The sequence below is a fragment of the Vibrio sp. B1ASS3 genome (assembly GCF_905175355.1).
GTDB lineage: Bacteria > Pseudomonadota > Gammaproteobacteria > Enterobacterales > Vibrionaceae > Vibrio > Vibrio owensii.
On the sequence record NZ_HG992742.1, the window covers coordinates 2,998,916 to 3,229,601 of the forward strand.

199 protein-coding genes, 22 tRNA genes and 5 pseudogenes (2 of these 226 cut by a window edge) are annotated in these 230,686 nt (G+C 46.0%); 109 read left to right on the forward strand and 117 right to left on the reverse strand.

Annotation, left to right across the window (positions count from 1 at the left end; all coding sequences use genetic code 11):
* The 7 genes from rnd to KJB05_RS13555 form a co-directional block, all read right to left on the reverse strand.
* A protein-coding gene (rnd, locus tag KJB05_RS13525) for a ribonuclease D (RefSeq protein WP_005446447.1) crosses the window boundary here: on the reverse strand, window positions 1-137 show its 5' end (the start). 982 nt of this gene lie to the left of the window's left edge; only the first 137 of its 1,119 coding nucleotides appear in the window; the start codon lies at window positions 135-137; its stop codon lies off the left edge, out of view.
* 87 nt (window positions 138-224) lie between these two features.
* Entirely contained in the window at window positions 225-1,916 is a 1,692-nt protein-coding gene (gene fadD / locus KJB05_RS13530) for a long-chain-fatty-acid--CoA ligase FadD (RefSeq protein ID WP_005437015.1), read from the reverse strand.
* Window positions 1,917-2,022: 106 nt separating this feature from the next.
* The gene (locus tag KJB05_RS13535) at window positions 2,023-2,877 is read right to left on the reverse strand and encodes an alpha/beta hydrolase (RefSeq protein WP_208446049.1); all 855 of its coding nucleotides are present in this window, start codon (window positions 2,875-2,877) and stop codon (window positions 2,023-2,025) included.
* 6 nt (window positions 2,878-2,883) lie between these two features.
* Complete coding sequence (locus KJB05_RS13540; RefSeq protein WP_208446046.1) at window positions 2,884-3,441, reverse strand: Slp family lipoprotein; 558 nt, start codon at window positions 3,439-3,441, stop codon at window positions 2,884-2,886.
* A gap of 25 nt (window positions 3,442-3,466) precedes the next feature.
* Window positions 3,467-3,772, reverse strand: coding sequence for a hypothetical protein (locus tag KJB05_RS13545; RefSeq protein ID WP_005437006.1), 306 nt, complete (start codon window positions 3,770-3,772; stop codon window positions 3,467-3,469).
* Between the two features lie 60 nt (window positions 3,773-3,832).
* Complete coding sequence (gene tsaB, locus KJB05_RS13550) at window positions 3,833-4,534, reverse strand: tRNA (adenosine(37)-N6)-threonylcarbamoyltransferase complex dimerization subunit type 1 TsaB (protein WP_208446045.1); 702 nt, start codon at window positions 4,532-4,534, stop codon at window positions 3,833-3,835.
* 45 nt (window positions 4,535-4,579) lie between these two features.
* Window positions 4,580-6,505, reverse strand: coding sequence for an ATP-dependent DNA helicase (locus KJB05_RS13555; protein WP_009698575.1), 1,926 nt, complete (start codon window positions 6,503-6,505; stop codon window positions 4,580-4,582).
* 217 nt (window positions 6,506-6,722) lie between these two features.
* On the opposite strand from KJB05_RS13555, the gene purU reads away from it, so the two are divergent.
* Window positions 6,723-7,556, forward strand: a complete 834-nt coding sequence (gene purU, locus KJB05_RS13560) for a formyltetrahydrofolate deformylase (protein WP_005428723.1) — start codon at window positions 6,723-6,725, stop codon at window positions 7,554-7,556.
* A gap of 74 nt (window positions 7,557-7,630) precedes the next feature.
* On the opposite strand, the gene KJB05_RS13565 is transcribed toward purU, so the two are convergent.
* The gene (locus KJB05_RS13565) at window positions 7,631-8,230 is read right to left on the reverse strand and encodes a VOC family protein (protein WP_208446044.1); all 600 of its coding nucleotides are present in this window, start codon (window positions 8,228-8,230) and stop codon (window positions 7,631-7,633) included.
* Window positions 8,231-8,450: 220 nt separating this feature from the next.
* On the opposite strand from KJB05_RS13565, the gene argS reads away from it, so the two are divergent.
* Window positions 8,451-10,184, forward strand: coding sequence for an arginine--tRNA ligase (argS, locus tag KJB05_RS13570; RefSeq protein ID WP_208446043.1), 1,734 nt, complete (start codon window positions 8,451-8,453; stop codon window positions 10,182-10,184).
* Between the two features lie 139 nt (window positions 10,185-10,323).
* Window positions 10,324-10,752, forward strand: coding sequence for an HIT domain-containing protein (locus KJB05_RS13575; RefSeq protein WP_208446042.1), 429 nt, complete (start codon window positions 10,324-10,326; stop codon window positions 10,750-10,752).
* Window positions 10,753-10,863: 111 nt separating this feature from the next.
* On the opposite strand, the gene KJB05_RS13580 is transcribed toward KJB05_RS13575, so the two are convergent.
* The 5 genes from KJB05_RS13580 to znuA all read right to left on the reverse strand — a co-directional run bounded on the left by KJB05_RS13580 (window position 10,864) and on the right by znuA (window position 18,817).
* Complete coding sequence (locus KJB05_RS13580) at window positions 10,864-11,094, reverse strand: FeoC-like transcriptional regulator (protein WP_005426709.1); 231 nt, start codon at window positions 11,092-11,094, stop codon at window positions 10,864-10,866.
* Window positions 11,091-13,367: a Fe(2+) transporter permease subunit FeoB gene (gene feoB, locus KJB05_RS13585; RefSeq protein ID WP_208446041.1), complete on the reverse strand. Its 2,277-nt coding sequence runs from the start codon at window positions 13,365-13,367 to the stop codon at window positions 11,091-11,093. The genes KJB05_RS13580 and feoB overlap by 4 nt, the downstream gene beginning before the upstream one ends.
* Window positions 13,367-13,594, reverse strand: coding sequence for a FeoA family protein (locus KJB05_RS13590; RefSeq protein ID WP_033005426.1), 228 nt, complete (start codon window positions 13,592-13,594; stop codon window positions 13,367-13,369). The genes feoB and KJB05_RS13590 overlap by 1 nt, the downstream gene beginning before the upstream one ends.
* Window positions 13,595-14,348: 754 nt before the next feature.
* On the reverse strand, window positions 14,349-17,726 hold the full coding sequence (locus KJB05_RS13595) for an AraC family transcriptional regulator (RefSeq protein WP_208446040.1): 3,378 nt from the start codon (window positions 17,724-17,726) through the stop codon (window positions 14,349-14,351).
* Window positions 17,727-17,938: 212 nt separating this feature from the next.
* Window positions 17,939-18,817 carry a zinc ABC transporter substrate-binding protein ZnuA gene (gene znuA / locus KJB05_RS13600; RefSeq protein ID WP_032802955.1) on the reverse strand — a complete coding sequence of 293 codons (879 nt, stop codon included), beginning with the start codon at window positions 18,815-18,817 and terminating at the stop codon, window positions 17,939-17,941.
* A gap of 78 nt (window positions 18,818-18,895) precedes the next feature.
* Here znuA and znuC point away from each other — a divergent pair, with 78 nt between their 5' ends.
* The 3 genes from znuC to KJB05_RS13615 all read left to right on the forward strand — a co-directional run bounded on the left by znuC (window position 18,896) and on the right by KJB05_RS13615 (window position 22,042).
* Window positions 18,896-19,684, forward strand: coding sequence for a zinc ABC transporter ATP-binding protein ZnuC (gene znuC / locus KJB05_RS13605; protein ID WP_005436991.1), 789 nt, complete (start codon window positions 18,896-18,898; stop codon window positions 19,682-19,684).
* On the forward strand, window positions 19,677-20,462 hold the full coding sequence (znuB, locus tag KJB05_RS13610; RefSeq protein ID WP_005436990.1) for a zinc ABC transporter permease subunit ZnuB: 786 nt from the start codon (window positions 19,677-19,679) through the stop codon (window positions 20,460-20,462). Before znuC ends, znuB begins: the two co-directional genes overlap by 8 nt.
* A gap of 200 nt (window positions 20,463-20,662) precedes the next feature.
* Complete coding sequence (locus tag KJB05_RS13615; RefSeq protein ID WP_213053077.1) at window positions 20,663-22,042, forward strand: IS4 family transposase; 1,380 nt, start codon at window positions 20,663-20,665, stop codon at window positions 22,040-22,042.
* A gap of 63 nt (window positions 22,043-22,105) precedes the next feature.
* Here KJB05_RS13615 and sucD read toward each other — a convergent pair whose 3' ends face one another.
* From sucD to sdhC, 8 genes are all read right to left on the reverse strand, one after another.
* Window positions 22,106-22,978: a succinate--CoA ligase subunit alpha gene (sucD, locus tag KJB05_RS13620; protein ID WP_005436989.1), complete on the reverse strand. Its 873-nt coding sequence runs from the start codon at window positions 22,976-22,978 to the stop codon at window positions 22,106-22,108.
* Complete coding sequence (gene sucC, locus KJB05_RS13625; protein WP_208445978.1) at window positions 22,978-24,144, reverse strand: ADP-forming succinate--CoA ligase subunit beta; 1,167 nt, start codon at window positions 24,142-24,144, stop codon at window positions 22,978-22,980. The genes sucD and sucC overlap by 1 nt, the downstream gene beginning before the upstream one ends.
* 202 nt (window positions 24,145-24,346) lie before the next feature.
* The gene (odhB, locus tag KJB05_RS13630) at window positions 24,347-25,555 is read right to left on the reverse strand and encodes a 2-oxoglutarate dehydrogenase complex dihydrolipoyllysine-residue succinyltransferase (RefSeq protein WP_208445979.1); all 1,209 of its coding nucleotides are present in this window, start codon (window positions 25,553-25,555) and stop codon (window positions 24,347-24,349) included.
* Between the two features lie 28 nt (window positions 25,556-25,583).
* Window positions 25,584-28,409 carry a 2-oxoglutarate dehydrogenase E1 component gene (gene sucA / locus KJB05_RS13635; RefSeq protein WP_208445980.1) on the reverse strand — a complete coding sequence of 942 codons (2,826 nt, stop codon included), beginning with the start codon at window positions 28,407-28,409 and terminating at the stop codon, window positions 25,584-25,586.
* A gap of 92 nt (window positions 28,410-28,501) precedes the next feature.
* Entirely contained in the window at window positions 28,502-29,212 is a 711-nt protein-coding gene (locus tag KJB05_RS13640; RefSeq protein ID WP_009707208.1) for a succinate dehydrogenase iron-sulfur subunit, read from the reverse strand.
* A gap of 18 nt (window positions 29,213-29,230) precedes the next feature.
* Window positions 29,231-30,997, reverse strand: coding sequence for a succinate dehydrogenase flavoprotein subunit (gene sdhA, locus KJB05_RS13645; RefSeq protein ID WP_208445981.1), 1,767 nt, complete (start codon window positions 30,995-30,997; stop codon window positions 29,231-29,233).
* A complete protein-coding gene (gene sdhD / locus KJB05_RS13650; protein ID WP_208445982.1) occupies window positions 30,998-31,342 on the reverse strand; it encodes a succinate dehydrogenase, hydrophobic membrane anchor protein in 345 nt (114 codons plus the stop codon).
* A complete protein-coding gene (sdhC, locus tag KJB05_RS13655; protein WP_005446421.1) occupies window positions 31,336-31,728 on the reverse strand; it encodes a succinate dehydrogenase cytochrome b556 subunit in 393 nt (130 codons plus the stop codon). Before sdhC ends, sdhD begins: the two co-directional genes overlap by 7 nt.
* A 395-nt stretch (window positions 31,729-32,123) precedes the next feature.
* On the opposite strand from sdhC, the gene KJB05_RS13660 reads away from it, so the two are divergent.
* On the forward strand, window positions 32,124-33,413 hold the full coding sequence (locus tag KJB05_RS13660) for a citrate synthase (protein WP_005436975.1): 1,290 nt from the start codon (window positions 32,124-32,126) through the stop codon (window positions 33,411-33,413).
* Between the two features lie 215 nt (window positions 33,414-33,628).
* Here the strand turns inward: KJB05_RS13660 and KJB05_RS13665 are convergent, their stop codons facing one another.
* Window positions 33,629-34,387, reverse strand: a complete 759-nt coding sequence (locus KJB05_RS13665) for a Nif3-like dinuclear metal center hexameric protein (RefSeq protein ID WP_208445983.1) — start codon at window positions 34,385-34,387, stop codon at window positions 33,629-33,631.
* A 132-nt stretch (window positions 34,388-34,519) separates the two neighbouring features.
* Here KJB05_RS13665 and KJB05_RS13670 point away from each other — a divergent pair, with 132 nt between their 5' ends.
* Window positions 34,520-35,272: a DUF1853 family protein gene (locus KJB05_RS13670; RefSeq protein ID WP_208445984.1), complete on the forward strand. Its 753-nt coding sequence runs from the start codon at window positions 34,520-34,522 to the stop codon at window positions 35,270-35,272.
* 122 nt (window positions 35,273-35,394) lie between these two features.
* On the opposite strand, the gene pgm is transcribed toward KJB05_RS13670, so the two are convergent.
* A complete protein-coding gene (gene pgm / locus KJB05_RS13675; RefSeq protein WP_208445985.1) occupies window positions 35,395-37,041 on the reverse strand; it encodes a phosphoglucomutase (alpha-D-glucose-1,6-bisphosphate-dependent) in 1,647 nt (548 codons plus the stop codon).
* Window positions 37,042-37,133: 92 nt separating this feature from the next.
* Complete coding sequence (gene seqA / locus KJB05_RS13680) at window positions 37,134-37,676, reverse strand: replication initiation negative regulator SeqA (protein WP_005436968.1); 543 nt, start codon at window positions 37,674-37,676, stop codon at window positions 37,134-37,136.
* Window positions 37,677-37,768: 92 nt separating this feature from the next.
* Here seqA and KJB05_RS13685 point away from each other — a divergent pair, with 92 nt between their 5' ends.
* The 3 genes from KJB05_RS13685 (at window position 37,769) to fldA (ending at window position 39,452) form a co-directional block, all read left to right on the forward strand.
* Window positions 37,769-38,536, forward strand: coding sequence for an alpha/beta fold hydrolase (locus KJB05_RS13685; protein WP_020197163.1), 768 nt, complete (start codon window positions 37,769-37,771; stop codon window positions 38,534-38,536).
* Between the two features lie 112 nt (window positions 38,537-38,648).
* A complete protein-coding gene (locus KJB05_RS13690; protein WP_005446406.1) occupies window positions 38,649-38,870 on the forward strand; it encodes a DUF2788 domain-containing protein in 222 nt (73 codons plus the stop codon).
* Between the two features lie 48 nt (window positions 38,871-38,918).
* The gene (fldA, locus tag KJB05_RS13695; RefSeq protein ID WP_005436966.1) at window positions 38,919-39,452 is read left to right on the forward strand and encodes a flavodoxin FldA; all 534 of its coding nucleotides are present in this window, start codon (window positions 38,919-38,921) and stop codon (window positions 39,450-39,452) included.
* Between the two features lie 54 nt (window positions 39,453-39,506).
* Here fldA and KJB05_RS13700 read toward each other — a convergent pair whose 3' ends face one another.
* Window positions 39,507-40,010, reverse strand: a complete 504-nt coding sequence (locus tag KJB05_RS13700; protein WP_009707215.1) for a DUF4442 domain-containing protein — start codon at window positions 40,008-40,010, stop codon at window positions 39,507-39,509.
* Window positions 40,011-40,209: 199 nt separating this feature from the next.
* On the opposite strand from KJB05_RS13700, the gene fcrX reads away from it, so the two are divergent.
* Window positions 40,210-40,659: a ferric iron uptake transcriptional regulator FcrX gene (gene fcrX / locus KJB05_RS13705; RefSeq protein WP_010643296.1), complete on the forward strand. Its 450-nt coding sequence runs from the start codon at window positions 40,210-40,212 to the stop codon at window positions 40,657-40,659.
* Between the two features lie 132 nt (window positions 40,660-40,791).
* Here the strand turns inward: fcrX and glnS are convergent, their stop codons facing one another.
* Together glnS and nagE are read right to left on the reverse strand one after the other, a co-directional pair.
* Window positions 40,792-42,462, reverse strand: coding sequence for a glutamine--tRNA ligase (glnS, locus tag KJB05_RS13710; RefSeq protein WP_208445986.1), 1,671 nt, complete (start codon window positions 42,460-42,462; stop codon window positions 40,792-40,794).
* A gap of 234 nt (window positions 42,463-42,696) precedes the next feature.
* The gene (gene nagE, locus KJB05_RS13715; protein ID WP_009707218.1) at window positions 42,697-44,271 is read right to left on the reverse strand and encodes an N-acetylglucosamine-specific PTS transporter subunit IIBC; all 1,575 of its coding nucleotides are present in this window, start codon (window positions 44,269-44,271) and stop codon (window positions 42,697-42,699) included.
* Window positions 44,272-44,760: 489 nt separating this feature from the next.
* Here nagE and nagA point away from each other — a divergent pair, with 489 nt between their 5' ends.
* The 4 genes from nagA to asnB all read left to right on the forward strand — a co-directional run bounded on the left by nagA (window position 44,761) and on the right by asnB (window position 50,680).
* Window positions 44,761-45,897, forward strand: coding sequence for an N-acetylglucosamine-6-phosphate deacetylase (nagA, locus tag KJB05_RS13720; protein ID WP_009707219.1), 1,137 nt, complete (start codon window positions 44,761-44,763; stop codon window positions 45,895-45,897).
* Between the two features lie 2 nt (window positions 45,898-45,899).
* Window positions 45,900-47,114, forward strand: coding sequence for an ROK family protein (locus KJB05_RS13725; RefSeq protein ID WP_005436955.1), 1,215 nt, complete (start codon window positions 45,900-45,902; stop codon window positions 47,112-47,114).
* An 81-nt stretch (window positions 47,115-47,195) separates the two neighbouring features.
* Complete coding sequence (locus tag KJB05_RS13730; RefSeq protein ID WP_009707220.1) at window positions 47,196-48,785, forward strand: cation:proton antiporter family protein; 1,590 nt, start codon at window positions 47,196-47,198, stop codon at window positions 48,783-48,785.
* Window positions 48,786-49,015: 230 nt separating this feature from the next.
* Complete coding sequence (asnB, locus tag KJB05_RS13735) at window positions 49,016-50,680, forward strand: asparagine synthase B (RefSeq protein ID WP_005436952.1); 1,665 nt, start codon at window positions 49,016-49,018, stop codon at window positions 50,678-50,680.
* A 112-nt stretch (window positions 50,681-50,792) separates the two neighbouring features.
* Here the strand turns inward: asnB and rfaH are convergent, their stop codons facing one another.
* Window positions 50,793-51,293, reverse strand: a complete 501-nt coding sequence (gene rfaH / locus KJB05_RS13740) for a transcription/translation regulatory transformer protein RfaH (RefSeq protein WP_005436951.1) — start codon at window positions 51,291-51,293, stop codon at window positions 50,793-50,795.
* 333 nt (window positions 51,294-51,626) lie between these two features.
* Between rfaH and KJB05_RS13745 the strand changes: the two genes are divergently transcribed.
* The gene (locus KJB05_RS13745; RefSeq protein WP_009707222.1) at window positions 51,627-53,015 is read left to right on the forward strand and encodes a peptide MFS transporter; all 1,389 of its coding nucleotides are present in this window, start codon (window positions 51,627-51,629) and stop codon (window positions 53,013-53,015) included.
* A gap of 73 nt (window positions 53,016-53,088) precedes the next feature.
* On the opposite strand, the gene tnpA is transcribed toward KJB05_RS13745, so the two are convergent.
* The 4 genes from tnpA to htpG all read right to left on the reverse strand — a co-directional run bounded on the left by tnpA (window position 53,089) and on the right by htpG (window position 57,695).
* Complete coding sequence (gene tnpA, locus KJB05_RS13750; RefSeq protein ID WP_033007908.1) at window positions 53,089-53,523, reverse strand: IS200/IS605 family transposase; 435 nt, start codon at window positions 53,521-53,523, stop codon at window positions 53,089-53,091.
* A 197-nt stretch (window positions 53,524-53,720) separates the two neighbouring features.
* Complete coding sequence (gene hemH / locus KJB05_RS13755; protein WP_208444604.1) at window positions 53,721-54,686, reverse strand: ferrochelatase; 966 nt, start codon at window positions 54,684-54,686, stop codon at window positions 53,721-53,723.
* A 139-nt stretch (window positions 54,687-54,825) separates the two neighbouring features.
* Entirely contained in the window at window positions 54,826-55,470 is a 645-nt protein-coding gene (adk, locus tag KJB05_RS13760) for an adenylate kinase (RefSeq protein WP_005425498.1), read from the reverse strand.
* 320 nt (window positions 55,471-55,790) lie between these two features.
* The gene (htpG, locus tag KJB05_RS13765) at window positions 55,791-57,695 is read right to left on the reverse strand and encodes a molecular chaperone HtpG (protein ID WP_208444603.1); all 1,905 of its coding nucleotides are present in this window, start codon (window positions 57,693-57,695) and stop codon (window positions 55,791-55,793) included.
* Window positions 57,696-57,967: 272 nt separating this feature from the next.
* Here htpG and KJB05_RS13770 point away from each other — a divergent pair, with 272 nt between their 5' ends.
* The 4 genes from KJB05_RS13770 to KJB05_RS13785 are packed head-to-tail and all read left to right on the forward strand — an operon-like array spanning window position 57,968 to window position 60,472.
* Window positions 57,968-58,840, forward strand: coding sequence for a transcriptional regulator (locus KJB05_RS13770; protein WP_039985959.1), 873 nt, complete (start codon window positions 57,968-57,970; stop codon window positions 58,838-58,840).
* Window positions 58,841-58,851: 11 nt separating this feature from the next.
* Complete coding sequence (locus KJB05_RS13775; protein WP_038893253.1) at window positions 58,852-59,367, forward strand: regulatory protein ToxS; 516 nt, start codon at window positions 58,852-58,854, stop codon at window positions 59,365-59,367.
* Window positions 59,368-59,414: 47 nt separating this feature from the next.
* Window positions 59,415-60,170: a sulfite exporter TauE/SafE family protein gene (locus tag KJB05_RS13780; RefSeq protein WP_208444606.1), complete on the forward strand. Its 756-nt coding sequence runs from the start codon at window positions 59,415-59,417 to the stop codon at window positions 60,168-60,170.
* Window positions 60,171-60,193: 23 nt separating this feature from the next.
* The gene (locus tag KJB05_RS13785; RefSeq protein ID WP_005436938.1) at window positions 60,194-60,472 is read left to right on the forward strand and encodes a SelT/SelW/SelH family protein; all 279 of its coding nucleotides are present in this window, start codon (window positions 60,194-60,196) and stop codon (window positions 60,470-60,472) included.
* 60 nt (window positions 60,473-60,532) lie between these two features.
* Here the strand turns inward: KJB05_RS13785 and yfcE are convergent, their stop codons facing one another.
* The 6 genes from yfcE to KJB05_RS13815 all read right to left on the reverse strand — a co-directional run bounded on the left by yfcE (window position 60,533) and on the right by KJB05_RS13815 (window position 63,784).
* Window positions 60,533-61,078, reverse strand: coding sequence for a phosphodiesterase (gene yfcE / locus KJB05_RS13790; RefSeq protein ID WP_208444602.1), 546 nt, complete (start codon window positions 61,076-61,078; stop codon window positions 60,533-60,535).
* A 70-nt stretch (window positions 61,079-61,148) separates the two neighbouring features.
* Window positions 61,149-61,358: a hypothetical protein gene (locus KJB05_RS13795; protein ID WP_009707229.1), complete on the reverse strand. Its 210-nt coding sequence runs from the start codon at window positions 61,356-61,358 to the stop codon at window positions 61,149-61,151.
* Between the two features lie 159 nt (window positions 61,359-61,517).
* On the reverse strand, window positions 61,518-61,925 hold the full coding sequence (locus tag KJB05_RS13800; protein WP_009707230.1) for a CBS domain-containing protein: 408 nt from the start codon (window positions 61,923-61,925) through the stop codon (window positions 61,518-61,520).
* Window positions 61,922-62,272 (reverse strand): P-II family nitrogen regulator, encoded by a 351-nt coding sequence (locus KJB05_RS13805; RefSeq protein ID WP_005436932.1) that lies wholly within the window; start codon window positions 62,270-62,272, stop codon window positions 61,922-61,924. The genes KJB05_RS13800 and KJB05_RS13805 overlap by 4 nt, the downstream gene beginning before the upstream one ends.
* Window positions 62,262-63,053 (reverse strand): DUF1538 domain-containing protein, encoded by a 792-nt coding sequence (locus KJB05_RS13810; protein WP_208444601.1) that lies wholly within the window; start codon window positions 63,051-63,053, stop codon window positions 62,262-62,264. The genes KJB05_RS13805 and KJB05_RS13810 overlap by 11 nt, the downstream gene beginning before the upstream one ends.
* Window positions 63,050-63,784 (reverse strand): DUF1538 domain-containing protein, encoded by a 735-nt coding sequence (locus KJB05_RS13815; protein ID WP_208444600.1) that lies wholly within the window; start codon window positions 63,782-63,784, stop codon window positions 63,050-63,052. Before KJB05_RS13815 ends, KJB05_RS13810 begins: the two co-directional genes overlap by 4 nt.
* Window positions 63,785-64,041: 257 nt before the next feature.
* Here KJB05_RS13815 and KJB05_RS13820 point away from each other — a divergent pair, with 257 nt between their 5' ends.
* The 4 genes from KJB05_RS13820 to KJB05_RS13835 all read left to right on the forward strand — a co-directional run bounded on the left by KJB05_RS13820 (window position 64,042) and on the right by KJB05_RS13835 (window position 67,134).
* Window positions 64,042-64,959: a TIGR01777 family oxidoreductase gene (locus KJB05_RS13820; protein WP_208444599.1), complete on the forward strand. Its 918-nt coding sequence runs from the start codon at window positions 64,042-64,044 to the stop codon at window positions 64,957-64,959.
* 37 nt (window positions 64,960-64,996) lie between these two features.
* Window positions 64,997-65,824: an SDR family oxidoreductase gene (locus KJB05_RS13825; protein ID WP_208444598.1), complete on the forward strand. Its 828-nt coding sequence runs from the start codon at window positions 64,997-64,999 to the stop codon at window positions 65,822-65,824.
* Window positions 65,825-65,898: 74 nt separating this feature from the next.
* On the forward strand, window positions 65,899-66,081 hold the full coding sequence (locus KJB05_RS13830) for a hypothetical protein (RefSeq protein ID WP_009707234.1): 183 nt from the start codon (window positions 65,899-65,901) through the stop codon (window positions 66,079-66,081).
* Between the two features lie 198 nt (window positions 66,082-66,279).
* On the forward strand, window positions 66,280-67,134 hold the full coding sequence (locus KJB05_RS13835; RefSeq protein WP_039985964.1) for a co-chaperone YbbN: 855 nt from the start codon (window positions 66,280-66,282) through the stop codon (window positions 67,132-67,134).
* Window positions 67,135-67,238: 104 nt separating this feature from the next.
* On the opposite strand, the gene KJB05_RS13840 is transcribed toward KJB05_RS13835, so the two are convergent.
* From KJB05_RS13840 to KJB05_RS13865, 6 genes and pseudogenes are all read right to left on the reverse strand, one after another.
* Complete coding sequence (locus KJB05_RS13840) at window positions 67,239-71,006, reverse strand: cellulose synthase subunit BcsC-related outer membrane protein (RefSeq protein WP_208444597.1); 3,768 nt, start codon at window positions 71,004-71,006, stop codon at window positions 67,239-67,241.
* Entirely contained in the window at window positions 70,997-72,103 is a 1,107-nt protein-coding gene (gene bcsZ / locus KJB05_RS13845; protein ID WP_208444596.1) for a cellulose synthase complex periplasmic endoglucanase BcsZ, read from the reverse strand. Before bcsZ ends, KJB05_RS13840 begins: the two co-directional genes overlap by 10 nt.
* A complete protein-coding gene (gene bcsB / locus KJB05_RS13850) occupies window positions 72,100-74,391 on the reverse strand; it encodes a cellulose biosynthesis cyclic di-GMP-binding regulatory protein BcsB (RefSeq protein WP_208444595.1) in 2,292 nt (763 codons plus the stop codon). The genes bcsZ and bcsB overlap by 4 nt, the downstream gene beginning before the upstream one ends.
* Window positions 74,381-77,013 (reverse strand): annotated as a pseudogene (gene bcsA / locus KJB05_RS13855) (UDP-forming cellulose synthase catalytic subunit). The gene bcsB and the pseudogene bcsA overlap by 11 nt, the downstream one beginning before the upstream one ends.
* A 3-nt stretch (window positions 77,014-77,016) precedes the next feature.
* Window positions 77,017-77,790, reverse strand: a complete 774-nt coding sequence (bcsQ, locus tag KJB05_RS13860; protein ID WP_208444594.1) for a cellulose biosynthesis protein BcsQ — start codon at window positions 77,788-77,790, stop codon at window positions 77,017-77,019.
* Complete coding sequence (locus KJB05_RS13865) at window positions 77,787-77,984, reverse strand: hypothetical protein (RefSeq protein ID WP_208444593.1); 198 nt, start codon at window positions 77,982-77,984, stop codon at window positions 77,787-77,789. Before KJB05_RS13865 ends, bcsQ begins: the two co-directional genes overlap by 4 nt.
* Window positions 77,985-78,462: 478 nt before the next feature.
* On the opposite strand from KJB05_RS13865, the gene bcsE reads away from it, so the two are divergent.
* The 7 genes from bcsE (at window position 78,463) to KJB05_RS13900 (ending at window position 84,151) form a co-directional block, all read left to right on the forward strand.
* On the forward strand, window positions 78,463-80,046 hold the full coding sequence (gene bcsE / locus KJB05_RS13870) for a cellulose biosynthesis protein BcsE (protein WP_208444592.1): 1,584 nt from the start codon (window positions 78,463-78,465) through the stop codon (window positions 80,044-80,046).
* Window positions 80,043-80,219 (forward strand): hypothetical protein, encoded by a 177-nt coding sequence (locus KJB05_RS13875; RefSeq protein ID WP_213053083.1) that lies wholly within the window; start codon window positions 80,043-80,045, stop codon window positions 80,217-80,219. The genes bcsE and KJB05_RS13875 overlap by 4 nt, the downstream gene beginning before the upstream one ends.
* Complete coding sequence (gene bcsG, locus KJB05_RS13880; protein ID WP_208444605.1) at window positions 80,219-81,838, forward strand: cellulose biosynthesis protein BcsG; 1,620 nt, start codon at window positions 80,219-80,221, stop codon at window positions 81,836-81,838. The genes KJB05_RS13875 and bcsG overlap by 1 nt, the downstream gene beginning before the upstream one ends.
* Before the next feature lie 161 nt (window positions 81,839-81,999).
* The gene (locus KJB05_RS13885) at window positions 82,000-82,914 is read left to right on the forward strand and encodes an SPFH domain-containing protein (protein WP_005436910.1); all 915 of its coding nucleotides are present in this window, start codon (window positions 82,000-82,002) and stop codon (window positions 82,912-82,914) included.
* Between the two features lie 9 nt (window positions 82,915-82,923).
* Window positions 82,924-83,385, forward strand: a complete 462-nt coding sequence (locus KJB05_RS13890) for an NfeD family protein (RefSeq protein WP_005436909.1) — start codon at window positions 82,924-82,926, stop codon at window positions 83,383-83,385.
* Window positions 83,386-83,716: 331 nt separating this feature from the next.
* Complete coding sequence (locus KJB05_RS13895) at window positions 83,717-83,896, forward strand: hypothetical protein (protein WP_009707247.1); 180 nt, start codon at window positions 83,717-83,719, stop codon at window positions 83,894-83,896.
* Window positions 83,897-83,974: 78 nt separating this feature from the next.
* Window positions 83,975-84,151, forward strand: coding sequence for a hypothetical protein (locus tag KJB05_RS13900; protein ID WP_020197694.1), 177 nt, complete (start codon window positions 83,975-83,977; stop codon window positions 84,149-84,151).
* A gap of 77 nt (window positions 84,152-84,228) precedes the next feature.
* Here KJB05_RS13900 and KJB05_RS13905 read toward each other — a convergent pair whose 3' ends face one another.
* The 4 genes from KJB05_RS13905 to zipA form a co-directional block, all read right to left on the reverse strand.
* The gene (locus KJB05_RS13905) at window positions 84,229-84,591 is read right to left on the reverse strand and encodes a DUF2799 domain-containing protein (RefSeq protein WP_208444591.1); all 363 of its coding nucleotides are present in this window, start codon (window positions 84,589-84,591) and stop codon (window positions 84,229-84,231) included.
* Window positions 84,592-84,672: 81 nt separating this feature from the next.
* Window positions 84,673-86,058, reverse strand: coding sequence for a multidrug transporter (locus KJB05_RS13910; protein WP_208444590.1), 1,386 nt, complete (start codon window positions 86,056-86,058; stop codon window positions 84,673-84,675).
* A 511-nt stretch (window positions 86,059-86,569) separates the two neighbouring features.
* Complete coding sequence (ligA, locus tag KJB05_RS13915; protein ID WP_208444589.1) at window positions 86,570-88,582, reverse strand: NAD-dependent DNA ligase LigA; 2,013 nt, start codon at window positions 88,580-88,582, stop codon at window positions 86,570-86,572.
* An 88-nt stretch (window positions 88,583-88,670) separates the two neighbouring features.
* Window positions 88,671-89,627, reverse strand: coding sequence for a cell division protein ZipA (gene zipA, locus KJB05_RS13920; RefSeq protein ID WP_208444588.1), 957 nt, complete (start codon window positions 89,625-89,627; stop codon window positions 88,671-88,673).
* A gap of 250 nt (window positions 89,628-89,877) precedes the next feature.
* Between zipA and cysZ the strand changes: the two genes are divergently transcribed.
* The 5 genes from cysZ to crr all read left to right on the forward strand — a co-directional run bounded on the left by cysZ (window position 89,878) and on the right by crr (window position 94,790).
* Window positions 89,878-90,618, forward strand: a complete 741-nt coding sequence (cysZ, locus tag KJB05_RS13925) for a sulfate transporter CysZ (protein WP_009707253.1) — start codon at window positions 89,878-89,880, stop codon at window positions 90,616-90,618.
* A gap of 167 nt (window positions 90,619-90,785) precedes the next feature.
* Window positions 90,786-91,754 (forward strand): cysteine synthase A, encoded by a 969-nt coding sequence (gene cysK / locus KJB05_RS13930; protein WP_208444587.1) that lies wholly within the window; start codon window positions 90,786-90,788, stop codon window positions 91,752-91,754.
* Window positions 91,755-92,052: 298 nt separating this feature from the next.
* Window positions 92,053-92,310 carry an HPr family phosphocarrier protein gene (locus tag KJB05_RS13935; RefSeq protein ID WP_005436894.1) on the forward strand — a complete coding sequence of 86 codons (258 nt, stop codon included), beginning with the start codon at window positions 92,053-92,055 and terminating at the stop codon, window positions 92,308-92,310.
* 139 nt (window positions 92,311-92,449) lie between these two features.
* Window positions 92,450-94,174 (forward strand): phosphoenolpyruvate-protein phosphotransferase PtsI, encoded by a 1,725-nt coding sequence (ptsI, locus tag KJB05_RS13940; RefSeq protein WP_180825718.1) that lies wholly within the window; start codon window positions 92,450-92,452, stop codon window positions 94,172-94,174.
* Window positions 94,175-94,280: 106 nt separating this feature from the next.
* Entirely contained in the window at window positions 94,281-94,790 is a 510-nt protein-coding gene (gene crr / locus KJB05_RS13945; RefSeq protein WP_005425608.1) for a PTS glucose transporter subunit IIA, read from the forward strand.
* 98 nt (window positions 94,791-94,888) lie between these two features.
* Here the strand turns inward: crr and KJB05_RS13950 are convergent.
* The 16 genes and pseudogenes from KJB05_RS13950 to KJB05_RS14025 form a co-directional block, all read right to left on the reverse strand.
* Window positions 94,889-96,012, reverse strand: a pseudogene (locus KJB05_RS13950) (flagellin).
* 114 nt (window positions 96,013-96,126) lie between these two features.
* The gene (locus tag KJB05_RS13955) at window positions 96,127-97,260 is read right to left on the reverse strand and encodes a flagellin (protein WP_208444585.1); all 1,134 of its coding nucleotides are present in this window, start codon (window positions 97,258-97,260) and stop codon (window positions 96,127-96,129) included.
* 516 nt (window positions 97,261-97,776) lie between these two features.
* Window positions 97,777-98,931: a flagellin gene (locus KJB05_RS13960; protein WP_208444584.1), complete on the reverse strand. Its 1,155-nt coding sequence runs from the start codon at window positions 98,929-98,931 to the stop codon at window positions 97,777-97,779.
* A gap of 449 nt (window positions 98,932-99,380) precedes the next feature.
* Window positions 99,381-100,571 carry a flagellar hook-associated protein FlgL gene (flgL, locus tag KJB05_RS13965; RefSeq protein ID WP_005438657.1) on the reverse strand — a complete coding sequence of 397 codons (1,191 nt, stop codon included), beginning with the start codon at window positions 100,569-100,571 and terminating at the stop codon, window positions 99,381-99,383.
* Between the two features lie 12 nt (window positions 100,572-100,583).
* Entirely contained in the window at window positions 100,584-102,497 is a 1,914-nt protein-coding gene (flgK, locus tag KJB05_RS13970) for a flagellar hook-associated protein FlgK (protein ID WP_208444583.1), read from the reverse strand.
* 165 nt (window positions 102,498-102,662) lie between these two features.
* Entirely contained in the window at window positions 102,663-103,589 is a 927-nt protein-coding gene (gene flgJ / locus KJB05_RS13975) for a flagellar assembly peptidoglycan hydrolase FlgJ (protein WP_005438655.1), read from the reverse strand.
* Between the two features lie 80 nt (window positions 103,590-103,669).
* Window positions 103,670-104,698 (reverse strand): annotated as a pseudogene (locus KJB05_RS13980) (flagellar basal body P-ring protein FlgI).
* A gap of 44 nt (window positions 104,699-104,742) precedes the next feature.
* The gene (flgH, locus tag KJB05_RS13985) at window positions 104,743-105,522 is read right to left on the reverse strand and encodes a flagellar basal body L-ring protein FlgH (protein WP_005425645.1); all 780 of its coding nucleotides are present in this window, start codon (window positions 105,520-105,522) and stop codon (window positions 104,743-104,745) included.
* 30 nt (window positions 105,523-105,552) lie between these two features.
* Window positions 105,553-106,341, reverse strand: a complete 789-nt coding sequence (gene flgG / locus KJB05_RS13990; protein ID WP_005425600.1) for a flagellar basal-body rod protein FlgG — start codon at window positions 106,339-106,341, stop codon at window positions 105,553-105,555.
* A gap of 18 nt (window positions 106,342-106,359) precedes the next feature.
* Complete coding sequence (locus KJB05_RS13995; RefSeq protein WP_005425588.1) at window positions 106,360-107,109, reverse strand: flagellar basal body rod protein FlgF; 750 nt, start codon at window positions 107,107-107,109, stop codon at window positions 106,360-106,362.
* Between the two features lie 314 nt (window positions 107,110-107,423).
* A complete protein-coding gene (flgE, locus tag KJB05_RS14000; protein ID WP_009705674.1) occupies window positions 107,424-108,737 on the reverse strand; it encodes a flagellar hook protein FlgE in 1,314 nt (437 codons plus the stop codon).
* Window positions 108,738-108,769: 32 nt separating this feature from the next.
* Window positions 108,770-109,477 carry a flagellar hook assembly protein FlgD gene (flgD, locus tag KJB05_RS14005; RefSeq protein WP_005425626.1) on the reverse strand — a complete coding sequence of 236 codons (708 nt, stop codon included), beginning with the start codon at window positions 109,475-109,477 and terminating at the stop codon, window positions 108,770-108,772.
* A 17-nt stretch (window positions 109,478-109,494) separates the two neighbouring features.
* A complete protein-coding gene (flgC, locus tag KJB05_RS14010; RefSeq protein ID WP_005425613.1) occupies window positions 109,495-109,908 on the reverse strand; it encodes a flagellar basal body rod protein FlgC in 414 nt (137 codons plus the stop codon).
* Window positions 109,909-109,913: 5 nt separating this feature from the next.
* Entirely contained in the window at window positions 109,914-110,309 is a 396-nt protein-coding gene (gene flgB, locus KJB05_RS14015; RefSeq protein ID WP_208444582.1) for a flagellar basal body rod protein FlgB, read from the reverse strand.
* 345 nt (window positions 110,310-110,654) lie between these two features.
* The gene (locus KJB05_RS14020; RefSeq protein ID WP_005438646.1) at window positions 110,655-111,482 is read right to left on the reverse strand and encodes a protein-glutamate O-methyltransferase; all 828 of its coding nucleotides are present in this window, start codon (window positions 111,480-111,482) and stop codon (window positions 110,655-110,657) included.
* Between the two features lie 11 nt (window positions 111,483-111,493).
* A complete protein-coding gene (locus tag KJB05_RS14025; protein ID WP_005425637.1) occupies window positions 111,494-112,420 on the reverse strand; it encodes a chemotaxis protein CheV in 927 nt (308 codons plus the stop codon).
* 76 nt (window positions 112,421-112,496) lie between these two features.
* Between KJB05_RS14025 and flgA the strand changes: the two genes are divergently transcribed.
* The 3 genes from flgA (at window position 112,497) to flgN (ending at window position 114,125) form a co-directional block, all read left to right on the forward strand.
* Complete coding sequence (flgA, locus tag KJB05_RS14030) at window positions 112,497-113,243, forward strand: flagellar basal body P-ring formation chaperone FlgA (RefSeq protein WP_045412993.1); 747 nt, start codon at window positions 112,497-112,499, stop codon at window positions 113,241-113,243.
* A 115-nt stretch (window positions 113,244-113,358) separates the two neighbouring features.
* The gene (gene flgM / locus KJB05_RS14035; RefSeq protein ID WP_208444581.1) at window positions 113,359-113,673 is read left to right on the forward strand and encodes a flagellar biosynthesis anti-sigma factor FlgM; all 315 of its coding nucleotides are present in this window, start codon (window positions 113,359-113,361) and stop codon (window positions 113,671-113,673) included.
* Window positions 113,674-113,699: 26 nt separating this feature from the next.
* Entirely contained in the window at window positions 113,700-114,125 is a 426-nt protein-coding gene (gene flgN / locus KJB05_RS14040) for a flagellar export chaperone FlgN (protein ID WP_005438640.1), read from the forward strand.
* 210 nt (window positions 114,126-114,335) lie between these two features.
* On the opposite strand, the gene flgP is transcribed toward flgN, so the two are convergent.
* Together flgP and KJB05_RS14050 are read right to left on the reverse strand one after the other, a co-directional pair.
* Window positions 114,336-114,767, reverse strand: a complete 432-nt coding sequence (gene flgP, locus KJB05_RS14045) for a flagellar assembly lipoprotein FlgP (RefSeq protein ID WP_005438638.1) — start codon at window positions 114,765-114,767, stop codon at window positions 114,336-114,338.
* A 9-nt stretch (window positions 114,768-114,776) separates the two neighbouring features.
* Window positions 114,777-115,415: a FlgO family outer membrane protein gene (locus KJB05_RS14050; protein WP_005425606.1), complete on the reverse strand. Its 639-nt coding sequence runs from the start codon at window positions 115,413-115,415 to the stop codon at window positions 114,777-114,779.
* Between the two features lie 172 nt (window positions 115,416-115,587).
* Between KJB05_RS14050 and KJB05_RS14055 the strand changes: the two genes are divergently transcribed.
* Together KJB05_RS14055 and KJB05_RS14060 are read left to right on the forward strand one after the other, a co-directional pair.
* On the forward strand, window positions 115,588-116,721 hold the full coding sequence (locus KJB05_RS14055) for a flagellar assembly protein FlgT (RefSeq protein ID WP_032802617.1): 1,134 nt from the start codon (window positions 115,588-115,590) through the stop codon (window positions 116,719-116,721).
* A gap of 68 nt (window positions 116,722-116,789) precedes the next feature.
* Window positions 116,790-116,866 (forward strand) — tRNA-Arg (locus KJB05_RS14060).
* An 88-nt stretch (window positions 116,867-116,954) separates the two neighbouring features.
* On the opposite strand, the gene KJB05_RS14065 is transcribed toward KJB05_RS14060, so the two are convergent.
* The 5 genes from KJB05_RS14065 to chiP all read right to left on the reverse strand — a co-directional run bounded on the left by KJB05_RS14065 (window position 116,955) and on the right by chiP (window position 122,716).
* Window positions 116,955-117,461 (reverse strand): hypothetical protein, encoded by a 507-nt coding sequence (locus KJB05_RS14065; RefSeq protein ID WP_027726697.1) that lies wholly within the window; start codon window positions 117,459-117,461, stop codon window positions 116,955-116,957.
* 198 nt (window positions 117,462-117,659) lie between these two features.
* A complete protein-coding gene (locus KJB05_RS14070; protein WP_208444580.1) occupies window positions 117,660-118,616 on the reverse strand; it encodes an OmpA family protein in 957 nt (318 codons plus the stop codon).
* A gap of 604 nt (window positions 118,617-119,220) precedes the next feature.
* The gene (gltX, locus tag KJB05_RS14075; protein ID WP_005438627.1) at window positions 119,221-120,648 is read right to left on the reverse strand and encodes a glutamate--tRNA ligase; all 1,428 of its coding nucleotides are present in this window, start codon (window positions 120,646-120,648) and stop codon (window positions 119,221-119,223) included.
* 226 nt (window positions 120,649-120,874) lie between these two features.
* Window positions 120,875-121,471 (reverse strand): DUF2057 domain-containing protein, encoded by a 597-nt coding sequence (locus KJB05_RS14080; RefSeq protein WP_038896402.1) that lies wholly within the window; start codon window positions 121,469-121,471, stop codon window positions 120,875-120,877.
* A gap of 123 nt (window positions 121,472-121,594) precedes the next feature.
* Window positions 121,595-122,716 (reverse strand): chitoporin, encoded by a 1,122-nt coding sequence (gene chiP, locus KJB05_RS14085; protein WP_005438625.1) that lies wholly within the window; start codon window positions 122,714-122,716, stop codon window positions 121,595-121,597.
* Between the two features lie 473 nt (window positions 122,717-123,189).
* Between chiP and KJB05_RS14090 the strand changes: the two genes are divergently transcribed.
* Together KJB05_RS14090 and KJB05_RS14095 are read left to right on the forward strand one after the other, a co-directional pair.
* The gene (locus KJB05_RS14090; RefSeq protein WP_208444579.1) at window positions 123,190-125,886 is read left to right on the forward strand and encodes a heavy metal translocating P-type ATPase; all 2,697 of its coding nucleotides are present in this window, start codon (window positions 123,190-123,192) and stop codon (window positions 125,884-125,886) included.
* Window positions 125,887-125,910: 24 nt separating this feature from the next.
* Window positions 125,911-126,360, forward strand: coding sequence for a DUF411 domain-containing protein (locus KJB05_RS14095; protein WP_208444578.1), 450 nt, complete (start codon window positions 125,911-125,913; stop codon window positions 126,358-126,360).
* A 66-nt stretch (window positions 126,361-126,426) separates the two neighbouring features.
* Here KJB05_RS14095 and KJB05_RS14100 read toward each other — a convergent pair whose 3' ends face one another.
* The gene (locus KJB05_RS14100) at window positions 126,427-127,119 is read right to left on the reverse strand and encodes an oligogalacturonate-specific porin KdgM family protein (RefSeq protein WP_005438618.1); all 693 of its coding nucleotides are present in this window, start codon (window positions 127,117-127,119) and stop codon (window positions 126,427-126,429) included.
* A 450-nt stretch (window positions 127,120-127,569) separates the two neighbouring features.
* On the reverse strand, window positions 127,570-130,221 hold the full coding sequence (locus tag KJB05_RS14105) for a beta-N-acetylhexosaminidase (protein ID WP_208444577.1): 2,652 nt from the start codon (window positions 130,219-130,221) through the stop codon (window positions 127,570-127,572).
* A gap of 458 nt (window positions 130,222-130,679) precedes the next feature.
* On the opposite strand from KJB05_RS14105, the gene KJB05_RS14110 reads away from it, so the two are divergent.
* Window positions 130,680-131,552, forward strand: a complete 873-nt coding sequence (locus tag KJB05_RS14110; RefSeq protein WP_208444576.1) for a TraB/GumN family protein — start codon at window positions 130,680-130,682, stop codon at window positions 131,550-131,552.
* 380 nt (window positions 131,553-131,932) lie between these two features.
* Here KJB05_RS14110 and KJB05_RS14115 read toward each other — a convergent pair.
* Window positions 131,933-132,009, reverse strand: a tRNA-Pro gene (locus KJB05_RS14115).
* Between the two features lie 260 nt (window positions 132,010-132,269).
* Between KJB05_RS14115 and KJB05_RS14120 the strand changes: the two genes are divergently transcribed.
* The 3 genes from KJB05_RS14120 to rluF all read left to right on the forward strand — a co-directional run bounded on the left by KJB05_RS14120 (window position 132,270) and on the right by rluF (window position 134,384).
* Window positions 132,270-132,410, forward strand: coding sequence for a DUF3149 domain-containing protein (locus KJB05_RS14120; RefSeq protein WP_020198127.1), 141 nt, complete (start codon window positions 132,270-132,272; stop codon window positions 132,408-132,410).
* A gap of 133 nt (window positions 132,411-132,543) precedes the next feature.
* Window positions 132,544-133,125, forward strand: coding sequence for a DNA endonuclease SmrA (gene smrA / locus KJB05_RS14125; protein ID WP_038896409.1), 582 nt, complete (start codon window positions 132,544-132,546; stop codon window positions 133,123-133,125).
* A 104-nt stretch (window positions 133,126-133,229) separates the two neighbouring features.
* Window positions 133,230-134,384 carry a 23S rRNA pseudouridine(2604) synthase RluF gene (gene rluF / locus KJB05_RS14130; RefSeq protein WP_009705662.1) on the forward strand — a complete coding sequence of 385 codons (1,155 nt, stop codon included), beginning with the start codon at window positions 133,230-133,232 and terminating at the stop codon, window positions 134,382-134,384.
* A gap of 64 nt (window positions 134,385-134,448) precedes the next feature.
* Here the strand turns inward: rluF and ybaK are convergent, their stop codons facing one another.
* The 8 genes from ybaK to hemA all read right to left on the reverse strand — a co-directional run bounded on the left by ybaK (window position 134,449) and on the right by hemA (window position 142,403).
* Window positions 134,449-134,922, reverse strand: coding sequence for a Cys-tRNA(Pro) deacylase (gene ybaK, locus KJB05_RS14135; protein ID WP_020198125.1), 474 nt, complete (start codon window positions 134,920-134,922; stop codon window positions 134,449-134,451).
* Between the two features lie 91 nt (window positions 134,923-135,013).
* The gene (gene ushA / locus KJB05_RS14140) at window positions 135,014-136,675 is read right to left on the reverse strand and encodes a bifunctional UDP-sugar hydrolase/5'-nucleotidase UshA (protein WP_208444575.1); all 1,662 of its coding nucleotides are present in this window, start codon (window positions 136,673-136,675) and stop codon (window positions 135,014-135,016) included.
* 349 nt (window positions 136,676-137,024) lie between these two features.
* A complete protein-coding gene (gene kdsA / locus KJB05_RS14145) occupies window positions 137,025-137,876 on the reverse strand; it encodes a 3-deoxy-8-phosphooctulonate synthase (RefSeq protein ID WP_005438608.1) in 852 nt (283 codons plus the stop codon).
* A gap of 52 nt (window positions 137,877-137,928) precedes the next feature.
* Window positions 137,929-138,738 carry a SirB1 family protein gene (locus KJB05_RS14150; protein ID WP_020198208.1) on the reverse strand — a complete coding sequence of 270 codons (810 nt, stop codon included), beginning with the start codon at window positions 138,736-138,738 and terminating at the stop codon, window positions 137,929-137,931.
* A 5-nt stretch (window positions 138,739-138,743) separates the two neighbouring features.
* Window positions 138,744-139,127 carry a SirB2 family protein gene (locus KJB05_RS14155; protein ID WP_005438606.1) on the reverse strand — a complete coding sequence of 128 codons (384 nt, stop codon included), beginning with the start codon at window positions 139,125-139,127 and terminating at the stop codon, window positions 138,744-138,746.
* Between the two features lie 40 nt (window positions 139,128-139,167).
* Window positions 139,168-140,025, reverse strand: coding sequence for a peptide chain release factor N(5)-glutamine methyltransferase (prmC, locus tag KJB05_RS14160; RefSeq protein ID WP_020198207.1), 858 nt, complete (start codon window positions 140,023-140,025; stop codon window positions 139,168-139,170).
* A 3-nt stretch (window positions 140,026-140,028) separates the two neighbouring features.
* Complete coding sequence (gene prfA, locus KJB05_RS14165) at window positions 140,029-141,117, reverse strand: peptide chain release factor 1 (RefSeq protein ID WP_005438604.1); 1,089 nt, start codon at window positions 141,115-141,117, stop codon at window positions 140,029-140,031.
* 29 nt (window positions 141,118-141,146) lie between these two features.
* Window positions 141,147-142,403 carry a glutamyl-tRNA reductase gene (gene hemA / locus KJB05_RS14170; RefSeq protein ID WP_054824743.1) on the reverse strand — a complete coding sequence of 419 codons (1,257 nt, stop codon included), beginning with the start codon at window positions 142,401-142,403 and terminating at the stop codon, window positions 141,147-141,149.
* A 134-nt stretch (window positions 142,404-142,537) separates the two neighbouring features.
* On the opposite strand from hemA, the gene lolB reads away from it, so the two are divergent.
* From lolB to KJB05_RS14295, 25 genes are all read left to right on the forward strand, one after another.
* Complete coding sequence (gene lolB / locus KJB05_RS14175) at window positions 142,538-143,176, forward strand: lipoprotein insertase outer membrane protein LolB (RefSeq protein WP_080773098.1); 639 nt, start codon at window positions 142,538-142,540, stop codon at window positions 143,174-143,176.
* Complete coding sequence (gene ispE / locus KJB05_RS14180; protein WP_208444574.1) at window positions 143,173-144,045, forward strand: 4-(cytidine 5'-diphospho)-2-C-methyl-D-erythritol kinase; 873 nt, start codon at window positions 143,173-143,175, stop codon at window positions 144,043-144,045. Before lolB ends, ispE begins: the two co-directional genes overlap by 4 nt.
* A 28-nt stretch (window positions 144,046-144,073) precedes the next feature.
* Window positions 144,074-145,018, forward strand: coding sequence for a ribose-phosphate pyrophosphokinase (locus KJB05_RS14185; protein ID WP_010446481.1), 945 nt, complete (start codon window positions 144,074-144,076; stop codon window positions 145,016-145,018).
* A 151-nt stretch (window positions 145,019-145,169) separates the two neighbouring features.
* Window positions 145,170-145,760 carry an aminoacyl-tRNA hydrolase gene (gene pth, locus KJB05_RS14190; RefSeq protein ID WP_005438598.1) on the forward strand — a complete coding sequence of 197 codons (591 nt, stop codon included), beginning with the start codon at window positions 145,170-145,172 and terminating at the stop codon, window positions 145,758-145,760.
* A gap of 10 nt (window positions 145,761-145,770) precedes the next feature.
* A complete protein-coding gene (ychF, locus tag KJB05_RS14195; RefSeq protein ID WP_009705656.1) occupies window positions 145,771-146,862 on the forward strand; it encodes a redox-regulated ATPase YchF in 1,092 nt (363 codons plus the stop codon).
* 284 nt (window positions 146,863-147,146) lie between these two features.
* Window positions 147,147-147,223, forward strand: a tRNA-Met gene (locus KJB05_RS14200).
* A gap of 39 nt (window positions 147,224-147,262) precedes the next feature.
* Window positions 147,263-147,347, forward strand: a tRNA-Leu gene (locus KJB05_RS14205).
* Between the two features lie 31 nt (window positions 147,348-147,378).
* Window positions 147,379-147,453: transfer RNA gene (locus KJB05_RS14210), tRNA-Gln, on the forward strand.
* Between the two features lie 80 nt (window positions 147,454-147,533).
* A tRNA-Met gene (locus tag KJB05_RS14215) sits at window positions 147,534-147,610 on the forward strand.
* Between the two features lie 74 nt (window positions 147,611-147,684).
* Window positions 147,685-147,769, forward strand: a tRNA-Leu gene (locus KJB05_RS14220).
* A gap of 27 nt (window positions 147,770-147,796) precedes the next feature.
* A tRNA-Leu gene (locus KJB05_RS14225) sits at window positions 147,797-147,881 on the forward strand.
* Window positions 147,882-147,897: 16 nt separating this feature from the next.
* Window positions 147,898-147,972: transfer RNA gene (locus tag KJB05_RS14230), tRNA-Gln, on the forward strand.
* A 33-nt stretch (window positions 147,973-148,005) separates the two neighbouring features.
* Window positions 148,006-148,090: transfer RNA gene (locus KJB05_RS14235), tRNA-Leu, on the forward strand.
* 30 nt (window positions 148,091-148,120) lie between these two features.
* Window positions 148,121-148,195 (forward strand) — tRNA-Gln (locus tag KJB05_RS14240).
* Window positions 148,196-148,259: 64 nt separating this feature from the next.
* Window positions 148,260-148,344 (forward strand) — tRNA-Leu (locus KJB05_RS14245).
* A 41-nt stretch (window positions 148,345-148,385) separates the two neighbouring features.
* Window positions 148,386-148,462: transfer RNA gene (locus KJB05_RS14250), tRNA-Met, on the forward strand.
* Between the two features lie 51 nt (window positions 148,463-148,513).
* Window positions 148,514-148,598 (forward strand) — tRNA-Leu (locus KJB05_RS14255).
* Window positions 148,599-148,637: 39 nt separating this feature from the next.
* Window positions 148,638-148,712, forward strand: a tRNA-Gln gene (locus tag KJB05_RS14260).
* Between the two features lie 65 nt (window positions 148,713-148,777).
* A tRNA-Leu gene (locus tag KJB05_RS14265) sits at window positions 148,778-148,862 on the forward strand.
* A 22-nt stretch (window positions 148,863-148,884) separates the two neighbouring features.
* Window positions 148,885-148,961, forward strand: a tRNA-Met gene (locus KJB05_RS14270).
* 53 nt (window positions 148,962-149,014) lie between these two features.
* Window positions 149,015-149,099 (forward strand) — tRNA-Leu (locus tag KJB05_RS14275).
* A gap of 47 nt (window positions 149,100-149,146) precedes the next feature.
* A tRNA-Gln gene (locus tag KJB05_RS14280) sits at window positions 149,147-149,221 on the forward strand.
* A 54-nt stretch (window positions 149,222-149,275) separates the two neighbouring features.
* A tRNA-Leu gene (locus tag KJB05_RS14285) sits at window positions 149,276-149,360 on the forward strand.
* A gap of 46 nt (window positions 149,361-149,406) precedes the next feature.
* Window positions 149,407-149,481, forward strand: a tRNA-Gln gene (locus tag KJB05_RS14290).
* Window positions 149,482-149,535: 54 nt separating this feature from the next.
* A tRNA-Leu gene (locus KJB05_RS14295) sits at window positions 149,536-149,620 on the forward strand.
* Window positions 149,621-149,774: 154 nt separating this feature from the next.
* Here KJB05_RS14295 and KJB05_RS14300 read toward each other — a convergent pair.
* Window positions 149,775-150,950 (reverse strand): 2-octaprenyl-3-methyl-6-methoxy-1,4-benzoquinol hydroxylase, encoded by a 1,176-nt coding sequence (locus tag KJB05_RS14300; RefSeq protein ID WP_208446410.1) that lies wholly within the window; start codon window positions 150,948-150,950, stop codon window positions 149,775-149,777.
* 258 nt (window positions 150,951-151,208) lie between these two features.
* Here KJB05_RS14300 and miaB point away from each other — a divergent pair, with 258 nt between their 5' ends.
* The 6 genes from miaB (at window position 151,209) to KJB05_RS14330 (ending at window position 158,115) form a co-directional block, all read left to right on the forward strand.
* Entirely contained in the window at window positions 151,209-152,633 is a 1,425-nt protein-coding gene (gene miaB, locus KJB05_RS14305) for a tRNA (N6-isopentenyl adenosine(37)-C2)-methylthiotransferase MiaB (protein ID WP_005438595.1), read from the forward strand.
* A gap of 73 nt (window positions 152,634-152,706) precedes the next feature.
* The gene (locus KJB05_RS14310; protein ID WP_208446411.1) at window positions 152,707-153,804 is read left to right on the forward strand and encodes a PhoH family protein; all 1,098 of its coding nucleotides are present in this window, start codon (window positions 152,707-152,709) and stop codon (window positions 153,802-153,804) included.
* Window positions 153,805-153,806: 2 nt separating this feature from the next.
* Entirely contained in the window at window positions 153,807-154,271 is a 465-nt protein-coding gene (gene ybeY, locus KJB05_RS14315; protein WP_005425552.1) for an rRNA maturation RNase YbeY, read from the forward strand.
* A gap of 106 nt (window positions 154,272-154,377) precedes the next feature.
* The gene (gene corC / locus KJB05_RS14320) at window positions 154,378-155,277 is read left to right on the forward strand and encodes a CNNM family magnesium/cobalt transport protein CorC (protein ID WP_005438590.1); all 900 of its coding nucleotides are present in this window, start codon (window positions 154,378-154,380) and stop codon (window positions 155,275-155,277) included.
* 37 nt (window positions 155,278-155,314) lie between these two features.
* Window positions 155,315-156,844, forward strand: a complete 1,530-nt coding sequence (gene lnt, locus KJB05_RS14325) for an apolipoprotein N-acyltransferase (protein ID WP_208446412.1) — start codon at window positions 155,315-155,317, stop codon at window positions 156,842-156,844.
* A gap of 77 nt (window positions 156,845-156,921) precedes the next feature.
* Window positions 156,922-158,115 carry an ISL3 family transposase gene (locus KJB05_RS14330; RefSeq protein WP_213053084.1) on the forward strand — a complete coding sequence of 398 codons (1,194 nt, stop codon included), beginning with the start codon at window positions 156,922-156,924 and terminating at the stop codon, window positions 158,113-158,115.
* 78 nt (window positions 158,116-158,193) lie between these two features.
* Here KJB05_RS14330 and KJB05_RS14335 read toward each other — a convergent pair whose 3' ends face one another.
* Window positions 158,194-158,664: a zinc ribbon-containing protein gene (locus tag KJB05_RS14335; RefSeq protein ID WP_005438586.1), complete on the reverse strand. Its 471-nt coding sequence runs from the start codon at window positions 158,662-158,664 to the stop codon at window positions 158,194-158,196.
* A gap of 155 nt (window positions 158,665-158,819) precedes the next feature.
* On the opposite strand from KJB05_RS14335, the gene leuS reads away from it, so the two are divergent.
* From leuS to lipA, 12 genes and pseudogenes are all read left to right on the forward strand, one after another.
* Window positions 158,820-161,393 (forward strand): leucine--tRNA ligase, encoded by a 2,574-nt coding sequence (gene leuS / locus KJB05_RS14340; protein ID WP_208444800.1) that lies wholly within the window; start codon window positions 158,820-158,822, stop codon window positions 161,391-161,393.
* Window positions 161,394-161,564: 171 nt separating this feature from the next.
* Entirely contained in the window at window positions 161,565-162,122 is a 558-nt protein-coding gene (lptE, locus tag KJB05_RS14345; protein ID WP_038896230.1) for an LPS assembly lipoprotein LptE, read from the forward strand.
* A 5-nt stretch (window positions 162,123-162,127) separates the two neighbouring features.
* Window positions 162,128-163,147, forward strand: a complete 1,020-nt coding sequence (holA, locus tag KJB05_RS14350; protein WP_208444801.1) for a DNA polymerase III subunit delta — start codon at window positions 162,128-162,130, stop codon at window positions 163,145-163,147.
* Between the two features lie 90 nt (window positions 163,148-163,237).
* Window positions 163,238-163,555, forward strand: coding sequence for a ribosome silencing factor (rsfS, locus tag KJB05_RS14355; RefSeq protein ID WP_005425840.1), 318 nt, complete (start codon window positions 163,238-163,240; stop codon window positions 163,553-163,555).
* 4 nt (window positions 163,556-163,559) lie between these two features.
* Window positions 163,560-164,030: a 23S rRNA (pseudouridine(1915)-N(3))-methyltransferase RlmH gene (gene rlmH, locus KJB05_RS14360; RefSeq protein ID WP_208444802.1), complete on the forward strand. Its 471-nt coding sequence runs from the start codon at window positions 163,560-163,562 to the stop codon at window positions 164,028-164,030.
* Between the two features lie 29 nt (window positions 164,031-164,059).
* On the forward strand, window positions 164,060-165,985 hold the full coding sequence (gene mrdA / locus KJB05_RS14365) for a penicillin-binding protein 2 (RefSeq protein ID WP_208444803.1): 1,926 nt from the start codon (window positions 164,060-164,062) through the stop codon (window positions 165,983-165,985).
* Window positions 165,985-167,106, forward strand: coding sequence for a rod shape-determining protein RodA (rodA, locus tag KJB05_RS14370; protein WP_020196475.1), 1,122 nt, complete (start codon window positions 165,985-165,987; stop codon window positions 167,104-167,106). Before mrdA ends, rodA begins: the two co-directional genes overlap by 1 nt.
* A 3-nt stretch (window positions 167,107-167,109) precedes the next feature.
* Window positions 167,110-167,914, forward strand: a pseudogene (locus tag KJB05_RS14375) (septal ring lytic transglycosylase RlpA family protein).
* A gap of 92 nt (window positions 167,915-168,006) precedes the next feature.
* Window positions 168,007-169,185 carry a serine hydrolase gene (locus KJB05_RS14380; protein WP_005438576.1) on the forward strand — a complete coding sequence of 393 codons (1,179 nt, stop codon included), beginning with the start codon at window positions 168,007-168,009 and terminating at the stop codon, window positions 169,183-169,185.
* Between the two features lie 126 nt (window positions 169,186-169,311).
* Complete coding sequence (gene ybeD / locus KJB05_RS14385) at window positions 169,312-169,590, forward strand: DUF493 family protein YbeD (protein ID WP_005384135.1); 279 nt, start codon at window positions 169,312-169,314, stop codon at window positions 169,588-169,590.
* A 176-nt stretch (window positions 169,591-169,766) separates the two neighbouring features.
* Window positions 169,767-170,429: a lipoyl(octanoyl) transferase LipB gene (lipB, locus tag KJB05_RS14390; RefSeq protein WP_005438575.1), complete on the forward strand. Its 663-nt coding sequence runs from the start codon at window positions 169,767-169,769 to the stop codon at window positions 170,427-170,429.
* Window positions 170,426-171,391 (forward strand): lipoyl synthase, encoded by a 966-nt coding sequence (lipA, locus tag KJB05_RS14395; protein WP_009705644.1) that lies wholly within the window; start codon window positions 170,426-170,428, stop codon window positions 171,389-171,391. The genes lipB and lipA overlap by 4 nt, the downstream gene beginning before the upstream one ends.
* Before the next feature lie 328 nt (window positions 171,392-171,719).
* Here lipA and glyA read toward each other — a convergent pair.
* Window positions 171,720-172,969: pseudogene (gene glyA, locus KJB05_RS14400) on the reverse strand (serine hydroxymethyltransferase).
* A 347-nt stretch (window positions 172,970-173,316) separates the two neighbouring features.
* Here glyA and KJB05_RS14405 point away from each other — a divergent pair.
* The 3 genes from KJB05_RS14405 (at window position 173,317) to KJB05_RS14415 (ending at window position 176,570) form a co-directional block, all read left to right on the forward strand.
* Window positions 173,317-173,919: a YitT family protein gene (locus tag KJB05_RS14405; RefSeq protein WP_009705643.1), complete on the forward strand. Its 603-nt coding sequence runs from the start codon at window positions 173,317-173,319 to the stop codon at window positions 173,917-173,919.
* Window positions 173,920-174,009: 90 nt separating this feature from the next.
* Complete coding sequence (locus KJB05_RS14410) at window positions 174,010-175,536, forward strand: winged helix-turn-helix domain-containing protein (protein ID WP_208444804.1); 1,527 nt, start codon at window positions 174,010-174,012, stop codon at window positions 175,534-175,536.
* A 131-nt stretch (window positions 175,537-175,667) separates the two neighbouring features.
* Window positions 175,668-176,570: a hypothetical protein gene (locus tag KJB05_RS14415; RefSeq protein WP_208444805.1), complete on the forward strand. Its 903-nt coding sequence runs from the start codon at window positions 175,668-175,670 to the stop codon at window positions 176,568-176,570.
* Window positions 176,571-176,664: 94 nt separating this feature from the next.
* Here the strand turns inward: KJB05_RS14415 and treC are convergent, their stop codons facing one another.
* The 4 genes from treC to gmhB form a co-directional block, all read right to left on the reverse strand.
* Window positions 176,665-178,350, reverse strand: a complete 1,686-nt coding sequence (gene treC, locus KJB05_RS14420; RefSeq protein WP_208444806.1) for an alpha,alpha-phosphotrehalase — start codon at window positions 178,348-178,350, stop codon at window positions 176,665-176,667.
* Window positions 178,351-178,442: 92 nt separating this feature from the next.
* On the reverse strand, window positions 178,443-179,867 hold the full coding sequence (treB, locus tag KJB05_RS14425; protein WP_005440120.1) for a PTS trehalose transporter subunit IIBC: 1,425 nt from the start codon (window positions 179,865-179,867) through the stop codon (window positions 178,443-178,445).
* Between the two features lie 175 nt (window positions 179,868-180,042).
* Window positions 180,043-180,990 (reverse strand): trehalose operon repressor TreR, encoded by a 948-nt coding sequence (gene treR, locus KJB05_RS14430; protein WP_208444807.1) that lies wholly within the window; start codon window positions 180,988-180,990, stop codon window positions 180,043-180,045.
* Window positions 180,991-181,064: 74 nt separating this feature from the next.
* A complete protein-coding gene (gmhB, locus tag KJB05_RS14435) occupies window positions 181,065-181,616 on the reverse strand; it encodes a D-glycero-beta-D-manno-heptose 1,7-bisphosphate 7-phosphatase (protein ID WP_005381961.1) in 552 nt (183 codons plus the stop codon).
* A gap of 343 nt (window positions 181,617-181,959) precedes the next feature.
* On the opposite strand from gmhB, the gene metN reads away from it, so the two are divergent.
* From metN to KJB05_RS14450, 3 genes are read left to right on the forward strand one after another with little or no spacing between them, the layout of a single operon-like run.
* On the forward strand, window positions 181,960-182,994 hold the full coding sequence (gene metN, locus KJB05_RS14440) for a methionine ABC transporter ATP-binding protein MetN (RefSeq protein WP_005440122.1): 1,035 nt from the start codon (window positions 181,960-181,962) through the stop codon (window positions 182,992-182,994).
* Window positions 182,984-183,661 (forward strand): methionine ABC transporter permease, encoded by a 678-nt coding sequence (locus tag KJB05_RS14445; protein WP_009705638.1) that lies wholly within the window; start codon window positions 182,984-182,986, stop codon window positions 183,659-183,661. The genes metN and KJB05_RS14445 overlap by 11 nt, the downstream gene beginning before the upstream one ends.
* Window positions 183,662-183,693: 32 nt before the next feature.
* Window positions 183,694-184,503: a MetQ/NlpA family lipoprotein gene (locus tag KJB05_RS14450; protein WP_005440125.1), complete on the forward strand. Its 810-nt coding sequence runs from the start codon at window positions 183,694-183,696 to the stop codon at window positions 184,501-184,503.
* Between the two features lie 87 nt (window positions 184,504-184,590).
* Here KJB05_RS14450 and KJB05_RS14455 read toward each other — a convergent pair whose 3' ends face one another.
* The 4 genes from KJB05_RS14455 to syd all read right to left on the reverse strand — a co-directional run bounded on the left by KJB05_RS14455 (window position 184,591) and on the right by syd (window position 189,708).
* Complete coding sequence (locus KJB05_RS14455) at window positions 184,591-185,781, reverse strand: YibE/F family protein (protein WP_208444808.1); 1,191 nt, start codon at window positions 185,779-185,781, stop codon at window positions 184,591-184,593.
* Between the two features lie 89 nt (window positions 185,782-185,870).
* Window positions 185,871-188,066 carry a 5'-nucleotidase C-terminal domain-containing protein gene (locus KJB05_RS14460; RefSeq protein ID WP_208444809.1) on the reverse strand — a complete coding sequence of 732 codons (2,196 nt, stop codon included), beginning with the start codon at window positions 188,064-188,066 and terminating at the stop codon, window positions 185,871-185,873.
* A 317-nt stretch (window positions 188,067-188,383) separates the two neighbouring features.
* On the reverse strand, window positions 188,384-189,160 hold the full coding sequence (locus KJB05_RS14465; protein WP_005440128.1) for a Zn-ribbon-containing protein: 777 nt from the start codon (window positions 189,158-189,160) through the stop codon (window positions 188,384-188,386).
* A gap of 2 nt (window positions 189,161-189,162) precedes the next feature.
* Window positions 189,163-189,708, reverse strand: coding sequence for a SecY-interacting protein (gene syd, locus KJB05_RS14470; RefSeq protein WP_005440129.1), 546 nt, complete (start codon window positions 189,706-189,708; stop codon window positions 189,163-189,165).
* Between the two features lie 107 nt (window positions 189,709-189,815).
* On the opposite strand from syd, the gene queF reads away from it, so the two are divergent.
* The 5 genes from queF to xni all read left to right on the forward strand — a co-directional run bounded on the left by queF (window position 189,816) and on the right by xni (window position 197,205).
* The gene (gene queF / locus KJB05_RS14475) at window positions 189,816-190,661 is read left to right on the forward strand and encodes an NADPH-dependent 7-cyano-7-deazaguanine reductase QueF (protein WP_208444810.1); all 846 of its coding nucleotides are present in this window, start codon (window positions 189,816-189,818) and stop codon (window positions 190,659-190,661) included.
* 160 nt (window positions 190,662-190,821) lie between these two features.
* Window positions 190,822-193,104 (forward strand): tetratricopeptide repeat protein, encoded by a 2,283-nt coding sequence (locus KJB05_RS14480; RefSeq protein WP_208444811.1) that lies wholly within the window; start codon window positions 190,822-190,824, stop codon window positions 193,102-193,104.
* Between the two features lie 98 nt (window positions 193,105-193,202).
* The gene (locus tag KJB05_RS14485) at window positions 193,203-194,768 is read left to right on the forward strand and encodes a GGDEF domain-containing protein (RefSeq protein ID WP_208444812.1); all 1,566 of its coding nucleotides are present in this window, start codon (window positions 193,203-193,205) and stop codon (window positions 194,766-194,768) included.
* Window positions 194,769-194,987: 219 nt separating this feature from the next.
* Window positions 194,988-196,364 (forward strand): nucleotide 5'-monophosphate nucleosidase PpnN, encoded by a 1,377-nt coding sequence (gene ppnN / locus KJB05_RS14490; protein WP_208444813.1) that lies wholly within the window; start codon window positions 194,988-194,990, stop codon window positions 196,362-196,364.
* A gap of 58 nt (window positions 196,365-196,422) precedes the next feature.
* A complete protein-coding gene (gene xni, locus KJB05_RS14495; protein WP_208444814.1) occupies window positions 196,423-197,205 on the forward strand; it encodes a flap endonuclease Xni in 783 nt (260 codons plus the stop codon).
* Window positions 197,206-197,283: 78 nt separating this feature from the next.
* On the opposite strand, the gene rlmM is transcribed toward xni, so the two are convergent.
* The 7 genes from rlmM to pomA all read right to left on the reverse strand — a co-directional run bounded on the left by rlmM (window position 197,284) and on the right by pomA (window position 204,176).
* Entirely contained in the window at window positions 197,284-198,375 is a 1,092-nt protein-coding gene (rlmM, locus tag KJB05_RS14500) for a 23S rRNA (cytidine(2498)-2'-O)-methyltransferase RlmM (RefSeq protein WP_208444815.1), read from the reverse strand.
* Window positions 198,372-198,770 (reverse strand): DUF423 domain-containing protein, encoded by a 399-nt coding sequence (locus KJB05_RS14505; protein WP_005440144.1) that lies wholly within the window; start codon window positions 198,768-198,770, stop codon window positions 198,372-198,374. Before KJB05_RS14505 ends, rlmM begins: the two co-directional genes overlap by 4 nt.
* Window positions 198,760-199,383, reverse strand: a complete 624-nt coding sequence (locus tag KJB05_RS14510) for an alpha/beta family hydrolase (RefSeq protein ID WP_208444816.1) — start codon at window positions 199,381-199,383, stop codon at window positions 198,760-198,762. Before KJB05_RS14510 ends, KJB05_RS14505 begins: the two co-directional genes overlap by 11 nt.
* Window positions 199,364-200,284, reverse strand: coding sequence for a transcriptional regulator GcvA (locus tag KJB05_RS14515; RefSeq protein WP_009705628.1), 921 nt, complete (start codon window positions 200,282-200,284; stop codon window positions 199,364-199,366). The genes KJB05_RS14510 and KJB05_RS14515 overlap by 20 nt, the downstream gene beginning before the upstream one ends.
* A 521-nt stretch (window positions 200,285-200,805) precedes the next feature.
* A complete protein-coding gene (thiI, locus tag KJB05_RS14520) occupies window positions 200,806-202,254 on the reverse strand; it encodes a tRNA uracil 4-sulfurtransferase ThiI (protein ID WP_032802606.1) in 1,449 nt (482 codons plus the stop codon).
* A 200-nt stretch (window positions 202,255-202,454) separates the two neighbouring features.
* A complete protein-coding gene (locus KJB05_RS14525) occupies window positions 202,455-203,399 on the reverse strand; it encodes a flagellar motor protein MotB (protein WP_005440148.1) in 945 nt (314 codons plus the stop codon).
* Between the two features lie 15 nt (window positions 203,400-203,414).
* Window positions 203,415-204,176, reverse strand: coding sequence for a flagellar motor protein PomA (gene pomA / locus KJB05_RS14530; protein WP_020196456.1), 762 nt, complete (start codon window positions 204,174-204,176; stop codon window positions 203,415-203,417).
* A 265-nt stretch (window positions 204,177-204,441) separates the two neighbouring features.
* Between pomA and xseB the strand changes: the two genes are divergently transcribed.
* Genes xseB through dxs form a run of 3 tightly spaced genes read left to right on the forward strand, consistent with a single transcriptional unit; the run spans window position 204,442 to window position 207,475 of the window.
* Window positions 204,442-204,684 carry an exodeoxyribonuclease VII small subunit gene (gene xseB / locus KJB05_RS14535; protein WP_208444817.1) on the forward strand — a complete coding sequence of 81 codons (243 nt, stop codon included), beginning with the start codon at window positions 204,442-204,444 and terminating at the stop codon, window positions 204,682-204,684.
* A gap of 21 nt (window positions 204,685-204,705) precedes the next feature.
* Window positions 204,706-205,590, forward strand: coding sequence for a (2E,6E)-farnesyl diphosphate synthase (gene ispA / locus KJB05_RS14540; protein WP_208444818.1), 885 nt, complete (start codon window positions 204,706-204,708; stop codon window positions 205,588-205,590).
* A gap of 19 nt (window positions 205,591-205,609) precedes the next feature.
* Window positions 205,610-207,475 (forward strand): 1-deoxy-D-xylulose-5-phosphate synthase, encoded by a 1,866-nt coding sequence (dxs, locus tag KJB05_RS14545; RefSeq protein ID WP_208444819.1) that lies wholly within the window; start codon window positions 205,610-205,612, stop codon window positions 207,473-207,475.
* A gap of 89 nt (window positions 207,476-207,564) precedes the next feature.
* Here dxs and pgpA read toward each other — a convergent pair whose 3' ends face one another.
* The 14 genes from pgpA to KJB05_RS14615 all read right to left on the reverse strand — a co-directional run bounded on the left by pgpA (window position 207,565) and on the right by KJB05_RS14615 (window position 220,409).
* Window positions 207,565-208,068 (reverse strand): phosphatidylglycerophosphatase A, encoded by a 504-nt coding sequence (gene pgpA / locus KJB05_RS14550; RefSeq protein ID WP_054824367.1) that lies wholly within the window; start codon window positions 208,066-208,068, stop codon window positions 207,565-207,567.
* 58 nt (window positions 208,069-208,126) lie between these two features.
* A complete protein-coding gene (thiL, locus tag KJB05_RS14555; RefSeq protein WP_208444820.1) occupies window positions 208,127-209,092 on the reverse strand; it encodes a thiamine-phosphate kinase in 966 nt (321 codons plus the stop codon).
* Between the two features lie 78 nt (window positions 209,093-209,170).
* Window positions 209,171-209,638, reverse strand: coding sequence for a transcription antitermination factor NusB (nusB, locus tag KJB05_RS14560; RefSeq protein ID WP_005440182.1), 468 nt, complete (start codon window positions 209,636-209,638; stop codon window positions 209,171-209,173).
* Entirely contained in the window at window positions 209,638-210,108 is a 471-nt protein-coding gene (ribE, locus tag KJB05_RS14565) for a 6,7-dimethyl-8-ribityllumazine synthase (RefSeq protein ID WP_005440184.1), read from the reverse strand. Before ribE ends, nusB begins: the two co-directional genes overlap by 1 nt.
* Before the next feature lie 169 nt (window positions 210,109-210,277).
* Window positions 210,278-211,387: a bifunctional 3,4-dihydroxy-2-butanone-4-phosphate synthase/GTP cyclohydrolase II gene (gene ribBA, locus KJB05_RS14570; protein ID WP_005440186.1), complete on the reverse strand. Its 1,110-nt coding sequence runs from the start codon at window positions 211,385-211,387 to the stop codon at window positions 210,278-210,280.
* A 158-nt stretch (window positions 211,388-211,545) separates the two neighbouring features.
* Entirely contained in the window at window positions 211,546-212,199 is a 654-nt protein-coding gene (locus KJB05_RS14575; RefSeq protein WP_199483106.1) for a riboflavin synthase, read from the reverse strand.
* An 11-nt stretch (window positions 212,200-212,210) separates the two neighbouring features.
* Window positions 212,211-213,335 (reverse strand): bifunctional diaminohydroxyphosphoribosylaminopyrimidine deaminase/5-amino-6-(5-phosphoribosylamino)uracil reductase RibD, encoded by a 1,125-nt coding sequence (ribD, locus tag KJB05_RS14580; RefSeq protein WP_208444821.1) that lies wholly within the window; start codon window positions 213,333-213,335, stop codon window positions 212,211-212,213.
* A 7-nt stretch (window positions 213,336-213,342) separates the two neighbouring features.
* Complete coding sequence (nrdR, locus tag KJB05_RS14585; protein ID WP_005424846.1) at window positions 213,343-213,792, reverse strand: transcriptional regulator NrdR; 450 nt, start codon at window positions 213,790-213,792, stop codon at window positions 213,343-213,345.
* Window positions 213,793-213,918: 126 nt separating this feature from the next.
* Window positions 213,919-215,169: a glutamate-5-semialdehyde dehydrogenase gene (locus KJB05_RS14590; RefSeq protein WP_208444822.1), complete on the reverse strand. Its 1,251-nt coding sequence runs from the start codon at window positions 215,167-215,169 to the stop codon at window positions 213,919-213,921.
* Between the two features lie 15 nt (window positions 215,170-215,184).
* A complete protein-coding gene (proB, locus tag KJB05_RS14595; protein ID WP_208444823.1) occupies window positions 215,185-216,324 on the reverse strand; it encodes a glutamate 5-kinase in 1,140 nt (379 codons plus the stop codon).
* A gap of 122 nt (window positions 216,325-216,446) precedes the next feature.
* Window positions 216,447-216,836 (reverse strand): sigma factor-binding protein Crl, encoded by a 390-nt coding sequence (gene crl / locus KJB05_RS14600; protein ID WP_009705620.1) that lies wholly within the window; start codon window positions 216,834-216,836, stop codon window positions 216,447-216,449.
* Window positions 216,837-216,954: 118 nt separating this feature from the next.
* Window positions 216,955-218,202, reverse strand: coding sequence for an esterase FrsA (gene frsA, locus KJB05_RS14605; protein WP_041060356.1), 1,248 nt, complete (start codon window positions 218,200-218,202; stop codon window positions 216,955-216,957).
* A 91-nt stretch (window positions 218,203-218,293) separates the two neighbouring features.
* The gene (gene tet(34) / locus KJB05_RS14610; protein WP_005440202.1) at window positions 218,294-218,758 is read right to left on the reverse strand and encodes an oxytetracycline resistance phosphoribosyltransferase domain-containing protein Tet(34); all 465 of its coding nucleotides are present in this window, start codon (window positions 218,756-218,758) and stop codon (window positions 218,294-218,296) included.
* Window positions 218,759-219,119: 361 nt separating this feature from the next.
* Window positions 219,120-220,409: an NCS2 family permease gene (locus KJB05_RS14615; RefSeq protein WP_208444824.1), complete on the reverse strand. Its 1,290-nt coding sequence runs from the start codon at window positions 220,407-220,409 to the stop codon at window positions 219,120-219,122.
* A 1,034-nt stretch (window positions 220,410-221,443) separates the two neighbouring features.
* Between KJB05_RS14615 and KJB05_RS14620 the strand changes: the two genes are divergently transcribed.
* Window positions 221,444-222,916 (forward strand): aminoacyl-histidine dipeptidase, encoded by a 1,473-nt coding sequence (locus tag KJB05_RS14620; protein ID WP_208444825.1) that lies wholly within the window; start codon window positions 221,444-221,446, stop codon window positions 222,914-222,916.
* A gap of 77 nt (window positions 222,917-222,993) precedes the next feature.
* Here the strand turns inward: KJB05_RS14620 and KJB05_RS14625 are convergent, their stop codons facing one another.
* Window positions 222,994-223,533, reverse strand: a complete 540-nt coding sequence (locus tag KJB05_RS14625; protein WP_005440209.1) for a DUF3332 domain-containing protein — start codon at window positions 223,531-223,533, stop codon at window positions 222,994-222,996.
* A gap of 330 nt (window positions 223,534-223,863) precedes the next feature.
* Here KJB05_RS14625 and KJB05_RS14630 point away from each other — a divergent pair, with 330 nt between their 5' ends.
* Window positions 223,864-224,934: a succinylglutamate desuccinylase/aspartoacylase family protein gene (locus tag KJB05_RS14630; RefSeq protein ID WP_005440211.1), complete on the forward strand. Its 1,071-nt coding sequence runs from the start codon at window positions 223,864-223,866 to the stop codon at window positions 224,932-224,934.
* A gap of 177 nt (window positions 224,935-225,111) precedes the next feature.
* Window positions 225,112-225,519: a hypothetical protein gene (locus tag KJB05_RS14635; protein ID WP_208444826.1), complete on the forward strand. Its 408-nt coding sequence runs from the start codon at window positions 225,112-225,114 to the stop codon at window positions 225,517-225,519.
* An 85-nt stretch (window positions 225,520-225,604) separates the two neighbouring features.
* Here the strand turns inward: KJB05_RS14635 and KJB05_RS14640 are convergent, their stop codons facing one another.
* Complete coding sequence (locus KJB05_RS14640; RefSeq protein WP_009705616.1) at window positions 225,605-225,907, reverse strand: DUF3622 domain-containing protein; 303 nt, start codon at window positions 225,905-225,907, stop codon at window positions 225,605-225,607.
* A gap of 349 nt (window positions 225,908-226,256) precedes the next feature.
* Window positions 226,257-230,168 carry a phosphoribosylformylglycinamidine synthase gene (gene purL, locus KJB05_RS14645; RefSeq protein ID WP_208444827.1) on the reverse strand — a complete coding sequence of 1,304 codons (3,912 nt, stop codon included), beginning with the start codon at window positions 230,166-230,168 and terminating at the stop codon, window positions 226,257-226,259.
* 323 nt (window positions 230,169-230,491) lie between these two features.
* Here purL and mltF point away from each other — a divergent pair, with 323 nt between their 5' ends.
* Window positions 230,492-230,686 carry the start of a membrane-bound lytic murein transglycosylase MltF gene (mltF, locus tag KJB05_RS14650; RefSeq protein WP_208444828.1) on the forward strand. 1,377 nt of this gene lie beyond the right edge of the window, so the window shows 195 of its 1,572 coding nt (coding positions 1-195); its start codon is at window positions 230,492-230,494; the stop codon falls past the right edge of the window.

The following is a 230,686-nucleotide window of genomic DNA, read 5'->3' on the forward strand; positions in this document are numbered from 1 at the left end:
AGCTGAATCAAACCTAGTTGCGGATAGTAAGTCCTGATTCGCACGAATTCGGTATCCAGCATAACTACGTCGGCTTCTCTTGCTAGAGCGCAGACTTCTTCTAGGTCTTTGTTTTTCGTAATGATCTGATAGTTCACATGCTTCTCGCTATAAAAAAATGCCAGCAAAACGCTGGCATTCTAACACTATTTGGCAATAAATGATTGTTGCACAAAGAAATCCGCTTATGCGCTCTTCTTCGCTAGCTCTGCGTCGTTCTCTTCACGCAGTACGCGACGAAGGATCTTACCTACGTTGGTCTTCGGTAGATCTTCACGGAACTCAACCAACTTCGGCACTTTGTAGCCAGTTAGGTGTTGGCGACAGTGTGCAATCACTTCGTCTTTGGTTAGGCTTGGATCGCGTTTTACAACGTAGATCTTCACCAGCTCGCCAGACACTTCATGAGGCTGACCAATTGCCGCGACTTCTAACACTTTACCGTGTAGTGCAACTACGTCTTCGATTTCGTTCGGGTAAACGTTGAAGCCAGACACAAGAATCATGTCTTTCTTACGATCAACAATGTGTAGGAAGCCTTCATCATCAAACTTAACGATATCACCCGTCGATAGCCAACCGTCTTCGTTGATCACTTCTTTGGTCGCTTCTGGGCGCTGCCAGTAACCTTGCATCACTTGAGGACCGCGAACTTGAAGCTCACCTGTCTCTGTGTTTGCTAGTGGGTTACCTTCTTCATCAACAATACGTACTTCAGTTGATGGCACAGGCAGACCGATAGAACCGTTATATTCCACTAGGTCGTGCGGATAAGCCGCCACCAATGGAGAACATTCTGTTAGACCGTAACCTTCTAGTAGGTAACAGCCTGTGGTCTTTTGCCATTTTTCAGCGACGGCACGTTGCACTGCCATACCACCACCTACTGCTAGGCGAAGGTTGCTGAAATCTAGCTCATGGAAATCTTCGTTGTTCACTAGCGCGTTAAACAGCGTGTTTACACCAGTAATCGCAGTGAACTGGTATTTTTGCAGCTCTTTCACAAAGCCTGGAATATCGCGTGGGTTAGTGATAAGCAGGTTGTTGCCGCCCATTTCGACGAACAGTAGACAGTTCACCGTCAGCGCGAATACGTGGTAAAGCGGCAGTGCCGTAACAACAAGCTCGCGACCCGGAGACAATACAGGACCATAAGCACCTTTCGCCTGCATTACGTTAGCGATCATGTTGCGGTGCGTCAGGATTGCGCCTTTCGCTACGCCCGTTGTACCACCAGTGTACTGTAAGAATGCGATATCATCGCCAGACATAAATGGTTTCACGTACTGAAGACGACGACCTTTGTGCAGCGCTTTACGCATTGAGATTGCACCCGGTAGGTCGTACTTAGGTACCATGCCCTTCACGTACTTAACCACGAAGTCGACAAGAGTACCTTTCGCACGTGGCAGCATTTGACCAAGGCTGGTCAGAACCACGTGTTTCACTGGCGTGTTTTCTACGATTTGCTCTAGTGTGTTCGCGAAATTAGAAACGATAACGATCGCCGTTGCGCCAGCATCGTTTAGCTGGTGCTCAAGCTCACGAGGAGTGTAAAGTGGGTTCACGTTCACAGCGATACAGCCTGCACGCAAAATACCAAATAGCGCGACAGGGTATTGAAGCAGGTTTGGCATCATAAGAGCAACGCGGTCACCCTTCTTCAGCTTAAGTTCGTTTTGTAGGTATGCGGCGAATGCGCGGCTACGCTCTTCCAATTTGCGGAAGGTCATGACCGAGCCCATGTTCATGAATGCCGGTTGGTCTGCGTATTTTTGAACAGACTGTTCGAACATTTCTACCAAAGACTCATATTGCTCTGGATTAATGGTTTCAGGTACGTCACTTGGATAACGTGAAAGCCATGGTTTATCCACGATGTTACTCCTCGTTTATAACTGGCTAAAAAATAGCGTCCTTTTTATTTTGAGCACTATTACAGCACAGCAAACGTGCTTGAGCACGTAACTCTCAAACACTTGTTTAAATTTTGTTAACTACACCAAGAATTCGCTTTGCGACCTCGAGTGTTTGCTCTAAATGGCAATGATGCCCACCCGCGACAGAAACCACGTTCGGTGGATTTTCGCCCCAATCGAATTGGTTAGACTGTAAATGCTGAAATCCTTTGTCACCCAATATGATTAGGTGCGGACAGCGTATTTGGCTGGTGATCGAGTTCGCGTGATCCTGTGCCATGCGATAAAGAGAATCGCACTTTAATTTGGCATCGTGTCGCCAAAACCATTGGTTATCGCGACATTCAGTTCCGCGCTCTACGATTGGTATCAACTGCTCGGCGGTCAGGTGATTCGCTTGCATGCGTAGCTTTAACGCCAGATCGAAAGAAGCGATAGCTCGCTCCGGTTTGTTGCGTTGACGTTGCCGGCTAAGGACACCATCACGCAGTCGTTTTACGCTATTGGAAGGCTGTTCTGCGAGTGGACCCACTCCTTCAATTTGCACTAACGCTTCGACCTGTTCAGGAAAGGCAGCACTATAGCAACTTGCGATTAAAGCGCCTAGTGAATGCCCTACTAACACCAGTCTGTTTGGCGATAATTCATCCAATAATTGGTGTAAATCAGCAATGTAGTCGTGGAAGGGGTAGTAATTGTCTGAGGATTTATGACTGGATAAGCCATGACCAAATAGGTCAATTGCCAGTAAATGAAGATCAGGATTGCACTGATGGATGGCGTTCATCAAGGTTTTGAAGCTGCCCGCGTTATCCATCCACCCATGAAGAAAAACGACTGAATAAGCAGTCGTTTTTTCGTTTCCGATCTCTAAGGCTGCCATGCTCCCATTTGGGAGTTCGAAACGGCGCTCATTCATCACAGATTATTTAACCTTCTTGATCACCTTGCCGTCTTGAGGGAAATCATTTCGCCACATGCGGCAGTTAATGGAGTAACAAGGGTAGTAATAGGTTGGCGTGTCGTACATACGTACGCGCTCTTCAATCTTCCATAAGCGGTAACCATCGCCTTTGATGACTGGGAAGATGTATTGGTGCTCACCAATTTTGCCTTCTTCTTCGCCCGCGCCTTTGCCAACAACGGTAATAAGTCGGCCTTGGCTAAACGCAACCGGCTCTAGGTAACCATCAAAGTACACTGCGAAGCGACCGGTTGGTTCTTGGTCAATATCCGGCTTACCTGATTTGCTGATTGGTAGGTTTACGATCTCCAGACGCGTTTGGTCTTTCAAGTTATCCACTTTCGCGATAACACCACCAAGGCGGACATCGTTAGCAGCCTGTCCTTGGTCTTCGGCAAAGGCTTTGTAATCCGTCACAACCTGCTCGGTGCTTGCATTCAGCTCTTCAGGAAGAGAGCTACAGGCAGAAAGCCCGAATGCCGCGATAATAACCAGAAAAATACGTCCAGAAAGTTTCATAAACCCCCACTATAAATTCGTTGTTTTACACATAGATATCGACACCAAGTAACTGAGCAAGTTCCTCTTTCTTCGCTCGATTCATGACGTCCATATACTGTTCCATTGCTTTGCGAGCATGACCCTCGGGCAAATCATATTGCACTTGAGCGCGATGAATCTGAGACTCATCCACTTGTTTAATGGAATGCGCGACAGCGTTCGCCACCTTAGAAGGTTGACCAACGGGCTGCTTATCTTGAGCTTTCTTTACCTGCCCTTTTTTACCGACTTTATTGGTGCGATTTGCACCCGGTATTAACGCAGGAGGTAAACCATTGATAGACGCCATAACGCTCCATAAAAATACAGGGCAAACGCCCTGCACTTTGTCATATCATTGAAAGTCCGATTATTCGCGACCCGGAAGTTTCTTCCACGTCACATTATCACGCAGATAAACCGGGCTCGATTCTTCTACTGGGACTGTGTTGCCTTTCTTAAGTTCCTGCTCAGCAAGAATCACGATGTCTTGCGAATCAGGGTAAAGCACATCACCGCTCGTTAAGTTGAATGGCAGTTTGCCAAGATCTTCTTGGTAAGCATCCCAACCAGTACCCGCTTTAGTCCACGTTTTGTCGTCTGCTTGCGCTTCTTCCGCTAGACGCGCTGGTGGAATAACACATTCTGCATCCACACCTGCCCACTCACCGTTTTCTTGGCGAGTGTAACGTGCCCAGTAAACTTCACCCATGCGAGCATCAATCGCAACCGCGGCATTTGTAGCACCGTGTAGGCGGTAGCTTGCTTGTGCCATCGCAGCCAGCGTTGAAACGCCGATCATTGGTAAGTCAGCACCGAACGCCAAACCTTGTGCGATACCAATACCGATACGAACGCCAGTAAAGCTGCCCGGACCACGACCAAACGCCAATGCGTCTAGATCTTGTAGAGTCAGACCTGCTTCTTTCAGTACTTCGTCTACCATAGGCAGTACTTTCTTAGTGTGGTCACGAGGAGCCACTTCACTGCGTGAAATCACTCGGTCATTAACCAGTAGCGCAACTGAACAGTTCTCAGTTGCCGTATCGATAGCAAGAATTTTTGCGCTCATGTAACTCTCTACAATTCTTCTTTAATTTATTGATGCCACAGCGCATTAGTCTGCGGCAGGTTGTTCTGTTTTTAGGAATGTTTTGATTCGTTCCAAATCCCGTGTTCTTGGGATGGGCGGTAAACTGCCGAGGAAGATGCCACCATAATCACGCGTTACCAAACGGTTGTCGCAAATGATTAAGGCACCATGATCTTTTTGGTCTCGAATCAAACGTCCTACGCCCTGCTTTAACGTGATAACCGCATCCGGAATTTGCACTTCTGCAAACGGCTCACCACCACGTAATCGACAATCTTCGATTCGGGCTTTGAGTAGCGGATCATCAGGGGCAGTAAACGGTAATTTGTCGATGATAACACAGCTCAGCGCATCACCTCTAACATCGATCCCTTCCCAGAATGCACCCGTCGCCACCAGCAGCGCATTACCCAACTCCATAAACTCGGCAAGGGTCTTTTGTTTGCTCATCTCACCTTGCATCAGCACAGGCAGATCCAGTACTTCACGGAAGCGTTCACCAAGCTCACGCATCATGCTGTGCGAAGTACAAAGAAAGAAACAACGCCCGTCGTTTTCTTCAATCACAGGCGCAAGCATTCGCACTAGTTTGTCGGCTAAGCCTGGGCTGTTTGGCTCTGGTAAATAACGAGGCACACATAGGCGCGCTTGCTTCTCGTAATCGAACGGAGATGGTAACGAAAACTGCTGCTTCGGCTTCAATCCAAGACGGTCGGTAAAGTGTTTAAAGTCACCCGATACCGCGAGCGTTGCTGAAGTAAAAATCCACGCGCCTTGTTTGATTTCGATTTGCTCATGGAATTTATCCGCCACCGATAGTGGCGTAATGTGCAAAGCAAAGTGACGTGGAGATGTGTCGTACCAGTATGAGTAACCTGTAATATCGACATCACAGACACGGTCAATGCGTCCTTTGATCAGATTGGCACGCTCAAAGGCGGTATCCAGCAATTGGCTTCGACCTAGCGCCAGTTTCAACACGTCAATCGCCAGATCTAAACTATCGGTTAAGCGCACCAATTCACGTTTGATCGATTCCGACTGCAATGCTTCACGCCAGTTACCACGAAAGCCCGGCTCACCCAGTACGATGCGCATATCCATTGCACTTTGCATCAGCTTATCGCCGACTTTTTGCAGTTGGCGCATGTCTTTTGCTTCAGTGCGGTAAGCAATCTCAATGTCTTTAGCGAGCTCTTGGATCTGACGACTAGAAATCGATTGTCCGAAGTATTCACTGGCAATGTCTGGAAGCTGGTGGGCTTCGTCGAAGATAAACACGTCAGCTTCTGGGATCAATTCACCAAAGCCAGTTTCTTTGATCGCAAGGTCCGCAAGGAATAAGTGGTGGTTGACTACAACAATGTCTGAATCCATTGCGCGTTTGCGTGCTTTTAAGACGAAACAATCGGTGTAGCTCGGACACTCTTTACCCAAACAGTTGTCGTTGGTTGAAGTAATGGTCGGGATGATCATGCTGTCTTCTGGCAGATCCTCACAGTCACCTAAATCGCCCGTTTTGGTTTCAGACGACCAAGTGCGGACTTTAACCAATTGAGTCAGCAGTGTTGGATCGGCTTCATTAGTATGGCTCTCGACCATTTGTCGGCTAAGACGATCCAAACATAGGTAGTTGGAGCGACCTTTTAGTAACGCCACTTGTCCATAAAAGCCCAAAGCACTGACCATCAAAGGTAAGTCACGGTGATACAACTGCTCTTGTAGGTTCTTCGACCCGGTACTGATGATGACTTTTTTGCCGCTCAAGAGCGCAGGCACAAGGTAAGCGAAGGTCTTCCCCGTTCCCGTTCCGGCTTCAACCACCAGTTGAGTTTGGTCTTTGATCGCACTGCTGACAGCTTCTGCCATATCGATTTGTGGCTGGCGAGCTTGAAAGCCCGGAATGGCTTTGCCTAACGCGCCCTCAGAGGAGAATGTTTTTGCGATCATGCCTGACATCTGGTTGGAAAAATTGTCGAGAGTATATCAGGAGTTGAGCGTAAACATCAGCCAACAAAAGCACTAGGTTTTAGCATCGCGCGGATAATTTGTTGAAACCGCGCCGAGAATAGATTATTTATGAAGTCAGATTGCAGTACGATTCACGCTTCTGACGTGACCCTTTTATTCGTACGCTAGAAAAATAATGCATGGAAGTATCTGATTTATGGAAAAGAAAACACTGTTAACCCATTGTTCTGACGCACCGGGTTTGATCTCAAAAATCACCAATATCTGTTATAAGCATCAGCTGAATATCGTTCATAATAACGAGTTTGTTGATAACACCAGTGGGCACTTTTTCATGAGAACCGAGTTGGAGGGTTACTTCAACGATCAAACGCTACTCGCCGATTTAGACCAAGCACTGCCACAAGGTGCAAAACGCAAACTCATTAGCTCTCGCCGCAAACGCATCGTTATCCTAGTAACTAAAGAAGCACACTGTCTGGGTGATATTCTGATGAAGACTTACGATGGCAGCTTAGATGTTGAAATTGCTGCGGTTGTTGGTAACTACGACAAACTGCAAACACTCACTGAGCGTTTTGATATTCCCTACCATCACGTTACTCACGAAGATCTTAGCCGTGAAGAGCACGAACAGAAGATGCTTGAAGTGATTGATCAATACGATGCCGATTACCTTGTACTTGCGAAGTACATGCGAGTTCTCACTCCGACTTTCGTAGAGAAATACCGTCACAAGATCATCAACATTCACCACAGCTTTTTACCCGCTTTCATCGGTGCGAAGCCATATCAGCAGGCTTACGACCGCGGTGTGAAGATCATCGGTGCGACGGCGCACTTCGTGACAAATGACTTGGATGAAGGTCCAATCATCAAGCAGGACGTTATTCCAGTGGATCACACGTTCAGCGCACAAGATATGGCGCAAGCAGGTCGCGATGTAGAGAAGAACGTATTGAGCAAGGCTCTGAATAAAGTGATCAATGACCACGTTTTTGTTTACGGCAATAAGACGGTTATTCTTTAAGTTCATCGCATTTGAAAAAAGAAAGGGTTGCTCATTTGGCAACCCCTTCTTTTTTATAGTTGTTAAGAGCTCACTTATTCAGCCTGCTCAGACTCCACAACACGCTTAAGTGAATGCGGGTGTAGCTTGATACAAATGCCTTGATACTTAAACGCCACCGTTGGGTTGTTCAAGCGTTCGCCTTCCCCTTTCGGGCTCGACAGTTTGATCTTCACATCTAGCTCTTCTAACTCGTCAAAACGCCCGCCAAACGCTGGGTAAGTATGTTTCAAATCAGCAAGAAACTCATCTGCGGTTTCGGCATGAGATGGAATCACGAACTCCACATGCTCCCAACTTTCGCTTGGGTAGACTTTGCCTTCCGCTGGGTATGGCAGCTCCAGACACTCAATCTTCCAACCACGGCTTTCCAACGCTTTGTCGAATTCGATAACAATAATTGGGCGACCGTTGATTTTCGCTTGTGAAATCACTTTGCCATATTGACTCCAAGCCTCATGCGCAGCTTTCGCGGTTTCAGTATCATTAATACGCAGCGCAATATGGTCAGCTTGAGCAAAGCTCAGATCCAGTTTTAACAGGGATGCAAGCTCTTCAATCTTCGCCATAAATGCATCCAGATCTTGGATCATCAATTCAGGCGCTAGGCGTTTTTCAACTAGTTGAGTCGTCATTGTGGCTCTCTTATGGGGCGATTTATCTCATTACTCTGAGCGCAATAGTAAACGCAAACTAAGCCACATTTCCATTCAATCGAAAAAGTATAAATTTCCCCAATTCCTCTCTGTATGAAAAGCAATAAAGTTGTTATCATTAGCCCCATTTTTGTGAACTCCAACAGAACTCGGCACTTACTTCGCCGAGTTCTTCGTCCTTGAATTGAAGGAAACGCGTGTGAATATCCAAGCACTTATTAATGACAAAGTATCTCAGGCTCTAGAAGCCGCTGGCGCACCTGCAGGCAGTCCTGCTGCAGTACGCCAATCAGCAAAGCCACAATTTGGTGACTACCAAGCAAACGGCGTAATGGGCGTTGCTAAAAAACTGGGTACTAACCCACGAGAATTTGCACAGAAAGTACTGGATGTTCTAGACCTAGATGGTATTGCGAGCAAAACAGAAATCGCTGGTCCTGGTTTCATCAACATTTTCCTAAGCGAAGAGTTCCTAGCAAAACAAGCGGAAGCAGCACTGGCTGATTCACGTCTTGGCGTTGCAGCAGACGAAGCTCAAACTATCGTTGCTGACTACTCTGCACCAAACGTTGCGAAAGAAATGCACGTTGGTCACCTACGTTCAACCATCATCGGTGATGCAGTAGTACGTACTCTTGAGTTCCTAGGTCACAAAGTGATCCGTGCGAACCACATCGGTGACTGGGGTACTCAGTTCGGTATGCTTATCGCAAACCTTGAGCGTGTGCAACAAGAGTCTGGCGAAGTTTCTATGGAACTGGCTGACCTTGAAGGCTTCTACCGTGAGTCGAAGAAACTGTACGACGGAGACGAAGAATTCGCAGTGAAAGCACGTAACTACGTTGTGAAACTGCAAAGCGGCGACGAGTTCTGCGCAGAAATGTGGAAGAAGCTGGTTGACGTAACCATGATCCAAAACCAACGCAACTACGATCGTCTAAACGTATCTCTATCTCGTGATGACGTAATGGGCGAGAGCATGTACAACGACATGCTACCTAAGATCGTAGCAGATCTTAAAGCACAAGGTCTTGCGGTTGAAGATGACGGCGCGCAAGTTGTGTTCCTTGAAGAATTCAAGAACAAAGACGGCGAAGCGATGGGCGTTATCGTTCAGAAACGCGACGGCGGCTTCCTATACACAACAACGGACATCGCATGTGCGAAATACCGTTACGAAGAACTAGGCGCGGATCGCGTACTTTACTTTATCGACTCTCGTCAGCACCAACACCTAATGCAAGCTTGGACTATCGTTCGTAAAGCGGGTTACGTGCCAGAGTCAGTATCTCTTGAGCACCACGCGTTTGGTATGATGCTAGGTAAAGATGGTAAGCCATTCAAGACTCGTGCAGGCGGTACGGTTCGTCTTGCTGATCTTCTTGATGAAGCAGAAGTGCGTGCAGCACAGCTGATCGAATCTAAGAACCCAGAACTAGCAGAAGACGAGAAGAAAGCGATCGCGAACACAGTTGCAATGGCAGCGGTTAAATACGCAGACCTTTCTAAGCACCGTACTACAGACTACGTGTTCGATTGGGACAACATGCTAGCGTTCGAAGGTAACACTGCACCGTACATGCAATACGCTTACACTCGTGTAGCATCTGTATTCGCTAAAGCTGGCGTTTCTATGGATGATCTACAAGGTGAAATTAAGATCACTGACGAGAAAGAAAAAGCGCTTATCGCAAAACTGATGCAGTTCGAAGAAGCGGTTCAATCTGTTGCTCGCGAAGGTCAACCACACATCATGTGTAGCTACCTATTCGAACTAGCAGGTCAGTTCTCTAGCTTCTACGAAGCATGTCCTATCCTAGTTGCTGAAGACGAAGCAGTGAAACAAAGCCGTCTGAAACTAGCAGCGCTAACAGCGAAGACCATCAAGCAAGGTCTGTCTCTACTAGGTATTGATACTCTAGAGCGTATGTAAGCGAATCGAGAATCGAGAATCGAGAATCGAGAATCGAGAATCGAGAATCGAGATGATTTCGAAAGGTTGGCGTGAAAGCGTCAACCTTTTGTTTTATCTGGCGTATACTGATGTCATTCAATTCAAATCGGATAATATAATGAGCTTTGAACTGCACCCTCAATTGGCAAAAGACACCACCGTTATCGGTCACTTCCCACTGTGCGTAGCACTTCTACATAAAGACAATGCAGTGCCATGGGTTATCTTGGTACCAAAACGTGCAAACCTAAAAGAGCTTCACCACTTGTCAATGAAAGAACAGCAACAGTTTTTGCTAGAGTCTCAGGCAGTAAGCCAAGCACTAGAAGCAACCTTCCGTCCAGATAAGTTAAACCTTGGCGCACTAGGTAACATGGTGCCTCAGCTGCACATTCACCATATTGCTCGCTTCAAAGATGACGCAGCATGGCCGGGACCAGTTTGGGGTAACACCAAAGGTGAATTCCGTACAGAAGAAGAGCAAAACGAATTACTTGGTCGCATTAAAAATGTTCTGTCACTGAGCTCTATTTTCCAAAAAGCTTAACAGGGAAACTTTGCAAAATCTGAGCTTATAAGTTGAAAAAAGCCGCATCATTGCTGATGCGGCTTTGTCGTTTTTACGTGATAATTTTTAGATAACTAATTTTGATAATCGCTACATGGTGACTGTCAGAGACAAACCATCCTGTTTAGTCACTGAGTAGCGAACTCGAGTCACGTCATGAGCTTTATTGGTGTCAACTAAGCGGCTAATTTTACCCTTCTTAATCCACACGCTTAACATCGCGTCAGCACCATCTTCACTCATCCCAAACTGCTTAGCCAGATCTGACTGGGAGACGGTTCCTTTGTCTGCAATGTATTGATAAAGCTCTTTTAAAATCATGCTACTTGCGCCTCTAATGCACCGTTTTGCTTCTTGCCAACTCGTTTGAACACACGGTATGTGCCAAAGAAGATAGCTACGATCACTGCCATCCAAATGCCACTTGTCACTGGGCTATCTGCGAAATGCGTCAATTGGTTGTAGAACGTCGCACATAGGTAAGCCAAGCCCATTGTCCAAACCGCGATAAAGCGTGCGAACTTATGACCAAACTCACGTACGTAAGCACCCATCGCCGCCACACAAGGTGTGTACAGTAGGATGAAGATTAGGTAGGCAAATGCGGCATTACCAGAAGCAAACTGCGATTTGATGTTACCGAAGATAGAAGCATCGACTTCTTGTTCTTCTGCAACTGCATTTGAGTCAGTTAAGTCACCCACTTCAATGCCTAGTGGATCTGAGTAGCTCAAACCAGCTAGGTTTTCAGGGATACTCATTACTGCCTCTTCTAGGCTGCCCATTAGATCAAATTCTGCGTCTTCACCGTCGCTTGGCGTCGTGTATAGGCTGTTCAGCGTACCAACTACCGCCTCTTTTGCGAAGATACCAGTAATGATACCTACCATCGCTGGCCAGTTGTCTTCTTGAACACCGATTGGTGAGAATACTGGAGTCACTACTTGCGCTGCTTTAGAAAGCACAGAGTTTTCGCTGTCTTCGTTACCAAAACTGCCATCAGTACCCAATGAGTTGAAGAAACTCAGAATAGCAACAACGATAACGATGGTTTTACCTGCACCAAGTACAAAGCGCTTTAGCTTTTGCCAAGTTTTGATCACCACGTTTTGTAGCGTCGGAAGCTCGTAATCAGGCATTTCCATCACTAGGCTATCGCTGCTACCTGGGTAAAGCGTGTGCTTAAGGAAAAGACCTGTGAAGATCGCTGCCACAATACCAAGTAGGTAAAGTGCGAATACAATGTTCTGACCAGAACCAGGGAAGAATGCCGCAGCGAATAGCGCGTATACAGGCAGACGAGCACCGCATGACATAAATGGCGCCATAGATGCAGCCAGTTTACGCTCACGTTCTTGGTCTAGAGTACGAGTTGCCATGATTGACGGAACGTTACAGCCAAAACCAAGAACCAACGGTACAAATGCTTTGCCCGGTAGACCGATCTTCTGCATCACTTTATCTAGTACGAATGCTGCACGAGCCATGTAACCTGAGCTCTCAAGTACCGCTAGGAACAGGTACAAACACGCGATAACCGGAATGAAGGTTGCAACCGTCTGGATACCACCACCGATACCATCAGCAAGAACCGTCACTAACCACACAGGTAAATGACCGTCTAACAAGTGGTGACCACCATCAACCAACAGAGCACCAACACCGATATCGAAGAAGTCGATGAATGCACTACCAATGTTGATAGAGAACATGAACATTAGGTACATCACAACAAAGAAGAATGGGATGCCCACCCACTTGTTCAAAATGAATTGGTCTAGCTTTTCAGTCACGCTGCGGCTTAGCTTGCCTTCGCTACGACGTACTTTCTTACACTCTTCATGAAGATGTGTGTATTTGGTGTCAGCCACATGCAGGTCAACATCAAGATCTAGCTCGGCAATCGTATTTTCAACACTATTGCGGTCTGCATCCGACATGCTGTTAAGAACCAGTGCATCTTTTTCTAGTGCGCGAATCGCCAATGCTCGGTGAGAAACGGTTTGATCATTGAAAAGAGCCGAAACTTTGCCGATCGCCGCCTCCATTTGTTCGCCGTAATTCAAAGCGACTTCTTTTAACGCAACACCTTGAACCACAGACTTGTGCAGCTTCTCTTTAAATTCGGCTACTTGTGCTTTGTTTGTCGCTGACAGGCTAACTACCGGGCAACCCAACGTTTTTTCGAGTTCTGCAACATTGATGATTTGGCGTTCACGCTTAAGTGCGTCCATTTTGTTTAATACAACAATCATAGGACGACCAAGCTCGCGCAGCTGCAGTGTCATATATAAGCTACGTTCAAGACTTGTTGCATCGACTACGTTGATGATCAGATCAGCAGGGTGCGTCAGAACCGCACGAGACGCGATAGACTCATCGATACTATTACTGTCATTACCACTATCTAGAGAGTAGATACCCGGAAGGTCTGTCAGCAGAAATTCATCGCCAGCGTGTTTGAACTGGCCAGTTTTCTTTTCAACCGTTACACCAGCCCAGTTGCCGACTTGTTGTTTTGCACCAGTAAGGCCATTAAAAAGTGTCGTTTTACCGCTGTTTGGGTTACCGACCGTAAGAATTTGGTATTGCATTATGCTCGCTCCACTTCAATGTTCTGCGCAATGGCCTCTCGCAATGCAACAGAAACACCACGAACTTCAACTTGCAGTGGGTCGCCCATTGGAGCACGTCGAATAACTTTAACCTCAGTATTTGGAAGTAATCCCATAACCATTAGCTTTTTTCTGACGTCCGACGTAAGTCCTTCTAACAACCGAATTGTCACTGTTTCGCCAGGTTTAATTTCTGATAGCTTCATAGTGGCCCTTAAGAGTAGTGCAAATGATAAATATTATTATTAATAGTATAGGGCGCTAATGTTACTCTTCTATACCCTCTCATTCATTGTGTGAAATCAAAGATTTCATTAATGCTTTTGGCGAAATGAAACGTCAACTCCGTTAATTAATCTCACGTCATTTTCGTCAAAATCGAATATTTTCAGCCAAATGCAGATTAACACAAACGTAACATTTAAACTCATCAATGGTAAAAATCATTTAAAATACAGTTAGTTACAAATGAAAATACAACTTGTCGCTTTTCTCACATAAAGCTGTCGTTATTTTTATAAGAAAAATAAGTAAGGTCTCGTATAGTTAACCCATCGAGAGACAACAGCCTCTCAAAAAAATTCCAGAGGTGGCATGGCAACATGTCACTCCGGCAGCAAGCGAAGGTGTCATTGACACCCGTGGTATAGTCCCCCCGGCTATACCACGATATTTTTTTCTTCTCTTTCGTCATTCGCTTCTCAATTAACTCCCTATAATTTCTCAACCTTCTTCTCAAACAAAGCCCAATTATCTCTATTATCTATCACCATCTTTCATAACCGTTTTACTGCACATGTTCTTCATAAGATGGTTTGTGCGCCTTATCCCTTATCCTGCCAAATTAGAGAGCATGCCCTTCTGTCCAATATCTATATGACGTTCTTTACGACACCGTTCGTCTCACAGGCATGAAAAAGCCCAGCACTAAGGCTGGGCTAGCTAATGTCAAATTAAGAGCTAAAGGCTCGTCTGACTATCTTGAGTCATGGCAAACTTAGAAGGAGGCAAGCCAAAGTGCAACTTGAACTTCTGACTAAAGTACGATGGGTCATTAAAACCACAGTTAAATGCAACCTCACTGATTTTCTCTCCTGCGAGTAGCTGTTCACAGGCTGTTTCTAATCTTACTTCTGTCACGTAGTCTTTTAGCGTTCTTGACGAAGCCGACTTAAAGCGCCGCTGTAGGCTTCGCTCAGACATATAAAGCATCTTCGCAGCAGATGCCGTACCAAACTCCGGATCGTGATAATGCTCAGCAACCAATTGGTAAACTTTCATCAACCACTCTTGCTCTGGTGAGGTAGTTTGCTGCTGTGGTTCAACTTCCGTAAACTCGGGCAATACTTCTTCAACATGGCTCGGTTCTTGAGCACATGGCCAAGTAATCTCTATTTTATTTTGAGCATCAGAAGCAAACATAGATAAATGCCCTCCACTTGCGGCAACAAGTTGAGGTAAGTTATCCATACTCAAATCTACATTACTGGCATTGGTTGGGCGCATTACTGCCGCTTTACTTGGTAATTGCGTTCCGTAGTCAATAAAACTCAATGAGACGATGTCATTAGCCTCGTCCAATACCAATTTAACCGACTGTCCTCGGAAAGAGCGTTTGATGCTATTGGCGAAAATACTGTTGAATATGACATCAAGGTTAAAGCTTTCTAATGAAATACGGCTTGCTTTGTGATTGTCTTGCAGCTCAACACTGATACCGGCTTTAGAAAAGTCCTCACGCCAAACATCCACAACAGATTGCGTTATCTGACTCAGGTTATAGTTTTGACTTCCGTTACTGGTGTCTCCCGGAGAGCTCTTTAATTCGTTTAACTGCCAATACGTTTTTGATAGATGATCTTGAGTCACTGAATCTAAATCAACAGGTAACTTATGCGCTATCGAGTCAACGCTCGACTTAATTGACTGTGCAACATGGTCCACCAGCAAGTTTCTCACTTGAATCTGCTTTCTTAGTTGCTGGTTACTGGTCAATAAAACTCGACTTTGATGGCGAAGCTGGTTGGTTTTTAACGTCACTTGTGCTGCCAAGTCACGGTTCGCTTGCAACACATACCGTGAGCGCCAATACATCAAAAGAGCGACAATGGCGATGGTGACCAAAGTAAATCCAGTGATCGCCAGTTTGGACAAATACCAAGGTTTTAATACAGTGAATTTTGAGTCCAATCCGATTAAGCCAGACGCGAGCTGCGAATCATTACTCACCTGCAAGTGATAATCACCTGAGTTAAGGTGTTCTAGTGTTAATTGACCACCTTCCAGCGATTGCCACTGGTCGCTCTCGTTCAAGCGATAATAGAGGTTTTGGTTATCTGGTTTCGGCATCACCCCAAAAAGAAAGCTTAACGAAGAGCCATAAGGTAGCTTCATACTTTCTAGGTCAGCACTACCAACTTGAACCACCTCATTTTCCAGCATGACTTGACTAACGATCAGTTGGGATTCTGGCGTGTTGGATACGAGTAACTTTGACGAGTCGGCTTTTACTAAACCATATTGAGAGCCAAAGATAAGTTGGCGGTCACTATCTTCTGAGCGACGAATAACATTACAAACACCCGGAAGAAATTCATTATTAATGAGGCCGGATGCTGAAGAATAATGCTTCATCAACTGCCCTGAGAGATGGTAATAGCTGAGCCCCACTGATGAAGCAAGCCACACACCCTCTGAGTCACTGAGTAAACAGGCCGGGCGAGAATTTGATACGCTCATTTCCATCACTTCTTTTGCATCGCTACCCGGTACCGTTTTGAAAACACCATAAGCAGAAGCAAACCAATGAGAACCATCAATCGCGGTAATGATATCGAGTGACTCACCGTACTTTTCTGAGAAGCGGTTAAATCGAATTCGCTCACCATCGTATTCATAGACGCCGTGGTCAGTACCAATCAAAAGCAAATCTTTTTTGTCGTATAAACGGGTGATTTTCGCAGGCAAAAACTGACTGACTAACCAATCACTGCCAAAGTTTCTCATCTGCTGACTCGCAGCATCGATATTAAATAGTTGATAGCCGCTGGAAACCCAAAGTCGGTCAGTTCCATCAGAGACGATATGATCAATTTCCCTTCCAGCAATGACACGAAGGTATGGAAACGTCACACGCTGTAAGTTATTTAGGTTGTAAATCTCTAAACCGGAAGACGTGGCTATCCAGAGTTTTTCACCTTGAAAAGCAAATTCATTTATCTGGGATGGTAGATGTAAGACTTCAGTAATCTCTGAACTTCCTGAACGATACAGCTTGTGGTCGTCAGCAAACCATAATGCGCCATCTGGCCCTGTTAACGTTTGTCGAATACGTCCGGTCAGTGTTTGTTGGTCATAACTACTGAAGGTTATCCGCTCAAACTTTTTACTGAACAATGAGTAATAGCGAATACCTTGGTTGGTCGCAATCCACATACCACCCATATTGTCGTTCAATAACGAATAGATTTTAGTGCTCGCTAATTCCAACTCAAGGAAGCTTGCTGGGGTTACTTGAGTCACCTCTCCACTCAAGAAAGAATACAAGTAGAGCCCCTGCTCCGTTCCTACCCAGTATTCTTGGTTGGTTTCCGCAAAAGTCAGCACATGCGAGGCACCGATTCTAATGACCGGTTTATTTGGCTCATAGATATTGAAGATCAGCGCCCCTTTAAGCGTGCCAACTAAAATCTCTCGCCTTGTATGGGAGTAATACACTTTTTCAATGTAATGCTTACCAGAAGAAACCACGTGGTTGAATTTACTTCCTTCAGATAAATAAACGCCTGACGTGGTCGCTAATGCCCATTTTGTCTCTACAAAAATAGCGTCATTAATATAAACGTAGCTATTGTTGCTGTGCTGATAGAGCTGAAGCAAAGAAAAAGAGTTCAGTTCGCTGGTTTCAATATTGTAGGTATAGAAATGCGCGCCATCGCTCACCCAAATAAAGTTACCCGATGAACCAATCTTTCGAATCTGCGAGCCAGGATTGAGGCTAAAAACCAAGCGACGCTCTTGGTTGGGATAAGTTTGGTACACTTCATTTTCGACAAACGTCCAGAATGAGCCTTTATGGTAGGCCAGTTGCTCGGCTTTTGTTTGCAGAAAACTTCCTGATTTAGGCAGGGTTGTCTGCCCATTGTAGAACAGTACTCGGCCATGAACATCGTGGATCCAAAGCCCACCATGCTCACCAGGAAACAATTTTTTCGCCGCAATAAAAGTCCCCTTAACCTGATTTGGCAAAGGGTAGAAGATCGCATTCGCTTCACTTGAAGCAAATGCTTGAAATGAGAGGATAAAAGCCCCAAAAAATAGGGCTAGTTGGCGCAGCAAGATAAAATCCTTACATGTATCAATACGTGCGACTCATGGTTTACTCATGCCTTCCATAGCTGAGTACATATATGGTTATTTTGAGCCGCTAATTATTGATAATGATATCTCAATTCCATTGATAGAAAAGACTCACTGCGCCAAAGGTTTGTAATTATTACTGCCAGATCACGTTAAACGCGTGTTCTGTGTAGAGAACAACAACACAATTGTTACTTTTCGCTCAAACACTGACTAAAGCTGTTTGAAATTCCTTTCAAGAATACAAAGTAACTGCCTGATTTAACATCAACACTGCTACCCAATGGGTCAAGAACGCCAGCATTAACATCGCTGCCACGCATCACACTTTCAACCACAGCAGGGGTGAATTGAGGTTCTGAGAACACACAAGCGACATCACCTGAGCCCAATGTTTTACGAATATGAATCAATGTTTTTGCTCCCGGTTTACGATCTGGAGAAACCGTAAAGTGCCCGAGTTGATTTAGGTTGTAACGTGATTCAAAATAGCCGTAAGCATCGTGGAAAACAAAATAACCTTTGTCTTGCACTGGTGTCAGTTGTTGCTTAATCTCCGCATCCGTAGCTTTTAACTCCGCTTCGAACTTCTTCAAGTTTGCTGCGTAAGTGTCTGCATTCGTAGGATCGATTTCTGCAAGTTTGTGAGCGATAGCGTTGGCAACTTGTTTTACGGTTTCAACACCCAACCAGAAATGTGGATCGTGTGTGCCGTGATCGTGACCATCATGGTGGTCATGCTCACCACTAAATGCACGTAACGAAAGGCCCGGAATTTCGCTAACGGTTAGCGTGTTACCTTTATCCGTCACCACTTTCTCTAGGAAAGGTTCGAGATCATGGCCGTACCAAATAACAAGGTCGGCAGCCGCTACCTTCTTCACATCCGATGGGCGCAAAGCGTAATCGTGTGGCGAAGCATTGTTTTGTAGCAGAACGTCTGGCTTCGTAACACCTTCCGTCAGCTCGGTTGTGATCATTTGAATAGGTTTAATACTAGTCAACACGGTTACCGCATGAGCAGGTAAGGTTAACATTGCTGAAACAGCAAGAATTATAGCTCTTTTCATAGTTTTACTTGGGGTATAGCGTGGAAAGTGAGATAATGTTACATTATAACATTAACAATTTGCAAATGAGTTTCATTCATGTCTTCACTAGTCCGTCTTGAGCAACTGTGCGTCGAGTTTGACGAACGCAGAGTTCTCGACAATGTCACAATGGAATTAGAAAAGGGCAAGATCACTACCCTAATTGGTCCCAACGGAGCGGGAAAATCGACGTTAGTCAAAGTCATTCTAGGTCTCCAAAAACCGACCAGCGGTAAGTTAACGAAGCAACGTAAACTGAAAATTGGTTATGTTCCTCAGAAACTGAAACTCAACGATTCTCTTCCATTGAATGTCATTCGTTTCCTAAACCTTGCTGGCAAGTATAGCAAGCAGGAATGCCTCGACGCGTTACGTCTTGTTGGCGCTGAACACCTCATCAAAAGTAACATGCACCGTCTTTCAGGTGGTGAAAACCAACGTGTACTGCTTGCTCGCGCCCTACTTCAACGTCCTGAATTGCTCGTGCTAGATGAACCAGCTCAAGGTGTTGATGTTCAAGGTCAAATCGATTTATACGATCTAATTGAGAGCATTCGTCATCGATTCGATTGTGGCGTGTTTATGGTATCGCATGATCTGCATTTGGTTATGGCAAAAACCGATGATGTGATCTGCTTACATCATCACGTATGCTGCTCTGGATCACCGGCGACCATTACTCAGCACCCGTCTTATATCGCGTTGTTTGGCAATGCGACTCGTGAGTCATTGGCATTCTATCACCATGACCACGACCATCATCACCACGATTTAGCAGGCTCTCCAGTGACGGGTGACGCGACATCATGTTCTAACCACTCTCACGGACACCATCATCATGATTGAGTTTTTATTGCCTTCAATTTTAGCCGGTATCGGTATCGCAATCATTGCCGGCCCACTTGGCTCTTTCGTGGTTTGGCGAAAAATGGCTTACTTTGGCGATACGCTCGCCCATGCCTCTTTAATGGGCTTGGCACTAGGCTTCTTGCTCAACATAAACCTTTACCTTGCATTGTTGGTTTGTTGCTTAGCACTTGCTGTTCTGCTGGTTACTCTGCAAAAACAACAGCTTGTCGCTACCGACACGCTGCTAGGTATTCTGGCACACAGCGCCTTATCGATTGGCTTGGTATCGGTCAGCTTCCTAGAGAACGTTCGCGTGGATTTGATGAGCTACCTGTTTGGTGATTTACTTGCAGTTTCACCACAGGATTTAATGTTCATCTACGCTGGAGTGATCGGTGTCAGTGCTTGTTTGTATGCATTCTGGCGTCCGCTTTTATCAAGCACCGTAAGTGAGGAGCTAGCTGCGGTAGAGGGCGTGAATACCGATTTAGTGCGCTTAGTGCTAATGCTCATGGTCGGTGTGGTTATCGCTGTAGGAATGAAGTTTGTGGGTGCGCTGATCATGACTTCTCTATTGATTATCCCAGCCGCAACTGCACGTAAAGTGTCCTCTTCACCAGAACAGATGGCCTTGTTTGCCTCAATTATTGGCTCTATCGCAGTGCTGATGGGCCTAAGCCTGTCTTGGCATTTCGATACACCAGCAGGCCCTTCAGTTGTGATTAGCGCGACATTCCTGTTTATGCTTAGCCAGCTAATTAAACGCAAAGCCTAGTAACGGAATAACTAAATCGCTAAATCGCTAAATCGCGTTAAAGATTAAACACTAACCATTGTGAAACAGAAAAAGAAAAGCCTGCGAAATCGCCTGTCTCTTATACACAAATCCCTAAGCTTGTAGCTTAGGGATTTTTTTTTGAACTCTTTCAAGTGTGTGCGATCTGATCACTTAAGAATCCTTACTGAAACACTAAGATGACACACTCAGACGCTAAACTTTGGGCGCAAGAACAATTTGGACAAGCACAACTTAAAGATCCTCGAAGAACACAACGCCTCATCAGTTTAGCGACTTCCATTGCTAATCAACCAGGAGTCTCCGTGGCTAAACTTCCTTTTTCTCCCGCCGATATGGAAGGCGCATATCGCTTTATCCGTAATGAAAACATCGATGCAAAAGACATCGCTGAAGCTGGCTTTCAATCAACCGTATCCCGAGCTAAAGAGCATGAAGAATTACTTGCGCTTGAAGATACAACAACGCTCAGTTTTCCTCATCGAAGTATAAAAGAAGAGCTCGGGCACACGAATCAAGGCAATAGAACCCGAGCTCTCCATGTACATTCGACGTTACTTTTTGCACCACAAAGTCAGACCATTGTTGGTCTTATAGAGCAACAACGATGGAGCCGAGATATTACTAAGCGTGGGCAAAAGCACCAACACGCGACTCGTCCTTACGAGGAGAAAGAGAGTTACAAATGGGAGCAAGCTTCTCGCCGTGTCGTTGAGCGCCTAGGGGATAAGATGTTAGATGTTATCTCGGTCTGTGACCGAGAAGCAGACCTATTCGAATACTTAACTTATAAACGTCAACATCAGCAGCGCTTTGTCGTTCGCTCAATGCAAAGTCGTTGTCTAGAAGAACACGCTCAAAAGCTTTACGACTATGCGCAAGCGTTACCAAGTGTCGAGACAAAGGAGCTTACCATCCCCCAAAAAGGAGGGAGAAAAGCGAGAGATGTAAAGCTTGACGTTAAATATGGTCAGGTGACATTAAAGGCTCCGGCAAACAAAAAAGAGCACGCAGGCATACCTGTTTATTATGTTGGTTGCCTTGAGCAAGGGGCATCAAAAGACAAGTTAGCATGGCACCTCTTGACGTCGGAGCCAATAAACAACGCTGAAGACGCCATGAGAATTATCGGTTATTACGAGCGTCGATGGCTGATTGAAGACTTCCATAAAGTCTGGAAAAGTGAAGGTACGGATGTGGAGTCACTAAGACTCCAAAGTAAAGGTAACTTAGAGAGGTTAAGTGTCATCTATGCCTTTGTTGCGACTCGTTTATTGGCGTTACGTTTCATTAAAGAAGTTGATGAGCTATCAACAGAAAGTTGTGAAAAGGCCTTGGGCACAAAAGCTTGGAAGCTGCTGTGGTTGAAACTAGAAAGCAAGACATTACCTAAAGAAGTACCCGATATGAGCTGGGCGTACAGAAATCTTGCTAAATTAGGCGGTTGGAAAGATACCAAGAGGACGGGCAGAGCTTCAATAAAGGCACTATGGGAAGGATGGTTTAAACTGCAAACCATCCTTGAAGGCTACGAGCTCGCAATGTCTCTTGATCACTAGACTTGTGATCAAGAGACAGGCGAAATCGCAGGCTTTTTAATGCTTATACAATAGTTTGGTTGATTACCAACCTGTCACTTCACGTAGACCTTTACCAATCTCAGCTAGAGATTTCACAGTCTTAACGCCAGCCGCTTCTAGTGCTGCGAATTTGTCTTCTGCAGTACCTTTACCACCAGAGATGATTGCGCCTGCGTGACCCATACGTTTACCTGGAGGAGCAGTAACACCAGCAATGTAAGAAACCACTGGCTTCGTTACGTTTTCTTTGATGTAAGCCGCCGCTTCTTCTTCCGCAGTACCACCGATTTCACCAATCATTACGATTGCTTCAGTTTCTGGGTCTTCTTGGAAAAGCTTCAGGATGTCGATGAAGTTTGAACCTGGGATTGGGTCGCCACCGATACCAACACACGTTGACTGGCCAAAGCCTTCGTCAGTCGTTTGCTTAACCGCTTCGTACGTTAGTGTACCTGAACGTGAAACGATGCCCACTTTACCTTTCTTGTGGATGTGGCCAGGCATGATGCCGATCTTACACTCATCAGGCGTGATAACACCCGGACAGTTAGGACCGATCATGCGAACGCCAGTTTCTTCTAGCTTCACTTTAACGTCGATCATATCTGTTGTCGGGATGCCTTCAGTGATCGTTACGATAAGCTCGATGCCTGCGTCGATCGCTTCTAGGATTGCATCTTTACAGAATGGTGCTGGAACGTAGATAACTGTTGCTGTTGCGCCAGTCACTTCTACAGCTTCACGTACCGTGTTGAATACAGGAAGACCAAGGTGAGTTTGACCACCTTTACCTGGAGATACACCACCAACCATTTGTGTACCGTAAGCAATTGCCTGCTCTGAGTGGAAAGTACCTTGACCACCAGTGAAGCCCTGACAGATTACTTTAGTGTCTTTGTTAATTAGTACAGACATTATTTAGCCTCCGCAGCAGCAACAACTTTCTGAGCAGCATCTGTTAGCGACTCAGCAGCAATGATATCAACATCAGAATTAGCAAGAACTTCGCGACCTAGGTCAGCGTTAGTACCTTCTAGACGAACAACAACAGGTACCGTTACACCAACTTCTTTCACTGCACCGATGATGCCTTCTGCGATCATGTCACAACGAACGATACCGCCGAAGATATTTACTAGAACGGCTTTCACGTTGTCATCAGATAGGATGATCTTGAATGCTTCTGCTACACGCTCTTTTGTCGCGCCGCCACCTACGTCTAGGAAGTTCGCAGGCTTGCCACCGTGTAGGTTTACAATGTCCATGGTACCCATCGCTAGACCCGCACCGTTAACCATACAGCCAACGTTGCCATCTAGTGCTACGTAGTTCAGTTCCCACTGAGCTGCGTGCGCTTCACGCTCGTCTTCTTGTGAAGGATCGTGCATTTCACGAAGCTTAGGCTGACGGTATAGCGCGTTTGAGTCGATGTTGATCTTACCATCAAGGCATAGCAGGTTGCCTTCACCAGTAATAACCAATGGGTTGATCTCTAGTAGCGCTAGGTCGTACTGAGAGAACATAGTGCCAAGACCCATAAAGATCTTAACGAATTGTTTGATTTGGTCACCTTCAAGACCAAGTTTGAACGCTAGCTCGCGACCTTGGTAAGCCTGAGGGCCTACTAGTGGATCGATTGCTGCTTTGTGGATTAGCTCCGGCGTTTCTTCCGCAACTTTTTCGATTTCCACACCACCTTCAGTAGAAGCCATGAAAACGATCTTACGAGTCGCGCGGTCTACAACCGCACCAAGGTAAAGTTCGTTAGCGATGTTAGACGCTTCTTCCACAAGGATTTTAGTAACAGGCTGACCATTTGCGTCTGTTTGGTAAGTAACCAAGTTCTTACCTAGCCATTTTTGTGCGAATTCTTTTACGCCGTCTTTTGTATCGTGTAGCTCAACACCGCCCGCTTTACCGCGGCCACCAGCGTGAACCTGACACTTTACAACTTTCTTTTCAGTAGTGATGCGACCCGTAGCTTCAAAAGCTTCTTGTGGCGTATCACATGCGTAGCCTTCCGGTACAGGCAAACCGAATTCTGCAAACAGCTGTTTGGCTTGGTATTCATGCAAATTCATTTTGATATTCCGTTTGTTTATCCCTTAAGGGATTTATTATTTCCATAACGCCGCTTGATGCGGTACGTCTGTAGGGTCTTCTCAAATCAACTGCTTATAGATATATCGGGGGCAGTTCAAGTGAAGGCCAGACGCTGAGCCAGTCTAGCCTTGGATGCTGTAGACGTCGAGCTATCAGGGACAACTCGACGTTTTAGCGATATTAAACGTCTAATAGCAGACGCGCTGGGTCTTCTAGTAGCTCTTTAATGGTTACTAGGAAGCCCACTGACTCACGGCCATCGATCAAACGGTGGTCGTAAGATAGTGCTAGGTACATCATTGGCAAGATTTCTACTTTGCCATCAACCGCCATTGGGCGCTCTTGGATTTTGTGCATACCCAAGATTGCTGATTGTGGTGGGTTGATAATCGGAGTAGACATCAGTGAACCAAATACACCACCGTTAGTGATAGTGAAGTTGCCACCCATTAGTTCATCAACGGTTAGCTTGCCATCACGACCTTTAATTGCTAACTCTTTAATGCCCTTTTCAACATCTGCAAAACCTAGCGTGTCACAGTCTTTAAGTACTGGCGTCACTAGACCACGTGGCGTAGAAACCGCCATGCTGATATCGAAGTAGTTGTGGTAAACAATGTCATCACCATCGATAGATGCATTCACTTCTGGGTAACGTTTTAGTGCTTCTGTTACAGCTTTCACGTAGAAAGACATGAAGCCTAGACGAATACCGTGGCGCTCTTCGAACTGGTCTTTGTACTGCTTACGAAGATCCATGATTGGCTTCATGTTTACTTCGTTAAACGTAGTTAGCATTGCCGTGTTGTTTTTCGCTTCTAGAAGACGGTTTGCTACTGTCTTGCGTAGACGCGTCATAGGAACACGTTTTTGGCTACGTGCGGCTGCAGGTGCTTCAACCGCTGCTGGAGCTTCTGCTTTTGGCGCAGCTTTTGCGTTTGCAAGGTGAGCTTCGATATCTTCGCGAGTTATGCGACCGCCAACACCAGAGCCTTTCACTTGACTAGCTTCTAGGCCGTGTTCAGCAAGAAGACGACGAACTGCTGGGCTTAGCGCGTCGTTGCTCTCTTCTGTTAGCGTTGCTTTATGACGCTTATCAGGAGACGCTTCTTTGTCTTCGGTTGAATCTGTTGTTGGTTCGCCTGCTACTGCACCTGGCTTAAGCTTGGCGATCAACTGCTTAGAAAGTACTGTTGCACCTTCTTCTTCAATAATGGCTTCTAATACGCCCGCTTCCGGAGCAGGTACTTCAAGCACAACTTTATCGGTTTCGATGTCAACCAGAACTTCATCACGCTCTACTGCGTCGCCTGGTTGTTTGTGCCATGTCGCTACGGTTGCGTCAGCAACTGATTCAGGTAAATCTGGAACCAGAATTTCAATTGTCATATCTGTTTCTTCCTTTAACTTCTAGTTCTTAATTCGAAGTTTTTGAGTTCACGTTCAGAGCGTCTTCAACCAACGCTTTTTGTTGTTTCAAGTGCACCGACATGTAGCCTACTGCTGGCGAAGCAGAAGCTGGGCGACCTGCGTATTTAAGATCTGCGCCTGCTGGGATAGCAGCACGGAAGTTGTGTTGGCTACAGTACCAAGCACCCTGGTTTTGAGGCTCTTCCTGACACCATACGAAATCTTCAACATTCGTGTATTGCGCAATAGCGGCTTGAACCTCATCCATCGGGAATGGATAAAGCTGCTCGATACGCACAATAGCCACATCATCTTGTTCGTTGTTGCGACGCTGTTCTAGCAGGTCGAAGTAAACCTTACCCGAACAGAACACAACACGTTTCACTTTGCTTGGCTCCAGATTATCAGTTTCTGGAATTGCTGGTTGGAATGTGCCATCAGACAACTCTTCCAACGTTGAAGTACAAAGTGGATGACGCAGTAGCGACTTAGGTGACATAACAATCAGTGGGCGACGCATAGGACGCACCACCTGACGACGGATCATGTGGTAAACCTGTGCTGGTGTAGATGGCACTACAACCTGCATGTTTTGTTCAGCACATAATTGTAGGTAACGCTCTAGACGCGCTGATGAGTGCTCTGGACCTTGACCTTCATAACCGTGTGGCAACAGCATAGTTAGGCCACACAGACGAGCCCACTTTTGCTCACCTGACGAGATGAACTGGTCAATCACTACTTGTGCACCGTTTGCGAAGTCACCGAACTGTGCTTCCCAAATGGTCAAGCCGCTTGGCTCTGCTGTAGCGTAACCATATTCAAACGCCAATACCGCTTCTTCTGACAACACTGAGTCAAAGACTTGGAATGGACCTTGTTTGTCATGAATATTCGCCAGCGGGATATAGGTGCTTGCATCGTTCTGGTTATGTAGAACTGAGTGACGGTGGAAGAAAGTACCACGTCCAGAGTCCTGGCCTGAGATACGAATACGCTTGCCATCATCAACCAGCGTTGCGTATGCCAGTGTTTCGGCCATACCCCAGTCAATTGCCTTTTCACCGCTGATCATTGCAGAACGATCATTGTAAAGCTTGTTTACACGGCTTTGCAGCTTATGGCTATCTGGGTATTGAATCAGGCGTTGACCTAGCTCTTTCAAGCGAGTTGCATCAAACTTGTTGTCCCACTCTACATCCCAGTCGTGGCCAAGGTATGGTGACCAGTCAACTGAGTGAAGTGCCATTGGACGCCACTCTTTTACCACAACCTCACCTTTATCAAGTGCGTCACGGTACTCATTAACTAGCTGGGTCGCCACCTCGATATCTGATTCGTTTTTGTCGATCAGAACATCAGCGTACAGCTTACGAGGCGTTGGATGTTTTTTGATTTTTTGGTACATCAGCGGCTGAGTCGCATTCGGCTCGTCCGCTTCGTTGTGACCGTGACGACGGTAACAAACCAAATCAATCACAACATCACGTTTGAACTCGTTACGGTAATCCAGTGCAATACGTGTTACGAAAGCAACCGCTTCTGGATCGTCTGCATTAACGTGGAAAATTGGTGCCTGAACCATCTTCGCGATATCAGTACAGTACATAGTCGAACGTGTATCACGAGGGTTCGACGTGGTGAAGCCAACTTGGTTGTTAACAACAATACGGACCGTACCGCCAACGCAGAAACCACGTGCAAGAGACATGTTGAACGTCTCTGCTACCACACCCTGACCTGCGATTGCAGAGTCACCGTGGATAGTAATAGGCAGTACGCGGCTTCCATCAAAGTCACCTAAGCGATCTTGACGAGCACGAACCGAACCAATAACTACTGGGTTTACAATCTCAAGGTGAGATGGGTTGAAGGCTAGCGCGAGGTGAACATCACCACCCGGTGTTGCAAAGTCTGCAGAGAAACCTTGGTGGTACTTAACGTCACCCGTACCCCATGTTTCATCATGCTTACCCGCAAACTCATCAAACAAATCTTGCGGCTTCTTACCAAGAACGTTAACAAGCATGTTCAAACGTCCACGGTGAGCCATACCGATAACCACTTCACGCATACCACTTGTACCAGCATGACGGATCAGCTCTTTTGTCATCGGAATCAGTGCATCACCACCTTCTAACGAGAAACGTTTTGCACCTGGGAACTTAGCCCCCAAGTAACGCTCGAGACCTTCAGCAGCCGTAAGCTCCTCAAGGAATGTACGTTTTTCGTCTTTATCGAAAGATGGCTGACCAACCACAGATTCAAGACGTTGCTGGATCCAACGCTTCTGCTCTGTATCTGTCATGTGCATGTATTCTGCACCAATAGAACCACAGTAGGTTTTCTTTAGTGCTGAGTAGATGTCTTTCAACTGCATCGTCTCTTGGCCAATGGCAAAAGAACCTACGTTGAAAGTTTCTGCGAAGTCATCTTCGGTGAGATTGTGGAATGCAGGGTCTAGCTCCGCCACAAGTGGACGTTGCCATAGACCTAGAGGATCGAGCTCTGCAGCTTCATGACCGCGGAAGCGGTATGCGTTGATAAGCTGGAGAACTTTTACTTGCTTAGCGTCGACATCTGGATCACTAACTTGGACACTGTAATGCTTTGTTTCTTGAGCGAGTCGTCGGAAGTAGTCACGGACACGCGAATGCGGCTGTTCAGCCACTTCTTCTGAGCTTTTAGGCAGCTCATCAAATACGCGTTTCCACTCCTCACTTACCAGATCGGGGTCACTTAGATACAGTTCGTAGAGGTCCTCTACATACGTTGCATTGGCGCCAGCCAAGTGTGAAGACTCGAGCCATGCCTTCATCACGCCGTTGTGCATATTTTCCCTTAACCAGTAGTTTTCACGTTTGCTTCGGTCTGCGCCGAGCTATTAAGAGCCGACCCATTTGGGTCGGCAATTTTTGTTGTTAATTAAATCGAACGATTGACTAGCATCGACTTGATGTGACCGATGGCTTTCGTTGGATTTAGCCCCTTAGGACAAACACTTACACAATTCATGATGCCATGGCAACGAAAAACGCTAAATGCATCATCAAGATCGGACAAACGTTCATCAGTTGCCGTATCTCGGCTATCAATTAGCCAACGGTAAGCTGCTAGAAGACCTGCAGGGCCGATAAATTTATCTGGGTTCCACCAGAATGATGGACAAGAAGTTGTACAACATGCACACATAATACATTCGTACAATCCATCTAAATGCGCACGCTCATCTGGCGATTGTAAGTTCTCGCGAGATGGAGGTAGAGCACCATCATCAATCAAGAAAGGCTTAACTTTCGCATAGTTATCGTAGAACTGTGTCATGTCAACGATAAGATCACGCACTACTGGTAGGCCCGGTAAAGGTCGAATGACAATCTTGTCACCTTGCAGTGCAGATAACGGTGTAATACACGCTAGACCATTCTTACCATTCATGTTTAGGCCATCAGAGCCACATACCCCTTCGCGGCATGAACGACGGAATGCAATGCTAGGGTCTTGCTCCTTCAGAAGGATCAATGCATCCAGAAGCATCATGTCTGAGCCTTCTTCCACCTCAAGCGTGTAGTCTTTCATGTACGGCTTTTGGTCGACATCAGGATTGTAGCGGTACAAAGAGAAATTCAGTTTCATAATATTACCCTCCTTTCCTTAGTACGTACGTGCTTTTGGTGGAAATGCTTCACGATGGATAGGCTCCATGTTTACACCACGTTTCGTCATTGCTTCCGTTTCTGGGTTGTAGATAGAGTGGCATAGCCACTGCTCATCATCACGATCTGGGAAGTCAAAACGAGCATGCGCACCACGGCTTTCTGTGCGGTAGTTAGCCGCAACCGCCGTCGCATAAGCAGTTTCCATCAAGTTTTCTAGTTCAAGACACTCAATACGTTGTGTGTTGAACTCAGTCGACTTATCAGCAAGGTGAGCGTTTTTCAGACGTTCACGGATAGCTTTCAGCTCTACTAGACCTTTTGCCATTGCATCACCTTCACGGAATACCGAGAAGTTGTTTTGCATACACTGTTGTAGGTCTTTACGAATTTGCGCTGGGTCTTCACCGTCAGTACTATTTTCCCAACGGTTGTAACGCTCTAGTGAACGTTCAATATCAGCTTCTGTAGCAGGTTTCGCGTCAGCTTGTTTAAGCAGTGTTTCACCCAGATGAAGGCCCGTCGCACGACCAAATACCACCAAGTCAAGCAGTGAGTTACCACCTAGGCGGTTTGCACCGTGTACCGATACAGAAGCAATCTCACCACAAGCAAATAGACCTTGAACTTCAACGTCACCGCCATTCTCGTCCTGGCGAATCGCTTGACCTGATACCTGAGTAGGAATACCACCCATCATATAGTGACACGTAGGAATTACAGGGATTGGCTCTTTGACTGGGTCAACGTGCGCAAATGTACGAGACAATTCACAAACACCAGGTAAACGAGACTCCAGAGTATCTTTACCCAGGTGATCAAGTTTCAGTTTAATGTGTGGACCCCAAGGACCATCACAGCCGCGGCCTTCACGGATTTCAATCATCATTGAACGAGCAACCACGTCACGACCAGCAAGGTCTTTCGCGTTTGGTGCGTAGCGCTCCATGAAGCGTTCGCCATCTTTGTTTAGAAGGTAACCACCCTCACCACGACAACCTTCGGTTACAAGCACACCTGCGCCAGCGATACCCGTTGGGTGGAACTGCCACATTTCCATATCTTGCATCGGAACGCCCGCACGAAGAGCCATACCAACACCATCACCAGTATTGATGTGCGCGTTGGTTGTTGATGCGTAGATACGACCTGCACCACCAGTTGCTAAGATAGTTGCTTTCGATTTGAAGTAGCACACTTCACCCGTTTCCATGCATAGCGCCGTACAGCCTAGAACAACACCATCTTCATTTTTAACGATATCAAGAGCATACCACTCAGAGAATACCGTTGTTTTGTGCTTGATGTTCTGTTGGTAAAGCGTGTGCAGAAGTGCGTGACCAGTACGGTCAGCCGCTGCCGCTGTACGTGCTGCTTGCTCGCCGCCAAAGTTCTTTGACTGGCCACCAAACGGGCGTTGGTAAATAGTGCCGTTATCAAAACGAGAGAAAGGAAGACCCATTTTCTCTAGCTCGATAACAGACTCAGGACCGTTCTTACACATGTACTCGATTGCGTCTTGGTCACCGATATAGTCAGAACCTTTAACCGTATCGTACATGTGTTGTTCCCAATGGTCTTCGTGCGCATTACCTAGCGCAACCGTAATACCACCTTGAGCAGAAACAGTGTGTGAACGTGTTGGGAAAACTTTAGACAGCAACGCACAAGAAAGGCCTTGCTCCGAAATTTGTAGTGCAGCGCGCATGCCCGCACCACCAGCGCCGATTACTACGGCGTCAAACTCACGAACTGGAATAGACACTTACGCACCCCACAGAATAAATAGACCAGAGAAGACATAGCCGAATAGCACGGCAATAACACCAAGTTGAAGTGCACCACGAAGTTTCGCGCACTTAATGTAATCCGTTAAAACTTGCCATAAGCCGATCCACACGTGGATCAAAATAGAAACAAGTGCCAACATGGTGAAGACTTTAGTGAACGTGCCACCAAAGAACTGGGTCCAAGATGCGTAAGAGATGTCTGAGAAAGCACAAAAGCTCACCAGATAAATCGTGTATAGAGTCATAATGATGGCGGACGCACGAATCAATAAGAAATCGTGAACACCATTACGACCGAATGAAGAAACGTGTTTTACCATACCAAGATCCCCGCCAATAGTGATAACACTGCAGTAGCACCAAACGCGACTTTAGCGCTCATTGCGCCTGAATCTAGTTCTTCAAAGTGGCCTAGGTCCATCAGTAAGTGACGAACACCACCAGCAATGTGGTAGGCAAGTGCAGTTAGAATGCCCCACAGAATGAATTTCACGAAGAAGCTATCGACGATGTCAGCGGCTTCCATAAAACCCATCGGGGATGACAGAGAAATGGACAGTAACCAAAGTAATATACCCACCGCAACAAACGTAATCACACCCGACACACGGTGCAGGATTGACGCGATTGCTGTGATGGGAAAGCGGATGGTCTGTAAATCTAAATTAACAGGTCTTGACTTTCTTTCTTTCACGGGCTTGCTCACTCAGCTCCATTGAGCATTTATTGTTATAACCAATTTCAGCTTCCAAACGTACAAAAGTTAACATTTGATTAACAAATACTCGCAATAAGCTCGGAGATAATTGTAAACACTTTGTTAACAAACGGAGTCCACAAACAAACCTCACTTTTGTTTCTAGCCCCGAATTTATAAGGATTTAACTAAAATTTTCTGTGCCAATATACGGCCAGCAACATTCTAATACAATTGATGTAACAAATTATGCTACATAGAACAGATTTTTAACGATTTTCATGAGAAAAATCATAACAAGTGCACACAAAAATGGAGAAAAATTGACTTTAAGCTTTAACAACAGTACAAAAATGGCACATAAACATCCTGGACGGATTAAATAATAAACAAAGGAGATTGTTATGGCGGATAAGAAAGCTACCCTTCACATCGAAGGTCATGCGCCAATCGAACTGCCAATTATGGACGGTACGCTAGGTACACCTGTGATTGATGTTCGTAAACTGGGAGCCAATGGTTACTTTACTTTTGACCCAGGTTTTCTTGCCACTGCATCTTGTGAATCATCAATCACGTACATCGATGGCGGCAAAGGTATTCTTTTGCACCGCGGTTACCCGATTGATCAATTAGCCAATAACGCAGATTACTTGGAAGTATGTTACATCCTGCTTTATGGTGAAGCCCCTACCCGTGAGCAATACGAGCAATTCAAAACAACGGTTACTCGCCATACTATGGTGCACGAGCAAATCGCAAGCTTCTTCCACGGCTTCCGACGCGACGCTCACCCAATGGCAGTAATGTGTGGTGTGGTTGGTGCACTAGCGGCCTTCTATCACGATTCACTAGATATCAACAACGACGAACACCGTGAAATCGCGGCGTACCGTCTACTATCGAAAATGCCTACTTTGGCGGCGATGTGTTACAAATACTCAATCGGTCAGCCATTTATCTACCCTCGTAACGACCTAAGCTACGCAGAAAACTTCCTACACATGATGTACGCAAACCCATGTGAAGAATACGAAGTAAACCCTGTTGTTGCGCGTGCGATGGATAAGATCTTCACGCTTCACGCAGATCACGAACAAAACGCATCAACGTCGACGGTTCGTCTATCTGGTTCTTCTGGTGCGAACCCATTCGCATGTATTGCCGCAGGTATTGCTTCTCTATGGGGTCCAGCACACGGTGGTGCAAACGAAGCATGTCTGAAGATGCTTGAAGAGATCGGCAGCGTAGACAACATTCCTGAGTACGTTGAGCGTGCAAAAGACAAAGATGACCCATTCCGTCTAATGGGCTTCGGTCACCGCGTTTACAAAAACTACGACCCACGTGCAACGGTAATGCGTGAAACATGTCACGAGGTTCTAAAAGAGCTAAACATCAAAGACCCACTACTAGACGTAGCGATGGAACTTGAGCGTATTGCGCTTTCTGACGAATACTTCGTGTCTAAGAAGCTATACCCGAACGTAGACTTCTACTCAGGCATCATCCTAAAGGCAATCGGTATTCCTGTATCGATGTTTACGGTAATCTTCGCGATTTCTCGTACTATCGGCTGGATTGCTCACTGGAACGAAATGCACAGCGATCCACTAAACCGAATCGGTCGCCCTCGTCAGCTATACACTGGTGAAACTCAACGCGAGTTTTCTCCACTGCATGAGCGCGAGTAAGCGTTAGAATCGAGAATCGAGAATCGAGAATCGAGAATCGAGAATCGAGAATCGAGAATCGAGAATCGAATAAATATGAGGGTTGACGTGAATGCGTCAACCCTTTCTATTTTGAAGAGATGAGAACGAGCTGCGCTCTATGGAACGCTTCACCTCGAGATGCGAGAGATAATTGCGTAACACTTTCGCATCTCAAAGGACAAAGCCCTTCCCTTCTATACTGGGTTATCGATATCAATAAACGTAACGTCCAAACCGTGCTCTTGCGCTAACCATTCACCCAACGCTTTAATGCCGTAACGTTCAGTTGCGTGATGACCTGCAGAGAAGTAATGGATATCCAATTCACGAGCCGTGTAAGTAGTACGCTCTGAAATCTCGCCCGAAATAAACGCATCTAATCCATGCTGAGCCGCAAGCTCAATGAAGTCTTGACCACCGCCGGTACACCAACCAACAGTCTCAATCATTTTTTCTGCATTGTCAGGGGCGATATGCAAAGGTTCACGGTTTAATACGTGATTGATTTTGTTTGCGAAGTCAGCGCCAGTCATTGCTTGTTTCAAGCGGCCAAACAGAGCGACAGATTGAGGGTGTCCTTCTAAGCCACCTTCCACTTCAATGTCTAGCAAGCGTGCCAACTCTGCGTTGTTACCCAACTCAGGATGAATATCTAGCGGCAAATGGTAGCCGTAAAGGTTGATGTCACTTTTGATCAAGCTGCGGATACGCTTTCCTTTCATACCACGAATTGGCTCTGGCTCGCCTTTCCAAAAATAGCCGTGGTGAACAAGCAATGCATCAGCCTCTAACTCGATCGCTTTATCGATCAATGCTTGTGAGGCCGTTACGCCTGTCACGACGCGTTTGATTTCTGATTTACCTTCAACTTGCATTCCATTCGGTGCGTAGTCTTTAATAAGTTGCGGCGATAATTTCTCGTTAAGGCTCTTTTCCAGCTGTAAATTATTCATTGTTACTTCCAATACTTGTGGCTTGAACAAAGTGTATATCGAACCGCGCTCAGGATGCTAGTTGTGGCATCCCCAACCAGAATAAATTTCGATACAATAGAAAGGCTTTGCCAGTGACAACAAGGATAATGGATGAATTCACTACAACGTTTCCATCAATGGATTGCTAACACCCCACCTCTTTTCAAACTTAAGGAACCTTTCGTCACTGTTGAAGATATTCCGACCTTACCTCTATCGGACAACGAAGACTATGTTGGCAACCCTCGACTCGGATTCCTCTACCAACACCTTTGTACCAAGTTGCTGACTTGCTCTTCACGATATGAACTTATTGCCGAAGAAATCCAACTTAATGACACTACTGGGCGCACAATTGGCGCCGTCGATTTGATCCTCGAAAATCAGGAAACAAACCAACACGAGCATTGGGAAGTCGCCATTAAATTCTACTTACTGCATGAAGGCATTTGGTATGGCCCGAATGCACACGACCAGCTGCATAAGAAACTCAATCGTATGCTCACTCACCAACTAAAAATGAGCCAGAGAGAAGAGTTCCACCAACAGTTACCGTTAGACGCCACACCGAGTGAACACTTGCTGATGCAAGGTCGCCTCTATGTAAATCCGTTCTCGACCGAGCCAATCCCCACAACCTGTTTAGGTTACGAACTAAACCAAAGCCAAATATCCGGCAATTGGTGTTATCAAAGCCAATGGGAAGAGATTAAAGAACCTTTATATGCTCTTTCCAAACCACTATGGGCAATTGGTAATGAGGAATTCTTAGAGCCTATCGATAAACCATCAGATAAGTTTGTTCACGCTCAAACAAAGAGCGGTCAGTTTTGGTTTGTTGTACCGGATACTTGGCCGAACTAAAACGGGAAACGGGAATCTCGATTCCTAAAGCTAAGCGCTCCCAACTCTCGAAGCGCAGCGCTCTCTATTAAACAAAAAAGGGCCGACGCAATGTCGACCCTTTCGAACCTTAATCGTTTGAATTACAAACCAGCGGCTGCAAATACTTGATTAACGATTTCTTGTGCTTCAGCTTCGATTTGTTTTAGGTGCTCTTCACCTTTGAAGCTTTCACAGTAGATCTTGTAGATGTCTTCAGTGCCTGATGGACGAGCAGCGAACCAACCATTGGCTGTCGTTACTTTAAGACCACCAATCGCAGCACCATTACCTGGAGCGTGCGTCAGACGAGCGGTGATTGCATCACCAGCTAGAGTTTCAGCCGCAACCATTTCTGGTGACAACTTCTTCAATACGTCTTTTTGTGGGCCATTTGCGACAGCTTGAATACGGTTGTACTTAGACTCGCCGTGCTTCGCAGCTAACTCTTCATAGTAATCTTGAGGGTTCTTACCCGTTACCGCAGTGATCTCTGCAGCTAGAAGACATAGCAAGATGCCATCTTTGTCTGTTGACCAAGGCGTACCATCTTTACGAAGGAAAGACGCACCTGCACTTTCTTCACCGCCGAAACCAAACTTACCAGTGTACAGACCGTCCACAAACCACTTGAAGCCAACAGGTACTTCACATAGCTCACGACCTAGATCCGCAACAACACGGTCAATCAGGGCGCTTGAAACTAGCGTTTTACCAACAGCGACATCTTTACCCCACGCGTCACGGTGACGGTATAGGTAGTCGATACAAACCGCTAAGAAGTGGTTCGGGTTCATCAAACCTTTTGGCGTAACGATACCGTGACGGTCGTAGTCAGGGTCGTTACCAAATGCTAGATCGTATTCGTCTTTCAGTGCCAATAGACCTGCCATTGCATAAGGAGAAGAGCAGTCCATACGTACAACGCCATCTTTATCTAATGACATGAATTGGAAAGAAGGGTCAATCGCTTCACTTACTAGCGTTAGGTCTAGGTTGTATGCCTGACCAATTTGACGCCAGTAATCGATGCCGCTGCCACCCAATGGATCTACACCAATCTTCAGGTTTGCTTTTTGGATTGCTTCCATATCGATAACGTTCACTAGATCATCGATGTATGGTTTCACCAAGTCCATCTCAACAAACAGATCCGATGCTTTAGCTTCTGCTAGTGGTAGGCGTTTAACACCTTGTAAAACTTCAGCAATCAGAGCGTTCGCACGATCTTCGATCGCTTGAGTCAGTTCAGCTTCTGCAGGACCACCGTGAGTCGGGTTGTATTTAATACCGCCGTCTTGTGGTGGGTTATGAGACGGAGTAATCACAATGCCGTCTGCCTTATCATCGTGCTTGATGTTGTAAGTCAGAATCGCGTGTGAAATACCTGGCGTTGGCGTGTAACCGTTGTCTTGTTGGACAATCACTTTCACACCGTTTGCAATCAATACTTCAATCACACTTGAAAACGCTGGTTCAGATAGCGCGTGCGTGTCTTTGCCCACAAACAATGGACCTGTTGTACCTTGCTCAGCACGAACTTCTGCTACCGCTTGAGCGATGGCTAAAATGTGGTTTTCGTTAAAAGTGTGCTTGTCTGCAGTACCGCGGTGACCAGAAGTACCAAATTGAACTTTGTGTTCTGCGTTTGCTGCGTCTGGTTGAAGTAAGAAGTAGTTAGCAACGAGTGCTGGGATATTGTGAAGATCTTCCTGCTGCGCTTTTTGCCCAGCACGAGGGTGCATAGCCATGTTTGACATCCTTTCTTTAAAAACAAATAAAATCAAAAAAGCCTCATAATATCCGCTAAACGCTACACATTATGAGGCTTCTATCAGGTTTCTTAGATTGAACCTGTTACTTTCTCTATTAAGTCAGGCTGGAATTCCATGTGAGTCATCACCTGCTCCACCATTTGTCGCTTACGACTGGTGTTGTTGTTGGTGATTACCCAGAATGGCGTGCCAGGAATTGCTTTAGGTTTGGTAGTGTTACCGTTTGCTAGCAGAGTCTCTTCGTTATCAGCAAAGTAAACGCGTTTGCGTCCTTTCACTTTTGTCGCTTGAGAGAAGCTCTCTGGATTCAGTTTGTGTAAGGTTGATAATACCAACATGAAGCGATCAATCGCTTTCTTAAGACCAGCAAACTCATCAGAGATAAGTAGAGAACGCATCTCTTTTACGATATCTACTGATTCTGCTTTGCCAGCATCTTTACTTACTACAATCCCTTGTGGCTGTTCTACTACAGGTGCAACAACTGCTTCCTGCAACTGGCCATCAAGGTTCAAAAGGCGTCGTAAAATATCCGAGGCACTTTCACCGATATGCTTGGTTTGACCCGCAATGTAACGGTATAGATCCTCATCAACCTCAATTGTTTTCATTCGCTTTTCACATTCTCAATGTTTAAACTCTGGGGGATTATAACGAGATCCTCGCGGATACTCCACGTTAAACCCATCACGAATAAGATAAAATGTCAGCATTACTCAACTATAAGCAGGAAGGGCAAGGCCAAACGGTTGTTTTGATTCATGGATTGTTTGGCAGTTTCAGTAATCTAGGTTTACTGGCTCGCGACCTCGTTCAAGATCACTGTGTGATCAGTATTGATCTACGAAATCATGGCCTCTCTTTCCATTCAGACACACACAATTACGAAGTGATGGCACAAGATGTTGCTGATTTGCTTCGCCATTTAAGCATCGAACCAGCACTTGTCATCGGCCACTCTATGGGTGGAAAAGTTGCGATGAAACTGGCAGATATCGCTCCTGAATTCGTAAAACAGCTTATTGTCTTAGATATGGCGCCAGTGGCTTACCAGACTAATCGCCATGATAACGTGTTTAATGGTCTGCAAGCCGTAGTAAAAGAACAACCAACTAACCGCCAACAAACCATGGACATTCTTGCTCAACATATTGAAATGGATGGTGTAAGACAATTCTTATCGAAATCGTTATACAAAAACGGCGATAAAATGGATTGGCGCTTCAACGTTGCTAGCTTGCTCAACAACTACGACAACATCATTGGTTGGCAAGAAATCACACCAACAGACATCCCAACTTTATTTGTCAAAGGTGGTGATTCTGATTACTTGATGCCTGAGCACCAACCGGCCGTTAAGCGACAGTTTAACAATGCAAAAGCGCACATTATTGCTAATACAGGACACTGGCTACACGCTGAAAAACCAGCAGAAGTCATGCGGGTGATCAGGAAATATATTTCGAGTTAACAAATTCGAAAAACAACGCCAGATTATTGAAATAACCCTTCTTGTTGTGCATTAACTTTACCGTTTAACAGTGGTATAGTGCGCCCAAGAATTTTTGGCATGAAGGACGACAATGCTATACGACTATATGGACATGCTCGAGTCGATCGGGCTCGATCTTCTTTTTGCTGCTATCTTCTTTTTCATCGGGATGGCGATAAAAGATGTACTAAAGCAAGGCAATGTACCTGTTTTTGGTCGTCGTATTGTATGGTTAGTTCTTTTCCTAGGCTGCGCTGGCTTCATCGCTAAAGGCCTGATTCAGCTCAGTTGGGAAGGCACAGGGCTAGGTTAAGCTCCTCTCCCCATCGCCAGTAACAAACAATGTAAAGGTATAGACTCTATGGCAAGTGTAGGTATCTTCTTCGGTAGCGACACAGGTAATACTGAAGCCGTTGCAAAGATGATTCAAAAGCAACTAGGTAAACAACTAGTTCACGTTCAAGACATCGCAAAAAGCAGCAAAGAAGACATTGATAACTTTGATCTTCTACTTCTAGGTATCCCAACTTGGTACTACGGTGAAGCACAATGTGATTGGGACGATTTCTTCCCAGAGCTTGAGCAAGTAGACTTCTCTACGAAGCTTGTTGCTATCTTCGGTTGTGGTGACCAAGAAGATTACGCAGAGTACTTCTGTGACGCAATGGGCACAGTACGTGACATCGTTGAAGCAAAAGGCGGCACTATCCTGGGCCACACTTCAACTGAAGGTTACGAGTTCGAAGCGTCTAAAGCACTCGTAGAAGGTGATGATAGCCAGTTTGTTGGTCTATGTATTGACGAAGACCGTCAACCAGAATTGACTGACGAGCGCGTTGAAAACTGGGTTAAGCAAATCTACGAAGAGATGTGCCTAGCTGAGCTTGAAGGCTAATAACGCATTCATTAAAAAAGACCTCCTAATTGGAGGTCTTTTTGTATCTGTCTATCAGGAAGCTTCCGTTGCTACCTCTTCCTCTCTGTACTGAGGTTTCTTCCTCACATACAACTTACGCTGCACTTCGGACACAACATTGCCGTCTTTGTCTTTCACATGGGTAATAAACTCCGGAAAGCACTTTTCACCATTACGAGTCATTTGGTAAATATCGTCTAACATGCCTTCGGTTACTTCAAACTCGGCAAACAAATCACTCTGTCCAGGTTTAATAAAATTGATGCTGGCTTCTTTGTCCCAAACGTAGTATTCCTCACGCAGAATCCCCATCAACATCAGCGAATAGATCGGATCGGTCAACGAGAAAATGCTGCCACCATATTGGGTTCGATTGGCGTTTTTGTTCCACCAGCGAAGCTTCAAGCGGACTTTAACCGTTCGAAAATCTTCAGAAATATGTAAGATTTTGATACCTGCGCCCCAAAATGGCGGCCAAATATTGAGCGCAAACTTCACAAATCCCGGTTTATATATCTTAGCAAGTCGCTTATTCATAACTACCCGTAGTCTTTGCGTTCTAATGTTATCAATTTGTAACTGGTCTGATCTGTAATATAATCGACCTGTTTCCAATTTACAAAAAGAATCTATTAACCCTTTGAAGTTCGTGGTTTAATGTTCAGTACGCTTCGCCTATAATGGTAGGAATATTGAATTCTGTTAAATCGCTGCAGATGATCCAACGGGAAAGTATATGTCAGATAATAATCAGGCGCTGAAGGATGCGGGCTTAAAAGTAACCCTTCCAAGGCTAAAAATTCTAGAAGTACTTCAGCAGCCAGACTGCCAGCACATCAGTGCTGAAGATTTGTACAAAAAGCTGATTGATCTAGGTGAAGAGATCGGTCTAGCAACCGTTTATCGTGTACTAAACCAGTTCGATGATGCTGGTATTGTAACTCGCCACCACTTCGAAGGTGGTAAGTCAGTATTTGAACTGTCTACTCAACACCACCACGATCACCTAGTGTGTCTAGACTGTGGTGAAGTAATTGAGTTTTCAGATGACGTGATTGAAGAACGTCAAAAAGAAATCGCAGCTAAGTACAATGTTACGCTTACTAACCACAGCTTGTACCTATATGGTAAATGCAGCGATGGTTCTTGTAAGACGAACCCTGATGCGCACAAGCCTGCAAAATAAAAAGTAACGCTTTTTATTAATAGAGACTCTAAACGTCAGCTTCGGCTGGCGTTTTTATTGTCTAAACAAGTTAGATGAACCATAAAAAATGCCAGCAATGATGCTGGCATTTTTGTTAGCGAAGAATAGAGATTATTGGTTCTCGATTTTCGCCCAAGTATCACGTAGACCAACCGTACGGTTGAATACTAGGTTATCTGCTGAAGAATCTTTTGAATCTGCACAGAAGTAACCCATACGCTCAAACTGGTAACCTGTTTCCGCTTCTGCGTTTGCTAGGCTTGGCTCAACAAAACCGTTTAGAACCACTAGTGATTCAGGGTTGATTGTCGCAGCAAAGTCATCCGCAGCCGCTGGGTTTGGTACTGTGAACAAACGATCGTACATGCGGATTTCTGCAGGCAATGCTTTGTCTGCTGATACCCAGTGAATTACGCCTTTCACTTTACGGCCATCTGCTGGGTTCTTACCTAGCGTTTCAGCATCGTAAGTACAGAAGATTGTTGTGATGTTGCCTTCCGCGTCTTTCTCAATGCGCTCAGCCTTGATCACGTATGCGCCACGTAGACGTACTTCTTTACCTAGAACAAGACGCTTGTATTTCTTGTTTGCTTCTTCACGGAAGTCTTCGCGCTCGATCCAAACTTCACGAGTGAATGGCACTTCACGCTCACCCATCTCAGGCTTGTTTGGATGGTTAGCAATAGTCAGCGTCTCTACCGCGCCTTCTTCGAAGTTCTCGATAACGATCTTAACTGGATCTAGAACGGCCATCGCACGTGGTGCATTTTCGTTTAGATCGTCACGAATACAAGATTCTAGTGAACCGAACTCAATCATGTTCTCTTGCTTCGTTACGCCAATACGCTTACAGAATTCACGAATAGATGCTGATGTGAAACCACGACGACGCAGACCAGAGACTGTTGGCATACGTGGGTCATCCCAACCATCAACCAATTTCTCAGTCACTAGTTGGTTTAGCTTACGCTTAGACATCACTGTGTATTCAAGGTTTAGGCGGCTGAATTCGTACTGGTGTGGACGACAATCAATCGTGATGTTGTCTAGAACCCAGTCGTACAGACGACGGTTATCCATGAACTCTAGAGTACAGATAGAGTGCGTAATGCCCTCTAGCGCATCAGAGATACAGTGCGTGAAGTCGTACATTGGGTAAATGCACCACTTATCACCAGTCTGGTGGTGAGTCGCAAAACGTACACGGTAGATAACTGGGTCACGCATCACCATGAATGAAGAACCCATGTCGATCTTCGCACGTAGACACGCTTTGCCTTCTTCGAATTCACCTGCGCGCATTTTTTCAAATAGCGCTAGGTTTTCTTCTACTGGACGGTCACGGTATGGGCTTGGTTTACCCGGAGCCGTTAGCGTACCGCGGTATTCACGAATCTGCTCAGGACTTAGCTCATCAACGTACGCTAAGCCTTTATTAATCAATTCAATTGCATATTCGTAAAGCTTGTCGAAGTAGTTTGATGAGTAACATACTTCACCATCCCACTCAAAGCCCAACCAGTTTACATCTTTCTTGATAGACTCAACGTATTCGATGTCTTCTTTTTCAGGGTTTGTATCGTCGAAACGTAAGTTACATTGGCCCTGGTAGTCCTGAGCAATACCGAAGTTCAAACAGATAGACTTAGCATGACCGATGTGCAGGTAGCCATTCGGCTCCGGCGGGAATCGAGTATGCACGCTAGTGTGTTTACCATCCGCTAGATCTTTATCAATGATCTGGCGAATAAAGTTTGATGGACGAGCATCAGCTTCACTCATCTATAGCACCTCAAAAATATTAGTATTGTCAGAGAAAACAGTACTCCGTAGCCTTACTCGGTTTACAGAGTGCATTGTTCCTAATGATCCACAATTCTTAGCGATTAGACAACAAGAACCGTCGTTAAAACGACAATATTTCTCTTCTTCGCTTGAAAGCGCAGCATATTAGATCCGCACAAACAAAAAAAGACCTCCCGAGGGAGGTCTTTATAGAGAGTCAGTAAGATGTAATTAAGGAAGTTTTACATCTGATAGGTCTTCACCTGCACCGATTGCTTTCATTTCACCAGCAACGATTTCTGCAAGAGGACCAAGGATAACTTGAAGGTTGTTTTCGCCAAGCTTAACCACACCTTTCGCGCCTAGTTTCTTAAGAACAGCTTCGTCAGCAACAGAGCGGTCTTTAAGTGTTAGACGTAGACGAGTGATACACGCGTCGATTGAAGTTAGGTTATCGTGACCACCTAGCGCTTTTAGGTATTGACGAGCTAGGTCACCTTTTGCTGCATCACCAGCTGGAGCTGCAGACGCTTCTTCGTCGTCATCTTCACGACCTGGTGATTTCAGGTTGAAAGCGCGGATTGCGAAGCTGAATGTGAAGAAGTATAGAGCACCGAAGCTTAGACCTAGAGCAAGAAGCACTAGAGGCTTAGTTGCTAGACCGTAGTTCAGTACGAAGTCGATTAGACCCGCAGAGAAACCAAAGCCGTGTAGTGTGCCAAGCATGTTTGCAAGTACTAGAGACAGACCTGTAAATACTGCGTGGATTGCGTACAGAGCAGGTGCTAGGAATACGAACATGAACTCTAGAGGCTCAGTGATACCTGTTAGGAATGAACAGAATGCTACTGAGAATAGTGCGCCACCAACTTGGCTACGTTTCTCAACTGGAGCTGCTAGGTACATTGCAAGTGCCGCACCTGGTAGACCGAACATCATTACAGGGAAGAAACCGTTCATGAATACACCAGCGCTCTTATCGCCGCCGAAGAAGCGGTGTAGGTCACCAGATTTTAGAGTTTCAGTTACTTCTTTAACTGTTGCTGTGATTTCTGGAGTTACAGAGTTAGCGAATTCGAATGTGTGAGTTTGACCAGCAACAAGAGTCTTAGCTAGAGCTGGGTCAACACAAAGCTGTTGTAGAGCAGGAAGCGCTTGACCAGCAGCAGTTGCGCCAGACACTAGAACTTCTTGACACGTGCCCATACCGAACCAGAAGTATGAGTTTAGTACGTGGTGTAGACCTACAGGGATAAGTGCACGGTTAAGAGTACCGTATACGAACTGACCGATAGCACCAGAAGTAGAAACTGCGTGTGCTAGCGCATCAAGACCGCCTTGGATTGTTGGCCATACAACACCAGCAATTGCACCAGCAACTAGCGAGAATAGACCCGCCATGATTGGTACTAGACGTTTGCCAGAGAAGAATGCCAACCACTCAGGAAGACGAGTAGCGTGGAAAGCGTTGTAAGAGTGACCAGCGATGATACCAGCAATGATACCGCCGAAGAATGACATGTTAACGCTTGCATCGATTGTTGCTGCTGTTGCAGTAAGAACGAAGTAAGCAACTGCACCAGCTAGACCAGCAGCACCTTGACCGTCTTTAGAAAGACCGATCGCGATACCTAGACCGAATAGTAGTGGTAGTTGACTAAAGATTGCGTTACCAGCAGATGCCATGAACGCGATATCTAAAAGGTCAGGCTGACCCAAACGTAGTAAAAGCGCTGCAACTGGAAGCGTTGCGATAGGAAGCATAAGAGCTTTACCTAACTTCTGCGCGTATCCAAGAATATTCACCTTAAGTTCCCCCTATAGGATTTTATGTTTTGTTGAATAACTTATTTCAGTCGTTCAATTTAGTCGCTACCAGTTTATGATATTAATTTTGCTCCGCAAATTAAAACCTCATTGTTTGTGATCATAATCACCAGAAATTGGTCATTCAGAAGGTTTTTGCTAGCGAGATCATAAAACTTATTTTATTATACGAAAAAATGGCGTTTTAGAGATAAGATTCTCGTACTTTATGCAAGACAGAATCAGTGTTATTTTGGTATCTCTACAGATGATTCGCAGTAACTTTGCTCTGGAAAACAATCATAAAAACTAATTCATTTATTATTTTTCAGTTAGTTACTCTGATAATGACATCGATAAAACGCGACTTGCTGTATGTGACTCGTTATCTAATTCAGTGATACAAACTAAGTACCAGCCCGACTCACAGAGTCACCAGTTAGATAACGGAACAGAAAATGAATTCTCATCTATAAGGACTAGCTGACTATGTACGCGCTAAGTAACTGTAAAATCTATACCGGTAGTGATGTTCTTACCGATCATGCTGTCATCATCGACAATGACCAGATTCAATCAGTTGTGCCAGTAACTCAACTACCAGAAGGTATTGAGGTTAAAGATCTGGACGGTGCTAACCTAAGCCCTGGTTTTATCGACCTACAGCTAAACGGCTGTGGCGGTGTGATGCTTAACGACGAAATCACACCAGAAACAATGCAGATCATGCACGAAGCTAACCTAAAATCTGGTTGTACAAGCTTCCTACCAACTCTTATCACTTCTTCAGACGAAGACATGCGCGCTGCAATCTCAGCGGCTCGCGAGTACCACAACAAATACCAAAACCAATCGCTAGGTCTGCATCTTGAAGGTCCGTACCTTAACGTAGCGAAAAAAGGTATTCACAGCGTTGACTTCATCCGCCCTTCTGACGACGGCATGATTGACTTGATCTGCGCGAACGCTGACATCATCGCAAAAGTTACACTTGCACCAGAACAAAATGACCCTGAGCACATCTCTCGCTTGAAAGCAGCTGGCATTGTGGTTTCTATCGGTCACACCAATGCAACATACGCAGAAGCACGCCAAGGCTTTGAAGCAGGTATCTCATTTGCGACTCACCTATTCAACGCGATGACACCAATGGTCGGTCGTGAACCAGGTGTGGTGGGTGCAATTTACGATACACCAGAAGTTTATGCAGGCATCATTGCTGATGGTTTCCACGTAGACTACGCAAACATCCGAATTGCTCATAAAATCAAAGGTGAAAAGCTTGTTTTGGTGACGGATGCCACAGCTCCAGCAGGTGCTAACATTGATCACTTTATTTTTGTCGGTAAGAAAGTATATTACCGAGATGGTAAGTGTGTTGATGAAAACGGCACACTAGGCGGCTCAGCTCTGACTATGATCGAAGCAGTTCAGAACACAGTTGAGCACGCAGGCATCGCTTTAGACGAAGCTCTACGAATGGCTACACTGTACCCAGCAACCGCAATTGGTGTTGAGGAACAACTAGGCCGAGTTCGAAAAGGAATGGTAGCTAACCTGACTATTTTCGATCGTGACTTCAATGTAAAAGCGACGGTTGTTAACGGACAATACGAGCAAAATTAAGCATGAATGGCGGACAGATTGGTAATGTAGATTTAGTAAAACAGCTTAACAGCGCTGCAGTATACAGGCTGATTGACCAACAAGGTCCAATCTCCCGTATTCAGGTAGCGGATGTTAGTCAGCTCGCCCCAGCGAGTGTTACCAAAATAACCCGCCAACTTTTAGAACGCGGCTTAATCAAAGAAGTCGCGCAACAAGCTTCTACCGGTGGTCGTCGAGCAATCTCGCTGACCACTGAAGTAAAACCCTTCCACTCTATCGCAGTTCGATTAGGTCGTGACTACGTGCAATTTTGCTTGTATGACCTAGGCGGCACAGCACTAGCAGAAGACCAGCACGAGCTTCACTACACCAACCAAGCGGACTTAATCGCCGGTTTGATTGATTTATTGAAGGACTTTGTGAATCGCTGCCAAGACAAAATCGACCAACTTATCGCTATCGGTATCACGCTGCCTGGTTTGGTAAACCCAACCACTGGTGTCGTTGAATACATGCCGAATACCGACATTGATAACTTAGCGCTGGGCGAAATTATTCGCGAGAAGTTCAACACAGCGTGTTTTGTTGGTAACGACGTTCGTGGTATGGCACTGGCTGAACACTACTTTGGCGCGAGCCAAGATTGCCAAGATTCGATTCTGGTTAGTGTTCACCGTGGTACTGGTGCGGGCATCATCGTGAATGGTCAGGTATTCCTTGGTTTCAATCGCAACGTCGGTGAAATCGGTCATATCCAAATCGACCCACTTGGCGAGCAATGTCAGTGTGGTAACTTCGGCTGTCTAGAAACGGTTGCAGCAAACCCTGCCATCGTACAACGTGTGAAAAAACTGATTGCTCAGGGCTACGAATCAAGCCTGACTCAACTTGAGCACATCACTATTGATGACGTTTGTACGCACGCGATGAACGGCGACGAGCTGGCGAAGCAAAGCCTTGTACGCGTAGGTAACCAACTTGGCAAAGCTATCGCGATTACAATCAACTTGTTTAACCCTCAGAAGATCGTCATTGCCGGTGACATTACTGCCGCTGAAGAAATTGTGTTCCCTGCAATTCAGCGCAATGTAGAAAACCAATCTCTGAAAACTTTCCATAACGAGCTTCCAATTGTTGCCTCTCACATTGATAAGCAACCAACGATGGGCGCATTTGCGATGATCAAACGCGCTATGTTGAACGGAGTTTTGTTACAAAAGTTACTAGAAGACTAAGTTTATACAACCAATTGAGTTACAATCTCGGGCTGTGGTTTCACAGCCCGTTTTTGTATATCAGGAATATAGCTCAACAGTATGGAAATTATTCTAATTACAACGGCGTTCCTCGCCGGCTTCATCGCTCTAAAATGTAACCTCCCCCCTTTGGTCGGTTTCCTACTCGCTGGTTTCGGCCTTCACGCGTTTGGCTACCAAAGTAATGACGTTATTGTCACGCTTGCTGACCTTGGTGTGACCTTGCTGCTTTTCACCATTGGTTTAAAGCTGGATGTAAAAACGCTGCTTTCTAAAGAAATTTGGGGCGGCGCTACCGCGCACAATATTCTCTCTACTCTTTTCTTCGCGCTGGTTCTAGTTGGACTAAAACTATTAGGGCTGTCATCACTCTCCACGATGGATCACAGCCAGATTCTGCTTCTCGCCTTCGCCCTTTCCTTCTCCAGTACGGTATTTGCGGTTAAGACACTGCAAGAAAAAGGTGAGATGAACGCGACTTACGGCACACTAGCAATCGGTATTCTGGTTATGCAGGATATCTTTGCCGTAGTATTCCTTACTGCTTCGACTGGTAAAATTCCAGAGTGGTACGCCATTGGATTGTTTGCCCTACCACTCGCTCGACCTCTGTTCTACAAGTTGTTGGATAAAGTAGGCCACGGGGAAATGCTGGTGTTGTTCGGCATTTTCTTCGCATTAGTAGTTGGTGCAGGCTTGTTTGAACTGGTGGGAATGAAACCTGATTTAGGCGCGTTGATTTTAGGCATGCTCTTGGCTGGGCATCGCAAAGCGTCCGAGCTATCAAAATCGCTCTTTAATATGAAAGAGCTATTCTTAGTTTGTTTCTTCCTCAATATCGGTTTATCAGCATCCTTGAGCTTTACGGGGGTTGGCCTAGCTCTGTTATTTATCTTGTTACTGCCAATCAAGGGGCTGCTGTACTTCCTAACCATCAACCACTTTAAGTTCCGTGTGCGCACTTCATTGCTGACGTCTCTATCACTTTTCAACTACAGTGAGTTCGGTCTGATTGTTGGTGGTCTCGCATATAAAATGGGATGGATGCCAAGTGACATGCTGGCAGCGATTGCCGTTGCCGTTTCTATCTCGTTTATCATTTCAGCACCACTTAACCGTTTGGGCCATCAGATTTACCAACATTCAGGTAAATGGCTGCAAGAAACCGCAGCAGAAAAACTGAACCAACGCGACCAGCTCATAAACCCAGGTCATGCTCAAGTACTGATCCTCGGTATGGGTCGAATTGGTACCGGTGCATACGATGAACTGCGTTCTCGATACGGTAAGATTTCACTTGGTGTGGAGGTTCGTGAAGAAGCTGCGCATAAACATCGCTCGGAAGGTCGTAACGTGATCTCGGGAGATGCAACTGACCCGGATTTCTGGGAACGCATTTTGGATACGGCTAACGTGAAAATGGTGCTTCTGGCAATGCCACATCACCAAGGTAACCAAACGGCACTTGAACAGCTTCAAAGCCGAAACTACAAAGGGCAGATTGCAGCGATTGCCGAGTATCCAGATCAACTTGAAGGTTTATTAGAGACGGGAGTCGATGCCGCATTCAACATCTACAGCGAAGCTGGTAGTGGTTTCGCACGTCATGTTTGCGAGCAACTTCAACCTCAATTTACACCGATGAAATAAGCATAAAACGCAACCATCTTTATTGAGCCCTCTTCTAATAAGAGGGCTTTTTTGTGCATTTTTTAAACCAAACCTTGATCTCATTCACCAAATCAAAGCTATTTTTAAATAGCATCTAATCATCAAGCCTTTTTATCATTTTTTTAATCATCAAACGTTGCTTTTTTTACTCAGAATGGCAAATTGAACCCATACCGATTAAAAATTGTTTAGTTTAAAAAGGATGTTGTATGTGTTCAGTATTTGGCATTTTAGACATTAAGAGCGATGCAGCAGCATTGCGCCCTATCGCCCTTGAGATGTCGAAAAAGCTTCGTCACCGCGGTCCAGACTGGTCTGGTATTTACTCATCAGAGCGCGCAATTCTAGCGCATGAACGTCTAGCGATCGTTGGCCTAAATAGTGGTGCGCAACCACTATACAGCCCTGATAAAAAACTCATCCTTGCTGTAAACGGTGAAATCTACAACCACAAAGAGATTCGTGCTCGCTACGAAGGCAAATACGAATTCCAAACTGACTCAGACTGTGAAGTTATCCTAGCGCTATACCAAGAAATGGGCGCAGACCTTCTTGAAGAACTAAACGGTATTTTCGCATTCGTACTTTACGATGAAGAAAAAGATGAATACTTAGTAGGTCGTGACCACATCGGTATCATTCCGCTTTACCAAGGTTACGATGAGCACGGCAACTACTACGTTGCTTCAGAAATGAAAGCACTAGTACCAGTATGTAAGACCGTGAGCGAGTTCCCTCCAGGTTGTCACTACGGCAGTGCAGATGCAGAGCCTCAACGCTACTATATCCGCGACTGGAACGAGTACGCAGCAGTACAAGGCAACAGCACTAGTAAAGAAGAATTGACTGAAGCGCTAGAAGCAGCGGTCAAGCGCCAACTGATGACTGACGTGCCTTACGGTGTACTTCTTTCAGGTGGTCTAGATTCTTCTATTACATCTGCGGTAGCAAAACGCTTTGCAGCGATGCGTATTGAAGATGATGAGAAGTCTGAAGCTTGGTGGCCACAACTGCACTCTTTTGCTGTCGGTCTAGAAGGCGCACCTGATCTGAAAGCGGCTCGTGAAGTTGCCGACCAAATTGGTACGGTTCACCACGAAATGACGTACACCATCCAAGAAGGTTTGGACGCGATTCGTGATGTGATTTACCACATTGAAACTTATGATGTAACAACGATTCGAGCTTCAACACCAATGTTCCTAATGGGTCGTAAGATCAAAGCGATGGGCATCAAGATGGTACTGTCTGGCGAAGGCGCGGATGAGATTTTCGGTGGTTACTTGTACTTCCACAAAGCACCAAACGCTCAAGAATTCCACGAAGAGACTGTACGTAAGCTTCTAGCTCTGAACATGTTTGACTGCGCACGTGCTAACAAATCACTAGCAGCGTGGGGTGTAGAAGGCCGTGTACCTTTCCTAGATAAAGAGTTCATTGATGTAGCAATGCGCTTGAACCCAGCCGACAAGATGTGTGGCAACGGTAAGATGGAGAAACACATTCTTCGTGAGTGTTTCGAGCACTACCTGCCAGAATCGATCGCATGGCGTCAAAAAGAGCAGTTCTCTGATGGCGTAGGCTACAGCTGGATCGATACGTTGAAAGAAGTAGCAGAACAGAAAGTGACTGACCAACAAATGGAAACAGCGCAATACCGTTTCCCTTACAACACACCAACAACAAAAGAAGGTTATGTATACCGCGAAATCTTTGAAGAGTTGTTCCCATTGCCATCTGCGGCAGAGTGTGTTCCTGGCGGCCCTTCAGTAGCGTGTTCTTCAGCGAAAGCGATTGAATGGGATGAGTCGTTCCAAAACTGTGTTGACCCATCAGGCCGTGCAGTACAGACCGTTCACAACGATTCATACTAGTTTTAAGCGACATCAATAAGGGTTGGCTCCACCAGCCCTTTATGAAAGACATAATAGATACGATCAAAAAGAGGTGCTTTCGCACCTCTTTTTTATGTTTGATGAAATTAGGCTATTTTAAATCTAAATCGCTGTTGTCTATGCTGACAGGCACACGCTTGGTGATCATCTGAACCAGCATAATTGAACGTTTCTCACCATCTTGTTCTTGGAAGATGGCATCAATACCCGCAAACTGCCCGCTCTTCACACGAACCTGATCGCCAGGTTGAGGCATGCATTCATCACTTGCCTGCTCGTCTACGCATTTATCAAGCTGTTTGAGCTCATAGACCAAATCGCCCTGTATCTCTTTAGGCTGAGCGCCAAAACGAACAAAGTCTACTACACCTCGCGTAGAGCGAACTGAAGTAAAATTAGGGCCCTGTTCGTAGTCAAATCGGGCAAAAACATAACAAGGGAACAAAGGTTCTTCGACTTTCTGTCGCTTACCTCGCAAGATCTTTTCGACCTCGAAAGTTGGGTAAAAGCACTCTACGCCTTGGTTTTCAAGGTGTTGCTTAGCCCTAACTTGCTCTCCTCGTTTACAATACAATAAATACCAACGTTTCATTTTATTACTAGCCAATTATGTTTTTGTTTCATCCTAGCATTAAGGCCAAGATGAGTCATGGATATTCAAGCAACCTATCAATAAACCACTTTATATTGCACATACAACTTACACCTTTTCATAAGGTTAAGAAAATTAGTCTATAGACAAAAATGAAAAGTAAGTTTGTGACACGACCAATTCACCGACGAAAAGCCCACCAAATCAACGTAGAACCATCATTTAATAAGGCAAACGAATCGTCACATAAAATTTTATTGTTTGTAAGTCATCAAAATGACATGTATACGTAGATTTCGTTAAAAAATGTAATAACTACTATTAGAAGAGCTTATGTCAAACCAACATCAATACTTTGGTCACCCACGTGGCTTGTTCCTTCTGTTCGGTACAGAACTATGGGAACGCTTTTCTTACTACGCAATGCGCGCCATTCTAGTACTGTATTTAACTGACACAACAATGAATGGTGGTCTTGGCTGGTCGACTAAAGATGCCCTAGACCTTTACGGCATCTATACTGGACTTGTCTACATCACGCCTCTTATCGGTGGGTACCTTGCGGATAACTACTTGGGTCAACGCCGTTCAATCCTGATTGGTGGTGCATTAATGGCTATTGGCCAGTTCACACTAGCAATGCCAGCAGATGCACTAGGTCTTGGCTCTCTACACACTTTCTACCTAGGTCTTGCTCTGCTTATCTGTGGTAACGGCCTATTTAAGCCAAACATTTCAACCATGGTTGGTGACCTATACAACGAAGGTGATAACCGTCGTGATGGCGCGTTCACTATCTTCTATATGGGTATCAACCTAGGTGCGCTACTTGCTGGTGTCGTTTCAGGTTCAGTAACCAATGAATTTGGTTGGAAAGCAGGTTTCATTGCTGCTGGTGTTGGTATGATTATCAGCCTTGTGATGCAAATGACTATGGCGCAATCTTGGTTAGGTGACATTGGCCGCGTACCTGCAGCTAAACGTGACTTAGCAATTAAGAAATCTGCGAAAAAAGAACCTCTAACGAAAGAAGAAGTCGACCGTATCAAGGTTATCCTTGTAATGAGTCTGTTTACTATCGTTTTCTGGGCAGGCTTCGAGCAGGCTGGCGGTCTAATGAACATCTACACGCAACAATACACAGATCGTATGATCGGTGGCTTTGAAGTTCCTGCTGCGTGGTTCCAATCACTAAACCCATTCTTCATTATTACTCTTGCACCTGTATTAGCCGTTCTATGGGTGAAACTGGGTAAACGTGAACCCAACTCACCAATGAAGTTCGCTTTTGCGATGTTCTTCCTAGCACTAGGCTTCCTATGTATGGTTGGTGCTGTTATGGAGCAAGGTGGTGATACTGCGGTTAAAACATCAATGCTATGGCTAGTAGGTGCTTTCTTCTTCCATACGTTGGGTGAACTGTGTCTATCTCCTATTGGTCTATCTCTAGTAACGAAGCTAGCTCCGCTACGTCTTGCATCACTAATGATGGGTGCATGGTTCGGTTGTAACGCGATAGCAAACTACGTTGCTGGTTATGTTGGCTCTCACGTAGGTGAACTAGGCGCACTAGCAATCTTCAGCGGTATCGCAGTAACAGCGACTGTCTCTGGTGTGATTCTATTGTTGTTCTCTAACACACTCGTTCGTTGGATGCATGGCGCTGAAAACACGCACAGCACAGCGGAACAGATTGAAGAGCAACAAACTCAAATCGCTTAATATAAAGTGCAAGTAAATTACCACCTTCTAAAGAAGGTGGCTTTGTGTGAGCCCCCTAAAAGGGGGCCTTTGTTTAATCCAACGCCAACTGGTGCTGCTCTACTCGCTCTTGCTTCTCTTGATGTCTTACATATCGGCGTATGATTTCTTCATTGATTCCAACACTATCGACAAAATAGCCTCTTTGCCAAAAGTGATTACCCCAAAGCCTGTTCTTCCTAAGATGAGGGAACTTACTAAATAGCTTTAAGGCTATTTTGCCTTTCAATACCCCCATCAACTTGGATATCGATAGCTTTGGTGGAATCTTTACTACTAAATGCACGTGGTCAACTTGTATGTTTAACTCTACTACTTCACATCCAAGTTGATTACAGTAAACATAAATACATCGATAAACTTCTTTACCTATATTGTTCTTCAAGATCCTAAATCGATACTTTGGAGTCCACACTATATGGTATTGACATCGCCAAAATACGTGGGAAGCTTGATTGTATCTACTCATGTTATTTGTCCTCTTTGACTTCTGGAAAAATCAAAGACGCATTTAGCATGAGTAGTTTTACAGGCAAAGCCGAAACGGATGATAACCACCTACTGAAGTAGGTGGTTTAGGGCTGAAAATAAAAACAAAGGGTCGCAATCGCGACCCTTTTTGTTGTCTTTTATCCGCGCCACTTTAAGACGCGTTCGAATCAACGGTTACAGCTTAGAGCGAACTAACTCTACCATCATCTCTATGTGGTCATCGTTATCGTTCAGACATGGAATGTAGCTGAAGCTCTCGCCCCCTGCTTCTAGGTAAATCTCTCGGCACTCTTCTGAGATCTCTTCTAGCGTTTCTAAACAGTCTGCAGAGAACGCAGGAGTCAGCACGTTGAGCTTCTTCTTACCCTGACTTGGTAGCACTTCTAACGTCTTGTCCGTGTATGGTTGTAGCCACTCTTCTCGACCAAAGCGAGACTGGTAAGTCATGCCGATCTGGTCGTCACTCAAACCTAGCGCTTCTCCAAGCAAGCGTGTTGTCTCTGCACAATGCTTAGGATAGATATCCCCGTTGTCTGCGTAGCGCTTAGGGATACCATGGTACGAGCAAAGCAGGTAATCGCCTTGACCATGTTCTGCCCAATGATCACGAACTGATTGAGCAAGTGCAGCGATGTACTTTGGATGATTGTGGTAGTCGCGGATAAAGCTAAACTCTGGCATTACTGGTATGTTTTTGAATGCTTTCGTCATGCCATCAGAAACAGCTGCAGTCGTAGTGCCTGAGTATTGCGGATAAAGCGGCAATACAATCACTTCTTCTACGCCTTGAGCTTGCAACGCTTCAAAGCCTGATTGCAGACTTGGGTTGCCATAAGTCATGCCTAACTCAACACGCATATCGAGAGCTACAGCAAGCTTCTGAGCCTGTCGTTTTGAATGCACCATCAAAGGTGAACCCTCTTCCATCCATACAGATTGGTAGAGCTTGGCTACTTTTGGAGAGCGGATTGGTAGAATGACACCGTGAAGAATCGGACACCAAAGCCAACGAGTCATATCAACGACACGGTGATCATGAAGAAACTGACTTAGAAAGCGTTTAACGGCTGGTGCGGTTGGCTCATCAGGCGTACCTAAGTTAACCAGTAACACGCCCTGTTTATTATTGTTGTTTTTCATAACATCCTATTCATGGTAAACGGCTTGGTTTGTACGGCGCATTGAACCAAATGGTTCAGCGTACTTTCAGGCTAAATAAAAAAGCGACCCAAGGGTCGCTTTTAAATATATCAAAATATTAAATTTTGCCGTTAGCAAATTATGCTAGCGCTTTCTCAATATCTGCGCTTACTTCTGCAACTTGCTTAGTGCCGTCAAATTTAAGGTACTTAGTGTTGCCTGCTTCAGCTTCTTTACCGTAGTAGTTGATAAGCGGAGCAGTTTGCTCGTGGTAAACACCTAGACGTGCACGTACTGTTTCTTCTTTGTCGTCATCACGAACAACAAGGTCTTCACCAGTAACGTCATCTTTACCTTCCACTTTAGGTGGGTTGTAAACAACGTGGTAAGTACGACCTGAAGGAAGGTGAGCACGACGACCCGCCATACGCTCAACGATTACATCGTCAGCTACGTCGAATTCGATAACGTAATCTACGTCAACGCCCATTTCTTTTAGGCCATCAGCCTGAGGGATAGTGCGTGGGAAACCATCTAGTAGGAAACCTTTTTCGCAATCGTCTTGAGCGATACGCTCTTTGATTAGGCCAAGGATGATTTCATCAGAAACTAGCTGACCAGCGTCGATAACAGCTTTAGCTTGTTTGCCAAGTTCTGTACCTGCTTTGATAGCAGCACGAAGCATATCACCAGTAGAGATTTGTGGAATACCGTATTTATCCATGATGAAGTTTGCTTGTGTGCCTTTACCTGCACCTGGAGCACCTAGAAGAATGATGCGCATGATTTATCCTCTTTAATATTTAAGATTTATACCGAAGCTCACAATAACTGGACTTCTAGGTCATTAACCCTACGAAGTGCTCACAACGATAAGTTTCGGTATAACGTTTAGGCGAGCCAAAATACACGCCTTATTACTCACATTCAAGTGTTGCGATTCTAACACAGGTTCACTGCGCAATGAGCAGATTAAGACTAAAGAATGTTAGCGATGCCTACTTTCGAGCTTTATTGATTACTAACTCAACACTCAAAGTGTGAATCTATGCGTTTACAAACAAAAAGCTCGCATTTCGCGAGCTTTTTATTGATGTTTGGTTATTAAACCTTAGTCAAAAGCTTGTTGATGGCACCGACAAATTGCGTTGGATCTTCCATCGAACCGCGCTCTGCTAACATCGCTTGACCTAGTAGCACTTCGACCCAACGTCCGAATGCTTCTTCATCCGCTTCGTCCGCCATGCGCTTCACTAGCTCATGCTCTGGGTTGATTTCAAAGATGTACTTCACTTCTGGTACCGCTTGACCAGCGGCCTCAAGAAGCTTCGCCATCTGCGTGCCCATTTCGAAATCATCCGTCACGACAACCGCTGGCGTAGTCGCAAGTTTGAACGTCGTACGAACCTCTTTTACTCGGTCACCTAAGTAAGACTGGGTGCGCTCAACAACAGATTTGAACTCTTCTTCAGTTTCTTTCTGCTTTTCTTTTTCCGCTTCGTCTTCAAACTTACTTAGGTCTAAGCCTGCTTTAGTGATCGATTGGAACTGCTTACCATCAAACTCAGTCAGGTAGTTCATCAGCCACTCATCAATGCGATCGAACATCAAGATAACTTCGATGCCTTTCGCTTTGAACTGTTCTAGGTGCGGGCTGTTCTTCGCAGCTGCGTAGCTGTCTGCAGTTAGATAGTAAATCTTATCTTGGCCTTCTTTCATGCGTTCAATATAAGAAGCCAAACCAACGGTTTGTTCAGCAGAGTCCACTTCAGTAGACGCAAAGCGCAATAGACCAGCAACTTTCTCTTTATTTGCCATGTCTTCTGCAACGCCTTCCTTCATGACAAGGCCGAACTCTTTCCAGAATGATTGGTATTTCTCTTCGTCATTCTTCGCCATACGCTCAAGCATAGTAAGTACACGCTTGGTACATGCGTTGCGAAGTGACTGAGTGACCTTGTTATCTTGCAGAATTTCGCGTGATACGTTCAACGGCAGATCGTTTGAATCAATCAAACCACGAATAAAGCGCAAGTAAGAAGGCATAAACTGCTCAGCGTCATCCATGATGAATACGCGTTGTACATACAGTTTTAAGCCTGATTTATGATCGCGGTTCATCATGTCCCATGGTGCTTTCGCTGGGATGTAGAGCAAGCTCGTGTAATCGTTCTTACCTTCTACACGGTTGTGACTCCAAGTAAGAGGATCAGCGAAATCATGAGAAACGTGTTTGTAGAACTCTTGGTACTCTTCTTCTGAGATGTCTGATTTATTGCGTGTCCAAAGCGCTTGAGCTTTGTTGATTTGCTCCCACTTCTTCTCACCCGTTTCTTTGCCTTCGTCATCGCGAACCGCAGTTTGGATAGAAACAGGGATACCAATATGGTCAGAGTACTTGCTGATCACATCACGTAGACGCCATTCGTTTAGGAACTCTTTGCCCTCTTCACGCATGTGAAGCACGATGTCAGTACCACGAGAGTCTTTGGTGATAGTCTCGATGGTGTAATCACCTTCGCCAGCTGAATGCCATTGAACGGCTTCTTCAGCAGGAAGACCCGCCGCACGAGTGCGAACCGTTACGGCATCCGCAACGATGAATGCAGAGTAGAAACCCACACCGAACTGACCGATAAGTTGAGAGTCTTTGCTCTGCTCATCCGACAGCTTTGAGAAAAATTCTGCTGTCCCTGATTTTGCGATCGTACCTAAATGTTCAATCACATCATCACGGCTCATACCGATGCCGTTATCAGAGATGGTTAATGTGTTAGCATTTTCATCAAACGCTAGCTTAACGCCAAGGTCAGCATTACCCTCGTATAAATCTGGAGTAGATAGCGCTTTGAAACGAAGCTTATCTGATGCGTCAGACGCGTTTGAGATCAACTCACGTAGAAAAATCTCTTTGTTGGAATAAAGAGAGTGAATCATCAGGTGAAGTAGTTGTTTTACTTCTGATTGAAAGCCACGAGTTTCTTTGTTCTGAGATACGGTTTCGCTCATGTTTGCTCCATAACATCTAAACTAAATAGACTTTTAATGACAAAGCCCTAACCGCCGCCTCATAAAAGCGACATTACTAAGATGTCATTTAACATGTGGCTGACAAATGTAAATTCAAGGTCAATATTGCTAAAAACGGTGTTTTTTTAGAAAATTTTAATTATCCTACGTCCCTAAAAGCATCTAAAACGTAGCACATGTCTTTTTGCGCACGCCTTGTTATGTGACGCAAATCACTATAATTACAGAATCATCCATCTAAGAAGAACTAAATGACTAACATAGGCACCAAATTTCTGCTTGCTCAAAGATTTGTCTTTGACCCAAATAGTAATTCGCTCGCTGACCAACAAAATGGCAACGAAGTTGTACGATTAGGAAGCAACGAAAGCCGTATTCTCCTCATGTTGGCAGAGAGACCTAACGAAGTAATAACGCGTAACGAGCTGCACGAGTTCGTTTGGCGTGAGCAAGGCTTTGAGGTGGATGACTCAAGCCTAACTCAAGCTATCTCGACGCTGCGTAAAATGTTGAAGGACTCAACAAAATCACCAGAATTCGTAAAAACGGTGCCAAAACGCGGCTACCAACTTATCAGTACGGTTGAGCGTTTAAGCCCGCTTTCTTCTGACTCAGTCCCTGAACTTGATGAACAAGAAGAAGAGAACGAAGCACCCGTTGTCGACCTAGAGCAATTTGCAGAATCTGCGGTTGAGACTCCGGTAGACAAAACAGCAGAAGCCGAAGTGACGGTTGAAAAACCTAAAACAGCCCCATCACAAAAGAACGCAAACTGGCTGTTTCGTATTTTAGTCGTAGTGGCCGTGTTACTGCCTGTTTGTGTATTGATGCTGACTAACCCTGCGGAATCTCAATTCCGTCAAATTGGTGAATACCACAACGTCCCGGTAATGACACCAGTTAACCACCCTCAGTTAAATGATTGGATGCCTTCGATTGAGCAGTGCATCAAACGCTACGTTGAGCACCATGAAGATTCCTCTTCGCCTGTAGAAGTGATCGCGACAGGTGGTCAAAACAACCAACTGATACTGAATTACATTCACGACAGCGAGCATTCCTACGAGAACGTGACGCTGCGTATTTTTGCTGGTCGTAATGACCCAACAGACATCTGCAATTAAAGGAGGCTGAAATGAAGATTAAAATAGCATCTGCGGTTTTGGCCGTATCAATCCTTTTTAGTGGTTGGTTATACTGGGGAAGTGACCTGAAAATAGAACAGGTTCTCACATCAAACGAATGGCAATCGACCATGGTGACATTGATCACCGATAACTTGCCAGACGATACGGTTGGTCCTCTGCGTAAAGTCAATGTGGAATCGAATGTGAAGTACTTGCCTAATGGCGATTACATTCGCGTGGCAAACATTCGCCTGTTTGCTCAAGATTCGAATACAGAATCCACAATCAATATTTCTGAAAAAGGCCGTTGGGAAGTGAGCGACAACTACTTGCTTGTCTCACCAGCTGAATTCAAAGATATTTCAGCTTCTCAATCTAAAGATTTCTCTGAGTCACAACTTCGTCTCATCACACAAATCTTTAAGTTGGATGCAGAGCAAAGCCGTCGCATTGACGTAGTGAACGAAAAAACGTTACTACTGACTAGCCTGAACCACGGTTCTACGGTACTGTTTAGAAACTGATTTTGATTCGATGATAAGGGGGCAAGATGCCCCCTTTTATTTTGCACATGGACTGGCTAGATACCCTCACTCTCTTCTTTGGTTCTCTTATCGCAAATACGCTCGCTTCGCTCTCTGGTGGTGGCGCTGGGTTGCTGCAATTTCCGTTATTGATCTTTCTTGGTTTGCCTTTCTCCATCGCACTAGGAACACATAAAGTCGCTTCCGTCGCCCTTGGACTTGGTGCTGCGAGTACGCATCTAAAAGCCGGGACTATAAAACCTAAAGTCGCGCTTTATCTGATTCTGGTAGGCAGCATTGGAGTCGTGATTGGCGCAAACCTGATTGTCCAAATCCCTGACAATATCGCCGAGAAAATGCTCGGGGCGATGATCCTTGCTCTTGGAATTTACTCTCGCTTTAAGAAACAACTGGGCCAGACAGAGATACCTACTCATCGTGATACCTTTGGTTGGATAGTCGGCGGGTTAGGTTTGATGTTCATTGGTATAGTGAATGGCTCGTTGACTGCAGGTTCTGGCTTGCTTGTTACCCTCTTCCTTGTTCGTTGGTTTGGTTACGACTACAAGCAAGCAGTGGCCTATACAATGATTTGTGTTGGCCTGTTTTGGAACGGTATTGGTGGCGTGGCAGTGGTACAAGCCGGAGCGCCAATTCATTGGGCCTGGTTACCGGTTTTATTAGTGAGTTCATTTTTAGGCGGCAGCTTGGGTGCATGGGCGGCGACAAAGTACAGCAATCGAGTTATCAAAATAGCGTTTGAGATCCTCACCTTTGCGGTGGGAATAAAGCTACTGCTTTAGTGTTTAAAGAAAGGAAATAAGAAATGGATAAAGCCATCATAGACATTCACTACTGTCGTCAGTGCAATTGGATGTTGCGTTCAACTTGGCTATCACAAGAATTGCTTCATACGTTCAGTGAAGAGATTGAAACCGTCAGCTTACATCCTGATACGGGTGGTCGTTTTGAGATTTTTTGCAATGGTGTCCAGATTTGGGAACGTAAAAAAGACGGAGGCTTCCCTGAAGCCAAAATCCTAAAACAACGTGTAAGAGACATCATCGATCCAGAGCGCGATTTGGGTCATTCAGATACAAAATAGGGAGCCAATTGGCTCCCTTACTTCTTTATCCAATTAACGATTTATTCGATAACTCGGTCGTTAAATCGTAGTCTGCGCTAACACTTCACCTTCTGGTGTTTGCACTGTCAGCATATTGCCTTCCATCAAACCATAACTGCGTGGCAATCCGTTTCTTGGGAAGGTCATAGAACCAGGATTGAAAATCACCGCCCCTTCTTGCATCTCTGCCACTGGGACATGAGTATGACCATGGGCAATGATATCGCCTTCACGCAGTGGTGGGCGTTTCGCGCTGTTGTACAAGTGACCATGAGTGAGAAACACACGCTTGCCTGATTCTAATAGCAACCATGCGTAGTCTGTCATCATTGGGAAGCTCAGCAGCATTTGGTCTACTTCGCTGTCACAGTTACCGCGCACAGAAATGATCTGCTCACTGTACTGGTTAAGCAACTCCGCTACTTGTGGGGGATTGTAACCTTCTGGGACCGGGTTTCTTGGCCCATGGTTGAGCGTATCACCCAACAAGATTAGATGCTCGGCACCAGAGGCCAAATAAAGCTGAATGGTTTCTTTGGTTGCAGGTAAAGAGCCGTGCAAGTCTGAGGCAAAAAATAATTTCACGACATCGTCTCCTCAAAAGTAATGAGGGTATTCTACGGCATTCTTATAGAAGCTCAACCGAAGTAAGAAACTAGTGGTTACGAAGCATTTCAACCAACATTGGCACCAAGTAGAACCACGCAAAGTAACCGGCACCGACCAAGACCACGGCCCAAAAGATCATCGATAGGAACTTAGATTTGGCTAAGTGATTTAATGGGTCGGGTTCTCCGCACCCCGGACAGGTATGAGCTCGTTTTGAAATTTGTTTCTCACATACAGGACAAGCGACTAGCGGCATGACATGACATCCTCAATTATTTCTTTAATTCTCAAAGAATAAGCCTCAGATTGCGGATATGCAATGGCACAGATAAGCAATTCGATGGGGTTTGCTAAATGTCGCTCACCTGAGAAACCTTCTTGCCCGAATTGTTAGTGAGCCTCACAACAAACAGACCTATAACTCTTCTCGTGCCATGCCATTAATCACGATGTTGTTGTAACTCACCATGCCAATAACCTCACCATTTTCAATCACGGGTGCACGACTAATACCGAAACGCTCAAATAAGCGCGCACAATATTTCACGTTCATATTAGGATCGACAGAAAGCGCAGGCTTGGTCATGATTTCATAAAGATTGGTTCGTTGTGGCGAGCGGTTTTTCGCTAATACTTTTTTCGCGATATCGTTCATTAATACAATTCCGTATTCATCATCCTCATCGCGTTTTTTCACCACAAGCGCTTTCACTTCACTCTTTCTTGCTAAGGTTATCCCTTCATGGACCGTAATTAACCCATCAACAATGATGTAGGTCGCTGCCATTACGTCTCTAACTCGAATCAACTCATGATGGCTCATAACTCGTCCTCTACTACTTTGGTCAGTTTCTCTACTTGGTGCGCGACGCCCACTGCGTCTTCCACATCAATCTGCACCGCGATGCCTTGACCAGACTCTTGATCAAACTCCCCGACCTCACTGATCGTCTCCAAAATGTGCCTCGATAAATGTTCTTCCACCACAAACAACAACACGTCTTTTTGTACTTCTAGAGTCAGACCAAAGAAGGTTCGTTTTTGGTTTAAACCTTGCCCCCGAGCATTGTTGATCACGGTTGCACCTGTCGCACCTGCATCACGTGCGGCATCGAGCACTTTGTCGGTTTTGCTGTCTTCAACAAAGGCCAGAATCAATTTAAAGCGCATTTTCTTTCTCCTCCGCGGTCTCTTTGTTCAACCACTGGGTGATTTGGGCATAGCCCATGACGGAAATCATTGGGAATAAACTGGCAAAGGCGATCAAACCAAAGCCATCAATCATTGGGTTTCGTCCCGGAACCGTTGATGCTAACCCCAAGCCAAGAGCAGTCACCAAGGGAACAGTCACCGTCGACGTCGTCACACCACCGGAATCGTAGGCCAAAGGCACAATCAGCTTTGGCGCATAAAAGGTTTGAATCACCACCACGATGTAACCCGCGATGATGTAGTAATGAATCGGGTCACCCACCACAATCCGATAGCTTCCAAGTGCAATACCCACCGCAACACCTAATGCGACGGCAACACGTAATCCATTGACACTAATACTGCCACCAGACACTTGATTAGCTTTGATAGCGACCGCTATGAGAGAAGGCTCCGCAATCGTAGTGCTAAAACCAATAAAGAAAGCGAAAATGTACACCCAGTAGTAATCAACCCAACTTAAGGCTTGGCCAATTGAAACTTTAAACTCCCGAAGGAAATCAGGAGCGGTCAGTTGCGTCGCCATGGTTTCGCCAAGTGGAAACAGCGCCATTTCCAAACCAAGCAAAAACAACGATAACCCCAAAATAACGTAACCAAAGCCAAGTATTACTTTGAGTAAGTTTGAAACTGGACGGCGCAGCACTGCCAACTGAAAACCGAAGATAATGGTCGCGATAGGAACCACATCACTGATGGTTGAGATAAAAGTATCGATGAAATGCGCAAAGGAAATCATGCCACCACCATCCCGTAAACCATGACAAACATCATCGGCAACAAAGAGGCAAAAGCGATAAGTCCAAACCCATCAATCATGGGGTTTCGACCTTTAATCGCCGATGCCAGTCCAACCCCAAGCGCAGTCACCAATGGCACCGTGATGGTAGAAGTTGTCACACCGCCAGAATCGTAAGCCACACCGATGATGGATTCCGGCGCAAATCCAGTAAGGATTACAACGCCGATGTAGCCACTGATGATCATATATTGAATTGGCCACCCTTTAAGAATCCGAAGCACGCCTAATACAATCGCCACCCCCACCGACAAAGCAACCGTTAAGCGCAAGCCATCTGCGTATTCCTCCATTGATTGCTCAGTATTGGCGATCATCCCTCCCTCGGCCGCCACCTCCGAAGCTTCTTCCGCTACAGCCGTTAAGGCCGGTTCAGCAATGGTTGTCCCGAAGCCTAAACAGAATGCGAAAATCAGCAGCCAAAACACACTACCTTTGTTGGCAAAAGCTTGCGCCATGTTTTCGCCAATCGGGAATAAACCCAGCTCTAAGCCAAAAATGAAAAAGGTTAAACCCAGAATAACCAGTAAGAGGCCAAATAAAATCGAGACCAGATTAGGAAGTGGCTCTTGAAGCACCACAAGTTGGAAGAAGGTAATAACAAGGACAATCGGCAGCAAATCACGGGCGCTGCTTAGCAAGGCTCGAAACAGAGCAACAAATGCTTCCATATTCCCCTCCTAGCAACGCTTTATCCTTTCTAAATTCAGTATGACACAGTTTGTTGAAGCTAAGTGTGAGCGACACTCAATGCTTGATAACATTCTGTTACATTTACTCAAACTGTGAGCTTTGCATCGCTTGGTAAGAAATCGCTACTAAACCATTAGGAACTAATAATAAAATCGACATCGCAAGTCATTGAAATGATCATGCAAGGCGGTTAACGACTATAATATTTGAATGGTTTTACAATCAAAGGGATGACATGAAGATATTACTGACTGGCGGTACAGGCTTTATTGGTTCAGAGCTCCTTAAGCTCCTGACTACGCACCAAGTTATTTTGTTGACGCGTAACCCTGCGCAGGCAAAACAGCGATTACAGCATGCCGATGTCGGTAACATTCAATATTTAGACTCCCTAGATTCGATTGAAGATCTCAATGATGTGGATGCAGTGATTAACCTTGCCGGCGAACCGATTGCAGATAAACGCTGGAGCAAGGAGCAGAAAGAGGTCATTTGTAACAGCCGGTGGAAAGTGACCGAGCGAATCGTTGAATTGATTCACGCCAGTACCGAACCACCAGCGGTATTTATTAGCGGCTCTGCGGTTGGCTATTACGGCGATCAACAAGATCACCCTTTTGACGAGTGCTTACACGTAAATAGTGAAGCATTTGCGCACTATGTTTGTGCTCGCTGGGAACAAATTGCCAAGCGTGCAGAATCCGAACAAACTCGAGTGTGCATACTTCGAACGGGCTTAGTGCTTGGACAAAATGGTGGAGCACTTGCCAAAATGCTTCTCCCCTATAAGCTCGGTTTAGGCGGTCCACTAGGAAGCGGTAAACAGTACATGCCTTGGATTCATATTTTGGATATGGTTCGAGCCATCATGTATTTACTCGAAACACCGCATGCTCATGGCGAGTTCAACTTGTGTGCCCCGCACCCTGTCAGCAACCGAATCTTCAGCGACACATTGGCGAAAACTCTCAAACGACCACATATCCTGTTTACCCCTAAATGGGTCATGAACATGGCAATGGGAGAATCGTCTTGTTTGCTGTTTGATAGCGTTCGAGCCAAACCTAAAAAGCTTACCGAGCTTGGCTTCAAGTTCAGCTATTCTCGCGTCGAGCCTGCACTCAAGAACTTGCTTCAAGACAGAAGTTGTTGAATCATAAGGCTCACTACCGCCTTTTGTGAGCCCTAATATGAAAAAGTCAGTTCTGATCACCGGATGCTCCACAGGCATCGGATACGTATGTGCCCATGCTTTACAAAAAGAGGGCTTTCACGTTATTGCCTCTTGTCGCAACGAGCAAGATGTTCAACGCTTAACCAGTGAAGGCTTAACCTGCATTCAGTTAGATCTTAATGATCCTCAAAGTATTTCTGCTGGCGTTTCTACAGCTCTGGAACTGGCCGAGGGAAAGCTCTATGCCGTATTTAATAATGGCGCTTACGGACAACCAGGCGCATTAGAAGATCTGCCGACAGAAGCACTTCAAGCACAATTTCAGACCAACTTTTTTGGCTGGCACCAACTCGTAAGAGAAGTGTTGCCCCACATGCGCAAACAGGGTGAAGGAAGAATCATCCAAAACAGCTCTGTGCTAGGGTTTGCGGCGATGAAATATCGTGGTGCCTATAACGCCTCTAAATTCGCACTGGAGGGCTGGACAGACACGCTACGTTTGGAATTGATGGACACCAACATCAAAGTTGCGCTGATCGAACCCGGCCCGATAGAAACCCAGTTTAGACAAAATGCCTTAAAAGCGTTTGAGCAGTGGATTGATGTGGAAAACAGTGCCCACAGAGCAGCTTACGAAGGGCAAAAGCAGCGTTTGGATAACGACAAGTCGAACAACAAATTTGTCCTTCCTGTTGAGTCTTGTATTGAGCCCGTGCTTCACGCACTCACCAGTGATAAACCCAAAATCCGCTACCGAATCACCACACCAACCAAAGTATTTGCGGTATTAAAGCGCCTGTTACCGACTCGTATTCTTGATAAGATTTTGCGACAAGCAGCATAAAAACTTTTTATCACGATGTAATTTTACCGTAACAATGTGATGTCATTATGAGCATGTAGGCTAAGAAAGCCTCAATGTTCGAATCAATTTCTAAGTCAGTATCTTCATCCATCGAGCCTGAACGTGATGTGGATACTCACTATAGATTTGGTATCGCCACCCTTTCTGTTTTGTATTTTCGCGAGACAATAATGACATTAAATCAGCTTAACTGGCTTAGTGTGGGTGTAGTGTTGACCATGTTCATCCTATTTTGATACCACACCCAGCACACCACTATAACGTCTAACAAGACTCTCTAAACCGTGCTGGACTAGCCAAATTTAATAGCACTTTCGCTTGCTATCAGGAATACGCTGCTTCGGCAGCGTTTTTCCTTTCTATCGCTTGAATTTCCCAAATATCAACTCCATATCTACAATCAACGACAAGAAACAAAAAGCAAGGATACTCTGATGCAATCCCCATTTATCGTTGAGTTAACAGAACAAAATTTCCGTGAAACGCTTGAAGGATCAATGAACACGCCTGTACTGATTCACTTTTGGGCGAGCGCTCAACCAGAAAGCGCACAAGTGATTCCTGATCTACAAATGCTGACTCAGCAATACAACGGCGCATTTACCCTTGCTCTATTGAACTGTGAACAGCAACCTGCTCTTGCTTCTCAATTTGGAGTGCAGGTGCTACCAACCATCGCATTATTCATGAACGGCCAAGCCGTCGATGGTATGGGTGGTCCTCAGCCTATTGATGCGATTACAGCAATGCTGAAAAAGCACCTACCAAGCCAAGATGAGATGCAGTTGAAGCAAGCAAGTGAATTGCTCCAACAAGGTGAGCATGCTCAGGCGTTAGCGATTCTTCAAACGCTATCGGAAGAGCTTCAAAACCGTGGCGACGTGAAACTGGCGATAGCAGATTGCTTGCTGGAAACCAAACAGTTTGAATTGGCACAAACGCTGTTAAGCGCGATTCCACTGGAATACCAAGACAACTACTACAAAGGTTTGATCGCGAAGTTAGACCTGCACCTTCAAGCAGCAGAAAGCCCAGAGCTTCAGCGTCTTGAACAAGAACTAGCAGCAAACCCTGATAACATTGAATTGGCGTGTGAACTTGCCGTTCAGTACAACCAGGTAGGTCGTGATGAAGAAGCGTTAGAGCTACTTTGGAACATTCTTAAGACCAACCTAGGCGCACAAGATGGTGAAGTGAAGAAAGTCTTTATGGATATCTTGAGCGCACTTGGCCAAGGCAACGCACTGGCAAGTAAGTACCGCCGTCAACTTTACTCGATTTTGTACTAAGCGAATCGATTTAAAGCAGGACAGCTCAAATAGAAAAGGCCGGAAAACTCCGGCCTTTGTTGTTTCTACCATTCCTGCAATACTCGTTGCGAGAGAGACTGGTACTAAAAATCACTGTACAGCGTAGGTACCGCAGGTGGGTATTCAATCGGCTGCCAGCGGTCATTGAAGGTGTATTTTCCGTACAGCATGAAATGGTTTGGCGTATAAAACTCTGAACGCTGTAGATCCACCAGCGCACCGATATACCAACGTTTACTCACTCGTTTCTCAACGGCTGCTTGCAGCGAAGCACCAAAACCGCCACCGCGCTCAGAACTATCACTAGAAGATAAATAAGGCGCATCTTCTTCTGTCCATGAGTTAGAAATGGAAGCACTCAATTGATACGACCATGTGCTGTCGTAGCGACCGTAATAGTTGACTGGCAATGACACAGAGAAATAGCTTTGCGGGCTGTAGTAGCCACCATGACCAAGTGTGTATTCACCCAAGTTCTTGTCATAGTCGAGGTACATCAAGTTGGTGCCAATGCTCAGGCGCTGATCATCCGTTGCGATCAGTTTGTAGTAAGCCCCACCAAGCACACCGAGGCGAGTGTTGTCTTCAACGTTTTCACCCGTCAGTGCATGGTATTGCAGGCTGCTCCAAAAACCGTAAGGGCCACCTATATCCCAGCTCGAATTGAGCTTAACGCCTGTTCGAACTACACCACCCCATTTTTTGCCTTGAGGATCACTGGTTCCACTCGGTACTGTCATTCCAGCGTAAGAGAGTGTGCTGCTAGTTTCAGGTCGACGCGACGCTTCTGCTGTCCACCCAAAGTCCCCGAGATCACCATCCACACTGATCCCGCCTACCCAAGTAGTATGGTCAAAACCAATCGGTGTAGTGCCGATATCCACTTGCCAATCTTTGGCTTGCCAACCCACACCAAGCGCCATACCCGATGCATCATTTTGAACCGTTGTTGTAGTTGGGAAGTTTTTAGGATCCTTCTCGTAGTAATCTAACTCACCCGAATCGATAGACACGTAATCCGCTCTCAGCAACAGATGCCCATCGAGTGATTCAATCGGAATACGCGCTTCGATTGGCACTTGGTTAGATGAGTTACGCCCATCGCGGGCACTGTAATCCCAACCAATGAGTACATGACCATCACTGCGATCATGGAGCGTATCGATGTCCGACTTAACATTGCGCGTTAACCAGTAGTCATCGGCTGTGTCATACAACTCACGCAAAGTAAGCGTCTCTAGACTTGCTTCATCTGGTTTTGCACTTTTTTCAATTCGATCACTGTTCAGTGCCTGACGTCCGCGCTCCTCCGCTAACGTCCATTGCTGATAGTCCATCGCAATAGACATGCTGTTTCGATACGCCAGAGCGTCAGCGTCCTGTGTATCATCGAGCAAGCGGTTCAGGGTGTTCGCATCATTGCGGTAACCAAGTTGATTGAATACCGAAGCAACCGTCATCAGCTGAGCAGCATTCAGCGCGTCACGCTTCTTATTCAAGATCAGATGTAAGTCGTGATAGGTTGCCTCATCTCCACTCTGTGCGCTAGCTTGCAGCAACCCCACCTGAGCTTGCGTCTTGAATGGTTCAGGTTTTGATGAGATACGTTCATACAAAGCCATTGCTCGCTCTGGTTGTTGATTCACGAGTAACAAATCCGCTTGCGCTAAAGTACGACGTGTTTTGAGTTCATCAAATTGCAGCGCTTCAGAGGCACTGACTGACTGCTGGTCTTTACTCAACGCCAAGCCTTCGTACCATTGGTCGAAATCGTCAAACTGATTCAAGCTCACCATCATACTGCCGTAAGCGAGTTTTTCGTCGGTAGTCCATTTGCTTGAGGGGCGAACACTCTGATAAATACGCTGCGCTTCATCGACCTTTTCAATCTCTACCCAAGCCCTCACAAGCCTTGCTAGAGGTTGAACTTGCCCAGCATATTGAGACTCAAGCGAAGTCAACATGGTAGTGACAGCCTTCGGTGAGGCCTGATAACGCGCGGGTAAATCTTGTAAATCAGCATTGAGCTTTAAGCGTGTGAGGTTACGCTCCATGGCAGGGGTAACTTCGCGCTTCGGCACACTCTCTAACTCAGAAATCGCCGCATCGACTTTAAAATCTTGAGCGAGATACAAGGCATACGCGAACTTCATTTCCGGATCAGTGCTGTTCGTCGCCCATTCAGACATCAGTTTGTCGGCACGACGTTTATCACCCATAGAGCGAACAACATCAGCAATATCCAGCCTCAACCATGGCGATGTTGGTTTTAGCTCAATCAATTCTTCCACTGCAGATTGCATACCTGCTTGGTCATCTTTCGCTATCGCAATGCGCAATCTCGCTAGAATGATCTCAGATTGAATGCCATTGATTTTCTCAGACACCACCTGTTTTTGTGCTGGAGAAAAGCGCTGTGCAAGCGAAGCCGCGCCTGCCCAATCCTGCTGCTCAATACGAACATCGAGTCGTCCACGCAATGCTGAGCCATTCAGCGCTTCAAGCCTTAGAGCTTGGATATAAGCTTTATCTGCCGCGGCATAATTCTTTTGTGCTAAGTAAAGTGCCCCCAAAGAGGTAAAAGCATAAGGCTGGGTTTTATCGGATTGAATGGCTTTACGGTAAAGGCTTTCAGCTTGTTTAAACTGCCCTTTCTCAGCTAGCGCATCACCTTGGTCCAAATAAGCCCAATATTGCGAGGTTTCAATCAAAGTGGCCCATTTAGAAGCACTATCTGGGTCTTTGTCTAGCTGCTGTGCACGTTCAAAGTACTCAAGCGCCTTTTGTTGCTGACCTTTACGCAGATAGACCTTGCCCATGCCACCCAATATTTCTGGGTCGTTCGGACGCGTCGTCATCGCATACCGCAACTGCTTCTCAGCTTGCAAGGTTTTGTCTTCATCCAGCAGTTTGAGACCTTTCAATTTGGCAAGATAGGTTGGGTCTTTACGCAGATTTTGCTCGGTTGCCCAGCGCTTCTTCGCGCCTTGGTTAGCTCGTTGTATCTCAAGATCTGATGGATAGTAACTCGCTAAAATCGCGTATTGTTGAACCACTTGTTCTGAGATAGGCAGTTGATCGAGAGCACGCAACCAAGATGTCGCCGCACTGCTGCCAATGACTGGCGCTAAAGCGAGCTTTTTGTAGGTATCCAAAATCCATGGGTCAGCTGGATTCTCTTTGCGGATATGATTCGCCAATGCGAGTTGAAACTGAGGCACACCCGGGTAATCTGCATTTAAGCGCTCTAAACCTTGTTTTACCGCCTGCCAACTTCCATCAAGATTGCTTTGCAGCTGAAGAAACTCTAACTGCAAGGCGGCAGAAGGCATGCCGTTTGGAAAAATGACTTTATACGCTTGGATAGCTTCTTCGTAACGGCCAGATTTAGCAAGCAGCTTAGCTCGTTGGTAATCGCTTTTCTTATCTCCTTGAAGAGACATGATGGCAGCCAAGTCTTTGGCTTGTGGAGAATTTGGCGATTGTTTAGTTAAACGCTGAAACGTCTGCTTCGCCAGCTCAGGTTGTTTACGCTTTAAGTACATATTGGCTTGGTAATACAAGCCAATCGGGTTGCCTTCCTCAATCGCAAACAAACGCTCTAACGTACTTTCAACAATGTCGTCGCGTCCTATTGCATCCGCCAGTTTCAGTTGTTCAACCAGCCACTCCACCGAGTTTACCCGAGCAAGAGGCGTCGAGAACTGAACCGTTTCAACTGGTTGGTATACTGCGGCTAACTGCGCTTTGCTAAGCGGTTTTGAGCTAAAACTTTGAGCATAAACAGGAGCAATCCCGCTCGCCATCATGGCCAGCGAGATCAACCATGAAGCACGTCTTGCTATTGGCATTGCTCGCTCCATGCAGGCAACAGTTCACCTTGTTTGCCAAAGCGGTAGCGCGCCTGATGCCAGCCTAGGCCAAACAAACTCAAAACATTGTCGTAGTAATAGTCGTTTCTGTCCGAGATAAGTTCTTGCTGCGCTCGGCTTGCTTGTGCTTTGAGCAGCTCAGACTCACCAGACGCCGCCAACAAAGGCAAAGCAGCGGCAGAAAATCCTGCACTGCCAACTTGAGTGTATTCACCCGTTTCTGTATTCACTTCTCGTGGTGGTGCGCCGAGCGCTTTAGTCGCTGCGACAAAAGGCTGCATTTGCTGAATCAGCTGAGCTTTTTCTACGACTTGGTCATCAAGCATACCCGCCCATAAGTAGGTACGAATGGCGTTGTAGCTGCCAATTGGCCCAGTCACCGAATCAGCACTGTACTGACCTTGGCTGAGCGTTGCCCAATCAGGACTGAAACCTTTTGGCATGGTTTGCGTTAGTATTTGCGAGCTTGCTTTATACATGCCATCCCATGAATACTGCGGATACAGAGCTTCCATTCGGGCAATCAGCTGTAACGGTACATAGCTCGGGTTCACACGGTAGCGATCACCAAACTCAAACCCTGTTGGTGCAGGCAGTAACACGGTGCCCACACCGTCAATGGTCACAGTCTCTTCTCGTAGAATACGACTAGCAAGCAGATGACCAAGCGATTGGTAGTAATAGTTATCCCACAGTCGACCCGCTTCTACTAAAGCGTAAGCAATCCAAAGGTCGGAATCCGATGCTGCATTGGTATCTAACACACCAAAACTGCCGTTCTCTTTTCTGCCCCATAACCAAGCTGGCAATCTTGCCGTAAGGTCGCCACCAGCTAAATGTACTTGAGTCCAGTTTAATACTTCGGCAAAGGCTTTTTGATCATTGGCAACCAAAGCAAAGAACAGCGCATAGGACTGGCCTTCCGACGTTGTGATCATGCGTTCATCGCTTCCATCCACGACTCGACCTTGTTCGATGTAAACCGACTTAAATGTGTCCCATTGCGGCCAGTCACAGGTGTTTGCCCACAGTTGAGGAGAAGTCAGTAGCATGATAAGTGCAATCAGCTTTTTCATTCCTCTTCCTCCTCAGTCTTCTCTAGACGTTTTGCAGCAACCTGACGCAGAACACGCCAAAGCACAATAGTCACGCTCACCATCAATAGCGCAGCGAAGCATGCCACGATGATTGGGTGATTTGAGAAGTGGAACCACACTAATTGCCACACTGGTAGCTCCCCCACAAAGTAGTGAGAACCAACGTTATAGCTCGCGACTTCATCGTTTCTTAGCGTTACCACAGAGCCAAACATATGCTCCACTTTGCCCGAATCTGCGAGAGCTTCATCAACCGTAGCAAAATCGGCAGGATGAGCAGCCATGATAGACACTAAACTGCGATTATTTGTGTAAGGTGATTCCATACCATAAATCGCAGCAAAGGAGCCGCCAGCTTCCACCGACACATAATCAGCCGGCACTTGGTTAGCATCGCTTGGGTTCATCCAGTTCATACCAAGCTGCTGTTCATTCTTGCTCGGTAGACGAATTTGGCGCTCGCCTGCTTCAACCACTAGATTCACTTGGTCTGGGTCGTTCGCCGCTTCTTCTAATGAACGTACCACACCAATGCTCAAGATATCTTTGTCTTTTAGCGCTTGTGCATCCCACTTATCGGTCAACAACACTTGGATACCTGGGTAGCCTGAATCGCCCCCCAAAGAGCCCATCACATTCAAGAAGGTTTGCAGGGCTTCCTTTGGTGCGTTTTTTGGCACCACAACAGCGGTTTCGGACAGATCCGCCATGCGTGTGTACGGGAAACCAGACGTTGCAAACGCACGCATGTTTGGCATTTCGATGTAATGCGGGAAGCCGCTAAAGTCGATCATCGAGTCGCCATCAACCACTGCATATTGCTTACTTGGTTGAGTCACCTGACACAAGCCATCAGTGACAGAGGCAAAGCCAAATTCAAAATCGATCTGGTTTTTGCTGCCCACTTTGAATGCAGGAATACGTACACGGTCGTCGCTGCTCAGAATGTTGTCATCCAACAATGGCACACGGACGCGGTTAGAGTCGCCGCCTTGACCCGCAGTGGTCAAGTTAAAGGCTTCGATGAACTGGTCGTTAATGCTCAATGTCAGACGGGAGCCAGAATGGTCTTCCGTCGGCGGTGAGTAACGGTAGTTCAGATCCATTGGAATACCGCGGCTCTGCCAAGTAAACAGATCTGGCGGCAAACGTAGGCTCACGCTGATAGGCGGTGGTGTGCGACCTTCCACTTGCAGCATGCTCTTTTGCTCAACCAATTCAGACAACGCAACCGGGCGATCTGTGCTCACCCAGTTTGGCGCATCGTAAGGCACGCGAGGTTTGATTTGCTTCACCTCGTTGATCTTGGCAATGGGTCCGGTGAGAATTTGGTTACCCAATGCCAAGCCTCGTACCGCGGTGTTTAGGTCAGCACTATCACGACCAATCACCAGCAATAACTTCACGTATGGGTCGGTTGGGTGGGTAATCACCTGTACACGCGGGCCATCCGTATCTGGGAAGTCTTTTAGGAATTCAGGTTTGTTGTCGTTGGTGATAAACACCACGGCGTTGCGCTCTGGCAAAGTGTCGAAACTCAGAGGGAACTGTGCACCGCGCCAAGCCGCTAAAGAGCCGAAGTAGGAACTCAAAACACCCGCGACTTTCACTTCGTCTAAGTCATATTTATCGCCCATCACGACAGGCAGATTAAGTTGGCTAAAGTCACGAACATCAAAGAAAGGCGCTGGCAGTAAGCTCAAGTCGCTTTCTAGTTGCGTTTTTTGCACAAACATTTCGATGCGGCTGCTTTGGCTGATCTCAGCCCAAATACTGGAATCATTCGGGTTGGCACAGTCTTTTTGGGTATTGCCAATCAGCTCAAAGCGAATTTGGTTGTAGTTACTGAAGTAACGCGTATCCAGCGGCATAGAAAGACTGAGCTTTTTACCCTGCTGGCCATCAACGATAGACGCCACGCCCATCAACTCGTTGTTCAAATACACTTTGACGTGCGATACCAAGGCAAGTAACGCTGGCGAAGGCGTAATATCAAAGTACAACGTGGCTTTTGAAACCACCTCATCAAGGCGAGAGCCAAAGCCGACATAAGCGTTCGCTTCACTGCCTTGAATCGCAATTGAGCCGCTGTAGCCCAATTGAGTAAATGGAACGACTCGCTTAAAGACGGTGGCATTTTCCGCGTCTTGCTGCTGAGCTTGGGGTTCCGACAATTGCTGTTTTACTTCTTGTGCCGCGAGACTGCCCGACATACACATCAGAGTGATTGCCGTCGTCAACGCTGTTAGTTTTTTATTATTTAGCATGACTTGTGGTCCTGATTGGGACATAGCGAGGTCGAAGTGACCAAATAAATTCGATACAAAATAAAAGTGCATCCACACTGACCACGACAAATTTCGGGCAGTGTTGTAGCAAGCGCTTGTATCCATTAAAGCCGACTTGTAGAACGGCTTGCATACTCGATAGTGGCTTATCTGCTTGATAGCCTTGTTGCCATTTCGCCCATGTATCTGCTCGTGCAAATGTGCATTGGACGTATTGGATTTGTTGTTGATGCGACAATTCATTGAGTTGCATACCGAAAATGCCCTTATGAGCATAGGCAACCGTCATCGGGAACACGAATTCTTGTCCACCACGATTCAGAATCACTTCAAGTGACTGACCGAGTAAGTACTGGCAAGTCTGTTCGTCAACGCCATCAATTTCGATGCGGACGCCCCCTAATGAAAAGTCTTTCATCTGAGCTTGAATCAAATGCCCAGAATGCAATCTCACCGCAACAGGAATTGCCACCTCCACGCGGTGATCTTTTCGTACCTGTTTGGCTTCTACCGCAACCGCGACCGCTGCACCTAAGATCAGCAAGTTGTACATCGTCCATACTAAGTTCACGATAACAGTGCCGACCTCATCCTGGGGCCCCACCCCATTCGATACAGGCCCACGGCAAAACCAAGAATATTCAGTGCCACGAGCACCAAATACGGTCGAGAGATCACCCAGTCGTAATGCGATTTTTCAACTAAGCCCCCTTTCGCCGTTACATTGAATGTCCCTTTATGAGGCGCAAACAAAGCGACGGTGGTTGGTCTTGCGATGTACCAAGCAAGCACGGTTTCGTACACTTCTCCCCAGAAGGAGTAACGATAGTCACCCTGCATGCGTGAGTTGGTCATACTGGCGTGGATCATGTGCGGCAAAACGTACAGGATGATCGCCAATGCTGGTGCGTAAATGACGTAAGAGTGCAGCAATAAAAACGCCAGAGGTGCAATCAAAAAAACAATACGCGGTATACCGGATAAGAAATGCAGCATGGCATTGACGTAACAAAGCCGCTGCGACAACTTCAGCCCTTTACCGGTGAGCGGGTTGTCGACCCTGAAGATCTGCGCCATGCCCCTCGCCCAGCGAATACGTTGCCCTACGTGTGCCGATAAGGTTTCTGTCGCTAAACCCGCTGATATTGGCTGCTTAAGGTAAGCAGAGCGATAGCCCAATCGGTGCATGCGCAGTGACGTATGTGCGTCTTCCGTTACGGTTTCAACTGCAATACCACCCACTTCTTCAAGCGGTTCACGGCGCAAAATGGCGCACGAACCACAGAAGAAAGTCGCGTCCCACAAATCGTTACCATCTTGAATCAACCCATAAAACAAGTTGCCTTCATTAGGCACATTACGGAAGTTCGATAGGTTACGTTCAAACGGATCCGGAGAGAAGAAGTGGTGCGGAGTTTGAATCAGCGCCAGCTTCGGATCTTTGAGGAACATCCCCATCGTAAGCTGGAAGAATGCTCGAGTTGGAATGTGGTCACAGTCGAAGATCGCCACAAACTCACCATCCGTCTGCTTTAACGCATAGTTGATGTTACCGGCTTTGGCGTGCTCGTTAGTCGGCCTGCGAATGTAGTTAACCCCAACACTCTTTGCGAAGTCACGGAAGCTGTCTCGTTTACCATCATCGAGAATGTGAATTTTCAATTTGTCTTTTGGCCAGTCCACACCCATTGAGGCGTACACCGTCGCTTTAACCACATCGAGATCTTCGTTGTAAGTCGGAATCATCAAGTCGATGGTTGGCCAAGTCGATTGATCTTGTGGCATCGAAACTGGCTTACGGTTAAGCGGCCATATATTCTGGAAGTAACCCAGCATCAACACGATCCAAGAATAGGTTTCTGCCAAAAGCAAAATACCCCCTAAGATCAGTGCAATAGGATCGTCCCAGTTTAAGGTTGATGAGTAACGCCACCAGAGATAACGGCAAGATGCTGTCACCGAAAGAATGATGAGCAACATGGTCGGAAAGCGCCCCGGCATGCGTCGCACCATCATGGCAAGTGCCCACAATAAAAGCACAAATACAGTCTGTGCCTGATAGCCGAATGGCACGGTAAAACAGAGCAATGCGAGCAACACCACGAGGAACAGCAATGCATAGTTCAATACCATCGTAGACTTGCTGGCTTTCATGCGTTCACGAACTTCAGGATCTTTAACTTGGTTGGCCGTTTGCTCTAACCAACGAACACTTTTCGCCACCAGTTCAAACGGCAAGTAAAAAGCATTGCGGATTTTCTCAGCAAGATGCATCACGACAGCACTGGCTTGATGAGACCAAGCAGACGCCACACTTTGCTTAAAACACAGTAACCAAACGCTCTGGACAACAAATCGAATCGGGTCAAACAAGCGAGGAGCGGCATAGTTAACTTGTGGGAAATAGACCAGAGGCAGCTTCCAAGAGGGAACACCAGAAATCACAGGTTTTAGGAAAACAAAGCTCAATGAAAACCAAACAGAAAGCACAATGTTGCCCAACCAATTGGTTTTGCACTCCCAAGCTTGCTCATACGCCTGCTTGTGCGACTGAAATCGATCGACTATCCAGCTTTGGAAGATAAGGTTGAGACTACGCATGCACTAGCCCTGAGAAGTTGCAGCAGCAAGCGTTGAAACGCACCAAAATGCCAAAGACTGGTAATCTTTCGCTGCTTGGCTCGTCGGAGAGTAATGCTGAACAGTCGTCAAGTTGGCGGCGCATTCAGCCAATGCCGTATCACGGTGCATGAGAACAGGCACTAACGACGCTTGCAGTTCCTTCTTAAACACCAGCATGAAGTCTCGACCAATCTCAGTCTCAGGCTGATATTGATTAAGAATGTAACGCAACTTACCAGACTCAACTAGGTTGCTGATTTGAGACGAGTGTCTAAGCGCCGTTTGTAACGCTGCGTAGTTCATTGCATCAGCGTTAATAACCACAAACACCATGTCCATCGACTCAACAAACGCGTTCATTTCTGGAGTCATGAGGTAAGACATATCACCATGGAACAACTGCCATTGCTCTGCATCTGTGACTTGCAACGTTGATCGACCAAGCGCTTGAAGGTATTGATAAGATTGCGCGAACTGCCCCTTTTGGTTGGCATCCAAGTCACCAAATGGCAGCAACAGAGCGCCTTGCGGGCTTTGATACCCGGCCTCTACCCAAGCATCGCCAGACAACACACGTGCAGCCCACCCGTCTCGCTCTTCATAAGGAAGGCCAAGATGAAGGCGTAACAGATTCTCAGGCACTGCGTCGATCGCGAGAACCTGCTTGTTAATTTTGACTAAAGCTTGAGCCAAGTTTGCGGTTATCGTGGTTGCTCCACACCCGCCCCTCAGGCTAACAAAAAGAAGGCGCTTCATATCGCTTCCGTTTCAAGACCTGCTTGTTTGTTTTTGATCCCAGTTCCACGGTCTTTGGTCGATTGGGATTGAAAAACCAACCATTTACTTTTCACATTGAGATACGACTCGTTTTCTGTCGTCTCAACATATTGATGCTGAGTTAAGTCATATGAAGAGTAGATCGAATTAATGTCTTTTGCTGGCTCTGTCACGACATCTTTCCACGTTACCCACGCATCTGATAAAGCGCTAAGACACTCCTATCTTGCTTAAAATTTTATCAAATACGATGCTGAAAATTTGACGCACCTAACCCGTGCATCACATATTTATAGAATGAGAAAAAATGTGAACAACCTAAGTCATTGATCACATGATTATTAAATTCCTAAATGATGTTTGGCTTCAGAAACTGAGATTATGAAGATGAGTTGTAATTATCCGTTTACGACATATAAGAAAAAATTATAGTCAAACTATAAACGCATTAGTTTGCAAATGCATAATTTTAAACTTATAAACATCAAGGTGGATAATGCTATATCTAATTTTATTTTTGATCAATTTCGTTTAATATCTTCGCGTCATTTTATTGTCACATTGACATTTTTTTCTGTAACGTTTTACATACAGCGGCAGCTTAAAGACAAAGAAAAATGAACATAACCAACTGATTAAAAGGCTATTTTGATGTCATTAATAAACGGTTTATCCGCAATTACCAGTGCACGAGAAAATCGATCTGTATACGTCAATTTATTTTCTCACAAACACATGACAATCGAGTTCTTAATTAGTGCATCAAGCCAAAATTACAACACTTCACTTACAAGCTTCACCAATAAAGAAACTTTCCTTTCCGGTCTAAACCGCGAAGCATCACAAAAATTCAATGACTTATCTGATAGTTACCTTGATAAGATCTACTTCATAAGTAATAAAAGTCAAAAAAAGAAGTTAGACCCAATCAATCTCGCCAAAGACATTCATAAAATAAATATTAGTAAGAACTCTAACTATATTTTGTTTATTCCCGACTCGATTTTATCTCACTGCAGCGACAAAGATGTAGGCATATTCCTAAGAACAATAAATGAATTCGCCCATAAAAAATCGCTCATTATCAATATATGTATCTATGGTCATTTGGCGACATCGATACTTAAGCCTAAGTTGTTGACGAATAATCAATACCTTGCTGGTCTAGCGACGATGAGCGCATTAGATGAAACACGATACAGTTACTTTGTCGACTTTTGGTCCAGCAAACATGGGGTGAAATCAGAAGAGGAATACATCCTATCTTTTGATGAGAACGGCCACTTGCTCGCGACACCATATGAAAAGTTGCAAACGAACGGCGTTACAGAAGACAAAGCCGATAGCGAACGACTTTACATAACAAAAGAAGCTCTGGGTGACAGCACAAAAGTGCCAAAAGGAATGCACCTAGCAGAAAATAACCAACAGCTATTGGAGATGTTAGATAGCCCCAGAGCCTCAACGATCGTTTTCAACTGTTCAAGCCAGAGCGAAGTGCAACAGTTGGCATTGGATTGCTACCGACTTCGCACGAAAGCAGGCAGACAACTCAAGCTCGTGATCAGAGAAACACAACAATGTTTACGATACGCGGATGAAAAGTTTTTGCTTCGCGCTGGTGTAAATCTGATTTCACCGGTGCAAGTGCCTCAGATGCGCTTTATGACTCAGGTGGAAGCTATACAAGGACAAATGCTGACACGTGCATTGCCTCAAAGCTTAGAGGCCTTACTAAAGTACGACGTTAAATTTGGCAGCAAAGGCTACCTGCATAACAGAGACTTCAGTCAATACTGTACGGATGTGATCGCCAGTTCGAGCCGTTCTAATGTCAACTTTGCTCTGATTAAGTTGAATTTGCTGCCAGGAATGAGCCCTGAAGAATGCCTTCGTCTGTGCCACATCCGACGAGATGGTGATGTCGTCACCGCGTGTAACAAAGCACTGTATGTTTTGTTCAGTGCTATCCGTCATAACGACATTGATGTTGCACTCAACAATATTTTCGAGTTTCCACCTCGAGATTTGTTTCACTCAACGCGCACCTTCGATACCCATTACGACATCGAAGCTGAACTAAAATACATCCTAGAGGATGAAGTCAGCATCTCCGAGGAGGTATCAAGCTTGACCACGGAGAAACAGATTTTCGCGGTAACGAAAAAGCCTATGAGCGAGGTTCCTGCTTTGTTCGCAGTAAAAAAAGCCATCAACATTAAGGAGCAGGAATGAACATTGATGACTTTATACTCACCGTAGGCATTAGCCTTTGCGTAGGATTAGTCCTTGGCTACTTTCTGCGTGATGCAGTCAGCGCGATAAAGCGACTCTACAATAGATACTTAAAACGCGCGCAATACTTTGAACAAGATCTTTCTGTAAACAAAAACAAGAAGCTTAAGTGATGACTTCACACTCTAAACAGCCCGCTCAGTTCACAATTGGATTGGGTTGGTGGAACATTTATTTTATTGCCAAAGTTGCCCTCTTCCTCCAAGGGATCATCGATTTCCATCCGCTAGAAAACTTTGCGCTCTTGCTCTTTATTCTGTTACCTGTGCCAGTAAGAGCATTGAATGTCCTGCGGCATGTTATCTCAGTGATCATCGCTGCATGGCTACTGCATTATGACTCTTTCTTACCTCCGTTAGAGCGATTATGGGCTCAGGCGGGTCAGTTGATGCAGTTTGAGTTTAGCTATCTTGTCGAACTCATGGGACGCTTCATCTCTGTGCAAGCATTGCTTGGGTTGTTTGCTTTGTGCGCAGCATATTTCATCCTGAGTAAGTTTTTACGCGTTTCTGTATTCGTTGTCATCGCGATGATTTACGTCAGCATTCCAAAAACGCCACAGGGTTCAGTCACCGTTGAGACAACTCAACCTGCGCCACCAGCAACTACGGAAGTGGCGAAAACAACACAACCTCAAGTCACAGAAATCAACGAAGAGTCACTCAACAGTATGACAGCAGATTTCTTTGCGAAAGAAGCGTCACGACGAGTCTCATTCAGCCCTGATAGTGCACAAGATGCTCCGTTTGATTTGCTGTTCTTGAGCATCTGTTCCGTCGCTTGGGATGACATTGAGATTGCTGGTATGGCTGATCACCCGTTGTTCAAAGAGTTTGATGTCATGTTTGATAACTTCAGCGCGGCGACATCCTACAGCGGGCCTGCCGTTGTTAGACTGCTGAGAGCGAGCTGTGGTCAACAAGAGCACAGTAAATTGTTCGAGCCTGCTCCAAAGCAATGTTACTTGTTCGATAATCTGAAAGATCTCGGCTTCAACGAAAATCTGTTGATGAACCACAACGGTGTGTTCGATAGCTTCTTAGAACTGATCAAAAAAGATGGCGACCTAAAAACGAACTTGATGTCTCAAGAAGGATTCAAGCCTTATCAAAAATCATTTGATGGCTCGTCAATCTTCCGTGACAAACAGGTGCTTGATGATTGGTGGCAACAACGGATCAAAAGCGATGATGAGAAAGTCGTTGCGTTGTATAACACCATCTCATTGCATGATGGTAACCGCATCATCAATGCCAATTCGACAACGTCTATGGTGAGTTACAAGAAACGCCTAAAGAACCTTCTTGATGATCTTTATTCGTTCTTCCAAGAGCTTAAAGCCTCCAAACGCAATATCGTTGTTGCTTTGGTGCCAGAGCATGGCGCTGGTATGCGAGGAGATAGAATGCAGATTTCAGGCATGCGTGAGATTCCGGCACCAACGATCGTTCACACTCCTGTCGGAATTAAAGTCTTCGGCGAAGGTATCCAACGCCAAGGCGATACTAAGCACGTTAAAGCGCCATCAAGCTATTTAGCGCTATCCCAATTGGTATCGAATATTCTTGAGCAAAACATTTATGAGAAGAAATCCTTTAGTCCGGATGAGTTAGCAGGAAACCTACCTGAAACACAAGTGGTCGCGCAGAACTCTGGCTCAACGGTGATTGAAGTAAATGGTAAGTACTACGTCTCGTTAGATGGTTCAAGTTGGATTGAATATCCTAAGTAAAGCTCGACGTAGAGTAACAACCTGAAATTAAAGTGAATAAAGGCTGGGAATTTCCGGCCTTTATTTTGTCTGGAATTTATCAAACCTCTCATTTCTACGATTGTTTCATAGGCCCAAATGAGTAAAAATGAATCAATACTATGCACTTAAGGGAATAGCACATGCCAATTGACTCATTGATCACCATCGGTATTTTCGTTGCTCTAGCCATCATCCTCCTCGCGTCTGCGATTAAAACCGTTCCTCAAGGCAACAACTGGACAGTTGAACGCTTTGGGCGCTACACCCACACTCTTAAACCAGGTTTGAACTTAATCATTCCGTTTGTCGATAGAATCGGTCAGAAGATCAATATGATGGAGCGAGTTCTCGACATTCCAGCTCAAGAAGTCATTTCTAAAGATAATGCGAATGTCGTTATCGACGCAGTCGGCTTTGTACAAGTTATCGACGCTGCCAAAGCAGCCTATGAAGTAAACGACCTAGAGCATGCTATTCGTAACCTTACGTTGACTAACATCCGCACCGTACTTGGTTCAATGGAGCTGGACGAAATGCTCAGCCAACGTGACATGATCAACACCAAGCTTCTCTCTATTGTTGACCAAGCGACTAACCCTTGGGGTGTTAAAGTGACACGTATTGAGATTAAAGACGTTCAGCCACCCGCAGATCTGACTGCAGCGATGAATGCCCAGATGAAAGCAGAACGTAATAAACGTGCAGAAATCTTAGAAGCTGAAGGTGTGCGCCAAGCCGAAATCTTACGCGCTGAAGGTCAAAAACAATCCGAGATCTTAAAAGCGGAAGGTGAAAAGCAATCTGCGATCTTACATGCAGAAGCTCGCGAACGTGCGGCGCAAGCGGAAGCAAAAGCAACTTACATGGTGTCAGAAGCCATTGCTAAAGGTGATGTCAAAGCAGTGAACTACTTTATTGCTCAGGGCTACACTGAGGCATTGAAAAGTATCGGCCAAGCAGAAAACGGTAAGATTATCATGTTACCGATTGAAGCAACTGGACTCATGGGCTCCGTTGCTGGTATCGCAGAGATGTTCAAACAAAGTAAAGACTAAGGTCTACTTATGGATTTATTTAGCCTATTGGAAGGCGTTACGTTCTGGCATTGGATTGCGTTTGGTTTTGCTTTGCTAGCGATCGAGCTACTCGGCACTGCTGGCTATTTCTTATGGCTTGGCATATCAGCGCTTATCGTTGGAACCATTTTGTCATTCTTGCCCATCAGTTGGCAGATGCAATGGTTAGCTTTTGCCGCTTTCAGCTTGATGACAACGTGGCTGTGGTGGAGAAAGCAATGGTCGAAAGATCGTAAGAGCGACAGCGCGCGCGATCTTAACCAAAAGCAGAAGCAATTAGTCGGTAGTATCGTGACATTAGATGAAGACTTCACGGTGGGGATGAACCGCTTACGAGTGGCAGATACTACTTGGTCTGCTGAATCAGAACACGATTTACCAGCAGGAACTCGAGTCGAAATTATCGCCGTTGACGGTATTATTCTTAAGATTAAACCGGTTTCTCGCTGACTTGTGTCAAAATAATAGGGTGCAAAGCACCCTATTTCATATCTATTCAAACTACTTCTTTTATTTCATTCACTTATTTAAATTAACCACAAAAATTAAGTGATATAAATATTATCAGCATACTCTCTTTTCCTACTCTTACTCAATTATTCAAATTAAATAATTCAGACACATAGAAAAATATAACTCCTTTTTCGAAATCTAAATTTATTTTAAAAAATAAAACACTGTTGAATTTAATTTTGATCTTTCTAGGTCTCTATACATACTTAACGCATAAGCATGTCAATTAAGTGCTTATATTTTTTTAAGGTAAGTAAGAGGAAGTACTATGAAAAAGACAATGATGTTGTTCGCTGTGGTGTTGTTTTCATCAAGCGTGTTTGCCTACTCAGGCTCAAACGGTAACAGCGCTACAGGGCCTAACGTGCAATGCTATCTACCAGACGGGACTAGCGATTATATGCCAATCGTCTTATGCCAACATCAAAATGGTACGATAAAGAAATAAAACAATTCTAACTTTAAATTTAAAGATCAATTAATTATTCAGCCTAAGCTGAAAATTTAATGAGTGAGAGGATTCACCATGAAAAAGATTGCTGCTTTATTTATCGCGTGCTTTATTTTTGCATCTCCAATTTCTTTAGCACAAAACTCAGCGGGACATGCATTTGGTGCTGGCGTAGATTGCACATTTAGTGATGGTACAGTAAAACACTTACCACGTGAATTATGCACAATGTACGGTGGTACATTTAAATAAGTAACATTATCAATGGTTTTAACGAAGTTTATCTATTTTTACGTTGATAAACTTCGTTGGCCATTAAATGAAAAAACTTAGAACTTGTAGAAGTCAGAACTGATAAATGCATCCCACCCTCTTTGCCATTCCGCTTTGATCATGACTTCTTGAGGCTGACCTGCACATTGGTCAGTATAACGAGTACCTTGGATACCTTTTTCAAACGCTTTGAAAGGATCACAGTACTCCGCTTTACCTGCTTCATAGCCCGCTTTGTAGGATGCTTCGTCAAAAGAAACACTCTCTTTTAAGTTCGCTAAAACATCGTTGTCGTAGCGGTAGCCATTTGAGCCAAAACGTTCACCTTGCCCATACCAATACTCGGCTGGGGTTTTAGGGGCAGTGCTGCAAGCTTGAAGGGAGAATAATACAAATGGAATGATCAGTGCTTTCTTCATGGTTAGCTCCTTGGTCTCTGAGACAAAAAAAGCTGAGCGTATGCTCAGCTTTTTAGACACTATATGGTGTATTCAGTTCGCTTATTTAACTGAGAACGGAATTGCTAGTACTAGCTTGAAATCTTCCTCATCTTGGAACAAGTTAGTGTAACCTGTCCAGTTCGGAGCGTTTGTATCATTGTAGTAGTTAGTGTAGTAGAAGCTGATGTGAGCATCTTTAAGTGCGCCAGCTTGGATTGCGTAGTTTGCAAAGACGCTGTATGCGTACTCGCTAAGGTCATCATAACCTTGAGCAGATGAACCGAAGCCGTATGCACCACTTAGACCAGCACTAAAGCCTTTACCACCGATATCAGAGAAGTCACGAGACACAGAACCAAATACCGCTAGCTCTTCATCGTGGTTAAAGTCAGAACGGTTGTTCCACCAGATTTCGTAAGCACCGTTTGAACCACCGTATTGGCTAGTTAGACGGTAAGACATGTTACCAACGTTTGCTGGGTCACCAGAATCTGCGCCAGTGTATGTCGCTTCAGCACGGTATGAGTACTGACCAGAAGAGAAGCTTGTCAAAAGTGCTAGCTGGTATGCAGTGCTGTCGTACTGTTCGCTATCATCAACGATGTATAGTTGAGGAGACCAGTATAGACCACCTTCTGTTGTACCTTTCACTTTAAAGTGAGCGTTCCAACGGTCACCATCAGATAGACCACCGTATGCTGCATCGAGAGAGATACCGTTGTCTAGAGTGTAACGACCACCTACAGAGTAAAGTGTACCTGCGTCTTCACCCTTAGTTGTTCTGAATTCGTAAGTTTCTTTGAACCACGGTGCTTTGTATTCAGTCGCAACAACCAAACCTAGGTCAACACCACCGATTTTTCCGCCAACTTCACCACCTAGGTAAGTACCAGGAGCGAATGACCAGTTAACACCTAGAGAGCTAGGTACAGATGGTTGGAAGTAACCAAGTTTCGCAGTAGCAGAATCACCTAGTTTGAACTTCGCTGCCGCAGTAGCAAATGAAACGCCGTTGTCTGTACAGTCAGTCCATACATCAGAACATGCACTGTCTTTCGCTTCTTTATCGTATGGGTTGTTTACACCCCAGAAGTTCATTTCGTGGTCTGCACCACCGTTTTGCCACATGTCGAATGTGCTGTAGATAACAACATCAAGACCAGCAACACCGCCAACATAGCCAGAGTTGAAGCCTAGGTTTGCAAAGATAGAACCGTGGTCTAGGTTCGTTACCTTTTTAGTGTCGTTACCATTTGCATCTACATTGCCACGGTCACGAGCACGCATCCAAAAGTTAAGGTTACCGCTGATAGTCGACTCAGAGAAAAACTCTGAAACTGCGCCAGCGTACTCTGGACCTAATGGATCTTCAGCCATTGCTGGAGCAGCAACTACTGCACCCATCATTGCCGCAGAAAGGGCAGATACTTTAAAAAATTTGTCCATGGAAAAAACTCCTAAAAATGGATATAGCTGTATTTTTCTATCTCACCTTAAGTTGGCCGCCGAAGGAGAGAAGTAAATTCCTGAGTGAACCTCAATATTTCTAAATTGGTTCTTTTTAGTTCCTGCATACACACCGTGTATCCACGCTTCTAAGACTAACTTCGCATCTAAAAACATCCAAATGGAACTTATTTTTTTTCTAAAAAAATATGACCAACGCCAAAGTTCCATATAAGTTGTTGATCCAGATCTTATTTTTAACACCAAAGGCACACAAATAGACTAAGCACTTAAAATACAATTACTTAGGGCGAACCAACAAAGCTCAGTTTGAAGTTGATCGCAGACTTTTACCGATAAAAGAAGAATAAGTGAAGGAGAGATCCGGATCACTGAAATCAGGAAAAGGAAGATTTAGGCAGTTATTGAGTGACTTTTTAATTGCAAAGAAAAAGCCCCAACTGACTGGCAATTGGGGCTTTTATATATTTTTTAGCTTTTTTGAGGGGAGTTAATTCATCAAGTTGAGTAAGTCTTGCTCAGTTTGAATCTCAATACCGAGCTCTTGCGCTTTTGCAAGCTTAGAACCAGCGTTCTCACCAGCAAACAGAATGTCTGTTTTCTTCGATACACTACCCGTTACTTTCGCACCTAGGTTCTGTAATGCTTCTTTCGCTTCTGAGCGACCTAGTTGAGAAAGCGTGCCAGTTAATACGACCGTCTTGCCTTCCAATGGTAATTCAACACCTTCTTGTGGTGCTGCAATGTCAGGCCAGTTGATGCCTTGTTCTAGCAAGTCACGAACAACAGCTTGGTTTTTCTCTTCGCCAAAGAAAGTCGTAATGTGTTTTGCCACGATCACACCAATGTCTTGAACTTCAATCAATTGCTCTTCTGTCGCTTGCTGAATCGCATCCAGATTCTTGAAGTGTTGTGCTAGGTTGGCTGCGGTTGCCTCCCCTACTTCACGAATGCCGAGTGAGTACAAAAAGCGTGGCAATGTAGTGAGTTTTGATTTCTCAAGCGCATTGACAACGTTGGTTGCCGATTTCGGCCCCATACGCTCTAGTACGGTTAAGACACCCGCAGAAAGCTTAAATAGATCAGCAGGCGTTTCCACCATCTCACGATCCACTAGCTGCTCAATCACCTTGTCACCCAGGCCGTCTACGTCTAACGCTTTGCGGGAAACAAAATGCTTTAACGCTTCTTTACGTTGTGCCTGACATACTAAGCCACCAGTACAACGTGTTACTGCTTCACCTTCGATACGCTCAACGTGAGAACCACACACCGGACAAGCATCTGGGAAAAGGATTTCACGAGCCGTTTCAGGGCGACGCTCTTTGATAACAGACACCACTTGTGGAATCACGTCGCCAGCACGACGAATCACGACTTGGTCACCGACCATCACTTGCAAACGCTCAATCTCGTCTGCGTTATGAAGCGTAGCGTTAGATACTGTTACACCACCAACAAATACTGGTTCAAGCTTTGCTACTGGAGTAATTGCGCCAGTACGACCAACTTGGAACTCAACTTCGTTCAGCGTGGTGATTTCTTCCTGAGCTGGGAATTTGTATGCAATCGCCCAACGAGGCGCACGAGCAACAAAACCTAATCGCTCTTGAATCGCAATGTCATCCACTTTGATAACGACACCATCAATTTCGTAAGCCAAAGCCTCACGACGAGTAAGAATATCTTGGTAGTATGCTTTAACCTCTTCCAAGCTATCGACACGCTTGGTTTCTGGACACATTGGCAAGCCCCACGATTTGATTTGTAAGAATCGTTCGTAGTGACTGTTAGCAAGGGTTGCCCCCTCCACAACGCCAACACTGTATGCGTAAAAGCTTAGAGGACGTGAAGCCGTGATACGGGAATCTAATTGGCGTAAGCTACCTGCTGCCGCATTACGGGGGTTAACAAAAACTTTCTCGCCTTTTTTTCGTGCGTTCTCGTTAAGTTTGTCAAAACCCGCTTTTGGCATAAACACTTCACCGCGCACTTCTAGACGTGTCGGCCAGTCTTTGCCTTGTAACTTTAATGGAATAGCGCTGATAGTACGTACGTTTTCAGTGATGTTCTCACCCATCGTACCGTCACCACGCGTTGCCGCTTGCACCAAAACGCCGTTTTCATACAGCAGGCTCACAGCTAAGCCATCAAGCTTAGGCTCGCAGCAGTATTGTTTAATGGTATGGCCAACGACACGGTCTTGAGCACGTTTATGAAAACCATCCAGTTCAGCATCATCAAACGCGTTGTCCAAAGACAGCATTGGCACTTCGTGAGTGACTTGGCTGAATTCAGACAGTGGCTGACCACCAACACGTTGGCTTGGAGAGTCAACAGTCACCAACTCTGGGTGCTCGGCTTCAATATCCAATAGTTCACGCATCATACGGTCGTATTCTGCGTCTGGAATCTCTGGGTTATCTTCCACGTAGTAACGAACAGCGTGGTAATGCAACGACTCTTTTAATTCTTCTAGTCGCTGAAGTACTGATTCAGACATATTAAAGCCCCGTGTATATTGTTCAATGAGGTTGGGAATCTAAGAAAAAGGGCTCCTAACGGAGCCCTATCATTATTTGGTGTTAAGGTTATGCGCTAGCAGCATTAAACTCAACTATTTGACGTCGATATGAGGCCAATCGATCTGGTGTCATCAAGTTACGTTGATCATCCAAAACGTTACCGCCCATGTCGTCAGCGATTTGTTGTGCAATACGCAGCATAAGGTTGAAGTTTTGGTCTGCTTCACCATAACAAGGTAGCGTCATAAAGAACGAAATACCTTTAGTGCTGAATTCAGCTGGGTCGCCGTGTTCTAGCGTACCTGGATGCATCATGTTGGCCACGCTAAACAGCACTTTACCATTGCCTGATAAATCAACATGACGATGGAAGATATTCATCTCACCATAAATCAATCCATTTTGCTGCATGCTATCGAACAGTTTAGTGCCGATGAAAGGCTCATCGCCAGCGCAATGAACATTCAACACAATCACTTGCATTTCAGGTTCTGGTTTTGGCTCTTCAATCACTTCTTCAGCCATTACCGGTATCGCCTCGACTTCTGGCATAACTGGCGCTTCTGGTACTTCAGGAGCTTCAAAGACTGGTTCAATAATTTCTTCTTCAACAACCGACGACTGTACTGGCTCTTGCAGAACAGGTTCTAATTCGTCTTCGGTTTTCTTCGTTGCGACAAAAGCAGGGATTTCGCGCTCTTCTTTGTGTTCTTTTTCTCTAACATCAAGAACATCATCGATCAGTGGATCAGAGGCAAATTTGTTGTCGAAAGAACTTTCCATCCCAAAGTCAGGCTCTTTACGATCTTTGCGGATGATTTCGAAATCGTCTTCTGGAACAGGAGCGATTTCACGCTCTTGATCTAGGGAGTCTTTACCCTCTTGGTCAACGTCCAACTTACCAAGCGGCTTGTTACCAAATTTCGCTTTGCCTTCTTTTTTGCTTGTCCACAAACCATGAAATAGCAATGCGGCGATGGCTAATGCGCCAACAACAATGAGTACGAATCGCAATTCCTGCATTATTTACTCTCAATCTACTTGTTCTTACTACTCGCACATCCTTGAGCAGTAACCCAAGTGCAATAAATCCGAATGATGCTTTTACTTTACCAAAACTATATGTAGGTTTAGAACAACTTAATGCAAGAAGTTCCGCTTTTTGTTGTGATTCTTGCCACGATTCCACTTTACAAGACCCAAATTGTTAGGGCATTGAAAGAAAAGCATCCACAGGTACAATGAGTTTTCACTTACAAGAAACAAAATGGATATGAAGTCGAATAATCAGCCTAGAACCGGATTCGGTTACTTCCTATACGGAATTCAAATAGCTCTCTCCCCAGAGATCCGACGTTTTGTCGTCTTGCCGCTGCTTGCCAACATTTTGCTTGTTGGGGGCGCTATCTTCTATTTATTTTCCCATCTCGATGTTTGGATTGAGAATTGGATTGGTAAGCTGCCAGAGTTCCTCTCATGGCTTACCTACATCTTATGGCCGATATTGGTATTGACCATTCTGGCCACGTTCTCCTACTTCTTTAGTACATTAGCTAACTTCATCGCCGCGCCTTTTAATGGGTTGTTGGCAGAGAAAGTAGAAGAGTCTCTTACAGGACAAAAAGTCAATGATGACGGCTTTGCGGCACTCATCAAGGATGTACCTCGCGTGATGGCCCGTGAATGGCGCAAACTACTTTACGTGTTACCAAAAGCGATAGGCTTGTTTTTACTCTTGCTCATCCCAGCATTAGGTCAAACCGTTGGACCTTTTCTATGGTTTATTTTCACCGCATGGATGCTAGCGATTCAATATTGTGACTATCCATTTGATAACCACAAAGTCCCTTTCAACGACATGCGTTACAAATTGAAACAAAAGCAAGGTAAGGCCTATGGGTTTGGTGTGCTGGTTTCTGTATTCACGACTATCCCAATTCTCAATCTTATCGTTATGCCTGTTGCTGTCTGTGGCGCAACCGCGATGTGGGTTACCGAATTTAAGCATCAATAATAGGTGGCTTTTTAAACCAATTGAGGAGGACGAATGTGCCTCCTCAGTTATTTTGCGGATTTCTTGACCAACCTCATAAGATATAACTTTTTAATCCTTTTCCCTTTTTTTTATACCGCATATTCTTCTATCCATATTCACAAAACGTGTAATGAAGGAACATCACTATGAGCAAGATCTACGAAGACAACTCTCTTACCATTGGTAATACTCCTCTAGTTCGCCTAAACAAAGTGAGCGAGGGTAAAGTTCTAGCGAAAATCGAAGCGCGCAACCCAAGCTTCAGCGTTAAGTGCCGTATTGGTGCAAACATGATTTGGGAAGCTGAAAAAGCAGGTACGCTCAAGCCAGGTGTTGAGCTAGTAGAGCCAACCAGTGGTAACACAGGTGTTGCACTTGCATTCGTAGCAGCAGCTCGCGGTTACAAGCTAACACTGACGATGCCTGAATCAATGAGCCTTGAGCGTCGTAAACTTCTTAAAGCGCTAGGTGCAAACCTAGAACTAACAGAAGCAGCAAAAGGCATGAAAGGCGCGATTGCGAAAGCCGAGGAAATCGTAGCAAGCAACCCAGACAAATACCTGCTTCTACAACAGTTCAACAACCCTGCAAACCCAGAGATTCATGAGAAGACAACGGGCCCTGAAATTTGGGAAGCAACAGACGGTGAAATCGACGTATTCGTAGCAGGTGTTGGTACGGGCGGTACTATCACTGGTACAAGCCGTTACATCAAAGGTGAAAAAGGCAAAGCCATCACTTCTGTGGCAGTAGAGCCAGCTGAATCACCAGTGATTGCACAAGCGCTAGCAGGCGAAGAAATCCAACCTGCTCCTCACAAAATCCAAGGTATCGGTGCTGGTTTCATCCCTGGGAACTTAGATTTAGAACTTCTAGACCGTGTTGAGCAAGTAACGTCTGAAGAAGCGATTGAGATGGCTCGTCGCCTAATGGAAGAAGAAGGTATCCTAGCGGGTATTTCTTCAGGTGCAGCAGTTGTTGCGGCAAACCGCCTTGCAGAACTACCTGAATTTGAAGGAAAAACGATTGTAACGGTTCTTCCAAGCTCTGGTGAACGTTACCTAAGTACGGCACTATTTGCCGGCATCTTTACCGAGAAAGAGAACCAACAGTAATATGTGGTCAAATCAATTTTTCGTTTAAAAAAGCCCCGTTCAGGGGCTTTTTTGTTGATCCCTGCCCCACCTTTGGTAATATCAGGGTGTTTTATTTTTAGGTTCAAAATAAAGAATCTAAACCAAAAAGGTTTCAGAGTGATTACGCACGCAAACAGTTGCGCAATCACCAAACTTTTGACTAGTATCAGTTCTGACACGCTTTGAACTCTCCCGTGCTAGCGCACAAGGTGTAAAGCAGTTAAGCTAAAACTCAGTCACAAACTAACAAAAAAATACATTTATTGGGGTATATCACATGTACGAGAAGCAAGTAGAAATCACAGCAGAAAACGGTCTTCACACTCGTCCAGCTGCACAGTTCGTTAAAGAAGCTAAAGCATTCGACGCGGACATCACTGTGACTTCTAACGGTAAAAGCGCTAGCGCTAAGAGCCTATTCAAGCTACAAACACTAGGCCTAGTAAAAGGTACTCTAGTTACTATCTCAGCTGAAGGCCCACAAGCTCAGCAAGCAGTTGACCACCTAGTTGCTCTAATGGACCAACTACACTAATTCGGTCTCCTATTTCAGAAGCCATTTTGTGAAAGCAAAATGGCTTCGTTGGAAATAGGCTCAAAACTAAGCTAATACTATTCGTTAGCGCACCCATTATTCTCCCGTTTTATAAAGTTGACCAACTTAAGGTAAGGCTATGATTTCAGGCATCCTAGCATCTCCAGGTATTGCAATCGGTAAAGCACTACTACTTCAAGAAGATGAAATTGTCCTAAACACAAACACTATTTCTGATGATCAAGTAGAAGCAGAAGTTGCACGTTTCTTTGAAGCTCGTAACAAATCTTCTGCTCAACTAGAAACTATCAAGCAAAAAGCGCTTGAAACGTTTGGCGAAGAAAAAGAAGCGATCTTTGAAGGTCACATCATGCTTCTTGAAGACGAAGAGCTAGAAGAAGAAATCCTAGCACTTATCAAAAACGACAAAATGTCTGCGGACCACGCAATTCATTCAGTTATCGAAGAGCAAGCATGTGCTCTTGAGTCGCTAGACGACGAATACCTGAAAGAACGTGCAACTGACATCCGTGACATCGGTTCTCGTTTCGTTAAGAACGCTCTAGGCATCAACATTGTTTCGCTAAGCGACATCAATGAAGAAGTGATCCTAGTAGCTTACGACCTAACGCCATCTGAAACTGCACAAATCAACCTAGATTACGTTCTTGGTTTTGCTTGTGACATCGGCGGTCGTACTTCTCATACTTCAATCATGGCTCGCTCTCTTGAGCTTCCAGCCATCGTTGGTACTAACGACATCACTAAGCAAGTTAAGAACGGCGACATGCTGATTCTTGATGCGATGAACAACAAGATCGTTATCAACCCATCTGACGCTGAACTAGAAGAAGCAAAAGCAGTTAAAGCTGCATTCCTTGCTGAGAAAGAAGAGCTAGCGAAGCTAAAAGACCTACACGCAGAAACAACTGACGGTCACCGCGTAGAAGTTTGCGGTAACATCGGTACAGTTAAAGACTGTGACGGTATCATCCGCAACGGTGGCGAAGGCGTTGGTCTGTACCGTACTGAATTCCTGTTCATGGACCGTGATGCACTTCCAACTGAAGAAGAGCAATACCAAGCTTACAAAGAAGTTGCGGAAGCAATGAATGGTGAGTCTGTGATCATCCGTACTATGGACATCGGCGGCGACAAAGATCTTCCATACATGGATCTTCCAAAAGAGATGAACCCGTTCCTAGGCTGGCGTGCAGTACGTATCAGCTTGGATCGTCGTGAAATCCTACGTGACCAGCTACGTGGTATCCTACGTGCATCTGCACACGGTAAACTACGTATCATGTTCCCAATGATCATCTCTGTTGAAGAAATCCGTGAGCTTAAGAAAGCGATCGAAGAGTACAAAGCAGAACTACGCGCTGAAGGCCATGCATTCGACGAAAACATCGAAATCGGTGTAATGGTTGAGACTCCAGCTGCAGCAGCTATCGCGCACCACCTAGCGAAGGAAGTTGCTTTCTTCTCTATCGGTACAAACGACCTAACTCAGTACACACTAGCGGTTGACCGTGGTAACGAGATGATTTCTCACCTATACAACCCACTATCACCAGCTGTACTTACTGTGATCAAGCAAGTTATCGACGCTTCTCACGCTGAAGGTAAGTGGACTGGTATGTGTGGTGAGCTAGCAGGTGATGAGCGTGCAACACTTCTACTTCTAGGTATGGGTCTAGACGAGTTCTCAATGAGCGGTATCTCTATCCCTAAAGTTAAGAAAGTTATCCGTAACTCTAACTTCGCAGAAGTGAAAGCAATGGCTGAAGAAGCACTTTCTCTACCAACAGCAGCAGAAATCGAAGCAGTTGTAGAAAAGTTCATTGCAGAGAAAACTCAATAATCAACTAATTCCAATGAGATAGGCGGTTAAAAAAAAGTCGTCTATCTCGAAAGATTGGTATACTATAATTCGACAGAATTAAATAAAACGTTAGGAGCATGACACAATGGGTCTGTTTGACAAACTTAAGAAGCTAGTATCTGACGACAGCGCTGACGCAGGTGCAATCGAAATCATCGCACCACTTTCTGGTGAGATCGTGAACATCGAAGATGTGCCAGATGTTGTTTTCGCTGAGAAAATCGTTGGTGATGGTATTGCTATCAAACCTGCTGGTAACAAAATGGTAGCTCCTGTAAACGGTACTATCGGTAAGATCTTCGAAACGAACCACGCGTTCTCTATCGAGTCTGACGACGGTGTTGAGCTTTTCGTTCACTTCGGTATCGATACTGTTGAACTTAAAGGCGAAGGCTTCAAGCGTATCGCTGAAGAAGGTCAAACTGTTAAAGCTGGCGACACTGTAATTGAATTCGACCTAGCTCTTCTAGAAGAGAAAGCGAAATCAACGCTAACTCCAGTTGTTATCTCTAACATGGACGAAATCAAAGAGCTGAACAAGCTTTCTGGTTCTGTTACTGTTGGTGAAACTCCAGTTCTACGTGTAACTAAGTAATTTTTACTTAGCCCAACACGAAAAAAACGCTGCCATTGGCAGCGTTTTTTATTACTTGAAACTTTTGTTCCTGAGCGATGTTCATCGCTGCAACCCTTTTAACTGAGCAAGCCAAGTGCCGAGCTCGGTTTCTGCTCGCTTGGGCTAACAATGCGGTAGTCGCATCTTGCAGCACTTGTGAGCGTACCATCTCCGTCGATTCTCGTGCAAAATCCGTATCTCGTATCCGCCCTTTAGATTCAGTCACACTCCGGTTTACCGTATTAAGGTTATCCATCGTGCCACTCACCCGGTTTTGGAAGCCACCTATTTCACTTCGATGCGAATCAACATACTTAATTGCCGCGTCAATCACTCCAATTGAAAGCTGTGCCCCGCCAACAGTCGACATATCGATGTCGTCCATTGTGACTAAACCACCAGCACTAACGTCAAGCTCATCCGCTAAACTGCCCTCTAACGTTACACCTTCAGGTGCATTCAGCGTAGAGGCAAAGAATTGCAGTTCATTGTTTTCAGTCACTGAGGCACTCACTATCGATTGCTGCGCATTGATATAAGTAGCAACTTGCTCGATGCGATCTCCTAGCTTGAGCCCAATAGATTCTGTTTGGGTTTGCCCTTTACTGTCTTGGTATTCAAATTTAAGAGTTTGATTATCTTTAGTGACTCGCCAATCTTTATCGACTGCATCACCAACATAATGCTGCCCTCCCATCTCCGGGATGTGACTGCGCATATTTCGCAGTGTCAGAGAGATAGAGTTGGCATTCGCACCAATATGGAAGCTTTGCGAGCCGTAAGAGCCATCAAATAGGTTTTTATCTGCAAATGTCGTCGTGATCGCGACACGATCAAGCTCATCTTGCAGCGCTACGACCTCGTATTGAATACTTTGCCGATCACCTGAGTCATTACTGCCGTTTGCCGCTTGCAGCCCCAGAGAGCGCAAGCGTTGCAATATATCACTACTCTCATGCAAAGCGCCTTCTGCGGTTTGTGCCACCGAATACGCATCGTGTGCATTTCTCAAGGCGACATCAAGCCCTCTTGTTTGAACATTAAGAGTATTGGAGATTTGCAGACCTGCAGCGTCATCACTGGCGGAGTTAATCCGATAGCCCGAGGTGAGGTTTCGCTGAGACTCTATGTTTTGCTCAGCCGCATGACTGAGGTGTCGCTGCGTCATCATCGCAGTAACATTGGTATTTAAAGAGACCATCTAATCGATACGAACTCCTTGTCACCTGCCCTATTCGGTGTACCTAATGCGTGATTTGAATAAGCAAAAAGCCAGGGGTGAGCCTGGCTTTTGTATCGCGTCGTATTAGGTTAATTAACCTAGTAGGCTTAGCGCTGAGTTCGGCGCTTGTTTCGCTTGCGCAAGGATTGAGCTTGACGCTTGCGATAGAATTTGTGACTTGGTCATTTGAGTCGTTTCTTTCGCGAAGTCTGTATCTTTGATACGGCTCTTCGACGCGTTCACGTTCTCGTTGATGTTATCCAAGTTGCTGATTGCGTGGTTGAAACGGTTTTGGAAAGCACCTAGCTCTGCACGGTGGCTGTCTACGTATTTCAATGCCGCATCAATGATAGCCACAGATTCTTGTGCGCCACCTACTGATGTTACGTCGATAGTATCAACCGTTACTTTCTTACCGTCGCTTAGACCTAGCTCACCAGATAGGCCGCCAGAGAATTCAACGTCGCCTTCTACTTTGTTGTTACCAGCGAAAACTTGCAGTTTACCGTCTTGGTCTACTGACGCTTTTACTAGGTCAGTTTGACCGTTGATGTACGTCGCTAGCTCTTCGATATCGTCACCCGCTTTCGCGCTGATGTTGATTTCTTGCTCTTGACCAAAGCTGTCAGTCAGGCTGATTTTCAGGTCGTTTTTACCCGCTTCAACGTTCCAGTTTTTGTCTTTACCGTTTTCAGCTTGGTAGCTCACGCCGCCCATCATTTTGTTGTCTGAGCGCATGTCTTTTAGGTTAAGCATTACTGCTTCACCGTTATCCGCACCGATTTGGAAAGACTGAGTGCCGTAAGTACCGTTAAGTAGACGATTGCCACCGAAAGATGTTGTTTCAGCGATACGGTTTAGTTCGTCGTTCAGTGCCGTTACTTCTTCTTGAATCGCAATACGCTCAGATTTTGAGTTAGAGCCATTCGCAGATTGAAGAGATAGGTCACGCATACGTTGTAGGATGTTAGTCGTCTCGTTCATTGCACCTTCAGCAGTTTGTGCAATCGAGATACCGTCGTTCGCGTTACGAACAGCCACATCCAGGCCACGGCTTTGTACGTTCAAGCGGTTCGAGATTTGAAGACCCGCAGCATCGTCTTTCGCGCTGTTGATTTTGAAACCTGAAGACAAACGCTCCATAGAAGTTTGTTGTGCTGAATTTGCGTTGTTTAGGTAACGCTGAGCGGTCATCGCTGATACGTTTGTGTTTACATTCACTGCCATGGTGATTTCTCCAATTGATTTTCCGATGTAGCGGTTTCCGACGTCTCGGAAAACCAAGTAGTTCTCTCAAAGTTACTTCTATTAACGACTCGGATTTCAGAAGCTTTAGAAAAAAATCAAAAAAAGTGAATTTGCGCGATTTGGCTAGAAAAATGAGAGAAAAGTAGAAAAAAAGCCTCAAGTTTCTGCAGCTTAAGCCGAGCGCTCTAAATTGAGCAAAGAACAACCAAAAACAGCTAGAAAGCAGTGAGTTAGATGAGGGACAGGAATGTTTTATCTGGGAGATAGAAAAGAAAAAGCCCCTTTTCCTTTGAGAGAACTGGGGCTAGGTTGGTAGCCAGAGCCTATGTGGAGATCAAGAGAAATGAACACATAACCGGCACACCGGGTGCAACTTTACATTGAAAATGATTGGCAGGTGAGAGATGAGAGAGCCGCACATTCTATTATAAAGTTGCTTGCCATAAGCCTGCATTCCCATCCACGTCTGAATGTATTGAATACAGGCTAGGTAAACTACTGCAATAGTGACATCGCAGAGTTTGGCAACTGTTTCGCTTGAGCAAGAATCGAAGTACCTGCTTGTTGCAAAATTTGAGCTTTGGTCATTTGCGTTGTTTCTTTCGCAAAGTCCGTATCTTTAATTCGGCTGTTCGATGCATCAACGTTTTCTTGGATGTTTGCCAAGTTATTGATGCTGTGGCTTAGACGGTTTTGTTTTGCACCTAGGTCAGCACGTTGTGAGTCAACATACTTAAGCGCTGAATCCAGTACAGAAATCGCGTTTTGAGAACCTTGCACGGTTGTCATATCGATATCTTGCACGGATGTACGTACCGCTTCATCACTTAGACCTAGATCCGATGCTAGGCCACCAGAGATTGAAATCTCGCCTTGAACGTTCGGGTGCGCAACAAACACTTGTAGTTTGCCGTCTTCACTTACCGATGCATTGATCATATCAGATTGGCCGTTGATGTACGTTGCCAACTCTTCAATATCATCACCTGCTTTCGCATTGATGCTGATTTCTAGATCGTCTGGGTTGCCGTCTTCGTCTTCACCCATACCTGGAAGCGTGATTTTTAGATCCGCTTTAGTTGGATCCACGCCCCAATCTTTGTCTTTGCCATTCTCAGAGAAGAAAGTCACACCGCCCATACGCTGGTCATCCGCACGGATGCTCGTTAGTGCCATGATCATCGCTTCACCAGAGCTTGAACCGATTTGGAATGCCGCTTCACCAAACGAACCGTTCAATAGGCGACGACCACCAAATGATGTTGTTTCTGCGATACGGTTTAGTTCATCCGTCAACGCAGATGATTCTTCGTTGATCGCTTGGCGTTCCGCAGGAGAGTTAGTACCGTTTGCAGATTGAATCGCCAAGTCACGCATACGTTGCATCACTGACGTCGCTTCGTTCATCGCCCCTTCTGCCGTTTGGGCAATCGAGATACCGTCGTTTGCGTTGCGCATTGCCACATCTAGACCACGAGACTGAGCCGTTAGACGGTTAGAGATCTGTAGACCTGCTGCATCGTCTTTTGCACTGTTAATCTTGTGACCAGATGATAGACGTTCCATCGAGGTGTTTAGCTCGTTGCTCGCCTTGTTTAAATAACGCTGCGCGGTCATCGCGGAGACGTTAGTACTAACTGTTACAGCCATTTTGCTCTCCTGTTGAGTTCGCAAGCTTTTGCGAAGCGGCCAGCTTTACTCTCATTTGGATAAGCACTGACCGTAAAAAAATTACTTGCTAAATCTGCCCTATGGCAGGGTTTAGAATCTCGTAAGTCTGTTCTGACAACATCAATACAATTTGTGTGCCAACTTGTTTCAAACTATTTGTTCTTTTAATAATGAACAAATAAACAACAAGTTATAGGGCATACGGGGTAAGAGCCTTGCTTTACTCATTTTTGTTGTGTTGCCGAATCACTGTTTCTTTATTGCCGCCCGGATTACCGTTGGCCTGATTGCCGCTTTCGGTCAAATCATGCCGCTTGGCTCGCATTACTCGGTATTTTTCGTTGATTTCTCGCACTTAAGGCTTGGCACATAAGGCATTAAAATCGAACGGTTGAAATACCGAGCTCACCGCATAAACGGTAGGCGCATCAAATATAGTTAAACAACGTCAGGTCTTTGGTTTTACCAAATGCCTGTTGTGAGGCTTGCAACGCGCGTGAGTTCTCACTGAACTCAATCACTGCCTTGGAGTAATCCAAGTCCTCAAAATTGCTCTTCGCTTTCGCCAGAGACAAATTAAAATCTTCGTGGTTTTGCTCTTGAATATCGAGCGTGCTCAACTTAGCACCCAAGTCGGTTCTGACTTTGTTCATATGAACAAACGCCGCTTGGAATTCTTCCGTCATCTGATGCAGCTTTGCTGTCGCCGACGCGTCAGATACTGAGCTTTCCGACCACTGCATGGTTTCTTTGAATGCATCAAAAACACTGAAGGTTTGGCGCGGCTCTAGCGTAATGCTATCCCCTGCGGAAACTTGCCCTTTCAGTTGAATGTTGATGCCTTCGTACTGGATGCCATCAATTGGCGAGTAGTCATCGACTTGTACGATGCTGCCATCTTTTTCCAATTGGTAACCAAACTTGCCGTTACTCATGTCCACAAAGGTCACTTTGTAGTTTGAGTTATCTTCTGACGCACTCGTTGCTTGACCAAGCAACAGCTCAGAGCCTTCTTGTAAATCGTATTGCGGCTCGAAATCACCAAACGGGTTTGGGATCTCCGAGAACAGATGATTACCCGGATAGTTAATGCCGAGCTCAATGTTGCTGGCGATCTTCATCTTGCGTTGGTAATCGTCACCGGTATAAACCACGCTACCATCGTAATCACGAAAGAAAGGCTGCGATTTTGGCTTCGTACCAGCAAAAACGTAGTTGCCCGATTCGTCTTGCGTATTCACTAACGCCAAGAAGTTGTTTGCAATCTCTTCCAATTCGCGCTTTTTCGCCGCACGGTCTTCCGGAGAAAACGCACCGTTGATCATTTCCATCGAGATGCGTTTCGACTCATCAGTAAATTGCTCAGCGTTGGCAATCACCACTTCTTGGTTTTCTAGTCGGTTACGAACCAGAACAATGGCATCAAGATATTGTTTTAACTGCTCTTCTTGTTGGCCAATGCTCTGAATATAGTGCGTCGCAAGTGGATCATCGCTCGGCTTGGTCAACTGTTTACCAGAAGCAAGCTGCTCCTGATTATGGTGAACTTTGTTTTCCTGACGGCGCAGATCGTTCTGCACTGACTGGTAGTTATGGAAGCTAGAAATTCGCGTTAACATCTAAGGCCTCCTTTATCGCAACTGCAAGATGGTGTTGAAGGTGTCATTAGCTGCCTGCATCACACGAGAAGAGGCCATATAAGCCTGTTGGAACTTCATCATGTTTGCCGCTTCTTCATCGAGGTTTACCCCCGATATCGACGCCACGCGCTCTTGTGCCGCCTCACTCTCTAACTGAGCAACATCGGCGAGTCGACTTGCGGTCGACGTTTTCAAACCCACATCGGTGTTCAAGTTGAAGTACAAGCTCATGATCGTCGATTCATTGCCGTTCATCTTCTTGTCGGTTTGGATGTTTTGCATCTTGCGCAAGTTGCCGTTGTCACCTTCAGATGGCACTAGGTTCGCGGTAAATTTATCGTTCGCTAATGCGCCCGCACTTAACTCAAATACGGTTACCCCGCCGTTTTTATAAGCGGGATGATTGCTCGGTAAACTGACCGAAACCGGTCCGGTCGGTGGATATGGCTGGGGCGCCATGATCACGTTGCCTTTGGTATCGGTTACCGCAAATTGGTCTCCGGTTGGAGAAACAACCACTTCAAATTCACGTAAGTCACCCGCATCAACAATCTCAAATTTGGCATTGCCTTGAGCAAACGTCGTCGACGCTTCATAACTTTGCGCAGCAATGGCTTTTGGATCAGTGGTTTCAACTTTCATTTGCGCTGCGCTGCTACGGGTCGGACGGAGTAACACATGCTCACCGACTTTAGGCTCATTACGCACTTCAACCCGCATTCCGTCGATGTAGAGCGCATTACCTGCATCAGTATTAAGCTTAACGGTTTCACCATTTGGCTTAGTCACGGCGTAACTGTCGCCATCGTAGCGTAATGAGTATTCGCCACCTTTCAGTGCACTGATATCATTGATGTAAACCGCCATATCAGCCGTCGATTGAGGGCCTGCAACGACACGGGATTTCGCTAGTCGCTCTGAGTTCACATCGGTAAACAATGGGTCACCCACATTACCGTAGTGATCCAAGCCTTGCGATTGCAGGTGGTTTACCTCACTAGAAAACGCCGTCGCTAAGCGGCCAAGCTCATCCATCACTTGTGGAATGTGCTCGTCACGCATCTTAAGTAACGCGCCAATTTTGCCGTCAATATCGTCTGATTTGATGGCTTTAATGCCACCACCTTCAACCATCGCAAGGCGACGTTGATGAACATCTGGTGAGCCATCAATCATCTTTAATTGGCTGGCTTCTGTTCCCGAAACAAGGGTGTGCCCATTACCGATATGGACATTAAAACCTTCCGAGTTTTTACGTGGCGTTACCGTCACCTTGGTGTATTCAGAAAGCTCTTTGATCAGTTTTTCATGTTGGTCCATCAAGTCGTTATGAGGACCTGGAGTACGCATCATCAATCGATGAACATCGCGGATCTCAACAGCAAGTTGGTTCACACGTTCAATGCCCATATCCAATGATTTATTGGCCACATCGGATTGCTGACGCACAGTTTCATGGAATTCGTTTAGGGTATCGCTGAGTAATTTGGCTTTTTCCAACACAACTTTGCGCGCGCCCATGTCATTTGGGGTATCCGCCATGGTTTTTACCGCATCAAACCATTCGTTCATGTTTTCTGGGATTTTTTTCGATGCCACAGAAGACAACATGCTTGAGAGCAGATCGAGGTTCTTCTCGTTATCAAGCTTACTAGCGTAATTCGTAGTGGAAAGGTTTAGCTCTTTAACGGCAAACTCATCCCAAGAGCGGCGAACATTTTCCACATGCACGCCCATGCCGTAAGTTGACCCACCAAATTGACGCGGATCGTTGGTGCCTTGGATAACAGACTGACGACTGTAACCCTCTGTATTCGCATTAGAAATGTTATGACCAGTCGTATTCAACTGTCGCTGAGCGGTAAGCACACTTTGTGTACCTACATTCAACAAATCTGACGCCATACATGCCCCCAAAAACGAAATAAAATCGGTATTGACCGATCACCTAGTTAGCAATTAGCAAAAGGTGTGCCAGTTTAGGAAAGAAAGAGAAAGCACGAAAAAAGAAAGGCTTGCACTGTGGCAAGCCTTCTCAAAATGTACATCAAGCATTCGTAGTCGAATGAATTACATACTCTCGATTTTTTGTTTTACCTGCAGCACTTTGTCTGCGTAGCTTGGGTCAGTTGCGTACCCTGCGCTGTGAATTCCACGAATGAAGGATTCAGAATCACCGCCCTGTTGAAGGGCCGTCTCGTAGCGCGGGTTCTCATTCAAGAAGCGAACGTAGTCGTTAAAGCTATCTTGGTAGTTCGAGTAAGAACGGAATGCCGCCGTCTCTTTCACAGGCGTGTTATCGTGGAACTCTAGCGTTTGAGTCGTCACTTTATCCCCCTGCCAGCTACGGTCAGCTTTAATGTTAAACAGGTTGTTACTGCTGCCACGTGCGTTCTTAACGACTTTTTGCCCCCAGCCTGTTTCTAGCGCGGCTTGAGCCAATAGCAGTGAAGGCTCAACACCCAAAGCTTTTGCTGCACGGTCTGCGTATGGCTTCATTGAATTAACAAAAGACTCTGGCGAATCAAAACGCGAAGGCTCTGAACCCGGTCGTGATAGCTGACCAGATTCAATCAAGCGCTGCTCGATTTCACGAGCTTTCTTCGGATCAACACGACGGTATTCCACAGCATTGTTTGCTGCATCGCGCATGGCTGTTTCAGCCTTGTCGTCGCCTTGCCCAACCGTCAACTGCTTAACAATCATGTCAGCCAAGCCCATCGAACCCGATGCACTTAAGTTACTCGCCATTTGCTCATCCAGCATTTGACGGTAGAACTTCTCGTTTTGGCTGTTCATCAAATTCGACTCAAAGCCTTCGTTCGCTTCGCGCATCGACTTCAACATCATCGAAGTAAAGATCGATTCAAACTGGCGAGCGGCCGCTTGCAATGCTTCATGCTCACCATCTTTGCCCTCTTTCACCGCTTTTTGACGAAGGGTATCAAGGGAACTGATGTCATGAATAAAACCGATATCGTTAGGATTGTTGACCATGGTTTCTCTCCTAATCGATTAGATGATGATCAGCTGGCCTTCAATGGCACCAGCTTGTTTCAATGCTTGTAGAATCGCCATCAAATCCGACGGAGCTGCACCGACTTCATTCACCGCACGGACTAGGTCATCTAGTGTCAAACCCGGTTCGAACTTGAACATCTTGCCTTTCTCTTCATTCACTTCGATATCAGAGTCCGGCACTACAACCGTTTGGCCACCAGAGAAGCCGTTTGGTTGGCTTACATTGAGGTTCTCTTTGATTGCTACTGTCATGCCACCGTGCGTCACTGCCGCAGGTTTCAGACGAACATGCTTGCCGACCACAATCTACCGGTACGAGAATTCACAATGATTTTCGCCGCGCCATCTGCAGGGTCGAACTCTAGGTTTTCGATTGCTGATAAGAAGGCAACACGTTGGCTTACATCACGTGGAGCGCGGACACGAACAGAAGTAGCATCAACTGCACTGGCCATTTGAGGACCAAGGAAGTTGTTTACTGCATCCGCCATACGTTGCGCAGTGGTAAAGTCAGAATCAAGCAGGTTGAATGTGATGTAGTCACCACGTCCGAATGGGTTTGGAATTTCGCGCTCTACGGTTGCACCGCTTGAAATAAGACCAACGGTTGGGTTGTTGCCGACGATCTTAGAGCCATCAGCACCTTCTGCGCTGAAACCACTCACGACTAAGTTACCTTGCGCGACAGCGTACACTTGGCCATCGAGACCTTTTAGGAAGGTTTGTAGCAAGGTGCCACCACGCAGGCTTTTTGCACTGCCGATCGAAGAGACCGTAACGTCTACTTGCTGACCCGGTTTTGAAAATGGCGGCAATGTTGCCGTTACCATAACAGCGGCAACGTTCTTAATTTTTGGTTTGGTACCCGGCGGCATTTGAATGCCGAAGTTTTGCAGCATTGCCGCGAAGCTTTGTTCTGTAAACGGGTTTGATTCACCCGTACCCGGTAAGCCTGAAACCAAGCCATAACCCACAAGTTGGTTGCTACGCACACCTGCCACTTGCGCGACGTCTTTGATACGTGCGGCTTGGGCTGTGGTTGCAAATAGCGCAACGCTCAACAGTGCTAATAGGATTCTTTTCATGCTTACTCAATCTCTTGCAGTCAATTTGCCGTCATTTCGACGTCTTACAGGGCTACATTAAAGAATCGTGCCAAGAAACCTGGCTCTTGCATATCTTGTGGTGAGCCTGTGCCAGAGTATTGGATTCTTGCGTTAGATACACGATTTGACGCAATAGTATTGTCAAAATTGATGTCATCAGGGCGAATTGTGCCGCTTAGACGAATGTACTCATCACCCGTATTCAACGTCATCCACTTCTCACCGCGGATCACTAGGTTGCCGTTTGCCAGCACCTCAATGACTTCTACCGTGATGTAACCGCTGATGCTGTTGCTTTGCTTAGCCGAAGAGTCGCCGGCAAAGGTGTTGGTGTTGTTCAGATCGTACGAGAAGTTGTATTTGCCGCCAATTTGCAGTTCCTGACCACCGACAGACAAAGGCTCCATCTTCGCATCGTTGGTTTTTGATAGATCGGCGTTGGCACTCTTAGTCGCACGAGTCGTTTCGTCGAGTGTTACGGTAATGATGTCGCCGATGCCACGTGGTTTAGAATCGTCGTATAGGTCGGTAATGTGCTCGGTGCTAAACAAAGAGCCCGTTGCTGCCGCATAGTGCTCTGGTTTTTGTTTAGGGTGAATTGGTGCCCATGCCGGATCGCCTGCCACCGGATCGGTTCTGCCGCGCAAAGTATCAATGATGCCGCTGCTCTCTTCTTTCGACTTATCGCCTTCAACCGCATCCACCACCGTTGTCGCTTGGCTGACTTCGTCGGTTTCAATCGGTTCTAGCATCGCACAACCAGACATGGTCGTGATAAGTGCAAGTAGACAAATACGTTTCATCATTGGCTCCCTAAATCCCGCTCTTAGTGATTACAACTGCTGGTTAACGAAGCTCATCATCTTGTCGACCGATGAGATTACTTTTGAGTTCATTTCGTACACGCGTTGCGCTTCGATCATGTTGACCAGCTCTTCCGTCACGTTCACGTTAGATGCTTCCAGCATGGATTGACGAATTTCGCCCAAACCATCAAGACCAGGGACACCTTCTTGTGGGTCACCGCTTGCGCCAGTTGGCAAGTAAAGGTTCTGACCGATTGGCTCAAGACCACCAGGGTTTACAAAGTCAGTAATAGTTAGCTGGCCTACTACAACGTTGTTTTGCTCACCACGAATACGTACAGAGACTTCACCGTCTGTACCAACCGTGATAGAAATTGCGTCTTCAGGAATCACAATCTCTGGCTCTACTGGGTAACCAGAGCCAGAAGTCACTAGCGTACCTTCACCATCTAGCGTGAACTGACCGTTACGGGTGTAACCGATGTTTCCGTCTGGCAGAGTCACTTGGAAGAAGCCATCGCCTTCCACCATCATATCGAGTGCGTTGGTTGTGGTTTGCGCGTTACCGTGCGTGTGCACTTTTTGCGTCGCAACCACTTTAGAACCAGCACCCAGCATCAAGCCACTTGGCAGTTCCGTGTTCTGAGAAGACTGACCGCCTGGCTGGTTAATGTTTTGGTAGAACAAATCTTCAAATACCGCGCGGCTCTTTTTGTAACCTACAGTTGAGGCGTTCGCCAAGTTGTTCGAAATCGTTGCGATGTTGGTCTGTTGGGCGTCTAGACCTGTTTTACTTACCCATAGTGCTGGATGCATTGTGAACCTCTAACTCTGTTAACTCATACGAAGCAATGAATCTGAAGACTTATCCATCTCTTCAGCGGTGCTCATCATTTTGACCTGCATTTCAAACTGACGTTGAAGGTCAATCAAAGCGGTCATTTCACCTACGGCATTCACGTTACTACCTTCAATAGCACCGGTTTGGATGCTGATAGAGCCGTCTGCTTCGTAAGGCTGGTTTGGAGTTTTATGGCGAAATAAGCCATTGGTATCTTTAAACAAGTTTTGATCGTCTGTGCGTACAAGCTTGATACGATCAACCACTTCTAATTCTTCAGCCGGCGCACCTTGAGGCAGTACAGAGATGGTGCCGTCACGACCGATTTCGATTTTGGAGACTGGGATTGGCAAGGTAATTGGCGCATCGTTTTCGCCCAACACCACATGACCGCTTGCATTCGTTAACAAGCCGTTTTGATCCACTTTTAGGTTACCGTTACGCGTCAAACCTTCTTTGCCAGTTTGATCCATAACAGAAATCCAGCCGCTGCCTTCTACCGTAATATCAAGGTCACGACCGGTTGTGATCACACTGCCTTGCGCAAAGTTATGTCCTGGACGTTCCGTCATGCTAAATACACGTGAAGGCAAACCTTCACCATAAGCTTGCATAGAGCGAGCTTGTGCTAAATCAGCACGGAAGCCAGTTGTACTCACGTTTGCCAGGTTGTTGGCACGCAATTGCAGGGCCTGCATATTTTGCTTGGCGCCGCTCATTGCGAGAAACAGTGCGCGATCCATAAATTACTCCAAAAGTTCTCTGTACAAGGGAGTAAAAGCAATAGTTATGCCAACATTAAAATAATGTTATTAATCAAAAGCTTGAATATGAAATGAGGGTTTTCAGATGGCAATTCAGGATGAATAAGCCAAGAGAGAGGCAATGTTTGATCCTCCTAGCGGCAACAGCGGCAAGCCAGAGATCAAAGCATGCCCAACCTGAACTGAGGTATTTTCAGGTTGAGCACCAGATGAATGTCATGATGTCATCAAACGATACGGCAAGTGCACGCAGCGTTTGATTAAGCAGATGATAGAGCTATCTAACGAGCGCTCTAACGAATCTGCAGGATATTTTGTTGTAGCTGGTTGTGTACTTCTAGCGCACGTGAGTTCGCTTGGAAGTTACGCTGAGCAGAGATCAGATCCACCAGCTCCTGAGTCATATCAATGTTTGATTGCTCTAGCATACCGTTGTTGATAGTACCGAAAGAGCCTTTGTTTGATTCACCCCAGATCTTGTCACCAGAGAACTGCGTTGAATCCCATTGAGTGCCGCCTTTCTTATCCAGACCTTGCTCGTTTGGAACACGTACTAGCGCCACACGACCCAATGTTACGTTTTCACCGTTTGAGTAAGTACCCAATACGCTGCCGTTTTCATCAAAGTCTACTTTAGTCAGGAAACCCGTTGTCGCGCCATCTTCATCGAACTTAGTCAGTTCAAATGGTGCAGCAAACTGAGTCGCTGAGCCTAAACCAAAGTTAAGTGTTTGCGCAGGATCCGCACCGTTTAAATCCACTGGGTTAGTGTTTGTCGCAGGATCGCCCAACGCTACCGATGTGATTGGCTGACCGTTGTTTAGGCTTGCCAATGTACCATCGTTGTTGAACTTCATCGTGTGACCAACGTGACCCGTTGGCGTTGCAGCATCACCGTTAGCAACGTTCAATGGCTTCTCACCGCCTTTGTCTGTCACTGTGTAGTAAGTTTGCCACGTGTTCGGCTGAGTTTGGTCTTTCAAGTAGTAAGTCGTTAGCTTGTAAGACTGACCCATCGAGTCATAAATCGTTGAAGAAGTCGAACGGTTGTATGTATCTGGATCTGAGAAATCAAACTGAGTCGGATCTTTCAAATCACCATTAGCCGGTAAGTTCACACCCACTTCAATGTTCGCTGTTTGCTTTGGCTTACCAAATTCTGCAGGGATATTGATTGGTTGTGGCTCGTAAGACGATACCTCACCAGACTCAGGATTTACTTGGTAACCAAGTAGGAACTCATCGTTCGCTGTTACCATGTAGTTTTCTTTGTTCAAATGGAACGCACCGTTACGTGTCATTTCATTTTGTTGTGGGATAAGACGATCTTTCGCTACTGCGAAGAAACCTGTACCCGACACACGCAAATCCATTGGGTTGTTGGTGTAAATGCTTGAACCTTCGTGGAACTGTTGCGCCACTTGGTTCGCTTGCGCACCGCCACCCGGAGTGGTTTTTGCGTTAGTGAACAAAGAGTTTGAGTACACATCGCTGAATTCCGCACGAGACTCTTTAAAGCCGTACGTGTTGGCGTTCGCAATGTTGTTACTGGTGGTGTTCAAATCCAGTTGAGCGGAGGACAAACCGCTTAAAGATACATATGACATTCCAAAATCTCCTAACCTGACGCGCTATTGAATTACGCTTTGCCGACTTCCAATACTTCTGCAAGTCGAACTGGCGATTCAAAACCTGCCAGATTGAGTAATACGTTTCCGTCGCCCTTACCTAGCAATACACTGTTCACGTTCGCGTAAGTAGACACTGGGAACTCTTGCGACTCCCCATCTACCAAGCCAGACGCTTTCACATTATATTTGCCAGCAGGCATTGGATTTCCGTTTTCATCATTACCGTCCCAAAGCACACGAGTGTCGCCGGCTGGTTTCGCACCTACCTCAAAAGTACGCACCAATTGGCCCGCTTCGTTTTCCACTCGAACAAACAGGTTGTCGAGAGGTTGTGCAAGCTTAACCATTGCCGCCATTGTTGCATTGTCTTGCTTTACACCCGCCGCGCCAGGGACCAACACGTCACGACCAACCAAAGAGGAAGCTTGTAACGCTTGGTTTGATGTCATTGACGAGTTCAAACTCTCGAACTGAGAGTTCATCTTGCCGATACCATCTACGGTCGCAAATGACGCCATTTGCGCAATCATCTGGTCATTACCTACCGGCTTAAAAGGGTCCTGTTGAGACAATTGCTTAGTGAGCAAAGATAGGAAGTCTTCCTGTTTCAGGTCCTGCTTACCTGTGCTCTCTTCAGTCTTCTTGTTCTCTTGTAGGCTCTTAAGCTGGTCGATATAGGACAAGCCGCTTTGACCAACGTTGTTAATTCCGGCCATACGCTACCTCCTTATCCTTATTGACCCATCTGCAGCGTACGCAGCAGCATTTGTTTACTAGAATCAGCCACTTGCACATTGGTTTGGTATGCGCGAGAAGCCGAAATCATGTTTGCCATTTCTTCCATTACATTAACGTTAGGCTTGTAGATGTAGCCTTCGTCGTTTGCAAGGGGATGGTCTGGGTTGTACTCCGCATTCAGCGGTTTGTCGCTTTCTACAATACCCATCACCTTCACTGGCACCGTATCACCGCCACGCATGGCGTTACTTAACTCAGCACCAAACACAGCATGACGCGCTTTGTAAGTGTCTTTCGCAGAGCTGCTGACACTGTCGGCATTCGCCAAGTTGCTTGAGGTAGTATTCAGACGAACGGATTCAGCGCTCATTGCGGAACCTGTCACATTGAAAACGTTAAATAAGCTCATCTAAATTATTCCCCTTTGATTGCTTTGGTTAAGTTCTTGAATTTGCTGCCTAGAAAGTCGAGTGATGCTTGGTGTCTGATTTGGTTTTGCATAAATAAGTTACGCTCTAAATCCAAATCTACCGTGTTGCCATCGCCCGTATCTGGTTGCGTAGGAAGACGATATAGTTTGTCCCCGACCAACGTCGTAGTGGCAGGAATATGCCGACCATCTGTGCGGCTAAGACCAATGCTTGCCCCAGATGTTGCCGCCTGCAATTCCTTAGCAAAATCTAAACCTCTTGATTTGTAGCCAGGCGTGTTAGCTTGCGCGATGTTGGTGGAAATCACCTCCGCGTTGTGCTCACGTACGCCCACCGTGTACTGGTGGATGCCTAGTGCGTTGTCAAAAGATATAGCCATGTTTGCCTCTACATTAAGAACTGACCGTTATTAATAACTAAAAAGCAATTAGCGTGCCAAAAATAGAACATGCCGTTTTGCCGCTTCGATTATCGAGGTAATGGATTGCAATAAGCAAGCCAAAGTGATTGATGAAATGTCATATCGAACCAAGTAATCAGCTCGGCTCATTAAAAAATATACACCCGATGCCTGCCCATAGGCAAAAATGACGCAGGCTTTTACAGCAGAGAGGGAGAAAAAGGAAGCGAGAATGAAACGAGAATAGTGGGAGAAAAAAGAAAAGCCTGACACAAAGGTCAGGCTTTTGAAGTGGTTAAAAGAGTCCGCTATTTTAGCTTGTCGCTACTTTAACTTGTAAATAATACCTGGGTTGCAGCGCACCATCTCAAATTTGTCTGTCAAACCCGTCAGTGATTCTGACGCACCCAGCAGTAGGTAACCGCCCGGGTTTAGGCTGTTTGCCATTTGGTTCAGTACTTTCGACTTCATCTCTGGTGAGAAATAAATCAGTACGTTACGACAGAAAATGATGTCGAACTTACCCATTAACGCGTAGCTCTCCATCAAGTTTTGTGGACGGAAGTTCACTAGGCGTTTTACGTTGTCTTTCACTTTCATGCGGCCATCGCCTGCATCTTCAAAGAAGGTGCGACGACGCTCAGGCGAAAGACCACGACCTAAGGCAAGATTATCGTAAACACCCGCACGGCACATATCCAACATACTTGCTGAAATATCCGTCGCGGTGATCGACACGCTTGGCAATAAACCCGGCTTACGCTGCTGCGTTTCCAGAATCGTCATTGCCATTGAGTAAGGTTCTTGGCCTGAAGAGCTCGCAGCCGACCAAATTTTGATTGGTCGCTTGTTTGCCGCCATCTCCGGTAACAGTTTGTCAGCTAATACCGTGAACGGATAAGTATCTCGGAACCACAATGTTTCGTTAGTCGTCATCGCATCAACAGCGGCAATGCGTAGTTCACGATTGCGGCCAGTCACGACATCACGTAGCAAATCCGACAGCGACGCCAGCTTGAATTTTGTCACAAGCGGGCTCAGTCGGCTGCGCACTAGGTATTGCTTACTGTCACCTAATACGATGCCACATTGTGATTCTAGAAAACGGCTAAAGTCACGATACTCTTGATCACTGATTGTAATAGCAGTCATTAATGTCTCTTTTATTGTGTTAATGCAGATTTAACCGCGTTACCCAATTCATCTGGGTTAAATTTCGCAATGAAGGTGTTAGCACCTACGCGCTCAACCATCGCTTGGTTGAAGACGCCACTCAATGAGGAGTGCAGGATAACATAAAGGTTCTTCAAATCTGCATTTCGGCGAATTTCGGCCGTTAGTGTGTAGCCATCCATCTCTGGCATTTCGATATCTGAAATGACCAAAGAAATCTGATCGTAGATGCTACCTTCTTGTGCCATTTCAAGCAGCTTATTGTACGCTTCTTTACCATCTTTCACAGAGACAACTTCAAAACCGATTGAAGTAATTGCACGCTCAACCTGTTTACGCGCTACCGTCGAGTCATCTGCGATCAATACGCGGCGCACGATTGGCTTCTCTTGTTCAGCAACTGCGATCTCTTCGCCGATGCTTGAATCCATGGTTTCGTCTACTGGTGCAATCTCTGCCAAGATTTTCTCAACGTCCAGAATTTCCACTAGCTCGTTGTCGATGTTTGTTACCGCTGTTAGGTAGTGCGCTTTACCAGCACCATCAGGCGGCGGCAAAATCGCTTCCCAGTGCATGTTAATAATGCGCTCAACCGAAGACACCAAAAACGCTTGGATAGTACGGTTGAATTCAGCAATCACAACAAAACATTTATCGATATCTGTCGTTGGACGGCCACCGATTGCCAAACTTAAGTCAATCACTGACACGGTATGGCCACGGATATGAGCGACACCTTTCACTAGCGGGTGTAGGTTTGGCATCGAAGTCAGCTTAGGGCACTGTAGTACTTCTTTTACTTTGAATACGTTAATGCCGTAGCGCTGTCGTCCCATCAACCGAAAAGTGAGTAGTTCCAATCGGTTTTGGCCGACGAGTTGCGTACGCTGATTCACCGAGTCAAGAATCCCCGTCATATGCTCATCTCCATCTCAAACTTTTTGTTTTTAAATGATACTCTACGACTGGCAGGCATAATACCAGAGAAACAGTATGGCGTATCATAATATGAATTCAACACCATTTACTATGACAATATGTAGAGCGTTATTTACAAAGTACGCTAAGTCTATCGGCATTTTGCTCAGTATGTTTAGCTTTTTTGTTCATTCAGCAACGGAAAGTCAGATCGAGCAAATCCGAACCGCCGCCGAGCAGCACATTCTTAGCACGGTAGAGCAACCAGCGGGAGGAAATTTGTCCGTCAATGCGGCAAATATTGATCCACGTATCAAAGCCACCGATTGCCCAGAGCCCCTTGATACATCTGCATCTTCAACAAGTAGCACACGCAGTAACATCAACGTATTGGTTGAATGCCCCGTCGATGACTGGAAGGTTTATGTTCCTGTGAGGATCTCAGCATCGGTCCCGATGATCGTTTCAACACGTCAACTCGGCCGTGGTGAGATCATCAGCGCTTCTGATGTGACGACTTCGATGATCGAATTACAGCGTTTTCGTAAAGATGGTTTTAGCAATATGGAGCAAGTGATCGGTTCAAAGCTAAAACGTAACGTTCGCCTTGGTGATGTTGTAGAACGCAATGATGTCTGCGTGGTATGCCGCAATGAGAAAGTCACGATCAAAGCCGTAAAATCGGGTATGACGATCACCACGCAGGGCACGGCATTACAGGATGGATCCGCTGGAGATCAAGTAAGAGTGAAAAATGATAAGTCCCAACGTATAATAGAAGGAATTGTGACAGGCATTGCGGAAATCACCATCACCTTCTAGGGTTGGTTGATGTACGGCAAATCGATCAATAAAAATGCAAAAAATCACTAAAGTTATTTTGCCCTTGGTCGATAGTCTGGATACCAGTATTACGATACGAGTTTAAGGTTGAAACATGGCAGGTATAGATAATATACGTTCAGGTCAGATGATGACGACGACAAGTCGCGCACCTGCACGAATGGATTCTAGTGCAACCAGCACAACGGAATCGAAAAAAGCGCCAGCACAACAAGACGCGGTATCACTAAGCCAACAAGGCAAAGCAGTCAGCAAACTCCAGAAGGATATGGCAGCTTCTCCGGCTTATGACAGCGCAAAAGTGGCGGCAATCAAAGAAGCAATTGCAAACGGTTCATACAAAGTTGACCCAGAGAAACTGGCGGACAACATGATCAAGTTTGAACACGAATTGCAAGGTAAAAGCTAACTGACTTAGGCCCAAGGTAAGAATTCATGGCAGCATTAGTCGATCTTGTTAACTTCCAGCTAGAAAATGCAAAAGCACTTTCTGGTGTGTTACGTCAAGAAACACAGGCGATCAGCGCACGTGTATCTACTGAGATCGAGAAACTTGCCAAAGAAAAGATGACACTCATTGGTCAATTAAGAACAACTGACCAGCGAATCGCCTCTCACCCGCACGTCAATCAACTTACCGAAGATGCAAACCTAAGTCAGGTTGTCGCCCAGATCCAATCCATCATTCTCGATTGTCAGCAAGTAAACCAAATGAACGGTGAATCGCTCAATCGTGCTCAATCCAGTTTCAATAAACTTAACAACATGCTTCAGCGTACCCACGGTAAGGTCGGTATGACCTACAACGCCGGCGGCAAAACCCACACCATTTCGACTCTAGGCACCAACATCAAAGCCTAACTCTTTGAGCTCATCCCACGACTACTCTATCAACGTTGTCTTTTAGTTAGCTACCCTCTTCCTCAAAACATAGCCAAAACGTAACCCAAACCTAACGTTCATAAAGCCTAACGCGCATAAAACTCTCGCGTACAAAGCTCATACGTATAAAAAAGCGACAGATTGTTGCCAACCCGTCGCTCAAATAGATTATCTGTTTGTAAAGTTGTATTAGAACAAGGTCTGCTGACGCTTCTCAGGCACCTGTTGTACTTCACCGTAGTCACGCAGTTTATCCATCTTACGGATATCCAAACGCAACTCTGTCACATAGCTGTCTTCTACTAAGTAACTGCGCACGACTTCTGCACCTCGAATAACGCCATCGACCGCGCCCGATGTGCTTTCAATACCTAGACGTTGATCAGCAAGCTCTGCACGCCCACTTACTCGCATACCATACACTTGCTCAGCAAGTTCACGGTAGGCATCAATCTTAGACGCACGCATTGCACGAACACGTTTCTCTTCGACAGTACGGCCAGTTTGCTCACTTACGCTTGCATAACCCACCGCCAATAAAATCTCATCTTGGCGCATCTGTTGTAGAGGCTGACATCCCACCAGCACCAATGTTGCGATAATAAATAATAACTTCTTCATGCTAGTTTCCTACGGGCGGAGAATCACAGTGTATGGCTGACGAATAGTCGGGTCAGAACGAATAAGCACGCCATCTTGGGTGCGGATGCTGTTCAGCGTATCCAAATCACGGCCAATACGATCCGCAGGTAAGAAACCTTGCGCCGTTGCAACCACGATGCGGCTCTGCATGCCCACAACACGAGCATTCACGAGCACACCACCTTCTTGGCGAAGCATAGTGCCTGTCAGCACGTACTGGATCTCTTGCTCTTGTGCCAGATCTTGCCAATCACGGCTCAGTGCAAAATCGCCTTGCTGAGTCACTTGGATTGAACCTGTGGTTTTGAAATCCACGACTTTAAAACCACGACGTTGGAATTGGTGAATAAACCCTTCCGATACCGAGTTACCAAGCCAGTTGGTTGCATCCATGTTTTGCAGATCGACAAAAGAAGTAATCGCAATCGGTGTACGCGACGATACTGCAACGTTCGAAACCATCAGCTCTTCCGTCATGCTCTCAATGAAATAGTCCATCGTATGACGTGGACTGTCCATCAGCATAAATTGGCTGCCAGAATACGGTTCTTTACCATTGTAAATTGGTGAGTACGCGCACGATGTTAAAAGCGTCATCATCGATGCGGCAACAAGCCATCTTTTCATGGTTTGATTCTCCAGATAATCTTAGGTGTTACTGCTCTTTTTCGACTTCATTTCAATAAAACGTAATCTTGGAACAGTCTTTGCTTTTCTTCTGTTTGTCGAACGAAAGAAAAGCCCACCAAACTTCACTGAAATTGGTAAAGCAATATTTATACCCGAACGGTTACTAACAATGAAAAAATTATTTTTTAGCCTAATATCAATCACTTTTATATTGATGACGCCATTTCGTGCGGCTGCATCTTGGTATGAAGTGACAGGCGTTGCCACTATCGTTTCTTCTGAAGAAGCGGCAAGGCTGCATGCGTTGGAAGACGCGCTCTTCAAGGCTGTCAACTTTTCGGGCGCGGACATTGGCAGCATCAGTAACTTGATGCCATTGCTGGAAGAAAACCGCAAAGAGTACCAATTCACCAACCATGAAGTACGTTACATCTTGGTCGAATCAGAGCGTAAACGCAGCGGCAAAGTGGAAATGAGGATCCGAGTGGACATTTATCCATCGGCAACGGGTTGCCACGTGGATCAATACAAGAAGACGATCTTAGTCGGCAACATCGATGTCGCTTCTCCTCAACAAGCGGTCATGGGCCAAATTTACAATGTTGGTGATGATTTTAGCCACGTGGTCAATCGTCAGCTTGATCAAACCTCACGCAGTTTTGTGTCTGTTGGTACTACCGATTACTCCATCAGTGCTAATTACCCAGAGCGCACTAAGATGATCGCGCAAGACAATGGCGCGCAATACATCATCGGCGGCGTCATTACCGATTTGACCGCCACGATCGATGCCAAGCTGCTTAAAGATGACGTTATCAACCGCCAGTTTGCGATGGAGATGAAAGTCTTCGACGGAAAAACAGGCCACGAGGTTTACCACAAGAACTACCGCGAAGTGGCTCGTTGGCCATTTGCTAAAACCAGCCAAGTCGATACTCGCAGTGCTCGTTTCTGGGCATCGACTTACGGTGAGATGATGCTGCGCGTTAGCCGCAACATTATGTTGGATTTGGAATCAGAGCTGTCTTGTAAAATCACACTGCCAGAGGTCGTTGCTGTATTTGGCAATACTGTCACCATGGATCTTGGCCGCATGCACGGCGTACAAGAAGGTGATCAGCTGCAATTGTGGCACACGGCGTCTTTCATCGACCAAAACGGCTTACCGCGTAATAAGGTCTCTCAGAGCGATATTACCCTAAGAGTAACTCGTGTTTACGAACACGAAGCGGAGCTGACTATTGAGCAGCCAAACCTTGCCTCTAGTGTGCAGATTGGTGACGTAATGAACAAGATGCTTTAGCAACGCGTATAAAGCTTTGCGATATGCCTACTTTTGAATATCATAGGCAACGCATCTTATTTGATTACGCCCCCATGGCACAGCTGGATAGCGCAGTCCCCTCCTAAGGGACAGGTCGTAGGTTCGAATCCTACTGGGGGCGCCATTCATCGCCTTAGCTTAGTTTATTTAAGCTAAGGCTTTTTTATGTCTACTGATCAGAGAAAGGAAAACAAGAGAAGCTAACCGCATCGCTATTTGAGGTCGATGCTGTTGAGACGCCCCATAAAGGTCAAGATTTCGAGATTATCTTTGTGTGCATCAAGCAAAGCTTTTTTGGTTTGCATATAAGCCGCAAGCTTGCCGTACTTGTTGATAGACCGCACGACCGTTTTGTACTTGTATTCGCCAGCGTCATTAAACTCACGCCACTTTGCAATGTAACAAGTGTCACGGTTGTCTGGGTCATCCAGCGTCGGATTTGGTTTGTGGACTATCTTAGGCTCCACACTGTGTGGCAACCGCGTCATTAAGTACGGGTCTTTCAATAGTCTCCGCCAAAACTTCCCCCACATCTCACGCCCGAGCTCATTACGCAGTTTGATGGCCTTCTTAAGACCTCTCTTTTCTCCAATGCGCACGAATCCGACGGAACGATGCAAAACAGTATCTTCCGGTGTGTGGATATGAATCTTAAAGGCTGTCTTGCCTTTTGAAATGAAGCGGTGTCCAGTATTTGTAATTAAATTGCTCTTAGACATAGTGCTAACTAATAATTCTATTAATAGCTAAAAGGGTAAGCAAAACTCATAGATAATTAAAGTAATAAAATACAAAACTGTAAATAGCATCAGTGTTGATTCTTTTTTGAAACATCTAAATTCAGATGTAAAAAAGCCCCAAAGAGCGAACTCTTTGGGGCATTCAGCGCTTAAGGCTTCTAACGGTCAGATAGGAGCTTATTGCTGAACTTGGTATACGAACTCAGGAACAACAACTTCTACGCGACGGTTTTGTTCACGGCCTTCACGAGTCTCGTTTGAAGCGATTGGGTTGTTTTCACCTTCGCCACGAGCGTGAATGCGATCTGCGTCGATGCCTTTCTCTACAAGAGCGTTAGCTACAGATTCAGCACGCTTCTCAGAAACTTTTTGGTTGTAAGCTGCTGGGCCTGAAGTATCTGTGTAACCAATTACGTCAACGTTCGCTTGTGGGTACTCGTTTAGGAATGCTACTAGGTCGTCTAGTTTCGCAGCGCTCTCTGGTTTAAGAGTAGTGCTGTTTAGCGCGAAGCTACCAGTACCGATTGTTTGAGTTTCGAAAGTCTTAGTTACTACTACTGGAGCAACTTCTTCTACAACCACTTCTTCAACTACTGGCTCTTCTTCTACAACAACTTCGTCGTTACCGCCGAATTTGAATGCAACGCCTAGAGTTGCAGAGTTGCCCATTGCTTTCACTGAATCGTTGCTGATGTCAGTGATTGTTTGGTATTCCGCACGTGCTGTTACGTTTTCGCTGATGTTGAATTCAAGACCAGCTGCACCTAGGTAAGAGTAGTCATCTTTACCGTCGTTCATCATTAGGTAAGCACCACCCACTTTACCGTAAAGTGCGATGTCTTCTGTGATTGGTAGGCTGAACTTAGGAGCAAGAGTGATTGCTTCTACGTGACCACCGAAAGAAGTTTGGTCGAAGTCACCTAGGTTGTCGAAACCAGCTTCTACTGAGAAGTAGTCATTCATTTCGTAACCAACAAAAGCACCTAGAGTAGAGCCATCTTTGTCACAAGCTTGACCAGCTACACAAGCGTCTTCCATCCAAGACTTACCCATCTTACCGCCCACGTATACTTCTGCGTGTGCTGCTGAAGCCATAAGTAAAGAAGCTGAAATTACCGCTGCTAGTTTTTTCATTATTGATTCCTCTAAAAGAAGTTCTCTTGTTCGTAACGAAATGCGCCGCCTGACTGACGTTGTATTTCAATTCTTTTATTCAGTTCCTTTGAGTTTGATACCGAAGTAACTTCCGACTGTTTGCATAAAAGTCACTTGGGTATGCCTCCTGGTCAGTGGTGCATATCGCTCCCTCACTGACGGCGAGCACTATAACTCCAAGAAATCCCGAGACAAATCCCAAAACTGTCAATTTAATGTCATCGAAAAGCATGACTTAATGTGATCTAGAGCACTCCAAAGCGAGCTGCGACAACGACGCAAACGTTTGCGTGATGTTTCGAAAAAGAATAGGTAAAGCAAATTAACTTCTCATTAATGAGACGATAAATAGGGAACTTTATGGATTGTGTTTTTAATTCAGAGAGATATTTCGTATGAAACAAGCAAATACGCATTTACAAAGGTTATATTTGGATAAGTAAAACTTATCAATTTTTGAGCAACTTGATGATAAAAGATACACAAAGGACAACCGACCTTGGTGAAATTAGGCCGTTTTCCTAGCAAAAGATACAAAAAAGCCGCGAAGTTTATCGCGGCTTTTGACTATTTATTCAGGCAATTATGCGTTTGCTTCACGCTCAGCGATGAACTCAAGCGCCATCTTAATGCGAGCAACACAGCGCTCTTTGCCAATCAGTTCCATTACTGCGTCTACAGAAGGAGACTGACCGCCACCTGTTACTGCTACGCGCAGTGGCATACCGATTTTGCCCATGCCGATTTCTAGCTCTTCACATACTGCTGCGATAACGCCATCTTTGATGTTCGCTGTCGTCCACTCAGTCAGTGCTTCTGCTTTCGCTAGAGCAAGCTCTAGAGGCTCTTTAGCAACGCCGCGTAGGTGTTTCTTCGCCGCGCCCGCTTCAAACTCAGCGAAGTCTTCGTAGAAGTAACGGATTTGCTCAGCTAGCTCAACTAGCGTGTTGCAACGCTCACCCACTAGCTTGATCACTTCAGTGATAGCTGGGCCGTTTGTTACGTCTAGTTTTTGTTGATCAAGGTGCCATTGTAGGTGCTGTGCAACGTACGCTGGATCTGAGTTCTTGATGTAGTGGTTGTTCAACCATTGCAGTTTGTCAGTGTTGAACGCTGACGCTGACTTAGATACTGCGTTTAGGCTAAATAGGTTGATCATCTCTTCTTGGGTGAAGATCTCTTGATCACCATGAGACCAGCCAAGACGCACTAGGTAGTTGTTTAGTGCTGCAGGTAGGTAACCCATATCGCGGTATTGCATTACTGATACAGCGCCGTGACGCTTAGACAGTTTCGCACCGTCATCACCTAGGATCATTGCACAGTGTGCGAATGTTGGTACTGGCGCACCTAGTGCTTCGTAGATGTTGATCTGACGAGGCGTGTTGTTGATGTGGTCTTCACCGCGCACTACGTGAGTGATACCCATATCCCAGTCGTCAACCACTACACAGAAGTTGTACGTTGGCGAACCGTCAGTACGACGGATGATCAGATCATCCATTTGCGTGTTGCTGATTTCGATACGGCCACGGATTTGGTCATCAAATACTACGCTGCCTTCTTTCGGGTTACGGAAACGGATAACACATGGATCGCCATCTTTTGCCGCTTCGTTTGCCGCTTTGATCTTTGGATGGTTAGCATCGTAGCGAGGCATTTCTTTGTTTGCTTCTTGCTCTGCACGAACTTCGTCTAGCAGCTCTTTAGATGCGTAACATTTGTATGCTTTGTCTTCTTCTAGAAGCTTATCAACCATCTCGTTGTAACGATCAAAACGTTGAGTTTGGAAGTAAGGACCTTCGTTCCACTCAAGACCTAGCCATTCCATGCCTTCTAGGATCGCATCAACCGCTTCCTGAGAGTTACGCTCAAGGTCAGTATCTTCGATACGTAGAACGAATTCACCACCTTGGTTTTTAGCGTATAGCCAAGAGTAAAGTGCAGTACGCGCACCACCAACGTGTAGGTAGCCAGTTGGGCTAGGAGCAAAACGAGTTTTAACCGTCATCAGAGTTCCTTAGGGGTAATGAGCAACGAGAGGGCTCTCGTTGTAATATCAAGGATAAAAGTGGCGACATTTTACCATCGTAAGTCGATTCTACAATCCTTCCGTGTGGTTTAACGCCAGAAATACAAACAGGGCAGCACCGATTAAGGTACTGCCCTCTTATTTATAGCGACAAAATACTTAGAACAACAGAAAAGCTATCGCAAAAGAAAGTTACTATTGCCGATTATTTCAGGTTCTGCATCGCCCACTGCATGAATTCTTGTTGCTCTTGACGGCTTAGATCACTGAATGACTCTTTCAATGTCTTAGTGACAGCCGGAGACGCCGCGATGCTTGCTTTCGTCGATTGCTTGTTCATTGCTTTGTTGTAATCAGCCACTTCACGTTCATAGTCGCGGAACCCTTGTAGGCCGCCTTTGCGAAGTTGAACCATTGAAAACTCAACATCTTTGCCACTTGCATCTTTAAGCGTCAGTTTCGGATCCATTTCAAATGCTTTGGCTTCTTCAATAGTGCGGAACTTATTGTATGTCAGCGTGAGCTCTGCATCTTTCGGTGCATCGAACTCAAGTAGAAGCGGCTGTGAATCGAATTTACGACGCTTGCCATCTTCAAATACAATTTGACCAACATTCACAGCAAGTTGGTTTGCACCATCTTCAACTTTGATGCTGTTGTTATCAGAGATCCACTCAGGGTAGACGAACTCACTGTTGAGAACGCGAGGAACCAATTCCGCTTGCAGAGTCAATTGAGCAGCAAATGCAGGCGCAGAAAGGATTGCGCAAAGTCCTAATAGTGTGGTTGTTTTTTTCATCATGGTTTTCTCGTCTTATACCAATTTAGATAAGCCACTGAAACTAACAGGCCGGTCATTCCAATGGCTTATGTGAATAAGTATCAAGACAAAAAGGGCGTTTCCGCCCTTTTAGCTGCTTCTATATTAGAAGTAGTATTCAACACCTACAGAGAACTCGTCGTAGTCAGCTGACTTCCAACGTGCTTTAGTGTTATCGTCTAGTTGAGACGCACCGTCACCGAAGTCTAGAGTACGTGCACGAGCGTAAAGTACTGCAGATGGGTCTACGAAGTACATGATCTGTGCAGATAGTACATCATCTGCTGTGTTGTCGATTGTCTTACCGTCACGTTCTAGGTCAAAGTTTGCTGCGTAACCCAGTTTGTACTGCCAGTCACCTGTTGTGTACATCAGACCTGCAGACATCGCATCTTGCTTCTCGTTTACACCGTTGCTTGCGTCAGCTTCCATGTATTTGTATTGAGCGAAGAAAGAGATACCGTTTTCAAACCAACCTTGAACACCTACTAGGTACGTGTTGTTTTCCCAAGTTTGACCTTCACCTTCGATGTTGCGGTTACCTTCGTACGCAGCATCCAATTGTAGTGGACCTAACTTGTAGTGAGCCGCGATGCCGCCCCAGTAATCGTCGCCTTCACCTAGACCAGCTTTGTCACCTGCACCCGCTGCGATATCTAGAGAGAATTTGTCAGCAAACATTGGAGAGTCCCAACGGATTGTGTTTGATTGACGGTCTTGGTACTTAGCACCACCGATCGCACCACCCCAGTCGTAAACATCGCCTAGACCTGGGTTAGATGCTGGCCAGTCAACCAACTCGTACATTGGAGTAAGAACACGACCTAGACGAACTTGACCCCAAGAAGCGCTTTCAAAACCTACGAATGTGTCACGCTCACCAAGACCTGCACCTTCACCACCGAAGCTTGGGTCTACGTAGCCACCTTCGATTTGCCAAATGAACGTTGGTTCAAAGTTAGCGAATTGCTTTTTACCACGGAAGCCGATACGTGATTCGTTGTTTAGCTGCATGCCGCCCAAATCGTCGTCAGTTGCTTTGCTACCAGAATCGTAATCGCGGTACGCGGCCTGCATCGCGATAATGCCGTAAACTTCGTAAGAGAAAGAGTCTTTAGTTAGGTACTCTTTCGCTGCATCACTGTTTGCACCATCAGCAAAAGCTGAACCACTGAACATCATGCCTGTGATTGCAGTAGCAAGTAGGCTTTTCTTTAGGTAAGACATTTTTAACCCCTATATTTTTAGTTTTTTCCATTTTCAAATTCGCTAACTAGGACATTGCAGGAACTTGAAACAATGTGTGGACGGGGCAAATATGACAAACTTTTTTCGCAGTAAAAAACTTTCCAAACCGCAATCTGAGCAAGTTCAAAATCAGAAGATCAAAAGCAATATAAACCAATAATTAACAACAACTTATAGTGACAAATAAAAATATAAAAACGTCAAAACCACTCAATCTCTCTCTGTTTTTATATAAAAAGCTCAAAAATCGTGAGCGCCCTCACTCAACTTTTAGGCGTTTTAACGGAACTTTATATTCAGAGAGAAAAAACTTTGAGATAACTCGCAACAATCCCTGCACAAAGGCTGTGCAATAACGTCGATTTTGACGAATTTGTTTCGCGTCGAAAAACTTGACCTTCCCCTTGCAGGAAGGTTTATGCTCTGCTCATTACTATTATTGAGGACAAATTATGTATCAGTTCGTTGTACCTATGTCAGGGCTCAACTGCATGGGCTGTGCGAGAAAAGTTGAGAAAGCTTTACATGCCAATCACAGTGTTGAGATCATCAATTTGTCCCCGACCATGGTTGAGATGAAAACCGAGTCCCCTCTTGCTTCTATTGTTGAATCGATCGAGTCCCTGGGTTATCACGCTGGTCATCAATTTCAGTTCCATCTAGCTGGATTGAGCTGCGGCAGCTGCGTGAAGAAACTCTCTTCTTTATTAGAAGCGAATCAAGACGTCATTGCATTTCAAGCGTCGACAACCCAACTCGATATCACGACCCTACTCTCAGAGCAGCAAGTGATCGATCTTGTGGCAACTCTTGGCTATACCGCTAGCCTTGATTCTATTGAAGTAGAAGAAGAAAGCTCACCAGAGATTAAACAGGCAGAAAAGCAAAGCAATATTAAAGATGCACAGGTGCCACCAGCGAGTATTCAATTGCAAATGCTGATTCAAGGCATGACGTGTGCGAGTTGCGTCTCTTCAGTAGAGAAAGCACTTACTAACGTAGAAGGCATTGAGAAAGCACAAGTAAACCTTGCTGAGCAAAGTGCATTAGTGTTCGCCACTCAAGATACAGAAGCCCTTCACCAAGCGATCGTTGAATCCGTAAAGCAAGCCGGATACCAAGCAGAGATCTTGCAAGACGCAGCAACCCAACAAGAAAAGCAAGCGGCTCAACAACTTGCCCAACAAAAACGCTTCAAGCTAGATGCCATTGCTGGCTTAGTTGTCGGTGCGCCACTGATGTTGTGGGGAGTGTTTGGCGGCAACATGGTGATTCGCAATACGAACGACCAGTTGGCTTGGGGCGCGATTGGTATTTTGTGTCTCTTACTGCTTGCAACCGCGGGTAAGCACTTCTTTACTAACGCATGGTTAGCAGCCACTCACAAACGCGCCACCATGGACACCTTAGTAGCGCTTGGTACTGGTGCGGCGTGGTTCTATTCAATGCTTGTGGTGATTTTCCCAGACTGGTTCCCTCTTGCTTCACGCCACGTATACTTTGAAGCGAGCGCAATGATCATCGGCTTAATTTCTCTTGGTCATTATATAGAGGCAAAAGCCAAAGCAAACACAACACGCTCATTGCAGGCTCTGATTAACCTGCAACCTCAACAAGCAACTGCGATTACAGAACAAGGTGATCAACAGATCGCAGTTGAGCAAATCACGCTAGGCATGAAACTGCGCATCAAACCGGGCGAGAAAGTGCCAGTAGATGGCGTTGTGATACAGGGTGAATCGTACATTGATGAGTCGATGCTAACCGGTGAACCCGTACCAGTATTAAAAGCGCAAGATGCGCAAGTGTCTGCCGGTACATTAAATACCGATGGTGGATTAATCATTGAAGCAACGGGCATCGGCGCAAACACCATGCTGGCTCGAATCATTCGCATGGTACGCACGGCGCAAAGCAGTAAGCCTGCCATTGCCAAATTAGCAGACCAGATTTCATCGGTATTTGTGCCGGTCGTGGTCGGCATCGCAATCCTTGCCGCTTTGGTTTGGTTTGCCGTAGGTCCAGAGCCTAAAGCCAGTTACATGCTTGTAGTAACGACCACTGTGCTGATCATCGCCTGCCCTTGTGCACTGGGCTTAGCAACACCATTGTCGGTCACCGTTGGTGTCGGTAAAGCCGCAGAGCTCGGCATTCTGATCAAAGACGCTGATGCACTGCAGTTGGCGAGCAAAATTGACACGGTCGTATTCGATAAAACTGGCACGCTTACTCAAGGTAAACCGAGTGTGCAGCAAGTGTTTACTCACGCCACCAGCCAAGAGCACATGCTTGCTCTGGCATACGCGGCAGAGCGTCAATCGGAGCACCCGTTGGCAAAAGCCGTATGTGATTACGCGAGAAAGAACAATACTGAAAGTGTTGAGTTGAGCGCATTCGAGAACATTCGTGGCCGTGGCATCACCGCGACTTACCAAGCACAGCCGCTACTCATCGGCTCATTGCAATTCATGCAAACCGAGCAGATTGATACCAGCTCAATGAAGCAAGCGATTGAAGATTGTGCAAACAACGCTTGGACACCAGTGGCTGTAACGCTTAACAACGAACTGATTGGTTTAATTGCCATCGCTGACCCGATTAAAACTGATGCCAAGCAAGCGGTGTCTGCATTAAAATCGCAGGGCATAAAAACCGTCATGCTCACGGGCGACAACCAACACGTAGCCAATGCTATCGGTAAAGAGCTCGGCATTGATGAAGTCATCGCTCAAGTGATGCCCGACGAGAAAGCACAACATATTGAACTGCTGCAATCTCAAGGCCGCACAGTGGCGATGATCGGTGATGGCATCAATGACGCACCAGCCCTTGCGTTGGCGGATCTTGGTGTCGCAATGGGAAGTGGCAGTGACGTGGCAATCGAAAGCTCACAAATGACCATTCTCAATACATCACCAATGGCCGTTGTGCATGCGATTGAACTCTCGCGCGCAACACTTAAGAACATGAAACAAAACTTGTTCGGCGCCTTTGTTTATAACTCGTTGGGTATCCCTATCGCCGCAGGCGTACTTTACCCAGCGTTTGGATTTTTGCTCAGTCCTGTCGTTGCTGGTGCAGCGATGGCACTGTCTTCAATCACGGTCGTCAGTAATGCAAATCGACTACGACTGTTTACCATTAAGTAAGCGACACTTCTTCTCGAGGATATTATGAAGTTGAAACTATTGACCTTTACAATGCTTGCTGTCACATCGGCGAACGTATTAGCCGCTGATGTCATCAACCACAAATCGCCATACTGTGGCTGCTGTGGCGAATGGACAAAACACATGGAAGAGAACGGCTTTACTGTGGAAGAAAAGCTGCATGATGACATGAATGCGATCAAACGCGATTTGGGCATCAAGAACGAACAGCTTTACTCTTGCCACACCGCAGAGATCGATGGCTACGTATTTGAAGGTCATATTCCTGCAGACGACATTAAAGCGTTTTTGGAAAACCCACCTCGAAATGCAAAAGGCCTGACTGTACCGGGCATGCCAATGGGCTCACCGGGCATGGAGTACGGTGATAAGAAAGACAGCTACGCTGTATACGCCTACAACGAGAAAGGTCAGGTTTACGAATACCGCTACCACCAAGGTAACGACCAATAAAAACAAAGCCCAGCGATTCAAACCGCTGGGCTTTTTCTTAATGGACAGTTAAGACAAACTTTTTAATTAGAAGCCGTAAGACGCACCGAACACGAACGCGTTGTTCACTAGGCTGTCACCCGCTGAGTTTTCTGCACCGTGAGCTTGGCTACGGAACTCAAAGTATGGCTGTACGCCTTTACGAGTCCATGTTGCACGCAACTCGTGGTCCATGGTCTCTGCTTCAATCATGTAAACGTTGTTGTAGCTGAAGGTCACGTCTTCATTCATCGCGTAACCAATGCGGTTATCCATGCGGTAATCTGTATCAGCATCAGCGTCTGTCGCATCAATGTGTGCACGAGTACGGTTGCTTAGCGAGATACCGTTATCGAAGTTGTAACCGATTTTAACCAAAGGACGGTATTGGATGCTCTCACCCGCAGAGAATAGGTGTTGGTAACCTGCTGCAACCCATAGGTGATCAGTGATATTAAATGCTTGCTCACCACCCACAGTGATTGCTGGTGTTGTGTTACCTGCGCCGCCGTTTTCAGTTTCTAGTTTACCTAGCTGAATGCCGTCAAACTCAGTGTAAACCGTGAAGCCGCCGAATTGGTTATCGAAAGTGTGGCCGGCTTCTAGCGTTGATGTCATGTCCGAACCGTGGATTCGGCCATCATCGTGGAATTGGATGTTACCCGTTACGTAAGATGAGCCTGCGAAAGCGCTTGATGCGAAAACAAGAGAAAGTGCACTTAGTGCAAAAACGTTTTTCATAATTACTGCCTTTATTTGTTCACGTTATGCGATGAGATGTCCGGCTATCACTTGCCCTTCATCGCAAACATTGGGATGTGCCTCCCTGGCGACAGCAATACTGCGCAATTTAATTCGCATTGAAAAATAAATCATTTAAAACAGTGATCCAATTCAAATCGACATTTCCGAAATCCAAAAAAGTTTATTAAATACAGCATCTTGCTATAAAACCTAAAAATTCGTCAAAAAAATAAAGTGTGAAGTCAGGCTAGTTACACTCTCAAATCAAGCACTAAACAAGCATCAAGATCACACTATTCTTTTCTTTCTAAATTACGAACTTAATTATCAGTAAAAAATAATCAGACATTGATCACGCTTATTTTCCGTAGAAAAATAAACAAAGCCCCCAACATAAGTTGAGGGCTTTGAGTAAGGAACAATGATTTTAGTGAATGATTAGCAGAATTACTTCACGCTAGTCACGCGGCTTGTCTTCTCGCCTGTTGCAGATACAGAGCGAATAAACACTTCACCTTTCACATTTGGACGAGCATTGTCTGCGTAAGTTAGCCAGTTCTTGCCGTCTAGAGAGTATTGAAGCTTCACACCTGGGAACTGAACGTTCATTGCTAGCTTGCCATCTTCTACTTTCGCACCTGGTACAGGTAGGCGGTAGTCGATACCTGATTTCTCTAGCTTAGCCAGTTCACGTTGGCCAAGTACGTTCGCAAAGCGGTTGTAGTCTTGGTTTAGCGCAGCTTTGTCTACTAGGTTAGAGTTTTGCGAGTATTCAACCCCCACTTTGTAGTCGTTTTCCCAATCAGCACGGTGCCATGCACGCTCAGCGGCTGCTAGTACGCGAGGGAATACCATGTACTCGTATTGCTCGTCGTTACGTACTGTCTCAGACCAAAGCTGTGCTGATAGACCGTAGAAAGGTTTCGCTTCGATTTCACCTTTACCAGTGAAGCCGTTACCATCGCGGTCTACAGAGGTTTCTGCGTTCTGAGGCATGTTCTCTGGTGCAAAACCAAACATCTTACGAGTATCTGTTGCACGTGTTGCCCAGTAGTAACCACGCTCTTTCGGGTCAACTTCGTATGGCATGTCCATGTACACGTAGTCTGGGTTAGAAACGATCACGTCGTAACCTTTCTTAGACCACTCGTACACTGATGATGTGCCACCCCAGTAAAGAACGTCCCAGAAGTTAACGCGTGTGTTTTCTGTTGCGAATGCTTTCTCACCTTCACTGTATTTAAGACCATCTTGCCAAGCTTGGAAGTTTGGAATGCCCTTCTCTGCCACAATCTTAGACACTTCTTCTGCAAAGTGGCTTGGTAGATGAGCAAAGTCGCTTACCGTACCGTCTGCAATTAGCGTCTGACATTGTGGAGATTGTGCGAATGGCTTGTCTTGTTTAGACAGGTCAATCGTACCCTTCCAGCTTACTTTGTCTTCAGCGTTCACATCTTGGAAACCAGCACCTAGCTTGATGTTCTTCGCTTCGTCACCACCAAAGTGCCATGTAGTTAGCGGCGTGCCCGCTTCTTGGTGCATTGCTGCTACTTCTGAAATCACTTTATCAACAAAGCGAGTTGAAGATTCCATACATGGGTTGATGAAGCTTTGCTTGTTGTAGAACTGAACCGTCGTTACGTTCGATGTATCTTGAGGATCCATCAGGCGGTACTCGTTCGCTTCTGCTTCTTTACCTTCTTCCATTAGACGGTCGTAACGTGCTTCCATTGATACCACTGCTGCACGAGCGTGTGCTGGCATATCAATTTCAGGAATCACTTCGATGTTACGCGCTTTCGCGTACTTCAAGATGTCCACGTAGTCTGCTTTGCTGAAGAAGCCAGAACCAAAGTTGTCTGTCGTTGCACCTGAGCCAAGCTGAGGCAGTAAACAGCTTTTCTCTTCCAAATCGAAACAACGGTTAGCACCCACTTCAGTCAGCTCAGGCAGACCCGGGATTTCTAAACGCCAGCCTTCATCATCCGTTAGATGAAGGTGTAGTTTGTTCATCTTGTACGCTGCCATTTGGTCAAGCGTTGCAAGAATTGCGTCTTTAGAGTGGAAGTTACGAGCCACGTCCACCATCACACCACGGTAATCAAAACGCGGCGCATCTTTAATAGACAGTTGTGGTAGAGAATCAGCATTTTGGCTATCTACCAGGCCAAAGATAGATTGTACTGCGTAGAAAGCACCTGCTTGGTCAAACGCTTTAATCGCAATACCGTCGCCTTTGATGCTCATTTCGTAAGCACCAGATTTTGCTAATTCACCGGTGAAGTCTGCAGGAACAACAGTGATGCTTACAGGAAGATCACCACGAACATCCACACCTACCACTTCTGCACGATCTTGAATTGCTGCGTATTGAGTCGCATCGAATGCGTCTTTAGGCAGCGCAATACCCGCCGCGATATCTACCGTACCTTTACCTGCTTCAACAGACACTGGCGTTGGTAGTAACGTGGTTGATACGTCTTGTTTTGCTAGGTCTTCGTTCTTCTCGAAACGAGACACAGCGTTTGCAAATACGTTGTTGTCATCTGGCGTACGTTTTAGGTTGTTACCCTCAAGGCCAGTCACGAAAGATGCAACGTCTTCTGTGTTAAGAGAAGCGATCATCTTAGGCTCTGCATTTGGTGCAGCAACAAACGCGCCTGGCATGAAGTCAGTTTCAAATAGCTGCCAGTATTCAGCAACAAGAGGAAGTACAACCTCTTCACCCGCAGCAAAGCCATCAAACTTATCTGTCGGTTCTAGTTTGTGTAGGTCACCCGTTACGCGAGAGATTTTGAACTGTTCGTTTTCAACATCCAGAATCAGACGAATGCTGTGGAAGTAAATAGCCCAATCTTTAGAGTCAACCGCTTCACCTTGGTTAACTAGCGTCATGTTTACTTTGTTACAAGACGCCCACTCAGCACCCATGTCTTGACATGCAAGACCTTCATTTGCGCCGTGGTTAGTCAACACTTCATATTGAATATCAAGGTTGTCAGCCAATGAGTTTACAACTTGTTGCTCAGAGTTCTGTAGTGAAGAGCAACCTGCCAATGTAGCGATAACAGAAGCAGCAATCAGACTATGTTTCAACATCTTACTTTCCCCAAAAAGTCAGTGGTTCAAAACGACATTTATCAAAAATGGTGAGCACCTAAATGCGAGGCGCTTAACAGTTGCATTCAACATACAAGCAGTTATTTCTAAGCGTAAAATTAATGGAACTAAGAAGTGATCCAGCTCAAATTCAGCTTCAAGCAGAAAAATATAAAAATATTAATTTCAATTACTTAGTTAAAACGTTAAAAACGACCAACTTTTTTTGACGAGTTTGTTGCGATCTTAATCACGAATATTGATGGGGTTCGACTGGTTTTATAGGATTTTGATCACTATTGGTTATTAAGTGAACCATTAACAACAAACTCAATTGAAACGCTTTCGTGAATTAGCTCTCATTTCTCCGCCGTTAAAACTCGTCAATATTTTTAAAAATGACGATTTTGCCGAACCGTGTTATAGATAAGATGCATATTGAATTCGAGGAGCAAAATATGTTTCGACTCTTGTCCGTAATGTCATCTCTGATCGTCTTTTTTACTTCTTATTCCGTTCAAGCCGAGCCACAGCATTGGCTAGCAAAGAAAGGCGACATGGAATACATGATTATTGGCTCCGTCCATGTGGGTGACAAAACCATGTACCCACTGCCAAAAGCCGTCACTCAGTTCCTCAAAACCAGTGATGGCTTAATCATCGAAGCCGACGTTCGAAATACCGAAGGCGTGACGTACCCAAAAACCGACTTTCTGGCCAAAGATGTTTTAGATAGAACCCAGCGCAAACACCTCGCTGAGATAGCCAATGACTTAGGCCTACAAGAAGCACAGTTACTCAATGCGCCGCCATGGTCTGCGGCTTTAACCATTCAGCTAATGTTAGTGAACAAGCTGGGTTATGCATCCGACCAAGGCGTCGATATGCACTTGATTAATATGGCAGATAAACAGCAAGTGCCGGTGCTGCCTTTGGAAAGTGTGCAATTTCAGTTGGATTTAATCGCAGGACAAAAAGATGGTGGTAAAGAGTTGCTGCTTTCTTCGATTGAAGAATACGATGGTGGTGAAAAACTGGTGCAATGCTTAATCGACAGTTGGAAGAGCGGAGACGGCAGCACATTAGAAGAAGCATCGATGAGTGAACAATCGAGCGATGAGTTCAACGAAGCTTTCTTGTATGACCGCAACCGAGATTGGGCTGAGAAATTAGATTCTGGCAGCGTGTTACCGAAGAAGTCAGGCCAATACACAATTGTTGTCGGCAGCTTGCACTTGGTCGGTAAAGACAACCTGATTGAACTGCTCGAAAAACGCGGCTTTACGATTGAACCACTTGGCAATACACGCAAGGCAGACTGCGATATCTAATCAATAGCTTTTTAGATTCGGGATTCGGGAATGCGCCTTTGAATTCAGCGCTTTTTATTCGTCATCCTCAAGAGAGAGGAACGAGCGAGTTGGGGATCTCTTCCGTTTTCATTTACAAATGGACGAAAGCTGATTTGCTTTAAAGCATCCTGTCTCTCGTATCTCGAAGGACGGAGTCCGTTCCCGAAGCGAAGCGTTCTCGATTCGAAAGCCTCAAATGCAAAAAAGCCGTAGCATTTCTGCTACGGCTTTCTTTAATACGGTCGATGAAGAGCCATATTCTAACTTCAGGCGAACCCCATTTGGTTCGCTACTATCAAAGCCAAATTTGCGACCGCTGAAACGACGAAAGCCTGCTCATTGAGCAGGCTTTCTGAAGGTGGTCGGTGAAGAGGGATTCGAACCCCCGACCCTCTGGTCCCAAACCAGATGCGCTACCAAGCTGCGCTATTCACCGAGATGTTTAACTGAGGACTTATCCCCGTCAACGGATGCGTATATTACGGATTCTTTAGAGAGACGCAAGCGCTTTTTACAAAAAAAACTAATGTCTTAATTCGATTGACGATTTACTGAACACTAGCACGTGAAATGTGACTAAGAACCCACAATAAAATACAGATTATTAACCTTGGCAACATAATTGATCCAGATCAGTGTGCAAAAAAACACCACCTATTAACGTTGTCCATGTCGGGAACATCTTGGAGGAAACATATGGACTTTTGGCTTGAACTCCTATTTGGTAATGCGGTGGGACTATCGTCAATGATAGTAATCTTTGGGACAATTGGACTGATGTTGTTTTTCAGCGGTTTCTTCATTTACAAGATTATGAACGACAAATCTCCTCACTAGATCTCGCTTAGCTCTAGAAACGCTTTGCACCGGAGTTGGTAACCTGCCTGCTCCGGTTTTTTATTTGATCCCAGTACACCACTCGTTGATATAATCTAACTATTCCTACCTTGTTCTTTATGAGATTGCCGTTATGTCTCAAGACAACGATTTTGATCTGTTCCAACAGATGATGGGCGATGTAAAGCCTATCGACCAAGACACTGCCGAGCATAAAAAAGTGCACCAAGTGACGGATGCTCAGTTGGCGAAGCGCGAAGCTGCAATTTGGCTTACGGAAGATGATCCAGAATACTTATCGATTGACCATGCAGAAATGCTCAAACCCGATGACTTCATCGAGTTCAAACGCGATGGTGTACAGGATGGCGTATACCGCAAGCTGCGCCTTGGTAAGTACCCGATCCAAGCTCGACTTGATCTGCACCGTAAAACGCTAAAAGAAGCGCGCGACGAAGTTGTTAAATTCCTCAAACAATGTATTGAGATGGACATCCGAACGGTCGTCATCGTGCATGGCCGTGGCGAACGCTCAAATCCACCAGCATTAATGAAGAGTTTTGTCGCGAGTTGGTTGCAACAGATCCGAGAAGTGCAATGTGTTCACAGTGCTCAACGATTCCACGGTGGCAGTGGTGCTGTGTACGTTCTATTAAGAAAGAGTGCTGAAAAGAAAATGGAGACCCGTGAACGTCATCAAAAACGTTTAGGCTAACCGGATTCTCGGTGCTAGAATGCCCGACCTTATCTCGCCTTGCTGCTTTTAATTAGCAGCAGGCACTTCAATTAACCGCCGTTGTGAAACGTTAGGAGACTTACATGTCACAAGACAACGCAAAACGCTTAAACAAATACATCAGCGAAACAGGCTTCTGCTCGCGTCGTGAAGCAGACCGCCTTATCGAGCAAGGCCGTGTCACTATTAATGGTCAACAACCAGAGATGGGCACAAAAGTACTGCCAGGCGATGATGTTTGTGTTGATGGCAACCCTGTTGCAGCGAAAGAAAAACCAATTTATATCGCGTTGAACAAACCAACTGGTATCACTTGTACTACTGAGCGTGATATTCCGGGCAACATCGTTGATTTCATCGGCCACAAAAAGCGTATCTTCCCTATCGGTCGTCTGGATAAACCTTCCGATGGTTTGATCTTCCTTACTAACGATGGCGACATCGTTAACAAGATTCTGCGTGCTGGTAACAACCACGAGAAAGAATACGTAGTACGTGTTGATAAGCCAATCACCGGTGAATTCCTTAAGCAGATGTCGAGCGGTGTGAAGATCCTTGATACGGTTACTCTGCCTTGTAAAGTAGAGAAAGAGACCAAATTCTCTTTCCGTATCGTACTGACTCAAGGTCTGAACCGTCAGATCCGTCGTATGTGTGAAGCGCTAGGCTATGAAGTATTCAAACTGCGTCGCGTACGTATTATGAACATCTCACTTGATGGCATTCCTAACGGTAAGTGGCGTTATCTGAATGACGACGAAGTGGCAGAGATCCTAGCAATGTGTGAAGGCTCTGTGGGCACAGAAGAAGCATCAAAAACAGATTCTAAAGGCCGCAACATTCGTAAAGCGACCGACGCGAAGCTGTACGATAGCCGTGAAGAGAACCAAGGTTCAACGGCGCGCCGCAACCAGAAAACACGAACTTTCCGTGGTAACAATGCTGATGAATTCCGTCATGCACCGAATTCGAAGAAAGGCCAACAGCGTCGTCAGCGTGATGATGAAGGCGGACGTCCAGCAAAAGAACATTACAAAGCGAAACCACAAGGTGAACGCAGCAGACCGCAAGGCGAGCATGGTAAATCGCAGCGTAAGCCAGATGCATCGAGCAATACGCACTCAGCAAACAAACCTCAATCACCGAGTAAGCCTAAGCAGCATTACATGAACCCAAATGCCGCGAAGCCAAGCAAACCAGCTAAACGCACTGGTGGTACATTGAGTCTGAAGAAGTAACGCTTCACTGACTGACAAAATCAAAAAAGGACGCTAATGAGCGTCCTTTTTATTTATTATGTATTTACAAACAAAGAGGGGCAAACTGACCGCGAGTTAAGCTCAGCAAATCTTTCGGGGCTAACTCGATTTCTAAGCCACGTTTACCTGCACTCACACAGATTGTGTTTTGCTCTGTTGCGCTTTCGTGCAAAAAAGTCGGTAGTGCTTTCTTCTGCCCCAGTGGGCTAATCCCACCAACAACGTACCCTGTCGTCTTTTGCGCGATTTCGGGATCGGCCATATCAGCCTTTTTGCCCTTCGCTGCTTTCGCTGCCAGTTTTAGGTTCAGCTTTTGATCAACAGGGATAATCGCAACCGCAAGGTTCTTTGGCTCGCCGTTCAAACAGAACAACAAGGTTTTGAATACTTTCTTTGGATCTTGTCCCAATACCTCAGCCGCTTCTAACCCATAGCTGTCTGCTCTTGGATCGTGCTCGTATTGGTGAATGGTGTGTGTAACTTTTTTCTTTTTCGCAAGATTAATGGCCGGAGTCATCAAGATTCTCCTTGTAAAACAAAAAACGCTGCACCTAGTGAGGAGCAGCGCTTTAAGTTAATGGTATCAGAGACTTTGAGTCAATCGCTTTTTACTTGTAAACGATGTCACCAGAAGGCGCATACTCATTTACATCAATTGGGCTGTGTGATTCTAAGAACTCTTTCAGTACCTCAGCATCCGTAAAGCCCGTGTTGACGTAACCCGGATGAGTATTCACTTTCGGGTAACCATCACCACCTGACGCGTTGTAGCTTGGTACGGTAAAGCGATATTGACCATCTAGGCGAAGCTGTTTTTCACCGATGAAAACATTCGATACTTTGCCATTTTCAACCGTCATGGTAATACCTGCAAACTGAGCGTAAGCACCTGAGTCAACTGGCTTTGTCGCCACGACGTTTAAGTAATCGAGCACTTCTTTACCCAACATATCGACGTAAGACACCATGTTGCCAAATGGCTGAACCGTCAGCACGTCTTTGTAAGTGATGTCGCCTGCTTCAATCGAATCACGTACACCGCCTGAGTTCATCACAGCAAAATCCGCTTTAGCGCGCTCCATGTGAGCTGTTGCAATCAAACGACCAAGGTTAGTTTGTTGGAAACGAACGACGTTGCGGTCACCTTCCAGCTTTCCGTTAGATTCGGCAATTTTCACATTCAACTGACCCTGACCTTTTTCTTGGTAAGGGCGAAGGAAATCCAACATTGCTGGGTCTTGTGCAATTTCATCTTGAACCAATACACGTTGAGACTCGCCATTCACTTTGATTTTCTTCTTCAAGTTAACCGGAATCAGATCGTAGCTCACCATCGACAGTTCGCCGTTGCGGAACTCATAATCAGCACGACCAACGTACTTACCCCACTCGTACGCTTGCACGATGTAAGTACCGTTTTGTTCATCTGGCTTACATTCGTCACCCGGCTTAAAGTTCTTCTTAATGACGTTAGGGCCTTCCATACAAACTGGCTCTTGTGAGTGACCACCCACAATCATGTCCAAATCACCTTCATTTAGGTAGCGAGCCAACGCCACGTCACCGGGAGCATTCACACCACGGTTGCCGTTTTCATAGTGACCCATGTGTGTCACTGCGAAGATAAGGTCCGGCTTTTCAGTTTGCTTTAGTTCAGCAATCAGCTTTTTCGCTTCTTCTTTCGGGTCGCGGAAATCAACCTCGCCGATGTACTCTGGGTTACCCAGTTTTGCCGTGTCTTCTGTCGTAAGGCCAATCACCGCAATCTTGATGCCTTGCTTGTTGAACATGGCATAAGGTTGGAACAATCGCTCGCCAGTTTCTTTGTCGTAAATGTTGGCAGACAGCATCGGGAAATTTGCCCACTCTTGCTGTTTGAACAGTACTTCCAGTGGGTTATCGAATTCGTGGTTACCCAGCGCCATCGCGTCGTAACCAATCTTACTCATGCCTTTAAAGTCAGGCTCAGCATCTTGTAAGTCAGACTCAGGAACACCAGTGTTGATATCACCACCTGATAGTAGAAGCACGCTACCGCCTTCGGCTTGAATCTCTGCACGCAGTTCATCAATCAGCGTCTTACGTGCCGCCATGCCGTACTCACCGTACTTGTTTTGCCAAAAACGACCGTGGTGGTCATTGGTGTGCAGTACGGTCAGTTTGTAAGTTGTGTCTTCATTCCATTCGTGTGCTGGTTGCGTGGCACATCCGGCAAGAGTTGCCAAGATAGCTGCGCTCAAAGCGGTTTTTACAATCAGGCTTTGCTTCATTGTTTTACCTTTTTATCGTCTGGGGTCCACTGCATTACACGCTCAGCAAACAAGAAACAGGGTTCTCATTGTGCTAAAACGCGCAAACTTGGCGCTAGTGTAAATCACTAAGGTATTGATTTCATGTTTCTGCGACGCACTTTACTCATTGCGAACCAGTTCGCCGCAAATCTAAGCAAATTATAGACATAATCAAGGTGGTGTAAGGGAGGAGCGAGAAGCGAGAAGCGAGAAGCGAGAAGCGAGAAGCGAGAAGCGAGAAGAGGATCGTGAGGCAGAATCAATGTGTCGATACAAAAATGGCCAGCACACAGGCTGACCATTTCATTTAAACATTCACAACAACCGATTATTTGATATCGATGTCTGCAAAGCTCTTGATTAGATCGTCTAGCGATTTCATTTGCGCTAGGAACGGCTCTAGTTTGTCTAGCGGTAGCGCAGATGGGCCATCACAACGTGCTTGATCTGGGTTCGGGTGCGCTTCAATAAATAGACCTGCAATACCTGTTGCTAGACCTGCTTTCGCCAGTTCAACCGTTTGCTCACGACGACCGCCAGATGCCGCGCCCGATGGGTCACGCATTTGTAGTGAGTGCGTTACGTCAAAGATGATTGGGCTGCCTTTCGATGCGTTTTTCATCACACCAAAACCAAGCATATCAACCACTAGGTTGTCGTAACCGTGGCAAGAACCACGCTCACAAAGGATGATGTTTTCGTTACCACACTCTGCAAACTTCTCAACGATGTTACCCACTTGACCAGGGCTCATGAACTGAGGTTTCTTAACGTTGATCACCGCACCTGTTTTTGCCATTGCTTCAACAAGATCAGTTTGACGAGCTAGGAATGCAGGAAGCTGGATAACGTCAACCACGTCAGCCACTGGTTGAGCTTGTGCTTCAGTGTGAACATCAGTGATGATCTTCACGCCGAACGTGTCTTTCAGTTCTTGGAAGATTTTCATGCCTTCTTCTAGACCTGGGCCACGGTATGAGTGAACAGAACTGCGGTTCGCTTTGTCGAACGACGCCTTAAACACGTATGGGATACCAAGCTTGTCCGTTACTTTTACGTAGTGCTCACAGATCTGCATAGCAAGATCACGAGACTCAAGAACGTTCATACCTGCAAATAGGGTGAATGGCTTGTCGTTAGCAACTTGAATGTCGCCAATATTAACGATTTTCTGTTCCATTTTGATTCTCTTTTATCTGTCTTCGACATGCCGTTTGAGCATGCCGATAAAATTAGTGAAGCGTAACGTGCTTTTCGCTCATAGCGTTAACTTGTGATTTTAGTAGCTCTGATGCCGGATCGTCTGGGCATTGGTCAATAAAGTACTGAAAATCAGACACCGCTACCTGATGGCAATCCAACTGCTGGAAGATAAAACCACGGTCACGAATTTCGTATGGATCATCAGGTACAAACGTCAACGCAAGATTGGTACAGCGCAGCGCCAATGTGTAACGCTCTTCACGTAACATGGCACTCTTAATCAACGCCAACCAACGGCCAATTACAGTCGGGTTGTCCGCTTCTTCAAAGTGTTCTGGCTTTAATGTTGCCAGCGGGCCCTCTTGACCAATCAACCAAGCTTGAAGGATTTTCTCACCAACATACTCACCGTTAAACGGGTTAATATAGTCTGGTGTTTTGTGCATCCAATCCACTTTGATCAAAAACTGAGTCGGGAATGTTACCCCTTTCATCGGGAAGCCAAGACGGTTGCCCAAGTAAAGTAAGATGGCACCAAGACTGACCGGAATACCTTTTTTACGCTCCAACACTTTATCGATAAAGCTGTTGTCAGAGATAAAGTACTCTTGCTCGTCGCCTTTAAAGCCCCACTCATAAAAGAATAAGCGTAGAAACGATTCGAAACGTTGTTCTTCATCCGTCTCGTGAACCAAGGTAGCTTCCGCTTCTTTATAAAGACGTTCTAGTTCCAGTTTTGCCCAATGGACATTAGTGTCTGGATTGATGGAGTGGTTTAGCTCTAATGCGCCTTCCACCAACGCCATGTTGTCAAAATCTTCGTCAAAAAACTCAAGCATGAAGATTACCCAAATAGGTTTGGATTTTTAGATACTGCAATATTGGCGGCCATGACTAACCAGCCTAGAGCGCCAAAGAAGGCAAAAATTCTCAGCAGCTTGTTTTTCGCCATTTTCAGAGCGAAGAAACCAAGAGCGATGTACGCAAGCACACAAGTGATCTTGTTGGTTAGCCAAGGTGCAGCATCCGTAAATGGAATAAAGCCGGTCACCATAATTAGGCCAATGCCTGACAGCAATAGCGCCGTATCAACAATATGTGGGATAACTTTCAAGAAGCGATTGTTGCGCTTTGGAGAATCCATCATCAACAATACAAATCGGATCGATAGTAGCGTCGCGCTCAATGCGATCGTTACTAAGTGAATGTGTTTTAGAGCTACGTACATTTTCTTTCTCTTTTATAAGTTACTGCTGACTTGCTCGTTATTATTGCGGTTTGTAACAACCGAGCGTCACTCGATCGTTATCACCATAGTCTTTTTCCGTAACGACTTGTTCAAAACCAAAGTGCGTCATGATCTCACGAACGGCTTCGCCCTGATCATAACCATGTTCGAAAGCGAGCCACCCACCCTCTTGCAAATATTGACGCGCAAGATCAGAGATATGACGAATATCGGCTAGACCATTCTCATCGGCAACCAACGCCGATTTTGGTTCGAAACGCACATCTCCTTGAGAGAGGTGTGGGTCTTTTTCGTCGATGTACGGTGGGTTGGAGACAATTAAAGCAAACTTTGTTCCGCTGGCAATAGGTTCGAACCAACTACCTTGATCAAACGTCACATTTTTGATGTTTAATTGCGACGCATTGTGCTCTGCCAGCTCTTTCGCCTCTTGCTTAAGATCGATACCCATCACTTGGCGATTAGGCATCTCGGACGCCAGTGCTAAAGCTATCGCGCCAGTTCCTGTGCCAAGGTCTAAGATCGGTCCCGTTTGTCCGAAAGTCTTATCTAATGCGACTTCAACCAAACGTTCAGTATCTGGTCTTGGGATCAATGTGGATGGCGAGACTTTAAGAGGTAAAGACCAAAACTCACGTTCACCGATGATGTAAGCCACGGGCTCACCAGCGATGCGTCGTGCCAATAGTGCATCAAACTGAGCTTGTTGCTCGGTTTCTAATGCTCTTTCTGGCCAGGTCAGTAGGTAGGTTCTTGGTTTGCCAAGGACATGGCAAAGAAGGACAGCTGCATCGAGAGAAGGCGACTCTTTGCCGCCTTCTGTCAGAATTGCCGTCGCACTTTTCAGTGCTTGCTCAATAGATTGAACTTGGCTCATCGATTAGCCGTTCTCAGCTAGCGCCGCTAGTTGGTCTGCTTGGTGCTCTTGAACCACTGGATCGATCAGGCTTTGTAGATCACCTTCCATCACTTCGTTCAAACGGTAGATGGTTAGGTTGATACGGTGATCAGAAACACGACCTTGTGGGTAGTTGTAAGTACGGATGCGGTCACTACGGTCACCAGAACCTAGTAGGTTACGACGTGTGTCAGACACTTCTGCCGCACGACGCTCTTGCTCCGCTTGAACGATACGAGCAGCAAGTACTGCCATCGCTTTCGCTTTGTTCTTGTGTTGTGAACGCTCGTCCTGACACTCTACGACTGTACCAGTTGGTAAGTGAGTAATACGGATTGCAGAATCCGTGGTGTTAACGTGCTGACCACCCGCGCCAGATGCACGGAAAGTATCGATTTTCAGGTCTGCAGCTTTGATTTCTGGCAGATCCGCTTCAGGGATTTCCGCCATAACCGCTACGGTACACGCAGAAGTATGAACACGACCTTGAGATTCTGTAGCAGGAACACGTTGTACACGGTGACCGCCTGACTCAAACTTCAATACGCCGTATGCACCGTCGCCGCTCACTTTCGCGATCATCTCTTTGTAACCGCCGTGTTCTGCTTCGTTAGAAGACATCACTTCGATGCGCCAACCACGCTTCTCTGCGTATTTGCTGTACATGCGGAACAAGTCACCCGCGAAGATGCCTGCTTCATCACCGCCTGCACCAGCACGGATTTCAAGGAAACAGTTACGATCATCGTTTGGATCTTTTGGAAGAAGAAGAATTTGTAGCTCATCAGTCAGACGCTCGATCGCATCTTTTGCTTCTTTGATTTCTTCCTGCGCCATTTCACGCATTTCTTCGTCGTCTTCGTTAGCCATATCTTCAGCAGCGATGAGATCATCTTGCGCTTGTTGATACGCTTGGAAGCAATTAGTAACTTCTTCTAGCTGAGAGTACTCTTTTGATAGAGCGCGGAATTTATCCTGATTTCCAATTACATCAGGATCACCAAGAAGATGTTGAACTTCTTCGTAACGTTCTACTAGCGTTTCTAGCTTAGTCAGAATAGAGGCTTTCATAGTGTCGTTTTCTTAATAAAAAGCGTGAGTTACAGATCATCCAAACCAAGGGTCTGGCGGATAACCGTTAATTTTGCTGGTTCGCCCTGCTCGGCCGCACTTTGCAGCGCACGAGTTGGAGCGTGAATCAGTTTGTTGGTGAGTTTATTACTAAGCTCGCGCAGCACTTTCTCTGGGTCTGCGCCCGTTGCCAATGATTGTAGGCTCTTACTTAGCAAATCTTCACGAATTTCGTTGGCCGATTTACGATAATCACGAATACTGTCCACCGCTTGGAGTGAACGTAGCCACGTCATAAATGCCGCGCTTTCTTCGCTAACGATCGCTTCTGCTTGAATCGCTTCTACTTTACGTTGTTCAATGTTGCTATCGATGATCGACTGCAAGTCATCCACCGAATACAAGTAAGCATCATTCAATTCACTGACCTGTGCTTCCACATCACGTGGTACCGCAATATCCACCAAGAGCATCGGCTGGTGACGACGTTTCTTCAACGCAGTCTCAACCATCCCCTTACCAATAATAGGCAGTGGGCTCGCCGTTGAGCTGATCACGATGTCTGCTCTTGATAAATGGTCCGGAATTTCATTCAAGCTGATCACTTCTGCCCCAAATTGCTCCGCTAACACAAGAGCACGCTCTCGAGTACGGTTTGCAACAATCATCTTAGTACAGCCGTTCGACGCCAAGTGCTTCGCCACCAATTCGATGGTTTCACCTGCGCCAACCAACAATACTGTTGAGTCAGACAGTGATTCAAAGATGTGTTTCGCCAGTGTACATGCAGCATAAGCTACCGACACGGCGTTACCACCAATATCAGTTTCTGTTCGAACACGTTTTGCGACTGAGAAAGTCTTTTGGAACAACTTATCAATCGACGCATCCACCGCCTGATGATCTCGGGAATCAGAAAACGCTTGTTTTACCTGACCCAAAATCTGAGGCTCACCTAGTACCAGTGAATCAAGGCCGCAAGAAACACGCATCAAGTGCTTAATCGCCGCTTGCTCTTCATGGACATAAAGGCTGGGCATCAAGTCTTCTTGATTAACTTGATGGAACTGGGCTAGCCAGTCGATAAGCTTATTTCGCGCTCCTTGCTTTACGTCGCAGTACACTTCGGTACGGTTACAGGTAGAAACAATCACACTGCCATTTACGGCTTCATGGTCTCTGAGTTGCTCAAGTGCTAGGCCCAATTTATCGGGTCCGAACGCCACTTTCTCTCGCAAGTCAACAGACGCTGTATTGTGATTGATTCCAATAGCAAGCAAGGACATCTAACGTGGTATCTCTGAGATCGGTTATAAAATAGGTTCAGAATTTTACTGTAAGCACGCATTTATTGAAAGGGTAAGCCGGATTTGTTTTCCTTCGCTCGGCTTTTCAATGCTATAGTTGTGAGCGATTACCGATGAAACTGATTAATAAGCCATCAAACATGACCTTACGCTCCTTTCTCATCTTGCTCTTATCGAGCCTAGTACTCGCGGGTTGTAGTTCTGTTCCTGAAAGTGTCACCAGCGTAGAGTGGCAAGCGCACGAACAGCGACTGGAAACCATTGATAACTTTCAAGCTACAGGCAAACTTGGCTACATTGGCCCTGATCAAAGACAAAGCCTGAACTTTTTCTGGAAGCATTCTTCCGCCTTAAGTCAATTGCGCTTAACCACTCTGCTTGGTCAAACCGCATTAAAGCTCACGATTACCCCACAAGGCGCGACGGTCGAAACGTACGATGATCAAGTCCTCTCTGCTCGTGATGCTAACCAACTCATTTTCCGTTTGACCGGTTTGATGATGCCAGTCGACCACATGCCAGACTGGCTACTCGGCTTGCCAACCGATGCAGACTCTTTCCAGCTTTCACCAACCAATACATTACAAGCGCTTGATAAACAGATCGGCCCGAATGATTGGAACATCGCGTATCAACGCTATGGTGACATTGAATGGCATCAACAGACATTGCCTCTACCAAACAAGTTAAAGCTGAGCACAGCAGACGTAAAAATTAATTTAGTGATCACAAAATGGAACATCACCCAATGATCGATATTTCAACCCGCTGGCCATCTCCTGCGAAATTGAATCTCTTTCTTTACATCAATGGCCGCACTGAAAACGGCTACCACGAGCTACAAACACTATTCCAATTCGTCGATCACGGCGATGAACTCACCATTCAAGCGAATGACTCTGGTGAGATCACCATTTCACCTGAGATTGAAGGTGTTCCTCTAAAAGACAACTTGATCTGGAAAGCTGCCACGGCGTTGCAACGCTACGCAAATTGCTCATACGGTGCCCATATTGATCTTCATAAGATCTTACCGATGGGCGGTGGCATTGGTGGCGGTTCTTCAAATGCGGCAACAGCGCTGGTTGCACTGAACTACCTATGGCAAACCCACTTAAGTGATGATGAATTAGCCGAAATCGGCCTTGCGCTTGGTGCGGATGTACCCGTTTTTGTTCGCGGCTTTGCGGCGTTTGCGGAAGGTGTTGGCGAGAAACTTTCTCCGGCTCATCCAGATGAGAAATGGTATTTGGTTGTTCGCCCAAATGTTTCCATTGCAACCGCCGACATATTCGGTCATCCAGATCTGACCCGAAATACGCCAAAACGCGATTTAGAAGCGCTTTTAAACACGCCAAGCGTAAACGATTGCGAAAAAATTGTACGAATGCTCTACCCAGAGGTTGATAAGCAACTTTCATGGCTGCTACAATACGCGCCGTCAAGATTGACGGGGACAGGATCTTGCGTTTTTGCTGAATTTTCGAGCAAGACCGAAGCGGAAACTATCCTTGCACAACTCTCTGATAAAGTCTCGGCATTTGTCGCTCAAGGGCGCAATGTTTCGCCACTGAAAGAGACTTTGGCTGAATACCAATCAGCCTCACACCGACCTATTTAAAACTGGACGCAAACCCGAGGTTTCCACCGTGCCTGATATGAAGCTATTTGCTGGTAACGCAACACCTGAACTAGCCCAACGTATTGCTGATCGTCTTTACATCTCTCTAGGTGATGCATCTGTTTCTCGCTTTTCTGATGGCGAAGTTGCAGTTCAAATCAACGAGAATGTTCGTGGTAGCGATGTTTTTATCATTCAATCCACTTGTGCACCGACTAACGACAACCTAATGGAACTGGTTGTTATGATTGATGCAATGCGCCGTGCTTCAGCAGGCCGTATCACTGCAGTTATTCCTTACTTCGGCTACGCTCGCCAAGATCGTCGTGTACGTTCTTCTCGTGTGCCAATTACTGCAAAAGTTGTTGCTGATTTCCTATCTAACGTTGGTGTTGACCGCGTTCTGACTATCGACCTACACGCAGAGCAAATCCAAGGCTTCTTCGATGTACCAGTTGATAACATCTTCGGTACGCCAGTACTTCTAGAAGACATGCAATCTCGTGGTCTAGAAAACCCAGTAGTGGTTTCTCCTGACCTAGGTGGCGTTGTTCGTGCTCGTGCAACAGCAAAAGCGCTAGGCGATATCGACATCGCTATCGTTGATAAGCGTCGTCCACGTGCAAACGTTTCTGAAGTAATGAACCTAATCGGTGACGTTGAAGGTCGTGACTGTGTGATCGTTGATGACATGATCGATACAGGTGGCACACTATGTAAAGCAGCTGAAGCGCTAAAAGAGCGCGGTGCTAAGCGTGTATTCGCTTACGCAACTCACGCTGTTTTCTCTGGTAACGCTGCAGACAACATCAAGAACTCAGTTCTTGACCAAGTTATCGTAACTGACTCTATCTCTCTATCTAAAGAGATGGCTGCAACTGGCAAAGTGACCACACTAAGCCTATCTCGCATGCTAGCTGAAGCGATTCGTCGTATCAGCAACGAAGAGTCAATCTCTGCAATGTTCAACTAATACGAACATTTCAGTTAGACTGATTTTAAAAGCACCCCTCTTTGGGGTGTTTTTTTATTTGTATCGATAGGCAGAAAATCCCTTGGTCGCCCACTGTGAGAATTCTGTGCTATCATACTGCGCTTTTTGAGATTCCAGAGAGATCCTAACCTTGACTCAACCAATCAAACTTCTTGTTGGTCTTGCTAATCCGGGACCAGAATACGCCAAAACTCGCCACAATGCGGGCGCTTGGGTTGTAGAAGAATTAGCTCGCGTTCACAACGTTACCCTGAAGAACGAACCAAAGTTCTTTGGCCTAACAGGACGCATTATGGTCAATGGCCAGGATCTCCGTTTGCTAATCCCAACCACCTTCATGAACCTATCTGGCAAGGCGATCGCAGCACTCGCGAAGTTTTACCAAATTAAGCCAGAAGAGATCATGGTTGCTCATGACGAGCTAGACTTACCGCCAGGTGTCGCTAAGTTTAAGAAAGGTGGCGGTCACGGTGGCCATAATGGTCTGCGCGACACGATTAGCAAACTGGGCAATAACAAAGATTTTTATCGTCTTCGTATCGGCATCGGCCATCCGGGACACAAAGATAAAGTGGCAGGTTTTGTACTAGGCAAAGCTCCAGCAAAAGAGCAAGAGCTACTAGACGCCGCAGCTGACGAATCAGTGCGCTGTCTAGATATCCTAATTAAGGATGGTCTATCAAAAGCACAAAATCGCCTCCACACGTTCAAAGCTGAATAAGGTTACTATCATGGGTTTTAAATGTGGCATCGTTGGTCTTCCTAACGTTGGTAAATCAACTCTGTTTAACGCACTAACTAAAGCGGGTATTGAAGCAGCAAACTTCCCGTTCTGTACCATTGAACCAAACACTGGTGTGGTTCCTGTGCCAGATCTACGTCTAGATGCTCTAGCAAAGATCGTTAACCCACAGAAAGTTCTGCCTACTACAATGGAATTCGTAGACATCGCTGGTCTAGTTGCAGGTGCATCTCGCGGTGAAGGTCTAGGTAACAAATTCCTAGCGAACATCCGTGAAACTGACGCAATCGGCCACGTTGTACGTTGTTTCGAAAACGACAACATCGTTCACGTTGCAGGTAAAGTATCTCCAATCGAAGATATTGAAGTTATCAACCTTGAGCTAGCAATGGCTGACCTTGATTCTTGTGAGCGCGCGATTCAGCGTAACGCTAAGAAAGCAAAAGGCGGCGATAAAGACGCAAAATTCGAACTGACGGTTCTAGAAAAACTGCTTCCTATCCTAACGGAAGGTGGCATGGCGCGTACTGTTGAGCTTACGAAAGAAGAACTAGCAGCAATTGGCTACCTAAACTTCCTGACGCTAAAACCAACTATGTACATCGCTAACGTGAACGAAGATGGTTTTGAAGACAACGCTTACCTAGACGCAGTACGTGAGTTTGCAGCAAAAGAAAACAACGTTGTTGTTCCTGTATGTGCAGCGATCGAATCAGAGATGGCTGAACTAGAAGACGACGAGCGTGAAGAGTTCCTAGCTGACCTTGGTATCGAAGAACCAGGTCTAAACCGTGTTATCCGCGCGGGTTACGAACTGCTAAACCTACAAACTTACTTCACAGCTGGCGTGAAAGAAGTTCGAGCATGGACAATCCCTGTTGGTGCAACTGCGCCAAAAGCAGCAGCGAAGATCCACACTGACTTTGAAAAAGGCTTCATCCGTGCAGAAGTTGTTGGTTACGACGATTTCATCCAATGCAACGGTGAAAGCGGTGCGAAAGATGCAGGTAAATGGCGTCTAGAAGGTAAAGAATACATCGTTAAAGATGGTGATGTTGTACACTTCCGCTTCAACGTATAATTAAGTGAATGAATTTTAAACACTTCATTTACATAAAAAGCCAGCCATAGTGCTGGCTTTTTTTATACCTTTCATAAACAACAGAAAATAAACTCCCTCGCTCCAAGCCAATTTATTTCCAGTTTTAGATCATAAACGCGCCTCTTTGTTTAAAAAGGAAGCGAACGATGGATTTTGCGGGATTTATTGAAAAAAACTGTTGACGGATCTCACTCAACTTCGCATAATGCGCGCCGTTCCCGACAACAAGGCAACTTAGCGACGAGAACGAAAAACATGGTATTGGCTACGTAGCTCAGCTGGTTAGAGCACATCACTCATAATGATGGGGTCACAGGTTCGAATCCCGTCGTAGCCACCATTCCTAAACATTCTTTTATTAGAATAGTTAGGAATAGATGCGGTCGTGGCGGAATTGGTAGACGCACCAGATTTAGGTTCTGGCGCCGCAAGGTGTGAGAGTTCAAGTCTCTCCGACCGCACCATGTTTTAAGTAGTAGAAATACTACTGCCTGCAGGTCTATCGCCAAGCGGTAAGGCAGCGGCTTTTGATGCCGCCATTCCCTGGTTCGAATCCAGGTAGACCTGCCATTATTCCAAAGTGAGATTCCTTTAAGAAAAAGGGTTGTCACTTAGAGCGTGAAGGTTTATATTGTCTCGCTCAAAAAGATGGCTACGTAGCTCAGCTGGTTAGAGCACATCACTCATAATGATGGGGTCACAGGTTCGAATCCCGTCGTAGCCACCATTCTTTCTTTAATGAAAGAAAAAATTCAACGATTAGTTTTTACCAATTAACTAATGGTTAATAGATTTCAAGATGCGGTCGTGGCGGAATTGGTAGACGCACCAGATTTAGGTTCTGGCGCCGCAAGGTGTGAGAGTTCAAGTCTCTCCGACCGCACCATCTTGAATCGAAATTAAATAAATATATGCGGTCGTGGCGGAATTGGTAGACGCACCAGATTTAGGTTCTGGCGCCGCAAGGTGTGAGAGTTCAAGTCTCTCCGACCGCACCATATATTTATTGCCTGCAGGTCTATCGCCAAGCGGTAAGGCAGCGGCTTTTGATGCCGCCATTCCCTGGTTCGAATCCAGGTAGACCTGCCACTATTTTAATTATTGAGTTTACTCAGTAGTTATGCGGTCGTGGCGGAATTGGTAGACGCACCAGATTTAGGTTCTGGCGCCGCAAGGTGTGAGAGTTCAAGTCTCTCCGACCGCACCATGATTAAAGTCTCTTTTATTAGAGCAATGTAGGGCTATCGCCAAGCGGTAAGGCAGCGGCTTTTGATGCCGCCATTCCCTGGTTCGAATCCAGGTAGCCCTGCCATATTTTCCCTTTAAAGGGACGTTATTGAGGTTTTACCAATTCTCTCGATAACAACAATTAAGACGCGGTCGTGGCGGAATTGGTAGACGCACCAGATTTAGGTTCTGGCGCCGCAAGGTGTGAGAGTTCAAGTCTCTCCGACCGCACCATCTTAATTAAAAGAATACATATGTTGTTAAAACATATTGTTGGCTACGTAGCTCAGCTGGTTAGAGCACATCACTCATAATGATGGGGTCACAGGTTCGAATCCCGTCGTAGCCACCATTTATTTTATTGTCTAGGTTTTACCAATTTCCTAGATGATTTAGAAAAGTCGCGGTCGTGGCGGAATTGGTAGACGCACCAGATTTAGGTTCTGGCGCCGCAAGGTGTGAGAGTTCAAGTCTCTCCGACCGCACCATACTTTTCTAATTTGATATGTCTTTTGACTATCGCCCGTAGGTCTATCGCCAAGCGGTAAGGCAGCGGCTTTTGATGCCGCCATTCCCTGGTTCGAATCCAGGTAGACCTGCCATTATTCTCCCTTTAAAGGGACGTTATTGAGGTTTTACCAATTCTCTCGATAACAACAATTAAGATGCGGTCGTGGCGGAATTGGTAGACGCACCAGATTTAGGTTCTGGCGCCGCAAGGTGTGAGAGTTCAAGTCTCTCCGACCGCACCATCTTAATTAAAAACATATTGTTGGCTACGTAGCTCAGCTGGTTAGAGCACATCACTCATAATGATGGGGTCACAGGTTCGAATCCCGTCGTAGCCACCATTTATTTAGATAAATAGTTTATACTTAAGACTATTGATCAGAAGCGTTAAAGCGCGGTCGTGGCGGAATTGGTAGACGCACCAGATTTAGGTTCTGGCGCCGCAAGGTGTGAGAGTTCAAGTCTCTCCGACCGCACCATAACTTTCCTTAAATGGAAAGCACTTAGCTGAAAGACTAAGACCTGTAGGGCTATCGCCAAGCGGTAAGGCAGCGGCTTTTGATGCCGCCATTCCCTGGTTCGAATCCAGGTAGCCCTGCCATTACAAAACGTTGTTAAGGTTATACCAATTACCTTAGTGACTAAAAAATACGATGCGGTCGTGGCGGAATTGGTAGACGCACCAGATTTAGGTTCTGGCGCCGCAAGGTGTGAGAGTTCAAGTCTCTCCGACCGCACCATACTTTCCTTAAGTGGAAAGCACTTAGTTGAAAGACTAAGACCTGTAGGGCTATCGCCAAGCGGTAAGGCAGCGGCTTTTGATGCCGCCATTCCCTGGTTCGAATCCAGGTAGCCCTGCCATTACAAAACGTTGTTAAGGTTATACCAATTACCTTGGTGACTAAAAAATACGATGCGGTCGTGGCGGAATTGGTAGACGCACCAGATTTAGGTTCTGGCGCCGCAAGGTGTGAGAGTTCAAGTCTCTCCGACCGCACCATGATTGAAAAACCCAGCATTAATTTGCTGGGTTTTTTCTTTTTTCCGATTCTGGACTCGGTAGATCACTGATTTATCGAATTAAAAAAGCGAGCTCATGGCTCGCTTTTTTTCTATCTATTGCTTTTCTACCTGACGCTTAACGGTATCCAGACTTACATACCCAATGCGTACTTCAATACTTGTGCTTTGATCGGCCCTGAATTTTCCGCCAACTTTAATGCCGCATTGCGAGCGAACTTCAATGGACCCAAATCATTACTAAAGCCTTTGTAGAACACATCCATGCCAGTTTGCATTAGCAAGTTATCTGGTCGACGCGAGCGCTCATACTTGGCGAGTAATGAATCATTAAGTTGCTCTTGCTGATCCGTCACTGAAAGCAGGACATCAACATCCTTGAAGCCAAGATTCACGCCTTGCCCAGCAAGTGGGTTAATTGTATGAGCAGAATCGCCAACTAACACGCAATGCTTGTTTGAATAACTTTGAGCATGACGGCGAGTCAGTGGGAATGAACCAAACTGTAAAACATCGATATCACCCAATTCAGCAGGGAAATGACGTAGGATCTCTTCTTTTAGCTGAGGTTTGGTCATCGCACACAATTGCTTAATGCGTTTTGGCGAGTCATACCACACCAGCGAGCCCTGCCCTACTTCTTTGCCATCTTCAGTTAATGAGCATAGTGGCAAGAACGAGCGTGGTCCTGACGGAGTGAATTGCTGCCAAGTGATGTCTTGTTGAGGAAATTCAGTTTTTACGTTGATCAGCATGCAGTGTTGACGGTAATCCCATGCGGTTACGCCAATACCCGCCAATTGACGAACTTTTGAGTTCGCGCCATCGGCACCAATCACCCAGCTAGCTTCAAACTGCTCGCCACTTTCTAGCGTTACACGGTTTACCTCAGCAAATTCGATGTCTTTCAATCGCTCTGGGCACATCACCGTTAGGTTGTCGTATTGTGCGAAAGTTTGCCAAAGGCCTAGTTGGATTAGGCGGTTTTCAACAATGTATCCTAACTGCTCCAATGACAGTTCATCAGAGTGAAAACGAGTACGGCACTCTGGGTGTTCCCACGTTTCCAAACGGCGATAAGGACATACTCGCATACTCTCAATTGCTGACCATGCACCTAATGAATCAAGTAACTTCACTGACTGATGAGAAATCGCAGAAACGCGAATATCCAACGCTTGAGAAGCCTCAAACGCCTTTGGCTCTGCACCTTCTACCACTACAACGCTTCTACCTTGCTTGGCAAAGCCAACAGCCACCGCTGCCCCGACCATGCCGCCACCGATTACGGCGATGTCATACTTGTTCATTTTTTGCTCTTCATCATATTGATTAATTGGCGTTTTTTAATTGTACGTTCCATGGCTATTTTTACAAAATTGTTTAACAAAAAACCTTGCTGTATATAGGGCAAAAAACTAGATTTCATCAGGGTTTGCAGAGAATTTGTCAGATCACTAGTCAGGTGCTTTTTAAAGCAGTACAATACGCCGCTTACCGCCGAGATGGCGGCTATAATTTGAGCAATAGCTCTCCGATTTAAGAACAACTGAACGAGCGAAAGTGAGATGAGTAAGAAACTGCTAATTAAAACCTGGGGCTGCCAGATGAACGAATACGATTCATCAAAAATGGCCGACCTGCTTAATGCTGCAAACGGCTATGAGCTGACCGAAGAGCCAGAGGAAGCAGACGTACTTCTACTTAACACCTGTTCGATCCGTGAAAAAGCGCAAGAGAAAGTTTTCCACCAGCTTGGCCGTTGGAAGACACTAAAAGATAAAAAGCCTGGCGTAGTTATCGGCGTAGGTGGTTGTGTAGCAACTCAAGAAGGTGATCACATCCGTCAGCGTGCTCCATACGTTGATGTGATTTTTGGTCCACAAACTCTTCACCGTCTTCCTGAGATGATCAAACAATCTCAATCGGATGAAGCACCAGTAATGGACATTTCATTCCCAGAAATCGAAAAGTTCGACCGTTTACCTGAGCCTCGTGCTGAAGGTGCAACGGCATTCGTTTCTATCATGGAAGGCTGTTCTAAGTACTGTACTTACTGTGTAGTACCATACACTCGTGGTGAAGAAGTGAGCCGTCCAATGGATGACGTACTGTTCGAAATCGCACAGCTAGCAGATCAAGGCGTACGTGAAGTAAACCTACTGGGTCAAAACGTAAACGCGTACCGTGGTCCTATGCACGACGGTGAAATCTGTTCATTTGCAGAACTGCTTCGTTTGGTTGCGTCTATCGATGGTATTGATCGTATCCGCTTTACAACAAGCCACCCATTAGAGTTTACTGACGACATCATCGCAGTATATGAAGACACACCTGAGCTAGTGAGCTTCCTTCACCTACCAGTACAAAGTGGTAGTGACCGAGTGCTGACTATGATGAAACGTCCTCACACTGGGATTGAGTACAAGTCGATCATCCGTAAACTGCGTAAAGCACGTCCTGATATCCAAATCAGTTCAGACTTTATCGTTGGTTTCCCTGGTGAAACAGACAAAGATTTCCAAGACACAATGAAGCTAATCAAAGACGTAGACTTTGACATGAGCTTCAGCTTCATCTTCTCTCCACGTCCAGGTACGCCAGCGGCAGATTACCCTTGTGACCTATCAGAGCAAGTGAAGAAAGAGCGTCTATACGAGCTACAACAAACCGTAAACGCACAAGCAATGCGCTACTCTCGCCTAATGCTAGGCACTGAGCAACGCGTTCTGGTTGAAGGTCCTTCTAAGAAGAACCTAATGGAGCTTCGTGCTCGTACAGAAAACAACCGTGTAGTAAACTTTGAAGGTAGCGCAGACCTAATCGGTCAGTTCGTTGACGTGAAGATTACGGATGTATTTGCTAACTCACTGCGTGGTGAGCTAGTACGTACAGAAAAAGACATGGACCTTCGTAGCGTGATTTCACCAACGCAAATGATGGCGAAAACGCGTCGCGAAGATGAGCTAGGTGTAGCTACTTTTACGCCATAAGCTCGTACAAATAGCCATTGAGAGCCTGGTCGTTGTCAGGCTCTCGTTAAATGGCATAAAATGAGAGGCAACATTGAGCAATAAAATCGTAACGCTAGAAATCAATCTAGAACCTTCAGACAACCGCCGACTAGCAAGCCTGTGCGGTCCATTCGATGACAACATCAAGCATTTAGAACGTCGTCTAGGCGTTGAAATTAACCACCGTAGCGACCTTTTCACCATTGTCGGTAAACCTCATACCACAGCAGCTGCGCTGGATATTCTGAAAACCCTTTATGTAGACACCGCTCCTGTCCGCGGCGAAACGCCTGATATCGAACCAGAGCAGATCCATCTGGCGATCAAAGAATCAGGTGTGTTGGAGCAAAATACCGAGTCGAACATCGAACACGGTAAAGAAGTCTTCGTAAAAACCAAGAAAGGCGTGATCAAGCCTCGTACACCAAATCAGGGACAATACTTGATGAACATGGTGACACACGATATCACTTTCGGTATCGGTCCTGCAGGTACAGGTAAAACTTACCTAGCGGTTGCAGCAGCCGTTGACGCACTAGAGCGCCAAGAGATCCGTCGTATTCTACTTACTCGTCCTGCGGTTGAAGCGGGCGAGAAACTGGGTTTCCTACCTGGTGATTTGAGCCAGAAAGTCGACCCTTACCTACGTCCTCTGTACGATGCCCTATTTGAAATGCTGGGCTTTGAGCGCGTAGAAAAGCTGATTGAGCGTAACGTGATTGAGGTAGCACCTCTTGCTTACATGCGTGGTCGTACTCTAAACGACGCCTTCATCATTCTTGATGAGAGCCAAAACACCACCGTCGAGCAGATGAAGATGTTCCTAACGCGTATCGGCTTCAACTCTCGTGCAGTTATCACCGGTGACGTCACTCAGATTGACTTGCCTCGTGGTGCAAAATCTGGTCTTCGTCATGCAATTGAAGTACTGAGCGAAGTTGATGACATCAGCTTTAACTTCTTCCAAGCTGACGACGTAGTGCGCCACCCAGTGGTTGCTCGTATCGTTAACGCTTATGAGAAGTGGGAAGCGCAAGACCAGAAAGAACGTAAAGAGTTTGAAAAACGCCGTCGTGAAGAACGTGATGCCAAACTGCTAGAAGCAGCAAAAGCAGAACTGAGCGCACAAGTCGCGGCGACTAAGGAATAACCATGGCAATTGAACTTGATTTGCAACTGGCAGTCGAAAATGAAGAAGGCTTGCCTTCTGAGCAAGATTTCCAATTGTGGCTAGATAAGACTATTCCTCTTTTCCAACCACAAGCGGAACTGACGATTCGTATTGTCGACGAGCAAGAAAGTCACGAGCTAAACCACGAATACCGTGGTAAAGATAAGCCGACTAATGTGCTGTCTTTCCCATTCGAAGTACCACCAGGTATGGAGATGGATCTACTGGGCGATTTGATTATCTGTCGCCAAGTTGTTGAAAAAGAGGCAGTAGAGCAGAACAAGCCTCTACTAGCACATTGGGCGCATATGGTTGTACATGGCAGCTTGCATCTGCTAGGTTATGACCATATCGAGGATGATGAAGCTGAAGAGATGGAATCCCTCGAGACAGAAATCATGCAAGGTATGGGTTACGAAGACCCGTATATTGCTGAAAAAGAGTAACTTTGGTTGCTCGACAGGGAAAGGCGAACCACCCAGATAACCATCTCGTGCTCGTCTTTCTATGTGAGCTATCACACATCTGATAGCGTTACTTAATTGAGAAACAATGAACGAAGATAATTCTCCCTCTTCTAATGAAGGCAAGAAAGAAAAGGCAGAAGGTCCGAGTAGAAAGTCCTTCTTTGAACGTCTAGGTCAACTATTTCAAGGCGAACCAAAAGACCGCCAAGAGCTTGTAGATGTAATCCGCGACTCTGAAATTAATGACCTGATTGACCACGACACCCGAGACATGCTTGAAGGTGTTATGGAAATCTCCGAAATGCGCGTGCGTGACATCATGATCCCGCGTTCGCAAATGGTTACCGTTGAGCGCACAGACGATCTTGATACTTTGATCGCGCTAATTACTGATGCTCAACACTCTCGCTACCCTGTGATCAGCGAAGATAAAGACCATGTGGAAGGCATTCTACTAGCGAAGGACTTACTCAAATACTTGGGCTCAGGCAGTAACCCATTTGATATCGAAGAAGTAATTCGACAAGCAGTGGTTGTACCGGAAAGTAAACGTGTCGACCGTCTGTTGAAAGAGTTCCGTGAAGAACGTTATCACATGGCGATTGTTGTCGATGAATTCGGTGGCGTTTCTGGTCTAGTGACTATCGAAGATATCCTTGAAGAAATCGTAGGGGATATTGAAGATGAGTTCGATGACGATGAAGAAACCGATATCCGTAAGCTAAGCAAACACACGTTTGCTGTCAGAGCTCTTACAACCATTGAAGAGTTTAATGAGACATTCGGTACCAACTTCAGCGATGAAGAAGTGGATACCGTTGGCGGCATGGTAATGACTGCTTTTGGTCACCTACCATCGCGTGGCGAAGTCGTAGAAATTGATGCATACAGCTTCAAAGTAACGGCTGCCGACAACCGTCGTGTCATTCAACTACAAGTGACGATTCCAGACGAAGAAACGCTGGTTGAAGCCACTCAAGAGTAACGCGATACCCTAACAACGGGAATATCAGAAAAATATAATGATGAATGTACTCTTTCATCGCCTCAAGCGGCCCTTAGTGGCCGCTTTTGTTGGCGCCTCCACTACCCTAGCATTTGCCCCTTACCAGTTATGGCCAATCGCCATACTAAGCCCTGCTATCCTACTTATTCTTCTTGCAAACCAGTCACCTAAGCGTGCGCTGTGGATCGGTTATGCATGGGGTTTAGGACAATTCGCCACGGGTGTAAGTTGGGTTTACGTCAGCATTGCTGGCTTTGGCGGTATGCCGCTGATTGCAAACGTCTTCCTAATGGGTCTACTGATCGCTTACCTGTCGGTTTACACCGGCCTGTTTGCTTGGCTCAGCAATAAGTTCTTCCCTGAATTCACAATAAGCAAAGCCCTTCTGGCAGCTCCAGCGTTATGGCTAGTTACTGATTGGCTGCGTGGTTGGGTGATGACGGGATTCCCTTGGCTATGGCTTGGCTACAGCCAAATCGACGCGCCTTTCGCAAGCTTCGCCCCTATCGGTGGTGTAGAGCTTCTAACGCTATTCATTATGATCAGTGCCGGTGCGCTCGCTTACGCTTGGGTTCACAAACAGTGGTTGATGATCGTCATCCCTGCGGTGCTATTAAGTGCAGGCTTTGGTATTCGCCAATACGACTGGGTAACCCCTCGTGTTGAAGACACCACCAAAGTGGCTCTGATCCAAGGCAACGTTGACCAAAATCTAAAATGGCTACCGAGTCAACGTTGGCCAACCATCATGAAGTACGCAGACCTGACTCGTGAAAACTGGGATGCGGACATCATTGTATGGCCAGAGGCTGCCATTCCTGCGTTTGAAATCGAAGTACCATCTTTCCTAAGAAACATCGATGCCGCCGCGAAGATGAACAATAGTGCCATCATTACCGGTGTCGTGAACCAAGGTGAAGACGGCCAGTTCTACAACAGCATTCTATCGCTGGGTGTGAATCCATACGGCGACTACAGCTTTGATATGGATAAGCGCTACCACAAACACCACCTATTACCATTTGGTGAGTTTGTGCCGTTTGAAGATGTACTGCGTCCACTAGCACCATTCTTCAACTTACCGATGTCATCGTTCAGCCGTGGTGACTTTGTTCAGCCAAACATCGTGGCGAACGGTAAGCATATGGACCCAGCACTATGCTACGAGATCATCTTCAGCGAACAAGTACGCCAAAACGTCACTGACGATACTGATTTCATCCTAACGCTGTCTAACGACGCGTGGTTTGGTCATTCGATTGGTCCATTGCAACACATGGAAATCGCGCGTATGCGTGCCCTTGAGCTTGGTAAGCCACTTATTCGCTCTACCAACAATGGCGTAACCGCAGTAACAGACCACAAAGGCAAGGTGATTGAACAGATCCCTCAGTTTGAAACTGCCGTACTTCGTGCAGAACTTGTTCCAACTGATGGACAAACACCATACCGCGTCGTAGGCACTTGGCCGCTGTACATTTGGTCGGCGCTGAGCTTGCTGCTTGCTTGGTGGTTACCAAGAAAGAAAAAGGTTCATCGCGGATAAGCGGGAACTGAAAACAAAAACGGTAGTAAGTGATAGAGTTTTATCGCCAAACAAAACCTACACAAACTACCGTTTTCATGTCGAATCATACTTTCCTATCTTCATTCTGGGAAGGCTTTCATATAGTAAAGTCTCATCAGACGCCATCATTAATAAAGCTCACTCTCAAACCTAACTCTATCGCTAGGTGTCCGTGCGGGCTTAAAGCTCAAGCCATACATGAGTATCAATGGCGTAACGTGAAGGAAGCCACACTGCTAGGAGCTCCCGTTGAACTGTCCGTTCAAACCCGACGCATCAAGTGCAGCCACTGCGGCATTAAAACAGAACAACTATCTTGGTTAGAGCCTTATGCTCGTATCACTAACCGCCTACGAAGCTATATAGAACAGTTGTTACCTCTGCTACCTATTAAGCATATAGCCCAAGTGACAGGCGTTCATTGGCACACAATCAAAGAGATAGATAAGCGTCGGCTTCAACAAGTAGTACCGCAAGTTGAATGGGGTGAATTAAGGCAACTCGTCATGGACGAGTTCGCCATTTTTAAAGGACACCGCTATGCGACGGTCATTGCAGATGCGAAAAGTCATCAGGTTATCTGGATAGGGCTAGGTCGTAGCCGCAAGGATATTCGACCGTTCTTTGAACAATTAGGCGAGCACGGAAAAAATATCGAAGCAGTAGCAATGGATATGAATACGGCTTTTGACCTTGAAGTCCAAGAGCATTGCCCAAATGCCCGTGTCGTTTATGACTTGTTCCACGTTGTTGCTAAGTTCGGTCGTGAAGTGATGGATAGAGTCAGAGTCGACCAAGCCAATAAGCTAAAACAGGATAAAAAAGCAAGGCAATGGGTCAAGCGTTCGCGCTGGGTATTATTGAAAAATAAGGATAATTTAAATACACAACAGGAAAGCTACCTCACAGAAATATTGAATATGAATCAGGACTTGATGACAACCTACTTACTGGGTGCGCAATTAAAAGAGCTATGGCGTTGCGGCTCTGAACTTCAGGCTAAAAACCTGTGGCAGGTATGGTTGGGACAAGTGAATGAGAGTGGAATTAAGCCGCTCAAAGAGTTCGCTCGAAAGCTCCGTCCATACCTTCATGGGATCACTGCTTCAGCAAGCTACCCGCTGAATACCTGTACGCTTGAAGGGATAAATAACAAGATAAAGTTAATTAAGCGGATGGGATATGGCTATCGAGATACTGATTACTTCTTCTTAAAGATAAAAGCGGCTTTCCCCGGAAAGCCGCGATGAACCAAGAAAAAGTCATAAACGCAAAAAAAGAGGCTCTAGGGCCTCTTTTTTTATTCTTTGTTCTTTCGACTACAAACGCTATGGCTTGAGTGACTGACGACTAAATCCTGTGTGATTGCACTTGATACATGGAATGATCACGGTTGGGTGATTATACGTCGTCTTATGACCACACTCGTCACAAACTAAAGTACCAAGGCCAATCACCTCACCCGCTTCATAAAGCCCTTGATGCTCCAAATCATCAAATAGCTCGACCCATTCCACTTTGGTTCGATCGGTAATATCGAGCAGACCTTGCCAAATTGAATCAGCAATCGTGAGATAAAAAGGCCCACTCTTACCTTCTTCATAGTTGTCGGAGAACTCTTTTAAATCTGCTTTTACATAAGCGGATATCAGTGAGAGTTCGTCTTTGGTCATGTCGTTGGCAGCATCCACCACTTTGCCCGACGTTTCGAATACTTTGTTAACTTCATCCGGACTGTGCTTCAAGGTTTCAATCACATCCTCGAGCATTTCCTCATAACCTGCTTTACGTTTAGGCATAACTGACCTCCATCTTTCCACTACCAAGCGTCACTTCAAGGCGCATGGGTATAGATTGGCTATTGTTGTGATCCCTAGCTTTAGGTATTCTATGACGATCTATTTAAGTCTGTTCTAACCGAACTCACAAATTCCAAGATAACCGGATACCATCGATGCAAGAACAATACAATCCACAAGACCTTGAACAGAAAGTTCAAAAGCACTGGGATGACAACAAGACCTTTGTTGTAAGTGAAGACCCAAACAAAGAAAAATTCTACTGTCTATCCATGTTCCCATACCCAAGTGGCCGACTGCACATGGGTCACGTGCGCAACTACACCATCGGTGACGTAGTATCTCGTTTCCAACGCCTACAAGGCAAAAACGTAATGCAACCAATCGGTTGGGATGCGTTTGGTCTACCTGCAGAAAACGCAGCGGTTAAAAACAACACCGCGCCTGCACCTTGGACTTACGAAAACATCGAATACATGAAGAACCAACTTAAGCTTCTTGGCTTTGGTTACGATTGGAACCGTGAATTCGCAACATGTACACCTGAGTACTACCGTTGGGAACAAGAGTTCTTCACTAAGCTTTACGAGAAAGGTCTGGTTTACAAAAAGACTTCTTCTGTTAACTGGTGTCCAAACGACCAAACTGTTCTTGCAAACGAGCAGGTTGAAGACGGCTGCTGCTGGCGTTGTGACACTCCAGTAGAGCAAAAAGAAATTCCTCAGTGGTTCATCAAGATCACAGAATACGCTCAAGAGCTGCTAGACGATCTAGACAAACTTGAAGGTTGGCCAGAAATGGTGAAAACCATGCAGCGCAACTGGATCGGTCGTTCTGAAGGTGTTGAGCTTAAGTTTGAAGTGAAAGGTCAACAAGACCTAGAAGTTTACACAACACGTCCAGACACACTAATGGGTGTGACTTACGTTGGTATCGCAGCAGGTCACCCTTTAGCGGCTATCGCAGCAGAGAACAACCCAGAACTAGCAGCGTTCATCGAAGAGTGTAAGAACACTAAAGTAGCAGAAGCTGAATTGGCGACAATGGAGAAGAAAGGTATGGCAACAGGCCTTACTGCTATTCACCCATTGAACGGCCGTGAAGTTCCTGTTTACGTAGCAAACTTCGTATTGATGGACTACGGTACAGGCGCTGTAATGGCAGTACCTGCACACGACCAACGTGACTTCGAATTCGCAACTAAGTACGGTCTAGATATCGTGCCTGTTATCAAGCCAGTTGATGGCAGCGATCTAGACGTTTCTGAAGCGGCATACACAGAGAAAGGTGTACTGTTCGATTCAGGTGAATTTGACGGTCTAGAATTCCAAGCGGCATTCGATGCAATCGCAGCGAAACTAGAAACAGAAGGCAAAGGCACGAAGACAGTAAACTTCCGTCTACGTGACTGGGGTGTATCTCGTCAACGTTACTGGGGTGCGCCAATCCCAATGGTAACCACTGAAGACGGTGAAGTTCACCCAGTACCCGCTGACCAACTACCAGTCATTCTTCCAGAAGACGTGGTAATGGATGGCGTAACAAGCCCAATCAAAGCAGACAAAGAATGGGCGAAGACAACCTTCAACGGCGAACCTGCTCTACGTGAGACTGACACGTTCGATACGTTCATGGAGTCTTCTTGGTACTACGCACGTTACTGTTCACCACAAGCTGACGACATCCTAGATCCAGAAAAAGCAAACTACTGGCTACCAGTAGACCAGTACATCGGTGGTATCGAGCACGCTTGTATGCACCTATTGTACTCTCGCTTCTTCCACAAACTGCTACGTGATGCGGGCTACGTTACTTCTGACGAACCGTTCAAGCAACTACTGTGTCAAGGCATGGTACTAGCAGATGCGTTCTACTTTGAGAACGAGAAAGGTGGTAAAGAGTGGGTTGCTCCAACTGACGTTAAAGTTGAGCGTGACGGTAAAGGTCGCATCACTTCTGCTACGGACAATGAAGGTCGCAACGTTGAACACTCAGGCATGATTAAGATGTCTAAGTCGAAGAACAACGGCATCGACCCACAAGAGATGGTAGACAAGTACGGTGCTGACACAGTACGTCTATTCATGATGTTTGCTTCACCAGCGGACATGACACTTGAGTGGCAAGAATCTGGCGTAGAAGGTGCTAACCGCTTCCTGAAACGTGTTTGGAAACTGGTTCGCACTCACGCTTCAAAAGGCGCTGCTGAGTCTGTTGATACAGCTGCACTTTCTGGTGACCAAAAAGCGCTACGTCGCGACGTTCATAAGACTATCGCAAAAGTGACTGACGATATCGCTCGTCGTCAAACATTCAACACTGCGATTGCCGCTATCATGGAACTGATGAACAAGCTTGCGAAAGCGCCTCAAGAGTCAGCACAAGATCGTGCGATCCTTGATGAAGCACTTAAAGCCGTAGTTGCAATGCTTTACCCAATCACTCCGCACATCTCATACGAGCTATGGACTGCGCTAGGTGAATCAGACATCGATAACGCAGTTTGGCCAACGTTTGACGAGAAAGCACTGGTTGAAGACGAGAAGACTATCGTTGTAATGATCAACGGTAAGCTACGTGCGAAACTAATTGTTGCTGCTGACGCTTCAGAAGAGCAAGTTCGTGAGCTTGGTCTAAACGATGAGAACGCGAAGAAGTTCCTAGATGGCCTAACTATCCGTAAAGTCATTTACGTACCAGGTAAACTATTGAACATCGTTGCAAACTAGCCTCTCGCTATTAACGAAACGCAGCTTGCAAAAACTCAACGCCGAGCGAACTTATTCGTTCGGCATGAGTCTTTTAACAGGGTGAGTCATCACCCTGTTTATTTACCTCAAACCATTCACGTCGAGTGGTTTAAGGTAAATAACCCCTTCAATTTAGGATGAATACAATCAATGCGCTTTTTCTCTTTGATTAAACTACCAGTGGTATTGGTATTAGCGGGGCTTCTTTCTGCCTGTGGTTTTCACCTTCGTGGTGAGTACTCCGTTCCGGAAGAACTGCACACAATGTCTTTCACAAGCTACGATGAATACAGCCCACTTACGCGCTACATCCGCGATCAACTTGAATTGAATAAAGTCGACTTGGTTCAACCATCTTCGAACACACCAAACCTGCATCTCATTGAAGCAACCATCGACGAGCGCACACTATCTCTGTACCAAAACAGCCGTGCGGCAGAAAAAGAACTGACTTACGTAGTGAAATACCGCGTGACCATTCCAGGCTTCGGCGCAAAAGACTTTACGACAACGGTAAACCGTAACTACCTAGACAACCCGCTAACTGCACTAGCAAAATCGGTAGAACGTGACGTTATCGAAGACGAAATGCGTCAACAAGCGGCGAGCCAAATGATGCGTCAGCTAGGTCGTGTTCGAGCGGAATACGAACAAGGCCACGTTTCTCCTGAAGCGACAAACGCTAACTCTACGAATACAAACTCTTAATCAGAATGCGAATTTTTGCCGACAAGCTGGCTGACCATCTAGCGAAACACATTAAGCAGGTTTACCTGATCTTTGGTAATGAACCTCTGTTGATTCAAGAAAGCCGTCAAACGATCCAAAACATGGCTCGTCAACAAGGCTTTGAAGAAAGACACCGTTTTGCTGTCGATGCCAGCTTAGATTGGAATCAAGTTTACGACTGCTTCCAAGCGCTCAGCCTATTCTCTAGCCGTCAGCTCATTGAACTGGAGTTGCCAGAGGCAGGAGCTAACGCAGCGATCAGTAAAGAGCTGGTCAACCTATGCGAAATGCTGCATGACGACATCATGCTTGTGGTTGTGGGTAGCAAGCTGACCAAAGCGCAAGAGAACGCAAAGTGGTTTAAAGCTCTGAGCGGCAAAGGCGATTGGGTAAGCTGTTTAACGCCAGATTTACAGCGTCTGCCTATGTTTGTGCAAGCACGTTGCCGAGCTTTAGGACTAAAAGCTGATCAACAATCACTGCAAATGTTGGCACAGTGGCACGAAGGTAATTTGTTCGCGCTATCGCAAAGTTTAGAGAAACTTGCTCTACTCTATCCTGATGGTGAACTGACCGTTGTACGCTTAGAGGAGGCTCTGAGTCGCCACAACCACTTTACAACGTTCCACTGGATTGATGCTCTGCTTGCTGGCAAAGGCAACCGTGCCCAACGCATTCTGCGCCAACTGGAAGCAGAAGGCGCAGAAGCCGTTATTCTAATCCGTAGTGTCCAAAAAGAGTTCAACCAACTACTGAATATGCACCGCGACTTGACCCAAATGGGCATGAGTCAGGTGTTTGAAAAGCATCGAGTGTGGCAAAACAAACGCCCACTCTACAATGCTGCGCTGACTCGTCTGTCAGCCTCACGAATTTGTGCACTTTTGTCTCTTTTGGCACACGCCGAGATAAAAGCCAAAACCCAATATGATGAATCTGTGTGGCCAACGATCCACCAGTTGAGCTTAGAAACCTGCTCTCCTGATATTAAGCTGGCAATTTAAAATTCAAAGCGTGATATAGTGCGCGACCAGTTTTGATAACCATCATTCAAAACGCCCACAGACAGAAAAGAAAATACCGAGGAAAACCGAGTGCTTCGCGAAGAACTTAAAGACTTTTTAGCCGATAAAGCCGACGACATGAAAGCGGAAGAGATTGTTATTCTAGATGTAGAAGGCAAATCAAGCGTGACAGATTACATGATCATTTGTACTGGTACGTCTAAGCGTCACGTTTCATCTATCGCTGATCACGTCGCATCTGAAGTGAAGAAAGCAGGTCTAGAGCCGCTAGGTATGGAAGGCGAAAATGAAGGTGAATGGGTTGTCCTAGACATGGGTGACGCAATGCTTCACGTGATGCAAGAAGAGCACCGCGAGCTTTACCAACTAGAAAAACTCTGGGGTTAATCGTTTGAAAATTCAACTAATTGCCGTCGGCACAAAAATGCCAAAATGGGTCGAAGAAGGTTTTCAAGAATACCGTCGTCGTTTCCCACATGATATGCCACTCGAGTTGGTTGAAATCCCTGCGGGCAAACGCGGCAAAAATGCAGACATCGCGCGTATCTTGCAAAAAGAAGGCGAAGCGATGTTGGCAGCCGTACCGAAAGGTGCGCGTATTGTCACCCTAGATATCCCGGGCAAAAAGTGGGACACCCCACAACTGGCAGAACAATTGGAAGCGTGGAAACTCGATGGACGTGACGTATCGATTCTGATCGGTGGCCCTGAAGGTTTGGCTCCAACATGTAAAGCCGCAGCAGACCAAAGTTGGTCACTGTCAGCCCTGACGCTACCGCACCCACTTGTGCGTATCGTGATGGCGGAAAGTTTATACCGAGCGTGGAGCATCACTGCTAACCACCCTTACCACCGCGAATAATCGCTACTAAGCTGTAGAGACAAGCGTTAATGATTCGTAAACGCCGCAGTCAAATTCGAGATTACCAAGCAGAAGCGCGCCTATTTTCTAGTCGCGCTATTTTTGCTTTTCTGGGTATCGTCATTTTGATGGGCCTGCTGGTCGCCAACATGTACAACATTCAGGTGAACCAGTTCCAAGACTACCAAACCCGTTCTAACGACAACCGCATCAAAGTGGTGCCAATTGCACCTAACCGTGGTCTTATCTATGACCGCAACGGTATTTTGCTCGCTGAAAACCGCCCTGTCTTCAACCTGGAACTGACTCCAGAAAAAACCAAAGACATTGATGGTACGATCGAAGAGCTGCAAACCATCCTTGAGATCACGCCAGAACAGGTCGAGCGTTTTCATCGTGAACGCAAGCGTACTCGCCGCTTCAAATCGGTACCGTTGCTGACTCAATTAGATGAAAGCCAAGTGGCTATCTTCTCGGTAAATCAATACCGATTCCCAGGTGTGGAAATCAGCGCAACACTGAAACGCTATTACCCATTCAGTGAAGTTCTCACCCACGTTATCGGCTACGTATCACGCATTAACGATCGCGATATGCAACGTCTGATCCGTGAAGAGAAAGATGCCAACTACCAAGCGACTCGTGACATCGGTAAGCTAGGTATTGAAAAGTACTACGAGGATTTATTGCACGGAACTGCGGGCTATCAAGAAGTTGAAGTCAACAGTCGTGGCCGCGTGATCCGCACCTTAAAGTACGTGCCACCGATCCCGGGTAAAGACATTGTATTGAACCTTGATATTAACCTACAGCTCTACGTACACCAACTGCTTGATGGTCGACGTGGCAGTGCTGTCGTACTTGATCCAAGAGACAACGGCATACTTGCGATGGTATCGAGCCCAAGTTACGACCCGAACGCTTTCGTTCACGGTATTTCTGGCAAAGCATACCGCGCTCTACTGAACGATAAGAATCGTCCATTGGTCAACCGAACGACGCTAGGTATCTATCCACCAGCCTCAACTATCAAGCCATTTATGGCAGTGGCAGCGCTGGAAGAAGGTGTTATCACACCAAAAACAACGCGTAATGACCCGGGTTACTGGCGCATTCCAAATTCAGACACTCGTCCATTCCGTGACTGGTTACGATGGGGCCATGGCCGAGTTGATATCATTAAATCGATTGAAGAGTCCGTAGATACCTTCTTCTACCAAGTTGCTTATGACATGGGCATCGACCGCATCTCGAATTGGATGATGATGTTTGGTTTTGGTGACTACACGGGCATCGATATTTACGAAGAAAGTAAGGCCAACATGCCGACTCGTGAGTGGAAGATGGCTCGTCATAAAACGCCTTGGTACAAGGGTGACACGATTCCGGTTGGTATCGGTCAGGGTTACTGGACAGCAACGCCTATGCAGATTGCCAAAGCAACCTCAGTACTGGTCAACGAAGGCGCTGTGACCGCTCCTCACTTATTGAAAGCCACCATAGATAACGGCGGTGATTTCGAAGAGCAAGAAAATTCGGAATACGTCACCTACCCACCGATTCAAAATGTGCCAGACAAGTACTGGAATATGGCGAAAGAAGGCATGCGTTTAGTAAACCATGGCACGAAAGGCACCGCTCGTCGCTCTTTTTACAACATGGATTATCAAACCGCAGGTAAGTCTGGTACGGCTCAGGTATTTGGCCTTGGCGAAGACGAAGAGTACAACGCAGATGAAGTCGCCGAACACTTACGCGACCACGCCTTGTTCACTGGCTTTGCCCCATTTGAAGACCCTGAAGTTGTGGTATCAGTAGTACTAGAAAACGCCGGTGGTGGTTCCAGTAACGGTGCACCAGTCGCGAGAAAGATCTTCGACCGAGTGATTATCGGCCCTGAAAAAATAGAACCTGATGAAGAGCAAAACAACGCGAAAGAAGAGGTAACGCAGTAATGAAAATGGATCCCTCTACAGGTAAAAACCGCGCCCTGTTTGAACGCTTCCATATCGACTTGCCGTTATTGCTCGGCATATTTGCATTGATGGGCTTTGGCCTAGTTATTATGTACAGCGCAAGTGGTCAAAGTTTGGCGATGATGGATCGCCAAGCAATGCGTATGGTGCTGTCTTTGGTTGTGATGATCGTTCTGGCGCAAATCTCGCCCAGAACCTATGAAAGCCTCGCCCCATTGATGTTTGTTGGTGGTGTGGTGCTGCTGTTTGGCGTGTTGTTCTTTGGTGAAGCCTCCAAAGGTGCTCAGCGCTGGCTAAACCTTGGCTTCGTTCGATTCCAACCTTCCGAACTTCTCAAACTCGCGGTGCCATTAATGGTCGCGCGTTACATCGGCCGCCAACCACTTCCTCCAACCTTCAAGACGTTGATTGTAGCGCTAATTATGGTGTGTTTACCGACTATTCTTATCGCAAAACAGCCTGATTTAGGTACGTCGATTCTGATTGCCGCTTCCGGTATTTTCGTTATCTTCTTGGCAGGTATCAGCTGGAAGATCATTGCGGGCGCTGCAATCGCACTCGGTGGTTTCATTCCTATTCTGTGGTTCTTCTTGATGCGCGAATACCAAAAAGTTCGCGTACGTACTCTGTTTAACCCAGAATCAGATCCGCTTGGTGCGGGCTACCACATTATCCAAAGTAAAATCGCGATTGGCTCTGGTGGTATTTCCGGCAAAGGTTGGTTGCAAGGTACTCAATCACAACTGGAATTCCTTCCAGAGCGACACACTGACTTTATCTTTGCAGTAATTGCAGAAGAATGGGGTATGATTGGATTTCTTTGCCTACTAACCATCTATCTATTTATTATTGGCCGAGGTCTCTACCTCGCTAGCCAAGCGCAAACTGCGTTTGGTCGAATGATGGCAGGCAGTATTGTACTCAGCTTCTTTGTGTATATTTTTGTAAATATCGGCATGGTGAGTGGCATCCTACCTGTAGTAGGCGTACCTTTACCGTTGATCAGCTATGGTGGTACCTCAATGGTGACGCTGATGGCTGGTTTTGGCATTCTGATGTCGATCCATACGCATCGAAAAGCATTCTCTAAGGCAACCTAGACCATGCAAAAACGCGCTTTATATTCCTTAGTCTTCTCTGCTGTGATTTTGGCCGGCTGTTCTTCTACCGACCAAAAAAAAGCAAGACGGCCGTTATGAACTTGAATCCGATGTGGCTCCTGACAAACCACTTTCGGTCGAGCACATTGAGGATGCGCATCCTAAATATGAGCCGTACAGCTTAGGCGGTAACAGCGATTACAACCTACGCGGTTCGGATTACAAAATCGTTCGCGATGCGAAAGGCTTTACAGAAAAAGGCCGCGCCTCTTGGTACGGCAAGAAATTCCAAGGCCACTTAACATCGAACGGTGAAATCTACGACATGTATTCGATGACAGCGGCACACAAAACGCTGCCACTGCCAAGCTACGTGAAAGTAACTAATACCGACAATGGCAAATCAACCGTTGTACGTGTTAATGACCGTGGCCCTTTCCACGAAGGTCGCATCATTGATTTGAGCTACGCCGCGGCACATAAGCTAGATGTCGTAAAAACTGGTACTGCGAACGTAGAGATTGAAGTCATCACGGTAGACAAACCAACCGATGAAAAGTCACTCGCTGCGCACCCGAGATATGTCATCCAAGTTGCTTCTTCAAAATATGAAGATCGAGCGCGAACTTTAGGCCAAGAGCTTGGTCAAAAGCTGGATACGGAAACTTTCTTGGAATCAACGAAAGATACGTATCGCTTGTTGTTGGGTCCATATACTGACTATTCCCTGACGCAAGCCACTCTGGATAAAGTAAAGTTGCTCGGCTATTCGTCCGCATTTATTAAAAAACACAAAACTGGCAAATGACCTTGGTGTCATGATTTTCTATGCAGAGCCCCTCTTACATAAGTGGGGATTCTGGTAAGATGTCGACAGTTAACCAAAAAATTTGAATTACCATGAATAAAAATAAGTTTGTGAAATCTATTCTCGTTTCTTCGGTTGCCCTATCTGCAACCATCGCTCAATCTGCTTTTGCTTCACCAGTTGTTGTCCCAGATGCGCCTCAAATCGCAGCTAAAGGCTATGTCCTTATGGATTACAACTCAGGTAAAGTTCTGGCTGAGAAAGAGATGAACACAAAATTGTCTCCTGCTAGTCTGACAAAAATGATGACCAGCTACGTAATTGGCCAAGAGCTAGCGCGTGGTAATATTTCAGAAGACGATGATGTGACCATCAGTAAGAATGCTTGGGCGAAAAACTTCCCTGATTCTTCAAAAATGTTCATCGAAGTAGGCACAACGGTTAAGGTTCACGACCTAAACCGCGGCATCATCATCCAATCGGGTAACGATGCTTGTGTAGCAATGGCAGAACACATTGCTGGCTCAGAAGATGCATTCGTTGATCTAATGAACGCATGGGCAAACACACTGGGCATGAAGAACACGCACTTCGCGAACGTTCACGGTCTAGACAACCCGAACCTATACTCAACGCCTTACGATATGGCGCTACTTGGTAAAGCACTGATCCGTGACGTGCCAGACGAGTACCGTATCTACTCAGATAAGAAGTTCACTTACAACGGCATCACTCAGTACAACCGTAACGGTCTACTGTGGGATAAGAGCATGAACGTTGACGGCATCAAAACGGGTCACACGAGCAATGCAGGTTACAGCCTAGTAAGTTCTGCAACAGAAGGTCAGATGCGTCTGGTTGCTGTTGTAATGGGTACAAAAGATGCGAACGCACGTAAATCAGAAAGCAAAAAGCTACTGAGCTACGGTTTCCGTTTCTTCGAAACAGTGGCACCACACAAAGCAGGTGAAACCTTCGTAGAAGAAAAAGTATGGATGGGTAACAAAGACACAGTAGCACTGGGTCTTGACCAAGATACTTACGTGACGCTACCTCGCGGCGAAGCGAAGAACCTAAAAGCAAGCTTCGTACTTGAAAAAGAGCTAGAAGCCCCAATTAAGAAAGGTGATGTAGTTGGTAAGCTATACTATCAGATTGATGGTGAAGATATTGCTGAGTACCCACTAATGGCACTGGAAACAGTAGACCAAGGCAGCCTATTTAGCCGCATGTGGGACTACATCGTATTGTTGTTTAAGAGCTTCTTCTAACAGTCGCTTCTGACCAACAAACAAGTCTGCAAAGCCGCCAACTAGGGCGGCTTTGTTAATCTTGAGTTCACCCTAATTTGACTGTACTATTTCGCACCGCAACGAATACCAACTGGAGTTACCGATATGCTAACCATCAACTCTGATGCAAAATTGAAAGACCTGCTTGAGTTCCCTTGTTCATTTACATACAAGGTAATGGGTCATGCAAAGCCTGAGCTTCCAGAGCTAGTTCTAGAAGTTATCCAGCGCCATGCTCCAGGTGACTACAGCCCAACAGTAAAACCAAGTGCTAAGGGCAACTACCACTCGGTGTCTATCAACATCACTGCAACGTCTATTGAGCAGGTTGAAACCCTTTACAAAGAACTGGGTGAAATCGACATCGTACGCATGGTTCTATAATTTTTTGATAAATTAAATTTTTTTTGAAAGCAGCTTCGGCTGCTTTCTTTTTATTTATCATATAGATAGTCTAAACCACCCCATGTATCAGTTAAAAATCTGTTACTCAGCTGTAGAGCATTAGGGTCATCCGGTTTATAATCCAAAAACTTTATTTATTAGCGACAGGAATTCCCATGCAACACCAACTTGTTGTGAAACGACTTGGACGCCAAGATTATGAGCCTGTATGGAAGGCGATGCATGAGTTCACTGACCAACGCACAGACGACACGCCTGATGAAGTTTGGTTGGTAGAACACAACCCAGTATTCACGCAAGGTCAGGCGGGTAAAGCCGAGCACCTGATTAATACGGGTGACATTCCTGTTGTTCAAAGCGATCGTGGTGGTCAGGTGACTTATCATGGCCCAGGTCAATTAGTCGCGTACTTCTTGATCAACCTGCGTCGCAAGAAATTAGGAGTGCGAGATCTCGTTACGCACATCGAGAACCTCGTTATTAACACTCTTAAGGCATACAATATCGATTCTGCTGCGCGACCTGACGCTCCGGGCGTTTATGTCGACGGTAAAAAAATATGTTCTCTCGGACTTCGCATTCGAAAAGGATGCTCATTCCATGGTCTAGCGTTGAACGTCAATATGGACTTAGGTCCGTTTTTACGTATAAACCCATGTGGCTATGAAGGAATGGAGATGGTTCAGGTTAGCCAAGTTGGTGGGCCAGAAGACATCGAAGCCGTGGAAAAACAACTAATACAAGAACTCGTTACTTTGCTTGATTACGAGCAAGTAGAATTCAGCACAGAAGCACCTTCTCAAGGTAACAAAGCATGAGCAAACCAATCCAGATGGAAAAAGGCGTTAAATACCGCGACGCCGACAAGATGGCATTGATTCCCGTAAAGAACATGCCTACAGAGCAGAAAGAAGTGCTACGTAAGCCTGATTGGATGAAAATCAAGCTACCAGCCGACAGCCAACGTATTCAAGACATCAAATCAGCGATGCGTAAGAACAACCTTCACTCAGTATGTGAAGAAGCGTCTTGCCCTAACCTAGCTGAGTGTTTTAACCACGGTACGGCTACTTTCATGATCCTAGGCGCGATCTGTACTCGCCGTTGTCCATTCTGTGACGTTGCCCACGGTCGTCCGCTTGCTGTTGAAGCTGAAGAGCCGAAGAAACTAGCGAAAACCATCGCAGACATGAAGTTGAAGTACGTGGTAATCACTTCAGTTGACCGTGATGATTTACGTGATGGCGGTGCAGAGCACTTTGCTAACTGTAACCGTGAAATCCGCGAACTGAACCCGCACATCAAGATTGAAACGCTGGTTCCTGACTTCCGTGGTCGTATGGATGTGGCACTTGATCTAATGAAAGACAACCCGCCAGATGTCTTCAACCACAACCTAGAAACGGCACCTCGTCTGTACCGTAAAGCTCGCCCAGGCGCGAACTATAAGTGGTCACTTCAATTGCTGCAAAAATTTAAAGAGCAGCATCCAAATGTACCGACGAAATCAGGTCTAATGATGGGTCTTGGTGAAACCAAAGAAGAGATCATCGAAGTACTAAAAGACCTTCGTGCACATGGCGTGACTATGCTGACTCTTGGTCAGTACCTAGCACCAAGCCGTCACCACTTACCAGTAGAACGTTACGTTCCACCTTCAGAGTTTGACGAGCTAAAAGAAATCGCACTAGAACTTGGCTTCACCCACGCGGCGTGTGGTCCATTTGTTCGTTCTTCTTACCATGCCGATATGCAGGCTCAAGGTATTGAGATTAAATAAGCACTCGCTTGTTTTGAAAAGAAAGGTTGGCTCAGTGCCAACCTTTCTTGTATCTGCTGAATCTAAACCACTGCCATTCGGATAACGAACCTATAACCTTAAACTAATAGCGCGTCATTCAGAGCCTAAGCGATATCAGGAATCTCGCTTCAACGCGCTCTAATCTGATATTTCCATACGCTAGAAAAACAAAAAGGTCCTCAAATGAGGACCTTTAAATTGGGTGAACTTTCGAAATAGATGGGTCGAGTTCTAGGAGAACACACGGAGTTTGCTTCTAGCAAATGAGTATGTTCGACAACGAAATCGGCTCAGTCTATGAAGAAGGTTACGCGTAAACTGGTAGACGCTTACAAATCTCTAGAACTTTCTGTTTTGTCGCTTCGATAACTTCTTCGTTGCCGATGTTATCTAGAACGTCACACATCCAGTTTGCTAGCTCTTTCGCGTCATCTTCAGTGAAGCCGCGACGAGTAATTGCTGGTGTACCAACACGGATACCAGACGTTACGAATGGGCTGCGTGGGTCGTTTGGAACAGAGTTCTTGTTTACTGTGATGTTTGCTGCACCTAGTGCTGCATCTGCATCTTTACCAGTGATGTCTTTGTCGATTAGGTCAACTAGGAATAGGTGGTTCTCAGTACCGTTAGATACGATCTTGTAGCCACGCTCTTGGAATTGACCTACCATTGCTTTCGCGTTTTTCACTACGTTAGCTTGGTAAGCTTTGAATTCTGGCTCCATCGCTTCTTTGAACGCTACCGCTTTACCAGCGATAACGTGCATTAGAGGACCACCTTGACCGCCAGGGAATACTGCTGAGTTCAGCTTCTTGTACAGCTCTTCACCTTCGTTAGAAGGATAAGACCGCCACGAGGACCCGCTAGCGTTTTGTGCGTAGTCGTTGTTACTACGTGAGCGTGTGGAACTGGTGTTGGGTACTCGCCTGCAGCGATTAGACCAGCAACGTGTGCCATGTCTACGAATAGGTAAGCGTCAACTTTGTCTGCGATTTCACGCATGCGTTTCCAATCAACGATTTGTGAGTAAGCAGAAAAACCACCGATGATCATCTTAGGCTTGTGCTCAAGCGCTAGCTGTTCCATCTCGTCGTAGTTGATTTGACCTGCTTCGTCGATACCGTAAGGAATAACGTTGTAGTGCTTACCAGAGAAGTTTACTGGTGAACCGTGAGTTAGGTGACCACCGTGCGCTAGGCTCATACCTAGAACTGTGTCGCCTGGGTTTAGAAGCGCCATGTAAACTGCGCTGTTTGCTTGAGAACCTGAGTGAGGCTGTACGTTCGCGTACTCACAGCCGAATAGTTGGCATGCACGATCAATTGCTAGTGCTTCAGCTTTATCTACGTACTCACAACCGCCGTAGTAACGCTTGCCTGGGTAGCCTTCAGCGTATTTGTTCGTTAGCTGAGAACCTTGTGCTTCCATTACACGTGGACTTGTGTAGTTTTCAGAAGCGATAAGTTCAATGTGTTCTTCCTGGCGAAGTGTTTCTTCCTGGATAGCTGCGAACAGTTCCGCATCGTAATCTGCGATGTTCATATCACGCTTAAGCATCTGTATCTCCTGACTCAGATTAGTACTGAAAGTTGCAAAAAAACCGACGAATGACCTAACGCAAACGTTTTCGTCACCGTAATGGCGCGCATTCTACATAATTTGATCTAGGTCATAAAGAGAAATTTACAATTTTTCTCATGCAGTTTTTTCATGATGACAAGTAAGGATTATCATGGCGATGTTGCAATCGTTTAACCAAGATTCACTAACTGTCAAATTTGTGCTTTACACCCTGTAAAACAACAATTACATAGGTTTACCGCAAATTTTACCCTCTAGCTACCGAAAAGATCATCTTTTTACTACTATGCACGCCCTATTTATCATTAACGACTGCATATTAGATGGAAAAACACTCAAGAAAAGAAGACTGGATGGCAATTCTTACAGGTACCTTTTTGGTAGCTCAAGGCGTTTTCTTTCTCCAATCCGCAGACCTCTTAACCGGAGGCACAACAGGATTGGCTCTGCTTATTAGCCAATTTACACCTTTTACGTTTGGTGTGCTTTACTTTTTAGCCAACTGTCCATTTTACTTGCTCGCATGGAAACGCTTTGGCCGTCGTTTTGCGATTAATAGTGCAATTTCTGGCGCTTTGGTTTCTATCTTTGCGGATAATCTGTATTTACTGATTTCACTCGAGTCGATTAACGAGATTTACTGTGCAGTGGCAGGTGGCTTGCTTATGGGCTTAGGTATGCTGATCCTATTTCGTCACCGCTCAAGTCTGGGTGGCTTCAACGTATTGTGCTTATTCATTCAAGATAAGTTCGGTATCTCAGTAGGGAAATCTCAGATGGCGATTGATGCTTGTATCCTATTTGCGTCTTTCTTCTTCGTCACACCTTGGGTTATCGGCCTATCGATTCTTGGGGCATTCGCACTAAACCTAGTGCTTGCGATGAACCACAAACCACACCGCTATTCTGTAAGCTACGGTTCATAACCTTTCTATAATAATTGGAGCGCAATTTATAAGATTTTGCGCTCCAATGCCTATATAATATTCCGCCATTTCCTAATCACTCATGATGGTATGCGCGACTTCCTACAACAAGCCAAACAAACCAACAGTCAGATTGTTATTGGCGAACTGATCTACAACCCAGAGACTCAAACGCTTCACAAGCAAGCAGTCGTTATCGATCTTGAGCCGCGTAGCATCGAGTTATTAGAACTGCTGCTCACCAGTGTTGGCCACCCGCTGTCTGCAGAAACCATCATAGAGACCATTTGGCAAAGTAAGTTTATATCAAAGAACGTGCTTACCAATCGAATCAGTACACTTCGAGCCTTGCTACAAGAGCACTTGCCGGAGCACGATGCCGCTAAGCTATTGGTGACCTACCCACGTAAAGGCTACTTCCTCAATCCAGCGAACGTTCAACTGCTGCCACCAGCAAAGTCGAGCAAACGTAAAGCCAAACTCGTCAATGAGGATAAAGCACCCTCTTCACGCAAACTCAGGGTTGTTTATGGCCTATGTGCTTTGTTCGCGCTGACTGCTATTGGATTGGGTGTGGCTCTCTGGCAACAACAAGGCATTTCCACTCAGCAGACGCGTAACCAACTGCTGATCCCGAAAGTCGAGCTTCTCCTAAATCGTGTCGATGCAATAGGCACCGCTGCACGTGAGTATCGTACCGTGGTGAAAGCCATCTTGCTCCAGCAGCAAGTTGAATACCCTTATACTGATATTGCCAACCAAGATGCTCCGAGCTACTTTCTCGATCCAATCAACGAGACGCCTTACTTCCCTGGCGCGCGCAACATGCAGACCAGTGATTATCAGCTCAATATCGAACTCAAAGACAGTCCGACAGAGGGCATGATAAAAGCGCAAATGAACCTGATTTACCCAGCGACAGGAAAATTAGCGTTTCGAAATCAGTACGTCCTGCGTATCGACCACCTGCAATCAGACTTATTCCGTTTGCACAGCGACATTGCTCAGTACTTCAATCTGCCCGAACCTTCAAAAAGCACTTGGCACTTTACAGACATACACGAAAAGATGTTGCTCGACGAGCAGTTTTCCAACGCACCAATTGAGCACATGGACGAGTTCACTGCTATCACCATCGCTCGTCATCTTGCGTTGTACGAACAAGATAAAACCAAGCTAGAGGAATACCTCACTCAGGCTCAATCGGAATTTGATGTCCTCCCCGACGAGCTGAGTTTGTGGCTTGGTATCTTGCACTACAAGTTAGGTAATCTCGATAAAGCCAAAACGTTACTGACGACGCCAGCAGGCGACTCAAGAATTCAAAACGCCTTGGTGTACACCTTCGTTTCTCATATCGCTTACAAGCAGAATAAGCTCGACCAATTCCGCCTCAATTACATGGAGTCTTTGGTGGCTCTGCTGCGCGTCATGCCTTCTGAAGAATTATTCAGTCGCTTGTCACAACCAGAATCAAAAGAGACCTGCTTACAACCTTGGACAAAACTGCGTGTCAGCATTAAAGAGAAAGAAATTGTGATGCGTTGGAAGGCGCTAATCGAAGAATACTGCACGAATATCGATGCTGAAATTACTCCAGATAAAACAAAGACCTAAATATAAAATTAAGCTTTCATTAAACTCTGTTAACTTTTGTTTTTTGCCCTTTTTCTGCCACAAAACTTAGCATGGCGACATTCAAATAACGGCTCGATTTATCAGCCTTCTAAAATTAGGAATGTAAACTCATGCTTAAAAAAATGACGCTTATCGCAGCAGCTACGATCGCACTTTACGGCTGTGGTGGCGGCTCTTCTTCTGGCTCTTCAAGCGGCAATAAAGGTCCACAAAATAGCTTTGATTACCCAATAAAAAATGCGACTTTCGCGCCAGTTGAAACCACAAAACTAGGCTATGCGTTCGCTGTAGATGCGCAGCCTGCCGGTAGCATGATAATGAACTTTAAGCCTATCAGTGCTCAAGACCTTGTCGATTTTGCCGAGCAAGATCCAGACGCAGCAATCGTCGCTCCAATCATTAATGATCTCATCAACAATGGCATCACTCAGTTTTACTTATCAACGCAAGATATCGAAGGTAAACCTGAAAGCGAAGAAAACCTATACTTCGCAGGCACAGACGGTGCACTCCACGAATTCAACGATACTTTTCTGGTTGACCACAAGCTAATCTCGTTAGTGATGAACAGCAGCCCTCTATTTCGCTTGGAAGGTTCGACGGTTAAGGAGAAAGATCCGAACATTGATATCAGCGTAAACACCATCTCTATTGATTTATCGCTGAATGGTGAACAAGTGGCTAACCTTTTGAATGATTTTGAGGATCACGAATGGGTAGAACAGCTGCCAGATAACGCAGATTGCAAAGCTTGGTGGAGCCAACAAATCACTGAGACAGGTGCGCGCAAAACCTTCACTGTATCTGGCCAATCGATTGAAGCGGCATACCTAACCGAGAAGAACACCTACAACCTAAGATGTGAGGGTATGGATTCTATGGAATTTGAAACATCAGCAGAGCGTTGGTTTAACCCTGCACTAGGCTTGATTGAGCAAGTTGAACTGTTGAAAACCGAACAGACTCAAATCAGTGAAGAGAAAGCAACACTGAGCAAGATCGAGAAAGCATAAGCCGCAATCTTATCTCATAGAAAAAAGGCTTTGGGGAGCACTCCAAAGCCTTTTGTTTAGGATCGAAATCCTTAGGGGTATTTTTTATTTGCCTTTAAGATTCAATCAGCAAGATGCGTGTTTCGTAAGGACGCAGAACTTGGTGATTAGAAGCAATCGCGCTGGTCGCATTCTGATAGTTGGAAAGCAGATTCTTGGCTTTGCTCATGTCAAAGCGCTCTGGTAACACACACTCCACTTCTTCGCCGTAGTAGTTGTTAATACAAAGCAGCGTTTGTTTGTCGTTCTGACGAGCGTAAGCAAAAATACGTTTGTGCTCTGGCAGCAAGTCCTCGTAACGACCATCAGTGATCACTTGAACCTGTTTACGCAGTTCAATCAGACGCTTGTAGAAGTAGAACACCGAGTTCAAATCGGCAATTGCGGCTTCCGCGTTGATCTCTGAATAGTTCTGAGCCACTTCTAACCACGGCGTGCCTTCAGTAAAGCCCGCATGTTTCGCGCTGTTCCATTGCATTGGCGTACGTGAATTATCACGCGACTTCTGTGCCAAAATCGCCATCATATCGTCGTGAGATACGCCATCGCGATTGACCATAATGTCGTACATGTTCGTGCTTTCAACATCGCGATATTGGCTGATTTCAGTGTAACCCGGGTTGGTCATGCCGATCTCTTCACCTTGATAAACATAAGGCGTGCCTTGCATCATGTGCACTGATGCCGCAAGCATCTTGGCAGATTCAACACGATATTGTTCGTCGTTACCTAAGCGGCTCACAACGCGTGGTTGGTCGTGGTTACACCAAAATAGTGCGCCCCACCCTTTGCCATTTAAGCCGGTTTGCCAATGGTTGAAGATCTGTTTCAGTTGAATGAAATCAAACGGTGCTTTTGTCCACTTATCACCATTCGGGTAATCGACTTTAAGATGGTGGAAATTGAACACCATCGACAGCTCTTTGCCATCTTGCGCTGAATACTGCTGGCAATGCTCTAGCGTGGTGGAAGACATTTCACCTACCGTCACGCTGCCATATTTTTGGAACACGGCTTCACTGATCTCTTGAAGGTATTCGTGCACACGTGGACCATCCGTGTAGAAACGGCGACCATCACCAATATTGTCACTTGGGAAATCTTGCTGCTTGGAAATCAGGTTGATAACGTCAAGACGGAAACCATCGACACCTTTCTCTGCCCAGAAGCTAATGACTTCTTTCACCTCTTCACGCACTACCGGATTTTCCCAGTTTAGGTCCGCTTGCTCTTTAGCAAAAAGGTGCAAATAGTACTGACCCGTTTTTTCATCCAGCGCCCAAGCGTTGCCACCAAACTTAGATTGCCAGTTGTTTGGCCCTGCACCATCTACCGGATCTTTCCAGATGTAGTAATCACGGTACGGGCTGTTTTTATCACCCAGCGCTGATTGGAACCACTTGTGTTCTGTCGAAGTATGGTTGACCACGATATCCATGATGATTCGAATACCCAGCTGGTGAGCCTCAGCCAACAGGGTATCGAAATCTTGCATGGTGCCGAAATCTGGGTTGATCGCGTAGTAATCAGAAATGTCATAACCATTGTCGATCATTGGCGATTGGTAAACCGGCGTCAGCCAAATCGCATCCACACCAAGGTGTTTTAGATAATCCAGTTTAGAAATGATCCCTTTAATATCGCCCGTGCCTTTACTTCCACTGTCACAAAAGCTTTTTGGGTAAATTTGGTAGATGGTTGCGGTTTTCCACCAGCTCTCATCATGCTTGGTCATTGCCATTTCTAACGCTCACTTACCATTAAACGGAAACTTAAAAATCTTAAAAAATAGAGGAGATAAACGAGGCAGCCAAATAGCCGCCTCGGTTTGAATTACGCGTTAGCGGTTTCTAACTCGCCTTTCATCTGTGCGCGCTTATACAACACAAGCGTCAGCGCTACTGGAACCACAATCGCCACCAACATCGCCAGAGCAAATACGCCCCAGAACTGCGGTTGGATAGACAAGATGCCCGGCAAACCGCCCACACCGATACCGTTCGCCATCACACCTGCGCTGCCACAGATAGCAGCTGCAATCGCACTACCGATCATCGCGCTTAACATTGGGAATTTGTATTTCAAGTTGATGCCGTACATCGCTGGCTCAGTCACACCAAGGTAAGCTGAGATAGCCGCAGGTACTGAGATATCACGCTCGCCATGTTTTTTACTGATGATAATGATGCCAACTACTGCAGACGCTTGAGCAATGTTTGAAAGCGCAATCAGAGGCCAAATTGGCGTGCCGCCTAGCTCTTGCATCAGTTGAAGGTCAACCGCGTTGGTAGTGTGGTGAATACCGGTAATGACCAATGGTGCGTATAGGAAGCCGAAGATGGTTGAACCAATCATTGCGAAGTCACCCGTCATGGCTGCTTTTGCTGCGAAAGCAACGCCGTCACCCAACATACGACCGAATGGACCAATGATAGAGTGCGCAAGAATCACAGACACAATGATAGAGACAAACGGCACGACCACTAGGTAGAGGTAAGACGGAATGATGCGTTTTAAGTTGGTTTCAATAAACGCCAAAGCCATACCAGCAAGCATTGCCGGAATCACTTGTGCTTGGTAGCCCACTTTCTCGATGGCAAATAAGCCAAAGTCCCATACTTCAGGTACTTGCTTACCAATTAGGTAGGCGTTCATTAACTGTGGCGAAACCAGCGTGACACCCAATGTGATACCCAGAATCGGAGTACCACCGAGTTTTTTCACTGTCGACCAACACACGCCAACCGGTAGGAAGAAGAAGATCGCTTCACCAATTAGCCATAAGAAAGAGTGTACCGTAGCCCAAAACTGGCTGATTTCCGTTAGCGTTTGACCATCAAACATCTTGATGTCGCCAATCACGTTACGGAAGCCAAGAATCAGACCACCGGTGATGATCGCTGGTAGCAGTGGTACAAAGATTTCAGCAAGGTGGGAAATGCCACGCTCAACAATATTCATGTTTTGACGAGCTGCGTTCTTAGATTCATCTTTGCTCGATTCACTTTTGCCGCTTAGCTCGATCAGTACTTTGTAAACTTCATCAACTTCAGTGCCGATGACGACCTGAAATTGACCTGCGTTGGTAAAGCAGCCCTTCACCATAGGCAGTGCATCTAACTGTTTTGTATCGGCTTTGTCAGTGTCATTCAACACGAAACGCAAGCGAGTTAAGCAGTGGCTTACACTGGCAATATTGTCCGATCCCCCGACCAGCTCAATAAGACGCTGTACATCTTGACGCGCAATCTTACTCATAACTTTGTCCACCCTGTATTGGATACATTCAATTCATCGTTTTATTCTTATAATGGGAACATTCCCATTTAATGATTTTAATAGTGCCATTTCGCATTCAAAAACAAAATGGGAACAGTCCCATTAATTGAGAATGATCACAGTATAATTTTAGAGCAGATCATCGAAAGGTGGATTAATGACGGATAGGCTGCTGGGTAAAATGCACCACAGACTCATCACCATTTAATTGATTAATCAGCATGTTAGCGGCTTTTTCGCCAGCATGAGAGTAGCCAGGATCCACGCTGAAGACATTAGGGAAGAGAAAAGAAAGTAATTCGTTACCACCGACACCGGTAACCACCACGTCTTCACGTCCCACTTCTTGCAGACGTTTAATCACACCTAGAGCAATGGTATCACTGGCACAAGCAATGGCTTGCGTATCGGATTGAAGGACTTGATCCACCAACTGATAAGCACTTTCGTGGTTGAGCTTACCGGTTTGAAAGCAAGGTTCGATGCGCTTTTGCTCACACCAAACTTGGTAAGCATTTAGGCGAGCGAGACCAGTGGTGCGGTCTTCTGGATCAACACCAATGTAGGCAATACGAGAAATAGATTGTTGTTCGAGATGAGAGAGCGCCATATCGATAACGCCTTGGTTGTCGTAGTTGATCGAGGAAACCATTTTCGTGTCCATCGCGATCACGACTATGCGATTGCCCCACTCCGCCAAAGCTTGCTCATCACATCCAGTAAAGCCAAACACGATCACCCCATCGACATTGCGACGTTTAAGCACATCCAAATGCTCATTGGTTTTATCGCGATCGAACTGGCTCTCCATGATCACGACATCGTATCCGGCTGAGTACAAAGCATTAAGCATAGTGCCAACGGCGCGGTTTTCTGATGGCGAATCCAAACGAGAGATGATCACGCCGATCACCTTTTGGCTGCCACCACGCATCGACTGCGCAGACTTTGATGGGACGTAGCCTGATTCACGAATGATTTGCTCTACCTTCTCACGCGTTTGCGGTTTTACCTTGGGATCATTGGTAAGCACACGGCTGACCGTCGACTTGCCCACGCCAGCCAGTTTCGCGATATCAAGAATGGTGAGTTTTTTGCTCATAAGTGTTCAGACTAAAAGAAGGAATCAAACAAAAGGGAAGCAGCGGCTTCCCTTATCTCAGTCAGTAATGAAGATTACTTGTTTAGGTACGCAGGCACGTCTGCAATGCTATCTAATACTACCGTTGCAATCGCTTCGCCTTGTTCTGTTACTGGCTTACCAGTGCGAACCAAAATCTTAGTGCCAACGCCTGCTGCTTCTGCTGCCATCATGTCTTCGGCTTTGTCGCCAATCATCACAGATTTCTCCATGTCGATCTTCAAGAAATCACGTGCAGAAATAAACATGCCTGGTTTTGGCTTACGGCACTCGCAATCTTGCTTGTACTCACCAATGCCATGTTCAGGATGATGTGGACAGTAGTAGATGCCATCGAACTCAACGCCATTGTCAGCGAAGTTCCAGTCCATCCACTGAGTCAGAGATAAGAAACGGTCTTCGCTGAATTTACCACGTGCAATGCCAGATTGATTGGTCACAAGCACCAACAGGTAGCCTTTATCTTTCAGCGCTTTTGTCGCTTCAAAGACACCGTCAATGTACTCAAAATCATGTTCGTCATGAACGTAGCCGTGGTCAACGTTGATCACGCCGTCACGATCGATAAAAACAGCAGGTTTTGCCAAAACGTATTTCTCTATTTACTCGGTTTCATCAGATTATTACATACCTTATAAGCACTCACACTATCTAATTGGCGTGAGTGAGCGACAAAACAGTTGATTTGTCGCCCGAGAATCGGTAAATCTTGAATATCCCTCTTTTATATTCCTTTCCGCCAAACATCCTCTGTTTTATTTTCCCAACAGAACATCCATACATTTAGACGTCTAGACGTAAAAATATCTATTGACTTACTACTGCTTAACCCATAGCATCAACTGAGAATTGAGATAGAGTTCAAAATTTACTCCTGTTAAAAGCCGTTTTTAACAGCGAAGTTCCCAGTATCTCTGTGCAGGTTGAAACATGATAGAAATAAAAAACGTCAATAAAGTGTTCTACCAAGGCAGTAAGGAAATTCTTGCCCTTAAGGACATTAATCTAGATATCGCGAAGGGCACCATCTTTGGTGTTATCGGCTCATCGGGCGCGGGTAAAAGTACCCTGATCCGTTGTGTGAACATGCTGGAAGCCCCAACATCGGGTTCCATCATCGTAGATGGCGTTGATCTAACCAAATTAAGCAAAAAGCAATTGGGAGAAACTCGCCGTAATATCGGGATGATCTTCCAACACTTTAACCTGCTGTCGTCTCGCACCGTTTTCGACAATGTCGCACTCCCTCTTGAGCTAGCAGGCAAAGACAAATCGCAAATCACAACAAAAGTGACTGAGCTACTTAAGCTTGTTGGTCTTTCAGACAAGCATGAAAGCTACCCAGCAAACCTAAGTGGTGGTCAAAAGCAACGTGTGGCAATTGCACGTGCACTGGCATCAGACCCTAGCGTTCTACTATGTGACGAAGCAACCAGCGCGCTGGATCCAGCAACGACTCAGTCCATCTTAGAACTACTCAAAGAAATTAACCGCAAGCTAGAAATCACCATTCTTCTGATCACTCACGAGATGGAAGTGGTTAAGAGCATCTGTCACGAAGTGGCGATCATCGGTGATGGTGAGCTAGTGGAAAAAGGCACCGTTGGTGAAATCTTCGCGCATCCGAAGACTGCACTGGCACACGAGTTCATTCGCTCTACTTTGGATCTTTCTATCCCAGAAGATTACCAAGCACGCTTACAAACCACGCGCGTAGAAAACAGCTACCCATTGGTTCGCCTAGAGTTTACTGGCGCAACTGTGGATGCCCCTCTGATGACGCAAATCGCTCGTAAGTACAACATCGACGTGAGCATCCTAAGTTCTGATCTCGATTACGCCGGCGGCGTGAAGTTCGGCATGATGGTCGCAGAACTGTTTGGTAGTGAAGAAGACGATAACGCAGCGATTGAATTCCTGCGTGAGCACAACGTGAAAGTAGAGGTACTTGGCTATGTCCTTTAATACGATTTCTGAATGGCTGAGCTTAAACAGCAACCTACTTTTAGGCGCAACGTGGGAAACCTTCTACATGGTGGCGGTTGCGGGCATCGTTGGTTTCGCAGTTGGTATTCCTCTTGGTGTGATTCTGCATACCACTAAAAAAGGTGGCCTGCTGGAAAACACCAAACTCAACGGCATTCTTGGCGCGATCGTCAACGTGGGCCGCTCGGTTCCTTTCCTAGTATTGATGGTTGCGATTATCCCAGTAACCAAACTGTTGGTTGGTACTTTTATCGGTACAACAGCAGCCATCGTTCCTTTGACCATCGGTGCTATCCCATTTGTGGCGCGTCTAATTGAAGGCGCACTACTGGAAGTTCCATCAGGTTTGGTTGAAGCCGCGCAATCTATGGGTGCGACACCGACACAAATCATCACAAAAGTTCTGCTTCCTGAAGCAATGCCGACTATTGTTAACTCAGTGACGATTACCCTAGTAACACTAGTAAGCTATTCAGCAATGGCGGGGACAGTAGGCGGTGGCGGTCTTGGTGACGTAGCCATCCGTTATGGCTTCCACCGTTATGATGTTGTCATCATGGCCGTAACTGTCGTGATGCTGATTGTTCTAGTACAAATTATTCAGTCTATCGGTGATGCAATCGTACGCCGCGTAGACCACAGATAAGAATTGAAAATACCAATTATAAGGAGATAAAGATGAAATTTAGCCTTAAGAGTCTTTTGACTGTTGCAACTGCCGCTTCTGCACTGGTTCTTGCTGGTTGTGGCGAAAAAGAAGTTGACGTGAACAAAGTAAAAGTTGGCGTTATGGCAGGTGCGGAAGCACAAGTTGCTGAAGTTGCAGCAAAAGTTGCTAAAGAGAAATACAATCTGGACGTTGAGCTTGTTACCTTTACTGATTACGTAACACCAAACGCAGCTCTAGATGATGGCTCAATCGACGCAAACGCGTTCCAACACAAGCCATACCTAGACCAGCAAGTAACTGACCGTGGCTACAAGCTAGTAACGGCTGGTAACTCTTTCGTATACCCAATTGCTGGTTACTCTAAGCAAGTAAAATCAGTGGATGAGATCGAAGATGGCGCTCGTATCGCAGTACCAAACGATCCAACCAACCTTGGTCGTTCACTTCTACTTCTTGAGCAACAAGGCCTGATCGAACTGCGTGATGGCGTTGGTCTACAAGCAACAGTACGTGACATCGTTGGTAACCCGAAAAACATCACTATCGTGGAGCTAGATGCAGCACAACTTCCACGCTCTCTTGATGACGTAGCGGTTTCTATCATCAACACAACTTACGCAAGCTCAATCGACCTAACACCTGAGCGTGACGGCATCTTCGTAGAAGACAAAGAGTCTCCATACGTAAACCTAATTGTTGCTCGTGAAGACAACGTTCAAGCAGCTAACGTACAAAACTTCGTGAAAGCATACCAAACTGATGAAGTTTACGAAGCAGCGAAAGACATCTTCAAAGGTGGCGTAGTGAAAGGTTGGTAATCGCCCCTTTCTACAACACTTGAAACTTAAAAAGGGCGCTCATCGGAACGCCCTTTTTGCATTTGTTTTCATTGCGGTTTTATATCGTTAGAACAGCTGAACTTCGTCTTGCTCAACCTTCTTTTGCTCCTGCTCTAGCTGCGTATCCACTTGCGGATGTTTAAACACATAAGGCGCTAAAAACGCAGTAAAAGGGATAGTAAGCACAATACCTACACTGCCCGCTAACGCATTCACCACTGCGAGTCCTACCAGCGGCATGTTCATAAACTGGCTTGCTGGCATGTTAAGTCCCCACACCATCATGATGGTCGTCAATGAGCCACCAGCAAACGCCAAAATCAAGGTGTTAGTCATGGTGCCCATGATGTCTCGACCAATGTTCATCGACGCTCTAACCAACTGCTTTGGTTTGAGTTTCGGGTCGGTTTGTTGCAGCTCCGCGTACGCCGATGCAATCGAAATCGCAACGTCCATAACAGCGCCAAGTGCCGCCACGACAATCGTCACGAACATCAACCAACGGATGCCCATCTTCACCGACGTTAGGTAAATCACGTCTTCGCCTTTGTCGAGGTAAATGCCTGACAAGTGTGCCATTTCGCCAAACCACTGCGCCATGACACCCGCAGCGATTACGCCAAGTAACGTGCCGCCCATGGCGCATAAACTCTTCCGGTTATAGCCAGAAACAAGAATAAAACTGACCACGATGATCACCACCATCAATAAGATGCTGACCAACATCGGATTCCAACCCGCAAATATACTCGGCACTAACACGCCAACGATCAAGGCCGCTGTAAAATAGAGCGCGACCATTGAGTTGATGCCCTCTTTCTTACCAAAGCTCAGCAGCAGCGCGCAAAACAGTGCAAGCATCAGATAAATAGCGTCTGATCGTTTGTGGTTGTACGCCCAATAAACGGTGCCATTGGTGGTTTCGCGGATCATCATGATGAAGGTATCGCCTTCACTGACATACACGTTGTGCTGGCGACTAAGAGGGTTGGTGACTTCCACCTCTAAGCCTTCGCTCTCTCCCTCAAGGATTTTTGCCATGAAGACTTGTTTGCCAGTCATCACATCTGGCACGAGCGGATCTGGCGCAACATGGTTTGAAATCGAACGTGTGACGGTCGCTTCAACAAACTCTTGTTGCTGACGAGATTTAGGACGGAAATCTTCACTCCACGAAGAAGAAAACTGAAAGATAAGCGTGGAGATAATAGTAATCAGTAGGGTGAAACCCCATCGGTTATAGATTCTTTTGATCATGAAGCACTCTTCTACATCACTCACTAAACGGCTTTGCCTCTGGTGAGTAAAATTAGGCGCGGTAAAGATTACCGCGCCCACATGCAGGATTAATGAGTTGGGTTACAACCTGCGACTTTCTCATCAAGGGTCTCCGCGTCTTTGTTAGGGTTAACAAAGTAACTAGACGAATCATTGATGTTCACAGACTTAACAATCGCTGGGTATTTCGGGTTTTCCAAGTCAATCGAGACACAGATTTCCATGTTCTTCAATTGATCCCACAGCGCTTTGCCTTCGCCCTCACGCAGTGTCGTGATATCACCGCTTGGTAGGTATTGAGTGAATGACCAGTTACCAACGCTACCACTGAAATCTGCCACGTTGATACCTTTGTTCTCTTCAACATACGCCGTCAGCATGTCGCGAATTGCGTAGACTTGTTCGTTCACTGAGTCGTAGAACACGTCGTCTTTGCTCGCCCAACCAAACTTCTGGATTTGCGAACCAAAACGGTAGCTGTTCATCGCCACTTTGTAAGTCGCGTTTGGATCGAACTGCTCGCCACCAATGCTGGTGATGTTTACGCGGCTACCTTCATTCGTCACAGTGTTGTTTTCATCCAACTCTAGAGACGGTTTACTTAGATCCACAGTGAACTCGATGTCACCATCGAATTGATCGTACAGGTAAGCTGGCGCGCCTTTCTTAAACGACACCGTAATGTCACCCGGTTGATACTGGTTGAAGTAAGAGTATGACCACTCAATGAAGCGTTTCAGGTTTGCACCTGTCATCTCAACGCCAAGCAAGGTGTTATCGTACTTGTACAAGTTGGTCGATTTACCTTTGGTGTACACTTCACCATCGATCAGGTTAGATTGATCAGAGAACAGCGACGCAGCAGACACAACCGCACCATTACCTTTACCGACCGCATCTTCGATTTTCTGCATTTGGATTTGGTTAATCACGTCCATTAATGGCGTATCAACCACTTTCGCAAGGTGAATCGTCGAGTACAAACGCTCTGCCGTGTAGTTGTAATCCGTCGCAGTCGCTTCATCAGGGTAACCTGTTGTGCTTGGTGTGAAGTTACCCGTTACACGGCCAAGCTCGCGAGTGGCGTCTTCAACCGAGATATCGTGCACGTATTGGAATTTCGCTTGCAGCGCTTGCTCTTCTTCCACTTTCTTCGTGCCAATGTTAGTCAACGTGGTGTCTTCCATCGTCCACTTGCCATCGACTTTCTTCAATTGAATTTCAGCTTTCGCTAGGTAAGCACCCCACTTGCCCGGTTCAATGATTTTCACGCTTTGCGCGCGATTGTCTTGGTTGTATTCGCCAGACTTCGCTTTATCTTCAATCAGCGTATTTTCACCGCCAATTTCTGATGTGGATTTGCTGATTGGTGTAACAGTGCCATCTGCATTCACTTGTTCGATGTAGTTGGCGTGTTCGTGACCCGCTAAGATGACGTCAAATTTATCCGCCATTGCAGACGCGATTTCGTAAACGCCTACACCACCATCTTCTTGGCGACCAAGGTGAAGCGCACCCACAATCACATCTGGATTGTATTCAGACACCAGTTGGTCAACCGCTTCTTTGGTTGCATCTAATTCGTTCTCAAACTTCAAACCTTTGAAGTGATCCGGTGCAGACGCTTCCCAGTTCGGCACGTTCGATGGCGTTAGACCAACGATCGCCACTTTTACGCCTTCCACTTCAAACATTTGGAACGCACGAATGTAGTTCACATCGTTGCTTTCCCATTTGATGTTTGAAGACAGTACCGCACCATTAAAATGATCGAGGTTGCGATCGACAAACGAACGCTCAAAGTTGAATTCATGGTTGCCTGGTACCCAAACGTCAAAGCCAAGAGAGTTCATGCTCTCAACCACTGGGTGAGTTGGATCATCGTTGAATAGCTGTGCGGAGTTGCCCTGAACCGTATCACCGATATCAATCAGGATCATGTTTGGATGTGCCGCTTTTTGGTCAGTAAGCAAAGTGGCCACACGAGTAATACCAGCGTCATCGTCTTCTGCGTTCAACGCGTAGTCAAAACCAAACAAACGACCGTGTAAATCCGATGTTGCGGCGATAGCAATGGTTACCTCATCCGCTTGTGTCGCTTCACCTTTCACAACCACATCTGGCGTGTTGGTTAGTGTTTTACCTTCTGCGACTACAGGGCTGTAATCCGACGGTACTTCTACATACTTGGTGTCATCGTCGTTACAACCAGCCATTAAGCCGACAACAGCAATGCAGACTAGGCTTCGTTTAAATAAAGTCATCTCAATTCCTTCCAGATTATTTTTTTATATATATTTTCGGAAGGGGCCCTCTTCCCAAAACCTCAAAAAGGATATGGATATTATTTGAAATTTTTGAGAAGCAAACGTTTCAATGCTTATAAACCATGCAACTGAGTTACATTTTTCTTTAAATGTGAACAAAGATCACAATCAAGGGGATGAGAGGAATGGTCAGTGAAAATGCTTTTTGAATCAATATATTGATAAAATCAATAATAGATAATTTGACTAAGCGGCTTCGATCCATTTATCGCGATAGAAAAAAGCTGGCATAGACGCCAGCTTTAGAAAATAGACTACTTGATGTGGTCCCAAGAGATGTTGGAAACGATTCGGCAATCGTCGCACTTAAAGTAGAAGATGTCGTGTAGTGGCTCATCGAGTAACCACTCACCGCCACACTTTGGACACTTGCGCGCTTTTTCTGCTTCAAGTGACTCACCCCCAACTCGGTATTGGTAGTAATACGTCGGGATCTTAGTGAGGTATTCAATACGACCTCGCAAATCCCAACCTCGACGGAACAGCACACTGTCAGCATCGCAAATTTCGTGCAATGCCGCGTGTTCTGCACGACACCCGCCTGCCATTTGGATTTCATCACACGCTTGCCATTCGGTTTGCCATTTCACCACTGCTTTGTGGTCACCATTCAGTGTTGCCCCATTGCGGTACAGTGGAATTGGCAACAGTGTCTCGCCGCTGCGCAGTGGAGAACAAGTATGAACGTACGTGGTGTAGAGCACTTGCCAGCTTGGTGTTTCTTCTTCCGCCGCTTCTTCTGAATTCAAATCACGACCTAGCATGCGCATTTTCGGCGCAAGCAACGACGCTTCCGACAAACGATTCATGCACACTTTGACGAAGTCAGAATGGTAGCGAGGATGCAAACTATCTTGCTCTGGGCAAACCACGCGAACATAAAACTCGCCATCACCCATCACGATAGGAAACTCACGACCAAGCACCTGACCGTTGTAGCGCAATGCGTCCATCAGACCATTAATCGCTTTATCAACTGCACTTACGGTGGTGTTATCAAAACACTCAAACTGCAACTCAACAACGTACATGCTTACACCGCTGCCTCAAGTTTGCTCAGGAACTCGGTCAGTGTTTCAGCCAATACGTCACGTTTATCAGAACCCAAGCGCTCAAGAATGACATTACCGGTTAAGTTACAGATTGAAATCACATCCAGCTCTGCATCAGTCGCTGCAATAAATACCGTCGGCTTTAGTTTTAGACGACGCTGAGTCACAAGGTGGCCAAGAATGTTCTCTTGCAGACGAGTAAAGTCATCGTCACTCCAGACTTGCAGCAGTGTCAGTTCATTGCCTTGCCAAGTCGCGTCCATATCCGCACTGTATTGCGAACCATAGAAAAGCTTGATGTCTTCATGCAACGTCAATTCAATTGCGTTCTCAACGTTGGTGAAATCTGCCATCTCTTCACGTGGAACCGATTTCCACAAAACGACCTCATCACGTTTCTCTTCTACACACGGAGAAACAAGATCAGCAAGCTCTTCACTGCGTGGCAGTTCGTTGTGTTTGTCTTGCCAAGCTTGTTGGTAGCGCAGGCTAAAGTCCTGTAGAGCCTGAGGAACGGTTTGGGTCATGAAGGTCTCCTGGTTTGTTTTTATCAGGTTGCGGTATCTGCCGGATGGCAATTAATCAGCGGATTCAGTAAAATTCTCGCCATTCTAATCGAAAATGACCACAAAGTATGAGCAAATATTCTGACGCTAAAGAGCTTGCTGGCCTGACTCTGGGTAAAAAGACCGAGTACGCAAACCAATACGACGCGAGCTTGCTGCAACCGGTACCTCGCAGCCTAAACCGTGACGACCTTGAACTTGGCGACAGCCTACCGTTTATGGGCCACGACATTTGGACGCTGTACGAGCTATCTTGGCTAAACAGCAAAGGCTTGCCTCAAGTTGCGGTTGGCGAAGTGTACATCCCAGCAACCAGCGCAAACTTGATCGAGTCAAAGTCGTTCAAACTGTACTTAAACAGCTACAACCAAACGCGTTTCGCTACTTGGGAAGAAGTGACTGAGCGTTTGACGCAAGACCTATCGGCATGCGCAGGTGAGCAAGTACTTGTGGAAGTAAACCCAGTAACGCATTACACCAACCAACCTATCGTGACGATGGAAGGCGAGTGTATTGACGATCAAGACATCGAAATCACCAGCTACGATTTTGACGCTGCACTGCTTGAGGGTGCGGCTGGTGATGAGCAAGTAGAAGAAATTCTTCACAGTCATCTGTTGAAATCTAACTGTCTGCTCACCAACCAGCCAGACTGGGGCAGCGTAGAGATTCGCTACCAAGGCGCTAAGCTTGATCGTGAGAAGTTGCTTCGTTACCTCGTTTCATTCCGTGAGCACAACGAGTTCCACGAGCAATGTGTAGAGCGTATTTTCACTGACCTGATGAAGTACTGCCAGCCAACGAAACTGACGGTATTTGCACGTTACACACGTCGTGGTGGTTTGGATATCAACCCTTACCGCTCAACGGAACAAGACAAGCCCGCACACAATAACCGCATGGCGCGCCAGTAATCTGAGTTGAGAATCAAAAGTGCTTGAGTTCCACACTCAAAAACTAATTGCTTAAATACTCAAAAACGCTCAGCTATCTGTTGGATTGCTGGGCGTTTTTCTCTACTATTGTTTATTCAAAAACACGTAAATTACGACACAGTTCGAGGGAACGAAAAGGATGTTTTGGGACAGTTCGCGTCTATTTAGGCTGATTGGCTTTCTTTGCTTATTGTTAGCACAGCCACTTCACGCGACCATTTTATCTTCCGCTTTGCTTAATGAAGCTCAGCAACTGGCTGAGATCGACCCTGTACAGGCAAAGCAAGCGGCCAAAAACCACCTTTTGCAACGCGAACTGACAGAACGTCAAGACAACGGCAGCCCTTCTTCAATGTCTCGTGAAGAGACCGACCGAAGCATCCGCACGCCAAGCAGTACGATCGAAGCACACAAAATCATCGCGCAAGCCGACTACACAATGGGCAACATTCGCTCTGCCATCAACAACCTTGATGAAGCAGAACGCCTCGCCAACGAATATCAATTGCCGTACATGAATCTTGATGTGCAACTGATGCGCAACCAAATGATTTGGATGTACGACAAAAACTATGCAGCCGCAGAAGAAAAGCTCGACCAAATCGAAAAGCAGATTGAAGAAGCCAATCCAGTATTACAACGCACCGACAGTGTTCGTTATCGTTTGGTCATGCAACGAGCACTATTAGCCGCCAACAGTGGTGACAGCGTTAATGCCGATCGCTTGTACACAAAAGCGAAAACCATGCTGGAAGACAACCGTTCTGATCTGACTCTGATTGATTACCACACCGCCGTTGGCGAGTTTTATCTGAACGACAAGAAATACAACCTTGCCCTTTCTGAGCTGCTCTACGGTTACTGGCAATCCATTGAGAGCGATAGCGGCGCACGCCTTGCGAAAGTAAATCGCTTGCTGGCACGCCTGTTCCAAGAACGCCGAGTGTATGACAAGGCGATTGAATACCTCTCTCAGGCGGCAGATTATTACGACAGCTACCCAAGCTCACCGATTTTGGCCGACGTGCTAGAGCAGATGGGTGACATCTATTTCTACCAAGGCAAATTTAATCTGGCTTTGGTGCACTACTTCAACGTACTGGACCATGACAGCACCAGTAAAAACATCAACCGCATCATTAAGATTCGTCTGAGCCTAGCGGCCACTTACCTGCAGCTCTATAACTATGCATTAGCAGAACAATACCTAGACCGCTCAACCGATCTGTTGGAGTACGCAGACTTGCCTCAGCTGGAAGCCAAAGCAGCCTTGTTGCAGTCTGGCTTGGCGTACCATCAAAACGACAGTAAAGACGTCATTGAAAACGCTAAACGAGCGCTCGATTTAATTGAAAAAGCCCCAGATGATACTGGCTTTATCAAACAACAATCTTACCGCTTATTGGGCCTGGGCTATGAACAAGCTGGCGAGTACCAACTGTCATTACAAGCGTATAAGAAATACGCCAGCCTAGTGCGCTTAGAACAAAAGCAGCTTAACCAAATCAGTGAAGATGCGTTCCGCCAACAAAAAGAATTTGCCGAACAAAGTATTCATCACGTAGGCCAAGCTGAGAAATTGGCGCAAGTCGAAATGGAGCATCGCAAATTCCAAAAAATCTCGTTTGCGTTATTTATTACCGTCTTGGTCATGTTCCTGTTCATCATGCGTCGTGGCGTCATCAATCAACGCCAGACCGCTGAGATTGAAAAACTGCGCAATGACCTGTTCACCCACTCCCGCTCTCGTCTGCGTAACCTACGCATGTTGAATGTGAAATTGTCCCGCTCATTGAAGAAATCGAGTGACACCTTCGAGCAGTGGCAAATGGGTGAATTAATTCACGAACCTTTGAACGACCGCTTGCGCTTCGTGATGATCGATCTGCCATTCCTACGCAGCATGTACGTGCAGCATGGTTACAAAGCCGGCTTAGAGTTAGAACGTGCTTTTGGTGAGTTCCTAGCAGAACGTATTCAGAAGCCGACACGTTTGTACCATTTCTCCGATGCAAACTTGTTATACATCGAGCCAAATGCCGATCGAGACGCCTCAGCAGAAGCGACGTTCGAAAAATTCCAAAGCTGGGTAGATGAGTTCGCGGCCAAACACAACGTCAACCGCATCATCCGAATGGGCATCAGTGACTACCCATTCTTACCACGTGCATACACGGCAATTAACGATGAAGAATTACTCGATCTATTGCTTCTCGCCACACACATTGCGCGTGAAGTCAGCTTAAAAGATAAACACAGTCATTGGGTGTTCTTGAAGGCCATTGATAATGCTCCGGCAGCGAGCTTTGCAACCGGTGACATAAGGACTGCCTGCCAACACGCCATCAACCAAGGGCTAATTAAAATTCATTCTTCGTACAAGAATGAGGACGACATCAAAAAAATATTAAAAAACGGATAATTAACCAACGGTTGAGCGTGATCAGTGATGACGCTATAAAGTTTTTTGTTATTATCAAATAATCGTCAGTAGTACATGGACTTAACCGTAGTCACTTCATGGGAATCTTGGAATCCGATATTCAGTCGCAGCTTCATCAGCTGAGTTGTCAACTTGACCAACTCAGGCTGACTCATCGTGATACTTCGCTCAAATTTCAACGTGAGCAGCAAGTTCTTAAGCGAGTTGTGGCATCATTGTCTTCTGCTTGTCAGGGTTCAAACTCTCAAGTAACCAGCTACCTGCGCGAAATTCAGCAAGAACTGGAACATCAAAAAGATGTCAGTACGCTGATACCTCGCTTAGCAGTGCTAGAAAGAATGCTCAAACAGCAGTCTAAGGCGATGGAAAAACAAAACGGTTATCTCGACGAACAAATCAAACACAGTGGTGAAACGCTTCAACGTATCACCGGTTTGCCTGCGCAGCTAAAACGTGAATTGCGCAATCTGATGAGCTTTTCTGAAGTTCATGCAGGTAAGAAAGTTGACCAAGCAACCAAGCTACTAAGCATCTACGAGCGCGCGCTCAAGATCATCACTTCCAATTCTCGCCTTAACCTTGGTGAATTAGAACACGGCCCAGATAAGTCTCAACTAGAGTGTCTTGCAAGCGACTTGCAGCACACCATCACCGAACTCGATTTTGAAGGTGAGTCTGGCGACCAACTGTTGGATATCCGAGCTAAGTTGCTGTTGGGGGTTAACGCAGAATCTCTGATCGAACTGACTTTAAATACCCTCAAATTGGTCGTAGAAGCGACTAAATACGAGCGCAAATCATCAGAGCAGTTCTTAGAGCAGTTGAATACCTCACTGTCTAGCAATCTAAAGACGGTTCATCAGAACGTCGACCAGCATCAAACCTACTTTGAACATCGCCAAGAGCTGAACTCAGAGATGACCACTTTGGTTGAACGCAGCCAAGAATCTCTGGAACACGCGCAAGATCTCGAAGAGTTGAAAGGTGAAGTATCACCATTGCTGGCCAAGATGGCTTCTTTGACTGAGCGCTTAAGAATGACCGAAGAGCGCGAACAAGCCCTTCAAGAACGCTTAAGCTACAGCAAAAATCAGCTGGAAGCGGTATTTGAAACAACTCAAGACTACCGTCGCCGCTTGGAAGACCAAGCACAACGCATGCTGTTAGACCCTTTGACGAAGGTATACAACCGTGCCGCTTTCAATGATCGCTTAGAGTTGGAATACCGTCGTTGGATTCGCTCACAACAAAATCTTCGCGTGGTTCTGTTTGATGTTGATAACTTTAAAGCGGTTAACGACAGCTATGGCTACACCGCTGGCGATAAAGCACTCAAGATCATTGCTCGCACCATGAGCAAACGCGTTGCTGATACGGAAACCGTAGCTCGTTTCGGTGGTGAAGAGTTTATCTTACTCATCCCAGAGCAAACGGAAGAGTACACTCTTGAGCTGATGAAAAACATCCAGCGCGACATCAGTAAACTGCCATTTAAGTTCCGTGAACAGAACATCATGATCACCCTAACGGCCGTCTCTACTTGCTTTAAAGAAGCGGACAACCCTGAATACGTATTAGATCGCCTTGCCAATATGCTCAAAGACGCCAAGCAGCGCGGCGGTAATCAGGTGAACTGGGGTTAAAAAGCGTTTAAAAAACAACCAAACAAACGCTTTTTACGTCTTATTCTGTCATATTGCCTCAAATTTTCAACGGGTTATCACGTTTCTCCTCTTTTAGTCTGCTAAGCTGTTTAAACGCTATAAAACAAAGTCTGCCAACCACTGAGTAGAACGATACGTAAAAGCTAAGTAGGTGAGTTGGTTTATTCCCTCAAAAGAACGCATTAGCAAGGAGGCCTTATGATTACCCATATAAGCCCCGCAGGTAGCATGGATCTGCTATCACAACTGGAAGTTGAACGTCTTAAAAAAACCGCATCAAGTGAGCTTTATCTGCTCTACCGTAACTGTACACTTGCGGTCCTCAACTCCGGCAGCCACACCGATAACTCAAAAGAGCTATTAGACAAATACCTTTCGTTCGATGTTAACGTCGTACGTCGTGAGCGCGGTATCAAACTTGAACTAGCCAACCCACCTGAGCACGCATTTGTCGATGGTGAGATCATCAAAGGCATTCAAGAACACTTGTTCTCGGTTCTTCGTGACATCGTGTATGTCAACATGCACCTCGCGGATAACCAGCGTCTGAATCTCACCAATGCAACTCATATTACCAACCTCGTGTTCGGTATTTTACGCAATGCTGGTGCACTAACCCCGGGCATTGAACCTAACCTAGTGGTGTGTTGGGGTGGTCACTCGATCAACGCGACCGAATACCAATACACACGCGAAGTGGGTAACGAACTTGGCCTGCGTGAACTAAACATCTGTACTGGCTGTGGTCCGGGTGCGATGGAAGGCCCAATGAAAGGTGCGGCAATTGGTCACGCGAAACAGCGTTACAGTGAGCAACGCTACCTTGGCCTAACAGAGCCTTCAATCATTGCGGCTGAGCCACCAAACCCAATCGTGAACGAACTGGTGATCATGCCAGACATCGAGAAACGCCTCGAAGCCTTCGTTCGTATGGCGCACGGCATCGTGATCTTCCCGGGTGGCCCTGGTACTGCCGAAGAGCTGCTGTACATCTTGGGTATCATGATGCACCCAGAAAATGCTGACCAACCTATGCCGATCGTCTTAACCGGCCCGAAAGAGAGTGAAGCTTACTTCCGCTCAATCGATGCATTTATTGCCGATACATTGGGTGAAGAAGGTCAGAAACATTACCAGATCGTGATTGATGACCCTGCGGAAGTGGCGCGCATCATGAAGCGTTCAATGGAAGACGTTCGCCAACATCGTAAAGAAAAAGGCGACGCATACAGCTTTAACTGGTCGTTGAAAATCGAGCCTGAGTTCCAGCTACCATTCGAACCAACTCATGAGGCAATGGCAAGTCTAGATCTGCATTTGAACCAACAACCGCAAGTACTGGCTGCAAGTCTTCGCCAAGCCTTCTCTGGCATCGTTGCGGGTAACGTCAAAGCGGAAGGGATTCGAGAGATCGAACGCAAAGGTCCGTTCACCATCAACGGTGACCCAGCATTGATGACCAAACTCGACAAGCTATTGAAAGACTTCGTAGAGCAACACCGCATGAAGCTACCCGGCGGTACCGCTTACGAGCCATGTTACCGTATTGCCCATAAGGAAAATGGTGGTCGATAGATAACTCAGCTTTGGTTACACTAGGGGCATTACGCCCCTTTTTTATTGCTAAGTCATTATGTCTATTCATCTTGTTATCATTGATGCCCTAAACCTGATCCGCCGCGTGCACTCAGCGCAACCTGATCCAACTGACATAGCAAGAACCATCACTACTACCGGTAGAACCCTGACTCGCATTCTGTCTGAAGCGCAGCCGACGCATATTATCGCGGTATTCGATCACCACGAACAAGACCGCGGTTGGCGTGCAGAGATCCTTCCAGATTACAAACAGAACCGTAAACCTATGCCAGAACCATTAATGCAAGGCTTAGACGCGATTCAACAAGCGTGGTGGGAACAAGGCATTGATTCACTGTTGTCTGAAGGTGATGAGGCAGACGATCTCGTTGCAACCCTCGCAACCAAAGTCGCGAGTCACGGCGAAAAAGTCACGATTGTCTCTACCGACAAAGGCTACTGCCAACTGCTCTCCCCGACTCTGCAGATCCGAGATTACTTCCAACACCGCTGGCTAGATGAACCGTTTATCGAAAAAGAGTTTGGCGTAAAACCATCTCAGCTTGCGGATTATTGGGGTTTGACGGGAATCAGCTCAAGCCAAGTTCCGGGCATTCCGGGTGTTGGCCCTAAAGCAGCCAAAGAGATCTTAACTCAATTCGAAGACATTGAAGCCGCTTACGCGAACGAAGAACTGGTACCGAAATATCGTAAGAAGTTTGATGAACATATTGAGTCAGCTCGCTTATGTAAAAAAGTCGCGGCGTTGAAATGCGATATCGAACTCGGCTTTAACCTACAAGACATTCGCTTTACCGGACCAAATAAAGCGCAATAGCAGCCAACTTCAGACATTAAAAAAGCGCCTATTACAGGCGCTTTTTTGCTTCTACTCTATCGCATATCAATGCTTAGATTAGTGCGGAGAGATATTAGACAGGCATTGAATGTGAATCGTGATCTCTTCGCGGTCATGGTATAGGTGCTTCGCTTGCAGCTTGAATTTCACCTTGTTCTCAATCAGGAACATTTTTAGGTTTTCAAGATCTTGCAGCACTTCGTCGTAACGACCTTTCATTGGAAGCTTAAGGTTGAAGATCGCTTCTTTCGCCCAACCCTTTAGCAGCCATTGGCCCATGAGGTGCGCAACGCGTGCTGGCTTCTCAACCATGTCACACACAATCCAAGTAACGTTCTTACGGTCTGGTTCAAATTTAAAACCATCCACCATGTGGTGCTTGATTTGACCCGTTTCCATTAGGCTGTCCGCCATCATGCCGTTGTCCACACAGTGAACAAACATCGAACGTTTTACTAATTGGTAAGTCCAACCGCCCGGACATGCACCTAGGTCAACACCCCACATACCTGACGCTAAACGCTCATCCCATTCTTCACGAGGAATGAAGACGTGGAATGCTTCTTCTAGTTTCAAAGTAGAACGGCTTGGCGCATCTGCTGGGAATTTAAGGCGAGGAATACCCATAAAGAACTGCGAGTTGTTGCCCGGGTATGAGTAACCGACGTAACAATGACCCGGAGCCACAAAGCAAATATGCAGTACAGGCTTCTTCGCGTTGTCTTTGTTCCACATCAGACCTTTACCACGCATCGCTTGACGCATTGGTACCGTGAACTTACGGCAGAACTTCAATAGCTCTTTTGCTTCGTTCGTGTCTGGGGTTTCAATGCGCAGATCGCCACAACGTGGGAATTCTTCGATTTCTGACAGTTCAGCAAGAATTGGGCTGATGCGGTCGTCGCTTGGTAGCGCTTCAAACTCAGCCGCCACAGCAAACATCTGACGTGCAAAAATCAGGGCGCTAAAGTCCAAACCTTTAGCAAGCTTGTCTGCGTCTCCATCTTGGTAACACTCGAAGACAACATAACCTGAGTTTTTCTTCACACGAGAGAAGCCATACACTTCCAACTGTGTCGCTTTGTCCTGAATTTCACCAGCACACTCTTTCTCAAAGCCAGAACGGCAATAGAGCATTAGTTGTTTCACTTGGAGACCTCTTTGATATTAAACGCAGCAAAAAAGAACAGACACCAACCGATCATGAACAAGAATCCTCCCATAGGAGTGATGGGGCCAAACCACTTAATGCCCGTCAGCGCCAGCGCGTAAAGACTGCCGCTAAAACAAAAGATGCCGATGATAAAGCAAATCGCGGCGATGAAAAAATACTTTTGTGCTTTTTGTCCCAAATTCAACAGCAGTAAGATGGCACACAATGCGATAGCTAAAGTATGGATGAATTGGTACAAAACGCCGGTTTCAAACACGCCTAATAAATAAGGTGATAACTTAGCTTTCAAACCGTGTGCTGCAAATGCACCTAACGCCACCGAAGTTAAGCCAGAAAGACCAGTAAACGAGAGTAACCACTTACTTTTCACAGTTCACCTCTTTAATAAATGCCGCTAACTGCTCTACCGTCGAGGCAATGTTGCCTGCTTCTGTGTAACCCGAACTCTTGCGTGGCTTAAAGCTGTGGTCACCATCGGGCAAAAAGCGCACTTGCACTTGCTCTGACAACGCAAAGCCGTCAAATTCTTCGCGCTTGCCGAATGTATCGCGCTCACCTTGTAGAATTAAGGTTGGCTTTTCAATGTTGGCCAGATGCTCGCCTTTGTATTTCTCTGGCTTGCCTGGAGGGTGAAAAGGAAAACCTAAACAGGCAATACCCGCCACCAGCTCATTATCGGCAAGCAAGCTCGACATGCGCCCCCCCATCGATTTGCCACCAATAACAATAGGTTGAGAAGTAAAGTGAGTGATCACTTCTTCATAAGCTTCAAGAAGTTTCGGTGCACGATCGGGCGGACGCTTCTTGCCGTCTTCCGCTCGCTTAACCATGTAAGGAAAATTAAAACGCACCACGCGTATGCCCTGCTCAACTAATCCTTTGGCAACGGCAGACATGAAATCGTGTTCCATGCCCGCACCAGCGCCGTGAGCAAAAATAAATAGCGGTCCGTTTTCAGATCCCTCAACTATCCAATGGCTCATCCAATACTTCCTCTTGTTCTTTTCTTGCAGTGGCCAACATCCAGTCCCTAAACGTTGCGATACGTCCCATGTCCGCTTGCTGTTCGTGACACACTACATAGAAAGCATTCTTCGATACCAACACCTCATCAAATGGCGCAATTAAGCGTCCCGCTTCCATTTCAGGTTTGGCTAATACGTTGTTCCCTAGTGCTACACCTTGTCCGTGCGCAGCCGCTTGAAGCACCATGGTCGAGTGGCTGAAAATAGGACCATGATTTACATTGATACCTTCAATATTGTGCTGACGAGCAAACTGCTTCCAATCTTTACGAGAGGTGTCATGTAACAAGGTATGCAATTTAAGGTCACTTAGAGATTCTAATGGTTTGTTACCTAAAAGTAACGAAGGTGAACAAAGTGGGATCAAAAACTCTTGGTAGAGTTTATCGGCACGCAAACCAGGCCAATTACCGCGACCATAATAGATAGCAACATCGACATCATCGGTCAGTGAACCTTCGTCCATATCTACCGCTTTAATACGTACATCAATGTCCGGTTCTTGCGCGTTAAAATCAGCCAAGCGCGGAACCAACCACTGAATAGCAAAGCTTGGTGGCAAACTGATGGTCAATGCACCTTTTTCACTACGTTCCAATACCTTATCGGTCGCTTCTGCAATCGAAGTGAAGATATCTTTAATATCTAGGAAGTAACTTTGCCCTTCTTCAGTGAGCAAGAGAGAGCGATTTCGACGACGGAAAAGCTTCAAAGATAAGAACTCTTCTAACGCTTTTATTTGGTGACTTACTGCCGCTTGGGTAACGAATAGCTCTTCAGCAGCACGGGTAAAACTGAGATGACGAGCAGCCGCTTCAAAAACGCGAAGCGAATTCAACGGAGGCAATCTGCGAGACATTATGGGACCTCAAGTAGGATTAGTTTTTTTTATCTGAAACATTATAAAATGTCCGTTGCCGAACAGCCAGATAAATTCTATATTTCATCCCGCAACACGAGCCTGAACGGCTTGATTCCATTTGTGAATCAATTGGCTTCGTTGTTGCGATGTTGTGTTTGCAAACTCGTATTTCGAGTTAGGTAGATTTCTACCATATGTTTTGTCCACACTCCCTGTGACAAAACAGATACTTCCTGTATTTATTTTGACCTGTCTGTCAAATTTCTTGCACCGCCTTATTAGGCGGTGTTTTTTTATCTAAAAAATCTCACCTTCTTCTTCCTTCAGAAAATGTCATCAGCATCACTTTTGCATTCTCATTTCGGATTAATTATCGTTATATCAATACAAATTCCGAAGGATGCGATTGAGGTCAATCTTATCACTTCACAAAGAACAATTTTGCGTGTGCTAGAACGAAAAAAGCGCAAACTGATTTCTCAATTTGCGCTTTTGTGACTGTCTGTTTTACAACACGATTATGGGCGATAAACCTTCACGTTGTTGAAGCCTTGTTCTTGCAAGTAAAGCGCTTGCAGACGGCTCATCACACCACGGTCACAGTACAGTAGGTATGTCTTAGCTTGGTCTAGATCACCAAACTGAGTACCCAGCTTGTAGAATGGAATGTGTTTCACATCAACGCCATCGATTTCTAGTGGGCTATCGTCTTCCTCTTCAGGGCTACGAATATCCAATACGATTGCATCGCCTTCTACTGCTTGTACTTGCTCAACTTCTGGTGCCGCTTGCTCAGATTCTTTCGCGATGTCACGGATGTCCATCATGCGAGCTTCTTGAACCACTTGCTCAAGGATGCTGAAGTCGAATTTCTCTTCTTCTGCTTCTAGCTTGCCTTTCACCGCTTTCACAGTTGGCTTTTTAGAGATAACACCGCAGTATTCTGGCATTGTCTTCGCAAAGTCTTCAGTGCCGATTTCACGCGCTAGGTTGATGATGTCTTCTTTGTCCCAGTTGATAAGCGGACGAAGAATCAGCGTGTCTGTCACGTTGTCGATATGGCGTAGGTTCGTTAGCGTCTGGCTTGATACCTGACCTAGCGCTTCACCGGTTACCAATGCTTCGATCTTCATCTTCTGAGCGATCATGCCAGCAGCACGCATGAACATACGCTTCAGAATCACGCCCATTTGGCCGTCATCGACTTTCTCTAGAATTTCTGCCACTACTGGCTCGAAATCAACCGAGATGAAACGTACTTTTGCTGAAGAACCGTATTTATTCCATAGGTAGTGAGAAACCTGCTTAACGCCGATCTCGTGTGCTGGACCACCTAGGTTAAAGAAACAGTAATGTACTTTTGAACCACGTTTGATGTGTAGGTAGCTTGAAACACCAGAGTCGAAACCACCTGAGATCAGGCTCAGTACGTCTTCTTGTGTACCTAGTGGGAAACCACCTAGACCTTTATGACGCGCCAACACTTGGTTTAGCTTGTCGTTAGTCACTTCAACGTTGATTGTTACGTCTGGCTTGCTTAGCTTAACTCGAGCGCTTTCTACCGCTTGGTTAAGACCGCCACCTACGTAACGCTCCAGTTCAATAGAAGTAAAATCGTGTTTGCCACGACGCTTAGCGCGCACAACGAAAGTTTTACCTTCGATCAGTGAACCGCTTAGCTCCAACACTTGCTCGAAGATGTCGTGCAAGTCTTTGAATTCGGTTTGTTTTACTTCAAGAATGTGGTGAATACCTGGCGTGTGCGTCAGGATTTCTAAAACTTCAGCGTGAAACTCGTCACTCTCAGAGGTCACTTCAATGTGATCACGACGGTTGAATACCGCGACAGATTCCGTACGGCTCTTAACGATGTTACGAATGTTGCACTCTAAAATCTTTGTGAAGCGCTTACGCACAGATTCACTTTTTACAAAAATTTCTGGATGGGGCTTTACAATAAATTTCATAGTCTAGTTCGCAGGTTAGGTTCGCAATCAACAATGAGTGATAACTCCGCACTAGGTGTTCATACGCAACAACATCATGAGTTGTTCACACCCAGCTTTGTGAGCTCACTTTTAAAGGCGCAAGATTATACACCCAAGCGAAATGGAAAGACAAAAAAAGCGAGCCAACGCTCGCTTTTAGTATAAGAACAAATGTTCGGTTATTGAATTACTGGCACTTCTTCACTGTAGAGTGGCTCGCCTTGCATGATGCTGATTTCAACGCGGCGGTTTAGTGCTCGGTTTGCATCAGAATCGTTTGGAGCCAATGGCTCAGTATCCGCCATGCCACGCACACGTAAGCGTTGATGCGAGAACCCCCTAACCTTCTCCATTTCTTGAGCAACCGACACCGCACGTTGCGATGACAGATCCCAATTGGAACGGTACAGTTCAGAATCCAGCGGTTGGTTATCCGTATGACCTGATACTCGAACAATACCCGGGACATCTTTGACCAGTTCCGCGATTTGACGCACTAACGGTCTAAACTTCGGTTGTAAGAACGCAGAACCCTCTGGGAAAGCGCCTTTCTCACGCATTCGAATCACGATCTGCTGCCCAAGGTTTTCGACTTCTATAGCCCCTTGCTCAATCTCTCGCTCCAACGCTTTCTTGATGCTTTCCATCAAGGTGTCCATCTCTTGCGAAGTTTGCTCAGACTGCTGCTGTTGCATGTCTGATTCCGCCGATTGGTTGTTTTGCGTTGACGTTTCTGGTGATTGACCACCGGTTAACTTACCTTGGTCGCGCTTAGTGCCACCCGCTCGGTCAGATTCCCCCTCGTGAAATTCTAACGTCTGCTGGGTGATGTCCATGGTCTGCTGCATGATGACATCAATTGGCGTTGGCTCCGGGCGACCCGGTCTAAACTCTTGGGCAATGATGCTGGTGCCTTTTGGAATGTCCTTCACCTCAAGTTGGTTCTGAACACCAAAAGCGAACTTCATTGAGCCTGCAATCTGCTTGAACTTCAGTACGTCCATTTCCGAAAACGAAAGCAGCAGTACGAAGAAACACATCAGCAATGACATCAAATCAGCAAATGTCCCCATCCACTGGGGGAGGCCGGGTGGCGGACAATCACATTTATTATCTTCATCCATCAGATGACCTCCAGATTAGTCGTCAATCTCAAGGGCGCGTTTGCCCTCGTTGAGGTAGTTCTTCAGGTAACTATCGATAACTCGCGGGTTTTGACCATCTTGAATGGCAAGCACTCCATCCATGATCAAACGACGGTTTAACGTTTCTTGATCACGTCGCAGTGACAATTTGTCCGCAATCGGGAAAAACAGCATGTTAGAAAGCACCGCACCGTAAAGCGTGGTCAACAAGGCAACCGCCATCGCAGGACCGATCGCTTTTGGGTCATCCATATTCGAAAGCATGGCAACCAGACCAACTAACGTACCAATCATCCCCATCGCTGGCGCTACATCGCCAAATGCGCGAAATACACCAGTACCTTGAGTGTGACGTTCGTCAGTTAGCGCGATGTCTTTTTGTAGCGCGGCTCGCACCACGTCTGCATCATGGCCATCCACCAACAAATCGATGCCTTTTTGCATAAAGCTGTTGTTGATTTCCATCTCTTCTAAAGCAAGGAAGCCGCCTTTACGTGCTGCGTCAGCCATTTCTACAATCTTCGCGATCAAGTCTTCCGGCTCGTCCGCTTTAAACATGAATGCTTTGCCCGCAATTTTGGTTGCGCCGAAGAACTGCCCTATGGTGAACTTCATCAATACTACAAACGTTGAACCACCAACGACGATTAGGATTGAGGTGACGTCGATGAACATGCCGATGCTGCCACCTAGCACCATCGCCATGATGACGAATGCAAAACCACCAATCAAACCTATTAGGGTTGCTAAATCCACAAAGCACTCCTCTCGCTATACTCAAATATTGCCTAGTCAGGCGAATTATTACTTGTATCGACAACTAGAACAGTTTTTTTAGAAAAATCTTGGTCAATACATCACAAAATGATCGTTTAGGCTCGAACTAAATGATCGAGATTGTCTTATCAGACCCGTTGAGCGCTAATTTTGTGACAATTATGTAAGGTTAAATTTGACCAACTTAGTAGGCTAAGGTAACTTGCGTGCATTCTATTAGAGGCTTGATTAAGGCAGATAAAAGATGGCGGTCAAGAAACCAGAAAACATGACCTTCGAAGCGACCATTGAAGAGCTAGATAGCTTGGTTGATCAACTAGAGAATGGCGATCTTGCCCTAGATGATGCTCTACGTAAATTTGAACGTGGCATTACACTGGCTCGTGCTGGTCAAACTAAACTGAGCGACGCCGAACAGCGCGTAAGCATTCTTCTTAGCGAAGATGATGAAGCACCACTGAGTGACTTCAACCCTGAGTCAGAATAATAATCAGTAGTGAGCAATGTGATGCAAGAGACATTGACGTCTTATCAACAAAGAAATAACCAACAATTAAACCTGTGGCTGGAGCAACTTCCTCATCAAGAACAGCCGCTGATTCAAGCGATGAAATACGGCCTGTTGCTAGGTGGAAAACGTGTTCGTCCATTTCTTGTTTACATCACAGGTCAAATACTGGGTTGTAAGCCAGAAGATCTCGACACTCCCGCATCTGCGGTTGAGTGCATTCACGCCTACTCTCTTATCCATGACGACCTGCCTGCGATGGATGATGATGAACTGCGCCGTGGACAACCTACTTGCCACATCAAATTTGATGAAGCGACAGCGATTCTCACTGGCGACGCACTCCAAACTCTTGCCTTTACTATCCTTGCAGAAGGTGAACTGAATCCGAACGCTGAAAGCCAGCGTATAAAAATGGTACAGGCACTGGCGCAAGCGTCTGGCGCGAGCGGCATGTGTCTTGGACAAGCGTTGGATTTAGGTGCAGAAAATCGTCGTGTTTCTCTCGCAGATTTGGAAGAAATTCATCGCAATAAAACCGGAGCGCTGATTAACTGTGCGGTAAAATTAGGTGCTTTAGCCGCTGGTGAAAAAGGCCTAGAAGTTTTGCCACACTTAGAACGTTATTCAAAAGCGATCGGTCTGGCGTTTCAGGTTCAAGACGATATTCTTGATATCATCAGTGACACTGAAACACTGGGTAAGCCTCAAGGTTCAGACCAAGAGTTGAACAAGAGCACTTATCCATCGTTGCTGGGTTTAGAGGGAGCAATGGAGAAAGCTCACACTCTGCTACAGGAAGCGCTTCAAGCATTGGAAGCAATCCCATACAATACTCAGTTACTCGAAGAGTTCGCCCGATATGTCATCGAGCGCAAGAACTAAACTATAAGCGCGCATTTATATGACTCTTGATATTTCAAAGTACCCAACACTGGCGTTAGCAAATACACCGGAGGAGTTGCGTCTTCTTCCGAAAGAAACATTGCCGACTTTGTGCGATGAACTACGCACGTATCTGCTAAATTCAGTGAGTCAGTCTAGCGGACACTTAGCGTCTGGCTTAGGCACGGTAGAGCTAACCGTAGCTCTGCATTATGTTTACAACACCCCTGTTGACCAGTTGATCTGGGACGTGGGCCATCAGGCTTACCCACACAAGATTCTCACTGGTCGTCGTGATCAGATGCCAACTATCCGTCAGAAAGACGGTCTTCACCCATTCCCATGGCGTGAAGAGAGCGAATACGACACCCTTTCTGTTGGTCATTCCTCAACTTCTATCAGTGCTGGTCTTGGCATGGCCATCAGTGCGCAAAAAGAAGGTGAAGGTCGTAAAGTCGTGAGTGTGATTGGTGATGGTGCGATCACAGCAGGTATGGCATTTGAAGCCATGAACCACGCTGGTGACGTTCATCCGGACATGCTAGTGATTCTGAACGACAACGAAATGTCGATCTCAGAAAACGTCGGCGCACTGAACAACCACCTTGCTAAAGTGCTTTCTGGCAGCTTGTACACTTCTATCCGTGAAGGCGGTAAGAAAGTGCTGTCTGGCGTTCCACCAATTAAAGAGTTGGTGCGTCGTACTGAAGAGCATCTAAAAGGCATGGTGGTACCAGGAACTCTGTTTGAAGAGCTTGGCTTTAACTACATCGGCCCAATCGACGGTCACGATGTCAATGAGCTCGTCAAAACGCTGAAAAACATGCGTGAGCTAAAAGGTCCTCAATTCCTGCATATCATGACCAAGAAAGGTAAGGGTTATGAGCCAGCAGAGAAGGATCCGATCGGCTACCACGGCGTACCAAAGTTCGACCCATCACATAACAGTTTGCCGAAGAGCAGTGGCGGCAAGCCAACCTTCTCTAAGATCTTTGGTGACTTCCTATGTGATATGGCCGCTCAAGATCCTAAGCTAATGGCAATCACACCAGCGATGCGTGAAGGCTCTGGTATGGTTCGCTTCTCGAAAGAGTACCCAAGCCAATACTTCGATGTTGCCATCGCAGAGCAGCACGCTGTGACGCTTGCTACCGGTATGGCAATTGCAGGTGATAGCCCAATCGTTGCGATCTACTCAACCTTCCTACAGCGTGGTTATGATCAACTGATCCACGACGTTGCGATTATGGACTTGCCGGTGATGTTCGCTATCGACCGTGCTGGTCTGGTTGGTGCCGATGGTCAAACTCACCAAGGTGCGTTCGACTTAAGCTTTATGCGTTGCATTCCGAACATGGTGATCATGGCACCAAGCGACGAAAACGAATGTCGCCAGATGCTGTACACAGGCCATAAGCATACAGGCCCAAGTGCCGTTCGTTACCCACGCGGTAGCGGTATGGGCACAGAAATCGAAAAAGACTTCACTGCACTTGAAATCGGTAAAGGTCGTATCGTTCGTAAAGGTGAAAAAGTGGCGATTCTAAGCTTCGGTACCTTCTTAGGTAACGCGCTAGAAGCGGCTGAAAACCTAAACGCAACGGTAGCAGACATGCGCTTTGTAAAACCACTTGATGAAGCCTTGATTCGTCAACTAGCCGCTGAGCACGATGTTCTGGTTACGCTAGAAGAAAACGCGATTGCAGGTGGTGCTGGCGCGGGTGTGATTGAGTTTATGATGAAAGATAAAATCATCAAGCCTGTACTCAACCTTGGCTTGCCAGATCGCTTCGTTCCTCAAGGCACACAAGACGAGCTACACGAAGAGCTTGGCTTAGATGCGAAAGGCATCGAGAAGTCGATCAACGATTACTTAGCCAAGTAAGCGAACGAATTACAACGAAGTAAATAAAGAAAAGGGATGCCGTGGCATCCCTTTTGTTTATCTGTCGATTTAGGGCTTAAAGATAGGTATTACATCCAACCTGCGTATTTCGCCACTAAGAACAGTGCGATACCCGCCATAATGCCCGCCACGATATCATCAATCATGATACCTAAGCCGCCGTGAACACGTTTATCTAACCAACCGATTGGCCATGGTTTTACCATGTCAAAGAAGCGGAACAAGATGAAACCGGTGAGTAACCATTTCCACTCTGTTAGCGGAATATTCAATGCAGGTACTAAACTCATGGTGATCCAAAAACCTGCAAATTCATCCCACACGATCGAGCCATGGTCGTGCACACCCATATCATCGGATGTCACCTGACAAATTTTAATGCCAACCAAACAAGAGACAAGCACAACAACCACATAAATAGGGAAAGGCAATTGAGCAAGCAACAAGAACAATGGAACCGCCGCAAGCGTCCCCATGGTGCCGGGAACAACAGGCGATAAGCCGCTACCAAAACCTGTCGCTAATAAGTGCCACGGGTTCTTTAATGAAATCAGAGAGAGAGGGTTGGTCATTTCCTTTAAACCTATACTGCGAGTTTGGTTTCAATCTTAGGCTAGAGCCTAGCTCAGATCATTTGAAGTGGTCAAAGCCACTGAGATCCCAATCAAGAGGTTGATTGTTATCATGCAGCTCGAACGTACCTTTTGGTCGTATCTGACCAATGCACGTTACTTTACACCCAGTGTGCGACAAAGCACTTTTTAGTGAGCCATGGTTTTGTTCTGGCACGGTAAAGCACAGTTCGTATTCTTCACCACTGGATAAAGCATACTGCTCCGCGCTCACCTTATCATCTAAAAACTGAACCAATTCTGAAGATATTGGCAGTTGGGAAACATCCAAACTGACTCCAACCTCGGAACGCTTAAGAATGTGTTTAATATCAGAAATCAAACCATCAGAGATATCAATCGCTGACGACGCGAGTCCAACTAACGCTTGCCCTGCTAAAACTCGAGGCGTACTGAGATAATGTGCCTTCTCTAACTCAGGCGCAGCAACTCGAGTGCGTAATGTGTTATCGAGCACAACATCGAGCCCCGCTTTCGCATCACCAAGGTTACCCGTCACGTAAACCCAATCTCCGACTTTTGCACCTGAGCGAGTAAGAGCTTTACCCTCAGGTACAAAACCTTGCACCGTCAAGGTTAGACTTAATGGCCCCTTTGTCGTGTCACCGCCAATTAACTGAATCCCGAAGTAATCAGCTAGGTCAAAAAACGCATCACAGAAAGGCGCTAACCATGCTTCGTCAGGCTCTGGCATCGTCAATGCAAAACTGACCCAAGCCGGCGTTGCTCCCATTGCCGCTAAATCACTGATATTAGAGGCAAGCGCTTTGTGAGCGACCCAAGCAGGATTCGCCTCTGCGAGAAAATGAGTCCCCGCCACCAGCGTATCGGTACTAATAGCTATCTGCACATTCGCAGGCGCCTTTACTAACGCACAATCGTCACCTGCAGCGAGGTGTACGTCTTTACGCTGGCTTTGACGCCCAACAAAATACTTATCGATTAAACTGAATTCACCAGACATTGTTCACTGACTTTTTGATGTAAAAGTTTTTGATACAAAAAAGGTCAGCATGTGCTGACCTTTTTAATGAAGAAATCGTTATTTCTTACGTACGTGTGGCGCCGCTTTATCTAGCACACCATTCACAAATTTGTGGCTGTCTTCTGCCGCGAATACTTTAGCAAGTTCAATCGCTTCGTTGATTACCACTTTGTAAGGAACATCTTCGCGACGAGTCATCTCGTACATAGCAAGGCGAAGAAGAGCAAGTTCCATCATGTCTAGGTCCTGCATTGGACGAGACACGTATGGACGGATTTTGCTATCTAGCTCAGAGTGGCTAAGTACAACACCGCTTAGTAGTTCACGGAAGTAAGCTACGTCTGTTTCTGGAGCAGCTAGTGCAGGCTCAGATGCGTGAAGTTCTTCTTCATCGTATTTGTCGCCAGACAAAAACTGTTCTTCGATCGTGGCAACATTGTCTTTAGTAATTTGCCATGAATAGATCGCTTGTAGCGCGAATTGACGTGCGTTACGACGTGCGGCTGGTTTCACACTGGCCCCCATTAGGAATCAATTTCAGATAGTACATTAATCATTTCAAGTGCGCTTAGTGCAGCCTCTGCACCTTTATTACCAGCCTTGGTTCCTGCGCGTTCAATCGCTTGATCGATAGTATCAACAGTCAATACGCCAAATGCTACTGGAAGGCTGTATTCCAGAGAAACTTGTGCAAGACCCTTGTTACATTCACTACAAACATAATCAAAGTGTGGAGTACCGCCACGAATTACTGTACCTAGAGATACGATAGCATCGTACTTACCAGTTTTAGCAACACGTTGAGCTACTAGAGGTAGTTCTACGGCACCTGGACAACGAACAACAGTGATGTTGTCTTCGCTTACTTGTCCGTGACGCTTTAGTGTATCGATCGCACCAGAAAGTAGGCTTTCGTTAATAAAACTGTTGAAACGAGAAATAACGATAGCAATTTTTGCATTTGGCGCTGGGAAGCCACCCTCGATCACTTTCATAAGCTTTCCTTTAACTCTATTTATAAGTGAAAATTGTTCATCAAGTGAGAATCGCCGGATTCTATCACAAATTTGTGAGCAATATCTAATGGAAATTGGAGACGAATCACGAGTTCCTAGCCACCACTATGCTAAGTGAGCTGACGACTAGGAACGGATCGCTTGGTAATTATTCGCAGATGTACTCAACGACGTTGAGACCAAATCCGCCAAGTGCGTGGTATTTCTTGTTAGTAGAAGAAAGCAGACGCATATCGTGGATGCCTAGATCAGCAAGGATTTGCGAACCAACACCAACACGACGAGATGTACCTTGCTTCTTCGCTAACGTTGGCGCTTCGCCTTTGTCTTGTGCTTCAAACATTTTCACACGATGGATAAGCAGGTCTGTTGACTCTTCGTTACCAAGGACAACCAACACACCACCTTCTTCGCCGATGCGCTTCATTGCCTTCTCAAGAGTCCAGCTGCGCTCTGCATTACGGTCGCTGCGAAGCACATCCGTAAATACGTCTTGTAGGTGAACACGAACTAGCGGCGCTTCAGACGCTAAATCACCTTTACACATTGCGTAGTGTACTTGGTTGTCGATCGTGTCTTTGTAAGTCACAAGCGTGAATTCGCCAAATTCTGTTGGTAGCGCACACTCAGCAACGCGTTCAATCGTTGTTTCTGTGTTATTGCGGTATTCAATAAGATCCGCAATGGTGCCTAGCTTAAGATCGTGCTTTTCTGCAAACACTTCTAGGTCTGGGCGGCGTGCCATCGTGCCATCGTCATTTAGAATTTCTACGATAACCGATGCAGGCTCAAATCCCGCAAGACGAGCCAAATCACAACCCGCTTCTGTATGACCAGCACGAGTTAGAACGCCACCATCTTGAGCAGCAAGAGGGAAAATATGACCCGGCTGCACTAGGTCAGCCGCTTTCGCGTTTGGCGCAACCGCAGCTTGAACAGTGCGAGCACGGTCAGCAGCAGAAATGCCCGTTGTTACACCTTCAGCCGCTTCAATAGAAACGGTAAAGTTAGTGGTGTATTGCGCGTTATTGTCTTGCACCATTGGCGGAAGACCTAGGCTTTCACAACGAGCTTTAGTCATAGTAAGACAGATCAAGCCACGACCATGCGTAGCCATAAAGTTGATAGCTTCCGGCGTAATGTGCTCGGCAGCCATGATCAAATCACCTTCGTTCTCACGATCTTCATCATCCATTAGGATGACCATTTTGCCCGCGCGAATATCATCAATAATTTCTTGTGGCGTGCTGATAGGCATATTCTGTTTCCCGTTATTCAAAAATTTATTATTGCAGCAGCAATGTGTTTAACGTCTTGGTTAGGCATGGATGCTGGCTTTAGTTAGCAACGAGTTTGAACCTAACCTTTATTAAGTCAATTAACCTGATAACGTTCTGTGATTATGGTCTGCTTCGCTTAAGCAAAACCATTTTGCTGCAAGAATTCCATCGTGATGCGGGATTCTTGCGTCTCTTCCTTTTGACCTTGTAACAAGCGTTCCATGTAGCGAGCTAATACGTCTACTTCTAGGTTCACTTTACGGCCAACTTGGAACTGATCGATGGTCGTTTCTTCACTGGTGTGAGGAACAATCGTCAGTTTAAAACCATTCTTACGTAGGTCATTCACCGTCAGACTAATACCGTCTACCGTGATAGAACCTTTCTCTGCAACATACTTAGTGATTTCGGTAGGCATCTCTACCCAGAACTCAATCGCACGACCCACTTGGTTACGTTCAACAATCACACCCACGCCATCAACGTGGCCAGAAACAATGTGCCCACCAAAACGTGTCGTCGGCAACATGGCTTTTTCTAGGTTCACTTTATCGCCAACTTGGTATGCAGCAAAACCTGTTTTGTTCAGCGTTTCCAATGATAAGTCTGCACTGTAATAGTTGCTACCGAAGTCTACGACCGTCAAGCAGACACCATTAGTTGCGATACTGTCGCCTAACTTCACGTCAGCCATATCCAACTTGCCAACTTCTACCGTTACGGTGATGTCTTCGCCTTTTGGCGTAATCGCAGTTAGTTTGCCAACTGCTTCTACAATTCCTGTAAACATAATGCTTCTTTCTAGCTTTGGTTGCGTTTGACGGTGGCGGTGATGCGAATATCCACCCCCACCATTCGAACGTCGGTAATAGTTAAGTCGATAACTTGCGCCATCTCAGTCAGGCCAAGCGCGCCAATCAAACCTCGTCCATCGCTGCCCATCAACTTAGGCGCAAGATAAACGATCAATTCATCTACAAGATTAGCTTTGATTAGTGAGCTCGCGAGTGTCGCTCCTGCTTCAACCCACAAATGGTTTATATGAGATACGCTTGCGACCGCTTTAAGTGTTGCCGCCAAGTCGACTTGACCGTTTTTATCTAGCTCAGGCGCAATATCGCCACCTTGGCTAACAATAATACGCTCACCGTCAGTATTGAATAGCTTTAGATCATCGCTAAGTTGAGACTGACGATCCAAAATAACACGAGGAGGCTGGCGAACTTCATCTTGTGGGTAGCGCGCTTTTACACTGTTAGGCAAGTCGTCCCAACGCACGTTCAGTGATGCATTGTCATCAATCACTGTTTTACTGGTTGAGAGAATACCGCCACTCAATGCACGGTAACGCTGCACATCTTGGCGAGCCTTTGGGGAGGTGATCCATTGGCTCTGGCCATTGCTGAGCGCACTTTGTCCGTCTAAACTGGCCGCCATTTTTAGCTGAACGTATGGCATGCCCGTTTGCATAAATTTGATGAAGCCTTTGTTCAGCTCAATGGCTTCGTTTTCTAACAAGCCAACCTGAACTTCTACCCCCGCATCACGCAGCATTTGGAAACCACGTCCTGCAACTTTCGGATTTGGGTCTTCCATCGCACAGACAACACGAGCCACTTTGGCTTTGATTAACCCTTCAGCGCAAGGCGGTGTGCGACCATAATGAGAGCAAGGCTCCAACGTCACATAAGCCGTTGCACCTTCGGCTTTATCACCCGCCATACGCATTGCATAAACTTCAGCATGAGGTTCACCCGCTCGGTGATGATGACCTTCGCCAACTATCTCACCATCACGGACAATAACGCAACCTACGTTGGGGTTAGGTGCTGTGGTGTAAATGCCGCGTTTCGCCAATTTGAGCGCACGCGACATCATTTCGAAATCTTGAGGGGTAAATTCTGAAGAGAGAGATTGTTGAGCCATGATTCAATCAGTCTTCTAGGCGAGCAATTTCTTCGCCGAATTCACGGATATCTTCAAAGCTGCGGTAAACCGATGCAAAACGGATGTAAGCGACTTTATCCAGCTCTTTCAATTGATCCATCACTAGATTGCCAATCATCTCACTTGGTACTTCACGTTCACCCGTTGCACGCAACTGAGACTTAATCATGCTGATTGCGAGCTCGATTGAATCGGCACTAACCGGGCGCTTTTCTAGTGCGCGTTGAATACCACCAACCATTTTATCTTCGTCAAACGGTTCACGGTTGCCGTTAGACTTAATTACTTTCGGCATCACCAATTCTGCCGTTTCAAACGTGGTAAAACGTTCGCTACACGCCAAACATTGGCGACGGCGACGAACCTGATGGCCGTCCGCAACTAAGCGGGAATCAATTACTTTTGTATCGTTCTCAGAACAAAAAGGACAATGCATATCACCTCCAAATAGCATGCGATTGGGGTAGTCCCAAAAGCAAGACTAGTGTAGCGGAATTGCTATGTTAGAGAAAACAAAAAGGGGCATCTCAGCCCCTTTTCAATCAATAACAGACAGTTTCTGTTAACTGCGTGCTAGGTAGTTTGCTTTACCAACCCATTTGTAGCTGGTTAGCTCCTCTAAACCCATTGGGCCACGTGCGTGCAGCTTCTGAGTAGATACCGCCACTTCTGCACCTAAGCCAAACTGTGCACCGTCAGTGAAGCGTGTTGCTGCGTTTACGTAAACCGCTGCAGAACCGACAGAATTGATGAACAATTCAGAGTTCACCAAGCTGTTGGTCATGATCGCATCAGAGTGGCTCGCGTTATGAACACGCATGTGGTCGATCGCTTCTTTCACGTCCGCAACCACTTTTACACCAAGTGTGTAGCTTAGCCATTCCGTATCAAAGTCACCTTCCGCTGCATCACGAATTTGTGTTGCTTGAGCCATCAGTGCTTTCGCCTTTGGTTCTGCCACGAAGGTCACTTTATCGTTCATGCGCTCTACAATCATTGGTAGGAATTGCGCCGCAACATCTTCATGTACAAGCAAAGTGTCTAGCGAGTTACATGCAGATGGGCGTTGAACTTTCGAGTTTTCAACTACGTTCAGAGATTTCTCTAAATCCGCAGATTCATCAACGAAGATATGGCTGATACCAAAACCACCAATGATCACCGGAATTGTGCTGTTCTCTTTACACATTTTGTGCAGACCAGCACCACCGCGTGGAATGATCATATCAACGTAATCATCAAGCTTAAGCAGTTGAGAAACCAACTCACGGTCTGGCTTTTCAATGTACTGCACAGAAGCTGCTGGCAAGTTCGCTTTCGCCAATGCAGATTGGATAACTTTCACCAGCTCCATGTTAGAGAAGAACGTCTCTTTACCACCACGTAGGATGCTTGCATTGCCCGTTTTTAGACACAGTGCTGCAATATCGATGGTTACGTTCGGACGCGCTTCGTAAATCACACCGACCACACCCAGTGGTACGCGGCGACGAGACAGAGACATGCCGTTTTCTAGCACTTTGCTGTCGACTTCGCTGCCCACAGGATCGTTTAGGCTGATCACGTTACGAACGTCATTAGCAATGCCTGTCAAACGCTCTTCGTTAAGTAGAAGACGGTCTAGTAGAGCATCGGTTAGACCCGCTTCACGGCCGAGTTCGATGTCTTTTGCATTTGCAGCCAAAATCGTTGCTGCATTTGCTTCTAGCTCATCAGCGATGATCGCTAGTGCTTGATTCTTTTGTGCTGTTGACGCTGTCGCCAATTCGAAAGCTGCATCTTTGGCAGCTTTACCCATATTCGTTAAATCCACTTTGCTTCCCTCAATCTATTCTTGAATGACGACAAGATCATCGCGATGAATCACTTCTGAGCCGTAGTCATGACCCAAAATAGAGATGATGTCTTTACTGTGCTTACCGGCAATTTTCGCTAGGTCTTCACTTGAGTAGGCGCTAATACCACGAGCAACCAATTTACCCTGTGCGTTTGTCACACGTGCAACTTCACCACGAGCAAAATCACCACTGACTTTTACAACGCCTTTTGCAAGTAGGCTGCTGCCTTTACCCACAACGGCGTTCACTGCACCATCATCGATAATGATGTCACCCGATGCCGCAGGACCAGCTAAGATCCAACGTTTACGGTTTTCTAGTGCTTCTGAACAAGGTAAGAAACGTGTGCCTTGTGGCTCCAAACTCAATGAATCGAAGATAACATTTGGCGCACTACCCGCAGCGATAATGACCTCAATACCCGCACGACGAGCAATATCTGCCGCTTGAAGCTTGGTTGCCATACCGCCTGTACCTAGCGTAGTGCCACTACCACCCGCAATTTTACGCAAAGTATCATCGATGGTTTTCACTTCTTTGATCAGCTCAGCATTCGGATCTTTACGTGGGTCTGCGGTAAACAAGCCCTTTTGGTCAGTCAGGAGCAGTAATTTGTCTGCACCACACAAAATCCCCACCAAAGCAGACAAGTTATCGTTGTCACCAACCTTGATTTCGTTTGTCGCAACTGCGTCGTTTTCGTTCACGATCGGAATAATGTCGTTTGCAACCAGAGCATTGATAGTGTCACGTGCGTTTAGGAAACGCTCACGATCATCCAAGTCAGCACGAGTTAACAACATCTGACCAATTTTGATGCCATAAATGCCAAACAAAGACTCCCATGTTTGAATCAAGCGGCTTTGACCAACGGCTGCAAGCAACTGTTTGCTCGCCATCGCGTTGGGCAGTGCGGGGTATCCAAGATGCTCACGGCCTGCTGCAATTGCACCAGACGAAACCATTACTACTGAATGGCCTTGTTTCTTTAGTTCAGCACATTGACGAGCCAGCTCTACCATATGAGCACGGTCTAACGCCAAAGTGCCGCCTGTCAGCACACTTGTACCCAGTTTCACAACGACGGTTTGTGGTTGTGAAATAACTGCATTCTGTTGATTCGTTGTCATGATGTCTTCTGAAATGAAAAACAAATAAAGAGTGAACGTTTTAGCAATCAAATGGGGATTTAACAAGCAGAAAAGGTGCGAAAACGCACCTTTTTGTCTTATAGAGGAAGAAAACAGCCAAATTAGGCGAAATCAAACGATTCTGTGTGATATTCCACTTCCAGTTTGAAATGCTCAGCCACTGTATCGATAAGCTTTTGATGGAAGGTACTCTGAGTGAGGTACACTTCTTCTGTCACCTTATCTGGCAATGGTTCTGAGGTCCAATCCCCTTCTTTGTTGTATTTACCGATGTGGTATTTTGCCGTAAAGCCACCTTCAATGGACTCCAAGTCCATCCACCAGCCCCAAAATTCACGTTTTTCTGGTGACTTTTTATCGTCAACACAGACAGATAGGCAGTCAAAATAGTAATGCCCTTCTTGTGATTGTGGTTCGCGCAGGTAAGGACCTATCGCCTTCAACTTTGACATCAAGCGAAAGTGAGTCGGCCCTTGAGTCGTCTCTGACATAAGAATCTCCGTTTCCATAGTAAGGATATTGAGCTATCCAAGAATGATTATTATTTTTAATTATCATGAGCTTATTTTTTGCTCATCTATATCACTCTTAACTAAATTAGGAGATTTGTCATCTTAATAATTCCTCCTCCAACCACTTTATGGCTAAATCGAGGGATTGCTCATAACCTTTTGTAATTGTCTTGGAACTGATTTTCTTTGCCTGCCCATATTGGCTAAACAGCGCAACCAACTGGTTGTCACTGTGCGGTGAAACAGGGTCGCCTTCCAAGCTGAGCGCAAGAATTGGCACCTTCGTTTTGCGGCTGCTCAAAAAGCCTTGTACCTTCAACGACCACGCCATCATCTGGCCTGCCATGCTATTGATGTCCACGGCACTCTTACCCAAACGAGACGCCAGTAGATCTAGGTACATCTTCGGCATCTGCTGCAGTTTCTTCGGTGAGGTAAATAGATCATGCACAGGCGCACCTAATGCTACACACGCTTTAATCTTCTCTTGCTCAACGAAAGAAAGACGAATCATCGCATTGCCGCCGAAGCGGAAACCAATCAACCCCACCTTATGATGATCCACCCAAGGTAAAGAGAACAACTCATTGAGTACAGCTTGGTGCAGACAACTCGAGTCTTCCGTTAAAGGCCAATGCGAGCTGTGACCGACCGATGGCATATCAATGGTCAACATAGCAATGTCTTTTGGCGCAAGGTGATTACGGAACAAACGCCACATGTCGGTTTGCAAGCTATCCAGTCCCGCACTGACCATGACAACTGGAAGTTGTTTATCTGTGCGTGGCAGGTGTAAGTTTGCGATGATCTTGCGCTTTTGGTAAGGCACTTCGATCTGCTTAATAACGTACTGAGTTTTCTCAGAGCCTTCGGTATAAGCTTTGTTGGCCAACACTTGAGCTTGAGCCGCTAAGTTGTCGTTCTTTAAATGTGGGTAGCCCGCAATACTGAAGCACAGTGATGCCGTAAACAGTTCGTCAGCAGCCTCTTCTCCCTTCATCTCACCCGCACGACGCTGGTGTTCCATGCCCAGTTTGATCCATTCAAACGTCCAGTTGCCGCTGTGGTAGCCCATGACAGTGTCGAGCCACTGGTCTTCGGTACGCGAATGCTTGGACGACGCAATCTTAGACAGAACACTTTCCATTTCGATTGGTGACAAACCTTGCCACGCCCATTGAAGGCGTCTTAAGTGGCGATACCAAGCACGGTCGCCATGCTCTTCTCGCTCATCAAGAATCTTTTGGCTGGTCGGCATGTACTGAGTAAGTGCGGAGGTTTCTTTCGCTTGCTTGTGTTTTACAAACAAAGTTTCGGAGAGATTTTTACTGACGTCTTCTGGCATAGGAAGAACTCTAGGCTGGTTGCGATAGCGTAATAATAATAAAAAAAAATGCCCCTATAAAGGGGCATTTCTCAATATTCTTAGTGCAAACTTATTTTTGCTTACGGTTCACTGGCTCAGCAAACTGGATAGACATATCCCAAGGTTGCTCGATCCAAGTGTCTTGAGCAATGTCTACTACGTAATCATCTAGTAGCTCAACACCTGCTGGCTTAGCACATACTGCGATAAGTTTCGCTTTCGGGTACATTTCACGTAGCTTGCGTGCTGTGTCACCGCTATCTACTAGGTCTTCAACGATTAGGAAACCTTCGCCGTCACCTTCTGGTGCTTTAACTACTGTCATATCACGCTGGTGATCGTGGTCGTAGCTAGAGATACAAATAGTATCAACGTGACGAATACCCAGTTCACGCGCTAGGATTGCACCAGGAACTAGACCACCACGGCTTACCGCCCAAATACCTTTCCATTGCTCAGCTGGCATTTGTTTCTCAGCCAGTTCACGGCAGTAAGACTGCATCGCATCCCAAGTGATAATGAATTTTTTACTCATTGTAATAACCTAATAATTTCAAAATATGCATCCCCTCTATCTAGCTGTTGGCGCTGAAATGGACTCAACAAGCTAAACTTTCCACACCAGAGGAAATGGGGGTTTCAAGCTGCGCAAACGATTATTCTACCGAAACCCATGGCTAATACCAACGCTGATATCAAAATTCTCCGTCTATTACGCAGAAAAATCGAATTCGGTGAACAACACAAAACAGAGAAGTAAATGAATTCACTTAGAAACGAGTCACAAACGATTCGTTCTTAAGAGGTTCGTTCTCAAACAATTCTTTCTCAAACAACTCGCAAACAAAAAGCCAGTGTGAGTTTTGGCTCACACTGGCTTTTTAAGATTACGGGAATTAGCCCAGAATGTACTTCGCGATGAAGATTGCAGACATCACCCACACGCTCATCGACACTTCACGGCCTTTACCACTGAACAACTTAATCGCAGCGTAAGCAATGAAACCTAGCGTAATACCTTCTGCAATCGAGAAAGTAAGAGGCATTACCAAACAAGTAACCACAACTGGCGCAGCTTCTGTTAGGTCACGCCAGTCGATACCAACAAGACCAGAAAGCATTAGGATCGCTACGTAGAACAGCGCACCAGATGTTGCGTAAGCTGGAATCATACCTGCTAGTGGCGAGAACAACAGAGCTAGAAGGAACAATACGCCAACAACCACAGCTGTTAGACCAGTACGACCGCCTGCTGCTACACCAGAAACACTCTCAATGTATGACGTCGTGTTAGATGTACCTAGTAGAGCACCTACTGATGTCGCTGTTGAGTCAGCAAGTAGCGCTTTGTTTAGACGTGGAATGTTACCATTTTCGTCAGTTAGACCTGCTTTTTGTGAAACGCCAACTAGCGTGCCTGCAGTGTCGAACAAGTCAACGAATAGGAAAGCAAATACTACCGAGATCATGCCAACTTCGAAAAGACCAGAGAAGTCTAGCTGCATGAAGGTTGGCGCAATGCTTGGTGGTGTAGACATGATGCCGCCCCATTGAACGTCACCAAAGATAAGACCAAGAATCGTCACACCCAAAATGGCAATCATAACCGCACCTTTCACACCACGGTGAACCAGCGCGATAGTCATAAAGAAGCCAATAGCCGCAAGTACAGATGGTAGCGAAGTGATGTTACCCATAGAAACTAGCGTTGCTGGGTTATCTACTACGATGCCTGCGTTTTTCAGTGCGATGAACGCAAGGAAAAGACCGATACCTGCAGAGATACCTGTACGAAGAGAAAGTGGAATGGAGTTGATGATCCACTCACGGATCTTGAACACACTCAAGACAATGAATAACAGACCAGAAACAAATACTGCTGCTAGCGCTACTTGCCACGTGTAACCCATACCCAACACAACAGAGTAGGTAAAGAACGCGTTTAGGCCCATACCTGGAGCCTGAGCGATTGGGTAGTTTGCTACTAAGCCCATGATGAAACAGCCAATAGCTGCAGCAAGACACGTCGCAACGAACACGGCACCACGATCCATACCAGTATCTGCAAGGATAGCTGGGTTTACAAAGATGATGTAAGCCATAGTTAGGAAGGTAGTGATACCTGCGATGATCTCAGTGCGCACGTTGGTGCCATTTTCACTAAGTTTAAAGAGCCTTTCGAGCATGATCGAATCCTGTAAAAGGTAAAAAGTAAACGGTTGCGTAATCGATTGGCTCGAATTATAAAGTTATCAAATAACAAATTCCAGATAGAATTTTCACTCTAATAGGATTTTTTTCTTCGGATATGAAACCTATCCGCTAGTGTTTTAAACAGGCTAAAAATTTAGGCCTTAATAAACAACAACTAACAGAGTTATGTTCTGTACAACCCAACGTGTACAAACTGAACAATGTATTAAACTTTCAAACGCAAACCCGAGGTTTTGGACGTAAAACACCCACAGAATTGGTCAGGAAATGAAATATGTGGAAGAAGCGGTAGTAGAATGCGAGCTTGGTGGCGAGAAAGTAGCCGAAGTTTGGAATTGCAGATAAAAAAACGCCACTCAATTTGAGTGGCGGTGAATCATGTCAGCACTATGCACTGAAAAAAAATTCCAATTTATAGGGGTGAACAAATTTGTTCGAGTCACATGCGTTGGCTTCAATTAGTAACCAAAGCTTGTTGGGTATACAAAGTTACCGGTGTAAACAGATTTGCTGTTCCAGAACATTGCACTTGGTAAACCTTTCATAAATATCACCTTCTAAATCAATTAATACTGTTAATTTGGTTGATTTCTCGGTTCCTTGGAGGCGATAAACGGACTCATCCTTTGAGCATTTCATTCTTCTCTCAGAAGCTGGTTACAAATATACCACCAAGAAATTTAATTACAAGCATTTTAGTGACCAAAATCACAAAACATTGATAAATTGATCTTCATCAAGAATTAACTGTAATTAAATTACAGTTTAGTAAATTAAAAAAATAGCCAAACTTTCAATTCATACTAAGTGCGTTGCATTAGTGTATTGCATTGTGTTCATAATCTGTGACAGTTCTAGGGCAAATCCTTTTCACCACAACTACTAGAACGGCTTTTGTGGTGGTATGCTGATGGCAATTTCAAGCCAATACCGATTAGCATTTACTGCTAAACACTCATTAAATTTACGGTTTAAATTTGGCAAAGCACATCAAAAGGAGTCTTCCGTGTCTGAATTCCATTCTGAAATCAGTACCTTATCACCTACTCCACTCTGGCAGTTTTTCGATAAGATTTGTTCAATTCCTCACCCTTCAAAGCATGAAGAGGCGCTAGCTCAGTACATTGTTACTTGGGCAACAGAGCAAGGTTTTGACGTACGCCGCGATCCAACTGGCAACGTGTTCATTAAGAAGCCTGCTACTCCTGGCATGGAAAACAAGAAAGGCGTGGTTCTTCAAGCGCACATCGACATGGTGCCGCAAAAGAATGAAGATACTGATCACGACTTCACAAAAGATCCTATCCAGCCATACATCGATGGCGAATGGGTAACCGCAAAAGGCACAACACTTGGTGCGGACAACGGCATCGGTATGGCTTCTTGTCTTGCGGTTCTTGCTTCTACTGAAATCAAACACGGCCCTATTGAAGTGCTGCTAACGATTGATGAAGAAGCAGGCATGACTGGCGCATTTGGCCTTGAAGAAGGTTGGCTAGAAGGCGATATCCTTCTAAACACGGACTCAGAGCAAGAAGGCGAAGTCTACATGGGTTGTGCTGGCGGTATCGACGGCGCAATGACATTCGACATCACTCGCGATGCCATTCCAGCAGGCTTTGTTACTCGTCAGCTAACACTAAAAGGCCTAAAAGGTGGTCACTCTGGCTGTGATATCCACACAGGTCGTGGCAACGCAAACAAACTGATTGGTCGTTTCCTTGCTGGTCACGCACAAGAGTTGGATCTTCGTCTTGTTGAGTTCCGTGGTGGCAGCCTACGTAACGCTATTCCTCGTGAAGCATTCGTTACGGTTGCTCTACCAGCAGAAAACCAAAATAAGTTAGCGGAATTGTTCAACTACTACACTGAGCTACTAAAAACTGAGCTTGGTAAAGTTGAAACTGACATTGTGACTTTCAATGAAGAGTTCGCGACTGACGCACAAGTATTTGCAGTAGCAGATCAACAACGTTTCATCGCGGCGCTTAACGCGTGTCCAAACGGTGTAATGCGCATGAGTGACGAAGTTGAAGGTGTGGTTGAAACGTCACTTAACGTTGGCGTTATCACAACAGAAGAGAACAAAGTAACCGTACTTTGCCTAATTCGCTCACTGATCGACTCAGGTCGTAGTCAAGTTGAAGGCATGCTTCAGTCTGTAGCTGAACTTGCAGGCGCACAAATCGAATTCTCTGGTGCTTACCCAGGTTGGAAACCAGATGCGGATTCTGAAATCATGGCTATCTTCCGTGATATGTACGAAGGCATTTACGGTCACAAACCAAACATCATGGTGATTCACGCAGGTCTTGAATGTGGTCTATTCAAAGAACCTTACCCGAACATGGATATGGTTTCTTTCGGTCCAACCATCAAGTTCCCGCACTCTCCAGATGAGAAAGTGAAGATTGATACCGTTCAGCTGTTCTGGGATCAAATGGTTGCACTTCTAGAAGCAATTCCAGAAAAAGCGTAATCTTAACCAGATTCGATAAATACGAAAAAGGGTGCCGAGGCACCCTTTTTTATTGCGAGCTCAGAAAAAGTCGCAACTTATGCACGAGTTTGCGCGTATGACGCTAGCTCATCCATAGAAGTCTTAGCAACAACTTCACCATCGATGTAGTAAGTAACAAACTCACCTTCACGAACACCCATTAGTGTCGCTTTTTCACCGTTGTTGTAAGTGATGTCCATTTGAACTGTGTTTTCGTCGATCTGTTGCATTTGACCTTGTTCGATAACACGGTTATTCGTAATAGGACCAACAGGAGCTGTCGTTAGAGACTTATCTAACTGGTGGTTTACGTCGATGTAAGTGTCCATCTTCTTGTCAAAGATGTGTGGCTTACCGTTTAGCGGGTTTTTACCAGTCCAGAACTCTAGCGAGTTGAACACAATGTAGTCAGCCGCAATCGCAACACCGTAAACTGGCGCCATTAGCATGTTTAGACCACCACGAGCGTAACGGTTATCAACGGCTTTCAAGTTGAAGCCCATAACGTAACCCGTTACTGCGTTGCTGCCTACACAGCCAGAAAGAGAAACTGCTACTGCAGTTAGTGCGCCAATTTTAGCGATCGCCTTTTTCATTAAAACCTCTAGTTAAATAGTATTAGGTCAAAAATTCGGCGGGGATAGTAGCGGATAAAAACAAGAGGTAAAAGACAGTTTTTCGCCAAAAAAATATTAGTATTAAATTTAACACAGCCTTATTTTTTCTATGAATGTAACGCATCAAAAACCAAGGCAAGGCTACTCAATCGATACTAGATTTCACCCAATAAACTTACACAAGCCATACATTCGGTGAATTTTTGATCTTTTCAATAAAAATTATTGTTCGTCACATCAAGAAGAATGATTAGTGTGATTTTGAACCAGTTGTTACATTGTTGCTAACGTATTTGACAGAGATGGTTTATGGCCAGAAGTAAAAAAAGCAAAGTATTTGAGCTGCTCGGGCACCAAGTACAACCAGGACAACGACTAGAAACCGAATTTGAAGCGGCACAGCTTTACACGCACTCGCCTCTTTCTATTCCTGTGGAAATTATCCACGGTAAACAGGAAGGCCCTGTTTTAATGGTAAATGCAGCGATCCATGGTGATGAGCTTAATGGCGTAGAGATCGTTCGTCAGATGATCAACCAATTGGATCCAGCCAAACTAAAAGGCACGGTGATTGCGGTTCCTATCGTCAACGTATTTGGCTTTATCCATAAGTCGCGCTACCTTCCAGACCGTCGCGACCTAAACCGCTGCTTCCCGGGCAGTGAGAAAGGCGCATTGGCATCACGCATGGCGCATGGCTTCTTCAATAACATCGCCAAGCGTTGTGACTATATTTTGGATCTTCACACGGGTGCGATTCACCGTACTAACCTACCTCAGATCCGTGCGAACTTGAGCAACCCAGAAACACTACGCATTGCAAAAGCATTTGCGACACCAGTGATCGTAGACTCTGCTCTACGTGACGGCTCTCTTCGTAGTGAAGCGGAAAAGTGCGATATCCCAGTACTGACTTACGAAGCGGGTGAAGCTCTGCGCTTTGACCCATTGTCGATCAGTGCAGGTGTACTAGGTGTGCAACGTGTAATGCAGGCTATCGGCATGCTACGCGCGAGCCGCAAAAAACTACCAGAGCCAATCATCGCAAAATCCACCAGCTGGGTTCGCGCATCGGGCAACGGTATCCTACGTACGGTTGTGAACTTGGGTGATAAAGTAGAAGAAGGCGAGACTCTCGCTTACATCAGCTCGCCTTTAGGTCATGACGAGCTAGAGCTGTTGGCACCAAAAGGCGGTATCGTTATTGGCCAGCAAACACTGCCACTGGTTAACGAAGGTGATGCAATCTTCCACATCGCTTACTTCAAGCAAGATGATGACATGGTTGAGCAAACGGTAGAAAGCTATATTGAAGAGCTAACTGAGTTCGATGTCGACCAAGTGACGACGGGGCAAATCCCACTAGAAACGCAACAATAATTGCGAACTAGCAGAAACCAACTTCCAAGCCCAGATTTCATCTTTGGGCTTTCTCATATTCATACTTTTAAAAACAAAAGGTTGGACCAGAAGCTCACACAAAGCATTCACAAAACAAATCAATTGCAATCATTCTCATTCACAACTAGGGTATCTTTCTTTTGCTTGTGAACCACTATGAATAATACTTATAAACGACTTATTATTGCAGGAGCCATCTTGCCCTGCTTAGCTCACGCTCAACCATCTGGAGAGATTGCTGAGTACTTACAAGAACAGAGCAACCAGCATCAAATCGAAGATCACTACTCTCAAAAAGTCCACGATGGTTTAAGTCTTGATGCTAAGCCAGATATGATTGCATGGAAAAACGACGAAGCCCCCACTGGGTGCCAGTACGCCAAAGAAGGGGCTACCGAAGCAAGAGATTACGACTACGGTGTGGCAAACAATCTATCAGACGGGTTACACCACATTGATTTACAGCCGGTTCACACGCCGAAAAAGCTGCGAAAAGATCATATCTACAATACCGCGTCATCGGGCAGCTCAGTCAAGTTTTCTGTTTCTTCTGACTGCTTATAAAGACACAAATAAAAATGCCCCGAGATAACCTCGGGGCATTTTCAAATTCATAGTCGATGGTATTCAACCATCAAACACACTGTGATTACTCTTCGTCAGCGTCTGCTTCACGAGCTTGACGAGCTTCTTCTTTGCGAACTTTTGCCGCTAGTTGCTCTGCTTCACGCTCTTGACGTTGTACTGCTTTACGCTCGTTACGAACTACTTGGTTTTGTACAAAACCCGCTAGTTCCTGCTCAGCCCAAGCTTGTGCTTTCTCTTCGCTGTCAAAACCAGTTTCACGTTTTGATACCACTACTTTACGAGAAGTCACCTGACGAGTGATCTCTGCGCTCCAACCGTTACGTTTTTCAGTTACGCGGATAGCAAATTTTGGATTTTTAGCCATTTCTTTCATTTCCTAAGGGATTAATCAGGGATTCGGTCAACTTGATAACTCCATCTAAGCTGAGCTGTTTAACACCATCCCTTGGTAAGCGCGGTATTAGAGCATAAAAGTTACCGAAACGCTGCAAGTTTTTTACGGGAGACGGGAGACGGGAGACGGGAGACGGGAGACGGGAGACGGGAGACGATTTCATTTTGTCTATTTAGAAATTAATACTGTCAACACCTTATGAGTCCATGTATCTACCTCTAGTATTCCAGCACACACCTCTCGATTCCCTAAAATAAAGAAAGCGCCGATCTCTCAACCAGCGCTTTACTATTTTCGTTAACCGTTGACTAAGTCAAGGTTAGCCGATGTTTTTACGTGCGTTTTGGAACATACGCATCCAAGCGCCGTTCTCGCCCCAACCTTCTGGAGACCAAGAGTTCGCAACTGTACGGAATACACGCTCTGGGTGCGGCATCATGATAGTTACGCGGCCATCTTGAGTCGTTAGACCCGTGATTGCGTTTGGCGAACCGTTCGGGTTGTTCGGGTATTGCTGCGTTGCGTTACCGTGGTTATCTACGTAACGAACTGCAACTGTACCTGAAGCTTCAATCGCCGCTAGGTGGTCAGCGTCACGAACTTCCACGCGGCCTTCACCGTGAGACACTGCGATTGGCATACGCGAACCCGCCATGCCGTCGAAGAATACAGAGTCAGACTTCTGAACTTCAACTAGGCTGAAACGAGCTTCAAAACGCTCAGACTCGTTACGAACGAAGCGAGGCCACAGGTCTGCACCTGGGATTAGCTCTTTCAGGTTCGATAGCATCTGACAGCCGTTACACACACCTAGAGAGAAGGTATCTTCACGCTGGAAGAAGCCTTCAAACTGGTTTCGAGCTTGCTCGTTGAACAGGATAGACTTAGCCCAACCTTCACCCGCACCAAGTACGTCACCGTAAGAGAAGCCACCACAAGCGACTAGGCCCTGGTACTCTTCTAGAACCGCTTGACCAGTCAAGATGTCGCTCATGTGGATATCTGTTGCTTCAAAGCCTGCACGGTCAAAGGCTGCTGCCATTTCTACGTGAGAGTTAACGCCCTGCTCACGCAGAATAGCCATCTTAGGCTTCGCACCGGTATTTACCATAGAACCCGCGATGTAAGGCGCTGCAATGTCTTCGTTTACGTCGAAGCTTAGCTTAACGTTTAGACCTGGGTCAGAGTTGTCTTTCTTCGCTTCATGCTCTTGGTCAGCACATGCTGGGTTATCGCGTAAACCTTGCATCTTATGCGTCGTCTCAGCCCAGATAGTACGCAGTTCAGTACGGTTACGCGCAAGAACTACTGTGGCACCAGAAGTAATCACTAGCTCATCAGATGCTTCGACTGAGCCGATTACGTGAGAACATGCTTCAAGACCGTTCGCTGCTAACGTTGAAAGTACAGCATCTAGGTCATCGTTTTTAACCTGAAGCACTGCACCCAACTCTTCGTTGAATAGTGCTGCTAGTACATCTTCACCTAGGTCGGCGATGTCTGCTTTAACACCACAGTGACCAGCGAATGCCATCTCTGCAAGCGTTACAAATAGACCGCCATCGCCTTTATCGTGGTAAGCCACTACTTGATCGTTTGCTACTAGAGTTTGAACTCCTTCGTAGAAACCTTTCAGTTGTGCTGCGTTGTCTACATCTGCTGGCTTATCACCAAGCTGCTTGTAAACCTGCGCAAGTGCTGTTGCGCCTAGACGGTTTTGCCCGTTACCTAGGTCGATAAGAACCAGTGACGTGTCACCTTTATCTGTGCGCAATTGCGGTGTGATTGTCTTACGAACATCTTCAACACGAGCAAACGCAGTGATGATGAGAGATAGCGGAGAGGTTACTTCTTTCTGTTCGCCGTTCTCTTCCCACTTGGTCTTCATCGACATTGAGTCTTTACCCACAGGGATAGTCAGACCAAGTGCTGGACATAGCTCTTCACCCACTGCTTTCACCGCTTCGTAAAGACCAGCATCTTCACCCGGGTGACCGGCTGGAGACATCCAGTTTGCAGACAGTTTAATGTGTTTGATATCACCAATGTTTGTCGCAGCGATGTTGGTAATCGCTTCACCAACCGCTAGACGAGCCGATGCACCAAAGTCTAGTAGAGCAACTGGTGTACGCTCACCCATTGACATCGCTTCACCATGGTAAGTGTCATAACTTGCAGCAGTTACTGCGCAGTTAGCAACAGGAACCTGCCACGGACCAACCATTTGGTCACGCGCTACAAGACCTGTTACCGTGCGGTCACCGATCGTGATTAGGAATGTTTTCTCTGCAACGGTTGGAAGGCGTAGAACGCGATCCACGGCTTCGTTCAGCTCGATGCCGTCACGGTTAACCGCCGGGTTGTTTGCTTTTAGCGTTTTCGCATCACGGTGCATCTTAGGCGTCTTACCAAGAAGCACATCCATTGGCATGTCAATTGGCGTGTTCTCGAAGTGTGAATCTTCAAGTTTAAGCTCACGCTCTTCAGTTGCGATGCCTACTACTGCGTATGGTGCGCGCTCACGCTTACAGATTGCATCGAATACTTCCATGTTCTCTGGCGCAACCGCCATTACGTAACGCTCTTGAGATTCGTTACACCAGATCTCAAGTGGGCTCATGCCTGGTTCGTCATTTGGTACGTCACGCAGTTGGAAAATACCACCACGTTCGCCATCGTCGACAAGCTCTGGAAGTGCGTTAGAGATACCGCCCGCACCCACATCGTGGATGAATGCGATTGGGTTAGCATCACCAAGTTGCCAACAACGGTCGATCACTTCCTGACAGCGACGCTCCATCTCTGGGTTTTCACGCTGTACTGAAGCGAAATCTAAGTCTTCTGCTGATTGACCAGATGCCATTGAAGAAGCAGCACCACCGCCAAGGCCGATGTTCATTGCAGGACCACCAAGTACGATTAGGCTTGCACCTACGGGGATCTCTTTCTTCTGAACGTGCTCGTCACGGATGTTACCCATACCACCAGCAATCATGATTGGCTTGTGGTAACCACGAACCTCTTCACCTGCGTGAGAGTTAACTTTCTCTTCGTAAGTACGGAAGTAGCCAAGTAGGTTTGGACGACCAAATTCGTTGTTGAACGCCGCGCCACCAAGTGGACCTTCTAGCATGATATCTAAAGCGTTAACGATACGACCCGGCTTACCGAAATCTGTTTCCCATGGCTGCTCAAAACCAGGGATACGTAGGTTAGAGGTAGTGAAGCCAACAAGACCTGCTTTTGGCTTACCACCGATACCAGTCGCGCCTTCATCACGGATTTCACCGCCTGAACCAGTAGAAGCGCCCGGCCATGGAGAGATCGCTGTCGGGTGGTTGTGCGTTTCCACCTTCATTAGGATGTGCGCTTTCTCTTGGCTGTAGCCGTACTGGCGAGTTTCTGGGTTCGGGAAGAAACGACCTACATCTGAACCTACCATTACCGCTGCGTTATCTTTGTATGCAGACAGTACGTTTTCAGGTGTCGTTTCAAATGTGTTTTTGATCATCTTGAACAGAGACTTCTCTTGCTTAACGCCATCGATAGTCCAATCTGCATTGAAGATCTTGTGACGACAGTGCTCTGAGTTCGCTTGTGCAAACATCATTAGCTCAATGTCAGTCGGATTGCGTTCTAGCTTATTTACGAACGCATCGTAAAGGTATTCGATTTCATCATCTGCAAGTGCAAGACCTAGGGTAACGTTTGCGTTTTCAAGCGCAGCACGACTGCCTTTTAATAGGTCAACGTCTGCTACAGGAGCAGGTTCTGCCGCTTGGAATAACGCATTTGCTGCATCAAAATCAGTAAATGTCACTTCCATCATGCGATCATGGATGAGTGCTTTTACATCAGCAATTTGAGCATCGTTAAGAGGAGTTGATGTCTCTACGTAGTATGCAGTGCCGCGCTCAAGACGTTTTACTTTGTCTAGACCACAGTTGATTGCGATATCAGTAGATTTAGAAGACCAAGGCGAAATAGTGCCCGGACGAGGCGTAACAAGAAGTAGAAGACCTTCTGGCTCATGCTCTTCGATCGTTGGACCGTAAGTCAGCAATTTTTCCAGTTTTTCCAACTCTTGAGCATCAAGGTCAGACTTTAGATCCGCAAAGTGCATGAACTCAGCGTAAATGCCAGTGACAGGCAGATCTTGTTCACGACAAAGTTCCAGTAGTTTATTAACACGAAACTCAGAAAGAGCTGGGGAGCCACGCAAAATTCTCATGTGCTTAGGTCTCTTATTGCAAGTGATTAAGGTGATATTGGAATAAATTCAGTGGGTTATACTGTTTTCTTCGAAGCTATTCCCGAAGGTTTTTCAAACCTATGCCGATGCCACCTCTTCGTTGCGAGCGCATTATATAGCAATTGTTTTTGTGATGTAACACCAAAAGCAACCGTTTGCGTCATTTTTTTCGTCAAATTTGAATTACGACTAAAATGTCGATAAATCACACAATGTCGCACTCTATCTGTCTGATTCACTTTGCCCCACCAGCTCGCTTTGATATAAAGGCAACTAGAAATTTATCGAGACGTACCGAATTAATGCAAATAAGTCAGTTCAACCGACTCAAGCGCAGCGCCCTACTTTTCGCTTCTGTGCTTTTACTTTCTGCCTGTCAGATTGAGTCGGAACCCAAAAGTGAATTCGAGCAAATCCAAGAGCGCGGTGTCCTACGTGTTGGCACGCTAAACAATCAACTCTCTTACTACATCGGTCCTGATGGCCCTGCTGGCTTG

Coding starts and splice junctions, on each gene's coding strand:
- KJB05_RS13535 (WP_208446049.1), bottom strand. CDS start 2,877: ATGAATGAGCGCCGTTTCGAACTCCCAAATGGGAGCATGGCAGCCTTA.
- KJB05_RS13540 (WP_208446046.1), bottom strand. CDS start 3,441: ATGAAACTTTCTGGACGTATTTTTCTGGTTATTATCGCGGCATTCGGG.
- KJB05_RS13545 (WP_005437006.1), bottom strand. CDS start 3,772: ATGGCGTCTATCAATGGTTTACCTCCTGCGTTAATACCGGGTGCAAAT.
- tsaB (WP_208446045.1), bottom strand. CDS start 4,534: ATGAGCGCAAAAATTCTTGCTATCGATACGGCAACTGAGAACTGTTCA.
- KJB05_RS13555 (WP_009698575.1), bottom strand. CDS start 6,505: ATGATCGCAAAAACATTCTCCTCTGAGGGCGCGTTAGGCAAAGCCATT.
- purU (WP_005428723.1), top strand. CDS start 6,723: ATGGAAAAGAAAACACTGTTAACCCATTGTTCTGACGCACCGGGTTTG.
- KJB05_RS13565 (WP_208446044.1), bottom strand. CDS start 8,230: ATGACGACTCAACTAGTTGAAAAACGCCTAGCGCCTGAATTGATGATC.
- KJB05_RS13575 (WP_208446042.1), top strand. CDS start 10,324: ATGAGCTTTGAACTGCACCCTCAATTGGCAAAAGACACCACCGTTATC.
- KJB05_RS13580 (WP_005426709.1), bottom strand. CDS start 11,094: ATGATTTTAAAAGAGCTTTATCAATACATTGCAGACAAAGGAACCGTC.
- feoB (WP_208446041.1), bottom strand. CDS start 13,367: ATGCAATACCAAATTCTTACGGTCGGTAACCCAAACAGCGGTAAAACG.
- KJB05_RS13590 (WP_033005426.1), bottom strand. CDS start 13,594: ATGAAGCTATCAGAAATTAAACCTGGCGAAACAGTGACAATTCGGTTG.
- znuA (WP_032802955.1), bottom strand. CDS start 18,817: ATGAAAAGAGCTATAATTCTTGCTGTTTCAGCAATGTTAACCTTACCT.
- znuC (WP_005436991.1), top strand. CDS start 18,896: ATGTCTTCACTAGTCCGTCTTGAGCAACTGTGCGTCGAGTTTGACGAA.
- znuB (WP_005436990.1), top strand. CDS start 19,677: ATGATTGAGTTTTTATTGCCTTCAATTTTAGCCGGTATCGGTATCGCA.
- KJB05_RS13615 (WP_213053077.1), top strand. CDS start 20,663: ATGACACACTCAGACGCTAAACTTTGGGCGCAAGAACAATTTGGACAA.
- sucD (WP_005436989.1), bottom strand. CDS start 22,978: ATGTCTGTACTAATTAACAAAGACACTAAAGTAATCTGTCAGGGCTTC.
- sucC (WP_208445978.1), bottom strand. CDS start 24,144: ATGAATTTGCATGAATACCAAGCCAAACAGCTGTTTGCAGAATTCGGT.
- odhB (WP_208445979.1), bottom strand. CDS start 25,555: ATGACAATTGAAATTCTGGTTCCAGATTTACCTGAATCAGTTGCTGAC.
- sucA (WP_208445980.1), bottom strand. CDS start 28,409: ATGCACAACGGCGTGATGAAGGCATGGCTCGAGTCTTCACACTTGGCT.
- KJB05_RS13640 (WP_009707208.1), bottom strand. CDS start 29,212: ATGAAACTGAATTTCTCTTTGTACCGCTACAATCCTGATGTCGACCAA.
- sdhD (WP_208445982.1), bottom strand. CDS start 31,342: ATGGTAAAACACGTTTCTTCATTCGGTCGTAATGGTGTTCACGATTTC.
- KJB05_RS13660 (WP_005436975.1), top strand. CDS start 32,124: ATGGCGGATAAGAAAGCTACCCTTCACATCGAAGGTCATGCGCCAATC.
- KJB05_RS13665 (WP_208445983.1), bottom strand. CDS start 34,387: ATGAATAATTTACAGCTGGAAAAGAGCCTTAACGAGAAATTATCGCCG.
- KJB05_RS13670 (WP_208445984.1), top strand. CDS start 34,520: ATGAATTCACTACAACGTTTCCATCAATGGATTGCTAACACCCCACCT.
- pgm (WP_208445985.1), bottom strand. CDS start 37,041: ATGGCTATGCACCCTCGTGCTGGGCAAAAAGCGCAGCAGGAAGATCTT.
- seqA (WP_005436968.1), bottom strand. CDS start 37,676: ATGAAAACAATTGAGGTTGATGAGGATCTATACCGTTACATTGCGGGT.
- KJB05_RS13685 (WP_020197163.1), top strand. CDS start 37,769: ATGTCAGCATTACTCAACTATAAGCAGGAAGGGCAAGGCCAAACGGTT.
- KJB05_RS13690 (WP_005446406.1), top strand. CDS start 38,649: ATGCTATACGACTATATGGACATGCTCGAGTCGATCGGGCTCGATCTT.
- fldA (WP_005436966.1), top strand. CDS start 38,919: ATGGCAAGTGTAGGTATCTTCTTCGGTAGCGACACAGGTAATACTGAA.
- KJB05_RS13700 (WP_009707215.1), bottom strand. CDS start 40,010: ATGAATAAGCGACTTGCTAAGATATATAAACCGGGATTTGTGAAGTTT.
- fcrX (WP_010643296.1), top strand. CDS start 40,210: ATGTCAGATAATAATCAGGCGCTGAAGGATGCGGGCTTAAAAGTAACC.
- glnS (WP_208445986.1), bottom strand. CDS start 42,462: ATGAGTGAAGCTGATGCTCGTCCATCAAACTTTATTCGCCAGATCATT.
- nagA (WP_009707219.1), top strand. CDS start 44,761: ATGTACGCGCTAAGTAACTGTAAAATCTATACCGGTAGTGATGTTCTT.
- KJB05_RS13725 (WP_005436955.1), top strand. CDS start 45,900: ATGAATGGCGGACAGATTGGTAATGTAGATTTAGTAAAACAGCTTAAC.
- KJB05_RS13730 (WP_009707220.1), top strand. CDS start 47,196: ATGGAAATTATTCTAATTACAACGGCGTTCCTCGCCGGCTTCATCGCT.
- asnB (WP_005436952.1), top strand. CDS start 49,016: ATGTGTTCAGTATTTGGCATTTTAGACATTAAGAGCGATGCAGCAGCA.
- rfaH (WP_005436951.1), bottom strand. CDS start 51,293: ATGAAACGTTGGTATTTATTGTATTGTAAACGAGGAGAGCAAGTTAGG.
- KJB05_RS13745 (WP_009707222.1), top strand. CDS start 51,627: ATGTCAAACCAACATCAATACTTTGGTCACCCACGTGGCTTGTTCCTT.
- tnpA (WP_033007908.1), bottom strand. CDS start 53,523: ATGAGTAGATACAATCAAGCTTCCCACGTATTTTGGCGATGTCAATAC.
- hemH (WP_208444604.1), bottom strand. CDS start 54,686: ATGAAAAACAACAATAATAAACAGGGCGTGTTACTGGTTAACTTAGGT.
- adk (WP_005425498.1), bottom strand. CDS start 55,470: ATGCGCATCATTCTTCTAGGTGCTCCAGGTGCAGGTAAAGGCACACAA.
- htpG (WP_208444603.1), bottom strand. CDS start 57,695: ATGAGCGAAACCGTATCTCAGAACAAAGAAACTCGTGGCTTTCAATCA.
- KJB05_RS13770 (WP_039985959.1), top strand. CDS start 57,968: ATGACTAACATAGGCACCAAATTTCTGCTTGCTCAAAGATTTGTCTTT.
- KJB05_RS13775 (WP_038893253.1), top strand. CDS start 58,852: ATGAAGATTAAAATAGCATCTGCGGTTTTGGCCGTATCAATCCTTTTT.
- KJB05_RS13780 (WP_208444606.1), top strand. CDS start 59,415: ATGGACTGGCTAGATACCCTCACTCTCTTCTTTGGTTCTCTTATCGCA.
- KJB05_RS13785 (WP_005436938.1), top strand. CDS start 60,194: ATGGATAAAGCCATCATAGACATTCACTACTGTCGTCAGTGCAATTGG.
- KJB05_RS13795 (WP_009707229.1), bottom strand. CDS start 61,358: ATGCCGCTAGTCGCTTGTCCTGTATGTGAGAAACAAATTTCAAAACGA.
- KJB05_RS13800 (WP_009707230.1), bottom strand. CDS start 61,925: ATGAGCCATCATGAGTTGATTCGAGTTAGAGACGTAATGGCAGCGACC.
- KJB05_RS13805 (WP_005436932.1), bottom strand. CDS start 62,272: ATGCGCTTTAAATTGATTCTGGCCTTTGTTGAAGACAGCAAAACCGAC.
- KJB05_RS13810 (WP_208444601.1), bottom strand. CDS start 63,053: ATGATTTCCTTTGCGCATTTCATCGATACTTTTATCTCAACCATCAGT.
- KJB05_RS13815 (WP_208444600.1), bottom strand. CDS start 63,784: ATGGAAGCATTTGTTGCTCTGTTTCGAGCCTTGCTAAGCAGCGCCCGT.
- KJB05_RS13820 (WP_208444599.1), top strand. CDS start 64,042: ATGAAGATATTACTGACTGGCGGTACAGGCTTTATTGGTTCAGAGCTC.
- KJB05_RS13825 (WP_208444598.1), top strand. CDS start 64,997: ATGAAAAAGTCAGTTCTGATCACCGGATGCTCCACAGGCATCGGATAC.
- KJB05_RS13830 (WP_009707234.1), top strand. CDS start 65,899: ATGTTCGAATCAATTTCTAAGTCAGTATCTTCATCCATCGAGCCTGAA.
- KJB05_RS13835 (WP_039985964.1), top strand. CDS start 66,280: ATGCAATCCCCATTTATCGTTGAGTTAACAGAACAAAATTTCCGTGAA.
- KJB05_RS13840 (WP_208444597.1), bottom strand. CDS start 71,006: ATGCCAATAGCAAGACGTGCTTCATGGTTGATCTCGCTGGCCATGATG.
- bcsZ (WP_208444596.1), bottom strand. CDS start 72,103: ATGAAAAAGCTGATTGCACTTATCATGCTACTGACTTCTCCTCAACTG.
- bcsB (WP_208444595.1), bottom strand. CDS start 74,391: ATGCTAAATAATAAAAAACTAACAGCGTTGACGACGGCAATCACTCTG.
- bcsQ (WP_208444594.1), bottom strand. CDS start 77,790: ATGAAGCGCCTTCTTTTTGTTAGCCTGAGGGGCGGGTGTGGAGCAACC.
- bcsE (WP_208444592.1), top strand. CDS start 78,463: ATGTCATTAATAAACGGTTTATCCGCAATTACCAGTGCACGAGAAAAT.
- KJB05_RS13875 (WP_213053083.1), top strand. CDS start 80,043: ATGAACATTGATGACTTTATACTCACCGTAGGCATTAGCCTTTGCGTA.
- bcsG (WP_208444605.1), top strand. CDS start 80,219: ATGACTTCACACTCTAAACAGCCCGCTCAGTTCACAATTGGATTGGGT.
- KJB05_RS13885 (WP_005436910.1), top strand. CDS start 82,000: ATGCCAATTGACTCATTGATCACCATCGGTATTTTCGTTGCTCTAGCC.
- KJB05_RS13890 (WP_005436909.1), top strand. CDS start 82,924: ATGGATTTATTTAGCCTATTGGAAGGCGTTACGTTCTGGCATTGGATT.
- KJB05_RS13895 (WP_009707247.1), top strand. CDS start 83,717: ATGAAAAAGACAATGATGTTGTTCGCTGTGGTGTTGTTTTCATCAAGC.
- KJB05_RS13900 (WP_020197694.1), top strand. CDS start 83,975: ATGAAAAAGATTGCTGCTTTATTTATCGCGTGCTTTATTTTTGCATCT.
- KJB05_RS13905 (WP_208444591.1), bottom strand. CDS start 84,591: ATGAAGAAAGCACTGATCATTCCATTTGTATTATTCTCCCTTCAAGCT.
- KJB05_RS13910 (WP_208444590.1), bottom strand. CDS start 86,058: ATGGACAAATTTTTTAAAGTATCTGCCCTTTCTGCGGCAATGATGGGT.
- ligA (WP_208444589.1), bottom strand. CDS start 88,582: ATGTCTGAATCAGTACTTCAGCGACTAGAAGAATTAAAAGAGTCGTTG.
- zipA (WP_208444588.1), bottom strand. CDS start 89,627: ATGCAGGAATTGCGATTCGTACTCATTGTTGTTGGCGCATTAGCCATC.
- cysZ (WP_009707253.1), top strand. CDS start 89,878: ATGAAGTCGAATAATCAGCCTAGAACCGGATTCGGTTACTTCCTATAC.
- cysK (WP_208444587.1), top strand. CDS start 90,786: ATGAGCAAGATCTACGAAGACAACTCTCTTACCATTGGTAATACTCCT.
- KJB05_RS13935 (WP_005436894.1), top strand. CDS start 92,053: ATGTACGAGAAGCAAGTAGAAATCACAGCAGAAAACGGTCTTCACACT.
- ptsI (WP_180825718.1), top strand. CDS start 92,450: ATGATTTCAGGCATCCTAGCATCTCCAGGTATTGCAATCGGTAAAGCA.
- crr (WP_005425608.1), top strand. CDS start 94,281: ATGGGTCTGTTTGACAAACTTAAGAAGCTAGTATCTGACGACAGCGCT.
- KJB05_RS13955 (WP_208444585.1), bottom strand. CDS start 97,260: ATGGCAGTGAATGTAAACACAAACGTATCAGCGATGACCGCTCAGCGT.
- KJB05_RS13960 (WP_208444584.1), bottom strand. CDS start 98,931: ATGGCTGTAACAGTTAGTACTAACGTCTCCGCGATGACCGCGCAGCGT.
- flgL (WP_005438657.1), bottom strand. CDS start 100,571: ATGTTAACGCGAATTTCTAGCTTCCATAACTACCAGTCAGTGCAGAAC.
- flgK (WP_208444583.1), bottom strand. CDS start 102,497: ATGGCGTCAGATTTGTTGAATGTAGGTACACAAAGTGTGCTTACCGCT.
- flgJ (WP_005438655.1), bottom strand. CDS start 103,589: ATGGTCAACAATCCTAACGATATCGGTTTTATTCATGACATCAGTTCC.
- flgH (WP_005425645.1), bottom strand. CDS start 105,522: ATGAAACGTATTTGTCTACTTGCACTTATCACGACCATGTCTGGTTGT.
- flgG (WP_005425600.1), bottom strand. CDS start 106,341: ATGCATCCAGCACTATGGGTAAGTAAAACAGGTCTAGACGCCCAACAG.
- KJB05_RS13995 (WP_005425588.1), bottom strand. CDS start 107,109: ATGGATCGCGCACTGTTTCTCGCAATGAGCGGCGCCAAGCAAAATATG.
- flgE (WP_009705674.1), bottom strand. CDS start 108,737: ATGTCATATGTATCTTTAAGCGGTTTGTCCTCCGCTCAACTGGATTTG.
- flgD (WP_005425626.1), bottom strand. CDS start 109,477: ATGGCCGGAATTAACAACGTTGGTCAAAGCGGCTTGTCCTATATCGAC.
- flgC (WP_005425613.1), bottom strand. CDS start 109,908: ATGAGCTTATTTAACGTTTTCAATGTGACAGGTTCCGCAATGAGCGCT.
- flgB (WP_208444582.1), bottom strand. CDS start 110,309: ATGGCTATATCTTTTGACAACGCACTAGGCATCCACCAGTACACGGTG.
- KJB05_RS14020 (WP_005438646.1), bottom strand. CDS start 111,482: ATGACTGCTATTACAATCAGTGATCAAGAGTATCGTGACTTTAGCCGT.
- KJB05_RS14025 (WP_005425637.1), bottom strand. CDS start 112,420: ATGACGGGGATTCTTGACTCGGTGAATCAGCGTACGCAACTCGTCGGC.
- flgA (WP_045412993.1), top strand. CDS start 112,497: ATGGCGTATCATAATATGAATTCAACACCATTTACTATGACAATATGT.
- flgM (WP_208444581.1), top strand. CDS start 113,359: ATGGCAGGTATAGATAATATACGTTCAGGTCAGATGATGACGACGACA.
- flgN (WP_005438640.1), top strand. CDS start 113,700: ATGGCAGCATTAGTCGATCTTGTTAACTTCCAGCTAGAAAATGCAAAA.
- flgP (WP_005438638.1), bottom strand. CDS start 114,767: ATGAAGAAGTTATTATTTATTATCGCAACATTGGTGCTGGTGGGATGT.
- KJB05_RS14050 (WP_005425606.1), bottom strand. CDS start 115,415: ATGAAAAGATGGCTTGTTGCCGCATCGATGATGACGCTTTTAACATCG.
- KJB05_RS14055 (WP_032802617.1), top strand. CDS start 115,588: ATGAAAAAATTATTTTTTAGCCTAATATCAATCACTTTTATATTGATG.
- KJB05_RS14065 (WP_027726697.1), bottom strand. CDS start 117,461: ATGTCTAAGAGCAATTTAATTACAAATACTGGACACCGCTTCATTTCA.
- KJB05_RS14070 (WP_208444580.1), bottom strand. CDS start 118,616: ATGAAAAAACTAGCAGCGGTAATTTCAGCTTCTTTACTTATGGCTTCA.
- gltX (WP_005438627.1), bottom strand. CDS start 120,648: ATGACGGTTAAAACTCGTTTTGCTCCTAGCCCAACTGGCTACCTACAC.
- KJB05_RS14080 (WP_038896402.1), bottom strand. CDS start 121,471: ATGATGAAAAAAACAACCACACTATTAGGACTTTGCGCAATCCTTTCT.
- chiP (WP_005438625.1), bottom strand. CDS start 122,716: ATGTCTTACCTAAAGAAAAGCCTACTTGCTACTGCAATCACAGGCATG.
- KJB05_RS14090 (WP_208444579.1), top strand. CDS start 123,190: ATGTATCAGTTCGTTGTACCTATGTCAGGGCTCAACTGCATGGGCTGT.
- KJB05_RS14095 (WP_208444578.1), top strand. CDS start 125,911: ATGAAGTTGAAACTATTGACCTTTACAATGCTTGCTGTCACATCGGCG.
- KJB05_RS14100 (WP_005438618.1), bottom strand. CDS start 127,119: ATGAAAAACGTTTTTGCACTAAGTGCACTTTCTCTTGTTTTCGCATCA.
- KJB05_RS14105 (WP_208444577.1), bottom strand. CDS start 130,221: ATGTTGAAACATAGTCTGATTGCTGCTTCTGTTATCGCTACATTGGCA.
- KJB05_RS14110 (WP_208444576.1), top strand. CDS start 130,680: ATGTTTCGACTCTTGTCCGTAATGTCATCTCTGATCGTCTTTTTTACT.
- KJB05_RS14120 (WP_020198127.1), top strand. CDS start 132,270: ATGGACTTTTGGCTTGAACTCCTATTTGGTAATGCGGTGGGACTATCG.
- smrA (WP_038896409.1), top strand. CDS start 132,544: ATGTCTCAAGACAACGATTTTGATCTGTTCCAACAGATGATGGGCGAT.
- rluF (WP_009705662.1), top strand. CDS start 133,230: ATGTCACAAGACAACGCAAAACGCTTAAACAAATACATCAGCGAAACA.
- ybaK (WP_020198125.1), bottom strand. CDS start 134,922: ATGACTCCGGCCATTAATCTTGCGAAAAAGAAAAAAGTTACACACACC.
- ushA (WP_208444575.1), bottom strand. CDS start 136,675: ATGAAGCAAAGCCTGATTGTAAAAACCGCTTTGAGCGCAGCTATCTTG.
- kdsA (WP_005438608.1), bottom strand. CDS start 137,876: ATGGAACAGAAAATCGTTAATATTGGCGACATTCAAGTTGCTAACGAC.
- KJB05_RS14150 (WP_020198208.1), bottom strand. CDS start 138,738: ATGCTTGAGTTTTTTGACGAAGATTTTGACAACATGGCGTTGGTGGAA.
- KJB05_RS14155 (WP_005438606.1), bottom strand. CDS start 139,127: ATGTACGTAGCTCTAAAACACATTCACTTAGTAACGATCGCATTGAGC.
- prmC (WP_020198207.1), bottom strand. CDS start 140,025: ATGAGCCAAGTTCAATCTATTGAGCAAGCACTGAAAAGTGCGACGGCA.
- prfA (WP_005438604.1), bottom strand. CDS start 141,117: ATGAAAGCCTCTATTCTGACTAAGCTAGAAACGCTAGTAGAACGTTAC.
- hemA (WP_054824743.1), bottom strand. CDS start 142,403: ATGTCCTTGCTTGCTATTGGAATCAATCACAATACAGCGTCTGTTGAC.
- lolB (WP_080773098.1), top strand. CDS start 142,538: ATGAAACTGATTAATAAGCCATCAAACATGACCTTACGCTCCTTTCTC.
- ispE (WP_208444574.1), top strand. CDS start 143,173: ATGATCGATATTTCAACCCGCTGGCCATCTCCTGCGAAATTGAATCTC.
- ychF (WP_009705656.1), top strand. CDS start 145,771: ATGGGTTTTAAATGTGGCATCGTTGGTCTTCCTAACGTTGGTAAATCA.
- KJB05_RS14300 (WP_208446410.1), bottom strand. CDS start 150,950: ATGAACAAGTATGACATCGCCGTAATCGGTGGCGGCATGGTCGGGGCA.
- miaB (WP_005438595.1), top strand. CDS start 151,209: ATGAGTAAGAAACTGCTAATTAAAACCTGGGGCTGCCAGATGAACGAA.
- ybeY (WP_005425552.1), top strand. CDS start 153,807: ATGGCAATTGAACTTGATTTGCAACTGGCAGTCGAAAATGAAGAAGGC.
- corC (WP_005438590.1), top strand. CDS start 154,378: ATGAACGAAGATAATTCTCCCTCTTCTAATGAAGGCAAGAAAGAAAAG.
- lnt (WP_208446412.1), top strand. CDS start 155,315: ATGATGAATGTACTCTTTCATCGCCTCAAGCGGCCCTTAGTGGCCGCT.
- KJB05_RS14330 (WP_213053084.1), top strand. CDS start 156,922: ATGTCGAATCATACTTTCCTATCTTCATTCTGGGAAGGCTTTCATATA.
- KJB05_RS14335 (WP_005438586.1), bottom strand. CDS start 158,664: ATGCCTAAACGTAAAGCAGGTTATGAGGAAATGCTCGAGGATGTGATT.
- leuS (WP_208444800.1), top strand. CDS start 158,820: ATGCAAGAACAATACAATCCACAAGACCTTGAACAGAAAGTTCAAAAG.
- lptE (WP_038896230.1), top strand. CDS start 161,565: ATGCGCTTTTTCTCTTTGATTAAACTACCAGTGGTATTGGTATTAGCG.
- holA (WP_208444801.1), top strand. CDS start 162,128: ATGCGAATTTTTGCCGACAAGCTGGCTGACCATCTAGCGAAACACATT.
- mrdA (WP_208444803.1), top strand. CDS start 164,060: ATGATTCGTAAACGCCGCAGTCAAATTCGAGATTACCAAGCAGAAGCG.
- rodA (WP_020196475.1), top strand. CDS start 165,985: ATGAAAATGGATCCCTCTACAGGTAAAAACCGCGCCCTGTTTGAACGC.
- KJB05_RS14380 (WP_005438576.1), top strand. CDS start 168,007: ATGAATAAAAATAAGTTTGTGAAATCTATTCTCGTTTCTTCGGTTGCC.
- ybeD (WP_005384135.1), top strand. CDS start 169,312: ATGCTAACCATCAACTCTGATGCAAAATTGAAAGACCTGCTTGAGTTC.
- lipB (WP_005438575.1), top strand. CDS start 169,767: ATGCAACACCAACTTGTTGTGAAACGACTTGGACGCCAAGATTATGAG.
- lipA (WP_009705644.1), top strand. CDS start 170,426: ATGAGCAAACCAATCCAGATGGAAAAAGGCGTTAAATACCGCGACGCC.
- KJB05_RS14405 (WP_009705643.1), top strand. CDS start 173,317: ATGGAAAAACACTCAAGAAAAGAAGACTGGATGGCAATTCTTACAGGT.
- KJB05_RS14410 (WP_208444804.1), top strand. CDS start 174,010: ATGCGCGACTTCCTACAACAAGCCAAACAAACCAACAGTCAGATTGTT.
- KJB05_RS14415 (WP_208444805.1), top strand. CDS start 175,668: ATGCTTAAAAAAATGACGCTTATCGCAGCAGCTACGATCGCACTTTAC.
- treC (WP_208444806.1), bottom strand. CDS start 178,350: ATGGCAATGACCAAGCATGATGAGAGCTGGTGGAAAACCGCAACCATC.
- treB (WP_005440120.1), bottom strand. CDS start 179,867: ATGAGTAAGATTGCGCGTCAAGATGTACAGCGTCTTATTGAGCTGGTC.
- treR (WP_208444807.1), bottom strand. CDS start 180,990: ATGAGCAAAAAACTCACCATTCTTGATATCGCGAAACTGGCTGGCGTG.
- metN (WP_005440122.1), top strand. CDS start 181,960: ATGATAGAAATAAAAAACGTCAATAAAGTGTTCTACCAAGGCAGTAAG.
- KJB05_RS14445 (WP_009705638.1), top strand. CDS start 182,984: ATGTCCTTTAATACGATTTCTGAATGGCTGAGCTTAAACAGCAACCTA.
- KJB05_RS14450 (WP_005440125.1), top strand. CDS start 183,694: ATGAAATTTAGCCTTAAGAGTCTTTTGACTGTTGCAACTGCCGCTTCT.
- KJB05_RS14455 (WP_208444808.1), bottom strand. CDS start 185,781: ATGATCAAAAGAATCTATAACCGATGGGGTTTCACCCTACTGATTACT.
- KJB05_RS14460 (WP_208444809.1), bottom strand. CDS start 188,066: ATGACTTTATTTAAACGAAGCCTAGTCTGCATTGCTGTTGTCGGCTTA.
- KJB05_RS14465 (WP_005440128.1), bottom strand. CDS start 189,160: ATGTACGTTGTTGAGTTGCAGTTTGAGTGTTTTGATAACACCACCGTA.
- syd (WP_005440129.1), bottom strand. CDS start 189,708: ATGACCCAAACCGTTCCTCAGGCTCTACAGGACTTTAGCCTGCGCTAC.
- queF (WP_208444810.1), top strand. CDS start 189,816: ATGAGCAAATATTCTGACGCTAAAGAGCTTGCTGGCCTGACTCTGGGT.
- KJB05_RS14480 (WP_208444811.1), top strand. CDS start 190,822: ATGTTTTGGGACAGTTCGCGTCTATTTAGGCTGATTGGCTTTCTTTGC.
- KJB05_RS14485 (WP_208444812.1), top strand. CDS start 193,203: ATGGGAATCTTGGAATCCGATATTCAGTCGCAGCTTCATCAGCTGAGT.
- ppnN (WP_208444813.1), top strand. CDS start 194,988: ATGATTACCCATATAAGCCCCGCAGGTAGCATGGATCTGCTATCACAA.
- xni (WP_208444814.1), top strand. CDS start 196,423: ATGTCTATTCATCTTGTTATCATTGATGCCCTAAACCTGATCCGCCGC.
- KJB05_RS14510 (WP_208444816.1), bottom strand. CDS start 199,383: ATGAGCCATTGGATAGTTGAGGGATCTGAAAACGGACCGCTATTTATT.
- KJB05_RS14515 (WP_009705628.1), bottom strand. CDS start 200,284: ATGTCTCGCAGATTGCCTCCGTTGAATTCGCTTCGCGTTTTTGAAGCG.
- thiI (WP_032802606.1), bottom strand. CDS start 202,254: ATGAAATTTATTGTAAAGCCCCATCCAGAAATTTTTGTAAAAAGTGAA.
- KJB05_RS14525 (WP_005440148.1), bottom strand. CDS start 203,399: ATGGATGAAGATAATAAATGTGATTGTCCGCCACCCGGCCTCCCCCAG.
- xseB (WP_208444817.1), top strand. CDS start 204,442: ATGGCGGTCAAGAAACCAGAAAACATGACCTTCGAAGCGACCATTGAA.
- ispA (WP_208444818.1), top strand. CDS start 204,706: ATGCAAGAGACATTGACGTCTTATCAACAAAGAAATAACCAACAATTA.
- dxs (WP_208444819.1), top strand. CDS start 205,610: ATGACTCTTGATATTTCAAAGTACCCAACACTGGCGTTAGCAAATACA.
- pgpA (WP_054824367.1), bottom strand. CDS start 208,068: ATGACCAACCCTCTCTCTCTGATTTCATTAAAGAACCCGTGGCACTTA.
- thiL (WP_208444820.1), bottom strand. CDS start 209,092: ATGTCTGGTGAATTCAGTTTAATCGATAAGTATTTTGTTGGGCGTCAA.
- nusB (WP_005440182.1), bottom strand. CDS start 209,638: ATGGGGGCCAGTGTGAAACCAGCCGCACGTCGTAACGCACGTCAATTC.
- ribE (WP_005440184.1), bottom strand. CDS start 210,108: ATGAAAGTGATCGAGGGTGGCTTCCCAGCGCCAAATGCAAAAATTGCT.
- ribBA (WP_005440186.1), bottom strand. CDS start 211,387: ATGCCTATCAGCACGCCACAAGAAATTATTGATGATATTCGCGCGGGC.
- KJB05_RS14575 (WP_199483106.1), bottom strand. CDS start 212,199: ATGTTTACAGGAATTGTAGAAGCAGTTGGCAAACTAACTGCGATTACG.
- ribD (WP_208444821.1), bottom strand. CDS start 213,335: ATGGCTCAACAATCTCTCTCTTCAGAATTTACCCCTCAAGATTTCGAA.
- nrdR (WP_005424846.1), bottom strand. CDS start 213,792: ATGCATTGTCCTTTTTGTTCTGAGAACGATACAAAAGTAATTGATTCC.
- proB (WP_208444823.1), bottom strand. CDS start 216,324: ATGACAACGAATCAACAGAATGCAGTTATTTCACAACCACAAACCGTC.
- crl (WP_009705620.1), bottom strand. CDS start 216,836: ATGTCAGAGACGACTCAAGGGCCGACTCACTTTCGCTTGATGTCAAAG.
- frsA (WP_041060356.1), bottom strand. CDS start 218,202: ATGCCAGAAGACGTCAGTAAAAATCTCTCCGAAACTTTGTTTGTAAAA.
- KJB05_RS14615 (WP_208444824.1), bottom strand. CDS start 220,409: ATGCTCGAAAGGCTCTTTAAACTTAGTGAAAATGGCACCAACGTGCGC.
- KJB05_RS14625 (WP_005440209.1), bottom strand. CDS start 223,533: ATGAAAAAGGCGATCGCTAAAATTGGCGCACTAACTGCAGTAGCAGTT.
- KJB05_RS14630 (WP_005440211.1), top strand. CDS start 223,864: ATGGCCAGAAGTAAAAAAAGCAAAGTATTTGAGCTGCTCGGGCACCAA.
- KJB05_RS14635 (WP_208444826.1), top strand. CDS start 225,112: ATGAATAATACTTATAAACGACTTATTATTGCAGGAGCCATCTTGCCC.
- KJB05_RS14640 (WP_009705616.1), bottom strand. CDS start 225,907: ATGGCTAAAAATCCAAAATTTGCTATCCGCGTAACTGAAAAACGTAAC.
- purL (WP_208444827.1), bottom strand. CDS start 230,168: ATGAGAATTTTGCGTGGCTCCCCAGCTCTTTCTGAGTTTCGTGTTAAT.